The organism is Polaromonas sp. (assembly GCF_012927455.1).
Lineage (GTDB): Bacteria > Pseudomonadota > Gammaproteobacteria > Burkholderiales > Burkholderiaceae_C > Polaromonas.
Map to the genome: position 1 here is coordinate 112428 of NZ_JABBPE010000008.1, position 229805 is coordinate 342232.

Genomic DNA, 229805 nt, shown 5'->3' on the forward strand with positions numbered 1-229805 from the left:
CGCAGGCACATGAGGTGTCGGTGGCGCGCGTTGCGCTGGCCTGGCTGCTGCACCAGCCACAGGTGAGCAGCGTCATCGTCGGCGCCAAACGGCCCGAACAGCTTGCCGACAATATTGCGGCGACGGCGCTGGCGCTAAGCCCGGCCGAGCTTCAGCAGATCAACGACGCCAGCGCCCTTGCGCCGGAATACCCGGGCTGGATGTTCGAGCGGCAAGGCGAATACCGGCGCAAGCAGATGGCCGACGCCAGAAGCGTTGGCCTGCGGGGCTGAAAGGGCTGAATGGCGGGCGGCGCCCCGCGCTTGGCTACCAAAATTGCCGCACCAAATCCTGCAGCATCATCAGCACCGCAAACCCCATCACCGCCGCCCCGCCCCAGCCAAACCAGGTGGTCTTGAGCCCCGAGGTGAAATTTCCCATCACCGACTTCTTGCTGGCCAGCAGCATCAGGCCGACCATGATGGGCGCCGCCACGACGCCGTTGATCACAGCGCTCCAGTAGAGCGCTTTCATGGGGTCGATGGGGGTGAAGTCCAGGCCGGTGCCCACCAGGGTGGCAATCACAATGACCGCGTAAAACTGCTTGGCTTCAAACCACTGGCGCTCCAGTCCCTCGGTCCAGTCAAATGCTTCGGCCACCGCATAGGCGGCCGAGGACGCCAGCACCGGCACTGCCAGCAGGCCAGTGGCAATGATGCCGCCGGCAAACAGGGCAAAGGCAAATTCCCCGGCCAGCGGGCGCAGCGCCTGCGCCGCCTGCGCTGCCGAGGTGACATCGCGAATGCCGGCGGCATACAGCACGACGGCGCCCAGCACCATGACAAAGAACGCAATGCCGTTGGAGAAAAACATGCCGATGTAGGTGTCGCGCTTGACGCGCCGCAGGTCATGGCGAATTTCTGCTTCGGTGCCGTGCCCCGCGCCCTTCAGACGCAGCTCCTCGACTTCCTGCGAGGCCTGCCAAAAGAAGAGGTAAGGCGAAATCGTGGTGCCCAGCAGCGCCACAATCATCATCCAGTAGGCCGAGGTCCATTGCAGCTTGGGAATCACCAGATCGTGAAGGACCTGAGCCCAAGGCACCTTCACCATGAATACCGCCACGACGTAGGCAAACAAAAACAGCGTCAGCCATTTCAGGATGGGTGCCAGCTTGCGGTAGGGCACAAACACCTGAAGCAACACGGTGATCACGCCAAAAGCCACCGCGTGAAAGTGTTCACCGCCACCCACCACCAGCTGCAGTGCCTCGCCCATGGCGGCAATGTCGGCCGCGATGTTGATGGTGTTTGCTATCACCAGCAGCGCCACCATAGTCATGAGAAAAGGGCGCGGCGTGTGTTCGCGCAGGTTGGCGGCCACACCCTTGCCGGTGACGCGCCCAATTCTGGCGCTGACCAGCTGGATGGCGATCATGAAAGGCAGCGACAAGAATACCGTCCAGAGCAGCCCGGTGCCGAACTGCGCGCCCGCCTGGGTGTAGGTGGCAATGCCGGACGGGTCGTCGTCGGCAGCGCCGGTGATGACACCCGGACCAACGTGGCGCAAAAAGGAGGGAATACGTTTTAACATGGCCGCGAGCCTACCACGGCGTGGTGGCATTTGCGGTTAAATTTACCTAATAAAAATGGCCATAGCCCAATGTTTACGGGCGTTACCAGCTATTAAAAACATAGCACTTTGGAGCCATTCGTCGGAACTTCGCCAGCTTTGACGCCCCGGCAGCGCATGCGCCGTTGGCTTACACGGGGACAGGCATTTTCGGATTGCCTTCTTGGCGTTTTTTCCCCATGATAAGCGGCCGCAGTTAGAAGGCAGGATGAGAAATTTTCGCAAGCGTCTAGACACGGCAATACTAGAAGCTTCTGCTGCAGTCTGCCGCCAAGCCACATTGGCGGGCGGCTTAAATCGGAGCAATCATGACGTTTGAAAAACTTGGTAACTTCAACTCCTGGTGGGCGGCACGGGCCTTTCCACGGCATTGCAGAAACCTGGTAGGAGCCTGGTGATGGACAGCGCCATCTTGAGTTTGCTGGGCGCATTTTTGCTGTCCATCATCGGCTTGTTTGTTTTCATCTGGTCGTTGCGCAAGGGCCTGCTGGATGAGAACCCGGCAGCGGCTTCGGTTATTTTCGCGCGCGGCGAGATCGGCCAGGTGGACGATCCGGCGCTTGCGGGCACTGAGCAGGACTCCATGCAGCGGGCGGTTAAAAAGGGCGGAACCCAACCGCACGCCGCCGACGCATCCGAGCTGCTGGACCGCATCGCGTCGGACCGGTCCACGGCTTTTCCGGTGTTCATGTTCATCACCTTTGCGTGCCTGTGGCTGGTCGTCGGCTCGCTGGCTGGCTTGATATCGTCAATCAAGCTGCACGAGCCCGACTGGCTGGTGAGCCAGGCCTGGATGACGTTTGGCCGCATCCGCACGGTGCACCTGACCGCAGTGCTTTACGGCTGGATCACCAATGCCGCGTTGGGCATGATGCTGTGGCTGCTGCCGCGCCTGCTGCGCACGCCGTTACACGGTGCGATTTGGGCCATGCTGGGCGGCGCGCTGATCAACATGGGCATTGCCGGCGGCATAGGGGCGGTGGCCACAGGCTGGAGCGATGGCATGGAATACCTGGAGATTCCATGGCAAATCGCCATCTTCATATTTGTCGGCTTTGCGCTGGTGATCCTGCCGGTGTTGTTCACGCTGGTCAATCGCAAGGTAGCGCACCTGTACGTCAGCGTCTGGTACATGGTGGCGGCGCTGCTGTGGATTGCGTTGCTGTTTCTGGTTGGCAAGCTGCCGGGCGTGCACACCGGCGTGCAGCAGGCCACCACCAACTGGTGGTACGGGCACAACGTGCTGGGGCTGTGGTTCACACCGGTCAGCGTTGGGGCGATTTACTACTTTTTGCCGAAAATCATCGGCCGTCCGATACGTTCGTACAACCTGTCGCTGCTGGGTTTTTGGACATTGGCATTTTTCTATGGCCAGGTGGGCGGCCACCACCTGATTGGCGGGCCAGTGCCGGGCTGGCTGACAACGCTGTCCATCGTGCAAAGCATCATGATGGTGATCCCCGTGCTGGCGTTCAGCATCAACATGGGGCAGACCATGAAGGGGCGCATGCATCTGGCGCGCTACTCGCCTACGTTGCGCTTCATGATGTTTGGCGGGCTGATGTACCTGGCGTCGTCGCTGCAGGGCTCGTTCGAGGCGCTACGCAGCGTTAACCAGGTGGCGCACTTCACGCACTTCACGGTGGCGCACGCGCATCTGGGCGCCTATGCGTTTGTGACCATGGTGCTGTTTGGTGCGATCTATTTCATGATGCCGCGCGTGCTGAATTGGGAGTGGCCGTATCCGCGGCTGATCACGTTGCATTTCTGGCTGGCGGCGATCGGCATCTCGATCTACTTTGTCGGGCTGACGATAGGCGGCTGGCTGCAAGGCCTGGCCATGCTGGACGCGGCCAGGCCCTTCATGGAATCGGTGACGCTAACCCTGCCTTACCTGAAGTGGCGCACGCTGGGCGGCTCGCTGATGGTGCTGGGCCACCTTGTTTTTGTCGGGCATTTTCTGGTGATGGCGCTGCGCTTTGGTCCGACCCGCGCTGGCGCCGCACTGTTCTGGCAGCAGAATGAAATGGAGCTTGTCCGTGGAAAATGAAGTCAAGCTGGCTTCTGGCGCGATGGTGGCGCTGGGCATTGCCACGGCGGCGTTGGTGGTGATGCCCTACCTGCAGGTGCGCGACATCAAGCCGCCGCCTGGCCTGAAGGCCTACACCAGCGCTCAGCTGCGCGGACGCCAGGTTTACATTTCCAACGGCTGCGTCTATTGCCACACCCAGCAGCCGCGTGACCGCAACTTCGGGCCTGACGCGGCACGCGGCTGGGGCCGTGCCTCGGCGCCCGGCGACTACTTTTACGACAAGCCGCACCTGCTGGGCAGCATGCGCACCGGGCCGGATTTGTTCAACATTGGCGCGCGCCAGCCGAGCAAGGACTGGCATCTCGGCCACCTGTATCAACCCAGGGCCTATGTGCCGGGTTCCATCATGCCGGCCTTCCCCTTCCTGTTTACAGTAAAGGATGCGAAGGACGCCGAGGCAGAAGGCGAGCAGCCGCTGACCCTGCCGCCGGCTTACGGCCCGGACTTGGGCCGGGTCGTGGTGCCGACACCCCAGGCGCTGGATCTGGTCAAGTACCTGCAGGGCCTGAACCACAGCTATCCGCTGCTGCCACCGCTGCCTGTTGCGGCTTCCACTCCGGCTACTGCGCCGGCTTCCGCTCCGGCTAGTGCGCCGCCTGCTACGCCGGCTTCTGCGCCGGCGGCCACACCTGCCTCCGCGCCCGCTACCAAACCCTGAACGCAAGGTGAACCCATGGTGAACGAGACCCCCGAACAGCGCCGCGCACAAGAGCGCGAGCAGGCGGAGCCGTCCGAGCGCAGTCAGCCGATTCCGCGGCTGTTTCTCATCTTTTCGGCGGCGCTGGTGCTGTGGGGCGGCGTCTACATTCTTTTTTCGGACTCTTTTGGCAGGTCTGATCTGGGCGACCGGCGCACGCTGACTGATCTGTCGGCTCCGGCAGCGGGCGCCAAGGCCGCCGCGGCTGATGGCAAGCAGTTGTTCAGCGCCAATTGCGTGAGCTGCCATCAGGCCACCGGCAAAGGTTTGCCGGGCGTCTTTCCGCCGCTGGACGGCTCTGAATGGGTAACGGGCGATGAGCGAATTCTTGTCAACATCCTGCTGCACGGAATCAGCGGGGAGATATCGGTGATGGGCGCGAGCTACAAGGGCGCCATGCCGCCCTTCAAGCAGCTCAGTGATGCCGAACTGGCGGCCGTCACCAGCTACATACGCAGCGAATGGACCAACAAGGCCGGCGCCATTACGTCAGAAATGTTTGTAGCCGAACGCAAGGCCAGCAGCCGCAGCACGCCCTTCAATGGCGGCGCCGAGCTGAAGGCGCTGCCGCCTAAATCACCTTAAGAAGGCGCCTTGATCCTCATGCCACGACCAGCCCGGCAGTGCCGCCCCACGCCATGCTTCGCACTGCGCTACTGAGCATCTGCCTGGCGCTGGCCAGCTATGGCAGCGCGGCCTGGTTGACGCACGATTTTCAGGTCTGGACCGCCGAGGGCGCGCGCCGCCTCGAAGTGGCCCTGTCGCCTGTTGCCACGCCTTTGGTGCAGGTTGACGGCCCAGGCGTAGCACGCCAGCCGCTGGCGCAATGGCTGGCCGATGGGCAGGCAGTCACCCTGGTTGACTTTGTCTACACGCGTTGCCTGACGGTATGCCTGGCGCTGGGCAGTGTTTACCAGCAGATGCAGGCCACGCTGCAAGCGGCAAGAAAAACCGATGCCTCTGCCGAGCATGTGCGCTTGCTGTCCATCAGCTTTGATGGGCAGCACGACAGCCCGCAGCTGCTGCAGGCCTACGCCGCGCGCATGGGCGCCGACACGGACGTGTGGCGTTTTGTGCGAGTGCCGGACGCGCAGGAAAATCAGCGCCTGCTGGCTGCTTTTCAGGTCGTGGTGGTGCCCGATGGGCGCGGTGATTTCGAGCACAACGCCGCGCTGCTGGTGCTGGACCAACAAGGCCGGCTGGTGCGCATTTTTGATGTCGCCGAGCAGCAGCTGGCGCTCAACTACGCACGCTATCTGGCGGGCCGCAGCGAGCCATGAAAGCCGGGCCATCACTGCCGGCCCGGCTGGGCGCTTTGGCGGCCTTGGCGTTGCTGGCCCTGCTGGCCCTGCCCGTGGCAAGGCAGGCGCTGGAAGCCAGCATGAGCACGCATATGCTGCTGCAGTACCCCCTGCTGGCGCTGGCCGGTTGCTTGCTTGCCGCCGCCTTGCCGCCGCGCTTGCTCGCGCGCCTGCAGCGCTGGAATGCCCACGGCATCGCGGGCTTGTTTGCCAGCGCCATGATTCTTTCCATCCTGATGATTCCGCGCGTGCTCGACCTGGCTTTGGTTGATGGACGCATCGCCCTGGCCAAAGCGCTGGCACTGGTTTTCTGCGGAGCGGCACTGCGCCTGTCCTGGCGGCCCGCAGGGCTGCTGGTGCAAGGCTTTTATCTGGGCAATGTGCTGCCGATGATGGCCGTCGTCGGCAACCTGTATGCAAGCTCGCCGGTGCGCGTCTGCAACGCCTACCTGCTGGGTGATCAGGCGCGGCTGGGGCAGTTGCTGATCTGGCTGTCGGCGGGCATCGCGCTGGCGTGGGGGGCAATGCTGGTGCGTACCTTGATGCAAAGAGAAGCTGTTTTCGCCTTGCCAGACTCAACAGCTGCCCGCGCCGTCACTGCAGAATCAGCAGCGCCCGAAAGTCGTTGACATTGGTGTGCGTCGGCCCGGTGATGAGCAGATCGCCCAGGCGCTCGAAGAAGCCGTAGGCATCGTTGCGGTCCAGGTAGGCATCCAGCTTCATGCCGGATGCCAGCGCGCGCTGCAGCGTGTCGGGCGCCACAAAAGCACCGGCATTGTCTTCAACACCGTCTATGCCGTCGGTGTCTGCCGCCAGCGCGTACACGCCGGCCTGCCCCTGCAAGGCCAGCGCCAGACCCATGCAAAACTCACCGGCACGCCCGCCGCGTCCTTTGGCCGCACCCGGCTGGCGGGGCCTGATGGTGACCGTGGTCTCGCCGCCACTCAAAATCACGCAAGGTTTTTGGAAGGGCTGGCCCTTTTTCGCCACGGCGCGCGCCAGTGCCGCGTGCACCTTGCCGACTTCGCGCGACTCGCCTTCCATCTCGTCGCTCAGGATGTAGGCGCTCAATCCCGCGGCCCGGGCCGCCGCGGCAGCCGCTTCCAGGCTTTGCTGCGGTGTGGCAATCAGCTGCACCGCATGGCCGTTGAAGGCCGGGTGGCCGGGCTTGGGGGTCTCAAACACGCCGCTTTCAAGCTGTGCCCGCACGCCAGCCGGCACGGCTATGGCGTAACGCTTGAGGATGGCCAGCGCGTCGGCGCAGCTGCTGGCGTCCGGCACCGTCGGGCCGCTGGCAATGACGGACGGGTCGTCGCCCGGTACGTCACTGATGGTCAGCGTGACAACACGCGCGGGCGCGCAGGCCGCAGCCAGCCGGCCGCCCTTGATGCGCGAAAGGTGCTTGCGCACGCAGTTCATCTCGCCGATGTTGGCGCCGCTGTCAAGTAATGCCTGGTTGATGCCCTGTTTCTCTTGCAGGCTCAAGCCCTCAACCGGCAAGGTCAGCAGCGCCGAGCCACCACCCGAGATCAGGCACAGCACCAGGTCGTCCTTCGTCAGTCCCTGCGTCAGCGCCAGGATGCGCTGAGCGGCGGCCAGACCGGCCGCGTCGGGCACCGGATGGGAGGCTTCGACAACCTCGATGCGTTGCGGCAAACCGGCGGGACGTGGAGGAATGTGGTGATACCGCGTAACAACCAGGCCGCCTAGCGGCGCGTCAGCTGGCCAATGCGCCTCGACCGCCTGTGCCATCGAGCCGCCGGCCTTGCCAGCGCCCAGCACGATGGTGCGCCCCTTAGGCGGCTGGGGCAGATACGCGGCGGTGTTGTGCAGCGGCAGGGCGCGCGTGACGGCGGCGTGGTACAGGTATTCGAGGAACTGGCGCGGCTGGGTGGTGGGATCGGGTGCGGACAGGGGTGCAGTCATTGCGATATCTCCTGCGCGCATTGTGCCGAAATCCAATGGGTGCATCCATTTGCCACTGACCTCCTTTCACAATCGATTCAGTCCTCGAATGAACAAAGTTCAGACCACCGCCGCCCTCCGGCCAAAAATGAACAATCGCTCGATAATCCCAGCACAACAAACTGAAAGAGACAAGCATGAAAACAAATCCAGTCCGACACCTCGCGCTCGCCGGCTGCGCCTTGCTGTTCAGCAGCCTGGCGCTGGCGCAGGCCTTCCCTGCCAAGCCGATCACCCTGGTGGTGCCCAATCCGCCCGGCGGTTTTGTCGACGCATCGGCGCGCCTGCTTAGCGAGCCACTGTCCCGGGTCATGAACCAGACAGTGGTGGTGGACAACAAAGGCGGCGGCAGTGGCAACGTGGCCTATGCGCAGGTGGCCCGCGCCAACCCTGATGGCTATACCCTGCTGACCTCCTATTCGGCCTACCATGTGGGCAACCCGGCGCTCTCGTCCAAGCTTTCCTGGGCGCAAAAAGACCTCATGCCGGTCGCCCTGATCACGGTGGCAACCAACGTCATCGCCACCCATCCTTCCGTGCCAGCCAACAACCTCAAGGAATTTATCGCCTACCTCAAGGCCAACCCCGGCAAGCTGAGCTACGCGTCGCAGGGTAACGGCTCGCTGTCGCACATCGGCACCGAGATGTTCAAGCTGCAAACCGGCACCAGCATGGTTCACATTCCCTACCGGGGTTCAGGGCCGGCCATCCAGGACGTGCTGTCGGGCCAGGTTCAGATCTTCATCACCACCCCGCCTTCGGTGATGGGTCATGTGCAGGCCGGCAAGCTCAAGGGTTTGGCTGTTGCCGGAAAAACGCGCCACCCTGGCCTGCCTGCCGTGCCGACGACGGCCGAAGCCGGACTTAGTGGCTTTGAGCTGGAAGCCTGGGTCGGCGTCTTCGCCCCGGCCGGCACCCCTGCGGATGTCGTGAACAAGCTGTCCGCGTCTATCAAGCAGGCGCTGGATCTGCCGGAAATCAAGACACGCTCCGCTGCGGCGGGAATTGATCTGCGCTACCTTCCGCCGGCCGAGCTTGAAGCCTTGGTGCGGCGCGAAACCGAGTTCTGGGCCAAGACCATCAAGACGGCGGGCATTACTGCTGACTGAGCCAAGGTTCTGCCCCGGAGGTCATGACCCCCCGTAATTTATGCATTAAAAACGGCTCTAGCCCATGTGGTACGGGCGCAAGCAGCTATCGAATTAATAGCAACTACAGCGCTGTGCCAACTCTGCCTGTAGCGCAAGGTGGAGGGACGCGCCGCCCGCCAGCGGCAAACCGGCAAACAGGGAAAGCGGAAAAGCGGAAAAGCGAGCAGCAACGCCCCGCAGTGCGCCCGCGCTTACTTTTTACCCAGGCCCAGCCGCTGCGCACTTTCGGTATACAGACGCGTTTTATCCTTCATGAACACGTCCATCTGGTCGACACCCACGTTGACCAGCTCAAAACCGTTTTTGGCCGCGAGTTCTTTCATCTCGGGGTCATTGTTAAGCGCGGCCCACATCTCGGAAATCTTCTTGCGGGCCTCGGGCGGCGTGCTCTTGGGCACGCCAATGCCGCGGTAGGCGCCGTCGACCCAGTCCACGCCGAGTTCCTTGAAGGTCGGCACCTCGGGCATCAGCGGGTGGCGTTGGTCCATCGCCACGGCAAGCGCGCGAATGCGGGTCTTGTTGTTGATGGCAAAAGGGGTGTAAGTCATCGCACCGTCGACCTGCGCGCCCATGACGGAGGTAGCCATGTCGCCTGTGCCCTTGAACGGCACGTAAATGGTCTTGACGCCGAACGCCACGTTCATGCGCTCATGGGCCGCATGGTTGGCAGAATTCTGGCCAGAGCCACCCAGGCTCAGCTTGCCGGGGTCTGCCTTGGCCGCTTTGATGAAGTCGGCAAAATTTTTGATCGGGCTTTGCTCGGGCACCACCAGAATGTCGGGCGTGTAGTGAAACCAGAACACCGGCGTGATGTCCTGCGTCTTGTATTGCACCTGCCCCTCGAGCGGTTGAAACACGATGTGCGGCAGATTGACGCCAACTACGTTGAGCCCATCGCCCGGCAAGGTGTTCATCTGCGACCACATCAGCGCGCCGCCGGCGCCGGCCTTGTACTGGATGACGGTTTCAATCGCCGCGCACTTTTTCTTCAGCACCACCTGCTGATGGCGCGCCGACAGGTCGGACTCGCCGCCGGGCGGAAAGGCTTGCCAGTACAGCAGGTTTTTGTCGGGGCAGGTTTGCGCCATGACAGCGGGCACTGCGACCAGGCACGCAAGGCCTAGCCATTTTCTGATTTCAATTTTCATGGGGCTGTCTCCTTTTTTATGGGGCGAGGGCTGGGTCAAGCTACTTCAGGCCATCGGGCGATCAGCCAGCTATCGCCTGCTGCGCGTCATCTTGCGCGAGCAGCCGGCAAACTGCATTGGTAACTTCCTCAGTACCGGCCTGTCCACCAAGGTCGCGGGTACGCAAGGCCGGGTTGGCGGTGACGGCCTCGATGGCCCGCATCAGGCGCTGCGCGGCCGCGACTTCGCCCAGATGCTCCAGCATCATCACGCCTGACCAAAAAGTGCCGACCGGGTTGGCCAGGCCTTGACCCATGATGTCAAAAGCCGAGCCGTGAATCGGCTCGAACATCGACGGGTAACGGCGCTCGGGGTCGATGTTGCCGGTGGGCGCAATGCCCAGGCTGCCGGCCAGCGCGGCGGCCAGGTCGCTCAAGACGTCGGCATGCAGATTGGTCGCGACCAGCGTGTCAAGCGATGCCGGACGATTGACCATGCGGTCGGTGCAGGCGTCAACCAATACTTTGTCCCAGGCAACATCCGGAAATTCACTACTGATCTGCAGCGCAATCTCGTCCCACATCACCATGGCGTGGCGCTGTGCGTTGGATTTGGTGACCACCGTGAGCAGCCTGCGCGGCCGCGACTGTGCCAACCTGAAAGCGAAACGCATGATGCGCTCGACACCGACACGGGTCATCATGCAAACGTCGGTCGCCACTTCAATCGGGTGACCCTGATGGACCCGGCCACCCACGCCTGAATATTCGCCTTCGGAGTTTTCACGCACGATGACCCAGTTCAAGTCTTCGCGCTTGCAGCGCCCGAGCGGTGACTTGATACCTGGCAGGATGCGCGTCGGCCGCACGTTGGCGTACTGGTCAAAGCCCTGGCAAATTTTCAGGCGTAGACCCCATAGCGTGATGTGGTCCGGAATGTGCGGGTCGCCGGCTGAGCCGAACAAAATCGCATCCATGCCGCGCAGCGCATCCAGCCCGTCCTCGGGCATCATCACGCCGTGCTCGCGGTAATAGTCGCCGCCCCAATCAAACGACGTGAATTCGAAGTTGAAATTCCCTTGCGCCGCCGCCAGCGCCTGCAGCACGGCCTGGCCTGCGGGCACCACTTCTTTGCCGATGCCGTCTCCGGGGATTGCGGCGATGCGGTAGGTTTTCATGCCATGTTCTTTCATAGGGGGCCGGGCACGATGGCGCCTGCAAGGACCCGACTCTAAGACGGTCGTTCTGAAAAAATAGCCGATAGACTTAAATCACTTTCAACTTCAAGTTAACAATGAAACTGCCCGCACATCCCGATGAACTTGGCTTTTTCAGCAGCTTGTCGCGCTGCGGCAGTCTGAGCGCCACAGCGCGCGAACTCGACATCAGCACGGCGGCCATTAGCAAACGCCTGGCGGCCATGGAAGCCCGCCTGGGCGTGACGCTGGTAAGCCGCACCACGCGGCGCATGGGCCTGACGCCTGAGGGCGAACTCTATTTGCTGCACGCGCGCCGCATCCTGGCCGAACTGCACGACATGGAGCAACTCGTCAGCGGCTCGCGCAGCACACCCAGCGGCTTGCTGCGCGTCAACGCCACGCTGGGGTTTGGGCGCAGCCAGGTGGCGCCGCTGATCTCTCGCTTTGTGCGCCAGTACCCGCAAGTCGAAGTGCAGTTGCAGCTGTCGGTCAATCCACCGGCGCTGTCCGACGACAGCTTTGACGTCTGCATCCGCTTTGGCGAGCCACCCGACGCACGCGTGATGGCGCGCCGCATTGCCAGCAACCGGCGGCTGCTGGTGGCCGCCCCCGCCTACCTGAAGCGGCACGGCAGCCCCGCGCTGCCGCGTGATCTGGTGCAGCACAACTGCATTGGCATTCGCCAGGGTGATGAGGCTTACGGGGTCTGGCGGTTAACGCCGACGCGCGGTGCCGGGCAGCGCGTTGAAGTGGTTAAAACCCGCGGCAATCTGGCCACCAATGACGGTGAGATCGCAGTCAACTGGGCGCTCGACGGGCACGGTATTTTGATGCGGGCCGAATGGGACGTGGCGCGTTATCTGCGCAGCGGGCGTTTGCTGCAGGTGCTGCCGGACTTTCAAACTCCACCCGCAGATATCTATGCTGTTTACACGCAACGCCACCACACGTCGGCGCGGGTGCGTGAGTTTGTGGACTTCGTTGCCAAGGCATTCGAGGTTTTGAATCTCGGCACACGCGATCGGCAGCGGACTCACCGTGACTGAAGTTTTGCTTATCACTGGCACACGGATCGCCAGTAAGAAAATGTTACCTAAACATTCTAAGCAGTAAAAATTCTGATCGCCCAAGGGACCAAGGAACCAAATATGTAACCGAATAAATTAAACAAAATTCGTGAAATATTTGGTATTCTCGAGCAATAAATGGGTTTTTATGTCTTTTTTCTTGGCATTTTATAGTTATAAATAGTTACAAAATAAAAAATGTGCTCAAAGTTGTTTTCACAAAACTTTACTTAAAAATAGGATAAGTAACCACTTAATATGAGTCACGACCATACGTAATTTGCTTTAATTGGAACGGGTTGTAACGCCAGCTATTCAGGTCCGTGTCCACCGCACAAAGGTGCCAAAAGGAAACCAATTGGAAGTGATACATCATCGTGAGCAACTTGCCCGTCCATTGAACGACAGCGGTCAGCTTTCGCAAGCGCTTGCTGCCAACGTCCGTGAAGGCGTCGCTGTCTTTGACCATGATTTGCGCCTTGTCCTATGGAACCCTTGCCTGGAAAAGGTGACCGGCCTGGCAATGCACGAAGTCCTGGGCAAGCAGGTTCTTGACCTCTTTGCATCTTCGCAAGGTTTGGAAATTGACTGCAACTTGCAGCGTGCGATGAAAGGCGAAAGCTTCTCCCTACCTGCCATGCTCGCCCGTACCAGCGGGCAGGCGCGGGTCATCCGAAACCGTGATGCGCGCATGTTCGACGAAAGCGACCTTGTCTGGGCCATGCTGGCCTACTCACCCTGGCGAGATGACGAAGGCGCGATTGCCGGCGTGATTGTTGTAGTCTCCGACCGCACCGAGCGCGTACAGGCCAAAAGGAAGCTCAACGATACCTGGTCCCGCAGTCAAGCCGTGATCAACCACATGCTCGATGGCATGGCGATGGTCTCGAGCGAAGGGCACATTGAGTCTTTCAATCTTGCGGCGGAGCGCAGCTTCGGCTATCGGGCCAAAGAGGTCATTGGTCAAAACGTTCTGATGCTCTTTCTCTGTCCGTTTACATACTCGAATGACTGCACGTTAGAGCAATGCCTCGTCAGCGGCAAGAAAGGCATTAGCGGAGTCGGCCGGGAGGTGCTGGGCCTGCGCAAGGACCAGAGCACTTTCCCGCTCGAACTTGTCGTCAGCAAAATAGCGTTGCGAGGCGGGCACCTGTTCACCGTGCTGCTTCGCGACATCAGCACGCGCAAGGCGGCGCAAGAAGAACTTGGGGTGATCACCGAGCGGCTGCGGCAGCTGGCGGCGCATCAGGAATCCGTGCGCGAGGCAGAACGCTCCCGTATCGCACGAGAATTGCATGACGAACTCGGAGGGCAGCTGACGGCGCTCAGGTTCGACGTGAACCGGCTTTCCCAGTTGCCTGGCATCGGTCTGGAACGCGTCGGACAGCTGCGCGACTCGCTGGACGCCGCCATCAGATCGACACGCTCAATCATTTCTGACTTGCGTCCGCCGATGCTTGACCACCTAGGACTGTGGGGTGCAATCGAGTGGTACGCCGAGGGCCTGGCGAGGCGTTGCGCGCTCAACTGTCAAATACTCATCTGCCCCAATCTGGAGGATCTAAAGATGTCCAACAATGTCGGAATTTCGCTGTTTCGCGTTGTCCAGGAAGCCCTGAGCAATATCGTTAAACACGCCGAAGCCCAGTCGATTATTCTTCGCGCCAAACGCCTGGACGATGCGGTGATCGAAGTGAAAATTATCGATGACGGCAAAGGGCTGAACCGGGAAGACCTTGATAAAACGGGGCACTGGGGCGTGCTGGGAATGCATGAACGGGTGCGCAGCCTGGGCGGAGAGTTAGCGCTCGAAGGCGCGCCGGGTCAGGGCACGACACTGCGCATCAGATTGCGGGTGAGCTGACATGACGAAAAATCCAACTTCAAATTGCAAGCTGCGCGTGCTGCTGGTCGATGACCATCCCGTGGTGCGTCAGGGTCTGCGCACCATATTGCTTGAAGCCGGCGACATCGATGTGACGGCTGAAGCGGCCGATGCGACGGCAGCGATGGCTATCGTGCGCCGCGAGCGGCTGGACCTGGTGTTGTCGGACATGGGCCTGCCCGGCAAGACCGGGCTGGATCTGCTCAAAATGATCAAGGCCGAGCAACCGCAGCTGCCAGTGCTAATGCTCAGCATGTATGCGGAAGAAGTCTTCGCCGTGCGGGCGCTCAAGCTGGGCGCGGCGGGCTACCTTATGAAAGACGCGGAGGCCCATACGCTGGTGGAGGCCATTCGCAAAGCGGCCAAGGGTGGCAAATACATCTCGGCGGGCGTTGCCGAACGGCTCGCCGCACAGCTCGCATCCGACTGCAAAGGTGCTTTGCACGAACAGCTGTCAGAACGCGAGTTTGAAGTATTTCGCCTGATCGCCACGGGCAAGAGCCTGACCGAGATCGGTCTGGGGCTGCATGTCAGCGTCAAGACAATCAGCGGCTACCGCGCCCGCATACTGGACAAGACCGGTTTTCACAGCAACGCGGATTTCACCCGCTACGCCATCGAACAACGCCTGGTCGATTAGTCACCCGTTCCCCAGTGCTGCTTTGGCGGCACTACCCTGGACTCGCTTGAGCATGACGGCATCAAGTACGACCCCCAGTTGCGAGAGATCATGCCAGCGGGTTCGGTTGCGACAAGCGGCAACGGAACGCCACGTCTACCTTTTTTCAAAGTACTAAAGCAGTTGAGGGTTGCACGCGGCGTCTGCGTTGGGCATGTCGGGGGCCAGCGGGAGGCCGTTACTTTCAGACCTCTTGACGTGTGGGCCTGAACAGAATTTCGTTTATATCAATATCGTCGGGCTGACTCATCGCGTAAGCCACGGCTCTCGCGAAAGAATCGGCCGGGATGGCATCTTCGTAAATCTTTTTGACGCTGGCGGCCACATCTGCTTCCGTGATGCTATTCGGCAGTTCAGTCGCCACAGCCCCCGGCGATATAACCGTCGTTCGGATGTTGTAAGGTTTTACTTCCTGTCGCAGACCTTCGGACAGCGCCCTGACGGCATGCTTGGTTGCTGCGTAGACAGCGCTACCAGGACGAACTTTGTGGCCAGCGACTGAAGAAACGTTAATGATGTGTCCCGCTTTTTGCTTTTGCATGTAGGGCAGAGCAGCTGCGATGCCATACAAGACTCCTTTGATGTTGACATCAATCATGCGGTCCCAGTCTGCGATCTTGAGCCGATCGAGCGGGGAATGGGGCATCAACCCGGCGTTATTAATCATCACGTCGATCCGGCCATAAGCCGCAACTGCGGCCTCCACCAAATGCTTGACCTGCTCGCTTTGAGTGACGTCGGTTTGCACGGCAATTGCTTTGCCTTCGCTGCCGCCCAACTCCTGGGCTAGGGCTTGAATCCGTTCCATCCGCCGGGCACCCAATACCAAGATGGCACCTTGCCCAGAAAGGTGGCGTGCTGTCGCCTCGCCAAGCCCGCTGCTCGCGCCGGTGATGACAACAATTTTTCCTTCAATGTTATTACTCATAGTGATCTCCAAATGGTCGGAATTGCTTGCAAAGCCCAAGTCTGCCTTATCTCGAATGACCTTTGAGCCAGCGAGAGACTACCTAATGAAAAACGGGGCACCGAGCCAAAAATATGTCCTTCTGCCGACAGTCCAAACCTTACCAGCGGACCGCCCTGTTGTCGTGCCCAACAAAGTATTTCGCCTCAAAACGCCAGGCCGTCCTAAGCCCAGGGGGCGGCACCCGAGGCCTGCGGGCGGGCGGTACGCCATGGCTTTCCAAGTTGCGAAATAGCGCGTGAGAAAAATCTGCCACGCATTCGAGAATTTCCTGCCACAAGGCTGAGATATTTCTGGTTTCACACTCGCCGATGCTGCCTTTAAATAGAGCTGTTGATGGTTTCATTTATTGCATTCGTGATTCAGCAAATCCCGATGACATGGATGCAGGAAACCTCAATCCGGTTCAAAGCAAAGCAAAGCAAAGCATTTTTGAAAGGAAAGTAAGTATGTACCTATCATCCAAAGCATCCGCGGCGCGTATTCGGGAAGCCGAAAAAGCCCGTAACAACCGCCTCGAAGTTATCAAGGCCCTGTCGCACGGCCAAGTGTCGCGGCGCGAATTGGTCAAGTGGGGAATTTTCACATCAGCTGGCGTGCTGGCTCTGAAAAACGGCTTGAGCCCATTTATCGGCAATGCTTTTTCCGCCATTCCCACCGGCATTCCGACCAGCCCGCTGTTTGGCGTGCTGCCGTTCACTACACCCATGCCGCGATTCGACCTGATGGCGCGCCAGCCCATTTCCGCATTAACACCGGCGCCCACTGCACAGGCCAACACCACGCAGCAGCTCTTGAATCCCGCTTTACCCGGCGTAGTGGCTGGAGACACTGGCCCGATCGAAGGCCGGCCTCCGGGCGCGATCTGGGCCCACCAGAACTTTGCCGCCATGCCCCCCAGGGTTGCCATCATCGCAACCCAAGAGGGCGCCAAGGCCAACACCAACTACAACCCGGGCGTCGCCTCGCAGTTCAATTCCGGCATTACCGGCGGCACTGCTGCTTCGCCAATCGCGCCAAAATTTCACCCGGGCCTGCCGACCCAGTCACCCGACAAGGTGTGGACCTTTAACGGAACTATCCCGCCCAAGCTGGCCATCGGTGTTTATGGCGAACCGATCCTTTTTCGCCACTACAACAAGCTGCCGGCTGACGTCACGCAAAATGGCGGCTTCGGACGCCACACCATCAGCACCCACGAGCACAACGGCCACCATGGCGCGGAGAATGACGGCTTCACCGGCGCCTTCTTCTACCCCGGCCAGTATTACGACTACCACTGGCCGATCGTGCATGCGGGCTTCAAAACCATCAACACCGCAGCTACCGACGCGCGCTGCGGCGCCCCCAACGGCAGCGGCGGCATCACCAAGCTGCCGGGCGACTGGCATGAGACGATGAGCACGCACTGGTTTCACGACCACATGTTCAGCTTCACATCGCAAAACGTCTACAAAGGCAACGCCGCGATGTTCAACCTCTACAGCTCGCTGGACCGGGGCAACGAGGCGATCAACGACGGCATCAACTTGCGCCTGCCCAGCGGCCGGGCCAAGGATTACGGCAACCTGGAGTACGACGTCAACCTCATGGTGGCGGAAAAGGCCTGGGACGCCAACGGCCAACTCAACATGGACATCTTCAACTTCGACGGTTTCATCGGCGACCGGATGACGGTCAACCTGACCTACAAGCCGTATTTTGAAGTCGAACGCCGCAAGTACCGTTTCCGTATTTTGAACGCCAGCGTATCGCGCTTTTTCAAATTTGCGCTGAGCGACGGCAAGCCCATGATCCAGATCGCCAACGATGGCAACCTGCTGCCGGGGCCAATCGTTCTTACCGAGCTGGACGAGCAAGGTATTGCCGAGCGCTTTGACATCGTGATCGACTTTTCGCGCTACACCAACGGACAGCGCGTTTCGATGGTTAACCTGTGCGAGCATGCCGATGGCAAAGGGCCCAAGCAGGACTTGACGCTGGGCGAAGCCCTGTCGGGCAAATCGCCCGACCCGTGCGTCGGCAAATTCCTTGAGTTCCGTATCGTTCGCGATCCCGCAGTGCCCGATGTCAGCCAGGTTCCTGCGGTGCTGATTCCCAACCCCGACCTGTCGCTGATTCCGGTGGCGCGCGAACGCGTCTTCGAATGGGGCGGCGGCGCGGCCAAGACCACCAACGACCCGGATTCGTCGGCCTTTGGCCCATGGGGCGCCAAGACCGACGGCGGGGCCATGCTGGCAGCGGACTTCGGGCGGGTGTCGGCAAGGCCGAAAGCCGGTACCCGCGAGATCTGGACCTTGCGCAACGGCGGCGGCGGCTGGGATCATCCGATCCACATCCACTTTGAGGAAGGCCAGATCCTCGAACGCAACGGCAGCCTGGCCAATGTTCCGGCAGCCGAGCGAGGCCGCAAGGACGTTTACCGCTTGAGGCCGAGCGGCAGCGTCAAGATCACGATGCAGTTCCGCGACTGGGGCGGCATGTTCATGGAACATTGCCACAACACGGTGCATGAAGACAACGCGATGCTGCTGCGCTGGGAAATCGACGATAGCGGTTTGCCCTTCCTCAACCCGTTGCCCACACCGATCCCGACACCGCAGGGCGTGACGTTCCGCGCGCCGACGGAGATTCTTCCCAACGCGTAGCGAGATCGGCTCGCCGCCGCAGCGGTGCTGTGTTTTGCAGCGCTGCGGCATGCGGTCTTTCCTTGCAAATTTCAAATCAGATATTGAACTTGAACTGAACAGGAGTTAGCCATGAATATGCAATTTTTACGCGGCACCCGCAGGGTGCTGGCCGTCATACCGATGGTCGTGGTTTTATTGACCGGGACTTCTTCGGCAATGGCGCAAATCGCCTCGACCGCGACGGCGGTCGCACCGGCCCCTCCGGCCAGAAGCGTTACAACCATTGTGATCACGGGGACGGTGCCAGGTCTGCCGGAAGACGTCAGTTTTTCCAAGGCGTCCGTCGAAATTGGCAGCACGCTGACGCGCGCTTCCGACCCGGCCCTTCCGCCGGTGTTGATCATTGACATCACCTTTCTGAAGGCGGCAGGGGTTGGCGCAACCACCAAGACGAAGTTCGTTGCCCAGGCCGAGGTCATCAAGACCAGGACGTTTGCGACCACCCAGGTCCTGGCGATCACATTCCCCTTCAACGAGGACAAGGGCGTCGTCGCAGTCACGCCCGACGTCAACTCGGCGGTGCTGGCAGCGGCGCGTTCCGGGCTTGCGACTTTCACCATCACGGTTGATGCCAATGGCACCATCACCGGCGCGTTTGGATCGATAGGCGCCAATACCTTCGCCCTGTAACGATTCAACTCGACAGGCCGTCTGCAAAAGACGGTCTGCCGGGTTGTTTCGTTTTCAATACATCTCGAAAAAAGAGGGATTCAATACCATGTTCAATATCATGCAAGGGAAAAGCTGGTCAGGCGTGATGGCAAGAACACTATCGGCAACATTGTGCGCAGGCGCCTTGTCGCTGCTCACCATCGGTTCCGCAGCGGCCGAAAATGCCTATGGCGCCAACTATTTTCCCAATGTGCCGCTGACCACGCAGGACGGCAAAACCGTCAAGTTTTATGACGACCTGATTAAGGGCAAGTCGGTGGCGATCAACGTCATTTACACCAGCTGCAAGGACGAATGCCCGCTGGAGACCGCCAAGATGGCCCAGTTGGCGCGCATTTTTGGCGACAAGATGGGTAAAGAAATCTTTTTCTATTCGATCAGCATCGATCCCAAACACGATACGCCCGCGGTGCTCAAGGCGTATGCCAAGAACTTCAATGTCGGACCTGGCTGGCAGTTCCTGACCGGCAAGGAAGCGGACATCAAGGTGCTGGTAAAAAAACTCGGCTTGTCCCGGGGAAATGACCTCGCCAACAAAGACGGCCACACCGCCAGCCTGATGGTCGGCAACGAGCCGACCGGCCAATGGATGCGCAACTCGGCGGTTGACAACCCGGTATTTCTGTCGGCGTCGATCGGCAGCTTTCTGGGCTGGAGGGACGACCCCGCGGCGCGAAAAACCTATGCAGAAGCCGCTCCGCTGGTCATCGATCAGGCCGCCTATATGTTCCAGAGCCGCTGCAGCGCCTGCCACACCATCGGAGGCGGCGACAAGATTGGCCCGGACCTGGCGGGCCTGACGGCACGGCGTGAACGCAACTGGGTGGCGCGCTACCTGATGTCGGCCGACAAGATGCGAAGCGCCGGCGACCCGACCGCCGTTGAGCTGTCAAAGAAATACAAGACCGCCCGCATGCCTGACCAAAACCTGGCCGGGGACGATTTGAAGCTGATGCTTTCCTACCTGGAAACGCAAAACAGCGCTACGGGTAAAACGGCGCAAAAAGAACCTGCAAAAAAAGAAACGACGCACGTCCACTGAATGATTGGCAAGCGCTCAAACGCTGAGCCGCGTTGGTTCTGGTCTGGTGCGCCTGCTGCCCTGGACCAGTCAATGACTGCATTCGGGCGCCAACAACTTTCCTTCGCTCTCCTTTTTTCCAAATTGTTGTCTGAGTGAGGCGCCAGCGCCAGCGTCAATTGAATCGAATATTTACAGCTTGGGGAAAACCATGAAAAGCCGACATGCCTTTTTCGTTTTAAACCGCCTGACACAGTTCAAGGATCGACGCGGCCTTCGAGCGCTTGCGGCCTTGGCCACTATTTTGGCGGCGAGTCTGTCAACAGTCGCCACGCTGCAGGCCCAAACAACCGTTACCACGGCGGTCATGATCCCGTCCTTGAAAACGGTGCCAGTGCCCGGCCCGACGGACGCGCAGCTGGCGCTGTACGTGCGCGACAAGGCCGCCGCCATCCAACTCGGCAAGGCGCTATTCTGGGACGTGAAAGTCGGAAGCGACAACAAGACCGCATGCGCCAGCTGCCATTTCCAGGCGGGCGCCGACAACCGGACCGTCAACCAGCTCAATCCCGGGCTGCTCGGCGGAGACCGGACCTTTCAGCTGGGCAGGCCGAATTACCCGCTTAAAACTGCCGATTTTCCGCTGACCAAATACGGCTCGATCGATCCGGCAAGCCTGAAAATCTCCGACTTCAATGAGCCTGTTTCATCGCAAGGCGTCTACACGGCGGACTTCACCGGACTCGGATCGACCGGCAACCCGGACCTGTGCACATCGGTATCGGATGCAGTGAGCAGTGGCGGCGACGGCTTTCATCGCGACGGCCTGAACACCCGGCGCGTCGAACCGAGAAATTCGCCGACGGTGATCAATGCGGTCTTCAACTTTCGCAACTTCTGGGACGGCCGGGGCAACAACATGTTCAACGGCGGCGACCCGTTCGGCCTGCGCAACCCCAACACGTTTATCTATCAAAACGTCAACGGCGTACTGCGTCAGGTAGCCGTTGCCCTTCCCTCCTCTTCCCTGGCCTCGCAAGGGTCGGGCCCGCCCTTGAGCGCGACCGAAATGAGCTGCAACAGCCGCCCGTTCGTGCTGCTAGGGCGCAAGCTGCTGTCGCTGGCGCCACTAAGCAGTCAGCAGATCGACGGCAATGACAGCGTTCTCGGGGCGCTCGCGGTACAGCAGGGGCTGAAAACCTCGCCGCTCTACCAAGACCTCATCAAGACCGCGTTCCAGCCCAGTTTCTGGGAAAGCTTGACGAAAATCGACTTGACGGCGGCCGACCAGAGCAAAACCGCGTCGATGGACTTGACCCCTAAAACTAAAAACAACACGCTTGTCAAAGCGGCCAGCCAGATGGAGTTGAACTTCCCGCTGTTCCTTGGCATCGCGCTGCAGTTGTACCAGTCAACGCTGGTCGCCAACGATACGCCGTTTGACCGCTTTGCCGAAGGCACCACCACCGCGCTGACGGCGCAGCAGCAAAACGGCCTGGCTATTTTCAAGGGACAGGGGCGTTGCGTCGCTTGTCATGGCGGCGCTGAATTTACCAACGCGTCGTTCGCTCATGTCACCAACAAACGGCTGGAACTCATGCCGATGGCCGGTGGCATCAACGCCGTTTATGACAGCGGCTTTTACAACATCGGCGTTCGGCCGACGGCAGACGATGTCGGCGTGGGCCGCACCGACCCGTTCGGCAATCCGCTGTCCGAAACGCGGATGGTGCAAAACGGCAAGGCGTCGCTATTGGGCAACAGCTTCGATCCAGCCGCCAACCCGGCAGTCAGCGCGACCCAGCGCGTTGCGGTTGACGGCGCCTTCAAGACGCCGGGCCTGCGCAATGTCGATCTGACCGGGCCGTACATGCACAACGGCGGAAAATCGACCCTGAAGCAGGTCGTTGATATGTACAACCGGGGCGGCGATTTTGCGGCGGAAAATAAAGCCAACCTGGCGCCCGACATCGTGCCGCTTGGGTTGACGGAAGCGCAGAAAGACGACCTGGTCGCCTTCCTGCTGTCGCTGACCGATGACCGCGTCAGGTTTCAAAAAGCGCCGTTCGACCATCCATCGATCTGCGTACCCAACGGCCATGCGGAAGACGCTGCCGGCAAGCTGGTCGCTGATTCGAGAGACGCGTTAAAGGCGGCGGAAGTACCTTATCGGTGCATTGCAGCCAACGGCGCAAGCGGCGCGAGCTTGCCGTTGACACCCTTCATGGGACTCAGCCCTTATTCACGGTAACTCGCGGCAATCAGGTCGGACCGCAAGCGCCTGCCCATTGCAGGCGCTTGCATATTTGCCAGCGACTTTCCCCCTTGTTTAACAACTAAATATGCCTCTAGCCCATACAACACGGGCGCTAGTAGCTATTTAATTAATAGCAGGCAGACTGGATGACGGGCACGCTTGCGCCAACGCTTTTTCCAAAAAATGGCTAGTATCACGAGAGTTGTATTTCACTTGGAGAAACGCCATGAACGTTCAGGATTTTGAAGCTACCCTGCGTCAAGACGGGTTTACTGAACTGCTGGCGCGCCAACAGCCGCCCGGCCATTTTTTGGGCGATCACCAGCACACTTTTGATGCGCGCGCCTTGATCATCCAGGGTGACATCACACTCACGGTTGCAGGCCTGGCGAGCGCCTATCCCCTGGGGACGGTGTTTGAGTTGGCGGCCGGTACGCTGCACCAGGAGCGAGCTGGGGCCGAGGGCGTCACCTACCTCGTCGGTCGGCGATCTACCTAGCGCTCTGGCTGCCGCAAAAATGGTTTTTTGCGGCAGCCAACCAACGGTCTACCGGCCGTACCATTTTCAGCACTACCGCTTCGTGCAGCAAAGCGAAGGGCGGCCAGCCGCCCCGCAGGCACATCCAGCACCTCCAAGCCGCACCTCCGACCTGATTTGTACGGGGCCAACCGCCCTCTTGTGCCATCTTTTCCACGTGACGCACGTGACGCATGGGCCCTGCGCGTGCGAGAAAAATCTGCCATGTATTACGGAATGTTCTTACGCAATACTGAGATATTTCTGCTTTCCCGCGCGCCGAAGCCCCATTCAAATATCTGCAGTAAAAAAATCTCTTTTTACTGCGCTGAGGTTTGCGAACCTCTATCAAAAGGTCAGAAGAATGCACCGTACCAGTCATCCAGGCGTCAGTCGCTCTTATTCACCACCGCCCAGGTGAAATTCTGCAAATTTTGAGATTGTCCAGATTTCAAATCTGTCCCCAATTTATCAACTATTCATGTCGCCTTCCGCGAAATCTGAGCGCGATTCAGCTTACGTTTTTCACAGCGTTGACGCACTACTCATTACTGTTAGAACTCAAATGAACACCAAAGATTTTCCTGTTACAGAGCCATTACCCGGCCCAAGTCGCCGCACCGCCCTGAAAGTCGGGCTGGCAGTCGGATCAGCCAGCGTTGCCGGTATCGCCAAGGCGGCACTGGCACCTGGGATGACCAGCACCACGACCACGCAGCTAGGCGGCACAGTCATATTGGCCCGTAGCCCAAACCCCAGCCCGCAGACCACGCCCTTCCTGGAGGCCATGCCGATCACCCCGCTGCTGCCCGAGCGGCTGTTGACCGATCAGGCCTTTGCCAAGACACCGCCCACCGAGGCGCCCAACCGCGCCATCAACCCGGCCACTGGCATCCCCTTTGAAGGACGGGGCGAATCGCACCAGTTGCGCAGCCTGAATCCGCCGCAGAAATTTTTTGTCCAACGCTTCGGTGCAGTGCCAGCGACTTCCGTTCATCCGCAACTGGCAAAGCAGGTCAATCTCTGGGGGTCCAATTTGGGCGGGGCCAACCTTACGACCGACAAGCCGATGACGCCCATGCCCACCATTGTGAGCCGCTACCAGACGGGTGCCAATACCGCGATTTTGGTGCGCCGTTTTAACAACCTGCCCACGGGCGCGCCCAGTGGCGGCTTTGGCAAAAACCAGATTTCGACGCACACACACAATTTTCACTCGGCGCCGGACAGTGATGGCGGGCCTTGCGATCCGGGTCTGGGGGCCTTGTCAGAGGATCCGAAGACACAGGGCCGGTTCTACTTTCCGGGCCAGTACTACGACTATTACTACAACATGAAGCGCGCCGGCTTTACCAACCCGGCATTCGCCCCCGACGGTGATATTCGCGAAACACTGGGAACGCTTTGGTATCACGACCACCGCGAGGCCCATACCGCCGAGAACGTCTACAAAGGCCTGGCCGGCTTTCATATCGTGTTTAACGAGCATGACACGGGCAACGAAGCCACAGGGTTCAAATTGCCGAGCTTCCCGCAGTTCGACATTCCGATGATCTTTACTGACCTGCTGATCGACCCGGCCACGGGCCAGGCGGCGTTTGACCTGTTCGACACCGACGGCCACCTGGGCGACAAGTACCTGGTCAACGGCAAGGTTCAGCCCTTCTTCAATGTCTCCAAACGGCGCTATCGCCTGCGTTTGCTGGACATGGGGCCATCGCGCTTCTACCAGTTGTTCCTGACGAATCCGGACAACCTGGCACAGTCGATTCCGTACTGGCGCATCATGAATGACGGCAACTTGCTGCCCAAGCCTTTGCAGGTGACCAGCGTCAAGCTGGCCGTCGCGGAGCGGGCAGACATCATTGTCGATTTCAACAAGCTCACCGCACCAGGTGGTGCAGCGGCCGGCGCCACCCGGTTGTGGCTTGAAAACCGCTTGATACAGACAGACGGCAAGGGTCCCACGGACCAACTTAACCCTGCCGGAACTCCGGCCAACGTGCTGGTGGAGTTTCGTATTGGCGCGGTGGTCGCAGACGGCAGCGCTGACCCGGCCTTGATCACCAGCTTTGCGCCGATCACCCTGCCGCCCATGGAAGCGCCTATTGTTACCCGCACGTTTAAATGGGAACGGACCAACGGACAATGGGTTGTCAATGGCCTACCAATCAGCTGCGACGAGGTGCGCTTCACCATGAAGCGAGGCACCACGGAGAAATGGATCTACCAGACAGGTGGCGGCTGGTCGCACCCGATCCATCATCACTTTGTCGAGGGACGAATTCTCAGCCGCAACGGCGTGGCCATAGCCCCAGGCTCGCAGGAGTTTGGCCGCAAAGACGTGGTGTGGCTGGGTGAAGGCGAGACCGTTGAGTTTTTGCTCAAGGTCACTGACTACGTTGGCGTTTATCCCATCCATTGCCACAACGTCGTTCATGAAGATCACGCCATGATGCTGCTGTTTGCGGTTCGGGATGTGGGTGATACCAATCCAACCCCCTGAAGTTTGACACGCCTATACCTGATCAAAACTCAACATTTTTCGGAAAAACATCATGATTAACATTCAAAAGAGAAGCCTGCTGCTCGGCGCCGGCGCTGCTGCGGCTGCCTTCGCCGGCACCAAGGTGATGGCCTCAGCGCCGGCCATTCGTGAGCAAGACCCGCGTGAACAGTTGCGCCAAAAGCGCTTCCCCAACGTGCCGCTGCTCACGCATACCGGCAAAGAGGTGAGGTTTTACGACGACCTGCTTAAAGACAAGAAGGTGGTGATTAACTTCATGTACACCGTCTGCACCGACATCTGCACGCCGGTGACGCAAAACATCCTGCAGGCGCAGCGACTGCTTGGCGATTTTGCCAAGGACATCCATTTTTATTCGATTTCCCTGACGCCGCTGCAAGACGATCCGGCAGCCTTGCGCACTTACATGAATGCCTTTCAAATCGGCAAGGGGTGGACCTTTCTGACCGGCAAGCCCGAGAACATCGAGCGCGTGCGGCAGGGACTGGGTTTTGCCCAGAGAGACGCCAAAGAAGATGCCGACATCACCAACCACGCCGGCATGCTGCGCATTGGCAACGAGCGCATGGCAAGCTGGGGTCATGCGTCAGCAATCACCACGGGCAAGTCCGTTGCCCGGATGATCCGCTTCGAACTAGGCTAGTAGTGCGGGCCAGCCAGTCCCGGAGGGACCGGCGTATCCAGTGTGAGGCTTAAGAGACTTCGTCGCCCCAACCGGTGACGAAGTTTTTTTTATTGATTAAAAGACGCTGTAGTGCCGGTGGAATATGCGCAGTCAGCTATTAAATTAGTAGCAATCCAGATTACGCTGGCGAGTGCCCTGCTGCGAACTGGCGAAGGGTGGCTGGGAAACCGGCGCATGTCCCGACCGGGATCGATGCATGCGGTGCGGCGCCGCTACTGCGCTTCACGGTAGCTTGGCGCCCTGCGTAAACCACAGACCGATCAGCGCCCGTTCGGCTTCGGTGATCTGCGTGGCGTTGTTCAGCGGCATGGCTTTAAGCAGCACCGCCTGCTGGTAGATGGCGGCGGCGTTGCGTTGCACTGCTTCGTCTGAATCGAGCCGCAGGTTTTTCATTTGCAGTTGCGCGCCGTGGCAGGCGTAGCAGCGCTGGGCGAGCACCTTCTTGACCTCAGAATAGTAGTCAACTTGGCCTGTAGCCATTACAGGACGGGCGCCACCAGCTATCGAATCTATAGCAGCTGGCCGCATCCACACGACCACGCCCGCGATCAAAGCCAGCCCCACCAGCGCGTAGGCCAGCGGATGGCGGTTACGCCCAAGCTTGTAACCGTGGCGCAGCACAAAAAACTGGCGGATGGCTGCGCCGGCCAGCATCATCAAAATCAGCACCAGCCAGTTTTGCGGATGATTCCAGGTAAAGCTGTAGTGGGTGCTGAGCATGGAAAACAGCACCGGCAGCGTGAAATAGGTGTTGTGCACGCTGCGCTGCTTGCCGCGCTGGCCGTGCAGCGGGTCCACCGGCTCGCCGGCCTTGATCGCCGCGACCACTTTTCGCTGGCCGGGAATAATCCAGAACAGCACGTTGGCGCTCATGGCGGTGGCCATCATGGCGCCCACCAGCAAAAAGGCCGCGCGCCCGGCAAACCAGTGGCAAGCCAGCCAGGACGCGGCGCAAACCAGCAGCAGCACCAGCGCGCCAACCATGGCATCTCCCTGCTTGCGCTGGCCGAATATCCGGCAAATGGCGTCGTAAAGCAGCCAGAACAGCACGAAAAAGGACAGCGCCACGGCGATGGCGGCAGCGGGCGCCCAGTTCATCAGCGATTTGTCGATCAGGTAGGCGCTGGCGTTCCAGAGATAAGACACGCTGAAGAGCGCAAAACCAGACAGCCAGGTGCTGTAGCTTTCCCAGTAAAACCAGTGCAGATGCGCCGGCAGGGTGGGCGGCCGCACGGCAAACTTGACCGGGTGGTAAAAACCGCCGCCGTGCACCGCCCAAAGCTCGCCGCTGACGCCCTGTTTGATCAAATCGTCATCGACGGGCGGCGTCAGGCTGGAGTCGAGAAAGACGAAGTAAAACGACGAGCCGACCCAGGCAATGGCGGTGATGACATGGACCCAGCGCAGCAGCAGGTTGGCCCAATCGAGGAAGTAGCTTTCCATACATCGCAATCATGCAAAGCTGCTCACCACTGCGGGCGCTGTAAGCAGAAAACCGGTCACGAACAACAGAAACTGCGCGATTGCGCCAGTTTCGAGGCTCCGCTGCGACCTGAGGCTGTGAGTTTATCGGCTTTACCGTTCAGCACGGCTACGGCAGCGTGGCGGGCCGGGCCGCAATGGTTTGCAGCAGTTGCGCCGCTACCGCCACGGCAATGACTTCAGGCTCTTTGCCGGCGATGCCGGGCACGCCAATCGGGCAGGTGACATGCGCCAGCTCGGCGGGCGTGAAGCCGCGCGCCTCCAGACGGCGCTTGAACGTCGACCATTTGGTTTTGCTGCCAATCAACCCGATATAAGGCAAGTCGGCTTGTTCCCTGTGCCGCTTCAGGCAGGCGGCCAGTACATCGAGGTCTTCGGCATGGCTGAAGCTCATGATGAGCACGCGTGAGCGTGGCGCCAGGCTGGCAACAGCCGCCTGCACCGGCTCGGAGTGCTCACACACGACGCGCGGCGGCACGCTGTCTGGAAACACGCCATCGCGGCTGTCAATCCAGCTGAGCCGGAACGGCAGCGGTGCCAGCACTTGCACCAGCGCATGGCCGACATGGCCGCCACCGAACAGCGCGACCGGCACCAGCGCGTCCAGAGCCGCTGCGCCCAACCGGGCCGCCAGCGCGGGGATGTCGCTGGCGCTGACCGGCTGGAAGCTCAGGTAGACGACGCCGCCGCAGCACTGACCCAGGGCCGGCCCGAGTGCAAAGCGCAGCGCCACCTCCCCTGCTGTCGCTGCCGCCCCCGCCAGTTGCGCACGCGCCTTGGCAATGGCCTGGTATTCCAGATGGCCGCCGCCAATCGTGCCTATGAGCCGGTCAGAAAAAACAGCCATCCAGCTGCCCGCCTCGCGCGGCACCGAGCCCTGGGTGGATGCCACCTGCACCAGCACCGCTGGCTGCCGCGCCAGCCGGCTCAGGAAGGTCTCGATAAGGGGGCTTGCACTGGTGTTAGCCATTGGTGAATCGTCGAAGAAATAAGTGATTAAATAATGTGCAAAATGCTTGAATTTGCTACTGAAAAACCAATAGACTGACAACTCTGAACCCCAGAACTACAACCAAAAGATTGACGTCCGACCGAAGCTCCTCACATTAGCATCAAGTGCAAACCCGCTGAGCACTGAGTGAACACATTAGCCTTTGCCACTCAAGAAAAGGAGACCTCCATGACTGATTCCACAAAACGCCGCTTCTGGCTGCTGGCCCTGTTGTCCGCCGCTGCCGCTGCCATTGTCAGCGCCTGCAAAGCCGCGCCTGAGCCCCTGCCCCTGTCCCCGCCCCTCCCATCGGAGTCGCCGCAAGCCGCCGGCGTAACCGGGCCCATCGCCGCCAGCAAAGGCTCGGCCCGAAGCTCGGCGGCAACTTCGCCCAAAAGCTATCGCGAAGACGGCGCCACGCACCTCTATGGCCTCAACGCCGATCGCATTTACAAAGGCAAACTGCCCCCCCTGCTTTACGCCATTGGCGTGCTGAACGTCGAAATAGACCGGACCGGCCGCGTCACCCGGATCGACTGGATGCGTGCACCGCGTCATGCGCCCGAAGTGATGGCTGAAATTGAGCGTACCGTCAGGAAGGCATCGCCGTTTCCTGCGCCCGCACGGCTCGGCAAGGTGGTCTACACCGACACCTGGCTGTGGCACAAAAGCGGCAAGTTCCAGCTCGACACGCTGACTGAGGGGCAGCTGTAAGACCGCTTGGTCATGCCACAGGCAGACTCAAAATAAAAACGTGGGGGCTGAGAGGCCGCCGGCGCCGGGCCGCCCCGTCGGGAGCAGCGAACCACGCACAGCGAGGAGCGTGGGGGCGTCTTCTCTGCTCAAACAGGGGCCGCGCGAAGCGATAAGCGTGGGGGCTTATTCATTCCAAGCAGGGGCCGCGGAACCGGCTTCGCCGGGCCGCAGGCGCCGGGCTGCGAGACGCAGCCCTTCTGCGTGCCGTCCAAGCCTGCACTGCAGGCTCGGAGCCGCGGCACACAGCCCCCTCGGGGGGCAGCGAACCACACGCAGTGGGGAGCGTGGGGGCTCAAGCTCTCAGCTGCCACGGTAGGTCGAGTAACTCCAGGGGCTGACCAACAGGGGCACATGGTAATGCTGGCGCGTGTCGGCCACGCCAAAATCCAGCGTGACCTGGTCCAGAAAGGGCGGCTCGGGCAGCGCCACGCTGCGGCTCCTGAAGTAGTCCGCCACATCAAACACCAGCCGGTACGTGCCGGCCTGCAAAGTGGCGCTGTCATAGAGCAGCCCGTCAGGGTTGCGGCCATCGTCATCTAGAACAAAACTTTTCACCAGCAGCGCCTGAACTGAAGCAGAGTTGTCTCGCGTGGTGGTGTATAGCGCGACCTTCATGCCGCCTGCCGGCGTGCCGTGCATGGTGTCCAGTACATGTGTGCTCAAGCCCATGAAATTTCCTGAAGTTTGAAGAGTGACACCGGCGTAAAAGAACTCCGGAGCCAGCAAAAGTGTATAGAGTTTTATCCTTCGGGCTATGATGATTTGATGCAATCGCCCACCCCTACTGCCTTGGTCAATGCGCCCAATCACGCTTGCGACACGGGCGCGCCCTACCCGCGCGATCTGCACGGCTACGGCCGCAAGCCGCCGCACCCGCAGTGGCCAGGCCAGGCCCGCATCGCCGTGCAGTTTGTGCTGAATTACGAGGAAGGCAGCGAAAACTCCGTGCTCCACGGCGATGCCGGTTCCGAGCAGTTTCTCTCGGAAATGTTCAACCCGCCGAGCTTTGCCGAGCGCCACTTGACGATGGAAAGCATTTACGAATATGGCGCGCGCGCGGGCGTCTGGCGCATCCTGCGTGAATTTGAAAAGCGCCAGTTGCCGCTCACGGTGTTTGGCGTCGGCATGGCCTTGCAGCGCCAGCCCGAAGTGACCGCTGCCTTTGTCGAGCTGGGCCATGAAATTGCCTGCCACGGCTGGCGCTGGATCAACTACCAAAACATCGACGAAGCCACCGAGCGCGCGCACATGCAACTGGCCTTAAACGCCATCGAGCAGCTCACCGGCACGCGGCCATTGGGCTGGTACACCGGCCGCGACAGCCCGCGCACGCGGCGTCTGGTGGCCGACGACGGCCGGCTTGAATACGACAGCGACTACTACGGCGACGACCTGCCCTTCTGGATGAAGGTGGCGCGCAGCGATGGCACCGTGGTGCCGCGCCTGGTGGTGCCGTATGCGCTGGACACCAACGACATGCGCTTTTCGCTGCCGCAGGGCTTTGCCCAGGCCGATGACTTCTTCACTTACCTGCGCGACAGCTTTGACGCGCTCTACGCCGAAGGCGCGCCCAGAGGACTGAACGCGCCCAAGATGCTGAGCGTCGGCATGCACTGCCGCCTGCTGGGCCGGCCCGGCCGCATCGTCGCGCTGCAGCGCTTTCTGGACCATGTGCAAAAGCATGAGCAGGTCTGGATCTGCCGCCGCATCGACATTGCGCGGCACTGGCAGAAGATCTATCCATATCAGGAACAACAACAGAAAAAGGAGGAAGGTTAAGGCATGGCCATCACGCTTGAACAAGTCAATGCGGCGCCGCGCGCCGAAGCGCTTCAGTTGCTCGATGGTCTGTATGAACACTCGCCCTGGGTTGCCGGCAAGGCGCTGGATGCGCGCCCTTTCCGCTCGCTGGCGCATTTGAAATACGAGATGACGCGCGTGCTGCAGCAAGCCGGCCAGGCGGCGCAACTGCGGCTGATTCAGGCGCACCCGGAGCTGGCCGGCAAGGCCATGGTGGGCCAGCAGCTCACGACGGAATCGACGCATGAGCAAAATCAAGCGGGCTTGAGCAACTGCACGCTAGAGGAGTTCAACACGCTGCAGCAACTCAACCGTGACTACAGCGCCAAATTCGGCTTTCCTTTCATCCTGGCGGTGCGTGGCCCGCGCGGTACGGGCTTGACGCGGCCGCAGATCATCGCCACCTTTGCGCGGCGCCTGCAGAACCAGCCGGATTTTGAGATTCAGGAATGCCTGCGCAACATTCACCGCGTGGTCGAACTGCGGCTCAATGACAAGTTTGCAATAGAGCCCACTTTGGGCCACGAAGTCTGGGATTGGCACGAGCAGCTGGCCCAGTACAGCGACCCGGGCTATGCCGAACAGGGCCTGCTCACGGTGACCTACCTGACCGACGCGCACCGCGCCTGCGCGCAATTCATTTCTGCGGCGATGCGCGATGGCGGCTTTGACGAGGTGCGCATCGATGCCGTGGGCAATGTGGTTGGTGTCTACAAAGCGGACATGCCCAATGCCAAAACCTTGCTTACCGGCAGCCACTACGACACCGTGCGCAACGCCGGCAAATACGATGGCCGGCTTGGCATCTTCGTGCCGATGGCCTGCGTGCGCGAATTGCAGCGCCAGCGCAAGCGCCTGCCTTTCAATGTGGAAGTCGTCGGCTTTGCGGAAGAAGAAGGCCAGCGCTACAAAGCCACTTTTCTTGGCTCGGGTGCGCTGACTGGCGACTTCAAGCCCGCGTGGCTGGAGCAGCAAGACACCGACGGCATCACGATGCGCGAGGCCATGCAGCACGCAGGCCTGTGCATTGACGACATCGCCGGGCTCAAGCGCAATCCGGCGGACTACCTCGGCTTTGTCGAGGTTCACATCGAACAGGGGCCGGTGCTCAACGAGCTGGCTATTCCCCTGGGCATCGTCACCTCGATCAACGGCAGCGAGCGCTACCTGTGCGAGATCAGCGGTGTTGCCAGCCACGCCGGCACCACGCCGATGGCGCGCCGCCGCGACGCCGCCACTGCAGCCGCCGAGCTTGCGCTGTATGTTGAACAACGCGCCGCGCAAGACATCGGTTCGGTCGGTACGGTCGGCCTGCTGCAAGTGCCAAACGGCTCAATCAACGTGGTGCCGGGGCGCTGCCTTTTTTCGCTAGACCTGCGCGCGCCGCTGGATGCGCAGCGCGACGCCCTGGCCCGCGATGTGCTGGCGCAACTCCAGGCAATTTGCCAGCGCCGGGGCGTGCACTACACGCTGGAGCTGACCGAGCGCGCCGCCGCCGCGCCCAGCGCGCCGCAATGGCAACAGCGCTGGGAGCGCGCCGTCGAGTCGCTGGGGCTTCCCGCCCACCTGATGCCCAGCGGTGCCGGCCACGACGCCATGAAGCTGCACAAGGTGATGCCGCAGGCCATGCTGTTTGTGCGCGGGCAGAATTCCGGCATCAGCCACAACCCGCTGGAGTCAACCACCAGCGACGACATCCAGCTCGCCATTGACGCTTTCGCGCGCTTGCTGGGCAACCTGGCTTTGGAAACCCCATGAGCGCCGCAACCAACTACAAACAACTTGACAACTGGATCAACGCGCACTTCGACGAGGAAGTGTGCTTCCTGCAAGAACTCCTGCGCGTGCCGACCGACACACCGCCGGGCAACAACGCCCCGCACGCCGAGCGCACCGCCGAGCTGCTTAAGGCTTTTGGCTTTGAGGCCGAAAAGTACCCGGTGCCGGCAGCCGAGGTGCAGGCCTATGGCTTGCAGTCAATCACCAACCTGATCGTGCGCCGTCAGTATGGTCAGGGTAAAACCATTGCGTTGAATGCCCACGGCGATGTGGTGCCGCCCGGCGAGGGCTGGACCCATGATCCTTATGGCGGCGAGATCGAGGACGGTAAGATCTATGGCCGCGCCAGCGCTGTCAGCAAAGGCGACTTCGCCAGCTTCACCTTTGCCGTGCGCGCCCTCGAATCACTGGGCGTCCAACTCCGGGGAAGCGTCGAGCTGCACTTCACCTACGACGAAGAATTTGGCGGCGAACTGGGGCCCGGCTGGCTGCTAAAAAACGGCCTGACAAAACCTGACCTGATGATTGCCGCGGGCTTCTCCTACGAAGTCGTGACCGCGCATAACGGCTGCCTGCAGCTGGAGGTGACGGTGCACGGCAAAATGGCGCACGCGGCGATTCCCGAGAGCGGCATCGATGCGCTGCAGGGCGCGCTGCACATCCTTAATGCGCTGTATGCGCAGAACGCGCTGTACCGGCAAGTGAGGTCCAGCGTCGCGGGCATTCAACATCCGTACCTCAACGTCGGCCGCATTGAAGGCGGCACCAACACCAACGTGGTGCCGGGCAAGGTCATGTTCAAACTCGATCGCCGCATGATTCCGGAAGAACAGCCGGCGCAAGTCGAAGCCGCCCTGCGCCAGTTGATCGCCGACTCGGCTGCAGAGTATGCGGGCATCTCGGTGAACACCAAGCGCTTGCTGCTGGCCAGGCCCATGAAACCACTGGCCGGCAACCAGCCCCTGGTGGACGCAATTCAAAAGCACGGCGAAGCGCTGTTCGGCCAAAAGATTCCTGCCATGGGCACACCGCTATACGCCGATGTGCGCCTGTACGCCGAGGCCGGGATTCCCGGCGTGCTCTACGGTGCCGGGCCGCGCAGCGTGTTGGAGTCACACGCCAAGCAGGCGGACGAACGGCTGGAACTCGAAGACTTGCGCCGCGCCACCCAGGTGATTGCCCGAACGCTGCTTGATCTGCTGCAATAGTGCTATTATTTTAATAGCTGCTTGCGCCCGTATTCATTGGGCTAGAGGCCTTTTTATTTATATTCTCGGCTGCCAGGGCCTTTTTCGTTCAAGCCTTGGGCAAGGTCTCCCACCACTGCGGGCCAAACTGTCCCTGCATGAAAGCCACAAAGGCCTGCACCTTGGCGGCGACCAGCTTGGGCGAAGGAAACACCGCGTGAATTTCCTGCTCGGGCAGCGCATGGTCTTGCAGCACTTCGACGACATGACCCGAGACCAGCGACGCCTGCGCCACGTAGCGCGGTAGCGCGGCAATGCCCAGCCCGCCGCGCGCCGCCGCCAGCACCGCCGACAGGTTGTTGGAACGCAGCCGGCCCGACACCGGCACGCTGAGGCTGTTCCCCTTGGGCTGGACAAAGCGCCAGACCTCATCGCCCTGCACGATGCTGTAAATCAGCGCAGTGTGGCCGCTCAGATCGGCCGGGCGCCTGGGCGTTCCCTGCTTCTTCAGGTACTTGGGCGACGCCACCAGCGTCCAGGGGTTCATTCCCAGAAAACGCGCGCCCAGCGACGAGTCAGCCAGCTTGCCCATGCGCAAGGCAACATCAATGCCTTGCGCCACCAGATCGGTGTAGCGGTCGTCAAAGCTCAGGTCCAGTTGCACTTGCGGATGCCTGGCCATGAAATCCAGGGCCAGCGGCACGACGACGCGACGGCCGAAGGCCACTGAGGTACCGATACGCAGCAGCCCGTGGGCCTGGCTTTGGCGCAGTTGCACCACGTTGTCGGCCTCCTCCACCTCGCGGGCGATGGATTTGCACTTCTCGTAGTAGAACGCGCCCGATTCGGTCAGGCTCACGCCGCGTGTGTTGCGGTTGAGCAGGCGCACCTGCAGGCGCGCCTCAATCGCCGCCACCTGTTTGGTCACGGTCGGCTGGGTGGTGGCAAATTCCCGTGCCGCCTTGGAGAAGCTTCCGGTCTCCACCACCCGCACAAACATCTGCATTGCAAGCAATCGGTCCATGCCTTGCATGGTAGCGATTTATTCGTTTTTGGAATAGCTTTTATGGCCGGCCGCCGTCTTCCGCCAAGGCCCGCAAATCCCTAAAGTTCAGCCAACCAAAGGAGAAAAGCAATGGCAAAAATGAAGGCCGCCATGGCCGCCGTACTGGTGATGGAAAAAGAAGGTGTGACGCAGGCTTTTGGCGTGCCAGGTGCTGCCATCAACCCGCTGTATGCAGCGCTGCGCGAGCGCCAGTCGATTGCGCACATTCTGGCGCGGCATGTGGAAGGCGCCTCGCACATGGCCGAGGGCTACACCCGCGCCAAGGCCGGCAACATCGGTGTCTGCATCGGCACCTCGGGCCCGGCCGGAACCGACATGATCACCGGGCTTTATTCAGCCATTGCCGACTCGATTCCCATTTTGTGCATTACTGGCCAGGCGCCGCGCGCCAGGATGTACAAGGAAGACTTCCAGGCTGTTGACATTGAAAGCATCTCCAAACCTGTCACCAAATGGTCGGTCACGGTGCGCGAACCCGGCCTGGTGCCGCGCGCCTTCCAGCAGGCCTTTCATTTGATGCGCTCGGGCCGTCCCGGCCCGGTGCTGATTGACCTGCCGTTTGACGTGCAGATGGCCGAGATCGAGTTTGACATCGACACTTACGAGCCGCTGCCGGTGTACAAGCCCGCCGCGTCGCGCAAGCAGATCGAAAAGGCGCTCGACATGCTGATGGCTTCAAGCAAGCCGCTGATCGTCGCCGGCGGCGGCATCATCAACGCCGATGCCTCAGAACTGCTGGTCGAGTTTGCCGAGCTGATCGGCGTTCCGGTAATTCCCACACTGATGGGCTGGGGCGCGATTCCCGACGACCACGCCTTGATGGCCGGCATGGTCGGTCTGCAAACCAGCCACCGCTACGGCAACGCGACCATGCTAGCCAGCGACTTTGTGCTGGGCATCGGCAACCGCTGGGCGAATCGCCACACCGGCTCGCCCGAGGTCTACTGCAAGGGCCGCACTTTTGTACATGTCGATATCGAGCCGACGCAGATCGGCCGCGTGTTCATGCCCGACTTGGGCATCGTCAGCGACGCCAGGGCCGCGCTTGAGTTGTTTGTTCAGGCAGCGCGCGAACGCAAGGCGGCGGGGACGCTCAGGGATTTCAGCGGCTGGGTCAGCCGCTGCACAGAGCGCAAGAAGCTGATGCACCGCAAGACGCATTTCACCGAAAAACCGATCAAGCCCCTGCGTGTCTATGAAGAGATGAACCAGGTGTTTCCGCGCGACACCATCTACGTATCGGCCATCGGCCTGAGCCAGATCGCCGGCGCGCAGTTTCTGCATGTTTACGGGCCGCGCCAGTGGATCAACTGCGGCCAGGCCGGACCGCTGGGCTGGACTATTCCGGCCGCGCTCGGCGTCGTTGTTTCGGACCCAACGCGCACCGTCGTTGGCCTGTCAGGCGACTATGACTTTCAGTTTCTTATTGAAGAGCTGGCGGTCGGCGCGCAGTTCCGCCTGCCCTATGTGCATGTACTGGTGAACAACAGCTACCTGGGACTGATCCGGCAAAGCCAGCGCGGCTTCGAGATGGATTTTTGCGTCCAGCTGGCTTTTGAAAACCAGAATATTCCCGAGAGCGAAGGCGACCTGCGCAGCTACGGCGTCGATCACCAGGCGGTGGTGCAGGGCCTGGGCTGCAAGTCGCTGCGCGTGACCGATCCTGAAAAAATCCGGTCGGCGCTGGTCGAAGCGCGGGCCATGGCGCTCAAGTACCGCGTTCCGGTGGTCGTCGAAGTAATTCTGGAGAAGGTCACCAACATCGCCATGGGCACCGAGATTGACAACATCAACGAGTTCGAAGACATCGACTGCCGCCATCCCAAGGGCTTGAAAGGGCTGGAACTGGCCGGCTTGCTGGAGTAAATCTGCACCCCTCACAACAAAGGAGATCACTATGCCGCGATTCGCCGCGAATCTCTCGATGCTCTTTACCGAGCATCCTTTTCTCGACCGCTTCGAGCGTGCCGCGCAGGCCGGCTTTGAGGCCGTGGAGTTTTTATTTCCCTACGCTTATCCCGCCGAAGACATCAGGCAGCGGCTCGACGCCAATGGCTTGACGCTAGTACTGCACAACCTGCCCGCCGGCGACTGGGACGTCGGCGAACGCGGCATTGCCTGCCATCCGGACCGCGTGTCTGAGTTCCGCGAAGGCGTGGCGCAGGCGATCGTTTATGCCAAGGCGCTGGGCGTCGGGCAACTCAACTGCCTGGCGGGCAAGGCGCCGCCGGACGTGGCCGACGAGGTGCTGCGCCAGACCTTTGTCGAAAACCTGCGCTTTGCCGCTGCCGCGCTAAAGAAATCCAGTCTGCGCTTGCTGATCGAGCCGATCAATACCTTCGACATTCCGGGCTTTTACCTCAATCGCACCGCCCAGGCGGTGTCGATTCTGGACGAGGTCGGCGCCGACAACGCCTTCGTGCAGTACGACATTTACCACGCGCAGCGCATGGAAGGCGAGCTGGCCGCAACCGTGCAGAAGTACCTGCCGCGCATCGCCCATGTCCAGTTGGCCGACAACCCGGGGCGCAACGAGCCGGGCAGCGGCGAAATCAACTATGCCTTTTTGTTCGCCCACCTCGACCGCATCGGCTACGACGGCTGGATCGGCTGCGAATACAAGCCTGCCACGACCACCGAGGCCGGCCTCGACTGGCGCCAGCGCCTGGCCAGGTAATCGACTCAAACAAGGAAACCACCACATGACTTCCCAAGCCCTGAACATCGGCTTCATCGGCCTCGGCATCATGGGCGCGCCCATGGCCGGCCAACTGATCAAGGCCGGCCACCAGCTTTTTGTCTACACACGCGGCAAAACGCCCGAGACCATTGCGACCAGCAACGCGACACCCTGCGCCAGCGGCCAGCAGGTGGCAGAACGCGCTGACCTCATCATCCTGATGGTGCCCGACACGCCCGATGTCGAGGCCGCGCTATTCGCCGAGCATGGCATTGCCGCCGGTCTGAGCAAGGGCAAGACGGTGGTCGACATGAGCTCGATCTCGCCGATTGCCACCAAAACCTTTGTGCAAAAAATCAATGCGCTGGGCTGCGACTACCTCGACGCGCCGGTCTCGGGCGGCGAAGTCGGCGCAAAAAACGCCACGCTGTCGATCATGGTCGGCGGCCCGGAAGCGGTGTTCGAGCGCGTCAAGCCGGTGTTCGAACTGATGGGCAAGAACATCACGCTGGTTGGTGGCAATGGCGACGGCCAGACCGCCAAGGTCGCCAACCAGATCATCGTCGCGCTGAACATCGAAGCGGTGGCCGAGGCGCTGCTGTTTGCCGCGCGCGCCGGCGCAGACCCGGCGCGCGTGCGCCAGGCGCTGATGGGCGGATTTGCCGCGTCAAAAATTCTTGAGGTGCATGGCGAGCGCATGGTCAAGCGCACTTTTGACCCGGGCTTTCGCATCGAGCTGCATCAGAAAGATTTGAACCTGGCGCTGTCCAGTGCCCGCGCGCTCGGCGTTTCGCTGCCCAACACCGCGATGGCGCAAGAATTGTTCAACTCCTGCGCGGCGCATGGCGGCAAGGCCTGGGACCACTCTGCGATGGTGCGGGCGCTCGAAAATATGGCGAACTTCGAGATTGGCCAGCGGACGGCTTGAGCCGAGTCGCTGACCGCATCGCTCAAAGAAAGCGCTCAAGCAGGCGGCGTGAAGCGCGGTCCAGCGCACTGATGTCGGGCACGCTGTACTGCACGCCTTGCCCGCCGGCAATCAGCAGGGCGTTACGCCCGAGCCGACGTATGTCTTCTTCACCCTTGAGCACGAAAGTCGTGTCGCCCCGGTCGGTTTCCACCGCCCAGATGCTGGGGGTGGCAAAGGTTGAAACGCTTTTCAGCCGCGTGATCTCGGGCACAAAGTCGCGCAGTGCCAGTTCTTCCTGCAGCAGCGCGCGCAGTGCGTCTGGCAAAGCCTGCAGCTGCTCTATCCAGGCCAGCTCGTGGCCTTCGGTGCTGACCAGTGAAATGCCTTCGTCCGGCGCGGCCAGGGGAAAGGCCCGCACCGGCACCACACCGGCGTGCGCTTCGCCATCAGCGCCTGTGAACAGCAGCCGGCCAGAGGCCTGGCGCTGCAGCTGAAAGACCGGGGGAAGCGAGGGTAGTGCGGGAAGGGTCGCAGCAGAATGGATCATGTTCATGGGTTGCCTGCCTGTTGGGCCGCATGCTGGGCGATATGGGCCAGCCGCGACGTGGCCTGCGCGATGCGGCTGGCCTCGGTTTCAAGGTTATCGCCTTCGCTGTCGACCTGCCGCGCCTGCGCTTCGTAGAGCCGCCAGTAATGCCCCTGGCGCGCCATCAGTTCATCGTGCGGCCCGACCTCCACCACCTGGCCACGGTCCATCACCACCAGCCGGTCGGCCTTGTGCAGAGTGGACAGGCGGTGGGCGATGGCAATCGTGGTGCGGCCCTGAACCAGGTTGTCGAGCGCGCGCTGGATTTCCTTTTCGGTCTCGGTGTCCACCGACGAGGTGGCTTCGTCCAGGATCAGGATGCGCGGGTCAATCAGCAAGGCGCGCGCAATCGAAATGCGCTGGCGTTCACCACCCGACAGACCCTGGCCGCGCTCGCCCACCAGTGAGTCGTAACCCTGGGCCAGGCGCAGGATGAATTCATGCGCATGGGCGGCGCGCGCCGCCGCCACAATGTCGGCGCGCGTGGCGCCGGGCTTGCCGTAGGCGATGTTTTCCGCGATGGTGCCAAAAAACAGAAAAGGCTCTTGCAGCACCAGCCCGATGTTGCGGCGGTAGTCGGCCACTGCAAAACGCCGGATGTCGGTGCCGTCCACGCTGATGGTGCCGTCGGTCACGTCATAAAAACGGCACAGCAGGTTGACCAGTGTGCTTTTGCCCGAGCCGCTGTGGCCGACCAGGCCAATCATCTCGCCGGGCCGTATCTGCAGATCAAGGCCGCGAATGACGGAGCGGTTGCCATAGCGAAAGCCCAAACCTTTCATCTCGATGCGCCCCTGCAGCGCGCCTATCTTCACCGGCTGGACCGCCTCGGGCACGTTGGAGACATGGTCAAGAATGTCAAAGATGCGCTTGGCGCCGGCCGCCGCCTTTTGCGTCACCGAGACAATCCGGCTCATGGAATCGAGCCGGCCATAAAAGCGGCCGATATAGGCGATAAAGGCGGTCAGCACGCCGACGGTGATCTGCTGGCGCGACACCAGCCAGATGCCAAAGGCCCACACCACCAGCAGGCCGATTTCCGTTAGCAGTGATACCGTGGGCGTGAACAGCGACCAGGTCTTGTTGAGCTTGTCGTTGGCCGCCAGATTGAGCTGGTTGACCTCGCGAAAGCGCTGGGCTTCGCGCTTTTCCTGGGCAAAGGCCTTGACCACGCGGATGCCGGGAATCGTGTCGGCCAGCACATTGGTCACATCGGACCAGACACGGTCAATTTTCTCAAAACCGGTGCGCAGCTTGTCGCGCACCACATGAATCATCCAGGCAATAAACGGCAAGGGCAAAAACGTCACCACGGCCAGCCACGGGTTGACAGAAAACAAGATGACGGCGGTCATGCCAATCATCAGCACGTCGGTGGCAAAGTCCAGCGCGTGCAGCGACAGGAAGACGCAGATGCGGTCAGTCTCAGAGCCGATGCGCGACATCAAATCGCCAGTCCGCTTGCCACCAAAGTAATCGAGCGACAGCTCCAGCAGATGGTCAAACGTGGCCGTGCGCAGGTCGGCGCCTATGCGCTCGGACACCAGCGCCAGCATATAAGTGCGCGCCCAATTGAGGGCCCAGCCGAGCACCGCCGCACCGAGCAGGCCGCCCAGAATCAAGCCCACCTTGCCGGGCTCGATTTGCTGGCCGTTCTGGAACGGAATCAGGATGTCGTCCATCAGCGGGATGGTCAGGTAAGGCGGCACCAGCGTGGCCGCAGTCGATGCCAGCGTCAGCAAAAACCCGGCCAGCAGCTGGTAGCGGTAAGGCTGGGCAAAACGCCACAGCCGCAGCAGCACCCAGGTGGAGGGCGGCGTGTGCTGCTCACGGGCGCAGGCCGGGCATTCCTCAGTGTCGGGGGGCAGCGGCAAATCGCATTCCGGGCACAAGGCGACTTCTTCGGCCGGCGACTGCTGCGGATCTGCCGGGCTTGCAGCGGCCGGGGCGTCGGCGCGGGCCAGTGCTTGCTGCTGAACAAACAGCCGCACCAGGCGCCGCGCTTGCACGTTGACCGCAAGGGTGAAGCGCCAGCTGGCAAGCCGCTGGTGCGCGTCACACAGTTCCAGCGTGCCCACGCCGGCATGGTCAAAATGGCGCAGCGCCAGCCCGGCTGCCGGGCCGTCGGCCGCGCCCAGCAAGGGCCAGCTGCTCCATTCGCCTTGCGGCCCGCGCGCCAGCAGGCGGCGATCTGTCAGGGCCAGCAGACCTTCGGCAAAGCGAAGTTGCTGGTCCAGGTCAACCACCAGGGTGCACAGAACGTTTTCCTGAGTTGCAAGTTGTGAACGTAGCCCTGCCAGCGCAGGGTCATTAGGAACGGCGTCGTCCACTGGGTGGTTATGTTGCATTGTGTTTATAAATTCCTGGCGTCCAGTACCTGGCATGGCCTTTTCGGGCGGCTGCAGGTCCAGCGCCGGCAGAAGTTGAAACGGCGCACAATTCGGGCCGGATCGTGCATTTTCGCCGAAGCTGGCAGCTGGCGGCTTTTGTGCACTCCGCCGCGCCTGGCGAAGCGGTTTAAGCTGCAACAATTGCGCTTGACCCGCTGCCCCCTCCCAACTGCGGTAATCCCGCACAGCGAGACAGTCAGAGCCCACCCCTCATACCCCTACCGGCGCATCAACAGTCCGGACTTAAAAGCTAGCACCGGCACCGCCGGTTGACCTCGAAAACTCTGCAGAACATGAGCAAACAGGACGACATCACGCTGCTGCGTATCAATTACTTGCGCGGCCCCAACATCTGGACGTACCGACCGGTCCTTGAGGTATGGCTGGACCTGGGGGCGCTGGAGGACTTTCCCACCGACCAGTTGCCGGGCTTCAATGACCGGCTGGTCGCCTTGCTACCGGCCTTGCGCGAGCACCACTGCGGCATCGGCGAGCGCGGCGGCTTTTTGCAGCGGCTGCAGGAAGGCACCTGGCTGGGTCACGTACTCGAGCATGTGGTGATCGAGCTGCTCAATCTGTCTGGCATGCCGACCGGCTTTGGCCAGACCCGCAGCACCTCGCAACGCGGCATTTACCGCATGGTGTTTCGCGCCAGAGACGAGCAGGTGGCGCGCACGGCGCTGGCCGAGGGCCACCAGCTGCTGATGGCGGTCCTCCACGACCTGCCCGACAAGCCCTACAGCCCAGCGGACGTGCAGGCTGCCGCCGACAGAATTCGCAACCAGGTCGATGACTGCTACCTCGGACCCAGCACCGCCGCCATCGTGGTGGCTGCCACCGCCAGGGGCATTCCACACATCCGCCTGAATGACGGCAACCTGGTGCAGCTGGGCTATGGCGCCAGCCAGCGCCGCATCTGGACCGCCGAGACCGAATTCACCAGCGCGATTGCAGAGGGCATTGCCCACGACAAGGATCTGACCAAAAACCTGCTGGCCACCTGCGGCGTGCCGGTACCCGAAGGCGAAATAGTCAGCAGCGCGGCGCAGGCCTGGGTCGCCGCACAAGACATCGGCTTGCCGGTGGTCGTCAAGCCATCTGACGGCAACCATGGCCGCGGCGTGTCGCTGGACCTGAAAACGCAAGCTGAAGTGGAGGCCGCCTTTGAGGTGGCGCAGCGCCATGGCAGCGAAGTCATGGTCGAACGCTTTGTGCGTGGCAATGAACACCGACTGCTGGTGGTGGGTGGCCGCGTGGTGGCTGCGGCGCGCGGCGAAGCCGCCTGGATCACCGGCGACGGCAGCTCGAGCGTGCTGCAGCTGGTTGACGCGCAGCTCAACACCAACCCCAGGCGCGGCGTCGGCGAAGACTTTCCGCTGAGCCGGATCAATACCGAGACGGACGGCGCCATCGTGCTGGATCTGCAGCGCCAGGGCCTGAGTCCCGAGGCGATACCGGCCGCTGGCCGCGACGTGCTGATCCAGCGCAACGGCAATGTCGCCATCGACTGCACCGACGAAGTTCATCCCGAGGTGGCGCATATCGTGGCGCTGGCAGCGCGCGTGGTCGGCCTGGACGTGGCCGGCATTGATGTGGTGGCGCAAGACATCGCGCAACCGCTGCATGGGCAGGGCGGCGCGATTGTCGAGGTCAACGCCGGCCCCGGACTGCTGATGCACCTCAAGCCGGCCGAAGGCGCACCGCGCCCGGTCGGCCGCGCGATCTGCGAACACCTGTTCCCCGTCAGCGCCGACAGTGCCGATAGCCCGGACGACGGCCGTACCGGCCGCATTCCCGTCGTCGGCATCGCCGGGTCCGAGGGCACCCAGTGCGTGGCGCGGCTGGTAGCCTGGCTGCTGCACCTGTCGGGCCGTTACACCGGCCTGGCCTGTCGCGACGGCCTGTTTCTGGACCAGCGCTGCGTCGACCACGCCGACTGCACGAATTGGGAAGCCGGCCAGCGCCTGCTCATGAACCGGGCGGTGCAGGCCGCCGTGTTTGAAAACGGCGCTGACACTATTTTGCGCAGCGGTCTGCCTTACGACCGTTGCCAGGTCGCCGTCGTGACCGATCTGTACGGCGCCGAAGCCCTGGCCGAATTCGACATCCTTGAGGACGAGCAGATGTACAAGGTGATGCGCTCGCCGGTGGACGTGGTGCTGCCCGGCGGCGCCGCCGTGCTCAATGCCGACCATGCGCTGCTGGTGGAGATGAAAGCGCTGTGCGATGGCGAAGTGATTTTCTACAGCAGCGATCCCGATGCGCCGGCGATTGCAGCGCACCGCGCCGACAACGGCCGCGCCCTCTTCGTGCGCCGGGACCAAGTGGTATTGGCCAACGGCGCCACACAAACCGTGTTGTCCGGGCTGGGCAAGCTGAGCAGCTGGCGCGAACGACACGCGCACCACAAGATTTCCGAAAATACGCTGTTGGCAGCCATAGGCACCGCCTGGGCCCTCGGCATTCCGCTCAAGCTGATCAGTGCCGGCATGGAAGCCTTCGAACTCAATGAAAAACCTGCCGGGAGGGCAGCCTGATGGACGTGTCGCGTATCAGGGCCTTGCGTGGCCCCAACCTGTGGAGCCGCCACACCGCGCTCGAAGCCGTCGTGGCCTGCAGCGCCGCCGAGCGTTCTGTCGACGCCCTGCCCGGTTTCGAGCCACGTGTGCGCGCGCTCTTCCCCGCCATGGGCGCGCTGCGCCAGACCGGCCACGCCGGCCCGGTGTCGCTGGCCCATGTGCTGGAAGCGGCGGCGCTTGAATTGCAGGCCGCTGCAGGCTGCCCCGTCACCTTCAGTCACACCGAGGTCACGTTCGAGGCGGGCATTTATCAGGTCGTGGTCGAGTACAGCGAAGAGGCGGTGGGCCGCCTGGCGCTCGAGCTGGCGCAGGCGCTGGTGCAGGCCGCCCTCAATGACATTAGCGACGGCGCGTTTGATCTGGAGCAAGCGATTGCCCAACTGCGCGCGCTCGATGAAGACGAACGGCTCGGGCCCAGCACCGGGGCGATTGTTGATGCGGCAGTGGCGCGCGGCATTCCGTACCGCCGTCTGACCAAGGGCAGCATGGTGCAGTTTGGCTGGGGCGCGCACCAGCGACGCATTCAGGCCGCAGAACTTGACGCCACCAGCGCCGTCGCCGAAGCCATCGCGCAGGACAAGGACCTCACCAAAAAACTGCTGCGCGCTGCAGGCGTACCGGTGCCTTTGGGCCGGCCGGTCACAGACATCGACGACGCCTGGGCCGCTGCCCAGCAGATCGGCATGCCGGTCGCGGTCAAGCCGCAAGATGGCAATCAGGGCAAGGGCGTGACCGTCAATGTCGCCAGCCACGAGCACATGACCATCGCCTACCAGGCGGCAGCCGAGCATGGCGCGGTGATGGTCGAAAAGTTTTTGCCGGGCAGCGACTTCCGCCTGCTGGTGGTGGGCGACAAGCTGGTGGCGGCGTCGCGACGCGAGCCGCCGCAGGTGGTGGGTGACGGCAAGCACAGCGTGCGCGAACTGGTGGACATCGTCAACCTGGACCCACGGCGCGGCGAAGGCCATGCCACCTCCCTGACCAAAATCCGCTTTGACGACATCGCCGTGGCGCAGCTGGCCGCGCAGTCGCTCATGCCCGACGCGATTCCGGCCAAGGGGCGCCGCGTTGTTCTGCGCAACAACGCCAACCTGAGCACCGGCGGCACCGCCACCGACGTCACCGACGACGTGCACCCCGCTGTAGCCGCGCGTGCCGTGGCGGCGGCGCAGATGGTCGGCCTGCACATCTGCGGCGTCGATATGGTGTGCGAAAGCATTCACCGGCCGCTGGAAACGCAAAGCGGTGGCGTGGTCGAGGTCAATGCCGCGCCCGGCTTGCGCATGCACCTGTCGCCGTCCTATGGCAAGGGCCGCGCCGTCGGCGTCGCCATGATCAATGAGCTGTTCCCGCCCGGCCATGACGGCCGCGTGCCGGTGATTGCCGTGACCGGCACCAACGGCAAGACCACCACGACGCGGCTGATTGCCCACCTGCTGGCGGCGCACGGGCTGCGCACCGGCATGACCAACACCGACGGCGTCTACATCAATGGCCGGCAGACCGACAGCGGCGATTGCAGCGGGCCCAAAAGCGCGCGCAATGTGCTGATGCACCCCGATGTGGATGCCGCGGTGTTTGAAATTGCGCGCGGCGGCGTGCTGCGCGAAGGCTTGGGCTTTGACCGTTGCCAGGTGGCAGTGGTCACCAACATCGGCAGCGGCGACCATCTGGGGCTGAACTTCATTACCAGCGTGGAAGACCTTGCGGTGCTCAAGCGCGTGGTCGTGCAAAACGTCGCGCCCAACGGTTATGCGGTACTCAACGCGGCCGACCCCATGGTCACGGACATGGCCCCGAGTTGCCCCGGCAAGGTGATTTTTTTCGCCGCCGACCGGCATCACCCGCTGATGGCGACGCACCGGGCGCAGGGCAAGCGCGTTGTCTATGTGGCCGGGCCCCTGCTGGTTGCCGCTGAAGGCGCCTGGGTTGAGCGCATTGCGCTACACACCATTCCGGTCACGCGCGACGGCAGCATCGGCTTTCAGGTTGAAAACGTCATGGCTGCCGTGGCAGCGGCGTGGGCCGTGGATATCGGCTGGGACGCCATCAAAAGCGGGCTGGCGAGCTTTGTCAACGACGCACACAACGCCCCGGGCCGCTTCAATGTGATGGACTACCGTGGCGCCACGGTGATTGCCGACTACGGCCACAACCCCGACGCCATGCGCGCCCTGGTAGCGGCCGTGGACGCCATGCCGGCGACGACCGGACAGCGCCGCAGCGTGGTGATCAGCGGTGCCGGCGACCGGCGCGACAGCGACATCCGCGACCAGACAGTGATTCTCGGCGCCGCCTTTGACGATGTCATTCTTTACCAGGATGCGGCCCAGCGCGGCCGCGCCGACGGCGAAGTGTTGGCGCTACTGCGCGCCGGTCTGGAAGGCCCCGACCAGCCCAGCCGCACCCGACGCATCGATGAAATTCGCGGCGAGTTCCTGGCCATTGACACGGCGCTGGCCCGCCTGCAGCCCGGTGACTTGTGCCTGATCCTGGTCGACCAGGTGCAGGAAGCACTGGCCCACCTGGCCACGCGTGTGAAGGAAGCCAAGGAGCCAGCGAGCGTGCCCTGAGCTGATCGACTTCGGTCAGATTTGCGGGACAGCCTTTCGGCCCGCACCGAAAAGCCTGCCAGGACCAAAATTCCAGGAAAACGTGGCTGTAGCCCATATAAATCGGGCGCTGACAGCTATTTTTTTCATAGCAAATAAAACGCACATCAGCGTTCGTACCGACCCATGAACTGCCGTAACACAGGCTGTGCAGCAACCCAAGCAGGCGGTCGCGAGATCTGCCTGAAAGATTTGTCCTACAACCAAACAGGCGAGTAGCACAGGGTAACTGCCCCATTGTCTTGCACTCCAAACGGGTTTGCTGCCGCACACTTATTGCTCATAAACAGAAGAGTAAGGATGAACCCCATGATTTCATTAAGGTGTTTCGACTCGGTTCGCTTCAATCAAATCGGCAAAATCGCCGCTTATGCCGGACTGGCTGCCCTGCTGTCCATGACGGCTGCCACTGCGCAGATCGCTTCCGGCACCACCGGCATTGATGCCACGGGCAATGCCCAGAGCGAGTTGGCCGCCTGCAACAGCGGCAAAACCCAGCAAGATAAAACGACCTGCCTGACTGAGGTGAAAAACGCCAATGCTGCCAAGCGCGCCGGTCAGGTAGACAACAGCGGCGGCCAGTTTGCCGCCAATGCCTTGAAGCGCTGCGACGTGCTTAAGGGTGAAGACCGCATTGCCTGCCAGGCGCGTATTCAGGGACTGGGCAGCAACGACGGCAGTGTTGCCAGCGGCGGCGTGGTGCGCCAAATCGAATCGGTGGTGGTGCCTGCCGACGCCGGCAGTACGCTGACGATTCAGCCAAAAAGTCCAACCAACAGCATTGTGGTGATTCCAGCACCGCAATAACAGTGCAACTGGCTTCTTCCGGAGTTTGATGAATTTAACGGAGGAAGCAGAAGCAGAGTGGGCCGCTTGCGGCCCACTTTTTTTGGGGCTCAGCCATTGAGCACCGCCGCGCGGGCCGCAACAACCAGGTCTGGTTTTTGGTCTGATTGGCTTGGCGCGGTACATGCAGCGTATGCCTTACCATCGACGGCTCCCCGGAGTGAAAGCCGAACGCGCGCTTTTCACCAAAGCCCGAACCGCGCAGCCCCTCCGCCCAATGACCACGACCGAAATTTTTCTGATCGCCATGGCGATCATTTTTACCGTCCCCTACCTGATCTGGCGCGTCGGCAACACTGACTACTACGCGCCTCTGGTGGTGGTGCAGATCATGACGGGCATCCTGCTCGGCCCCGGCATTTTGGGCAATATCTTTCCCGACTACTACGCGTTTGTCTTCAATGCACCGGTGGTGCAATCACTCAACGGCATCGCCTGGTGGGCGGTGATGGTTTTTGTCTGGATCGCCGGCATCGAGCTCGATCTGAAAAAGGCCTGGGCGCACCGCCGCGAGAGCAGTATCACCGCTGGCCTGGCGCTGGGCACGCCGCTGCTTTTCGGCTGTGTGGCCGCCGCCGGCATGCTGATGTACGCAGGCTGGCTCGGGCCGCACGGCACCCGCTGGCAGTTTGTGTTGGGCGTTGGCATGGCCTGCGCCGTCACCGCGCTGCCGATTTTGATCCTGCTGATGGAAAAGCTCGCCATCTTGCGTCAGCCGATCGGCCAGCGCATCTTGCGTTACGCCAGTCTGGACGACATCGCGATCTGGGGCGTGCTGGCGCTGATCCTGATGGACTGGCAGCGCGTCGGCAAGCAGGCGGCGTTTCTGGCGGTCTTCGCGACGCTGGGCTATGCCTTCAGAAAGCTGATGCGCTGGCTGCCCGAGCGCGACCGCTGGTACGCTGGCCTGGTCTGGCTGATCGTCTGCAGCCTGGGCGCCGATTGGGCCGGTCTGCACTTCATGGTCGGCGCCTTTCTGGCTGGCGCCATCATGGACGGCGAATGGTTCAACCAGGCGCACATGGACCTGCTGCGCCACCATGTGCTGCTGGTCATGATGCCGGTGTTTTTTCTCAGCACCGGCTTGCGTACCAACTGGACGCTGGGTGGCGCGGCGGTTTTTGTCGCCGCGGCTGTGTTGCTGGTGGCATCGGTGTCCGGCAAGCTGATCGGCACACACCTTGCCGGCAAGGTCTTGAACTGGGCGCCCGGCGAAAGCTCGATCATTGGCTGGCTGCTACAGACCAAGGCGCTGATCATGATCATCTTCGCCAACATCCTGCTCGACAAGGGCATCATCTCCCCCGAAACTTTCACCGCCCTGCTGTTGATGGCGATTGCCAGCACCATGCTGACGGTGCCAGTGGTGGCGCCCCGGCTGCAGCGCATGAAAGAGATGGTTTTCCGCGCGACCTGACCGCGGCCAGCAGCATGGCCAGCGCGCCCTCAGGCGTGCAAGCTGCCGGACATTTGCTATGTAAATGATAGCTGCTAGCGCCCGTCCTAATTGGGCTAGAGGCCTATTTGATGTCTAAATTTGCCCGCCATGGTTGGTCGCCAACCCAGGCAACCCCAGAAGTTCCCTTGTGCCCTGACTTGGTCAATCGCGATCACCGCTGTCGTTGGCGTCATGGATGATCCTGACCAGATTTCTGGAGGTACCCATTGCACCCCACGGCGAACTACCGGCAAGGATCAGTCACCCCTGACTTGTGGTGATTTAATTTAGAAAGACACAACGATAGGTTTTTTCAAACCTAAATGGCGGTAGAAGTGAACAAGCAAAAAATCCCGAAGAACGTTTGATGCAGAGCAGCAGGGCCAAAGCGGCATCGGCAAACCGCTCACGGCAGAGCACCAGCGCATCAGGCAGCTGGAAACTGAGAACGGGCAACTGAAAACCTGCAACTGCGAGGCGATGTTGAGATATTAAGAAAAAGCATCGGCCTTCTTCGCCCGAGAACTCCGATGAGCTACAAGCTCGTTTGAAAACTTGCAAAAGAAGGCCGTGCCGCAATAACCGTTAGCCAGGCGTGGCGCATCCTTGCGGTCAGCCGCTCAAGCTATTACGCAGCAGCAAAGCGGCACCGGACTGCCCCGAGGGTGTGCGCCGCCAGCGTTCATTTGAGGGCTGCTTTTGCGGCCAGCGGTCGCACCTAGGGCAGTCGCAGGCTGTGCGCTGCGCACGCGGGGGGCGTGACGATGGGGCGCCACAGGGTACGCAGCTTGATGCGCGCCAACGGGCTGCCCTCGGGTAGTCCGCTTCTGTCGCCCTGCTTGCGAACGGGAATGTTCCGAATGGGCGCGTCGCGTTGGCGAAACAACGGCTGCGAACCGCACGATGCGGATAGCCATGACGCTCAAGCCAATCAGGCGGCCCAGTGCTACGCGTCGTGAACGGGAATTACCAAACACCTCGGCGCGAAAAATCCATAGTTCTTTTGGACTAAGGCGCGTTCATTCAAGGTGGTTGCTTATATCTTGTAAATACTTGAAACTTTAATGATCAAAACTTGGGATGCCTCCTGATTGCAGAACTGGTTGTCGCTCCTGAATCCTCGTGCCGCCCAATTGGATTTAAAACTTTATGAACATTCAACCCGTAATTCTTTGCGGCGGCTCCGGTACCCGGCTGTGGCCGCTCTCTCGGGAAAAACATCCCAAACAGCTGTTAGCACTGATCAGCGACGACTCACTCTTGCAGGCGACGGTTCGCCGCTTGGATGGCCTGCAGGCTGGCCAGAACATGGCGTTGAATGACCCCATCGTGGTGTCTAACGAGGAATACCGGTTTGTAATTGCCGAGCAGATGCGAGTGATGGGCCGCCCCGCTACGATCTTGCTGGAACCAACAGGGCGAAATACGGCACCGGCCTTGACGCTGGCCGCGCTAGCAGCTAACCAAGACGAAGCAGATGCAGTACTCCTGGTGATGCCGGCGGACCATATCATGCTGGACACAGCAGCCTTTCTCATTGCCGTTCGCCAAGGAGCGGAACTGGCAGAAAAAGGTCTGATAGTCACCTTTGGTATCACCCCAGATGCGCCAGAGACCAGTTATGGCTACATTCAGGCAGGCAAGCCTCATCATGGAGCTCAGCGCATCGCCCGTTTTGTGGAGAAGCCCGATTTGGCTACCGCCCAGTTTTACCTGGATGCTGGCTCCTATATGTGGAACAGCGGCATTTTCATGATGCGGGCATCGACCTGGCTGTCAGCCATTGACGCATGCCGAGCCGACATACTGCTGGCCTGCCATACCGCTTGGGAGCAACGCAAAGTTGATGGCGAATTTGTGCGCGTGAACAAGGATGCGTTTGCTCTGTGCCCCAGTGACTCCATCGACTATGCCGTTATGGAAAACCTGGCCGCAGGCAAAGAGAACCCTGACGTAAAAGCTTCGCTGCCTGTCGGCGTGGTGATCCCGCTCAGCGCAGGCTGGTCAGATGTCGGCTCGTGGGATGCGCTGTGGCAGGTGCTGCCCAAGGACGCCGACGGAAATGCCGCGCAGGGAGATGTGCTGTTGCAAGATTGCGCCAACACGCTCGCTGTGTCCGAAAGCCGCCTGATTGCCTGCGTCGGCGTGAGCGATCTGATCGTGGTGGAAACGGCTGACGCCATTTTGGTGACGCACAAAGATAAAACGCAAGACGTCAAGAAAGTTGTGGATATCCTCAAGGCGCAGGGCAGGTCAGAGTGCAGGATTCACCGCAAGGTGTTTCGTCCCTGGGGCTGGTACGACGAGGTGGACGCGGGAATGCGCTTTCAGGTCAAGCGAATTGTGGTCAAACCGCAAGGGATTTTGTCGCTGCAAATGCACCACCACCGCGCTGAACACTGGATTGTGGTGAGGGGTACGGCCCGCGTCACCCGCGGTGACGACAGCTTCTTGGTGACAGAAAACCAGTCCACTTTTATTCCACTGGGTACCAAGCATCGTCTGGAAAACCCTGGCCGCATGCCTCTGGAAATGATCGAAGTGCAGTCTGGCTCCTATCTGGATGAAGATGATATTGTGCGTTTTGAAGATGTGTATGGACGCTAGACAACGGTGGCGTCGTCAGCGCTTTTGCGCATGTCTGATACCCACAAAGGGCGCGTCCGGGTTGTTTGCTTGTTCCACCACTTGTTTATTTTCAACTTATTCAAAGATGGTTGATCCGCTCCCGTGTCAAATCCGCAGGGGACAGCGCCCATTGGGTTTTACTCAAAAAAATTGCCATGAACTTGAATCAACGCGCGTGCGCTGATACGCCAATTGACTTGGGCGCTTCATCGCCTTGGCTACGCGAAAAGCTGCACACTTTTCTCGGGCTGCCGTTTGACTTGGTGACGGTCGACGAGACGTGTCGCAAGGTAACCGATGCTGTTGCGAACCAGCAGCGACTTTTTCTAACCACGCCAAATGTAAATTTCGTGGTGACTTGCCTGCGCAGTGCGGCCTTTCGCAATTCGGTGATCGACAGCGACTGGGTGGTGGTGGACGGCATGCCCTTGGTTTGGCTAGGTCGCTGGCTGGGTCTGCCGGTGCCCGAGCGCGTGGCGGGCTCCAGCGTGTTTGAAACGCTGCAATGCACACCTCCGTCGGTTGGGCAACAGAAGTTGAGGGTGTATTTTTTTGGGGGTCCGCCCGGGGCCGCCGGAGATGCGGCGGACAAGATGAACGCCGATACGGTGGGCATGGTGTGCGTTGGATACGCATCGCCCGGGTTTGGTACGGTGGAGAGCATGAGCACACCCGAATTGATCGACGTGATCAACGCTGCGCAAGCCGACTTCCTGGTGGTTGCGCTGGGAGCAGAAAAGGGCCAAGCCTGGATTCAGCGCAATCGCGAGCGCCTGAATGTACCTGTCATCAGCCACCTGGGTGCGGTTGTCAACTTTGCTGCAGGCGGGTTGCGCCGTGCGCCATTTGGCTGGCAGCGTGCGGGGCTTGAATGGCTCTGGCGCATCAAGGAAGAACCCAATTTGTGGCGCCGCTATGCCAAAGATGGCCTGGGGCTTTGCCGATTGATCATGACGCAAGCTGTGCCATGCAAGTGGCACATAGTTGTGGGTCAATTCAATAAACGAAGCCAGGATAAAGCAGGAATCCTCGTTACTCGTGAGAAGCAAAGGGTTTCGATCCATCTTCACGGTGCATGGCTCTGTCAAAAATCAGCTTTTCTGAAAGCTCGATTGGCATTGGTTGTTGATGAGACGCTGCCCATCCATCTGGATTTCTCAAAGCTACAAGATATCGACGCCAAGGTTTTAGGCGACATTTTCATGCTCTTACAACAGCGTCGCAGCCAAGGCAAAGAGCTATGGATTGACCCGGTTCCTCTGAAGGTACGGCGGCTATTTAGCTACTATGGGGTGGATTATTTGCTGGAAGACAAGGCCCCTGCTGTTGCAGTAGGCCAAGATGGCAATAGGATTTTCTGATGCGAAACCATTGCCTCCAGACTCTATTTCACTTCCAATGAGTGCTCACCCTGCGGGAAAATTCAGAAACAGGATCCTCGCGCGCAGGGACTTCTAATCATGAACGCCAAAAACATTCAGATATCGTGTTACTACATTCGCGTGGTGACCAAGATAGCGAACTAGCCATCATTGAGAACGGATCCGACCAGGGTCACCCCAAACTCACGCAGACCTTGGGTCAAGTGGGCCATTTGCGGTACGGAGCTCCTGTTTTGCCGAGCCACCATCAATGCAGCGCCTGCTCGCACAGCCACCGTGTGGGCATCAGAGCATTCACTGGCTGGCGGCGTATCGATGATGATGACATCGAAGTCCTCGCCAAGCGATTGCAGCAACTTTGAGAATTCCTGTCTACCGAGCAACTCCTGCGGATTGGGCGGAATGGCCCCTGCGGGCAGCACTGACAGATCCTGCAATGCCGAAATGCCCACGACAGCTTCTGGTCCGGCGCGGCCGGCCAGCATGTCTGACAGGCCTGCCCTTTTGCCTAAATTAAAAAGCTGATGCTGTCGCGGCAAGCGCATGTCCGCGTCGACCAGTAAAGTACGCCTGCCAAGTTGTGAGAAAACGATAGCCAGATTAGCGGCAATATAGCTGCGGCCCTCCTTTTGACCCGCACTGACAATGGCCAGCCCCTTTCGCTCTGCCTCTGTGTCAAACCAGCGCAACATCAACTGGCTGCGCAAGCCGCGCAACTGCTCTACAGGTCGGCTAGCCGGCTGGTAAGCCGCTACCAATTCGCGACTCAAGTTGCTCTCGCGCCCAAGATAAGGGTAGTCGAACTGGACAGACAGCGCAAAGCGCACATCATCGTCGGTCAGCAATCCAAGAGCCACTCCGGAATCGCCAAAACGTGCACCACGGGTCCGCTGAAACTGCAAAATACGATCAGCATCGGGCAAGGACAGGCGTCCCGCATCTACCAGTATCGTCCCCATGGCGCGGCCGGTTCCGGTCGCCGGCTTGCTGGGAACTGTCAGTGGAACCGACCTGATGATTGATGAGTTATTGGTAGTCATGATGCTAGCCTCCCGTTGCCCAGCGCCAGTTGGCGCGAACCGGAGAGCCTGGTATGCCCCCCACCACTTGATGTGATGCTGGCCAGTACGGGCAAGTCCAGCATGTGCACCAAATCTTCAGTAGACCTCACGCGCCGGTTTGCGAACTCCAGCAATACAGCCAAGGCGACCCCAAGCAGCGTCCCTGCGAACGCAGCAATCAGCAGATTCAAGAGCAACTTCGGACTCGAAGGATCAAGTGGCGCTGTGGCCGTATTGAGGCTTACCGCATTCGTTTGATTGCTAAGACTCTGCAAACGAGTTTGTGATGCGCTCAGGCTCACCGCTTCGTAAGCCCGCTGCGCGGCTTCCACATCCCGCCGGTAAACATTGAGTTCATCGCGCTGCTTGTTAAGCATCAGCACGCGCGTTCTCTGTGCGGCAACCGCGCCTTGCAATTCGCGTTCGCGGTCTTTGCCGACGCGGTAGGTCGTGTCTATAGAGGCCGAAATACGCCCGGTCTCACTAGCCAACCGGCTTCTTATAGACGCCAATTCAGACTCTGCGCGTTGCCGCACGGGATGGTTCACGCCAAGATTTACACTAAGTTCCTGTACCTTGGATTCCAGCCGCGCGACATCGGTTTTCAGGCTGTTGATTAGAGGGCTTTGCATTACTTCAGCAACGGTGTCGCCGCGGGCATTGCGCTTGCTGAAGCTATCCGTTGTTTCGCCTTGCACTGTGGTGAGCTGCGTCGATATTTGCGAGAGTTTCGCGACCTCATAGTCCACCCCGGCATCGTTGCTGACAATGCCGGCTTTTTGCAGGTAATCCGACAGCCGGGACTGGGCCGTTTCAAGCTTGACGCGTAAGGCCTTGGTCTGCTCGTCGAACCATTCCGCGTAGAGCCGGGCTGGCTCGGTTTTCAACGCCAGATTAATATCCAGATAAGCCTGTGCGAAAGCATTGGCTATCGCCGCTGAAGAGTCCGGATCGCTACCCTTGTACGTAATGTTGATAACATTGCTTTCTCTTGCCGGGCGGACGTCCAGTTGTTTTTGAAGCGACGCGGCGAGCCAACTCTCAATGGTTCCGCGGCCATTCGTGCTTTCAAGCCAATCGGCCTTGGTGCGCGGATCTTCGTCAAGCCTGAGAGTCTTTACGACGCGTTCAGCAACCCGGTTACCACTGATGATGTCCATTTGCGTTGCCATGTAACTGGGTGCGACAAGCCCTGGCATCAGAGCTCCAGCGACCGGGTCAGGCGAGCGAACGTCAACCAAAACCGCAGTGTTCGCCGTGTATACCTTGGGCAGCAGCAAACTTACCGCAAGGGCCGCCAATAGCGCGGCAAGCAGAACCGTCACAGCCACACGATAGCGCGCCTGCAAGATCAAAAGGAATTGATGGAGTGTCATGATGGCAGTTTAAAAAAGACTTTCACGAACATAAAGAACGTCTTCAGAGCGAATAAGGTCGGAAAGCTTGGGCACATATTCCACGACCTTGCCGGCCGCATCGCGGCGGTGCAGTCGCAGGCGGTTCTCGCTTCCGCGCACGGTCGGGCCGCCGCCCTGAGCCAGCGCCTGCATCACCGTCATGCCGCGCTCAATACGGTAGGGACCGGGGCGCTGTGCTTCGCCGTAGATATAAAACATCGGCGCCTTGTTGACGTAAAGAGTGTCTCCGCCGGCCAAGATGATGTCGTCCGCTGACTTTTCGTTCAAGAACAGCCCTGGAATGTCTATCACTTGACGAAACGGCTTGCCATCCCTCTGCCCCGTGACGATCAGCACGTCATCGCCGGTAGCGGTAGTACCCCCTGCGGCCGCAAGCATGTCGCTGACCCGCGTGTTGAACGTTTCCAGGGGAAATCGACCCGGTCGGCTCACTTGGCCCAGTACCGCCACCTGACTACCTCGCACCTGTCGCAGCACAATGTTCACTTGCGGAACTTTGACGAATCGCCCGGCGCGCAACGCATCGGCAATTTTTTTCTCTGCCTCAGAGATCGTCAAACCGCCAATCTGAACACTGCCCACCAAGGGGTAACTGATCACTCCACTTTCGGACACTCGTGCATCCACCGAAAGATCAGGGCTCTGATAAACCTGCACCCCGATCGCATCGCCGGCGCCGAGTCGGTAATCCGCCGCGGCTATCGGCGCCGAAGGCGCTACCGATACTACGGGTGCGGGCGCTACCAACGCTTGGGAAGAGGCGCCTGCCTGCGCGAAGGCTGCGCCGCTCAACAGAAAAAATGATGTCATGAAGGAGTAGCGACTAAGGATGTTCATATTTGAACCTTTTAAGCGTGGTCAATCGTCGTCAAATCCCCTGAGAGGGAGCCAGTAAAATTCCTTGCAGCAAGTCTCAATTAACAAGTCACGGCAAGTCTCAATTAACAAGTCACGGCAAGTCTAAAAACTCAATTGCGCCAAAACACCCACCGAATTGCTCACGTAATCGAACCGTGGGTCGTTGGAAGTCCGTTTGTCCCGCTGCACTGAGGCAGCCAACTTCAGCGCGCGAGCGGCTTGCCATTCGAGCGCGAGGGAAGCCAGACGAGTTTTGTCTTTGCGGTCAATGGCCGCAAATCCCGGCAAAGCGCCCCGATAGTCCCGCACACCATGGTCATAACGAAGCCGTACGGCAATTTTCTCTGTTGCCCTCCAGGTCGGAGCGACAAAGAAACGGTAACCTTGGTAATAACTGCTTGTGGTGGTCTGATAACTACCAAGTTCGCGTGCCGCTCCCCAGGTCACGCTGGTCTTCCCGGTAACTGCCCAGATGACATCAGCCTGACCGACAGCGCCAGAAAAATCACGCGCCGAAAGACCATCGTGCGCTCTGTCAAAGTAAGCCAGCCTGGCCTGCACCGTCGTCTTGCCGCTAGGTGCCCAGTCAAGGCGTACCTCATGCTCCCTATCCTTGAATTCGCCGACGGGCGCAACTGATAGAAGGTCGGAGTAATTGCCGCGACCATTTCTAAAGCGGTAGGCAAGTGAGGTTCCTGATGAAAAGACCCGGCGCGCACCGACTTCAAGCCCGCGCACTTTGGAGTCGCCCTCAAACGTAGGCTGGCTACTGGTACTTACACGTTCAAAAACACCGCCCAGAGCTCGCCAGGCACCGTCAATTTCATACTCCGCATCGAGAAGTGTCGAACTCGCGGTACGACGGTTCAGGTTCGACTGCCCCACTCCCTGCCCATTTATCTGCACATCTGCTGTATTGTCAACATATTCGCGCCTATCGCTTGTTAAATTGCCGTGTAAGGCTGGCGTAAAGCTCCAGCGCCAAGCAGCGGCGTAATTAATGCCTGTGAAATCAAGGTTAGTAAAACGTTTGTAACGGTGATCCTCGATGTTGGCATCAAACTCGAAGCGTTGCAGGCCGATAGGCTTGTTGAGCTTGAATCCCAAGGTGGTCACTGCAATGGTGTCCGAGCGGCTTTGCGTTCCGATCAGCGTCTGGGCATTCGAAGAATCCGACAACCGAAACGGGTTGCTATCGTGTTGCACATTTTCACTGGCGTAAAACTGCAGCGTGTCGAGCTCATCGGCTTGCGCACTCAAGCAAAGCAAGCCCAGCAAGGCAATTGGGTAGGGTTTGATGTCGCGAGAAAACTTCACTGAAGAACCCCCGCGCATGACAAGACTATGGATGAATTCACGTTAAACACTCCCTCATTTTTAGACTACCGATAAAAAGCAAAAATTCTATCTTAAGGTCTTGCGTATTACTAAAGCAATAGCTCCTTTACCCTATTGAGCGATAAAGCGGGTCAATAGGCAGAGGCGTCCTTAAAGATTAGCTTTACCGTCTTCAAAATAATGATGAGATCAAGTTGCAACGACCAATTTCGCAAATAGTTCAGATCGAAGTCGATGCGCGATTGCATTTTTTCCAGAGTGTCCGTTTCGCCGCGCTGGCCATTGACCTGAGCCCAGCCGGTGATGCCAGGCCTGACTTTGTGGCGAACCATGTAGCCCTTTATGAGCGTGCGGTAAGTCTCGTTGTGCGCAACCGCGTGTGGACGCGGGCCGACAATACTCATGCGGCCCTGCAACACGTTGATGAACTGCGGCAACTCATCCAGCGAAGTTTTTCGCAAAAAGGCACCCAACCGGGTAACTCGCAAATCATTTTTTCGGGCCTGTTGAATGGCACGGCCATCCTCAATGACGCCCATGGACCGAAATTTGTAAACCAGAATCTGCTCGCCATCCAGACCATAACGTCGCTGCTTGAAAATAGCCGGTCCGGGGGAGCTCCACTTCACCAACAACGCAATCACCAGCATTATGGGAAGAATCAGCAGCAGGATGAGAACGGACAAGACAATGTCGCTCGAACGCTTCAAAAAACCGTTAAGACCACGAAAAGGTGTATCGCAAACCGAGATCACGGTAACGCCGCAGACCGACCCGCTGCGGGCTTGAATCAGGTCAGTGATGAACATATCCGGGACAAAATAGATAGAAGCTGTGGTGTCTTTCAGACCGTCTAGAACCTGCAAAATGCGCGGCCGTGAAGCCATTGGCAAGGAAAGATAGATGGACTGAACCCGGTGTTTCTTGACATAAGCTGGAAGCTCCTCGATCTTGCCCACTAGCTTGTAGTCGTCCTTCACGCCTCTGCGCTCTTCACTACGGTCATCAAAAAAACCCAGCAGATCGATACCCGAATAGGCTGATTTGGAAATCTGCCTGGCAAGGGAAACACCCTGATGGTTAATTCCGACAATAACCGCCCCGCGGGGCGCACCCTGCAGCTTCGCCAACTGGGGCGCGGCTACTCTCAGCGCTAAATGCGCGCCCAATTGGGTGGCCGGCGCAACCCACAACCAGTTGCCAACCACTGCCATCGAAAACCGGTAGAAATATTCCGTGACGTAGCCGGTCAACAGCAGCAGGCTGGCGATCCAGACCCAATGAAAAATGATGCTGAACAGCACTTTCCACAACGGAAGGCGAAGCCTCGAGGTGCCGGGAAAAGTCAGCGAGAACACGATGATCGAAAGAATGAGATAGGGCGGCCCGACAGAATCCTCAAAGTGAAACGCTAGCGCCCAGAGTGAAAAAACCAGTACTAAAGGATCAAGCGCCGCTTCGATTGCAGTAAACACATGGCTGCTTTTCAACCCCAAGGAGCCAGGTGCGCGACGGTCCAGCCAGGCGGACGCAGCATTGACGGGGTTGCTCTCAGCCATCGAGCGTCACCCTGGTTACTTTGGAAACCGCCTGTGCGCGATTGAAAACATTGAGCTTCTGAAAAATACGCTGCATGTGATTTTTCACGGTGAAGCCGCTGATGTTCAAAATAGAACCGATCTCCGAATTGGTCTTTCCCATAGCCACCCAAGCCATGATCTGGGTCTCACGCTCACTCAATCCACTTACATCCTCCGGCGGGATTCGCGCAGACGGCACGGCTGCGCTGCGCTGTTGCGGCAGAAGAACCAGTTGACGTAAAGAGGTGTCAATGAATGGCAGGAGAACCTTGATGGCCGCTCCCGCAGGCCCGGAAGGAATGTCATCGACGCTCAACATGACGTAAAGGCACTCCTGGCGGCTCCTTTCGTCACGCAGGCCATGGATCAAGACCGAGCGCATGCTGCGCAGGGCACTGCAAAACGAACCGGGCAGGCTCGTTTTGCCCAGAAAATACTCAAATTCGCAAAAATTCAGGCGGCATGGTTGACGCTGCGCTGCGACCCAGCAATCATGAAATTTACCCATCAAAAACGGGAGGCTGTCGGTTCCTACGGCGTAGGAGCGAACGCCAGGCAATTCGGACAGGATGTCATGCTGAATGCACCCATCTCGAAAGTTGCCCCAGCCCGCGATCAAAATATCGTGAGGAAGATGGCTCTGCAGATCACCCTGCAACCATCCAAGCAGATCGACGTGTCGCCGGATCACAGCACCCATGCCGATCAGCTCTAAATAGCGCACAGAGTCCTCGCCCGAAGGCAGCGCGTGAGAATTCATGATGACGTACCACTCCTCAATTATTTTTACGTTTCCCGGCCTGAAATCGCACTCCCAGTCCGTGCGGCGACGTACAAAGAATCTCATAATTCTCTGCGGTACGCAACCGCGTGGTAAAAAACCACGCGTAGAAAATCAGGCTAAAGTTCTGCAGGACATCGCCGCCTTGCTTGTAAGACTAAAGCTTGCCGATTTCTTCGCTTCGAGTGATAAAAGTTATTTCAAACTGTTCTCATTCGTTAATCAATGCTCTAAAAAAGATACATTTCGCAACAATTTGTTTCTGTGAATCATCCGTCAGCGGCGTCAGGCCGCCACACAAGCACGAGAGGTTTTGTCTAAATTTCGCGAAAGTGCGAGGCAACGGGAAGCACCAAAGTGCAAAGCGAATTGAAGTGCATTCACACAAAACTGTGGCCGAATTTTCGGGTGCTTCTCTGCGACACCATCTCTGCAAGAGGCGACACCGCCAAAGCACACCCGGCGCCCGCTAAACTGTGGCTCGGTGCCGCATGCCAGTGAGCCCCTAACGACCAATCCGACAAACCTTCAATCAACCAAGAAGACTGCCCGACCATGAATATCGTCATCACCGGCGGAGCCGGATTTCTGGGCGCCAGGCTCGCCCGCCAGCTGCTCGAATGCGGCCAGCTGTCATTGGCCGGCAGCCCACTGCAAACCATCCAGACCATCACGCTGGTCGACCGGGCGGCGCCAACCGCCGCGCTGGCTGGCGACAGCCGCATCCGCGTGGTAATCGGCGACCTCAACCAGCTTCTGGAAGAAAATCAGGCTGCAGCCCAAATAGTACGGGCGCAAGACGCTATCATTTTTCATCTTGCCGCCGCGGTCAGCGGTGAATGCGAAGCGGATTTTGACCTGGGCATGCGCAGCAATCTAGACGCAACCCGGGCCTTGCTGCAGGCCTGCCGCGCCCTAAAAACAGCACCCACTGTGGTGTTTGCCAGCTCACTGGCCGTGTTCGGCAATTCGCCCGAACAGCCACTGCCGGCGGTAATTGACGACCGGACGCTGCCGACCCCGCAAAACAGCTACGGCATCCAGAAGTTCATCAGCGAGCAATTAATAGCCGATTACGCGCGCAAGGGCTTCATCCGCGGCCGCAACGTTCGCCTGATGACTGTCAGCGTGCGGCCCGGCAAGCCCAACGCCGCCGCGTCCAGCTTCCTGAGCGGCATGATCCGCGAGCCGCTGGCGGGCCTCAAGGGCTCTTGCCCGGTGCCGCCGGACACCGCCGTTGCCTTGTCCTCGCCCGGACGCACGGTCGATGGGCTGCTACGCGCCGCCGAGGCCAGCGATGCCGAATGGGGCGCCCGCACGGCCATCAACCTGCCGGCGCTGAAGACAACTGCGGGTGAAATGGCTGCGGCGTTAGAGCGCGTTGCCAGCAAAGCCGCCACCGCGCTGATCGATTGGACACCTGATCCTCAAATCCAGAAAATCGTGACGAGTTGGCCGGCCCATATTGATGCGGCCCGGGCGCGCGGGCTGGGCCTGCTGCCCGACGACAGTTTTGAATCCATCGTCAGGGATTACGTCCGCGAAAATCCGGATGCGATCTCGGTCGCGCTGCGCCCTTGATTTAACGACACCAAGCCGACATTACTTATTGACTAGCCGCGCTGGCACGCTCAACGTCAGCATGGCGCCAAGTACCAGCGAGACAGCCAGCAGATACATGCCTGCATTTGTGCTTTGCGTCATGTCCTTCAACCAGCCAACTGCAAAGGGACTGACAAAGCCTGCGAGATTTCCCAGGGAGTTGATCAGTGCAATCCCGGCGGCAGCGCCGACGCCGGCGAGAAACGACGTCGGCAGACTCCAGAACAATGGCAGCGTCGTCAGAATGCCCATGGTTGCCAGCGTCAAGGCGGCCATGGCCAATACCGTGCTTTGCCCCCAGAGCACGCTGAGCACCAGGCCGACCGCGCCCAGCAATGCCGGAACTGCAATGTGCCAGCGCCGTTCCCGGGTGCGATCAGCACTGCGGGATACCAGAATCATTGCCACCACTGCACAGCCGTAGGGAATTGCCGTCAGCAGGCCGATTTGCAACGCATCTTTCACACCGGTGGCCTTGATGATGGTTGGCAACCAGAAGCTGACACCGTAAAGACCCATCACAAAGCTGAAATAAATCAGGCTCATCAGCCACACGCGAGGGTCGGCGAACACCGCCTTGATGGAGAGGTCCGGCTTGCTCGCGTTCTCCACCACGATATTGCGCTCAAGCAGCGCTTTTTCTTCTGCCGTGAGCCATTTCGCGTGGTCGATGCGATCATCCAGATAGAAAAATGTGGCGATACCTATTAGCACCGACGGCAGACCTTCAAGAACAAAGAGCCACTGCCAGTCTTTCAGCCCTGCCACGCCCCCAAAGCTGTGCATGATCCAGCCCGACAGCGGCCCACCGATAACCCCTGACAGTGCGATCGCGCTCATGAACAACGCGGTCATTCGGGCGCGACGTTCGGCCGGATACCAATAAGTCAAATACAAAATAATGCCGGGAAAGAACCCCGCCTCTGCAACACCCAGCAGGAAACGCAGCACGTAAAAACTTGTTGCCGACGTGACAAACATCATCCCCGCAGAAATCAGGCCCCAAGTCACCATGATGCGGGCAATCCAGATGCGCGCGCCAACCCGGTGCAAGATCACATTGCTGGGGACTTCGAACAGAAAATAGCCCAGGAAAAAAATGCCTGCTCCCAACCCATAGACCGTCTCGCTGAATTGCAGGTCCTGCAGCATCTGCAGCTTGGCGAATCCGACATTGACGCGATCAAGGTACGAGACGACATAGCAAAGCAACAAAAACGGGATAAGGCGCCAACCGACCTTGTTGTAGGTGGCAGTTTCAAAGCTGTCTGCAGGTCGGCGCGACCCTTCAACAGCATCAGGCGATTTTGTTTCCATGTTGTCTCCTCTTTAAAGAGCTGCCCGCTTGCTGTCCAGGATTGAGCCAGCATCAACGCCCATAGCCGGAGTCTACTTCGACTTTTCTGCCTGAACGAGCACTGCATTGATGGCGCTTTTAACTATGCGGGCGTCGAGCGCTTTGCCATGCGCCGGCCTATCAATCGGGCCGTCGGTTCGGCGATCCGAAGCCTGCTTCCGTTACACTTCGGCGGTCAGGAGAGAGTTTTCACCTCGAAAACCGCCGAAGGCGCATGTCGCACCCCCAATGGTGTACTGAACGCTCAGGCAAAAGGACTGACAACCGTCTTTGCGGCGCCTGGCGCCTCAAGACGTTCCCTACTGGAGAGAGGCCGTTTTCAAAACGGTCCACCGAAGGAGCAAGCCCGCATCGCCGGGTGAATCTCTCAGGTAAAGTGGACAGCAGGGGCAGCTCATGACCAATTCGTCATGCATTCATGTTTGCCCCTCGCGGAGAACGCCATGTCCGATTCCAATTCCAATTCTGCTTTTTCTGCCCCCCCGCAAGCTCTGCTCAAAACGCCGCTGCACGCGCTGCACACGGAGCTTGGCGCGCGCATGGTGCCCTTTGCCGGCTACAGCATGCCGGTCCAGTATCCGGCCGGTCTGATGGCCGAGCACCTGCACACGCGCACCGCCGCCGGCCTGTTTGACGTCTCGCACATGGGGCAGTTGCGGCTGGTCGGCGCTGATGCGGCCGCGGCGCTGGAAAGCCTGATTCCGGTGGATGTCATCGACTTGTCCGTGGGCAAGCAGCGCTACGGCCTGCTGCTCAATGACGAGGGCGGCATCATCGATGACCTGATGTTTTTCAACCGGGGCAAGGGCGAGATTTTCGTGATCGTCAATGGCGCCTGCAAGGTTGGCGACATCGCGCACATCCAGGACAAGATTGGCAAGCGCTGTCAGGTGATCGCCATGCCGGAGATGGCTTTGTTGGCGCTGCAAGGCCCGCAAGCCGTCAACGCGCTCGCCCGCCTGGCGCCCGGCGTGGAAAAGCTGGTTTTCATGACCGGCGGCAACTTCAGCGTGAACACCGGCACGCAAAAGATAGCTGTGTTCCTCACCCGCAGCGGCTACACCGGCGAAGACGGGTTTGAGATTTCAGTCCATGGCGAACAGGCCGAGGCCTTGGCCAGAGCCCTGCTGGCGCAGCCCGAGGTCAAACCCGTTGGGCTGGGCGCGCGCAACTCGCTTAGGCTTGAAGCGGGCTTGTGCCTGTACGGCAATGACATCGACTCGGGCACCACGCCGGTGGAAGCGGCGCTGAACTGGGCGATTCAAAAAGTCAGGCGCTCGGGAGGCGCGCGCGCCGGCGGATTTCCGGGCGCCGACAAAATTCTGGCGCAACTGGCCGACCCCGCCAGCACCCTCCATAAAAAGCGCGTGGGCCTCATGGCGCTCGAACGCATTCCAGTGCGCGAGCACACCACGCTGCACAGCACGGACGGCGCGTCCATCGGCGAAGTAAGCAGCGGCCTGCTGGGGCCCACCATCAACCAGCCAGTTGCCATGGGCTATGTCAAAGCAGAGTTTGCCGTCATAGGCACGCGAATCAATGCCATGGTGCGCGGCAAAGCGGTGCCGATGCAAGTATCGGCCATGCCTTTTGTCCCCACCCGCTACCACCGCGCCTAAAGCGTTCGGTATCTCGGCTTTCAATAGCTTTCTTTCCCACGCATTAAAACTTTTGGAGAATTCCCATGACCGTCAAGTACACCGAAGACCATGAATGGCTCAAAATCGAAGGTGATTCCGCTACCGTCGGCATCACCGTTCACGCGCAAGACGCGCTCGGCGATGTGGTGTTTGTGGACCTGCCCGCCGTGGGCAGCGTGCTGGCCCAAAAAGAAACGGCAGGTGTCGTGGAGTCGGTCAAGGCCGCTGCCGACGTGTACATGCCAGTCAGCGGCGAAGTCACCGAAGTCAACGATGCGCTGCGCGATGCCCCCTCGCTGGCCAACAGCGACCCGTTGGGCGCCGGCTGGTTCTTCAAGATCAAGTTGTCTGATCCCGCCCAGCTCGATGCGCTGATGGACGAGACCAGCTACACCAAGTTTTCTGCGTAGGTAAGTAATGGCAATGGCTCCCGCGCCTGTCCCACCGCGTCCGGGGCTGCGCAACTTAAGTGCCGGCTTTTTCTCCTCCCCTCCCCGTTTCTAGGACTTTTATGTTGATGCAATCCGCCAAGCCGCTGGGTGAGCTTGAGAACCCTGCCGAATTCATCGCACGCCACATCGGCATTGATGAGGCCGATGAAGTTCACATGCTCAGCGTAGTGGGTTCAGCCTCGCGCCGGGCACTGATCGACGGCATTGTTCCGCGCGCCATCGCGCGCAGCCGCGCCATGCTTATCCCCCCCCCCGTGACCGAGGCCGCAGCACTCAGGCAGCTCAAGGCGATTGCTGCCAAAAACCAGGTTTTCAAAAGTTTTATCGGCCAGGGCTACTACGGCACCTACACGCCCGGCGTCATCTTGCGCAACGTCCTTGAAAACCCCGCCTGGTACACCGCTTACACGCCCTACCAGGCCGAGATTTCACAAGGGCGCCTGGAAGCGTTGATCAACTTCCAGACCATGGTGTGCGACCTGACCGGCATGACTATCGCCAACGCCTCCATGCTCGACGAAGCCACGGCCGCCGCCGAAGCCATGACGCTGGCCAAGCGCAGCGTCAAATCCAAAAGCAACGTCTTCATCGTCGCCGGCGACTGCCATCCGCAAACCATCGAAGTAATCCAGACCCGCGCCAAGCCGCTGGGCATTGAAGTCAAGGTCAGCACCGCCTCTGCCACCGTGCCCCAGCTCATGGCCTCAGGCGATTACTTCGGCGTGCTGGCGCAATACCCGGCCACCACCGGCATGATTCATGACCTGCGGCCACTGGCCGGCAAGGCGCACACCGACAACGCAGCCCTCTGCGTCGCCGCCGACCTGCTGGCGCTGACGCTGCTTGCGCCACCAGGCGAATGGGACGCCGACATTGTGCTGGGCAGCACCCAGCGCTTTGGCATGCCCATGGGCAATGGCGGCCCGCATGCCGCCTACCTCGCTTGCCGCGACGAGTTCAAGCGCTCACTGCCCGGCCGCCTCGTCGGCGTCAGCGTCGACAGCCACGGCAACCCGACTTACCGGCTGGCGCTGCAAACGCGCGAACAGCACATTCGCCGTGAAAAAGCCACGTCCAACATCTGCACCGCGCAGGTGCTGCCCGCCGTAGTTGCCAGCATGTACGCGGTCTACCACGGCCCACGGGGCCTGCAGCGCATTGCCGAGCGCGTAGCCGCTTACACCGCGCTGTTTGTGCGCGGCCTGCAAGCGCTGGGCTACCAAATCACCAACGCAGGCGCCTTTGACTCGGTCACGATCAGGACCGGCGATGCTACTAATTTAATAGCTACTCGCGCTTGTCAGGCGGGGGCTAACCTTAGATTTCGCCTGAAAAACCACCTGGGTGTGTCGCTCGACGAAACCACCACTCGCAGCGATATAGAACTGCTCTGGTCCTTCTTTGCGCAGCCCGGTCAAACCGTGCCGGTCGTCAGTGCGTTTGAAAAAGGCGTCGAGTCGCTGATCCCCGCGGCCCTGCGCCGCAGCAGCGCATTCCTGACGCACCCAGTGTTCAATACCCACCATTCCGAAACCGGCATGCTGCGCTACATCCGCCAGCTTGGCGACAAAGACCTGGCGCTGGACCGCAGCATGATTCCGCTGGGCAGCTGCACCATGAAGCTCAACGCGACCAGCGAAATGATGCCGATCACCTGGCCCGAGTTTGCCAACATTCATCCTTTCGCACCGCAGGACCAGTTGGGCGGCTACGCCGAGCTTGACCAGCAGCTGCGCGACTGGCTGTGCCAGGCCACCGGTTACGCGGGCATCAGCCTGCAACCCAACGCCGGCTCGCAGGGCGAGTACGCCGGTCTGCTGGTCATCAAAGCCTTTCATGAAGCGAATGGCCAGGGCCATCGCAACATCTGCCTGATTCCCTCATCAGCGCATGGCACCAACCCGGCCAGCGCGCAGATGGCCGGCATGACGGTGGTCGTCACCGCCTGTGACGTACACGGCAACGTGGACATGGCCGACCTGACAGCCAAATGCGAAAAGCACAGCGCCAACCTGGCCTGCATGATGATCACCTACCCCAGCACGCACGGCGTGTTTGAAACCCATGTGCAGGATCTTTGCCAGTTAGTGCATTTGCACGGCGGCCGCGTCTATGTCGACGGCGCCAACATGAACGCGCTGGTCGGCGTGGCGGCTCCCGGCGAGTTTGGCGGCGACGTCAGCCACCTGAATCTGCACAAGACCTTCTGCATTCCGCACGGCGGCGGCGGGCCAGGCGTGGGCCCGGTGTGCGTGGTGGCCGACCTGGTGCCCTACCTGCCCGGCCATGCCACGGCAGGTATTCCGGTCAATGGCGTCGGTGCTATTTCAGCTGCACCTTTGGGCAATGCGGCCGTGTTGCCGATCAGCTGGATGTACTGCCGCATGATGGGCGCCGAAGGCCTGACCCAGGCCACCGAGATCGCCATCTTGAGCGCCAACTACATCAGTTCTCGGCTTAAAGATCACTACCCCACGCTGTACGGCAGTGAAAACGGGCATGTGGCCCACGAATGCATCCTTGACCTGCGCCCGCTGAAGGAAACCAGCGGCATTGTGGCCGAAGACGTCGCCAAACGCCTGATGGACTACGGTTTTCATGCACCGACATTGAGCTTCCCCGTGCCCGGCACGCTGATGGTCGAACCCACCGAAAGCGAAACTCTGGCCGAACTGGACCGCTTCATCAACGCCATGATTGCCATTCGCGAAGAGATTCGCCTCGTCGAAAAAGGCACTTGGCCGCAAGACAACAACCCGCTGAAACACGCGCCGCACACCGCAGCCAGCCTGCTGGGGCCTGAATGGGACAGGCCGTATTCACGTGAACTCGCCGCCTTCCCGCTGGCGACTCTCAAGCAGGTCAAGTACTGGCCGCCTGTAGGCCGGGTTGACAACGTCTACGGCGACCGCAACCTGTCTTGCAGTTGCGTGCCGGTTGGCGACTACGCCTGAGGAAGGTGCTGCGTCGGGGTGCAACGGGCTCGCTCTAGAGCGGACTTTGACATCTGCAGCTTGGGTATCGGCAATGCGGCGCCGATTTCGACCAGTGCTGCAACCGTACCCGGTGCTGAATCGAGCTGCGTTCGGCCTGCTGTTCTGCGGCCGAACGCCATTCATGAATTTTTGGTCAACTAATTTTCCATTTTTGTATTGGCTAAGGCTGTAGCCGAATAACTAAGCGCGCGAGTAGCTACTAAATTGATAGCGTTATGGTTTTGCTGGCTTGGACTGGCCGCAGTTAGCCCAAGCCAGCAAAGTCATTGCACAAATCCGCCAGAAATCAGCCTCCAGCCACCGATCTCAATATGGGTTCGTCGCGCGCTCACCCATAAATCGCGCGCAATGGTATTTGTCGGGGGCTCGCTTGGCTACGCAGTTTGAAGACTGATCTAGATCAATACTTAGCAAGACAAACGCGTTATCGTGATCTCTTTACGAAGGAGACAACTATGACGAAGCACACCGAACTAGTCTATTGCAGAGAACGCATGATCAATGTGGATCTTCGGCAAGGATTTCATAAGTGCGTTCAAGAAAATCAATGCTTTAGCGATGATCCCTGCCCATTAAATGGAGAGTTTCACCAACCTCCTGCGAACATAGATGGCGCTGCTCGTGTGGTGGTATCCAGCAAAAGACCGGCTTGAGCACCTCAATCTGCCATAGCACCACGCATCACCGTAAAAACAGACAAAATCCGCCACTAGCCCAAGCAGTACGGGCGCAAGCCGCTATGAAATAAATAGCAAAATGAATCCGCACCGGGCCTGTGGAAGTCCAGCGCGAAGCCTTTCTCAGGCGTAATTGCTGACCGGGCGCGTCCTGCGGTCCAGGCATTGCATGATTGGCCGTGGCTCAGGGCATGATCTCCACATATTCATAAACTTCACACTCCATGATCTGCTTGCGCACGGGCAGTGTGGCACGGTCAAACCAGGCTTGCGGGTTGTGCTTTTCGATCTCGCGGCCCATAAAACGGATCAACTCGCAGATCGGTTCGACCACATTGGTGCGGTAGCGTTCGTCCTGCTTGACATAGCCGAGGTACAGGTTTTTCATGCAATTGCCACGGCACCATGAAAACGCCTCGCAACCGTCGCAAGGCATGGCAGGGGTGGGCTGCAGCGGGCTTTTTTTCAGCCAGTTGCCTCTAACATCGCCCATCTTCATTTCGGGCGCGTACATCATGTCGGGGCAGGGATAAATCTCGCCGCTGGGCATGACGTTGAGCAAGTGGGTGGACACGCGGCACTGGGTGCGCCCGGCATACAGTTCTTGTGCGCGGGTCGGGAAAAGCTTGTTGCGCACCATGCCCATCAGCGGAATCAGCGGGTACAGCACATCGGTGCGCGAGAAAAACTTGTCGATCAGTTGCACCAGCACCGCCTGGCGTTTGGCCACCGAGTCGCCGCCATACTGCTCATCGGCCACAAACTGCCAGTACAGGTAGTCAAACGGCGTGTCCTCCTTGACCAGCTGGTCCAGTTCGTCAAAACAGGTGTCAGGATTGCCCCAGGTGACCCGGGCGGTGATGGAGCCGCCCACTTTTGCGCGAACTTCCCGAAGGTTTTTCATCACCTGGCGGTAGATGCCGCGTCCCCGGTAGCCGTCGGTAGTGGCTTCGCCCCCGTCAATCGAGGCCAGCACATTGGACAGCCGGCTCAAGGTCTCGTCTGGCAGTTTCGAGATCAATGTGGCGTTGGTCTGCAGCTGAAAGCGAAAGTGCGGGAAGCGCTTCATCACCTCCAGCATCAGTGGCTTGTTCAGCGTGGGCTCACCCCCATAGAACGTCACGTAGACCTCCTTGCCCAACAAATGCTTGTCAACGAAGGCACAGAGTTGCTCAATGTCGTATTCCACATGAACCTGGGAGCCCAAGACCTCGCCCACGCCCAATGAGCAATAGCTGCATTTGAGGTTGCATTTAAGGGTGGTCAGCAATTGCAGCTCGACCCGGCCGCCTACGATGGGGTTGACGTCTGATTGCGGGATGTTCGCTTTGACGGTGTCTGAATAGAAGTGAATCGGTGTCGAGTTATGCATTAGTTGGCGTGAAGGTCTGGGAGATCGGAAGGCAGATATGCGCATCGAAAATGCGGGTGCGCGGCGAAGAGGCCGCCTCTTGCGGGCGCAAATGATAAGCGCCCCCGCGGTGAAAAAAAGCTGTTGTGGCACCGTAGCGACGACTGCGGCGGCTGTGAATGCTGTTTGCTTGACCCAATCGACATTGAGGCCGATTTGATGCTCAACGAAGTAACGGCTGTGGGGCCACCAGTTCAACTTTGTACGCCCGCACTTGACCGGGCTTCAAGCCGGTCGGCGCACCACAGCATCGTGCAATCACCTCAGAAGAAAGCTAAATGGGCCTCTAGCCCATACGGGGCGGGCGCAAACAGCTATTAATTCTATAGCGCATTCTTCACGCTCGCCACAAAGATCGTGGGTAGCCCAGCATTCCCTCGGGCGCGCTCAAGCAGGTCAGGTATTGGCTCCCAGCGTGCAGTGGCGCGAGGTCCACGGCGCATCGTGCCCGTTGTCGCCGACCAAGACGTTGACAGCGTTATCCAGCAAATGGCGCTTCCACTCTCAGATCTGGTTGGAATGCAGCTCGAACTTTTTTATGGACCATAAATCTGAGCGTCGAAGCGGATCTAAAGTGTGATATTTCGACTTATACGGCTGAATTTCCTGTTCAATTTATGGCGCTCACCAACTGCAGGCCAATTCGCACGTGATTTAGTAGCTATAGTTTTCATAGCAATCGCATTTTGCATACTAACAAGTCCATATAAAGCCCGTTAAGTATTTATGGATACCATTTGGTATATATTCTCTTTTCGCCACATCTTTGGCGATTTTGAATCCTCTTTATTTGATGGAGATTTCGATGAAAAAAGCTCTCGTTGCTTCGATCTTGGCCTTCGGCGTTGTGCTGTCTGCCCAAGCCAAAGACATTGTGGATACTGCGGTGGCGGCAGGCAACTTCAAGACGCTGGCAACAGCCCTGGGCGCTGCTGGCTTGGTGGACACCTTGAAGGGCAAAGGTCCATTTACGGTGTTCGCACCCACCGATGAAGCATTTGCAAAAATTCCCAAAGCGGATCTGGACGCTTTGCTGAAAGACAAGGCCAAGCTGACTTCAGTGTTGACTTACCACGTGGTGGCAGACAAGGTCATGGCAGCCGACGTGAAAGCCGGCAAGATTAAGACTGTGCAAGGGTCTGAGCTGACGGTGTCGACGAAAGGCGGAGTCATGGTCGATAGCGCCAAAGTCATCAAGACCGACATCGTCGCCGACAACGGCGTCATCCACGTCATCGACAGCGTGATCATGCCGAAATAAAGGCGATTTTGGTTCTTCGGACAGCCCGGGAGCGGTGACCCATAACCCATTCCGGGCTTTCTTAAAGGGGTGTTACAACCTCAATCAATCAGCCCCACGCCTCATGACAGGTCATTAATCAACACTGGCCCAAAAAGCCTGATGTCTGGACGAATGCCCTGAGCCTTATCGCCAAGGACCAATATGAATTCATTCCCTGAGGGCTTTCGTTGCCTAGTGATTGGATCAGCGGCTTCGCTGCATCCAGGCACTGTCAACTCGCAACTTTCACGGCCATTTCGTGGGGCAGAGATTGGGCGCAGCGCGATGCTCAGCCCAGCAGACACAGGCCGCTTCTTTTCATAAAACGGCGCGGCTTTGCCGTGGTAGCTTGAGATGTTCTGAGCGGACTGTCTGCATGGCATACGCTGCGGCACTACCGTTAGATAACGATTCATCACGAACAGCCGCTTTGGGCACGATGGCGAGATCAGCAACAGCTTCTGACTGCAAGCGAGTTGGATTGCAAGAAAGCAGCCACGTGCCAGTACCTGCTCCAACTGCATACCAGGCGGTCATTTCACATTTTCAGGATTCATTCAGCTCTGGATTTTCGCTCGCCGCGACGGCAGTATTGCAGGCGCTCGACCGAGACGGTTGACCAGCCGCTTTGGATACGCTTGCCTCGGTCTGCCATAGAGTGCTGCGCATCACCCCCAAAGTAAATAAAACTAGCCCCTGGCCTATACAGTACGGGCGCAAGCAGCTACTGATTCGATAGCAATCCAGGACTTCGGCAGGCGGTACACACCGGAGTAGTAAGCGCACCATGCGTACCCGTTACATGAACGCTAGCAAGCGTGCAAGCCAATGTTGCTACCGTAGCCTCCCGTTACAGCCACATGCAACGACGCATGGATAATTCATCGGCACCTATGGCACGACCCGCTGGGCGCCTCTGCCCTTTCCGGAAAACCAAAAAGAACCCCTATGCAAATGAAACCTTCGAAAATTCTTCTTGCCCTGCTGACTTGCGTCAGCTTGTCGGCCGGTGCAGTAGCCGCCACCCCCACCGAAACCTTGCCCTCGGGCGTGACGGTGGCGCACACCGTTGAAGGTACCGGCCCGCAGCCCAAGGCTTCAGACGCCGTCAAGGTGCATTACCGCGGTACCCTGGCCGACGGCAAAGAGTTTGACAGTTCCTACAAGCGGGGCATGCCCGCCACCTTCCCGCTTAACCGGGTGGTGCCGTGCTGGACCGAAGGCATGCAGAAAATCAAGGTCGGCGGCAAGGCAACGCTGACCTGCCCGCCTGCCACGGCGTATGGCGAGCGCGGCGCCGGCGGTGTGGTGCCACCCAACGCTACGCTGAAGTTTGAAGTGGAACTGATCAGCATCGAATAAGCAGCCAGCCAGGCGCTGGCTGCGCCTGACCCATTGTTTTTCTTGTAACTGCCTGCCTACAGGCCGGCATTGAGCGTGGCAAGCAGCGCGTCGTTGAAGGCCGCTGCCCGCTCAAACTGAACCCAGTGCCCCGCCGCTTCGATGCGCCTCAAAGCCCGGAAATTTCCGGCTTGCTGCAGCACTGCTTCAAGCGCATCCATTTTCCCCTGATAGAGGGCATCTTCACTGCCATAAATCGCATGCACCGGGCAGCTCAGCCCAGGCAATGCGCGCGCCAGCGCATCGGTGCGCGACAGGCTGCGGCCCTTCATGCGGTCACGCAGCACGTTGGCCACATGCAGGCGCAGGGCCGTCTCGGTGATGGCGTCCTGGCGGTACAGCATCAAAGCCGCCAGATTGTTGCGGTGTGCGGCATCACGCTGAGCCGGGTCCGCCAGGTGCCGCCACGCCTTCAGGCGTATTGCCTGTTCAAGCGCCAGCCCCAGGCCGGGCGCCCCCACCAGCACCACACGCGCGGCCCGCGCAGGAAAGCGCTGCGCCAGAAAACCGGCGACCATGCCGCCAAAAGAAAAGCCCACCAGATCGCAAATGGCGTCGCCCAGCAAAACCTGCAGCCCCTGCTCTATCGGTTCAGGCACCACATCGGCATCAGTGCCGTGCGCCGGCACTGCCGAGTCGCCAAAGCCGGGCAAGTCTGGCACCAGCACCTGGCGCCCGGATTCGACCAACGCGGAAATATTGCGCAGCCAGTGCGTCCAGCTGCCACTGCCGCCATGCAGCAGCAACACCGGCGCCAGCTGGCGGCTGGACGATTCCTGGCCCCAGACACGCCAAACCACTGACCCCGCGCCACAGGGCGTTTCCAGCCGGGTTGCGGTTTTTAACAGCGGCAGCACTTCATCGGGCAACTGCGTTTCGGAGTTGGCGGCGGAAAGAATCGTTGAGCGGGGCATGGCGTGTTTATACCGAAATGGTCTGTCGCGTCAGTCAAACAGCGACTCAAAACCATTGACAGGCTCAAACCGCTTATTGCGAAAGCACAGACGCGTTGGGCCCGGCAGCGCCTGCTCGCGCACCGAATGGCGCGCGTCGCCGGGGTAGCAGATCACACGCTCGCCGTGCTGATCAAAGGGCTCGGGCTGGATCAACGGCGGCAGGCGAACCCGCGCGGCGGCCAATACGCTGTGCACATTGGCGTGGCGCGACAGATGTGCCAGGCTCATGATCTGCGGCGGCGCAAGCTCGATCTGGCCAGCCCAATACTGCTGCAACGCGCTGCGCGGGCTGAGCCAGATGCTCTCGGTGGTTTCAAAGTTGTCGTGGCTTGCCACCTGGCCGGCCGGCACCGCCGCCACAAAAAAACGGGTGTCAAATCGCTTGTTCATAACCGAGGGCTGGGTCGGCGTGACCCAGCGCGACCAGGGCACAAGGCTGTGAGTCTGCAGGCGCAAGGCCATGCGCGCCAGCACCACGTTAAAACCCCGGCCTTCGCGCAAAAACGCGGCAGCCCGCGCGCACTGGTCCACAGACGCATCAGACGGCGTGCCAGAGTCTTGCGCAAACAGCACACCCGATTCTTCAAAAGCTTCGCGCAACGCCGCCACATACAGAGCGCCGGCTGTGCGTTCGTCAATGTCGGCCTCGTTCAGGCCGGCATGCAGCGCGTGCAGGGGCTGGTCCAGATGCGCGCGCATGTCCAGTTCGGCGTCGGCTGCATCGACCTTGCCGCCCGGAAAGACATAGGCGCCGCCCAGCACATCGGACAAGCCGTGGCGCTTCATCAGGAACACCTCCAGACCGCTGGGCGCATCGCGCAGCAAGACCACCGTGGCGGCCGGGCGTGGCGCACTGGTGATGGTTTCCCTATTCAATTCCATGATTTACTTTCATTGCTTGCTAGCTGCCTGCAGACTTGGGCTAAAACCAAACTTTCACACGAATCAGGCTATAGCCCGCTTACTCATTGCGCAAACAGCTATTGAATCCATAGCAGACACACAACACAAAACTCAACTTCTGCTGTGTTTCTGGCTCGACCCGCGCGCGCTGGCAACGGGATATTTGTCACCATTGACGATCATCTTCAGCCGCGCCGCCTCGACCAGGTCAATGTTCAGCTGGTCGCACAGCTGCAGCAGATACAGCAAGACATCTGCCGCCTCGGCGGCCACTTCGGCCTTCTGCGGCGCGGCAAGCTGGCGGCTTTGCGCTTCGGTCAGCCACTGAAAATGCTCAAGCAATTCAGCCGCTTCCACGTTGAGGGCGCACGCCAGGTTCTTGGGCGAGTGAAACTGCGGCCAGTCGCGCGCCTGGGCAAAGTCGCGCAGGGCCTGGGTAAGGGTTTGCAGGTCTGTAGGCATGTTGGGTTTTGGCTGTAGGTCAACGGTGCACGGAGGTAGCTCAATTTTCGGAATAAATAGAGCTCTAGCCCATATAGAACGGACGCAAGCAGCTATCAAAACAATAGCTATTCCTTGCTCACCTTGCCACGCATCTCCTTGGTGGCGGAGCGCTGGCTTTTGCTTTCAAGGCGACGCTGTTTGGAGCCGTAGGTGGGCTTGGTGGCACGCCGCGGTTTGGGCGGATTGGACACGCCGTCGACCACTTCCTGCAGCCGCGCCAGCGCATCGGCGCGGTTCATCTCTTGCGTGCGGTGCTGCTGCGCTTTCAACACCAGCACGCCTTCTTGGGTGATGCGGCTGTCGCTCAGGGCCAGCAGGCGTTCCTTGATCTCATCGGGCAACGACGAGGCGCTGATATCAAAGCGCAGATGCACCGCGCTGGAGACCTTGTTGACGTTTTGCCCGCCCGCGCCTTGCGCCCGGATGGCGCTGATGTCCACCTCGCGCTCATCGACGGGAAACTTTAGCGGCAAGGCCATAGGTCAGATATGTCAGCTGTTTCAGCGCTGGTCAAACCAGAAAAATCAGACCGGCTGGCTCAGTTCGGCCAGGCCGGCCAATCCGGCAATAGCCAGGGCATAGCCCTTGACACCAAAGCCGGCCATCACGGCTTTGGCAGCCGGTGAGATGTAGGAGTGATGGCGAAAGGCCTCGCGCGCGTGCACGTTGCTGATGTGCAGCTCAATCAACGTCACGCCCGCCCCCTTGATGGCGTCGTGCAAGGCCACGCTGGTGTGCGTGTAGGCACCGGCATTGAGCACCACGCCCGCCAGCGTACCGGTGGCCTGCGCCCGCCCGGCCTCGTGAATCGCATCGATCAGCACGCCTTCGTGGTTGCTTTGGCGAAAGTCGAGCTTGAAGCCCTGCGCGGCGCAGGCCGTGACGCACAGCGCCTCTACATCGGCCAGCGTTTGCGAGCCGTACACGGCAGGTTCGCGCGTGCCCAGCAAATTGAGGTTGGGACCGTTGAGGACCAGGACTGTTTTCATGAGAGCGCGTCTTTCTGTTCAGTTGTCCCAATTATCAGGGCGTCACTGTCTCAACGCTGTCAAAAAAGCTTTCAAGCAAGCGGGCGAAGGCCTGCGGCTGCTCTACCGCGCTGAGGTGCGCGGCCTCCAGCGTGCGCAACTGTGCACCGGTGATGCTGTCCACGATGGCCTGCGACAAGGCCAGCGGGGTGGCTTCATCGCGGGTGCCCGCAATCACCAGCGCCGGGCAAGCAATGTGGGCGTTGCTGGCGCGAAAGTCGATGCCAGCAACCGCCTGGCAACTGGCGGCGTAAGCGGCTGCGTCGGTTTTTTCAAGCTGCAGGCGCAAGCTGGCCACGCGCTGCGCGCCACCGCCGGCCTGGTCGGCGCGGAACTCCGGCGTGAACCAGCGCTGCATGGCGCCGTCGGCAATGGCCGCGACACCCTGCGTACGCACCAGGCTGATGCGCGCCTGCCACAGTGCGCGCGCCGCATCGTCGTAGTGGTTGGCGGCGTTGGCAATCACCACGCTTTTGAGCAACTGCGGCTGACTTGCCGCCAGCAATTGCGCCACCATGGCGCCCATGCTCAGTCCGACAAAATGCACGGCGCCTGGCGCCTGCGCGCGAATCAGCTCGGTCGCGTCCTTCGCCAGCAGGCCCATGGTGTACGGCCCGGGTACCACTTCCGATTGCCCATGGCCGCGCTGGTCGTAGCGCAGCACCGTGTAGCGGGTCTGCAAAATCGCGGCCACGCCATCCCACATGCCGAGGTCGCAACCGAGCGCGTGACTGAGCACAACGACTGGCCCCTGCCCTTGCTTGGTCCAGTGCAGCAGTGGTTTTTTCATGGATCATCTCTGTTGGTTTTTTTTGACGCGCCCAGCTCAAGCCTTGGCTGCCAGCAGACCTTTTTCACGCAGAATTTCGCCCGCCACCGAAAACGCGTGGTTGGCAGCCGGCACGCCGCAATAAATAGCCGCCTGCAAGATGACTTCCTTGATGTCATCGGGCGCGAGGCGGGACTCTGGCGGGCCATCCAGGCCGGCGCGAACGTGCAGGGCAAACTCTTCGTAGGCGCTCAAGGCGATCAGGGTGGACAGCACCATCAGGCGCCGCGTCTTGTCGCCCAAAGCCGGCCGGCCCCAGACTTCATGCCACGCGTAGCGCGTGATCAGGTTCTGAAACTCGCCATTGAAGTCATTGCTGCTGGCCAGGGATTTATCCACCCACGCCTCACCCAGCACGCGGCGGCGATTAAGCAGGCCTTTGTCGTAGTCATTCATGGCTCGTTTCCCTTCAAAAATGGCTGATTTAATCCCATGCGCAACATGATCTTGAAAAGCAACATTTGCTACTATTTTTATAGCTGCTTACGCCCGTGCTTATTGGACTTAAGGCCTATTTTATCAATTTTTTGTACATACTCATAATCAGGCGTCGGGTCCGATTACCCCGCGATAACAAGAGACTCTGTCATCCCGGGCTCGACCGCCGGCCAGCCGCACACAGCGCAGCCCTTCTGCCTCCATGCAGCGCTGCGCTTTTCGGCATCGCGGCAGGCATGACCGCCAGGGCTGAAAGAAATGTCAGCAGCTTTCATGAGCATCCCGCACAATCGTTCAGCCTGTCCACGCACCCCATGCACGCCCGCCATTTCATTCAACTGATCGCCCTGTCCGCTCTTTGGGGCGCCTCCTTTCCCCTGCTGCGCATTGCCAGCCCCGCCCTCGGCCCGTGGCTGCTGGCGGGCTTGCGTTGCCTGCTGGCCGCGGTGGTACTGGCCGTGCTGATGCGCGCCTTGCGTCAGCGCTGGCCAGCACGCGCCGCCTGGCCGCGGCTGGCACTGCTGAGCCTGCTCACCGTGGTCACGCCCTTTGTGCTGTTCAACTGGGCCGCGCTGGTGATTCCGGCGGGCTATTCGGCCGTACTCAACGCCACCGCGCCGCTGTTCGGCGTGCTCGGCGCTGCCGTAGCTGGCGAGGAGAGGCTCAGCGCCCGGCGCTTGCTGGGATGCGCCGCCGGTTTTACGGGAGTGGCGCTGTTGGTTCAACTCGGGCCTGTGGCGGTCACCCCCCAGGTGGTGCTGGCCGCGCTGGCCTGTACCGTGGCGGCTGCCAGCTATGGTTTTGGCGCCATCCTGATGAAACGCGCCACGCTGGCTTATTTCCCGCTGCCGGCATCTGCCGCGGTGCATGTGGCAGCCACGCTGATTTTGCTGCTGCCGGCCGGCCTGGCCGCGCCTGCCGCACAGCCCACGCTGGGCGCCCTGCTGGCGGTGACGGTGCTCGGCACCATTACCTCGGGCTTTATGTACTGGATCAGCATGCGGCTGATGCGCGAAATTCCGGCCAGCGCAGCCACGTCGGCGGCCTTCATGATTCCGCTGTTTGGCGTGACCTGGGGCGGGCTTTTCCTGGCCGAGCCGGTGACTGCCAGCATGCTGCCCGGTGGCCTGCTGGTGCTGGCGGCCACGGCGCTGATCACCGGTTTTAACCCTTTTCGGCGTGCGCCGGCCAAGCCCTGACAGGCCCTGCGCGCAAAAATTCAGCCGCGCTTGCGCATGATGTCCGGCGTGTTGACCTGCACATCGGCATTTTGTGCACGCTGGCGCAAGGCGTGCTCCATCACCACCAGCGCCAGCATGGCCTCGGCAATCGGCGTGGCCCGAATGCCGACACAGGGGTCGTGCCGGCCTTTGGTCACCACCACGGCGGGCTGGCCGGCAGTGTCAATCGACTCGCGCGGCGTGATGATGGAACTGGTCGGCTTAATGGCAATCGACACCTCCAGATCCTGCCCGGTGCTGATGCCGCCCAGCACGCCGCCGGCGCTGTTGGACTTGAAGCCGTCAGGCGACAACGCGTCACCGTGCGTGCTGCCTCGCTGTGTCACGCTGGCAAAGCCGGCACCAATTTCCACGCCCTTGACCGCATTGATACCCATCATGGCAAAGGCAATGTCGGCGTCAAGCTTGTCAAACAGCGGCTCGCCCAGGCCGACCGGCACGCCGCTGGCCGTCACGCGGATGCGCGCGCCGCACGAGTCGCCGGCCTTGCGCAAATCGTCCATATAGGTTTCCAGCCCGGAGACGTCCGCCACAGGCGCAAAAAACGGATTGCCGGCCACATGCTCCCAGGACTCGAATGGAATCGTGATATCGCCAATCTGCGTCATGCAGCCGCGAAAGGTGGTGCCATATTTCTCCAGCAGCCATTTTTTGGCCACCGCACCGGCGGCCACCATGGGCGCTGTCAGGCGGGCCGACGCCCGGCCGCCACCGCGCGGATCGCGCCGGCCGTATTTGTGCAGGTAGCTGTAGTCGGCATGGCCAGGGCGGAAGGTTTCCAGAATGTTGCCGTAGTCCTTGCTGCGCTGGTCGGTGTTTTTGATCAAGAGGCAAATCGGCGTGCCGGTGGTTTTGCCCTCATACACACCCGACAGGATGGCCACCGTATCAAGTTCGCTGCGCTGCGTGACGTGTCGGCTGGTGCCGGGCCGGCGCCGGTCCAGATCGGTTTGAATATCGGCCTCGCAAAGCGACAGCCCGGGCGGGCAGCCGTCAATCACGCAGCCAATGGCCGGGCCGTGGGATTCACCAAAGTTGGTGACTGCAAATAGGGATCCGATGGTGTTGCCGCTCATGGCGAAGATTATCCCAGACGGATCGGCAGCTGCGGCTCCTCGAATCCCCACGGCGCAGCCATGGTCTGCCGGTTCTACCAAGCCGAATCACGCCGAATAAAGGCGTTCTAGAAAAAATTCAGCCCCTTGAGCATCACGATCAGGATTAGCAGCGGCGAGACACAACGCAGCAGGTAAAAAACCGCGCGCGCCAGCTTTTCATTGTGTAGTTGCCCGTGGTTGCCCAGCGCCAGCCGAAACTTTTTAAAGCCCCAAACCCAGCCGACAAACAACGCGATAAAGATTCCCCCGGCCGGCAAAATGATGTTGGATGACACGAAATCAAACAAATCAAACATGGTCAGACCAAACAGCTTGAAGTCGGCCAACGCGCTGTTGCTCAGCGCGCAGCTTGCGCCCAAAAGAATCAGCAATAAAACGGTGAACACGGTAGCCCTGGCACGCGAAAGTCCAAAACGCTCGTGCAGGATCACCACGGGCACTTCCATTAACGACAGCATGGCGCCGGTTGCGGCAACGGCGGCGAGCAGAAAAAAGGCGAGCATCAACCCCTGCCCCAACGGGATCTGGGAAAACACCGCCGGAATGGTAATGAACACCAGCGCCGGGCCGGCCGCCGGCGCAAACCCGAAGGTAAAAACCGCCGGGAAAATCGCAATACCCGCCAGCATCGAGACGCACAGGTCGGCACTCATGACACGCAAAGTGGTCAGAGGTATGTTCTGGTCATCGCGAAAATAGCTGCCATAAGTCATCATGGTGCCCATGCCGATCGACAGTTTGAAAAAAGCCAGCCCCATAGCCGTCAGCACCACCGAAGCGCTAATTTTGCTGAAGTCAGGCTTGAACAGGAATGCCAGGCCTTCAGCCGCCTTATCGAGCGACAAGCTGACCACGCACAGCAGCAACAGCAGCAAAAACAAGACTGGCAGCAGTTTCTTGGTCATGGCCTCAATGCCCTTGGTGACACCCAACAGCAAGATGCTGCCGATAAAAACCAGCACGCCCCACTGCCACAGCAGCGATTGCAGCGGATCACTGATCAACGCGCTGAAAGCCGCCTCGGTCACCCGTGGATCGCTGCTGAGGATGGAGCCGCGCATCGCCTTGACCACGTAGGCAAAGACCCAGGCGACGACTTCGGAATAAAAAGACAGAATCAAAAAGGCCGCCAGCATGCCGGCCGCGCCTATCAGCCACCAGGGTTGCCCTTTGGGAGCCAGGGCTTGCAGGGCAGAAATGGGATTGGCTTTGGCCTGGCGCCCGAGCGTGATCTCGGCAATCATCACCGGCAGCCCGATCAACAGCGTTGCCAGCAAATAGACCAGCAAGAAGCCCGCGCCGCCATTGGCGCCCGTCAGGTACGGAAACTTCCAGATATTGCCGAGACCGACAGCCGAACCGAGGGTGGCGGCGAGCACGCCAAAACCGGACGAAAAGCCGGCCCGAGAGAGACCAGTCAGGCCTGGTGCGTGTCGCACCGTGGTATTTTTTTTATTCATGGGGCGCGGCATTTCAAGGAAAAACCCGAAATTCTGGCGGTTCACTTTTTCTTTTCAACGCCAGCCTGGCTGTTGCGCATGCGACGGAAAGCGCGCATTCATGGCTTTGATCAACGGGATGGCTGGTGTCAATTTTGAGGCTTGACCAAGGGCCCGACAGCGCCCGCCAAATTGGAGCTCAGCGCCTTGCGGTACTCCGCGACATAAAACTCTACCGCCTTATCCTGATCTTGCTCGGTACCTTGACCGGACACGAAATTGAAGGCGTTGTAGCGACCGGCGGCGAACAGAATTGCGGCGCTGATTTCCCCAGGGTTTCCCTGTTCGGCCATTCGGTTGGCAAGAAAAATAAACTCGTCAACGAGCTTCAAAAATTCTGGAGAGTAGGCCATGACAATCTTTTCCTGGGTTTAACGATAAAAAGCTTCGACTTTGCCTTTAATCTTTATCAGCAGCGGATGGCCTTTGCGGTCCACCGTCTTGCCCGCAGGCACCTTGATCCAGCCTTCGCTGATGCAGTACTCCCCGACATCGAGACGCTCCTTGTCGTTCAAGCGAATACCGATGTCATGCTCGAACACCGCTGCGACGTGATGGGGACTGCGCGGGTCAATCGACAGATGGTCGGGCAGAGGAGGGAATTGAGTAACTTCATTCATGGGTATTTTTTTCCAGTTAACGTAAATCGCTCCCCATTTTCCCCGGATTTAGTGCTTTTCTGGTCTGGCGCGCCGGTAACATGGTTGAAGACCTGAATCAGACTTGTACGGCTCCGTCAACAAATTTGAACAATTTGATCTCGGTCAATTCAGATCATAAATAGCAGTGGCGGTCGCTCAGGCGCTGACAGCCCGGGTGTATAACCTCGCCTGCTGTGGGTCATCACGTCGTAGTGTGACCCAACAATTCAGACCCACTCAAAGCGCATGCAAGCGCAAATCTTAAGGAGCATCCATCATGGGCGCGCAATGGAAAGCAAAAGGCAAAGATCTGGCGGCCAATGCCAAGGGCCGGGTATTCGGCAAGCTGGTCAAGGAGATCATGGTGGCCGCGCGCAACGGCGCCGACCCGGCCATGAATCCACGCCTGCGACTGGTGGTGGAACAAGCCCGCAAGGTCTCCATGCCAAAAGACACGCTGGACCGCGCCCTCAAGAAGGGGGCTGGCCTGACGGACGATGCGGTCCATTTTGAGCGCGTCATTTACGAGGGCTTTGCGCCGCATCAGGTGCCCGTGATGGTCGAATGCCTGACCGACAACGTGCGGCGCACCGCGTCTGAATTTCGGGTGTTGTTCCGCCATGGCCAGCTCGGCTCCTCGGGCTCGGTGGCCTGGGACTTCGACCATGTCGGCATGATTGAGGCCGCGCCACTTGTGGCTGGTACAGATCCTGAGCTGGCCGCCATTGAGGCTGGCGCGCAGGACTTCGAGCCGGGCGGCGAAGCGGGGACGACCCTGTTTCTCACTGACCACGCCGATCTGGACCTGGTGAGCCGCGCGCTACCAGCCCAAGGCTTCAATGTCCTGTCCGCCAAGCTGGGGTACAAGCCGAAAAACCCGGTCAACCCTGACAGCCTGAGTGCGGCACATCTGGATGAAGTGGAAAACTTCCTGGCCGCCATCGATGCAAATGATGACGTGCAGGATGTCTATGTGGGCTTGGCGGGCTAAGGACTGCCTCAGCCCGTCTGGGTTGGTGAAGCCCGCAGGCAGGCGCTTCAAAGGCGCTGTTGGTGCTTGAAAACAGCGCGCCTTAAAACAGTCAGCGGCCCGCCGCCAGATCAATCGTCCTTGGCGTCTTCTTCAGCCGGCCAGTCGCGAATGTAGGCCTTGAGCATCTTGTTTTCAAAGTTTTGGCTGTCTACAACAGCCTTGGCGACGTCGTAAAAGCTGATCACGCCCATCAGCATGCGCTGGCTCATCACCGGCATGTAGCGGGCATGGCGCTCCAGCATCATGCGGCGCACTTCGTCAATCTCGGTGTCTGGCGTGCAGGTCATCGGGCAGTCGTCCATGGCGGAGCGCACCAGTGTTTTACCGATCTCACCGCCATTTTTGACGATGCAGACAAGCACTTCGCGAAAAGTCAGCATGCCGACAAGCTCGCCATGCTCCATCACGACCAACGAGCCGATGTCTTTTTCGGCCATGATCTGCGCCGCCTGGCCCAGCGGTTCGTCAGGCTGGACGGTGTAAAGGGTATTGCCTTTCACGCGCAAGATGTCAACAACCTTCATCGTTTTCTCCCCGGTTACTGCACCAGAGTAGTTCTGGCACGTTATTTTCATGGTCACGCCGCACCCTGCCAGCGTCAAATCGAAATTCAATATAGCCCACAATGAGACGCTTGCCGTAACGAATTTTACCGGCGCTCCTGCCGATGGCAATCAAATTGAAGCCGGCAACAGCGCGTCAGCCCGTTCGCTGCTACTTTCGTTTTTATATTCTGTTTGGTGCTCATTATTAAATGCGCCGGCGCCTTTTTTTTGGAGACACGCTATGCCCGGTTACTCAGATCCCGGTTTTGACACTCTCGCGTTGCACGCAGGCGCCGCGCCCGACCCGGCCACCGGCGCGCGCGCCGTGCCAATTCACCTCACCACCTCTTTTGTCTTCGAGTCCAGCGACCATGCCGCCAGCCTGTTTAACCTGGAGCGTGCAGGTCACGTCTATTCGCGCATCAGCAACCCAACCAATGCGGTACTGGAGCAGCGTGTGGCGGCGCTCGAAGGCGGCATAGGCGCGATTGCAACTGCCAGCGGCCAGGCCGCGCTGCACCTGAGCATCGCCACGCTGATGGGAGCGGGTTCGCACATCGTCGCCTCCACTGCGTTATATGGCGGCAGCCAGAACCTGCTGCATTACACGCTGCGCCGTTTTGGCATTGACACCACCTTCGTCCAGCCCGGCGACATTGACGGCTGGCGCGCCGCCGTGCGGCCCAACACCAAACTGTTTTTCGGCGAGACCGTCGGCAATCCCGGGCTGGACGTGCTGGATATGGCTACGGTGTCCAGCATTGCGCATGAGGCCGGCGTGCCGCTGCTGGTCGATTCCACGCTGACCTCACCCTGGCTGGTCAAGCCCTTTGAGCACGGCGCCGACCTGGTCTACCACTCGGCCACCAAGTTCCTGAGCGGGCATGGCACGGTGATTGGCGGCATCGTGGTCGATGGCGGATCTTTCGACTGGGCAGCCTCGGGCAAATTTCCCGAGCTGACCGAGGCCTACGACGGCTTTCACAACATGGTGTTCAGCGAGGAAAGCACGGTCGGCGCCTTTATGCTGCGTGCGCGCCGCGAGGGCCTGCGCGACTTTGGCGCCTGCATGAGCCCGCACACTGCCTGGCTGATTTTGCAGGGTATTGAAACCCTGCCGCTGCGCATGGCGCGCCACATGAGCAACACCGAAAAGGTCGTGCAATATCTGGCCGGCCACCCGCTGGTGGCACGCGTCGGCCACCCGATGCTGGAATCTCACCCCAGCCACGCGCTGGCCAAAAAACTCTTGCCGCGCGGCGCGGGTTCGGTGTTCAGCTTCGACATCAAGGGCCAGCGCGAGCAAGGCAAGGCTTTTATTGAAGCGCTCAAGGTGTTCAGCCATCTGGCCAATGTCGGCGACTGCCGCAGCCTGGTGATTCATCCGGCCAGCACCACGCACTTTCGAATGACGGATGAAGCCCTGCAAGGGGCCGGCATCACGCAGGGCACGATACGCCTGAGCATCGGCCTGGAAGACCCGGACGACCTGATTGACGACCTCAAGCGCGCGCTGAAAGCGGCAGAGAAATTGGGTCAGAACGTGGCCGAGAAAGCCGGAGCCTGAGATGCAGCTCACCGTCAACGACCACAACACTTATTGCTATACCGGCGGCAAGCCTTTCAATGCCGCGCAACCCACCGTCGTATTCATCCACGGCGTGCTTGACGACCACAGCGTCTGGATTTTGCAAAGCCGCTATCTGGCCTACCACGGCTGGAACGTGCTTGCGGTCGATCTACCGGGCCACTGCCGCAGCGCGGGCGAGGCGCCTGCCAGCGTGGAAGAAGCGGCGGACTTCATCGCCGCGCTGCTGGACGCCGCGGGCGTGCCCTGCACCGCGCTGGTGGGCCACAGCTGGGGCTCGCTGATTGCGCTGGAGGCCGCCAGTCGGCTCCAGGAGCGCGTCAGCCATCTGGTGCTGGTGGGCGCCGCCTTCCCGATGAAGGTGTCGCAGGCGCTGCTCGATGCCTCGCTGCATGAGCCGATGAAGGCGCTCACCATGATCAATGTCTTCTCGCGCAGCACGCTGGCGCCGCCGCCCTCGGCGCTGGGCCCCGGCACCTGGGTCTATGGCGCCAGCATGGCCCTGGGCCGCCGCGTGCTGGCCAGCAACCCCAAGGTCAATGTATTTCATCGCGGCTTTCAGGCCTGCGACAGCTATGCCAATGGCGAAGCTGCGATTAGAGCCATCAGCTGTCCGGTGCTGTTTGTGCTGGGTGCGCAAGACCAGATGACACCGCCCAAGGCCGCGCAAGGGCTGATTGCTGCGGCACGCAAGGCCGGCAAAAACGTGCAGGTGGTCAGCCTCGCGGTCGGCCATCGCCAGATGACCGAGGCGCCCGATGAGACGCTGTTTGCGATTCGCGACTTCATCAAGGCTTGACCCGAGCGGGGGCCTGGCCAGGAATCAATAGCCTGAATGGCAGATGGTGCAGTTGTTAGCGTGCACCTGTTGGTCGGGGTGCGCAGCAGCCGCCGCGACCAGCGCCGGCACGGCGGAAGATTCCCGGTTAGAGACCGGCTGGCGGGAAGCGCCCGATTGCATATCGTCCCCGAGCAATCCGCAGTGATCAAGAATGTCCTGCATGGACCGGCTACTGACGGGCAGGGGCTCGACGGCCAGGGCGCTTTGCAGGCAGGCGTTGCCGCGCAACTGCAAGAGAGGCAAGGCGCGCGACAAGCTCTCGCGCGGGCTGAAAACGACGCGAACCGGCGCCTGGTAAGACGCCACGTTGTAAGCCTGTGAATCGGTCGCATAGTCAGCCCGCTCGGCCAGCGCCGGGCTGGAGCAAACAAGCGATGCAGCCAAGAGAGAAAACGTGAACAGCTGCCCGTTTTGCACCCCAGCGCTCTTGCTGACAAGCTGTTGAGAAGTTTTCGAGGCGCATTGCAGTCTTTGCGCATCCGAGCAGCAAACGGGGCTTTCCATACCGCTTCGACGGGGAATTCGACAGTCACTTTTAGGGCACGGCATTGGACGGCTCCAGTAAAGGACAAAGATACGGCCCTTCGCCCGACGCCAATGAGGCAAACAGGCGGCATTTATTCGCGCTTTGTGCCGGTGTTCACTGCAAACGCACTGCGTATTGCTTTTGGCCCGATACATTTACTGACATTTGTGTAGCAAAGCTTGGCTTTGAAGAGGTCTCCGAAAATCTGTTTGCTATTAAAAATGGAGCACTTCACGCTCGGTGTACTTGGGTTAGAGGTATTTTTAGCTGCTGAAATTGATGAGTTCCTGCGCTTTGAGCCGTCCAACCAGCTGAGCAACCGACGCGCGAGTCAACGCGCGTATAGGGCTAAGCCTGGCGCGGCTCGAAGGTCGGGTGGCGATGAACCGAATCCTTAGGCGCTTTCCGGCTTACCGCTTGAGCGGCGCCTTGCGTCGCGGAGGTCGTGCGCGTTTTCGGGGCTTTCCTAAGGCGCCGTTTGCTATCGAACGTGACCCCCGCATTTTTAAACATTTGATTATCAAATTAAAACAACAAAGTTACTTGGCTGCAAGTTTTTGAGAAGGGAGGGAGCGTCTCTGGTGGAATCGTTGATTTTTCCCAAGCGGAGGGTGCTTCGCTACGCAAGACGGTAGCGCTGGGCACAAAAATTAAGCGCTGACCCAGCGCTCTGGCGCAGTTTGCAAGCCCTGCAGCAAGTGCTGCGCAGCCGGTAAATGGGGCGTGGCCTGCAGGCCGGAGCGCGCCAGCGAATCGAGAAGGCGCGAAAGCGTGCTGGTCTGCGGTGTCAACGGGCCAAAAAACCGGGTGCCCTGGGCGTCGGCCAGCAACAACGTAGGAAAAGTCTCCACGTCCAGATCGCCAACCAGATCGGACTGGTCTTCAATGTCCAGCCAGGCAAACCGGAAGGCGGGGTAGCGCTTGGCCATCTGCGCAAAAATCAGCTGGTAGTCACGGCAAACCCCGCACCAGTCGGCGCACAGGCAGATCACCCAGCTATCAGAAATCGGCGATGAAGCTTTGGAGGCAGTGAGGTGAGGCATGCTTGGGACTGAATCAGCGGCTGCTGACCCGCCGCCTGCTTATTATTGGCCAAGGCCGCGCCCGGAGGGAAAGGTTCTTCCGAAATACCTGCTCCGAGGGATTCAGACGATCATGCCGTCTTGCGCACCTTCAGACAGGCCGCGCCCGCGCTGAGGGCGGCCTCATGGGTGGGATAAGGATGGTCGGAAGCGTCTATGCACAAATCAGCGCTGTGTTCTTGGTCCGAAAGCTGGGTGACCGACCAGTAAAAGAGGCCTTCGGAAGGCTCGTTAACCCTGACCGAGAGCAGCCCCGAGCGGGCCGTCAAACCGCTTTGCCCAGTTCGTTGCAAACATCGCGCGCGGCGGGCCCGACTTCAGCGATGGCGACGCGCAGCTCTAGTTCGCTGCAGTCCAGCGCCGCCACCCAGTAATTGACGGAATCGTCTTCGTTGATGTTGATCGGCTCGTTGGTCAGCGCATGGAGCCCGGCTGGGCGCAAAGGCAATATGGATTTCACGACTTCCTCCGTTTGGTGGTACTAGCGGTCAATGGTATACCCGCGTCAATGCAAGGTTCTGGCGGACTTTGTAAGCATTTTGCCCGCCTGTATGAAGTCTTGAGGGACAAATAAGCGTGCTTACGTTCATCGCCGCAGCTGCGTTCAGGGTCCAGAATGGCGCGCCGCGGCGGACCGCCTTAAAGCTGCGCGGGCGGTGAGCGTTTGCGCGCCCAGAACGCCTGAAGGGCCGTTTGCCTGTGTTTTGCTGGCATAGGCCTTGCACCACTTGGCCGCCAGACCGGAAGTGATGGCAAAAACGATTAATTTTTTCAACATGTGCTGACCTTTATAAGTAGGCTAGTAGAGTGAAAGATGACCGCCGTATCGGGGCTAATCACCCTACCCAGCCCAATCAAAAAGGATCATAAAGATGCAATCGTTGTGTGGTCGTGGGCCAGTTCCACTGCCTGTTGTACGACTGGTCTGACGGAGCCGTAGTAGCTCCTTTTTTTATAGCGCGTCGCGCAGATTCATGGCGGGCCAGCGGGCTTTTTCCCATAGTTTTCTGACCGATTCGGTCTTTTCCAGTAGGAGTTGCTGCATCAGCGGCTCAAGCGCGGTGCTGGCGGGGTCTGCCAGCAGCAGGTAGCGCGACTCGGCACCGTGCGCGTCCTTGAGCTGACCGACCCAATCAAGCGCCTCCAACGTCTCCAGCACCGGTTCAAGCTGCAGCACATCGACTTGCAGCAGTTCGGCCAGTTGCGAGGCGCTGACACCCTTGCGGGAGGAGGTCAGCGCCTTGTCCAGCTGCTGCAGCACCTCGATGGCCAGCTGAAAGTTCCAGCCCGGAGCGCTGCCGCGGCGCGTCACGCCCGCCAGCAAACTGGGCAAGTAGGCAGCGATTACCGCGCCCATCAGCACGATGACCCAGGACAAGTAAATCCAGACCAGCAGGATAGGCAGCGTGGCAAAGGCGCCGTAGACCAGCGAATAAGTGGGCACAGTGGCAAGGTAAAGGCCCAGAAGTTTCTTGGCGATGCCTATGCCGGCAGCCACAAACACGCCGCCGGACCAGGCATGCGTCCACTTGACATAGGTATTGGGGACGTAGCGAAACAGCGCGGCCATGCCGCCAGCCACCAGAAAGAACTGGACGATGTCGAGCAGGAAGCGCAGGCTGACCGGTAAAGCGCCCACCAGGCCGCGCGAGGCCGACAGCACATAAGAAGTCAGCGCCAGACTGGCCGCCAGCAGCAGCGGGCCCAGTGTGATGGCGGCCCAGTAGATCAGCACGCGCTGCGTCAGCGGCCGCGTCTTTTTGACGCGCCAGATGCCATTGAGCGTGCGGTCTATCGTCAGGATCAGCGTGATTGCGGTCACCAGCAGTACCGCCAGGCCGGCCACGCCAAGCTTGCTGGCCTGCCGGCTGAATTGCGTCAGATAGCCCAGTACCTGGCGCGCGATGTTGTCCGGGATCAGGCTTTGAATCAGCCAGTCCTGCAAGGCGCCCTGCAGCTTGGAAAACATCGGGAAGGCGGTAAAAACGGCCAGCGCCACGGTAAAGAAAGGCACCAGCGCAATCGAGGTGGTGAAGGTCAGGCTGCTGGCGGTCAGGCCCATGTGGTCATCACGAAAGCGGTTGCGCAGGGTGTGGGCGGTGTGGCGCCACGGAAAATGGGAGAGCTCGGCTAACAACACCTGCAAAGACTGCTGAAATTTCATCCCCGGTATCATGCCATTGAGCAAAAGAGCACCATGAACAAGACACACCAAATAGAAATGACCCGCCGGCTGGCGCTGGGCAGCCTGATCGGGCTGATTGTGCTGGGCCTGGCCTGGGAAATGTGGCTGGCGCCGATTCGTCCGGGCGGCTCGCTGTTAGCCCTCAAGGTGTTGCCGCTGTGCATCCCGCTGGCCGGTATTTTGAAGAACCGCATGTACACCTACCGCTGGGTCAGCTTGATGGTGTGGCTGTACTTCGCCGAAGGCGCCACGCGGGCCTGGAGCGAGCGCCCACCGGGCAACTACCTGGCGATGATCGAAGTGCTGCTGTGCCTGCTGCTTTTCACGGCTTGTGCCCTGCATGTGCGTATTCGGCTGAAAAATCCGCTCGTTACTGCCCCGGCAGCCGCCACCCCTGCCAGCGGGGACGCCGCGTGAACGCCGACGACGAACTGCTGCAGACCTTGCGGCAGGTCAGTGGCGCGGCGCAGGTGCTGTGCGAAGGCGACCTGACGGCCTGGGAGCAGGACTGGCGCAAACGCTTGCGCGGCAAGGCGCTGGCGGTAGTGCGGCCAGGCAGCACCGCAGAGGTCGCGGCCATAGTCAAGGCCTGCGCGGCGGCAGGCGTCTCGATGGTGCCGCAGGGCGGCAACACCGGCCTGGTCGGCGGCTCGACGCCTGACGATTCGGGTCGGCAGGTGGTGCTGAGCCTGCAGCGCATGAACGCGGTGCGCGCCATCGACACGGCCAACCTGACCATTACCGTCGAGGCCGGCTGCATTTTGCAGAACCTGCAGCAGGCCGCAGAACAGGCCGGCCTGCTGTTTCCGCTAAGCCTGGCCGCCGAAGGCAGCTGCACCCTGGGTGGCAATCTGGCCAGCAACGCCGGTGGCACGCAGGTAGTGCGCTACGGCAATGCGCGCGATTTGTGCCTGGGGCTGGAAGTGGTGACGGCGCAGGGCGAGGTCTGGGAAGGGCTGTCCGGCCTGCGTAAGGACAACACCGGCTACGACCTGCGCGACCTCTTCATCGGCAGCGAAGGCACGCTGGGCATCATCACCGCCGCCACGCTCAAGCTCTATCCCCAGCCGGCCGCCCGACTGACCGCCTGGGCCGCCGTTCCGTCGCTGCAGCATGCGGTGACACTGCTCGGGCTGGCGCACCAGCACCTGGGCGCGGGCCTGACCGGTTTTGAAGTGATGGGCCAGTTTGCCTTGAGTCTGGTCGCCAAAAACTTCCCTCAATTGCGCGTGCCGTTCTGCGAAGCGCCTGCCGAACTAGACGAAGTGGGCAGCGTGGGGGCACCGGCCGCCAGCGCCGGGCCGCCCCAAGCTAGGCCACCCCCCCCGGGGGGCAGCGAACCTCACGAAGTGGGGAGCGTGGGGGCTCCATTTTGCGTGCTGCTGGAAAACTCCGACACCGAATCCGAAACCCATGCGCGCGCGCAATTTGAGCGCCTGCTGGAAACCGCGCTAAATCAGGGTTGCGTGCTAGATGCCGTGGTCGCCGAAAACATCGCGCAGGCGCGCCAGCTCTGGCATGTGCGCGAAAGCATTCCGCTGGCGCAGGCCGAAGAAGGCCTGAACATCAAGCACGACATCTCGATCCCGGTCTCGCGCATTCCCGAGTTTGTGGCAGTCACCGATGCGCTGCTGCAACAAGCCCTGCCGGGGGTGCGACTGGTCAACTTTGGTCATCTGGGCGACGGCAACCTGCATTACAACGTACAGGCACCCGAAGGCGGCGATCAGCAGGCTTTTCTGCGCACCCATGAAGAGCAGGTCAATTCACTGGTCTATGACTCGGTAGCGCGGTTTGACGGCTCGATTTCGGCCGAGCACGGCGTCGGCAGCCTCAAGCTCGACAAGCTGGAGCAGCATAAATCGCCAGTGGCCCTGGGCATGATGCGGGCCATCAAGCGCGCGCTCGATCCAGACAATCTCATGAATCCGGGCCGCGTGCTGCGCATCTAAGCTGCGCGGCTGCGGGAAGGCCATGCAGGTCCATCCTGACCATGCAAATGTTTTGCGCTACTACAGCATTGGCATGCAGTCAATCAGTGTTGACAAGAGTACACTTTGTTACTAAACCGCACACCAATTTGATACAAATTGCAGCCGCAACTTATTTAGCAAGAAAGCGTGAACGCCATGGGATTTTTCAATCAGCTGTTCAATCTTGACAAGTTCGACGCGGCTTCGTCCCAGCAGCCCGCCAGCATCAACGCGCCCAGTGAAATGGGGCTGGACGCGCAAACCGTGGAGCTGGTACTGGCGGAAATCGACGTGGATGCCGCTATTGACTCCCATGAGAACTGGAAGGAACAGCTGCAAAGCGTGCTGGATGGACAACCGAGCTACCTCTTGCCCATCAATGTGGCTTGCCATGATAACTACTGCGCTCTGGGCAAATGGCTGCATGGCGCGGGCAGCCAGCGCTTTGCACACTATCCGGCATTTTCCGCACTGACATCGCGGCATCGGGATTTTCATATCGAGGCTGCCAAGGTACTAACCTATGCGCAAGGCGGCGACATGGAGAAGGCCCGCGAAACCCTTGGCGGCAGCTATCGACTGGCCTCCAGCCAGATCGTCCTGCTGCTAAAGGAACTCAAGCGCAGCTTGCGCCACTGAGCCGCTTTCCTGCGGGCGCAGCGCAAAACCGCAGTTTGTGGCGGTCACCGATGCGGTGCTGCGGCAAGCGCTGCCCGGTGTGCGGCTGGTCAACTTTGGCCATCTGGGCGACTGCAATCTGCACTACAACATGCAGGCGCCCGAAGGCGGCGATCAGCAGTCCTTTCTGCGCGCGCATGAAGAGCAGGTCAATTCACTGGTGTATGACTCGGTGGCGCGTTTTGAGGGCTCGATTTCGGCCGAGCACTGCGTCGGCAGCCTCAAGCTCGACAAGCTGGAACAGCATAAGTCGCGAGGGCCCTTGGCTGATGCGCGTCATCAAGCGCGCGCTCGACCCGAATAACCTGATGAATCCGGGCTGGGTCCTCCTGCACTGAAGCGGCAAGCGGCCGACCGGCCGCTTTCTTCGTAAATCCTTGAACGATTCATGGGATCAATGGATTTTCTGAATTCTGTTATTATTTTGAATCATTGCTTCGCATACGAATCAATGATGAATAGCACTCGGGTCGAAGGCTGCTTGCATTCCTTCATTTCAGTTACCTGCCACCGGGAACAAGGAACCGCCATGAATATCAATTTGACACACGCCAGCTCCGGTTGCAAGACAACCGCAAGCAGGCGAAGAACTACCCTTCTTGCGGGCGCGGCTATGCTGTTTACCGCACTTGCCCCAGCCGCGATGGCGCAGCCAGCCACCAGCAGCTATCCCAACAAGCCGGTGCGTTTTGTCGTGCCGTTTCCGGCGGCCAGCGCCACCGATATCGTGGCACGGACTGTCGGCCAAAAACTTGGCGACAAATGGGGTCAGCCGGTAGTCATCGAAAACCGTCCGGGTGCCGGTGGCAACCTCGGAACGGATGTTGCCGCCAAAGCCCCGAACGACGGCTACACCATTCTTTGGGGAACGGTCGCCAACGCCATCAGCGCATCGCTATACACCAAGCTCAACTACAACTTCACGCGTGATTTCGCGCCGGTCATGCTGGTTGCCAAAACCCCGCTCCTACTGGTAGCCAACAAGGAAGTTCCCGCGTCGAACGTCTCGCAGCTGATTGCCCACGCCAAGGGCCAGTCCGGCAAAATTTCCTTTGGCTCGGGCGGCATCGGTACCAGCAACCATCTGGCTGGCGAAATGTTCAACAACCTGACCGGCAGCGGCATGGTCCATGTGCCCTACAAAGGCACGCCCGCCGCCTATACCGACCTGGGGGGAGGCCGCATTGCGGTGATGTTCGACAACATCGTCGCGGCGATGCCGCAAATCAAGTCGGGACAACTCAAGGCGCTTGCTGTCACCAGCGCCAAACGCAGCGCCGCGTTGCCCGACGTGCCTACCGTCAGCGAATCAGGCCTCCCTGGCTTTGAAGCCGTGTCCTGGCTGAGCTTGCTGGTGCCCGTGGGTACACCGCAGCCGATCATCGAGAAGATCAACCGCGACGTCACCGCAGTGCTGGCTTTGCCCGATGTCCGTGAGCGCCTTGCCGCCACCGGTGCCGAACTCAGCCCGAGCACACCGGCCGATCTGGATACCTTCATTCGCAACGAAATAGCCAAGTGGGCCAAGGCCGTCAAAATTTCGGGCGCCCAGGCCGACTGAACCCGTCCTTTTTCATCCCTTCTGCAAGGAAACACCCATGAACCCGAACACCCCAAGAACCACTTTCACAGAACCAGCACGCGAAATTCCAGTGCTGATGTCTACCGACATCGTTGTCGTTGGCGGCGGAACGACCGGCCCGTTCGCAGCGATTTCCGCTGCCCGCCAAGGCAAACACGTGGTCATGATCGAGCGCTTCGGCTCGCTGGGCGGCAACCTGACACTGGGCCTGAACACCAAGCCTTCAGGCGCATTGCTCGGCGGCCTGCCGCTAGAAATCTGGAATCTTGCGCGCTCGGCCGGCGGCGCCGGTGACGACTACATGGCGCTGACCAAGACAGGTGGTGTCAAGATCGCGTCGCCCTGCGACCCCGAAATCATGAAAATCCTGCTGACGCGGCTTTGCGTCGATGCGGGCGTGCAAATCCTGTTCGAGACCTTTGTCTCTGCGCCCATCATTGAGGGCGGCGCCATCACCGGCGTCATCGTCGAGAGCAAGGCCGGGCGCCACGTCATCAACGCCAAGGTGGTTATCGACTGCTCGGCCGATGGCGACATGGCCGCCAAGGCCAATGCGCCTTTTGTGATGGGCTCGGGCGGCAGCGAAGAGACCATGCAGCCCGTGTCGATGTACTTCACGATGTCCCATGTGGACCTGCAGCGTCTGGCCGATTGGTCCCGGACCAGCGACGACATTCCTGCCCGCGCGATTCCGGACACTGCCGAAGGCCTGGGCTACGGCTTGTGGCTGACGGGCTTCAACCAGTCGCTGCGCAAGTTCCAGGAAGAAACCGGCATCAAGCTGCAGCGCGACAACATCACGCTCAAGACAGCCAACGGCCTCATGTATGTGAACGGTACGCGGGTGCAGGACGTGGATATTTTCTCGCCCGCTGAATTCAGCGCTGCCATCGTAGAATGCTACCGGCAGATCGAAGGCGTTGCGAAATTCCTGCGCGAACGTGTTCCCGGATTCGAGCACGCAGGCATTGGCCAGATTTCAGGCGCATTGGGTGTGCGCGAAACCCGCCATGTGCTCGGCGAGTACACGCTGACCGGTGACGATACGCTGCAAGGCCATTCCTTTGCAGACAGCATCGCCGCTGATGCCTCGGCCCTTGACATCCATGACCCCAAGGGCGGCGACGTGGACTTTCGGGGCCTGCCTCCCTATGAAATCCCCTACCGCTGCATGGTGCCACTGAAAATAGAGCAGTTGCTGATTGCAGGCCGGGCGATTTCAGCCGACCACACTGCCCATGCCCGCTCGCGCAACATGCCCGCCTGCATGGCGACCGGCCAGGCCGCAGGCATTGCTGCCGCGGTTGCCATCGACGAAGGCGTGACTGTGCGCAAAGTGCCGGTTGCCAAAGTCCAAGCCATCTTGCGTTCGCTGGACATGCCACTTCATGCCAGCGAAATTCGTGACGACAAAGCGCGCTCCGCGCAAGAAACCATTCAGGCCTGATGCGCAAGATCGTCGACTACTACCTCAGCGTTGCCAGTCCGTGGACCTTCCTAGGCAGCGAGCGTTTCATCAGCATGGTGCGACGCACCGATGCCGTGGTCAATGTCAGTCCGCTGGATTTCAGCCGGCTGCTTGCGGCATCCGGCGGGTTGCCTTACCAGCAACGATCTGCGCAGCGGGCAAGCTATCGGCAGGTAGACCTCGCGCGCTGGCGTGACCGGCTTGGCATCCCGCTCAAGCTTGAGCCGAAGTTCTATCCTGTTGATCGGGAGCCCGGCAGCCGCATGGTGGTGGCGGCGGCCTGTGCGTTGGGTCAATTGGCTGCACTGGAGCTGTCACATGCCGTGCTGCGGGCCATCTGGCAGGAAGACAGCGACATTGCCAACTGGCCGACACTCGTTGCGGTGGCCCGCGAAGCCGGTTTCGATGGCAAGGCGCTGGCCGACGCCGCGCAAGGGCCGGGCATGGCCCAAGCCTGGCAGCGCAACACGGACCGGGCCATAGAAGCCGGGGTTTTCGGAGCTCCGACCTGGGTGGTCGAAGGCGAGCGCTTCTGGGGCCAGGACCGGCTTGACTTCCTCGAAGAAAAGCTGAGCGAAGAATGATTGTTTGACATCAAGCCTGCCGGGGGGGGCTCAGGCTGTTTTCGGCGCCTGGCCGATAGCCCAGCCCGCGTGAAATCGTCATGGCTGCGCGAAGGACTTCGTCCTTGACCGCGCCTTCGAGCTCGCCCATGGCGGGAATCGACTCATAGTCAGACACATTGACACCGGCCACAATGCGTCCGCTTGCGTCGCGCACCGGCGCGGCCACGCTGTGCAGACCTTCGGCAAACCGGGAACGGTAGGCCACATAGCCCATGCTGCGCTGCGCTGCCAGTTCCTTGTAGAGCGCATCGGCATCGGCAGGCGCATGCGCAAATCGCTCGCGCAGGTTGACGCCCTTGAAAAACTGACGCAATTCTTCGAGCGAGCTGTCGAACATCAGCGCATGACCGATCGTGGTAGTGTGAATCGGCATGCGCGTGCCCACCGTGACATTGCTGCGCAGCCGGTGGCGCGATGGCGCCTTGAGCACATAAACAATCTCCCGGCCGTCCTGAATACCCAGGTGGGCCGAGGCGTCTGCACGGTCTCGGAGGTCTTCAAGGATCGGACGCGCCACCTCGACCAGGTCGAGCGAGCCCAGATATTCAAAACCCAGCGACAGCAAATTAATGCCCAGTTGGAACGCATTCGAATGCGGCGCCCGCTGGAGATAGCCATCAGCCTCCAGCGTGTAAACCAGGCGAAATGCGGTGGCGCGGGTCATACCCAACTCGCGAACGATTTCCGGCAAGGCGATTACCCGGCGATCGGGCTTGAAAAGCCGCAAAATTGCCATTCCTCGCCGTAGTGCCGGCACGATGTACTGGTCGGTATCGACCTTGGTTTCAGTACTGTGTTTTGCGCTTGGGATGGCGGCCATCGGTATCCTGACTTACTTCATGTTCGCGAGTATCCAGTGTAATTGGCTGAACGCACATGACGCCTCTGCCAGGACAGCATAATTGGGGCCATGATCCGCCCCATCCGCTCCCAGTACGAAGACTTCATGCGCCATGTGGCCACGCAAGGCGTCTTCAAGGCCGACCGCACCGGCACCGGCACCCAAAGCGTGTTCGGCTACCAGATGCGCTTTGACCTGAACGAAGGCTTTCCGCTGGTGACGACCAAAAAAGTCCACCTCAAGTCCATCGTGCAAGAACTGTTGTGGTTTCTGACGGGATCGAGCAACAACAACTGGCTTAAAGAACGTGGCGTCAGCATCTGGGACGAATGGGCGCGTGAAGATGGCGACCTGGGACCGGTGTACGGCGTGCAGTGGCGCAGTTGGCCGACACCCGACGGCGGCCATATCGACCAGATTGCCGAAGTAATCAAGACCCTCAAGACCAACCCCGATTCGCGCCGCATCATCGTCAGCGCCTGGAACGTGGCCGAGCTCGACAAGATGGCGCTTATGCCTTGCCACGCCTTCTTCCAGTTCTACGTCGCGCCTTCGCAGGTAGCGGGTCAGCCGGGCAAGCTCAGCTGCCAGTTGTACCAGCGCAGCGCCGACATCTTCCTCGGTGTGCCCTTCAACATTGCCAGCTACGCGCTGCTCACGCACATGGTGGCGCAGCAGTGCGGTCTGGCGGTGGGCGACTTCATCTGGACCGGCGGCGATTGCCACGTCTACAGCAACCACGCCGAGCAGGTCGAGCTGCAGCTGAGCCGCGCGCCCCTGCCCTACTCGACGCTTAATATAAAGCGTCACCCCGACTCGATCTTCGACTACCAGTTCGAAGACTTCGAGTTCCTGGACTACCAGCACCACCCGGCCATCAAGGCGCCGGTGGCGGTTTGAGGGATCGAGGATGCAAATCCACGGCATCAGCCACATCACTTTTATCGTGCGCGCCATTGATCGCATGGCGAAGTTCTTATGCGAAGGCCTGGGCGCGTGTGAGGTCTACGACAGCGCAAAGAAGAATTTCTCGCTCTCGCGCGAGAAATTCTTCATGCTGGGCGGGGTCTGGCTGGCCGCCATGGAAGGCGAACCGCCCATCGAGCGCAGCTACCGGCATTTGGCATTCAAGGTTGACGAGGCCGACCTTGCGGCTTTCGAAGCCAGACTCCGCGCGATCGGAGCGCAAGTCAAGGAGCCGCGGCCACGCGTACCGGGTGAGGGTCAATCGCTGTATTTCTACGATTTCGACAATCATCTGTTCGAACTTCACACCGGAACACTGCAACAGCGACTTGATCGCTACGACACATGAAAACGCCCAATCGACCCAGCATCAACCTGATTTACGCCCGCGCCGCCAACGGCGTGATTGGTCATGAGGGCACCATGCCCTGGCATTTATCGGAAGACCTGGCGCATTTCAAAGCGCTGACCATGGCCTGCCCGGTCATCATGGGGCGCAAGACCTGGGATTCGCTGCCGCCCCGGTTTCGCCCGTTGCCCGGCCGCACCAATGTCGTGATTACCCGGCAGGCCGGCTGGCAAGCGCCTGGCGCCGAGCCGGCAGCCAGCCTGGACCAGGCCTTAAAGCTGTGCGGGCAGGCTGAAGAAGTCTGGGTCATAGGCGGCGCGCAAATTTTTGCGCAAGCCGAGCCGCTGGCAGGCCGCATCGAGGTCACCGAAATTGCCCAGGACTTTGCTGGCGATGTCTTTGCGCCCCGGCTGGGGCCTGAATGGGTCGAAGCGGCGCGGGAAGATCAGGTATCTTCTACGGGGTTGAAATTCAGCTTTATTACCTATAGCAAACACAAAAGGAATTGATATGTCAGAAGGCGGATTTCACGTACACGGACCGCACGACCACGAGCTGGAGCATGCCGCGCAAGGCGGGCACGGCGCGCATGAAAAAGAAGGCGGCGGCATGATTGCGCAGATCGCGGTGGTCACTGCCATCATCGCCACGGTGGGGGCGCTGTTTTCCTACATGGGCGGTGCCACGCAGGCCAATGCCGGCCTGTATAAAAACAACGCGGCCATCAAGAAAACCGAAGCCTCCAACCAGTGGAACTACTTTCAGGCCAAGAGCACCAAACAGTCGCTGGCCGAATTTGCCCGCGACCTGGCGCCAGACGATAAAAGGGCCAGCTACCAAGGCAAGATCGATCGTTACGAAAAAGAAAAAGCCGAGATCAAAACCGGCGCCGAAAAACTCGAAAGCGAGGCCACTACCTGGGACAAATCGTCCGACGAGCAGATGCATCAGCACCACCGCTGGGCGCAAGCCACCACGGTGCTGCAGGTTTCTATTGCCCTTGCGGCCATTGCCCTGCTGACGCGCAAGAAGTGGGTGGAGTACGCAATGTTCGCCCTGGCCGCGGTCGGTTTGATCTTAGGCGCTTTGGCGTCGCTACATATTTGATAGCTACTTACGCCCGTACCTATTGGGCTACAGCACTAAAACACCATGAAAATCGCGACCTGGAACATTAACTCGCTGACGGTGCGGCTGCCGCAAGTGCTTGACTGGCTGGCTGCCAACCCGGTCGATGTGCTGTGCCTGCAGGAGCTCAAGCTCAGCGATGACAAGTTCCCCTTGCAAGCGCTGGCGGACGCGGGCTACCAAAGCGCGGTGTTCGGTCAGAAGACCTACAACGGCGTGGCGATTTTGAGCCGCTCGCCAGCGCGCAACATCGTGAAAAACATCGTGGGTTTCACTGACGAGCAATCGCGCGTGATTGCCGCCACCATCGACATGCCGGCTGGCGAGCTCCGCGTCGTCAACGGTTATTTCGTCAACGGCCAGGCGCCGGGCAGCGAGAAATTTGAGTACAAGATGCGCTGGTTGACCGGTCTGCGCGACTGGCTGCGTGACGAACTGGCAGCGCATCCCCATCTGGTGCTGCTGGGCGACTTCAACATCACTTTTGACGACCGCGACAGCTACGACCCGGTGGCCTTGCACGAAACCATTCACCACACCAGCGAAGAGCGCCAGCATTTTCAGGCGCTGATTGACCTGGGCCTGACAGACGCTTTCCGGATGTTTGACCAGCCTGAGAAAAGCTACTCGTGGTGGGACTACCGGGAGATGGCTTTCCGGCGCAACCGCGGACTGCGCATTGATCACATTCTGGTCAGCGAAGCCCTCAAGACGCAGGTCGCCAGCTGCGTGATTGACAAGCTACCGCGCAAAAACGAGCGGCCCAGCGACCACGCGCCGGTCGTGGTGGAATTTAAAACGCTATAAATTTAATAGCAGCTTGCGTCCGTTTTTTCTGCAGCGTGGGAGACATCGGCCGCCGCGCCGGGCCGCCCCAAGCAAGGCCAGCCCCCCCCTCGGGGAGCAGCGCATTACACGAAGTGAAAAGTGTGGGGGCCACATTTATTCCAGATTCAGCTCCTGAATCTTGCGCGTGATGGTGTTGCGGCCAATGCCGAGTTTTTGTGCCGCCTCGATGCGGCGGCCGCGCGTGCTCTGCAAGGCGGTCTGGATCAGCCGGGATTCAAAACGCCGCGTCAGCACATCCCACACGTCGGTGCGCCCGCTGACCAGCAAGGCCGTGGCCTCGGCTTCCAGTCCGCTTTCCCAGGTCTCCCAAGCTTGCACTCTCTGCCCACTAGCCGGGTTTGGCCCGTCGGCTGAAAAACTGCCGGCCGCCGGCTGCTCTGCCGCTGCGGCATGAGCCGCATGAACTGCGGACTCCCGGTCCAGCAGCTCAGCCCAATCGGCTTTGGCCACCGCGGTTTTTTCGGCCGATGCCGGCGCCCGTCCCAACTCCGGCGCCAGTTCTGGCGTGACGCTCAGCACTTCGGGCGGCAGGTCTTTGGGCTCTATCACCTGCGCCGGCGCCATCACGGTTAGCCAGTGGCAGATATTTTCAAGCTGCCGCACATTGCCGGGAAAGTTAAACTGGCTTAACCGCTGCAGCGCCGCATCGGCGATGCGCTTGGGCTCCACCCCGAGCTGCTTGGCGCTTTGCTGCAAAAAATGCCGGGTCAGCATGAAAACATCTTCGCGCCGTTCGCGCAAAGCGGGCAGGCGCAGCCGGATCACGTTGAGGCGGTGAAACAGGTCTTCGCGAAAGCCTCCATCCTTGACGCGCTGCTCCAGGTCCTGGTGCGTCGCGGCAATCACGCGCACATTGGCCTTGACGGCGCTGTGCCCGCCCACGCGATAAAAGTGGCCGTCGCTCAGCACCCGCAGCAGGCGCGTCTGCAGGTCATACGGCATGTCGCCGATCTCATCAAGAAACAGCGTGCCGCCGTCGGCCTGCTCAAAGCGGCCGCGCCGCATCGTCTGCGCGCCGGTGAAGGCGCCACGCTCGTGGCCAAACAGCTCGCTTTCCAGTAAATCCTTGGGGATGGCGGCCGTGTTGATGGCGATGAAGGGGCCATTGGCGCGCGGCGAGTGCTTGTGCAGCGCGCGCGCCACCAGTTCCTTGCCCGAGCCTGATTCGCCGGTGATCATCACCGTCACCATGCTCTGGCTAAGCCGGCCAATAGCTCTAAAAACGTCTTGCATGGCAGGCGCCTGGCCCAGCATTTCCGGGGCGGCGGCCATGCGTTCTTCAGCGACTTCCTCGCGCTGGCTTTCTTCCACCGCGCGGCGTATCAGCTCGACAGCCTTGGGCAGGTCGAACGGCTTGGGCAGGTATTCAAACGCGCCGCCCTGAAAGGCCGACACGGCGCTGTCCAAGTCTGAGTAAGCCGTCATGATGATGACCGGCAGGCCAGGCAGCTTGGCCTTGACCTTTTCCAGCAGATCCAGACCGGAGCCGCCCGGCATGCGGATGTCGCTGACCAGCACTTGCGGGCCGTCGTCTTCGGTGGCGACTTCGAGCGCCGCCAGCACTTCACGCGGGTTAGTGAAGCTGCGTGTGGGCAGGTCCTCACGCAGCAAGGCCTTTTCCAGAACAAACCGGATGGACTGGTCATCATCAACAATCCAGATCGGTTTCATGCGTCTTGTCCTTTTGCAGCTAGAGCTATTCGCGCCGCTAGCGCTTGTCCGTGAATGAAACCACAGACCTCAAGGCAGCGGTATGAGCAGCTTGAAATCTGTCTGGCCGGGCCGGCTCTCGCACTCGATCAAACCGTGGTGTTGCTGGACAAAGGTTTGCGCCAATGTCAGCCCCAGCCCCGAACCGCCTTCCCTCCCTGAAACCAGGGGATAGAAAATCCGGTCTTTGATGGAGTCCGGCACGCCCGGTCCATTGTCGACAACATGCAATTCCAGTGCCAGGCGATAGCGCTGCTTTCCGAAAGTCACTTGCCGAGCGATTCGTGTCTTGAAAGTGATCTGGGCATCGCCTGCTGTCATGCGCTCGGCCAGCGCCTGCGCCGCGTTGTGCACGATGTTGAGCACCGCCTGGATCAGCTGTTCGTGGTCTCCGCGAAAATCGGGAATCGAGGTGTCATAGTCACGCACCACCCGCAGGCCCTTAGGAAATTCAGCCAGAATCAGTGAACGCACGCGCTCACACACTTCGTGGATATTCACATCGCCCACCAGATGCGGGCGACGGTGCGGCGCCAGCAGGCGGTCCACCAGCGTTTGCAGGCGGTCTGCCTCGTGGATGATGACTTGCGTGTACTCGGTCAGCTCCTTGCTGATGTCCATCTGCAAAAGCTGCGCCGCGCCGCGAATGCCACCAAGCGGGTTTTTGATTTCATGCGCCAGGTTGCGGATCAACTCCTTGGTGGCCTGCGCCTGGTCCATCAGACGCTCTTCGCGGTCCTGCTTGGCCTGCGCCTCCAGCGGCAGCAGCTCCACAATCGCCTCGCCGGGCGTATCGGTTTGCGCCACCACCACATGCACGGGCAGCGGTTCGTGGTGCATGCGCCTGAGCCAGGCGTCATAGCGCAGGGCTGCAAACTCGTTGCTGCCAGCACCAAGCAGCGCATTTTGCAGAATCAGCGGTTCGGTAAAACAGTCGGGCAGCTGCGAGCCCTCGATAGTGCGCCGGGAGATGCCGAGTGCGTCTTCCAGCGCGGCATTGGCAAACAGCACACAACCGTCGGTGCGCACTACCGCCACCAGAGTGGCGAGCAGGTCAAACGATTGAAAACGCGGCAATTCGGAAACGGGTGCGGCAGCGCGGGAAGCAGCAGCGCAAGAGGCGACTGAGGCGGCCTTGCGGCTGGTGATGGATAGCTTGTTCAAGCGATCCATTTTGACTCAGAAAGCAGCCTTAATTGCCCGCTGGCAGGCGGGAAATCTCGCGTTTCAGGCCGGAAATATCGCTCTGGTTACGCGTGATGCTGTCTTTGATTTCAGCCACGCGGTCGACGTAGCGCTGGTAATTGCGTCCTTCGATGCCCTGCTTTTCGGGCTCGCCGTTGTTGTACTCTTTTTGCTGCTCTGCCAGCTTGGCTTCGGACTTCTTCAGCTCGGCTTCGAGAATACCGCGAGAGTCGCTGTCGCGGGCGCGCTGCTCCGGCCCACTTTCGCTGCGAGCACCGCCTGAAGGCGCAGGCGAGGCCGCACGCACAGACGGCGCGGACTTAGCCACAGACGTACCCTGCACCACGGTGATATTGCCGCCCGACATGACTTTGCAGTTGCGGCTCAGCGCCTCCTTGACGTTGTTGATGTACTCGGGGGCACGGCCGGCGGCACCGGCGCACAGGTAAATCTGCTGGGCGGAGGCGGTTCCCGCAACCGACAGGAACAAGGATAAAAGAAGGAGTGAGGGGGGATATTTCATGGAGAGCTTCCAGTGCCTGTGAAGGCCAAGACTGCCTATGAGTATGCTGCAAAGCGGAAAAAACACAAAGGTAGCAACCCCACCAGCCGACCGATCAAGAAAAAAGGACGGCCTATGCCGTCCTTTTTTGACCACAAACCGTATCAACAGCCTGTAGATGCTTGCCCGCAAACGGGATTACAGCGAGTAGTACATCTCGAACTCGATCGGATGGGTGGCCTGGCGCAAACGCGTCACTTCGCCCATTTTCAGTTCAATGTAGGCGTCCAGCATGCTGTCGGTAAACACGCCGCCCTTGGTCAGAAAGCCGCGGCCGGTGTCCAGGCAATCGAGCGCCTGGTCCAGGCTGTGGCACACCGTCGGGATCATGGCGTTTTCTTCGGGCGGCAGATGGTACAAATCCTTGGTGGCGGCTTCGCCCGGATGGATCTTGTTTTCCACACCATCGAGGCCGGCCATCATCAGGGCCGCAAAGCCCAGATACGGGTTCATCAGCGGATCCGGGAAACGCGCTTCTATGCGGCGGCCCTTGGGATTGGCCACATAAGGAATGCGGATCGATGCCGAACGGTTTTTGGCCGAGTAAGCCAGCTTGACCGGCGCTTCGTAGCCAGGCACCAGGCGCTTGTAGCTGTTGGTGCCGGGGTTGGTGATGGCATTCAGGGCACGCGCGTGCTTGATGATGCCGCCGACGTAGTACAGCGCAAAGTCTGACAGGCCCGCATAGCCGTCGCCGGCAAACAGGTTTTTGCCGTCTTTCCAGATCGACTGGTGCACATGCATGCCGGAGCCGTTGTCGCCAACGATGGGCTTGGGCATGAAAGTGGCGGTTTTGCCGTAGGCATTGGCCACGTTGTGCACCACGTATTTGAAGACCTGCGCCCAGTCGGCGCGCTCTACCAGCGTGCTGAATTTGGTGCCGATCTCGTTTTGACCAGCGCCCGCCACTTCGTGGTGGAACACTTCAACCGGAATGCCCAGGGATTCGAGGATCAGCGACATTTCAGCGCGCATGTCCTGCGTGCTGTCGACCGGAGGCAGCGGGAAGTAGCCGCCCTTGACGGTAGGCCTGTGGCCGCGATTGCCGCCTTCGAGTTTTTTACCCGAATTCCAGGGCGCTTCGTACTCTTCGATCTTGAAAAAGGTGCCCGACATGTCGGTGTTCCAGCGCACGTCGTCAAAGATGAAAAACTCAGGCTCAGGCCCGAAAAAGGCGGTGTCGCCCAGGCCGGAGGCCTTGAGGTAGGCTTCGGCGCGCTTGGCGATCGAACGTGGATCGCGGTCGTAGGCCTTGCCGTCGCTGGGCTCGACCACGTCGCAGCTCATAAACAGCGTGGTTTCTTCAAAGAAAGGATCGATGTTGGCGGTATTGGGGTCAGGCATTAGCTGCATGTCGGACGCTTCAATGCCCTTCCAGCCCGCAATCGATGAACCGTCAAACGCATGGCCTGAGGTGAACTTGTCTTCGTTGAAATGCGACACAGGCACGGTAACGTGCTGCTCTTTACCCCGGGTGTCAGTGAAGCGGAAGTCAACAAACTTGACCTCGTTTTCCTTGACCATTTTTATGACGTCTGCGACGGTCTTTGCCATCAAAATCTCCTGTGCTGGATGGGTTGGTTGAAAATTATCTTCAGGCCGGTTGAATGCACTTTTTGTGCCAAGCCTGTGGCTGCCCGGGTTTTAGCCAAGCCTTCGATTGTGCCGCCATTGTGCCGATTTGGGCAACGCCAAAGTCCCGGGCACTAAAAATGCGCAAGAACGCAAATGCACGTTTATGGTGCAATAAAAATTAGCGCACCAATTCAGGGCCGAGTTTCAGATCAAACCGGTGCAGTCCCGCCAGCAAGGCCGGATAGGCCAGGTTGACGGCGTCGGGCGGGCCTTTCACGCCAAGCTCGATATGGCGCCCGTACTCGGCATGGTCCACGCTGGGCAGGCTGAATACCTTGACACGGCTGTGCGCCGCTTCAATTTCGAGCATCAGCGGCGTCAGCATGGCCTCCATGGAGCCGAATACGATGACCGATTTTTCGCTGTAGGCCAGCTTTTGGTGCAAATGGGCGTAGTGCGTGTCAAGCACCCATTCCATCATCGGCCAGGCCATGACAGGAAACCCCGGCAAAAAATGTACGCCCCCACGCTCTCCCACTGCGTGTGGGTCGCTGCCCCCCGAGGGGGCTGGCCTTGCTTGGGGCGGCCCGGCGCGGCGGCCGTCCTCGCCGCGATCAACAAAGCAACTGAAGCCCGGAATCTTGTTGTACGGATTCGGGATGATCTGCGCGCCCAGCGGAAACACGCCCATGTTGAGGCGGTGGATGTTGTCATGGCGCTCCGGCTCGTAGGGCGTGCCTTGCTCTTGGGCGATGTCGCGCATGCGCTCCAGGATCAACGCTTTGGCTTCGGGATGCAGGGCAAGCCCAACGCCGAGCGCGGCGGCGGCGCATTGCCGCGTGTGGTCGTCAGGCGTGGCGCCTATGCCGCCGCAGGAAAACACCACGTCGCCGCTGCCCTGCGCGGCGGCAAAGGCGCGCGCCAGCGTGGCGGTGATGCGGGCCGGGTCATCGCCGACGTAATCGGCAAAGCTGAGCTGCAGGCCGCGCGCGCGCAGCAGTTCAATGATCTTGGGCAAGTGCTTGTCGGCGCGTTTGCCGGAGAGAATTTCATCGCCAATGATGACGATTCCGAAGTGAGTGGTCATGGGGGGAGTTTTGAAGTTAGAACGGGGAATCGAGCGCATCGGGCTTGCCACCCGGCGCTGCGGGTGCTGGCGACGCTGCCGGCGCCCTCGGCAGCGCGTCATTTGCTATTGATTTAATAGCTGGCGGCGCAGGTAAATCGGGCGCCAGCACATTGTTCTTCTTACGCAGATGGTCCAGCGCGGCGAGCGTGTAGTGGCAAAACCAGAGCGACGAAAAGGCGAACACCAGGGTGTAGATCCAGATCGCCACCGGCACCAGGATGGGCGCCATGGCCACGAACATGGCGCCAGAGGCCCAGATCAGGCTGGGCGCGGCGCCCAGGTAACCGCTGAGCACGCCTATGCCCAGCAAGGCGGTGCGGTTGTCGCGGAAGATCTGGCGCCGTTCTTCGGCGCTGGCATGCTCTACCAACGAGTCATAAGACATGACGCGGTAGGTCAGCCAGCCCCAGATCAGCGGCGGCAAAATCAGGATCAGCGGCGGAATCAGCCACAGCGGAATCGACACCAGCAGCGCAAACATTGCCAGCACGGTGGAGCCCAACGTCCAGCTCAGGCTGGCCAGCATTGAGCCGCCTTTTTTGCGCTCCAGCAGCGGAAAGCGCCGCTCGGCCACCAGCGACACAATGGCCGGCATCATGAACAGCGCAACAAACAGCAGCGCCACAATCACGATCACCGGAATCGCCAGGACCAGTATCAGTGAAGGCGCCAGCACCATGCGCAGATTGCCCAGACCCAAGCCTTCCAGCCAGCGCACCATCGTGTTGACCAGTTCGAAGCTATCCAGGTTGTCGCGCACCGCTGCGAGCGCGCTCTCCCAGAAAAAATAGCCCAGGCCGAGCGACAACACCACCATCACAATCAGCGGCAGCACCGACAGGGCAATGACCCGGGGGTGCAGGCAGTACAAGGCCGCGCGCCAGAACGAATCCAGAAGCTTGTTCATCCTTTAAGGATAACGCGATTGGCCCAGCCGGGAGCGCGCGTAGCGGGGAGCGCGCGTAGCGGGCAGCCCGCCCCTGTTCCCATTACGATGCCGTGATGATGAAAATATCCATCAACGGCAGCCAGCTGGAACTGCGGCAAATCACCGGCTCGGCCAGTCTGGCACCGCTGGTTTTTCTGCACGAAGGGCTGGGCTCGGTCAGCCAGTGGACGCAGCGCGGGCTGGACTGGCCGCAAGCGCTGTGCGCCGTCACCGGCCGCGCCGCCCTGCTGTATTCGCGGCGCGGTTACGGGCAATCGGAGCCGGTGCCAGACGTGCGCGGCGCCGGCCACCTGGGCCCCGACTACATGCACCGCGAAGCCTGGGAGGTGCTGCCGGCCTTGCTGGAGGCGCTGCAGCTTGACCAGCCGGTGCTGCTGGGCCACTCCGACGGGGCGACGATTGCCCTGCTGCACGCCAGCCGCTATCCGGTCACGGCGTGCGTGGCGATGGCGCCCCATGTGCTGGTTGAAGAGCTCGCGGTCGCGTCGATTGCCCAGGCCAGGAAGGTGTTTGAAGCGGGCGGGCCGGGAGACCAGATCGGGCGGGCCAGCTTAAGGGAGCGGCTGGCACGCCACCATGCCGATGTCGACGGCGCCTTCTGGCAGTGGAATGATGTCTGGCTGTCGCCAGCTTTTCGCAGCTTTGACATCCGGGCGGAATGCCGCGCGATCAGCGCGCCGCTGCTGCTGATTCAGGGGCTGAACGACGAGTACGGCACGCTGCGCCAGCTCGACGAGATCGCGCTGGCGGCGCCGCAGGCCAGGCAACTCAGGCTGGCCGCGTGCGGGCATTCGCCGCAACGCGATCAGCCCGACAAATCGCTGCAGGCAATTGCCGACTTCCTGAAGGACCTGCCATGACCGCTGCTCGTCGCTATTATTTTGATAGCTGCTTGCGCCCGTCCCTATTGGTTTATAGGCTTATTTAATCGCTAAAACAGCCCGGATTCAGGCCTTCGCGGCGGGCAGGCTTGAAATAGCCGCCAGATCGTCAGCAGTGAGCCAGCGCCACTGGCCCGGCTTCAAATCGGCCGGCAGCGCCAGCGCCCCTATGCGCGAGCGGTGCAGGCCCGCCACTTCTTCGACCCGATTGCCGACGGCGGCAATCATGCGCTTGACCTGGTGGTACTTGCCCTCGGTCAGCGTCAGGCTGAGCCGCACCTCGCCGGTCTTTTCGCAAGCCGCGGCCCGCACCGGTTTCGGGTCGTCGTCCAGCACCACGCCGGCCAGCAGCTTTTCAATCTGCTGGTCATCGACCGGGTGTTTCGCCGTGACTTCATAGACCTTGGCCACATGGTGTTTGGGCGAGCTCATGCGGTGAATGAACTTGCCATCGTCCGACAGCAGCAACAAGCCGGTGGTGTCCTGATCGAGCCGGCCCACCGCCTGTACCCCGGCCGCCGCGCCCCCACCACGCTGGCGCACCGGCGCCGGCAACAGCGTGTAAATGCTGGGGTAGTTGCTGGGCTTTTGCGAGCACTCGTAGCCGGCCGGCTTGTGCAGCATCAGATAGGCTTTTTCGTGGTATTCCCAAGCCACCCCCTGCACCGTGAAGCGCAGCCCTTCTGCTACGAATTCAATAGCTGAATCGGTACAAGAAACGCCGTCCACGGTCACCAGGCCCTGCTGAATCAGGCCCGCGCACAGACGCCGCGTGCCAAAGCCCTGGGAAAAAAGAATGTTTTGAAGTTGCATGGTTGCCATGGCGCCATTGTCGCCCGGCAAGACAAGCCGCCGGCCTACCGGCAGGCGCGCCGTCCGCTGGCCGGCGCGGCGCGCAGGGCCGCATAGCGTGATTTGCTGGTGAAAAAGTTTGATGAGCAATTTCCAGATTCATGATCAAGAAAAAACGTTTTGTGCTGACCATGGCCGTCACCTTCCTGGTGACCCTGGCCGCTGTTCTGATCGCCGTGAACTTCAGCAGTGGCGAAAAGAAGGTCGAGCGCGAGTTGCCGCGCCTTTATTCAACGCAAGATCCACAATTTTTGCGGGCGATGGGCGCGCTGCTGGGGCCCGGCATCGTGGGCGGCAACCTGGTGCAAGAACTGCTCAATGGCGACCAAATCTTTCCGCCCATGCTGGCGGCCATACGCGGCGCCCAGCGCAGCATCACCTTCGAAACCTATATCTATTGGTCGGGCGACATAGGCCGAGAATTTTCCAGCGCGCTGGCCGAGCGCGCCCGCGCCGGTGTCAAAGTGCATGTGCTGCTCGACTGGGTTGGCAGCGCCAAGATCGACGAGTCCTTCATGCAGGAAATGCGCGCAGCCGGTGTGGCGATTCGCAAATTTCACGAACCGAGCTGGTACAACTTTGCTCAGCTGAACAACCGAACGCACCGCAAGCTACTGGTGGCAGACGGAAAAATCGGCTTCACCGGCGGCGTCGGCATCGCGCCCAAATGGACAGGCGCAGGGCAGGATGCCGAGCATTGGCGCGACTCGCATTTTCGCATCGAAGGCCCCGCCGTCGCCCAGATGCAGGCTGTTTTTATGGACAACTGGCTCAAGGTCACAGGCCAGGTGATGCATGGCGAGGCCTACTTTCCGGCTCTGCAGGCCGTCGGCAAGAGTGCCGCGCAGGTGTTTTCAAGCTCTCCGTCGGGCGGCAGCGAAAGCATGCAGCTGATGTACCAGCTGTCCATCACGGCAGCCGAACGCAGCATTGATTTGTCAAGCGCCTATTTCGTGCCCGATGACCTCACCAGCAAGGCGCTGACCGAGGCCCTTCAACGCGGCGTAAAAATCCGCATCATCCTGCCCGGCGAGATCATAGACACCGAAACGGTGCGCGCCGCCTCGCGCGGCAGCTGGGGGCCGCTGCTCAGGGCCGGCGCCCAGATCTACGAGTACCAGCCCAGCATGTACCACTGCAAGGTCATGATTGTCGACAAGCTGCTGGTTTCGGTCGGCTCCACCAACTTTGACAACCGCTCGTTCCGCCTCAACGACGAGGCCAACCTCAATGTGTTCGACCCGGCCTTCGCGGAACGGCAGACCGCCGTCTTTGAAGATGACTTGCGCCGCGCCAGGCAAATGAGCTACGCCACCTGGGCCGACCGGCCGCTGAAAGAAAAGCTGCAGGAACGGCTCGCGCTGCTGGTGGGCTCGCAGCTGTAAAGCTGATCCGGGTTTCCTGACGCAGCAGCGTCTGTTTTTTTGCTATGAATTTAATAGCTGCTAGCGCTCATAAGCCATGGGTTAGAGCCCTAAAACCCTGAAAACTTATCTCTGCTGACTCTCGCTTGCCTCGCGTGGGTCGGGTTGGCCGAAGGCGTAACCCGACATTCCCTGACGCACCGCCGCAGACGCAGATGACGGGCGACCCCCCAAAAACGAGCTTTCTGTGAACAAAGTCCGGTTGATCACCGCAAATTGAAATTACATTAAGTAACATACATTCATAAAGGGAATAAATCCATGAATGAGGTTTCGGGATGGTCGGTGACGGTTGCAGCTGCCATTTGCGGCATGCTGGCCGGCGCCCTGCTTTGCATGGCGTGGACGCGCCGTGCTGCCCGAATGCGCCGGCGCATCCCGAGGCGCTGGCCGCTCGATGTGCGCTTGTTGGCTAACACTGAGGAGCGCAAGGTCTGGCGCTGGTTGAGCGACGCTTTTTCCGATCACCACGTCATGCTCAAAATGCCGGTGACGCGCTTCACGCTGCCACACGGAAAAAACAAAGAGCACGGCACGCACTGGTACCAACTGCTAAGCGGCATTTATTGCACGCTGACGGTCTGTGCAGCCGATGGCCGCGTGCTCGGCTGCGTCGATGTACCAGGAAACAAGCCCGTGTCCAGGCGCAACCGCAAACTCAAGCAGACCCTGCTGCCGCAGTGCGGCATGGCCTACTGGGTGGTCGACTCAGGCAGACTGCCCACGCGGGCCGAGATTCGTGGCGCCTTTCTGGGCGATGAAGGCGCGGCGACACGCGCCCACGAACTCGATGAAACCATCATTACCGCCGCACGCATGAAACTGCGCGCTTCGCTCGACCTCCAGCGACAAGGCCGCCCCAGCGATGTAGCTGCGCTCTCGTTTTTGAACGGAAGAGCGTTGGGCAAAGACGCCGACAGCGAGTTGGGGAGCGACAGTGGATTCAGCAGATTTGGCTCCGCCCTGCATCAGGAGAACTCTTTCATGGCGCCGCTGGACAGCCGCCGCGCTAACCTGTCCTGATGTCGCTCACGCCATGCGACAAGGTATGGCTAGGCTTCAGAGGCAAATTGCATCAATGATTTGTCCTTTTTCAAATGACTAATCAACTTCTAGTGAATTTTTACCTTTTATTGAGCGCATTTTTTGTTACATTCAAATACAACAACTTATCGTTCACCCTAAATAGATTCCGTGGCCACCCCTCAAGCCTGGTTATTTACATTGGCAGCAGCCATAGGCGGCATGCTTGCGGGCGGGCTGCTATGCGCGTGGCTAACAGGCAGGGCCTCCAAAATGCGCCAGTCCATTCCCAGGCGCTGGCCCCTCAATCCCCGGCTGCTGGCCAGTACCGAGGAGCGCAAGGTCTGGCACTGGCTCAATGAAACATTTGCCGGTCACCACATCATGGTGAAGCTGCCGGTGACGCGCTTCACGCTGCCGCGCAGCAAGGAGCAAGGGCTGCATTGGTACAAACTGCTAAGCGGCGTCTACTGCACCTTGACGGTTTGTGCTCCCGACGGCCGAGTGTTGGGCTGTGTGGATGTTCCCGGCAACAAGCGCATCTCCCGCAGCAACCGGCAACTCAAACAGACACTGCTGTCGCAGTGCGGCATCGCCTACTGGGTGATTTCATCGGCCCACCTGCCAACAGCCCAGGAAATCCGCAACGAGTTTCTGGGCGAAGCAGTGTCCCCGCCACCCCCCAGACCTGAAGATGAAGACAAGATGGCAGCAACGCATCTGAAGCTACGCGCCTCCCTGAGTGGCCAGCGCAAGGGCCGGCACAGCGACTGGGCCCCGCTCAAGCCAACGGCCGGAGATTCCCCGGACGGCGACAGCGAGTTCAGCAACTTCGGGTCCGGCCTGCATCAAGAGAACTCATTCCTCGTTCCGCTGGACAGCCGCAAGGGCACGCTGCGCTGAGCGTCGTCGCTCATTGCCTTACTAGTTCGACCCGCGTTTCGGCGCCGCGCACCAGCCGGGCCGAAAATAAAATTCGCTCAAGCCAGTGAACTGGAAATGCACCAGCCACAAAGAAGTGAATCCGCAAATTTGAACAGCGTTATAAGTGAAAACTCGGGGCTAAAAGGAGTGTTCGATGGTCAAGAAATCAGCTTGCCGTAACCGGCGCACCCCCACGCGCGCGGGCAAAGCTTTCGGCCGATTTCAATCGTCGCTGGAAAAATGTCTCGGGTATCGTCATGAGCCCGATGTTTTCCGCTCATAGAGAAGGAGTGGCACGGGACCTCCGCCAACTGTGGTGGTCAAGTTATTTCGGACACATCAATAAGTTGTTGAGTTGCCGATTCACGCTCGAAAGCGTTGGGTGACAAGTTCCCCAGTGAGGAATGCAGGCGCTCGCAGTTGTGGAAGCCGACGATGTAGTCGGCCACATCGTTCATCGCTTCGGCGTGGTTGGCGTAATCTTTTTGCCAGACTCGTTCCATCTTCAGGCTCAGAAAGAGCCGCTCTAGTACGGCGTTGACGCTCCTATGGCAAGCAGAAGATGCAGAGTCTCTCAAATCGGCCAAGATGAGTGGGTACAGCTCGCGAACGATGTAGCGCTTTAGACAGCGGTGAATCTCCTTCTTGGACAATCCTTCGCCTGTGCGGCGCGCGACGTATTGCCGGGTGCGCGCGTCACTTCGCATGCGAACCATTGAATGGTCCACAACGCATTGTTGGCTTGGCGACCTCCGCCACGATTGAGCCGGTGGCGATGGACCTTGCCAGAGGATGCCTGCAGAGGACTAATAAAGCTTCTGTGCCCATTTTCTTCATCAGCGTGGCCACATGCCTGCGGCCAACTGGAAAGCCTTTCCGCTTCAACATGTCGCGCAGCATCTTGCGGCCGGCAAACGGATCTTCCAGTTGGAGTTCGTCGATGCGCCGCATCAGCGCCAGATCGGCACCGATGGCCTCTTGAGGGCGATAGTAGGCGGTTGATCGCGCCAGCGACAGAATGTAGCATTGCCGGGCAGTTGCAGGTCGTGAGAACGATCAATCATCCTTTTGCGCTCGGCGATTCCGCTTTGGTGAGCACACCGCTTAAAAGATCAATTTCCAGTGCCTGCTGTCAGATATTGGCATACAGCACTTTCACATCCGGCACACTCAAAGGTGTTTGCTGTATCGCAGCCAAACACCGCCGCCTTCCTGGATATCTGCCGAATTCAACGTGAGATAGGCTGGCTTCGTCCAGGCATCTTTGGCGATCTCAAACGATGCAGGATGTTCTCCACGCCCGTCGATCAGCGGCAAGATGAGAACACTAACCTCATCGACAAGCCCGGCGTTTACAAATGACCCGCTTACGGTCGGTCCGCCTTCGACGATTAGACGCTTTGTGCCGAGTTCATCCGCAAGGGTTGCAATAACTTGGACCAGATCAATCTCTGTCTTGCCGCCAAAAATGAAAGACACGTTAATGGATTTCAGATAGGCCAGGTAGTCATCCGACACCGCTTCTGTCACAACCGCGACGACGTGCGAATTAAGTGCTTCGTTGCTCGTCCAAGCCACTTTTCCGTGGGGATCAATTGAGACTGCGTAGCAGTCCGCATTACGCTTGGCAAAATAATGGATGCGTGGGACGGGCGCTTTGGCCAGGCCTCTTTGATAGTCGTCACCGTTCGCGATTTCCTGCATGGTGACCCTACCGCAGATCCACGCATCAAACTCAAACTGCTGGGCAAGCTTCTCATACAATTCTCCGGCGTTTTTTTTAAAAGGGCGAGCCCAGCCGTCTGTGAGCGCGTGTCCATCGATAGAGGACATCATGTGACAAATGACATATGGTTTCATGAAAAACTCCCAACAATCTTTGATGGTTGATTAATTCTGATCATGTCGTCCGTTTATTAGCAGGCGATCAAATTTTGCTGATACTACTACATCTAATTTTCAGTGAAGGCACCACCACATCTTTAACGATTTGTCAGATTTAACAAGCAGCCTGCACTTGCGTTTGTGTTTTGAAGTAGACCATGTCGGACGTCTGACGATCAGGCGACAAGTGCTGGCGCCGACTGTTGAAGAATTCCAGATAACTGCTTCTAAACCTTCGGGGTCGAGCCCATCTGCATAGTTCTGCAGATGGCCCCGTCGTGTAATCGGCGTCATGCGGCCAGGCGGCGCTATCCCGAGTTGCGCACTGCCCGTGCCAACGTGATGACGACCTCATGGCCGACATCCAGCGCGTCTGGCATGCCAACTGGAAGGTCTACGGCGCTGCCAAGATCTGGCTGCAGATGAACCGTGAGGGTAGCCGTGTGGCACGCTGCACGGTCAAGAGGCTGATGAAACGCTTGGGTTTGCAAGGTGCTTGCCGGGACAAGAGGGTGCGAACCACCACGCCAGACGCTTCGGCACCTTGTCCGCTGGACCTTGTCAAGCGGGTGTTCAAGGCCGAGCGGCCCAATCAGCCTTTGGGTGTCGGACTTCACCTATGGCTCGACTTGGCAGAGCTGGCTGTACGTGGCCTTCGTCATTGATGTCTTCGCGCGCCGTATCGTGGGCTGGCGGGTCAGCCGCACCATGCAGAACGACTTTGTGCTCGATGCGCTGGGGCAGGCACGGTATGAATGCAAGCCTGCTGCCAATGCCTTGGTCCATCATTCGGACAGAGGGTAACAACACCTGTCCATTCGTTACACCGAACGACTGGTCGAGGCCGGCATACAACCTTCGGTCGGCAGCCGTGGCGACAGCTATAACAACGCGCTGGCCGAAACCATCAACGGGCGCCACAAGGCCGAGTTGATTCACTGGCGAAACTTTGGAAAAGTAGCGAATCCGTGAAACTTGCTACCTTGCGATGGGTGTACTGGTTTAGTCACATCCGACTGCTCAAATCGATTGGGGGTATCCCTGCGGCAGAAGCTGAGGCAAACTACTGGCGGTAATTCGCCATCAGCAATACATCCATAGAGGTCTCAACTTAAACCAATTAGCCTCCACGATTCCCGGGGCGATTTAGGAAAATCCGTCCCGTTTAACAGGCTGCTGAAATACTCCACGCTCGCGTGGCATCTTGCTCGGGATGTTTGACTTTTTACTTCATCCTTTGGCATCATGAACTTTCCGGTCCTTTTGGACCGTTTTCGGCGATCTGAGCCTCGGTCTTCTGCATTTCCCGTCCCTCACGCCGCCTGCAGACGGATTTCCCCCAAGGTACGCATGCGCGTGAGGTTGTAAGCAGCCATGGTCAGCACAAACATCTGATCGACTCGCTTCAGCCCGCGCACCATAACCTGGCGCATGCGCCCCACGGTCTTGGCCCAGCCAAAGCCATGCTCGATGAGTTTTCTCTTTTGCACCGAGATTGCGTAACCCGCACTGGCCGCGATGGCGTCTGGCACAGCTGATCGGCGCCCCGAGGTGTTTTGCGCGATGTGAGGAATGACGTTCATCTCCTGCAGAGCATCAATGAACTCTTTGGCGTCATAGCCTTTGTCAGCACCCAGCGTGATTTCTGCCTGCGGGTTGTCGGCGGCCTGCCGGGCGTCGTTAATCATCGCCTTGGCCGCTTCGCGCTCAGCAAAACCATCGGCAGTGGTGACCATGGCGTTGGCAATTAGCCCATGACGGTTGCCGGTGAGGGTGGGGCCCATGTAGCGCGGTCGGCTGGCGTTGTTGCCTTTGCAGTACAGCCGAGCATCGGCGTCGGTGCTGGACTCGTGCGTGTCATTGCTGCGGCCTTCGCCTTTGAAGTTGCCGTTGCCGCTGTCGCTGCCGTCTTTGCGCACAAAGCGTTTGTGACTAGCCCAAGCCTGGATGAGGGTGCCGCCCACGCTGAAGTGCTCGCCCGAGAGCAAGCCTTTGTGCTCGGCTTGCTCCAGCACCAGATTAAAGAGCTCGATGACCGCGTCTTGCTCGATCAGACGTTCACGATTCTTGGTGAAGACGGTGGGCACCCACACGGCATCGTCCATGGCCAGGCCAATGAACCAGCGAAACAGCAGGTTGTATTGGGTCATGCTCAATGAGCTGGCGCTCGGATCGGATGCTGTAGAACACCTGCAAGATCATGGCGCGCAGGAGCTTCTCGGGTGCGATGCTGGGGCGCCCGCCCTTGATGTCGGCCTCGTACATGCCTGAAAACAATGCATCCATCTTTACCGAAGCGGCGTTGACCATCTGGCGGATGGGTCGCAGTGGATGGTCGGCCGGCACGAAGTCCTCCAGCTTTTGCATGGTGAACAGGCTCTCGGTGAAGGTGTCGGCTCCGCGCATGAAGTTGGCTCTGTCTGGATCAGTGAATCGGTTTCAAGTTAACGCTTGAGGGGTGGCTCGCGTGCACCGGCTGGGAGTATTTCAGCAGCCTGTTAAGGAGCTGGCATTCGTTCCCGCCCGAAGCACGTTCGTCAGCCAGCAACGCGACAGCATCTTTATATGTCGTTATGGGTCTAAGAAACTGACAAAACAATCGTTCTCTTACTTGCCGCAGAATGCCACAATCGTAGTCAACTCAAGAGGTATGCTGGGATGAAACGATTGACGACTTTGATTTTTGGACTGGCCCTGTCGGCTGCGGCGGCCGCCCAACCTTTGCTCAGCCCCACAGAGCTGCAGACCAGGCTGGCTGACCCGCAGGTGCGCGTGATCGATATCCGCGATCCCAAATCGTATGCCGCCAAGCATATTCCGGGCGCGATCAATGCGCCCTACGGCAGCTGGCGCGGGGCGGCCAGCAACCCTGGTGAGCTGCCCGCATTGCCCAAGCTCACCGCACTGGTGCAAAGCATGGGCCTGACAGCAGCCACACATGCGGTGGTGGTGTCCAGCGGCGCAGACGCCTCGGATTTCGGCGCCTCGGCACGCGTTTACTGGACGCTCAAGGTCTTGGGCTTGACTGATTTGTCCGTGCTCAATGGCGGTTTGAAGGCCTGGGCGCAAGCCGGTTTGCCGCAAAACGATGTTCTTGCGACAGCCGCGGCCAGCAAATTTCAGCCCCAGATTAATGCCAGCATGGTGGCCTCCAAAGATGAACTGCTTCAGCGCATCAAGTCGGGGGACTCGGTGCTGATCGATGCACGCCCTGCTGAATTCTTTCTAGGCGATACCCGTCACCAAGCGGCCAAGCTGCCCGGCACTCTCAAAGGCGCGGTCAACCTGGAGCACGACAAGTGGTTTGCACCGGGCAGTTCGATATTTATGTCGGTCGCCCAGGCCAAACAGGTGGCGGCAGCCAGTCTGATCGACCCCGAAAAGGAAACCGTGTCCTTTTGCAATACCGGTCACTGGGCGGCGACCAACTGGTTCGCCATGTCTGAAGTGCTGGGCCAGAAAAATGTCAAGCTCTATGCCGGGTCGATGGTGGACTGGTCGCAGGACGCGAACGGTCTGACCATGGATAACGTGCCGGGCCGCACGAAACAGTTGCTGATCGATGCGAAACTGTGGGCTGAACGCACATTCCAGTGATTCTCTGGACGTTTTATGAAACGATTTCCTTTGGCGGCCTTGTTGGCCGCTTTTTTCTTCTTCCTGGCCTGGCAGGTGTCGATCCGGCAAGCGGTCTTGCTGCTGGTCGGTGTGGGCATGGGCACGGTGTTGGCTGGCGCACGCTTTGGCTTCACCTCGGGCTGGCGCCAACTGGTCGAGCGGCGTGACCCGCAAGGTGTGACCGGCCAGGTGGTCCTGCTGGCCCTGGCCAGCGCTGCGGCGCTGCCCTTGCTGGCGCGCTTTCCCGAGTTGCAGGCCGCGCTGGGTCCGCCCAGCATCAGCCTGCTGATCGGTGCCTTTGTGTTCGGTCTGGCCATGCAGATAGCCGACGGTTGCGGATCCGGCACGCTGTACAAAGCCGGACTCGGCGTGCCACTCAACATGGCGATCCTGCCCTTGTTTGCGCTGGGCAGTTTTATGGGTTCAGCGCATTTGGACAGCTGGCTGGCTCTTGGCCAAATCGAGCCGGTGAGCTTCCCGGCTGAATTGGGCACGGTCCCAGCTTTGGGTCTGACCTTGGGCCTGTTGGCCCTGGTTCTGCTGGCGGTGCGCCAGTGGGTAGGTGCTGGCCAAACCTGGCTCAACAAGCGCTGGCTGTGGGGCGCCGTCGGCCTCGCCGCCTTGGCAACCCTGAACCTGTTGCTCGCTGGCCAGCCATGGGGCGTGGTCTACGGCTTTGGCCTGTGGGCGGCCAAAGGGGCGGTGGCGCTCGGGTTTTTCGATCCGGGCAGCAACGCATTTTGGAGCCAGGCCGGCAATGCCCAGCGCCTGGGCCAGACCGTGCTGATGGACGTGACCTCGATCACCAACATCGGCATCATGGGTGGTGCCCTGTGGGTTGCGGTCAAGGCCAGTCCCGACAGCAGAGCGCTGACCCCGCAGCAGTGGCGAATCGGCTTGCTGGCGGGTTTCGTTCTGGGCTATAGCTCTCGCCTGGCCTTCGGCTGCAACATAGGCGCGATGCTTAGCGGCATCTCAACCGGTAGCCTGCACGGCTGGATCTGGATGCCACTGGCCTTTGCCGGCACGCTGGTGGGTATTCGTGTGCGTAGGCACTATCAGTTCTAGGAGGTGGCCATGACTACCACGCGTCAACTTCAAGCAGTGTTTTGGCTGGCTCTGCTGGGCTTTCTGGCCTGGGACTGGTCAAGCTCTGCCGCCATTGACTTGCGCCAGGAGCCCCCACTCATTGCGGCAGGGTCGGGTCAAGCCTCCAGCGGCGGGCATTGCTCGATGGCTAAATAAGTGATCTTCATCGTGCTTTCTCTTGAACTCGGCCTCACCTCCAAATGTGTTGCCAGGACGCATACAGCAAACTAACGGTAGGGCGCCGTTCATCGGCGGTAGCGAATGACCGTCACGGCCGCGGCTAACTATTTAGGTAGGGGCGAAATTTCAGACACCCTGAAGGCCAGGCGCCAGCACTTGTCAGAGACCACAGCCGTGGATGCGCAGAGGTCGGCCAGGCCTTACGTTTCATTCGATCATTTTCGAAGCCCGAGCTAGTATCGGTTTTTGGCTGAAATATCGATACCCCCATCAGTACCGAAAAAATCTTGAGCTTTCATGTTATTCCGCGAAACCGCGTTAGGCAACAAAAAACCCGCCATGCCTTTAGACATACGGGTTTTTAGGGGTTATGAGGTAATGTGAAACAGTGAAGTGGTGCCGCTTGTCGGAATCGAACTGACGACCTACCGCTTACAAGGCGGTTGCTCTACCAACTGAGCTAAAGCGGCACAATTCTTATTTTACTTGACCCGCTTTAGTGCGGGCCGCGTACGTGGGGGTGACTTGGGCGGTTCCGGTGCATCGGGGCCCGTCTCACCCACTGCTGGCGTGCTTTCGGGGACCAACTGCATGATCTTGCTGTCAGGCGCGTCGCTTCGCAACTGCACAGCCGGTGCAGCGATCGGCGCCACAGCCATTCCCGGGCCGGCATCGGTGCCCGTTGTCGGCTTTTCAGCAGGACCCGCCAAGGTGCTGACAGGACCCATGGGAAACGCCATGCCTTGCCCATTTTCACGCGCATAGATGGCAATGACATGGCTGATCGGCACGATGATTTCGCGGGCACTGCCGGCAAAGCGCGCCTTGAACTCGATGAAATCGTTTCCCAGCTGCAAGGAACTGGTCGCATCAAAACTGATGTTCAGCACGATCTCGTTGTTCTTTACATACTCGCGCGGCACCTGCACCGAGGCGTCCACCGACACGGCCACGTAAGGCGTGAAGCCGTTGTCGGTGCACCACTCGTAGAGGGCACGTATCAAGTAGGGGCGCGTTGACGTGGCGTCCAGTGCGTTCATGAATTCAGCCAAGTTGAACCCGGACTAGCGCGGTATGCGAAGCGGCGCCCTCTTCACCAGCCGGGGCCGCGGAACCGGCTTTGCCGGGCCGCAGGCGCAACGCACCCCCGGGGGGCAGCGCATTACACGAAGTGAAAAGCGTGGGGGTCATATTACTTGCGCATGACCTTCTCGGAAGGCGTCAGCGCCTCAATGTAGGCGGGGCGCGAAAAAATGCGTTCAGCGTACTTGAGCAGCGGCGCAGCATTTTTCGACAGGTCGATGCCGTAGTAATCCAGCCGCCAGAGCAGCGGCGCAATCGCCACGTCCAGCATGGAAAAGTTATCGCCCAGCATGAACTTGTTCTTCAGGAAAATCGGTGCCAGTTGTGTCAGGCGATCGCGGATGTGCGCGCGGGCTTTTTCCAGTGCCTTCTCGTTGCCTTTGGTGGCCCGCGACTCCAGCGTGCTGACGTGAACGAACAGTTCCTTTTCGAAGTTTAGCAAGAACAGCCGAACCCGCGCGCGGTCCACGGGGTCACCGGGCATGAGCTGGGGGTGCGGGAAGCGCTCGTCGATGTACTCGTTGATGATGTTCGATTCGTACAAGATCAGATCGCGCTCGACCAGGATAGGCACCTGGCCGTACGGGTTCATCACATTGATGTCTTCCGGCTTGTTATACAGATCGACATCGCGAATCTCGAAATCCATGCCTTTTTCGAACAGAACAAATCGGCAGCGGTGCGAGAAGGGGCAGGTTGTACCTGAATATAGGACCATCATGATTCGAAACTCCTGAAAACAAAAGAGTGGCGGCCAAGAATCAAACCTTAGAACCTGCCACTCCGAAGATGCCGGTGCGCTCATGGGCGCTAACGGCGAAAACTTTTATTTGACGTCTTTCCAGTACGCCGCGTTCAGGCGCCAGGCAAGAAAGGTCAAACCAAGTAGGAAGATCAACACCCAGACGCCGACGCGAACGCGGGTGTTCTGCGCCGGCTCGGCCATCCATTGCAGATAGCCCACCAGGTCACCCATAGCTTGGTCGTACTGCAACGGTGTCATGCTGCCGGGGGTGACTTGCTGCCAGCCCTTGAAGATCGACACCTTGTGGCCGCTCTCTTGCTGCTCGGCGTAGACCGGCTTGCGCTCGCCCTGCAGTTCCCACAGCACATGCGGCATGGCCACATTGGGGAAAGCCAGGTTGTTCCAGCCAGTCGCCTTGGTCTCGTCGCGGTAGTAGGTGCGCAGGTAGGTATACAGGTAATCAGCACCGCTGCCGCCGGAGCCGGAGCGCGAGCGCGCAATCACGGTCAGGTCGGGCGGATTGCCGCCAAACCAGTCCTTGGCCTGTTTCGGATCAATCGCCGCTTTCATGGTTTCACCGATCTTGTCGGTGCTGAAGAGCAGGTTGTCCTTGATCTGCTTGTCGGTCAGGCCGATGTCTTTCAAGCGGTTAAAACGCATGAAGGCGGCCGAATGGCAGTTCAGGCAGTAATTGACAAACAGCTTGGCACCATTTTGCAAGGCTGCCAGATCGTTGGTCTTGCTGGGCGCTTTGTCCCAGGCAAGTCCGCCTTCCGAGGCCTGCGCACCAGCCATCAGGCCGACCGCTGTAATCAGGGCGAGGATCAGTTTTTTCATTGTTGTAATTCTCCGGCTCAGTGGGCGGTAAAAGTTACGCGGCTTGGCACCGGCTTGAAGGTGCCGAGCTTGCTCCACCATGGCATCAACAAGAAGAAGCCAAAGTAGAACAGGGTCCCGACCTGCGAGACGCGCTCGCCGATGTAGGAGGGAGGCTGCGTACCCAGATAGCCGAGTATCAGAAAGTTGATCACGAAAATGCCGTACAAAATCTTGTTCCAGCTCGGGCGGTACCGGATGGATTTGACTTTGCTGTTGTCCAGCCAAGGCAGGAAGAACAGGATGACGACGGCGCCGCCCATCACCACCACGCCCCAGAACTTGGCATCAATCATCAGCATCGCCGCGACCAGCACGACGGCAGCACCGACCATGATGGCCTTGAACAGGCCGGCGATTTTGGCTTTGAGCACTCCAAGCAGCGCAGCGGCCAGCACGCAAGCGATCAGCGCATACATCATCTCACTGGTAATAGCGCGCAGCATCGAGTAGTAAGGCGTGAAGTACCAGACCGGCGCAATGTGCAACGGGGTTTTCAGCGGGTCGGCGGGGATGAAGTTGTTGTACTCCAGGAAGTAGCCGCCGAACTCTGGCGCAAAGAAAACGATGGCGGTGAAGATCATCAGGAACACGCAGACACCGAACACATCATGGACCGAGTAGTAAGGGTGAAACGGAATGCTGTCAAGCGGATGGCCATTGGCATCGCGCGGCGAGTTCGGCGCCTTGATTTCCACGCCGTCGGGGTTGTTGGAACCGACTTCGTGCAAAGCAATGATGTGCGCCACCACCAGTCCCAGCAGCACCAACGGCACGGCAATGACGTGAAAGGCGAAGAAGCGGTTCAGCGTGGCGTCACCGACCACGTAGTCGCCACGGATCAGCAGCGCCAGATCGGGGCCAACAAAAGGAATGGCGGCAAAAAGATTGACGATCACCTGAGCACCCCAATAGCTCATCTGGCCCCAGGGCAGCAAGTACCCCATGAAGGCTTCGGCCATCAGACAGAGGAAAATCGCGCAGCCAAAAACCCAGATCAGTTCGCGCGGCTTGCGGTAGCTGCCGTAAATCAGGCCGCGGAACATGTGCAGGTAGACCACGATGAAGAAGGCCGAGGCACCGGTGGAATGCATGTAGCGGATCAGCCAGCCCCAGGGCACATCGCGCATGATGTACTCGACCGAACCAAACGCGAGTGCCGCGTCAGGCTTGTAGTGCATGGTCAGGAAAATTCCGGTGGCGATCTGGATCACCAACACCAGCAGCGACAACGCGCCGAAGACGTACCAGATGTTGAAGTTCTTCGGCGCGTAGTACTCGCTCATGTGCTCCTGGAAGAGCTTGCTGGCGGGGAAACGGTTGTCGACCCAGTTCATCGCTTTGACAGCGATTGGGGCATCGGAAGAAATTTCTTTGAATTCAGCCATAACTGATCCTGGTTCGGTGGGGTTTTTTAGCCAGCGCTGGTGACGTTTTCGGAAGGTTTTTCAGGCGCTGACCGCAAGCTCTTTTGAATGGTTTGAAGCGCCTTCAGGCCTTTTTGTCGTCACCAATCAGCAGCCGGGTGTCCGACAGGTACATGTGCGGCGGCACTTCCAAATTGTCGGGTGAGGGCTTGTTCTTGTAAACCCGGCCGGCGATGTCGAAGGTCGAGCCATGGCAAGGGCAGAGGAAGCCGCCGGCCCAGTCGTCCGGCAGAGAAGGCTGTGCGCCGGACTGAAACTTGTCCGATGGCGAGCAGCCCAGGTGCGGACAGATGCCAACCACCACCAGCGTTTCGGGCTTGATGGAGCGGCCTTCGTTGCGGGCATATTCTGGCGTCAGTTCGGACGGTTTGCGTTCGGATTTGGGATCGGCCAGCAGACCATCGACTTTGGGCAGGGTCGCGAGCTGCTCGGGTGTGCGCCTGACAATCCACACCGGCTTGCCGCGCCACTCCACCGTCATTTTTTCACCCGGTTTGATGCCCGAAATATCGACTTCGACTGCGGCACCCGTGGCCTTGGCCTTTTCGGAGGGCTGAAAACTGCTGACGAAGGGCACGGCAACGGCAGCAACGCCGGCGCCGCCGACCGCGCAGGTGGCGACTAGCCAGTTTCTCTTGTCGTTATCGACAGGCGCGCCGGGCGGCACGCTGTTCAGGGTTGCTTGGGTCATGAAAATCCTTCAAGAACTGGCTTGAAAAAAGGCATTTAGGGTTAGCCCTTGATTGTAGCGGAGCGCACAGCAGCTTTTCAAGGAGGGGCGCTCGCGCCTGAGCGGTTGCGCTGTGGCGCCGCTCTCTTTGATAATCATCTGCCGGTTGCTGCAAGGCGACCGAACAATATCCGACAACAACAGAGGAACACTATGGGAATGGCTCAGGAATTCAGGGAATTTGCCGTCAAAGGCAATGTTATTGATCTGGCGGTAGGCGTGATCATTGGCGCGGCCTTCGGCAAAATTGTCGATTCGCTGGTTGGCGATGTCATCTTGCCGGTGGTAGGCGCGGTATTTGGCAAGCTCGATTTTTCTGCCCTTTTTTTAGTGCTGGGACCCGTGCCACCTGGCACCGCGCTGACGCTGGACGCACTGAAAAAAGCTGGCGTCCCGGTGCTTGCCTATGGCAACTTCATCACGGTCGCCGTCAACTTCGTGATTCTGGCTTTTGTCATTTTTCTGATGGTCAAGCAGATCAACCGCCTCAAACGCAAAGCTCCAGTCGCGCCTGCGGCAGCGCTGGCGCCGGCCGAAGAAGTCGTGCTGCTGCGAGAAATTCGCGACAACCTGCGCCGGCCGGTATAGCCCGCATGCCCTTGCGATGGTGCGATTTCGAAGCGCAGCCCGCCGGGCAAACGCATTTGCTATTTATTCAATAGCTACTTACGCCCGTACTCATTGGGCTAGAGTCATTTTTACTCGTATTTTTTAGCTAAGCGACAAGCTGGCGCGCCAGGCGAATGGCGGCGCGCAGGCTGGAGGCGTCGGCCCGGCCGCTGCCGGCAATGTCAAACGCCGTGCCGTGGTCCGGGCTGGTGCGCACCAGCGGCAGGCCCAGCGTGACATTGACGCCCTGCTCCACGCCCAGATATTTGACCGGAATCAGCCCCTGGTCGTGGTACATCGCCACCACCACGTCAAACTCGCCGGCATGGCCAGGCGCATGGCGCGCCCGCATGAACACGGTGTCTGGCGCGAACGGGCCGCTTGCATCCAGGCCCTCGGCGCGGGCCGCTGCGATGGCCGGGGCGATGATGCGCTGCTCTTCGCTGCCAAACAGCCCGCCCTCGCCGGCATGCGGGTTCAAGCCCGCCACCGCGATGCGCGGCGCGCGTCCCAGGCTGGCGCCCACCGCCTGGTGCGTGATGCGCAGGGTTTGCAGCACACTGTCGAAGGTCACGGCCTCGATCGCTTTTCTCAGCGACATATGGATGCTGACCAGCACGGTTTTTAGTTCGTCATTGGCCAGCATCATGCGCACCGGCACGGCGCTCACGGGCTGGCCCAGAAACGCCGCGGCCTCGGCTTGCAGCATCTCGGTGTGACCCGCAAACCCCGCGACCCAGCCTCCGGCAGCGGCCAGCGCCTCTTTATGAATCGGCGCCGTCACCATGGCCGCCGCCTCGCCCGCCAGCACCGCCCGGGCCGTCCAGACAATGCAGTCCGCTGCGGCTTTTCCGGCCAAATGACTCACCAGCCCATACGGGATGGGCGCAAACAGCTCACATTTTTGTAGCACGGGGATGCAGCGTGGTGGCACCGATGAGGCGTCTGCCAAGCTGTCAAGGTGCGCCACTGGCCAAGCCAGCGGCGCCGCCATCAGCGCGGCGGCACGGCGCAGCGTGGCCACGTCACCGACCACGATGCAGCCCGCCAGCTCAGCCGGCGCATCGCGAAACGCCTTGGCGATAATTTCCGGGCCTATGCCGGCGCCATCGCCCATGGTGATGAGAAGCGGTTTGTTCATGCCGGATTGTCAATATCGATGAACTGGTGCGCCAGCCCCAACTGCGCCGCCACCTGCCCGACGACGGCGGGCGCGCCGTAACGCTCCGACGCATGGTGGCCGCAGGCAATGAAAGCCACGCCCATCTCGCGCGCGTAGTGCGCCTGTGGCTCGGAAATCTCGCCGGTGATGAAGGCATCGGCGCCGGCTGCAATCGCTGCCTCAAAGTAGCTTTGCGCGCCGCCACTGCACCACGCTATCGTTTTAATAGCTGCTTGCGCCCGTGCCACCTGCACTACAGGCCGATTCAATACATTTTCGAGGTGTTCAGCGAGGGCGCCGGCGCTGGCAAAGCTGGCGCCATCGGCGCGCCCGCCGAGAAAGCCCAAATCCTGCTCACCAAAGCGCGCCGTCGCCTGCAGGCCGAGCTGCAGGCCCAGCTGCGCGTTGTTGCCGAGTTCGCCGTGCGCATCGAGCGGCAGGTGGTAGGCGAACAGGTTGATGTCGTGCGCCAGCAAAAGCGCCAGCCGCTGCTTCATCCAGCCCACAACCGGGCCGATATTGCAGCCATCCTGGCCGCGCCAAAACAGCCCATGGTGGACAAAAATGGCGTCTGCCTTCGCCGCAATGGCCGCTTCGATCAGCGCGCGGCTGGCGGTGACGCCGGAGACGATTTTTTCGACACGCGCGCGCCCCTCCACCTGCAGGCCATTCGGCCCATAGTCCTTGAAGCGCGCGGGCTGCAGCAGCGCGTCAAAGGCCTGCAGCAATTCCTGTCGAGTGGTACTCATGCACTGATTGTCTCAGCTTGAGCAGCGCCCCGAGCAACCGGCCGGGCAGTTCCCGGCTTGGCCTCTGAGGTGAAAAATCGCCCGCGCAATGAAAATTCTGCCGGCTTGGGTGACAATTGAAGCCGCGCGCAGCACGATTGCTGCGGCGCCTGCCTTGGTCCGCGGCCTGCATTGCTTGACCTGTCGTTGAACTTTTACCGGACCCTGCCCAACATGAAGCGCACCTGGTTGCTGTTTTCCCAAACCGTCACGATTGTGCTGGCGGCTTATTTTGTGGTGGCCACGCTCCAGCCACAGTGGCTGGACCGCGGCAACTCGCGGGGCGGTGTGTCGGTTATCGAGGCGCCTGCCAGCAACGCGCAGCGCAGCGCCGGCCCGGGCATTGGCTTCGCCTCGGCCGCCAAGCAGGCTGCTGCGGCGGTGGTCAGCATCAACACCAGCAAGGCTGCGGCTAAAAACCCGAACGCCGACGACCCGTGGTTCAAGTTTTTCTACGGCGACCAGGGTTCCGGCGAATCGCAGGGCGGCCTGGGCAGCGGCGTCATCATAAGTACTGCGGGCTACATCCTGACCAACAACCACGTGGTGGACGGGGCCGACGAGATCGAGGTGATGCTCAACGACACGCGCAAGGCCAAGGCCAAGGTGATTGGCACTGACCCCGACACCGATCTGGCCATTCTCAAGATCGACCTGGACAAGCTGCCCGTCATCGTGTTGGGCGACTCAGATTCGCTGCAGGTGGGCGACCCGGTGCTGGCCATCGGCAATCCGTTTGGCGTCGGCCAGACCGTGACCGGCGGCATCGTCAGCGCGCTCGGGCGCAACCAGTTGGGCATCAACACCTTTGAAAATTTCATCCAGACCGACGCCGCCATCAACCCCGGCAATTCGGGCGGTGCGCTGGTCGATGTAAACGGCCACCTGATGGGCATCAACACCGCGATTTACTCGCGTTCTGGCGGCTCAATGGGCATCGGTTTTGCCATTCCCGTATCGACCGCCAAACAGGTGCTGGACGGCATCGTGAAGGACGGCCAGGTGACGCGCGGCTGGATTGGTGTGGAACCGCAAGACCTGAACGCCGAGCTCGCCGAAACCTTCGGCATCCAGCCCAGCGCGGTGAAAACCGGCGGTGTGGTGCTGACCGGCGTGCTGCAAAACGGCCCAGCCGCACAGGCTGGCATCCGGCCTGGCGACGTTATCACGGCCGTTAACGGCAAATCGATCAGCAATGTAAGCCAGCTGCTGACCGCCGTTGCCGCCCTGAAACCGGGCACGCCGGCACCGCTGACGGTGCTGCGCAAAGACGGCCAAAGTGACATTGCCGTCACCCCCGGCAAGCGCCAGCGCCCCAGAGCTCAGCGCTGAGGCGGGCCGCAGGCCTGCGGATGCGGCCCCGCCAGCTCCTGTGCTGGCCCGGTCCCGCTGCCGCTTGCTATATATTTAATAGCTACTGACGCCCGTATTCATTGGGCTAGCGGCCCATAACATGCTTTTCTTTAGAGCATGAAGACTGAATTCGGACGTGCAGACGGCCCGCTTCGCGCAGGCCTGTCGCCAGGGCCAGCACCGTCAGGGTGTCAGGGCTTGGCCGCTTCCGACGCGCTGTCCGCATCAGCCGCCTTGCTGCGCTTGACAAGCAACTGGGCCGCCACAATGCCGACTTCATACAGGCCGCCCACCACCCCCAGCAGCATGATCATGGAGCCCGCGTCTGGCGGCGTAACCAGCGCCGTGCCGACGGCCGCGATTACCCAGAAATAGCCGCGGTACTCACGCAGCTGCGCAACGCTGAGCACGCCCATACGGACCAGCAAAATGACCGCAATCGGTACTTCAAACGCCAGGCCGAATGCCAGAAACATGCCGAGCACGAAGTTGAGGTATTCCTCAATGTCTGGCGCTGCGGTGATCGACTTGGGGGCAAAGCTCTGGATGAACTTGAACACCTGGCCAAAGACGAAGTAGTAGCAAAAAGCCACCCCGGCAAAAAACAGCAAGGTGCTCGACACCACCAGCGGCATGATGAGCTTTTTCTCATGTGAATACAGCCCGGGCGCGACGAAGGCCCAGACTTGGTAGAGCACCACCGGCAGCGCAATCATGAAGGCGGCCATGAACATGATCTTGATCGGCACGATGAACGGCGAGATGACGTTGGTGGCGATCAGGGTGGCGCCCTTGGGCAGGGAAGCCACCAGCGGCGCGGCCATCAGGTCATAGAGCGCGCCGGGGCCAGGAAACAGCGCCAGCACGGCCGCCGCCAGACCGATGGCGATCACTGCCTTGATCATCCGGTCGCGCAGTTCCACCAGGTGCTGCACAAAGGGTTGCTCGCTACCTGCGAGTTCGTCGGGCTTGTCGGTGTGGGGGTCGCTCATGAAGGAAAGTTTGCGCTTGAGGGGTTGCGCCGCGGTACCCGCGAGCGAAGAAAGATCAGACGATGGGGAACGAAAAAATCAGGAAAAACTGATCCATCACAAAACTAGGCCTTTGGGCCTGGTTGCGGGCGAAACCGCGCCACACGGGCGGCACCTGACTGTGCCTTGGTGCGCACGCCGGAGCGCGCCTTGTACCACAGCGGCGTGGCGCCCTGCTTGAGCCGCCACTTCTTTTTCGGGTGCCGGTATTCGGGAAATATCTCCATGCCGGAGCCACCGTCGTTCGCATTGGAAGTGGTTTCAGCCCATGATTTTTCAAAATCACTGCCGTGGGTCTGGATCGTGTTTTCAACATCGCGGGCGGCCCCCTCGACGGAGTCTTTCATTTTCTTGAGCTCGTCGAGTTCCATGGAGCGGCTGACCTCTTGCTTGACATCGGCCACGTAACGCTGCGCTTTGCCCAGCAGCATTCCCACGGTGCGCGCTACACGCGGCAGCTTCTCCGGCCCGATCACGATCAGCGCCACAGCGCCAATCAGCGCTATTTTTGAAATACCGAGATCAATCATGCTGCATCAGCAGGTTTACAACTTGTGCCGGGCTTCCACGTCAATCGTGGTCTTGTCCGACTTGTCAGCCGCCTGGGCGTTGGTGACCTGTCCGGGAGCTACCGGTTTGTCGTCGGCTGCTGGCTGGCCACCTTCTTTCATGCCGTCCTTGAAGCCCTTGACGGCACCGCCAAGGTCGCCGCCCATGTTTCGGAGTTTTTTGGTGCCGAACACCATCACCACGATCAACAGCACGATCAACCAGTGCCAAATAGAAAATGAACCCATGTGTTGCTCCTAGTCTGTAATTACAGGTTTTGCGTGTTTGCACGCGACTGACTTCATTCTAAATGCCCGGACTGCCGATATGCAGAGTACACCCATTGACCTGCAGGTTAGTGTCTTGGGGCACCCAAGGGTTCCCTCTAAGCGCTTAAACGGGCCTGTCTTTCAGCCAGGGCCGGGGGCCGCCCAGCACATGAAAGTGCATGTGATGCACTTCCTGCCCCCCCAAGGCACCGGTGTTGACGACGATGCGAAAGCCGCCTTCGGGGTAGGGCTGGCAGCCCTGCTGCAGCGCCAGTTGCGGCGCCAGCACCAGCATCCGCCCCAACAGCGCCGCGTGTTCGGGCCCGACCTGCGCCATGGACGCGATATGCGCCTTAGGAATCAGCAAGAAATGCACTGGCGCCCACGGATGGATGTCGTCGAACGCGAACAGTTCGTCGTCTTCGTAAACCTTGCGGCTCGGAATGCTGCCCGCGGCAATTTTGCAGAAAATGCAGTTCTCGGAATGGCTCATGGGCGGGTTCTCCATCAGGTCAGGCGCTGGCTGTTAAAGCGCATCCAGCCGCGGATACAGCGGTACAAATACCAAAGCCACACGATGCCGTAGGCCACCGCGCCGGGCAGCATCAACAGCAGCCACAGGGGCGACAGCAAGACCAGCCACAGCAGCGTCCACCAGAAGGTGGCGATCATGTAGTTGTGATGGTCGACGTACAGTGGTTCGGTCTCGTCGGCGCGCCGCAGGTAGTTGATGATCACCGCGATCACCGCAAACACGCCGCCGCTGAACCAGGCCAGCGTGTGCAGGCCATAAAGCACATGCATCACGGTGCGGTCACCGTCGGTTTTTCCGTGATAGTCAGTCAGGTTGCTTTCCATGGTGTTTGGCTCCTGTCAAAAATGGTTGAGCGGCATCAAAGGGAACATCGTTGTGGCTGGCAAATGCGGCAACCCGAATCACGGTTTTTGCGCCGCATTCCTTTTATTCCTGTCATTCGGGTCTTCCCGATCGTGCGCCTTGCGCAGCGCCTTTTCTTCAATGCCGCTGGTGCCCTCGCGCCGCTCCAGCTCAGCCATCACGTCCGAGGGCATCAGGCCGTAGTGAACCAGCGCGATCAGGCTGTGAAACCACAAATCGGCGACCTCGCCTACCAGTTTGGCTTTCAGCGCGGGCGTGGCGCCGCCGCAGTCAATATCCTTGGCGGCCATCACGGTTTCGGTGGCTTCCTCGCCAATTTTTTTCAGAAAGGCGTCCGGGCCTTTGTGCAACAGGCGCGCCACGTAGCTGGTGTCCGGATCGCCGCCGCGGGTCGGCTTGCGGCCTTCGATGATGTGCGCCAGGCGCTGCAGAGTGTCGTTGGAGGACATATTGAAACAGTAGTGCCTATTTGTAGATGCTGGCTGGATCTTTCAACACCGGTTCGGTGACCAGCCACTGGCCGTCTTTGTAAAGACTGAAAAAGCAGCTGTGGCGGCCCGTGTGGCAGGCTATTCCAGGTTGATCGGGTTCATGACCGAGCTGCGTCACCCTGAGCAGAATCACGTCGTTGTCGCAGTCGAGCCGGATTTCATGCACAGTCTGCAGATGGCCGGATTCCTCGCCCTTGTGCCACAGGCGCCCGCGCGAGCGGCTGAAGTACACCGCCTGGCCCAGCTCGGCGGTTTTCTGCAGTGCCTCGCGGTTCATCCAGGCAAACATCAGCACGTCGCCGCTGGCGGCTTCCTGCGTTATGACAGGAACCAATCCCTTGTCGTCCCATTGGATGTTGTCTAGCCAATTTTGAGTCATGCGCTAATTGTCATTGATTCGGGTGCGGTCACAGAAGCTCTTAAAACCAGGGGCACCGCGGAACCGGCTTTGCCGGGCCGCAGATACCGCCCCGGCAGGGGGAAGGCGCTACAGGCAATGAGCGTCCGACGAGGGTTACAACCTTACCGGAATACCGCGCGCCGCCATGTGCTGCTTGACCTGCTGCACCGTGAATTCTCCGTAGTGAAAAATGCTGGCCGCCAGCACCGCATCGGCGCCGCCCAGTTGCACGCCGTCGGCCAAATGGTCCAGGCTGCCGACGCCACCCGAGGCGATCACCGGCACGCTGACGGCGTCGCTGACGGCGCGGGTCAGCGCCAGATCGAAACCAGACTTGGTGCCGTCGCGGTCCATGCTGGTCAGCAAAATCTCGCCGGCGCCACGCCGCGCCATCTCGCTGGCCCAGGCCACGGCATCCAGCCCGGTGTTTTTGCGGCCGCCGTGGCTATAAACATCCCAGCCCGGACCACGGGCCAGGGCGTCTTCGGCGCTGCGGCGCTTGGCGTCAATCGCCACCACGATGCACTGGGCGCCGTATTTGGCCGAGGCGTCTTCAATCACCTGCGGATTTGCCAGCGCGGCCGAATTAAAGCTGGTCTTGTCAGCTCCGGCATTGAGCAGGCGCCGCACGTCGTCGACCGTGCGCACGCCGCCGCCCACCGTCAGCGGAATGAAAACCTGCGAAGCCACGGCTTCGATGATGTGCAGGATCAGGTCACGCCCGTCGCTGGTGGCGGTGATGTCCAGAAATGTCAACTCGTCGGCGCCTTGGTCGTTGTAGCGCGCGGCAATTTCCACCGGGTCACCGGCGTCGCGCAGTTCGACAAAATTGACGCCCTTGACGACACGGCCGCCGGTCACGTCAAGGCAGGGAATGATGCGTTTAGCTAACATGTGCCCCCACGCTTGCCACTCCGTGTGCTGCGCTGCCCCCCGAGGGGGCTGGCCTTGCTTGGGGCGGCCCGGCGCTGGCGGCCGTTGGCGTCCAAGTTTTTACTGAACTCTGCATTCCAGCAGGGGCCGCGGAACCGGCTTTGCCGGGCCGCAGGCGCAGCGGCCCCCTGGGGGGCAGCGAACCACGCCAAGCGGGGAGCGTGGGGGTCATATCTTCATCCGTTGAGCTCGTCGGCGCGCTCCTGCGCCGCTGCAAAGTCCAGGTCGCCGCTGTAGATGGAACGCCCGCAGATCACGCCCTGCACGCCTTCGCTCTCGACCTCGCACAGCGCTTCAATGTCGGCCATATTGGAAAGGCCGCCCGATGCGATGACCGGAATCGTCAGCGCCTGCGCCAGCTTGACGGTCGCTTCAATATTGATGCCGCTGAGCATGCCGTCGCGGCCGATGTCGGTGTAGATGATGGACTCGACACCGTATTCCTGAAATTTCCTGGCCAGGTCCACCACCTCGTGCCCCGTCAGTTTGCTCCAACCGTCGGTGGCGACCTTGCCGTCTTTTGCATCGAGCCCGACGATGATGTGGCCGCCAAAAGCGGTGCAGGCGTCCTGCAAAAAGCCCGGATTCTTGACGGCGGCGGTGCCGATGATGACGTAGCGCAGGCCGGCGTCGAGGTAGCGCTCTATGGTGTCCAGATCGCGAATGCCGCCGCCCAGCTGCACATCGATTTCGTTGCCCACTTCCGCCAGGATGCGCTTGATCGCCAGCTCGTTTTTGGGCTTGCCGGCGAACGCGCCGTTCAGGTCCACCAGGTGCAGGCGGCGCGCGCCCTTGTCAACCCAGCTGCGCGCCATGGCGGCCGGGTCGTCACTGAAAATGGTGGATTGATCCATGTCGCCCTGTTTGAGACGAACGCAGTGACCATCTTTCAGGTCAATCGCGGGGATGAGTAGCATGTTGAAGTTAAAAGAAAAAGAGAGCTGACGGGGGGTTAATGAAAAAAACTTACTGTAGCGACTATTTGCGCCCGGCGCTTGCGTTGCATCAAGGCTTCCAGTGCAGGAAGTTACGGTACAGGGCCAGCCCCTGATCGGCACTTTTCTCAGGGTGGAACTGGGTGGCAAAAATATTGTCGCGCGCAATCGCTGCCGCAAAGCGCGCACCGTAGTCGGCCTGGCCCGCGATGTGACGGGCATCGGCCGGGCGCGCGTAAAAGCTGTGCACGAAGTAAAAATACGCGCCGTCGTCGATGTCCGCCCACAGTGGGTGCGCTGGCGCTGACTGAAACACCTGGTTCCAGCCCATTTGCGGCACCTTGTAGCGGCTGCCGTCGGGCTGAAGCCGGCCGGCCAGATCAAACTTGATGACTTCGCCGTGGATCAAACCCAGCCCCGGCGTGCCGGCGGCCAGCGGTCCTTCGTCGCTTTTGTCAAGCAGCATCTGCATGCCGACGCAGACGCCAAACAGCGGCTTGTGGGCGGCGGCATGCAGCACCGCTTGTTGCAAACCGGACTCGGCCAGGGCGCGCATGCAGTCGGGCATGGCGCCCTGCCCCGGCAGCACGACGCGTTCAGCGTCCAGCACATCCTGCGCGCGCGAGGTGACCCGCACCTCGTAGCCACTGCCTTGCGCCACATGCTGGACGGCTTGCGACACCGAGCGCAGATTGCCCGAGCCATAGTCAACCACTGCTACTGTTTTCAAGTGATCCTTTGATCCTGCTATGGTATGAATTTAATAGCTACCTGCGCCCGCCCTGCTTGGGCTAGAGGCCTAAAACATGCATTAATGACGGTCTCGTTCGCTCAGGCACCTACAGCGAGCCTTTGGTCGACGGGATCACGCCAGCGGCGCGCGGATCGATTTCCAGCGCCATGCGCAAGGCCCGGGCGAAGGCCTTGAACACGGTTTCTGCCTGGTGGTGGGCGTTTTCGCCCTTGAGGTTGTCAATGTGCAGCGTGACGAAGGCATGGTTGGCAAAGCCCTGGAAAAATTCGTACGCGAGCTGGCTGTCAAACGTGCCAATCATGCCGCTCTTGAACGGCACATGCATGTCCAGCCCGGGCCGACCCGAAAAATCGACCACCACGCGCGACAGTGCCTCATCGAGCGGCACGTAGGCGTGGCCGTAGCGGCGCAGGCCTTTCTTGTCGCCCACCGCCTGCGCCACGGCCTGCCCAAACGTGATGCCGACGTCTTCCACCGTGTGGTGGCCGTCAATGTGCAAATCGCCCTCGGCATGAATATCCAGATCAATCAGGCCGTGGCGCGCAATCTGGTCCAGCATGTGGTCGAAAAAACCGATGCCGGTGGACAGTTTGGCCTGACCGGTGCCGTCCAGGTTGACCCTGACGGTGATTTTGGTCTCGGCGGTGTTGCGCGAGACTTCGGCGACGCGCGGGGTGGCGATCAATTCAGGATGGGGGGTGGTCATAGGGATTTTTCAAGCGCCGCTAGCATTTGCGCGTTTTCCTCAGCCGTGCCGACTGTCACGCGCAAACAATTGGTCAGCAATGGATGCATTTTAGAAACGTTTTTGACCAGCACCTTACGGGTTTTCATGCCTTCGAAGGTTTTGGTGGCCCTATCGCCCTCGCCCAGCACGCGCAAGAGAATCATGTTGGCGTCGCTTTTCCAGGTTTTGACACCCTTCATGGCGCTAAGCGCCTCAAGCACCCTTTTGCGCTGCGCCACCAGCTGCTGCGCCTGTTCGGCAAACACCGCCCGATGCTCCAGCGCAAACAGCGCGCACTCGTAGTTGAGCACGCTGATGTTGTACGGTGGCCGCACCTTGTCGATTTCGGCGATCAGCGCCTTGGGGCCCAGCAGATAGCCCAGGCGCACGCCGGCCAGCCCAAACTTGCTCAGGGTGCGCAGCAGCAGCACATGGCGGTGCCGGCCGATGCGGTCGATATAGCTTTTGCTGGAAAAGGGCTGGTAGGCCTCGTCCAGCACCACCAGGCCGCCTTGCAGGCCCACGGCGTCGATGATCTTTTCAATCACCGCGTCGTCCCACAGATTGGCAGTCGGGTTGTTCGGGTAGGCCAGGTAGGTGATGGACGGCTTGTGTTCAGCAATAGCCGCCAGCATGGCGGCTTCGTCGAGCTCGAAATCGGCCGTCAAATCAACGCCTATGAACTTCAGGCCCTGCAGCTGCGCGCTCATGGCGTACATCACAAAACCTGGCAGCGGCGCGAGGATCGCGGCAGCCGGTCGGCCGCTGCTGGATGCATCGCCCGGCACATCGCAGGCCATGGCCAGCAGCGCAATCAGCTCGTCCGAACCATTGCCCAGCATGATGTCAAAGCCCTCGGGCATCGCGGCGTAGTCGGCCAGCGCAGCGCGCAAGTCATTGACCCGGCCATCGGGATAACGGTTCAGCGCCAGCGCCCCGAGCCGCTGACCGAGCTCGACCTGCAGGGCGGCCGGCAGGCGGTGCGGATTTTCCATCGCGTCCAGCTTGACCATGCCGCTTGACGGCTGGATGGCGTAAGCGTGCATGGACTGCACATCCTGGCGAAACACATGCACCCCCACGCTTGCCACTTCGTGTGCGGCGCTGCCCCCTGAGTGGGCGGAACTTGCTCGGGGCGGCCCGTCGCTGCGTTCGGCGGAGAGTTTCTGTCCATTGGTAGCGGTCATTTATTCACTCTCATGGCGGGCACGTCCTGCAGGCGCATCTCGGCGGCGCGCGCATGGGCCTGCAGGCCTTCGCCATAAGCCAGTTCGGCGGCAATTTTGCCCAGCACCTGCGCCCCGGCTTCGCTGACTTCGATCAGGCTGGAGCGTTTTTGAAAATCGTAGACCCCCAGCGGACTGGAAAAGCGCGCCGTGCCGCTGGTGGGCAGCACATGGTTGGGGCCGGCGCAATAGTCTCCCAGGCTTTCGCTGGTGTAGGCACCCAGGAAAATCGCGCCAGCGTGGCGCAGCAACGGTTCCCAGCGATGCGGGTCGCGGCTGGAGACTTCCAGATGCTCGGGCGCAATCCGGTTGCTGATCTCGCAGGCTTCTTCCATGCTGCGCGTCAGAATCAGCGCACCGCGGCCATTGAGCGATTTGGCGATGATGTCGGCGCGCGGCATCTGCGGCAGCAGGCGGTTCATCGCGGCCAGCACTGCGTCGATATAGGCCGCATCGGGGCACAGCAAAATGCTTTGGGCCAGCTCGTCGTGCTCAGCCTGGCTGAACAAGTCCATCGCCACCCAGTCGGCGGGTGTGCTGCCATCGGCCAGCACCAAAATCTCGGAGGGTCCGGCAATCATGTCTATACCCACCGTGCCAAAGACGCGGCGCTTGGCAGCGGCCACATAGGCGTTACCAGGGCCGGTGATCTTGTCGACGGCGGGAATGGTGGCGGTGCCATAGGCCAGCGCCGCCACAGCCTGCGCACCGCCTACCGTGAAGGCGCGCGTGACGCCGGCCACGTAAGCGGCCGCCAGCACCAGGGCATTCTTTTCCCCCTTGGGGGTAGGCACGACCATGATGATTTCAGCCACACCGGCCACATGCGCGGGGATGGCGTTCATCAGCACCGAGGACGGGTAGGCCGCCTTGCCGCCGGGCACGTAAATGCCGACGCGGTCAAGTGGCGTGACCTTCTGGCCCAGCAGCGTGCCGTCTTCATCGCGGTAGCTCCAGCTTTCGCCATTGGCCTTTTTTTGCGCCTCGTGGTACGTGCGCACGCGCCGCGCGGCCGCTTGCAAGGCGTCCCGCTGGGCAGCCGGAATCGCCTCGAAGGCGGCTTTCAATTCGGCCTGGGTGAGTTCGAGCTCGCTCATGGAGGCGACGCTCAGGCCGTCAAAACGCGCGGTGTATTCAAGCACCGCCGCATCACCGCGCTGCTGCACGTCGGTCAGGATGTCGGCGACGCGCTGCTCGATCGCCGCGTCGGTGGCGGCGGACCAATGCAGGCGCGCCTTGAATTGGGCATCAAAAGTGCTGTCAACGCAGGATAGACGGGCGGGAGCAGCTATTAATTTCATAGCATTAAAGGGTTGTAAGTGTTCGGTTAACGGGCCACGGCGCCGGCCGAGGCCAACGCCAGCGCATCAATCATCTTGCGGATGGGCGCGTAGTTGAGCTTGAGCGCAATCTGGTTCACCACCAGGTGCGAACTGATGTCCATGATGCGTTCGACCTCGACCAAATGATTGGCCTTGAGCGTGCTTCCTGTTGACACCAGATCGACGATGGCGTCGGCCAGCCCGGTCAGCGGCGCCAGTTCCATGCTGCCGTAGAGCTTGATCAGGTCGACGTGCACGCCTTTGGTGGCAAAAAAGTCGCGGGCAATCGCCACGTACTTGGTCGCCACTTTCAGGCGCGAACCCTGCCTGACGGCGGCGCCGTAGTCGAAACCCTGGCGCACCGCCACGCTGATGCGGCATTTGGCAATCTGCAGATCGAGCGGCTGGTACAGGCCCAAGCTGCCGGACTCCAGCAGCGTGTCTTTGCCGACCACGCCCAGATCGGCACCGCCGTACTGCACATAGGTCGGCACGTCGGTAGCGCGCACCAGCACCACGCGCAGACCGGGCTGGTTGGTGTCAAGTATCAGCTTGCGTGATTTTTCCGGGTCGTCCAGCACCTCAATGCCGGCGCTTTTGAGCAACGGCAGGATATCGTCGAAGATGCGGCCTTTAGATAAAGCGAGGGTGATCATGATTTGACTCGTTCTATGTCTGCACCGATGCCGCGCAGCTTGGCTTCCATCTGGTCGTAACCGCGGTCCAAGTGGTAAATGCGCTCGATCACGGTTTCGCCCTCGGCCACCAGACCGGCAATCACCAGGCTGGCAGAGGCGCGCAAATCGGTGGCCATGACGGTGGCGCCCGAGAGTTTTTCAACGCCTTCAATCGTTGCCACCTTGCCTTCGATCTGTATCCTGGCGCCCAGTCGCACCAGCTCGTTGACGTGCATGAAACGATTTTCAAAAATCGTCTCGGTCACGCTGCTGCTGCCTTGCGCAATGGCGTTGAGCGCCATGAACTGCGCCTGCATGTCGGTCGGGAAGCCGGGGTACTCGGTGGTGCAAAAAGACTGCGCCTTCATGCGGCCCTGGGCCTGGATGCGGATAAAGCCTTCGCCGGCGCTGACCGTAGCGCCCGCTTCGCGCAACTTGTCGATCACCGCATCGAGGTGGTCGGCGCGGCCATGCTTGAGCACCACATCGCCGCCCGCCGCCGCCACGGCACACAAAAAGGTGCCGGCCTCTATCCGGTCGGCCACCACCTGGTGGGTGCAGCCGTGCAGGCGCTCCACGCCCTGAATTCTGATGCGGCGAGAGCCGTGGCCTTCGATGCGGGCGCCCATCTTGATAAGCATCTCGGCCAAGTCGCCAATCTCAGGCTCTTGCGCGGCGTTTTCGAGAATCGTTTCACCCTCGGCCAGGCTGGCGGCCATCAGGAAGTTTTCGGTCCCGGTGACGGTCACCATGTCGGTCGTGATGCTGGCGCCCTTCAGGCGTTGACGATTTGCCGGCAATTTGGCCAGCATGTAACCGTGTTCGACCGTGATCTCGGCCCCCATGGCCTGCAGGCCCTTGATGTGCTGGTCGACCGGCCGAGAACCGATGGCGCAACCACCGGGTAGCGACACCGTGGCTTCGCCGAAGCGCGCCAGCAGCGGGCCCAGGGCCAGCACCGAGGCGCGCATGGTTTTGACCAGTTCATAGGGCGCTTCGGGCGAACTCAGCGCGCCCGCGTTGAGCGTGACGGTGCCCGGCACGGCCTGGCTACGCTCGGCCGCCACGCCCATGTTGCGGATTAACTTGAGCATGGTGGCCACGTCCTGCAGGCCGGGCACGTTCTCCAGCGTCACCGTGTCGGCGGTCAACAGGGCCGCGCAAAGCTCCGGCAAAGCGGCGTTTTTGGCGCCCGAGATGTTGACGGTGCCGGCCAGCGACTTGCCGCCGCGAATCAATAGTTTGTCCATTTTTTTATTGCGCTTTAAGTGCGGCCCATTCAACAGGCGTGTGGGTTTTCATCGACAGGGCATGAACCTCGCCGGTCTGAATTCGGTTTCCAACCGCGGCATAGCCGCGATGGTGGCGCTGGATCCTGGTCAATCCTTCAAAAGCGCTGGAAACGACGATGGCGAACCAGTGACTGCCGTCACCGGACACTTCGAGGTACTCGCAGGGCAGGCCCGCGGCAATGATGGTTTGGAGTTCTTCGCTGGTCATATTTTTTTCCTGGTGCGTGGTGGTCACTGTATTTTCGTCGGGCTGCTCCAAGAACGGGAGCCTCCACGGATAAGCGCGAAGGCCACCGGCCACAGCGCCGGGCCGCACCCAAGCCAGGCCCGCCCTTTCGGGAGGCAGCGCATTACACAAAGTAAAAAGCGTGGGGGCGAGGGCCGCCAGCGCCGGGCCGCCCCAAGCCAGGCCAGCCCCCTCGGGGGGCAGCGCATTACACGAAGTGAAAAGCGTGGGGGCCATACCTTTAATGCCTGATTTTGTAGCCGGTGCGCAGCATGGTGACGGCCACGGCGCTAACCAGCGCCAAGGCGGCCAGCACAATGCCGAGGCTCAGCCAGGGCGAGACGTCGCTGACGCCAAAAAAGCCGTAACGAAAGCCGTCAATCATGTAGAAAAACGGATTCAGGTGGCTGATTTTTTGCCAAAAAGGCGGCAAAGAATGAATTGAATAAAACACGCCGCTCAAAAACGTCATGGGCATGATGACGAAGTTCTGGAAAGTCGCCATTTGGTCAAATTTTTCAGACCACAATCCCGCGATGATGCCCAGCGCGCCCATCAGGGCGGCACCGAGGATGGCAAACAGCACGATCCACAGCGGCTCCGCAAAGCCGGGCCGGCCAAAAAACACAGTCACGGCAAACACCCCGCTGCCCACCAACAGCCCGCGCGCCACCGACGAGCCGACGTAAGCCAAAAACCAGTGCCAGTGCGACAGCGGCGTGAGCAACACAAACACCAGGCTGCCCATAATCTTGCTCTGGATCAGCGAGGAAGAACTGTTGGCGAAGGCGTTTTGCAGCACGCTCATCATCACCAAGCCAGGCACCAGAAAGGCGGTGTAGCTGATCTGGTCATAAACTTTGACCTGTCCTTGCAGCACATGGCCAAAAATCAGCATGTAGAGTACGGCTGTCAATATCGGCGCGCCTACGGTCTGGAAGCCGACCTTCCAGAAACGCAGGATTTCCTTGTAGAAAAGGGTTTGCCAGCCGATCATTTCGCGGCTCCGGCCAAATCCAGTGCATCGACGGCAAGAGGCACTTTCGCAGCGCTTTCGTTCATGACGTCGAGGAACACGTCTTCCAGATCGGCCTTGCGAATTTCCACATCCTCGGCCACCAGCCCGGCCTGGCGAATGGCGGCCAGGTACTGCTCGATCTCGCGCGCGTTGTGCGCGGGAAACTGCACGATGCGTCCGGTAATGCGCGCCTGCGCCGCCAGATGCATGGGCAGTTCGCTGTCAATTTTGAAACGCAGCACATTGCTTGAGGCCGCCTTGAGCAGCTCGGAAGTCTGGTCCAGCGCCACCAAACGCCCTTGCTTGAGCATGGCGACGCGGCTGCACAAGGCCTCGGCTTCTTCAAGGTAGTGCGTGGTCAGCAGCACGGTGCTGCCCTGTTTGTTGAGTTTGGCGATGAACTGCCACAAGGTCTGGCGCAGCTCCACATCAACGCCGGCGGTCGGCTCGTCGAGCACGATCACCTGCGGCTGGTGCACCAGCGCCTGCGCCACCAGTACGCGCCGTTTCATGCCGCCCGAGAGCTGGCGCATGTTGGCGTTGGCCTTGTCGGCCAGGCCCAGACTGGCCAGCAGCTCGTCAATCCAGGCATCGTTGTGCTTGATGCCGAAATAGCCTGACTGGATGCGCAGCGCCTCGCGCACGGTGAAAAACGGATCGAACACCAGCTCTTGCGGCACCACGCCGAGCTTGCGCCTGGCGTTGGCGTAATCGGTGACCACATCGCTGCCATGCACCTTGACGCAACCACTGCTGGCGCGTGACAGGCCCGCCAGAATGCTGATGAGCGTGGTCTTTCCGGCGCCGTTGGGCCCCAGCAGGCCGAAGAACTCACCTTGCGGAATGTCAAAGCTCACGTTGTCCAGCGCCCGCACAGCAGGGCCGGTTTGTTTTCGCTCGGAGGGGTAGGTTTTACAGACGGACTGGAAAGAGATAGCTGGCATTAACCCACTATTTTAAGGGCTGGCGCCAGCATCTCTGGGACGGACCGTTCAAGTCCCCGCTCGGCGCAAACGGCGCGCGGCAAACCGGCCCGAACGCCGGCTCAGGCCGGGACGGCCGCACTGTCTGGAATCAGCTCGGCAACGCCGTACAGACCGGCCAGCTGACGCAGCCGTGCCGGCAGACCCTGCACCGAAAAAGCCTTGCCCCCAGCCAGCGCTTCGCGCCGGCATGCGAGCAGCAGCGCCAGAGCGGACGAGTCAAATTCGTGCAGGCCGTTGGCATCGGCCACCAGTTGCGCCGGCTGTGACGCCACCGCCTGTTTCAAGCCAAGGGCAAACTGTGCCGACGCAGCGTGCGTCAAAACCGCAGGAAGTGTCAGCATGGCAAGCAGCTGTCTCAGGACTTCTGCTCGGACTTTTGATCGCCAGCGTTGGACTTGTTGCGCTGCGCCAGCGCGGCGATCAGGCCGTCAACCCCTTTGGCACTGATTTCCTGAGCAAACTGGGTGCGGTAGGTTTCTACCAGCCAGACACCCAACACGTTGAGGTCATAGATTTTCCAGCCCGAAGCGGTCTTTTCCATGCGGTAGTCGAGCTGCACCGGATCACCCCGGCCCAGCACTTCGCTGCGCACCACGACTTCGGTGTCGGTTTCTGCAGCGCGCAGCGGTTTGACGCTCAGGCGCTGGTCCTTAACCTGCGAAAGGGCGCCTGAGTAGGTGCGCACCAGCAGTATCTTGAACTCTTCCTGCAGCCGCGTCTTTTGTTCCGGCGTAGCCTGGCGCCAGTTGCGGCCAACGGCCGCCGCCGTCATGCGGGTGAAATTTACATTGGGCATGACCTTGCTGTCGACCAGCGCAATCACCTTGCTCATGTCACCAGCCTGTACGGCTTTGTCCGATTTGATGGTTTCCAGCACTTCTGCGGACACGCGTTTGATCAGGACGTCAGGGGCCTCATCGGCGGCGCGAACAAGCGGCGCAGACGCCAGCAGTGCCAGGCTGAGCGAGGCAGTCAACAAACGAACCAAAGTTCTACGATTCACGGGGTTCATGGTTTTCCTTCGAAAGCGAAACAAATGGAGATCAATATCGCAGCCTGTCCATAAGGCCGGGCTTGCCGACATCAGACATACCTCAAATAATTTTGCGCCATGATGAGCGGCCGGCGATGAAGTTGTGCAACGGTCTTGTAAATGTTGTTTACAACGCGCATCTTATTTGGCTGGCGCTGCAGGCTCGGCAGTTGCCCCGGCGCCAGGCGCAGCCTCGGGAACTACTTCAGGCAAATCGAAGCGCTCCTCGGGCGCTGTGTCTGCGCTAGGGCTTGCGCCGTTGTCCGAGCTAAAGTTAAAACCGCTGTTGCGCCGCAGATGACGCCGCAAATAAATTTCGCGGGAGAAACTGTATTTATCGAGTGCGGCCTGTTCCAGCACATCCTCCACACCCAGCAAATTTGCCCGCAAGTTCACTGCACGCCCTGAAAGCAGGACGTTACGTGCCGGAATGTTTTCCACCCGGCCCAAAAGATCCACCTTGCTGTCGACCAGCAAACCGGCGGAATCACGCACGGTGGAAGGGCCAAGCACCGGCAGCACCACGTAGGGGCCGGCTGCGATGCCCCAATGCCCCAGGGTGCGGCCGAAATCCTGGCTGTGCCTGGGAATTTCCAGATCGCTGGCCACGTCAAAAAGACCGCCCAGTCCCCAAAATGTGTTGGTGGTCACCCGAAACAGCGTGTCGGCAGCCTCTTTAGGCTTGAACTGCAATACGTTGTTGACCAGCGACCGGACGTCAGCAATATTGCCAAAGAAGTTGCTCACCCCCCGGCGCAGCGGCGCCGGCGTGGCATCACGGTAAAGGGTTGCTGCAGGCTTGACGAGGACGCGGTCCAGGCCCTCATTGAGTTTGAACACCGTCCGGTTGAACGGCTCCAGCGGGTCGGCCGGGTTGGCATCGGGCCCGGTGGCGCAACCTTGCAGCAGGGCGAAGGTGAACGTAAGCGCCAGCGCAGTGCTAGCCCTGTACACAGGCGCTTTCATGATGATGGATGTCGTCATTTTTTTTCTGTGGTCCCTGATGGCGGTGCAGTGCCTGATCCCGAACTGCCGTCCGCCGCCTTGCTGAACAAAAACTGGCTGATCAGGTTTTCCAACACTACGGCCGACTGGGTCTGTTTGACCACGTCACCTGCGACAAGATTTTTCTCGTCGCCCCCTGCTTCCACGCCGATGTATTGCTCACCGAGCAGGCCGCTGGTTAGTATCTTGAGCGAGCTGTCCTTGGGAAAAGCGTAACGGCTTTGCAGGGCCAGATGCACACTGGCCTGGTAGGATTTATCGTCAAACGTAATACTTTCAACCCGTCCGACCACCACGCCGGCACTTTTAACGGCGGCCTGCGGCTTCAGGCCGCCAATATTGTCAAATTTGGCCGTGATCTGGTACGTGCTGTTGAAATTCAGGGTCAGCAGATTGGCGGACTTGAGCGCCAGGAACAGCAGGGCCGCGCCCCCTATCAGGACAAACAGACCCACCCAGAAATCGTTTTTGGAGCGTTGCATTTTTTTCTTTCAATGACCGGGCCAGGCGTTGCGAGCAGGCCCACAAGGCACAAACACAGTCGAATCTAATTTTTGCATGGGTGGTTAAAACCGCAGAGTCGGTGGGCTTAAAGGCTGAACATCCATGCTGTCATCAAAAAGTCCAGCCCGAGCACCGCCAGCGAGGCCACCACCACGGTGCGCGTGGTGGCGCGCGACACGCCCTCGGGCGTCGGTTGCGCTTCAAAGCCCTGGTGCAGGGCGACAAAGGTCACCGTCACGCCAAAGACAAAACTTTTAATCACGCCATTGCCCACATCGCGCCAGACATCGACACCGGCCTGCATCTGGCTCCAGAAAGAACCCGCATCGACACCAATCATCAGCACGCCGACGGCCCAGCCGCCCAGGATGCCGACGGCGCTGAAGACGGCGGCCAGCAGCGGCATGGCGATCACGCCACCCCAAAAGCGCGGCGCCAGGATTCGTCGTATCGGATCGACCGCCATCATTTCCATAGCCGACAGTTGCTCGCCGGCCTTCATCAGGCCAATCTCGGCCGTCAGCGCCGTGCCCGCGCGGCCCGCAAACAGCAGCGCAGTCACCACCGGGCCCAACTCCCTGACCAGGCTGAGCGCCACCAGCAGGCCCAGCGCCTCCGAGGAGCCGTAGCGCTGCAGCGTGTAGTAGCCCTGCAGGCCCAGCACAAAACCGACAAACAGACCCGACACCGTGATGATGGCCAGGGAATAATTGCCAAGGAAAAAAATCTGGTCGCGCACCAGGCCAAAGCGGGCCAGCGCGGGGCCGCTCAGCGCCAGCAGGCGCGCCATCAGGCGGGCCGCCAGACCGAGTTCGGCCAGCGTGCCGCGCGTGGCAAAACCCAGATTGGAGAGAAGCACAACCGGGCTGTAGCGGCTCATGAACGCTTTCCTCTGGCGGCAGCAGCCGTGGCTTTTGCCAAAGCCGCCGGGTCGCCAAAATCGGCCGCGACGTCGGGCCCCGGGTAATGAAATTTCACCGGCCCTTCGCTAAGCCCGTTGACAAACTGGTGCACCAGCGGGTCAGTGGAGTTTTTGACTTCATCGGGTGTGCCCTGCGCCGCAATCGCGCCATTGGCCAGGATGATGACTTTGTCGGCGATGCGAAAAGTGTCTTCCAGATCGTGCGAGACGACGATGCTGGTGATGCCCAGCGTGTCGTTGAGCTGGCGTATCAGCTGCGCCGCCGTGCCCAGCGAAATCGGGTCGAGGCCGGCAAACGGCTCGTCGTACATGATGAGATCCGGGTCCAGCGCAATCGCGCGCGCCAGCGCCACGCGCCTGGCCATGCCGCCAGAAATTTCGCTGGGCATGAGCTCGCGCGCGCCGCGCAATCCGACGGCGTTGAGCTTCATCAGCACGATGTCGCGGATCAGACTGGCCGGCAGCGCCGTATGTTCGCGCAGCGGAAACGCCACGTTGTCAAAGACGCTCAGATCGGTGAACAGCGCGCCAAACTGGAACAGCATGCCCATGCGCCGCCGCGCCTGATAGAGCTCGGGCTGCGCCAGCTGGCCGACGTTTTTGCCATCAAACAAGACCTCGCCACTGTTGGCTTTTTGTTGCCCGCCGATGAGGCGCAACACCGTGGTCTTGCCACCACCCGACGCGCCCATCAGCGCCGTGACCTTGCCTCGAGGCACCGACAGCGTGACGCGATTGAGAATGACGCGATCACCGGCCGAACCCGGGTAAGAAAAGGTCACATCCTTGAATTCAACCAGCGGGGAAGCGGACATATCGGCCATGGTGAAGGAAAAAGCGCAACGAGTGCGCCAGCGGGGCTAGGGAAAGCCCTTGATGATACGGGTTTTGGCCTGATTTCGTCCGCGCTCGGCCGCTAAAAGAAACGCCTGGGGCCCGGTGGTGCAACGACCGCAGGCTCGGTCCGCCGCTCCATTTTTTACATCAAAAGTGTCTCTAGCCCAATAGATACGGGCTCAAGCAGCTATTATTTCAATAGCAACCGGCCTTGTAATGGTGGCGCGCGAGGCCCTAGCGCGGCAAGTCGCTGTAGCCCATCAGGAATTCATCGACAGCGCGCGCGGCCTGGCGGCCCTCGCGAATCGCCCACACCACCAGGCTCTGGCCGCGCCGGATATCGCCCGCGGCAAAAACTTTTGCCACGCTGGTGGCATAGCCGCCGGTGAAGTCGGTGCTGGCCTTGGCGTTGCCCCGGTTGTCTTTCTCGACGCCAAAGGCTTCCAGCACCGAGGCGACCGGTGAGACAAAGCCCATGGCCAGCAACACCAGGTCGGCCTTGAGGGTTTCTTCCGAGCCCGGCACTTCGGCCATCTTGCCGTCTTTCCATTCGACCCGAACGGTGATCAAGCCAGTCACCTTGCCTTTTTCGCCCAGCAGCGCCTTGGTCGAAATGGCGAACTCACGCTCGCAGCCTTCCAGGTGGGAGGAAGAGGTGCGCAGCTTGATCGGCCAGTAAGGCCAGGTCATGGGGCGGTTTTCTACCTCGGGCGGCTCGGGCATCAGTTCAAACTGGGTCACGCTGGCGGCGCCGTGGCGGTTGCTGGTGCCGACGCAGTCAGAGCCGGTGTCGCCGCCGCCAATCACGATAACGTGCTTACCGGATGCAGACAGCTGGGCTTTCACCTTGTCGCCGGCATTGACCTTGTTTTGCTGGGGCAAGAATTCCATCGCAAAATGCACGCCGTCGAGTTCGCGGCCCGGCACCGGCAAATCGCGCGACTGCTCGGCGCCACCGGTCAGCATCACGGCGTCAAAGTCTTTTTGCAACTGCTCGGCCGAAATCGTCTCCTTGGCCCAGTTGGTCACCCTGGAGCCTTTGGGCAGGCTGCCGATCATCACGCCGGTGCGCAAGCTCACGCCCTCGGCCTGCATCTGCTCAACGCGGCGGTCGATATGGATTTTTTCCATCTTGAAGTCGGGAATGCCGTAGCGCAGCAGGCCGCCTATGCGGTCGTTTTTCTCGAACAGCGTCACGTCATGGCCGGCGCGCGCCAATTGCTGCGCGGCGGCCATGCCGGCCGGGCCGGAGCCCACCACCGCAACTTTTTTGCCGGTTTTGTGCTTGGGCAACTGCGGCTTGACCCAGCCTTCGGCCCAGGCGCGGTCGATGATGGCGTGCTCGATCGACTTGATGCCGACCGCGTCGTCATTCACATTGAGCGTGCAGGCGGCCTCGCACGGCGCGGGGCAGATGCGGCCGGTGAATTCCGGGAAGTTGTTGGTGCTGTGCAGCGTATCAATCGCGTTTTTCCAGTCGGCACGAAACACCATGTCATTGAAATCGGGAATGATGTTGTTGACCGGGCAGCCGCTGGTGCAAAACGGTATGCCGCAGTCCATGCAGCGTGCCGCCTGCTGGCCGGCCTGCTTGTCGTTCAGGCCAATGACAAACTCTTTGTAATTTTTCAGACGCTCGCCGACGGGCTTGTAGCCCTCTTCGATGCGCTCGTAGTCCAAGAAGCCGGTGATTTTTCCCATGATGAGTCCTGTGCGGTTCAATATAAGCGTTTTATGCCGCTAGCCCTTTACTGGCGGGCGCAAGCAGCTATTAATACAATAGCAAATGAGGCGCTTTCCTACTTGGCCGGCACCACTTCCTGGGCTTCCTGGTTGGTGGCCGCCTGCCCGCGCGTGGTCTCGGTGGCCGCTTCCAGGCGGCGCTCCCGGCGCTCAAGCAGCGCGCGCTTGTACTCATTGGGGAACACCTTGACAAACTTCAGGCGCGACTCGGACCAGCTATCAAGCAGTTCGCGCGCCCGCTTGCTGCCGGTCCAGCGGTTGTGGTCCTGCAGCAGGCGCTTGAGCAGTTGCTCGTCGCTTTCGCCGGCATGCCAGTCGGCCCGGTCATGGGTGCGCTGGTCAGCCGTGCTGACCACCCGGTCCATGGACACCATGGAGGTGTTGCAGCGCGTCGAAAATTTTCCGTCTTCGTCGTACACATAGGCCACGCCGCCGCTCATGCCGGCGGCAAAGTTGCGGCCGGTCTTGCCCAGCACGACGACGGTGCCGCCCGTCATGTATTCGCAGCCATGGTCGCCGGTGCCCTCGACGACCGCCGTCGCGCCCGACAGGCGCACGGCAAATCGCTCGCCGGCCACGCCGCTGAAAAAGGCCTCACCGGAGGTCGCGCCATACAGCACGGTGTTGCCGACGATGGTGTTCTTGACCGCCTCACCGCGGAATTCAATGCTGGGGCGCACCACGATGCGGCCGCCCGACAGGCCCTTGCCGGTGTAGTCGTTGGCGTCGCCAATCAAATACAGCGTGATGCCCTTGGCCAGAAAGGCGCCAAAGGACTGGCCGCCGGTGCCTTCAAGCTGGATGCGCAGCGTGTCGTCGGGCAGGCCTTCCGGGCGCAGCCGCGTCAGCTCGCCCGACAGCATCGCGCCTACAGTGCGGTTGACGTTGCGCGTGACCTCAATGAACTGGACTTTTTCGCCCTTGTCGAGGGCGGCCCTGGATTTTTCAATCAGCCGCACATCTAGCGCTTTTTCCAGCCCGTGGTCCTGCTCCATCACATGCAGGCGCGGCACATCGGCCGGCACATTGGGCTGGTAGAACAGCCGGCTGAAGTCCAGGCCACCGGCCTTCCAGTGGGCGATGCCTTTTTGCGTGTCAAGCAAATCGGCGCGGCCAATCAGTTCGTCAAATGTGCGCACGCCGAGTTGTGCCATCAGCTGGCGCGCCTCTTCGGCGACAAAAAAGAAATAGTTGACGACATGCTCGGGCTTGCCGCTGAATTTCTTGCGCAGCACCGGGTCTTGCGTCGCCACGCCGACCGGGCAGGTGTTGAGGTGGCATTTGCGCATCATGATGCAGCCTTCGACCACCAGCGGCGCGGTGGCAAAGCCGAATTCGTCAGCGCCCAGCAGGCCGCCGATTACCACGTCGCGGCCAGTCTTCATCTGGCCATCGGCCTGCACGCGAATCCGGCCCCTGAGCCGATTCAGTACCAGCGTCTGCTGGGTTTCGGCCAGGCCGATTTCCCAGGGCGAGCCGGCATGTTTGATGGACGACCACGGCGAGGCGCCGGTGCCGCCGTCATGGCCGGCAATCACCACATGGTCGGACTTGGCCTTGGCCACGCCCGCGGCAATCGTGCCGACGCCGACCTCACTGACCAGCTTGACGCTGATACTGGCGCGCGGATTGACGTTTTTCAGGTCGTGAATCAGTTGCGCCAGATCTTCGATCGAGTAAATATCGTGGTGCGGCGGCGGCGAAATCAGTCCCACGCCGGGCACCGAATAACGCAGCTGGCCGATGTACTCGCTGACCTTGCCGCCTGGCAGCTGACCGCCCTCGCCCGGCTTGGCGCCCTGCGCCATCTTGATCTGGATCTGGTCTGCCGACACCAGGTATTCGGCGGTGACGCCGAAACGCCCGGAAGCCACCTGCTTGATGCGCGAGCGCAGCGAATCGCCATCTTGCAGCGGCAAATCGACCTCAACGACCTTTTCGCCGATCACGCTTTTCAGCGTTTCACCCTTTCGGATCGGGATGCCCTTGAGCTCCTGGCGGTAACGCGCCGGGTCTTCACCGCCCTCGCCGGTGTTGCTCTTGCCGCCTATGCGGTTCATTGCGACGGCCAGCGTGGCGTGCGCCTCGGTACTGATGGAGCCGAGCGACATGGCGCCGGTGACAAAGCGCTTGACGATTTCCTTGGCCGGCTCGACTTCATCAATCGGAATGGCTTTGCTGGGGTCGATCTTGAACTCGAACAGGCCGCGCAGCGTCATGTGGCGGCGGTTCTGGTCGTTGATCAGCTGGGCGTACTCTTTGTAGGTGTTCCAGTTGTTGGACCGCGTCGCATGCTGCAGCTTGGCAATCGCATCGGGCGTCCACATGTGCTCTTCGCCGCGCGCGCGCCAGGCGTATTCACCCCCGGTGTCCAGCATGCTGGCCAGCACCGGGTCGTCGCTGAAGGCAGCGCGGTGCATGCGCAAGGCTTCTTCGGCAATCTCGAAGACGCCCATGCCGCCCACCTGGCTGGCCGTTCCGGTAAAAAACTTGTCCACGGTGTCGCGGTTCAGGCCAATCGCCTCGAACAGCTGGGCGCCGCAGTAGCTCATGTAAGTTGACACGCCCATCTTGGACATGATCTTGGACAGACCCTTGCCGACGGCCTTGGTGTAGTTGTACACCGCCTTCTCATGGCTCAGGTCGCCCGGCAGGCCGGTGAATAGCTCGGCCAGCGTCTCCATGGCAAGGTAAGGGTGCACCGCCTCGGCGCCGTAACCTGCCAGCACGGCAAAGTGATGCACTTCCCGGGCCGAACCAGTCTCGACCACCAGTCCGGCGGTGGTGCGCAAGCCCTCTTTGACCAGGTGCTGGTGAATCGCCGACAGCGCCAGCACGGCAGGAATCGCGACCTGCGTGGCGTTCATGGCGCGGTCGCTCAGGATCAGGATGTTCTTGCCGCCATGGATGGCATCGACCGCTTCGGCGCACAGCGAAGCCAGCTTGGCCTCGACCCCAGCGCGACCCCAGGCCAGTGGGTAGGTGATGTCCAGCGTGTAACTCTTGAACTTACCCTGAGTGTGCGCTTCGATGTCGCGCAGCTTTTGCATGTTGGCGCTGTCGAGCACCGGCTGGCTGACTTCCAGCCGCATCGGCGGGTTGACCTGGTTGATGTCGAGCAGATTCGGCTTGGGGCCGATGAAAGACACCAGCGACATCACGATGGCTTCGCGAATCGGATCGATGGGGGGGTTGGTGACCTGCGCGAACAGCTGCTTGAAGTAGTTGTACAGCGGCTTGTTCTTGTCGGACAGGACGGCCAGCGGACTGTCGTTGCCCATGGAGCCGGTGGCTTCCTCGCCATTGGTGGCCATGGGCGACATCAAGAATTTGATGTCTTCCTGGGTGTAGCCAAAGGCCTGCTGTCTGTCTAGCAGCGGAATCTGCGGCGCGGCCGGGGTAGTGTCCAGCGCGGATGCGGTCGGTGTCTTGCCCGCCAGATCGTCGAGCCGGATGCGCAGGTTTTCAATCCACTGTTTGTAGGGCTTGCTGTTGGCCAGCGTCGCCTTGATCTCTTCGTCATCCACCATGCGGCCCTGCTCCAGATCGATCAGGAACATCTTGCCGGGCTGCAGCCGCCACTTGCGCACGATCTTGTGTTCAGGAATCGGCAACACGCCCGACTCGGACGCCATGATGACCAGGTCGTCGTCTGTCACGCAGTAGCGTGAAGGCCGCAGGCCGTTGCGGTCCAGCGTGGCGCCAATCTGGCGGCCGTCGGTGAAGACGATGGAGGCCGGACCGTCCCACGGCTCCAGCATGGCGGCGTGGTACTCATAAAACGCCTTGCGCCGCTCGTCCATGGTGGTGTGCTGCTCCCACGGCTCGGGGATCATCATCATGACGGCCTGGCTGATCGGGTAGCCGGCCATGGTCAGCAACTCCAGGCAGTTGTCGAAAGTCGCGGTATCGGACTGGCTGGCGAAGCTGATCGGATAGAGCTTTTGCAGATCGGCGCCCAGCACTGGCGAGGACATCACGCCTTCGCGGGCCTTCATCCAGTTGTAGTTGCCCTTGACAGTATTGATCTCGCCGTTGTGCGCGACATAGCGGTAAGGGTGCGCCAGCGGCCACTCGGGAAAGGTATTGGTTGAAAAGCGCTGATGTACCAGCCCGAGGGCCGAAACGCAGCGTTCATCTTTCAAATCCAGGTAGTAAGTGCCCACCTGATCGGCCAGCAACAGGCCTTTGTAGACCACCGTGCGGCTGGACATGCTGGGCACGTAATATTCCTTGCTGTGCGTCAGCTTGAGGCGCTGAATGGCGGCGCTGGCGGTTTTGCGGATCACATAGAGCTTGCGTTCCAGCGCGTCCTGCACGATCACGTCATTGCCGCGGCCGATGAAAATCTGGCGCAGTATGGGTTCTTTTTCGCGCACGGTGGGCGACATCGGCATGTCACGGTTCACCGGCACATCGCGCCAGCCCAGCAGCACTTGGCCTTCGGCCTTGACAGCGCGCTCCAGCGCCTGTTCGCAGGCCAGCCGCGAGGCATGCTCTTTGGGCAAAAACACCATACCTACGCCGTATTCGCCGGGCGGCGGCAGATCAACGCCACGGCTGCCGGAAGGCCCAATCCCGTTCTCGGCCATTTCTTCGCGGTACAGCGCATCGGGCAGCTGAATCAGGATGCCGGCACCGTCGCCCATCAGCTTGTCGGCACCGACGGCGCCCCGGTGATCAAGGTTCTCAAGAATTTTCAGACCCTGCTGGACGATGGCGTGGCTCTTGTGGCCCTTGATGTGCGCTACAAAGCCAACACCGCAGGCGTCGTGCTCGTTGCCCCCCGCGTACAAACCGTTTTCTTCAAAATGCTTGATCTCAGCAGCCGTGGTCATGGCAAGTCCTTGTCAGTAGCGAAACAAAAGCAGCCAATCGGCGCAGCCCATGTCCACCAGGGTTGGTTCTAAATTTTCAGAAAGTAAGCATAAGGCAGGACTTGCTCTCTTGCCAAGCTAATTAATAGGGGTCAGATTCCAATTTATTTCCAATAAAATTGGTAACCTTTAAATTGGGGACATATAAAATTTGATAGCTGCTCAGGCATTATTTATTTGAGCTAGCGGCAGTTTCAAGCCTCTTTTAACGCACTGATGGGGCGCCCAGCCTTGGTTTTTTTGACCCGGCGCTCGGTGCGTTTCTGCAAATTTGCGACAAAACTTTCACTCCCCAGCGCCCAGCCGCTCAGGGCGGACCGTGTCAGCGCTTCTTGCTGTTCCGGCGGGATGCCCGCGCTCACGAGGTCGGCGTAAGCCGCCTCGCGCGCAAATGGCGTGTTGCCCAGGGTCCAGAACAAGGGGTGCGGCGTGACCATTTTGTCGGTCCGCAGGCCGACATAGTGCGCGTGACTTGACCAGGGGTAGTCTCTGGCGCTGTTGACCAGGCCGGCGCGTACCGGATTGAGATCGATATAGGCCATGCAGGCCAGCAGATAGCGCTCGACTTCAATCAGGGTCGAGCGGTAACGCCCCTCCCACAGCGTGCCTGATCGTCCCTGGCTGTCATTGAAATAGCGCACATAGCGACGGCCGACCGCCTGCATCATCTGCGGCAAGCCATCGGCGCTGGTGGGCGTGGCAAGCAAGTGAAAATGATTGCTCATCAGCACGTAGGCATGCAGCGCCACGCCGAATTTGTGCGCGTTTTCCTCCAGCAGCGCCAGCAGCATCAGGTAGTCGGCAGCCGACGAAAAAATCGCCTGCCGGTTATTGCCGCGCTGGATGATGTGATGCGGATAGCCGGGAACGGTAAGCCGGGGAAGACGCGCCATGAACTGCAATGCCGGAAGTTTGCGTCATGATAATTGGAACCTGACCCTCAACAATCCTCAACAGCATGCCAGACGGACTGGCGCGCGGCGCAGACCCACCAGGTTTCACCGGCAGGTCCACTCCAATCGCTTTAGAAGCGGTACGAGGCGCCGACCCGCAGCACGGGGTAAGTTTTGTAGCTGCTGACCTCGTCGTTAAGCTTCGTTTTTTCCACGGCAATGTCGCGCGCCAACTGGGTGCAGATGGCGACGGTCGCTTGACAGCCGCTATTCGTCAGGCTGGTGCGGGGACTGCCCTGAAACATGACGCCGAGGTCGGCCGAGAAGCCCCATCCCTTGTTTGCCACGGCATTGCCCCAGCCTATGCCCAGATACGGTGCAATCTTCTTGAAGTCGACCGAGCCGTTGATGGAGCCGGCTTGAGCGGCGCTGTAGGTGGTTCCGTTCACTACATACTGAGTGCCGCTTTTGGCCTTCATATTGACATCGACCTTGTTGCCGTTGTAGACCAGGCCGCCCGTCATGCGAAAGCCGTTGTCCATAGGGAAATAGTCGGCCAGCACATCGAAGGTGCGCAGCTTCATTTTGAAGTTGTAGTCAGCCTCGGAGGTGCTGCCTGTGTCGTCGTAGTTCAGGTAGCCAAAGCCCACGCGTGCGTTCAATTTGGGCTGGAGGGGGACGCTGACATGCAGGCCAAGGCCGGTGGTTCCAGCGGTCGCCGAAAGACCTATATCGGCTGCGTTTGCGGCTGCGCAGGAGAGGCCTGCAATTAGAGCCAAGGCCAAGTAGTTTGTTTTCATGTTTTGTTTCTGAAATAAATGGGATTCTTGAGTCAAGACAGTGCTTCACCCAGACTAAGTTGCACCTGCAGCAGCCAAAGAAAGCCAGTCCTGCCAATGCCGTAGTGAGGCATTGTGATTGGGCAATCGCACCCACGAACGAGCCAAGAAACGGCTCTTTTGGCCGCTCTTCAACGCCCGTACACGCCGCAATTGAGGTACCTGGGGGTGCCCAACGCGGCCGCGTCCTAAGCCGCTTGGTGGGCCACTTTTGCAGCGTGCCGGTCAAAGGAAAAGTAAAAACTCGCGCCCAAGCCTTCTGCGGCCTCGGCGCGTATCGTGCCGCCATGCCGCTCAAGAATCCGGTGCACCGTTGCCAGCCCGATGCCGCTGCCCTCAAACTCGTCGTCATTGTGCAGCCGGAAAAAAGGTTTGAAGAGGTTGCCCGCATACTCCATGCTGAAGCCGGCGCCATCGTCCCTGACAAACAGCATCTGGCGCCCTTTCTCTGGCGCGGGCATGACGCCAACCGTGATGTGCGCGTCGGTCTTTTTGAGCGAGTATTTCCAGGCGTTGCCGATCAGGTTTTCCAGCACGATGCGTGCAAACTTAGCATCGCACAGCGCCTTCAGGTGAGGCTCAATGATGATGCTGACCTGGCGTGAGGGGTCGCCCAGCTTGTGCTGCGCGATTACCTGCCCGGCCATGGCACTGAGATCTACCAGTTCCAACACCAGTTCGCCTTGGCTGGCGCGTGCCAGAGCAAGAAGGTCGCGAATGAGTTCGTGCATACGCATCACATTGACCTGAATTCGATCAAACAGACGGTTTTCTTCCACGCTCAGGCGGCCTGCAAGGCGGCGACTGAGCAGCACTATAAATCCCTGAATGCTGCGCAGCGGGGCCTGCAAATCGTGCGAGACCGAATAGCCGAAAGATTCGAGCTCGGCATTGGTGGCCTTGAGTTGGTAGGTGCGATCATTCACGCGCTGCTCCAAGCTGTCGGTGAGGCGCAGGATCTCGCGGTCGCGGCGCAGGCGGATCAGTTCGGCATTGGTCCGGCTGGCAAAAATCCGGATCAGCGCGTCCCGATCCGGCGACACTGTTTGTGGTGATCGCCACAAGGCGTTCAGGATGCCGATGGGCGTGCCGTCGGCGTCGTTTAGAGCCGCACCCAGGTAGGCCTTGAAGCAGCCTTCGGCGAGCACCTTGTCTTTGGGAAAAAGAAGATGCACATGGTCGGCGTAGGCGCAGACATCAGTCGAAACCAGGGCCACGTCGCAAGGCGTTCCAGCCAGCTCATAGGTCAGATTTGGCACCGTCTGGTTGTCGAGCACCACCGCCAGCGAAGTAATGGTGCGGTCGGCATTAATTTCGCCCACCATCACCATATGGGCCCCTGTCGCCTTGCCCAAAGACCGCACCAGCGACTGGAAAAAAGGCGCGCCAACTTCGCCCGATAAGCCCTGCGCCAGATCCAGCAGCTGAACCTCGCGGCGCTTTTGCTGCGTGATGTTCAGGACGGCGCTAAGGACGCACTCTTCGCCGGCAATTTCGACGATCACAGCCCACTGCTGGCAGTCCACCAGATGCCCATCTTTATGGCGCATTTGAATTTCAAGGCAAAGCGCGCCCTCCTGGGCGCGCAAATTCGCCATGAAGCGGTCGCGGTCCTGCGTGCTGCGCCAAGCGCCCATCTCCAGCGAGGTGCGTCCTAACAGTTCCTGCGCCGTATAACCATTCGCCGTGTCTGCGGCCGCGTTCACCACGAGAAAAACGCCATCACTGGCGCGGGAGACGGCCATGTAGATCGGGCTTAAATTGAAAGCCTTGGTAAACAGCTCTGCAGACTGGCGGGCGGCTTGCCGCGCGCTCACCTCGGCGCTAATGTCGGTGAGGGTTGAAACCATAATACGGGCGGACCCTTCGCCTTCGAGTTCGCAGGAGATCAGCACATTCAAATGGCTGCCATCTTTGCGCCGTCCGACAGCTTCCAGGTTGAACAAACGGCCGGCTTCCTTCAATTGTTGGACACATGCCTGGTGCGCGGCCGCATCGGCCCAAAGCGCGCGGCACTCCTGTGAGCCGACAAATTCTTCGCGCGAGTAGCCAGACATCCTCTCAAACGCCGGATTCACATCCATGACGATCTTGCTGTCTGCAGCCTGCACGAGGATGGCGACCGGGCTATTGCGAAAAATGCGGCTGAGGCGGTCTTCGCTGATTCGAAGCGCGGCTTCTGCCTGTTCTCGACGAGCCAGTTCCCGCTGTTGACCAGCCAGCGCTTTTAGCAAGATGCGCTGGCTGGTGTACACCCCAAGGGCCAGGCCGACAAACACAGCCGAATGCATGAGCCATACCTTGGTGCCCACGCGCAGGTCGGGCGTTGGCAGCAGCCCGGCCGCTTCGGCCCAGGTCAGCGCAGCCAGTGACGCCACACTAACTACCAACGTGGCTACCAGCGATCGAAGTGAAAGGACGATGCCTGCCGCAGCGATGGCACCCGGGAAGGCGACAGCAGCGGAGCTGCGAACCGATCCGAAGGTGGCTATGCCATAAATTCCGTAGGCAACCAGGGAAACGACCAGCATGCGAGCCACCAGGCGGGGCTTTCCAAGCTGGAGCAGCGTGTACATGCACAGCACCAGCAGCCACAGGGCGAACAGGCCGACGGGCTCGGAGAGCGGCTCTGCCGCTCGAAACGACAGTCCTATCAACACCGGTATGACCCCGCCCAGCATCAGGAGGACAGCGCGCAGAGACTCGACGAAGCGAAATTCAACGGGCACGTCTGACAGGAAAGATTCGGTTACCAGAGGATCAGGGCGTTGCATGGCGTCGTCAATGTTACCAGAGGTATCGATGTGTACCAAATATTTACAATATTGGTTGCTATTATTTATATAGCTTATTACGCATATTCTGCGGGGGCTCCAGCCGATTTTTACTTTCAACCAGAGGGCGGTTCGGCTCAGCAAAGGCAGGGTGTATGCCGCAAACGGGTTGGGCTAAAGGCTGCAAGCTGTCCTTTTTCCCTGAACCGCTTGGACGCCACTTCTGAATCGGGACTCGCCTTACAACAAGTCGCGCCGCCTCAAAGCGGAGGCCGCTTGATTGCTCACGTCAAGCCAGGCGTATCCAGCGGAAAAACGGCGCGCCCTTTGAGCCGTTCATGTTCTTTGGCGGCAAAGCGGTCGGTCATGCAGGCAATGTAATCAGCCACCACACGCTCCGGTTTGGCACCGGCGGCCTGGGACGTATCGATGCCGTCAAAGCGATCAATATGCGCCTGCGGCATTTGCGCCGGGTCGCCCATGTAGGCCTCGAACAAATCGCGCACCACCTGCTGAGCCGCCAGCGTGGTTTGCACCACTTGCGCGTGGCGGTATAAATTTTGTAGCAAGAAACGCTTGAGGGCTGCCGACTGCAAGGCCATTGCATCGGTAAAACAAACCAACGGTGGGTGCCGGCGCACGGCTTGCACATCGACCGGCGCCGCGTGATGCAGGGCCAGCCGGGTTGCATCCATCACGTCGTAGACCTGCGCGCTCAGCATGCGCCGTATGGTTTCAAAAAGCAGGCGCCGGCCCTGCAGCGCCGGGTACGCCAGCAGCGTTTCGCGGCGGTACTGACTGAACAGCGCCACGTCCTCCAGCTGTTCCAGACTGAGCAGCCCCGAGCGCACGCCGTCGTCAATATCGTGGGCGTTGTAGGCAATTTCATCGGCCAGATTGGCCAACTGCGCCTCCAGACTGGGCTGCTGCAAGCCTGGTCCTTCGGCCGTTTGCGCGATGAAGCGGTGGGCCACGCCACCGGGCTCGCGCGACTCGATATGGCGGGCGTTGCGCTTTGAGCAGTGCTTGAGGATGCCTTCGCGCGTCTCAAAGGTCAGGTTCAGGCCGTTGTAGGCCGGGTAACTTTCTTCCAGCGCATCGACCACGCGCAGGCTTTGCAGGTTGTGCTCAAAGCCGGCGCTGTCAGGGTTATGGGTTTTCAGGCAGGCATTCAGCGCATCCTGGCCGGCATGACCATACGGCGTGTGACCGAGGTCATGTGCCAGGGCAATCGCTTCGACCAGATCTTCATTGAGCTGCAGCGTGCGGGCAATGGAGCGCCCGAGTTGCGCAACTTCCAGCGAATGCGTCAGACGCGTGCGAAACAGGTCGCCCTCATGGTTCAAAAATACCTGGGTCTTGTAGACCAGGCGGCGAAACGCGGTGGAATGCACGATGCGGTCGCGGTCGCGCTGAAAGTCGGAGCGCGTCGGCGCCGGGAGTTCGGGATATCTGCGGCCGCGCGACAAGGCGGGGTCACAGGCGTAGCGGGCCAAAGTCATGAGTTGGAGATAGCGCAGATCAATACAAAGTGGGACTAGTTTAGTCGGCGCCCTCTCCCAAACGCTCCCACACGCTCCCGCTACCGCCTACGCGCCCGCATCGGCCCAGAGGGCGCGCATGGCACGGCTGAAGTTTCCGGCCAGTTGCGGCCACAGCGCAGCATCCTGCTGCGGCCCGCCAAAGCGACCAACGGCAACCACGCGCCGGCCTGCCACAAACACCTCGCCAAAAGCTGCAACCGGGCCAGAAAAAACCAGTGCGTCCAGCAGCTGCTCGGGCGGAATGCCGAGCAGCGCCGGCGCCTGAAGATCCAGCGTCACGAAATCGGCGCGGTTGCCGGGGGCGATGCCACCTAGCGCCTGACCGCTGGCCGCCTGACCGCCCGCCAGCGCCGCCTCGAACAGCGCGGCGGCGCTGCTCTCGTGGTCACCAACGCGCGCCGCAATATTGCGCTGGCGCAAGCTCAGGCGTTGCGAATACTCCAGCCAGCGCAATTCCTCGGGCCAGCTGCGGGTAATCTGGCTGTCGGAGCCGACCGACCACTGCCCCCCGGCGACGGCATAGGCCGGAAAATCAAACACACCGTCGCCCAGATTGGCTTCGGTGGCAGGACACAGGACGATGGACGCGCCGCTCTTTTGCAGCGCCGCCAGCTCGGCGGGCGTGCTCTGCGTGGCATGCACCAGGCTCCAGCGCGCGTCGACTTCGACATGGTCCAGCAGCCACTCGATCGGGCGCTGGCCGGTGTGGGCGATGCAGTCGGCGACCTCCTGCGTCTGCTCGGCGATGTGGATGTGCAGCGGCAGGCCGGCGTGTTTGGCCGCAGCGGCCAGCTCGCTAAGTGCCGCCGGGCAGGCCGCGCGCAGCGAATGCACCGCCACGCCGGCGTTGAAGCGGCTGTCGCCGAGGCGCCTGATTTCCTCGGCCACGCGCAGCACGCTGTCGGGTGTCGAAGAAAACCGACGCTGCTCGACGCGCAGACCGCTGGCGCTGAACCCTGAGCGCATGTACAGCGTTGGCAACAACGTCAGGCCGATCCCCGTGCGCTGCGCCGCGCGCACCAGCGCCAGCGCCATTTCGGCCGGATCGGCATACGGCGCGCCGTCGATCGCGTTGTGCAAATAGTGAAACTCGCAGACCTGGGTGTAGCCGCCGGCCAGCAGTTCGGCATACAGCAGGCTGGCAATCGCCTCGAGCTGCGCCGGCGTGATCCGGTTGGCCGCGCTGTACATGCGCTCGCGCCAGCTCCAGAAATCATCGGATTCCCCGCCGCCGCGCCGCTCGGTCAGGCCGGCGATGGCGCGCTGAAAGGCGTGGCTGTGGGCGTTGACCAGCCCCGGCAAGACTGGGCCTTGAAGTCGGGTCGCGCCGGCCTGCTCGGCCGCTGTGGCGCCGGGCTGCACATTGAGCCAGCTGCCGTCGCCCGCGACGTGCAGCAGCACATCGGTCGCCCAGCAGCCCTGCACCCAGGCCTGCGCGGCAAAAAACCTCTTTGCTTCACTTTTCATAGCAGCTTGCGCAGGCAGACAGGGCGTCAGCGACCATATTTCTTAACAAAGGCTGGATTTGCGCGGCCAAAGCCGGGTTGTAGGCAAACGGCGGCGTTTCCTGCATGTAGACGCGCTGGCACATCTCCAGCTGCACCGCGTGCACGGCGCGGGCCGGCTGGCCATAGTGGCGCGTGATGTAGCCGCCCTTGAAGCGGCCATTGACGGCGGTCGTGCGCTGGGGATGCGCGGCGCAGGCCCGCACCAGCGCCGCGGTGATCGCCGGGTCGGCGCTGGCGCCGCCTGCCGTGCCGATGTTCAGATCGGGCAGCCGGCCTTCAAAAAGCCAGGGAATCTGCGAGCGGATGCTGTGCGCGTCCCACAACAGCGCAAACCCATGCAGCGCCTTGAGACGCTCCAGCTCGGCGAGCAGTGCGGCGTGGTAGGGCTGCCAGTACGCCTCGCGCCGCCGGGCGCGCTCCTCGGGCGCCGGCTCGCAGCCGGGGCGATACAGCGGCGCGCCGCTGAAGAACCGCGTCGGGCACAGCTCGGTGTTGGACGCGCCTGGGTACATCGGCGCGTCGTCGGGCGGGCGGTTCAGGTCGATCACATAGCGCGAATACGCAGGCGTCAACACGCTGGCGCCCAGTTCCGGCAGGAAGTTGTAGAGGCTGTGCAAATGCCAGTCGGTGTCTTCGACCTGCAGCGCTTCGGGCGTGTAATTTTGTTGAAGTTCCAGCGGAATCGCGCTGCCGACATGCGGCATGCTTACCAGCAGCGGGACGCTGCCGCGCTGCAATGAAAACATCTGCTCATCCATGATCTGGCTCATCTGATTTGCCCCCTGAAGACGGTTTGAAGCCGCGGATTGGCGCCGAACGCGTAGCTCAGCTCGGCCGGTTGCCGCACGCTCCACAGCACGAAATCGGCGCGCAGCCCGGCTGCCAGCACGCCCCGGTCGCGCAGGCCGAGTGCTGCCGCCGCGTTGCGCGTGACGCCGGCCAGCGCCTCTTCGGGCGTAAGCCTGAACAGCGTGCAAGCCATGTTGAGCATCAGCAGCAGCGAGGTGCAGGGCGATGTGCCCGGATTGCAGTCGGTGGAAATGGCGATCGGCACGCGCTGCTCGCGCAGCAAGGCCACCGGCGGCAGCCGCGTGTCGCGCAAAAAGTAAAACGCGCCGGGCAGCAGCACCGCGACCGTGCCGGCCGCCGCCATGGCCTGGGCACCCTCGACTGACAGCCACTCCAGGTGGTCGCAGCTCAGCGCGCCGTAACGCGCGGCCAGCTGCGCGCCGCCGCTGTCGCTGAGTTGCTCGGCGTGCAGTTTCACCGGCAGCCCGAGCGCCTGCGCGGCGGCAAAGACGCGTTCGGTCTGCCCGGGGCTGAAGGCGATGCGCTCGCAAAACGCATCGACCGCATCGACCAGCCCTTCGGCGTGCAGCACCGGCAGCATCTGCAGCAAGGCATCGACATAGGCATCGGTGCGCCCGGCAAACTCGGGCGGCACGGCATGGGCGCCGAGAAATGTGTTGCGAATATCGACCGCATGGCTTTGCCCGAGCGCGCGTGCCACCGCCAGCGTTTTTCGTTCGTGTTCAAGCGCTAGCCCGTAACCCGATTTGATCTCCAGCGTGGTGACGCCTTCGGCCAGCAACGGCAGCAGCCGGCGCGTGCTTTGCGCCTGCAACGCGGCAGCGCTGGCCGCGCGGGTCGCCGCCACCGTCGAGGCGATGCCGCCGCCGGCGCGCGCAATGTCTTCGTAGCTCGCACCGTTCAGCCGCAGCTCGAATTCATGCGCCCGGTCGCCGCCGTAGACCAGGTGCGTATGGCAATCGATCAGGCCGGGCGTGACCAGCGCGCCGCCAGCGTCGTGCCGTTTGATGCAGCGCGCCAGCAGGTCCGCAGGCAAATCCGCGCTTGCGCCGACCCACGCCAGCGCCTCGCCGTCGACCACCAGCGCCGCGTCGTCAATCAGGCCATAAGGCCGGGCTGCGGCAGGCTGCATCGTGGCGGCGCGGCAGTTGCTCCAGAGTTGCAGGCTCATGCGGGAATCTCCATCCAGAGTGCCTGCGCTGCGTTCACCTGCAGCGTGGCGTTAACCGTTACCGTGCGCCAGGCCAGGCTGTGCGCTGGCAAATCCAGTTTTTCATCATTAAATAGCACGCTAGCCCCCGTACTAATTGCGTAGACAGCTATTGTTTTAGGAGCATCAACAGCTATTGGCAGGCTGCTGCTGACGCGACCCATGCGCGCTCGGCCCCGGCCTTGGCGCAGCATCAGGTTGAAATCCTGCGTCTTGCCCTCCAGCAGGCGGCAGTGCGTAGCGGCAGAGCCGTCAAAGCAAAAAGGCGCATCGCCGGCGGTCAGGCGATGCTGCTTTCCGTTCACATCGAGTTCAACGCCGGCGCCGCCAAGCACCGCAAACCAGCGTTGAACATCCTCAAAGCGCGAGAACGGCCCGCTGCTGTTGATGTCAGCCACCGACAGGCGCCAGTGCCAGTCGGCTGACGTCGGCCACGCGACCAGTTCACGCGTCACGCCACCGCCGTTGCGCCAGGTTGTTGCAAGCACGTCGGCCAGCCGGACCACCTGCCAGCTCATGGTTGAAACTTTCCGGCAAAGCTGTAGCGCGACCCCGGGTAGACCAGCCGCGCCACGCTGGCAATATGGGCACCGCTCACGGTGCGGCGCATCATGGCCAGGCAGGCATCGCCGGCTTTGATGTCAAGGTGCTCGGCCTGCAGCGCCGTGGGTCGGCATGCCTCGATCGAATAGCTGGCTTCGGTCAACGGTGCTTCGACCAGCAAATGACGCGTCGGCGTGGTCTGTGTGAAGTCAGTCGCCAGGTAGTTGGGCGCGGCCGCCGGGTTGACATAGCGGTCCTCGTACTGAATCGGCACGCCGTTTTCCAGGTGAATGAGGATGGTGTGAAAGACGCGGGCGCCGGCGCGCAGGCCCAGCGTGCGCGCCAGGTCAGCACTGGCTTTTTCGGATTCCGCCAGCAGCACACGCGCGCTGTGCACATGGCCGCGCGCCAGCACTTCTTCATGAATGTCGCGAATCGCCAGCGTTGAGGAAATGCGGTGCAGCTCGGCTACGAAGGTGCCCGAGCCCTGGACCCGCGTCACCAACCCCTCGCCCATCAGCTCGCGCAGCGCGCGGTTCACGGTCATGCGGCTAATGCTGAATTGCTGCATCAATACCGACTCGCTGGGCACCGGGTCGCCCGGCTTCCAGCTGCCGGCGCTGATGTGTTTTTTGATGAAGGCCTTGACTTGGCCATAGGCGGGCAGTGCAGAGGAAGCCATTTTTCAGCTGGGTTAAATAAAAATTATTGTCGCTTTAAAAAACCGGGCGTACTCTACAAATTGGAGCTGTCAGGGCCCCGAGAATACGCCAGTTGACACAAGTTGTATAGACAACTACGATCTGCAAAAAATCGATCATTGAAGCTGTTTACTCTTTTCTGGAGCACCTCCATGTCCGATCTTTCCCAGTCTCCCTTTCTCGACAGCCGGGCCCGCCCGGTGCGCTCACCGCGCGGCAGCACGCTGACGTGCGCCAACTGGCAGATCGAAGCGGCCTACCGCATGATCCAGAACAACCTGGACCCGGAGGTCGCCGAAAATCCCGACGAGCTCGTGGTCTACGGCGGCATCGGCAAGGCGGCGCGCAACTGGCCGGCTTTTGACGCCATCCTCGATTCGCTGCGCCAGCTGAAGCCGGACGAAACGCTGCTGGTGCAGTCGGGCAAGCCGGTCGGCGTGTTTCGCACCCACACGGGCGCGCCGCGCGTGCTGATTGCCAATTCCAACCTGGTTCCCAAATGGGCCACCTGGGAGCATTTCAACCAGCTCGACCGCGCCGGGCTGATGATGTATGGCCAGATGACGGCGGGCAGCTGGATTTACATCGGCACCCAGGGCATCGTGCAGGGCACCTACGAAACTTTCGTGGAAGCAGGTCGCCAGCATTATTCTGACGGCCCCTCGACCACCAAGGGCGGTGGCCGGTCCCCCGAGGGGACGCTGCCCGGCCTGGGGCGGCCCGGCGCGTCGGGTCACGGCGACCTGACTGGCCGCTGGGTCTTGACCGCCGGCCTGGGCGGCATGGGCGGCGCGCAGCCGCTGGCAGCCACTTTTGCCGGCGCCTGTTCGCTCAACATCGAATGCCAGCAGGCCAGTATCGATTTCCGCCTGCGAACGCGCTATGTGGATCAGCAGGCGGCCAGCCTGGATGAAGCGCTAGCTCTGATCGAAAAGTACACGGCGCGCAAGGAGGCGGTCTCGATTGCGCTGTGCGGCAACGCGGCCGAGATCGTTCCCGAACTGCTCAGGCGCGCCCAGGCCGGCGGCATTCGGCCCGACATCGTGACCGACCAGACCTCGGCGCACGACCTCATCAACGGCTACCTGCCGCTGGGCTGGAGCGTCGCGCAATGGCGCGCCGCGCAAAAAGACCCGGCCCAGCATGCCGCGCTGACGCAGGCCGCTGGCGAATCGTGCGCGGTCCACGTCCGGGCCATGCTCGGGTTTCACGCCCTGGGCATTCCCACGGTGGACTACGGCAACAATCTGCGCCAGGTCGCCAAAGACTTCGGCGTGGCCAATGCGTTCGACTACCCCGGCTTTGTTCCGGCCTACATCCGGCCGCTGTTTTGCCGCGGCATCGGGCCGTTTCGCTGGGTCGCACTGTCGGGCGATCCGGAGGACATCCGCAAGACCGACGCGAAGATGAAAGCGCTGTTTCCCGACAACCAGCCGCTGCACCGCTGGCTCGACATGGCGGCCGAGCGCATCAGCTTTCAGGGCCTGCCGGCACGCATCTGCTGGATCGGCCTGGGCGAGCGGCATCGGGCCGGCTTGGCGTTCAACGAGATGGTGAAAAGCGGAGAGCTGAAGGCGCCCATCGTGATCGGCCGCGACCACCTCGACAGTGGCTCGGTGGCCTCGCCGAACCGCGAGACCGAAGCCATGAAGGACGGCAGCGATGCGGTCAGCGACTGGCCGCTGCTCAACGCGCTGCTCAACACCGCCAGCGGCGCGACCTGGGTCAGCCTGCACCACGGCGGCGGCGTCGGCATGGGCTACTCGCAGCACGCCGGCGTGGTGATCGTCTGCGACGGCACGCCGGATGCCGCCGAGCGCATCGAGCGCGTGCTGTTCAACGACCCGGCGACCGGCGTGATGCGCCATGCCGATGCCGGTTATGAGATCGCCCGGCAAAGCGCCAGGGAGCATGGCCTGAAGCTGCCGATGCAAGGAGCTTGACCCATGTCCGAAAGCAGCGCCGAAATCTATCTGACTTACCTGAACCGTCCTGACGTTCAGGCGCTGGCCCTGACTGATGCCGAGATCATTGCCGCTGTCGAGCAAGCGCTGGATGCGCAGGGCCGGCAGCAAACCACGATCGAGCCGCGAGTGCACCTGGTGCCGGAAAAGGATTACCCAGGCCACTTCAACGTGCTGCGCGGCTACATCCGCCCGCTCGGGCTGGCGGGCGTGAAAGTGGTGGGCGACTTCTATCGCAACTATGAAAGCGGCCTGCCGTCCGAACTGGCCGTTCTCAACCTGTTCAATCCAAAGAACGGCGCGCCAATCGCCATCATCGACGCCTCCGACCTGACCGACATGCGCACTGGCGCCATCACCGCAATCGGCGCCAAACACCTGGCGCGAAAAAACTCGAAGGTGCTGGGCCATATCGGCGCCCGCGGCACGTCGTACTGGAACGTCCGGCTGCTTGATTCGATCTTTGACTTCGACGAGATCCGCGTGCACTCGCGTCGGCCAGAAAGCCGCCAGTCCTTTGCCGCAAGGCTTGAAGAAGACCTGGGCAAAAAAATAGCCGTGACCGAGGACTGGGAATCGTGCGTTCGCGGCGCCGACATCGTGGTCGAGGCCTCGCGGCTGGAAAAGCCCGAGCCGCTGCTGAAAACCGAATGGATCAAAAAAGGCGCCTGCGTGATTCCCTACGGCACCATGAGCGCGGTGGAGCTGACGCTGACCGACATCATGGATAAGCTGGTGATGGACGACTGGGGCCAGGCTGGAGCCGGGCCGTTCGGCGCGCTGCGCGCCCATGTGGACGCGGGCAAGCTGTCGGCGCAAACCTTGCATGCCGAACTCGGCCAGATCGTTGCGGGCTTTAAACCCGGCCGACAGAGCGATCAGGAAACCAATTTGTTCTGGCACCGCGGCCTGTCGCTGTCAGACATTGCGCTGGGCGCCTTCATGCTTGAAAAAGCCGCGCGCCTGCAGCTCGGGCAACGCTTGCGTTTTCGCTGAAAAACGAGTTTATGACCCGCCCGCCCGTTGCCAACGCCCGGATGTATTCAGCCACGGCATCGGTGCGCGCCGACTGGAACGCCTTGCTCGGCTGGGTGCTGGCGCAAGCCGGGTTGCGCTGGGACATCATTGACCATGATGCGCCCGCACCGCTGGCAACGCTGTGGACGCGCAATGACCTGGGCCTGGCCATGATGTGCGGCCTGCCGTATGCGCAGCGCATCGGCACGCCCGGGCAGCCCACGCTCGTCGCCGCGCCGATTCCAACGCCTGCCCGCTATGGCGGCCAGGCGGTCTACTTCACCGACATCGTGGTGCGCAGCGACGCGCCTTACCGCACGTTGCAAGATACCTTTGGCGGCACGGTCGGCTACACGCTGGCCGATTCGATGTCGGGCGGCGTGGCCTTGCGCCGCCACCTGGAAGGCTACCGAACGCCCCAGCAGCCACGGCTGTACCGCGCGGCGGTCGGCGACCTGGTCAACGCGCGCGGCGTGATCGAGGCCCTGGCCGCTGGCCGCATCGACGTCGGGCCGCTGGACAGCTACTACCACGACCTGCTGTGGCGGCATGAACCGGGCTTTGCCGCCCAGGTGCGCATCGTTGCCCACACCCCGGCGCTGCCGATTCCGCCGCTGATAGCCACCGCCGCCTTGAGCGCCGGCGAGCTGGCGCGCTTGCGCCAGGCGCTGCTGGCGAGCGCTGCTTCAGAGGAACTGGCGCCGGTCATGGAGCGCTTGCTGCTGGCAGGCTTTGCCTTCCCCGATCTCGCCGATTACCGTCCTTTAGCAGCCATGGCCGCGGCCGCCGCAACGCCTTTTGAGGAACTTTGAATGAACGCCGCTGGCGACAGTGCGCAGCAACTGGCCGCGTCGATCCTGGCCGAAACCGTGCACTGGTCTGGCGTGATCAGGCAGAAAAACATCAAACCCGAATGAATCCAGACCTCACGCCGACCCGGACCCACCGCATGAACATCCAGCCCGGCTTTTTGACGCTGGCGCAGTTGCGCCAGCTTCATGCCGGCAGCCAGGCGCTGTCTGTCGATCCGTCGGCAGCGGCCGGCATTCGCGCCAGCGCCCAGCTGGTCCGGCAAGCCGCACAAGGCGGCGCTGCCGTCTATGGCGTGAACACCGGTTTTGGCAAGCTGGCCAACCAGCGCATCGCGCAAGCCGACCTGGACACTCTGCAGCTCAACCTGCTGCGTTCGCACGCCGTCGGCGTGGGCGAGCCAATGCCGGAGCGCGTGGTGCGGCTGGTCCTGCTGCTCAAAGCAGCAAGTCTGGCGCGTGGCTTTTCGGGTGTGCGCGCATGCGTTATCGACGGGCTGCTGGCGCTGTACAACCAAGGCTTGACACCGGTGATCCCCTGCCAGGGATCGGTTGGCGCGTCTGGCGATCTGGCGCCGCTGGCCCATCTGTGCCTGCCCCTGATAGGCGAAGGCGAGGTGTTTTACGGCGGCGAACGCATGGCGGCTGACGCCGCTTTGCAGCGTGCGTCGCTGGCGCCAATACGGCTGTCGGCCAAGGAAGGGCTGGCACTGATCAACGGCACGCAAGTCTCCACTGCCTTGGCGCTGGACGCCTTGCTCGCCACCGAGAGCCTGTTTGAGGCCGCGGTCATTTCCGGCGCGCTGACGCTAGACGCCGCACGCGGCAGCGACGGTCCGTTCGATCCGCGCATTCACGCCGTGCGTGGCCAGCCCGGGCAGATCGAATGTGCTGCCGCCTACCGCGCGCTGCTGGCGGGCAGCGAGATCCGCCGTTCACACCTGCAAGACGATGACCGGGTGCAGGACCCGTACTGCCTGCGCTGCCAGCCGCAGGTCATGGGCGCCTGCCTGGATCAGATGCGCTATGCCGCGCAGGTATTGGTGCGTGAGGCCAATGCCGTGACCGACAACCCGCTGGTGTTTGCAGACGAGGGCGCGCTGCTGTCAGGTGGAAATTTTCATGCCGAGCCGGTAGCGCTGGTGGCCGATGCGCTGGCCGTGGTCATCGCGGAAATCGGCGCCATCTCCGAGCGCCGCATTGCCCTGCTGGTCGATGCCGCGGTCTCGCGCCTGCCGGCGTTCCTGACGCCCGCGCCCGGCCTCAATTCAGGCTTCATGATCGTGCATGTGACCGCCGCCGCGCTGGCCTCTGAAAACAAGTCGCTGGCGCATCCGGCCAGCGTCGACAGCCTGCCCACTTCGGCCAACCAGGAGGACCACGTCAGCATGGCGACCTTCGCGGCGCGCCGGCTGCAGCCCATGCTGCGCAATACCGGCTACATCGTGGCCATCGAACTTCTGGCGGCGGCCCAGGGTATCGAGTTTCTGCGGCCGCTGAAAAGCGCTGGCGTGCTGGAGGGCGTGCTGCAATTGGTCCGCGAGGCGTCGCCGGCCATGATGCAGGACCGCAGCCTGGCGCCCGATATCGAGCGCGTACATCAATTGGTGGCGCAAGGGCGCATAGGCCTGCCGGGCGAGGCGCAGATCACCGAGTTGACGGTCTTGCGACTGGCGTGAAGCCTGCATAGCGGGTGGGTAGCACCGCTTGTATAAAAGCGCCGCGATGAGCGATGTCAAGAAGCGGTAGGCGGGAGCGCCAGCTCAAGGGAACAGTTAACATCCAATTTTCCTCTTAGCAACTTTCCAACGGAGATTCCCATGAAAATCTGCAGGCTTTTGGCGTGTTCCGTATTGGCGCTGGCCACCATGCTGCCGCTTGTTTCTGAAGCGCAGCAGGTCGTTCGCGTGGGCTCCAAAAACTTCACCGAGCAGTTTGTGCTAGCCGAAATTTACGCTCAGTCGCTGGAAGCGGCCGGCATCAAGACCGAGAAAAAGCTCAACCTGGGCGGCACGCTGATCGCGCACAAGGCGCTGGAAGAAAAGCAGATCGATTTTTACCCCGAGTACACCGGCACCATGCTTCTTGCCGTGCTGAAGCAAGAACCCATGACAGACGCCAAGGCAGTCTATGACAAGGTCAAGGAGGCTTACGCCAAGATGGGGCTGGTGGTGCTGAGCCAGTCCAACCTCAACAACGGCTATGTGATGGTGATTCGCCCGGAGACGGCGCAAAAGTACAAGCTGGAAACCCTGTCGGACCTGACCAAGGTCGCCAAGGACCTGAAGATAGGCGCCGGCCCCGAATTTCGCGATCGCAAGGACGGTCTGCCCGGTCTGAAGGCCAAATACGACATGGTGTTTGGCGAGGACTTGCAGATGGCCATTGGCCTGCGTTACCAGGCCCTGAAAAACGACCAGATTCAGGTGGTCAATGGCTATTCGACCGACGGCATGATCAGCACGCTCAAGTTGAAGCGGCTGCGCGACGACAAGAGCTTGTGGCCTCCGTATTTTGTCGTGCCTGTAATTCGACGCGAAGCGCTGGAAGCCAACCCAAAAATTGGCGAGGTGCTGAACCGCGTCAGCGCCCTGCTCGACGAAACCACGATGGCCCAGATGAACTACCTGGTCGATGGCGAGAAGCAGGAACCCAAAGACGTGGCGCGCGACTTCCTCAAATCCAAAGGCATCGTCAAGTAAGGCCGTCTGCACACCCGCGCATCACGCGTAAAAACTGCAGCGTCATGACGATTGAAGTGGGTACAGCGTGGGTCGGCATTGACGAGTTGGTGCGGGTAGCGCGCGTTGGCGAGTCCGTCGTGCTGGCGCATTCCGCGCGCGCGCAGGTTTGCGCGGCGCGCCAGGTCGTGATGCGCCTTGCCAGCTCGGGCCAGCCGATTTACGGCCTCAATTCCGCGCTGGGCGCCAACACCGGCGCGCTGCTGCCCGACAGTGATCTGCAAGACTACCAGCGCCGCGCGGTGCGCGCGCGGGCAGTGGCCGTCGGGCCGGCCTATGACCAGGCCTCGGTTCGCGCCATGCAGTTTGCCCGCATTGCCGGCCTGGCACGCGGCCGCTCCGGCGTGTCGCCGCAGGTGCTGGATGCCTGCATCGCCTTGCTCAATCATCGGGTGCATCCGGTGGTGCCGCGCTTCGGCTCGATCGGCGTGGCCGACCTGCCGCAGCTCTCGCACCTGGCCTTGCCGCTGTTCGGCGAGGGAGAGGCCGAGTTCGGCGGCGAAGTGCTCAGTGGCTGTGCGGCGCTTGAACGTGCCGGGCTTAAACCGGTGACGTTGGGGGTCAAGGATGGCCTTGCGCTGATCAGTTCCAACGCGGCCACCACAGCGCGTGCCGCGCTGGTGCTGCACGACGCGAACGCTGCGCTCGATGCCTGGCTGGCCGCCATCGCATTGGGTTACGAAGGCTTTCGGGCCAATTTGTCACCGATTCATCCCGCCGCGGTAGCAGCCAGACCCGCCACCGGCCAGGTCGAGGTAGCGCAGCGGCTACGTGCGCTGCTGCAGGGCAGCGCGCTTTTCCTGCCGGGCGCTGCGCGCCGCGTGCAGGACCCGGTGTCGATGCGTGTCGTGGCACAAGTGCATGGCGCTGCGGAGGGCATGATCAGCGCTGCCAGAGCCCAGGTCGAGCTCGAACTCAACAGCGCCGCCGACAGTCCGCTGGTGCTGGCACACGAGGGGAAAGGCCAAGCCGACGAAGACGGCGGCGTCATGCTGTCCAACGGCAATTTTCACGTGCCGGCGCTGGCCCTGGCTCTGGACGCCTGTGCGATTGCGCTGGCGCAGGCGTCCAGCCTGTCGGTGGCGCGCTGCCAGCGCTTCATGTCACCGGATCTGACTGGCCTGCCGCTGCAACTGACCCGGCACGGCCCAACCCACTCGGGCTTTGCCACGGTGCAAAAAACCCTGACCGCGCTGTGGGCCGAAATACGGCTGCGCGCCAATCCCGGCTCGCTCGACTATCTGCCGGTTTCCGAAGGGCTGGAAGACCACGCCTGCATGGCGCTCGGCGTTGCCGAAAAACTCGGCGAACAGGTGGAGCGCATCCGTTATCTGATTGCCATCGAACTGCTGGTCTCGGCGCAGGCGGTGGACCTGCGTGAACTTGACGAGGCCGGCATGGGGGAAGGCGCGCGCCTGGCCTACCGGCAGCTGCGCCAAATCGTTCCTGTGCTGGACGAAGACCGCCCGCTCGGTCCGGACATTGACCGGGTGGAGCGCGCCGTCGCGGCAGGTCTGTTCGGCCTGCAAGCCGCGTGACCAGCCGATGAAATGGTTTTTGCGCAACTGGCCGGATGTCGCCTATGCCTTGTGGGAGCACATTGCCATCTCGCTGACCGCGCTGACGATTGCCTTTGCGCTGTCGCTGGTGGTCGGGGTTGTTGCCGCGCGGCGCGAGCGGCTGTACGGCGCGGTCATGACCGTTTCAGGCTTTCTGTACACCATCCCCACGCTTGCGTTTCTCGCCTTCCTGATTCCCGTCGTCGGGCTGGGGCGCACCAACGCGATCATCACCATGGTGGCGTTTTCACTGATGATCCTGATCCGCAGCGTGGCGACCGGCATCCGCGAAGTTCCGGCCGACGTGATTGACGCCGCGCGCGGCATGGGAATGAGCGCGGCACAGATCATGCGGCGCATCGAGCTGCCGCTGGCGCTGCCGCTGATCGTCGCCGGCCTGCGAGTGGCCGCCGTCACCGTCATCAGCGTGACGGTGGTCGCCGCCTACGTCAACGCGGGCGGGCTGGGAACGCTGATCTTCAACGGCATTGCCAGCGACCATCCGGCGAAAATCTGGACCGGCGCCCTGACCGTCTGCATCCTCTCGGTCAGCGTCGATCTGCTGCTGGCGCTGCTGGAGCGCCAGCTCAAAAGCCGGCGCACCGCCTGAGCTCGGGAACAACCATGCTTGCCGACGCCTGGAACTATCTGCTTGCGCACCCCGCGCAGTTTTGGCGTGCCCTCGGCGTTCACATGGCGCTGTCGGCCTCGGCGCTGCTGCTGGCTGCGCTCGTCAGCATTCCGGCAGGTATTGCCGTGGCCAGGCGCAATCGCCTGTCGCTGGCGGCAGTGAACGCGGCCAATGTTGCGCGCACCCTGCCATCGCTGGCCGTGCTCGCACTGGTCATGCCGCTGCTCGGAACCGGCTTTGCGCCGGCGCTGTTCGCCTTGACACTGATCGCCCTGCCGCCCATCGTCACACACACCATCGTTGCGATGCGTGGCGTCGATGCCGATGTGGTCGATGCCGCAGTCGGCATGGGCATGACGCGATCCATCCTTTTTTGGCAGGTCGAGTTGCCGATGGCCTTGCCCGTCATTTTTGCCGGCTTGCGCACAGCCGCAGTGCAGGTCATTTCCGGCGCGGTGCTGGCCGCGTTTATAGGGGGCGGTGGCCTGGGCGACTTCATCACTGCAGGCATCGCCATGATGGCCACGCCCCAGCTGCTGGTGGGCGCCATTCCCGTCACGCTGCTGGCGCTGGGCACTGATTTTCTCTTTGGCGCCTTGCAGCGCCGCATGACGCCCCGGGGGCTAAATTCAACATGATCACACTCGACCGCCTCAGTAAAACCTTCGCCAACAGCGCCCAACCGGCGGTCGATGGACTGTCGCTCTCGGTTGCTACAGGCGAAATCTGCGTGCTCATCGGCCCTTCGGGCTGCGGCAAGACCACCACCATGCGCTTGATCAACCGCATGGTCGAGCCCGATTCTGGGCGCATCGAAGTGGGTGGACGCGACGTGATGCGAATTGACCCGGTCGAACTGCGCCGCTCCATCGGCTATGTGATTCAGCAGGTCGGGCTGTTTCCCCACATGACGATTGGCGAGAACATCGCCACGGTGCCGAAAATGCTCGGCTGGGACGCGCCGCGCATTGCTAGGCGCGTCGATGAACTGCTGGCGCTGGTTCACATGGAGCCGGCGCAGTTCCGTGAGCGTTTTCCACGTGAGCTCTCGGGCGGCCAGAAGCAGCGCGTCGGCGTGGCGCGGGCGCTGGCGGCGGACCCGCCTGTCATGCTGATGGACGAGCCGTTCGGCGCCATCGACCCGATCACGCGCACGCTGCTGCAGGACGAGTTTTTGCGCATCCTGCGCGAACTCGGCAAAACCATTGTTTTTGTGACGCACGACATCGACGAAGCGATCCGCATGGGTTCGCGCATCGCCATCCTGCTCGCCGGCAGGCTGATTCAATACGATACGCCTGAACGCATTTTGGCCCGTCCAGCCGACGCGTTTGTGCAAGCCTTTGTCGGGGAAGACCGCTCGCTGAAGCGGCTTTCCCTGCTGACGGCAGGCGCCTATGTCGAGGCAGGAAATCCCACCGCTGCGGCGCCACGTCTGCCGCCCGGCACGCCTTTGCGCGATGCCTTGGCGGTGATGCTGGACGCCGGCGTTGATGAGGCCGGCATTGTGGACAGCCGAGGCGCTGTACTGGGGCGAATCACCCTGGCAGGGATTCGACAGGCGGCGCAGGTGGCAAAGCCATGAATCCACTCTGACGCAAGCCTCTGCCGCCATTAAGAGGTTTTTCAGAGCGCTGAATCCAGGTACATTGGACCAGTCGCGCAATCCCCTATGCTATTATTTTAATAGCTACTATCGCTTATAGCTATTGGGCTGTAGCCGTATTCGCTGTATAGAAAAGAACTCCGCAAGACTTCCTCAGGTTTAAGGCGCGCATCTCGCGAAAAAAGGGAACCAGTCTCATACAAACGCCACCAAGAAAAAACCCGGCTCGCATTTGCAGCGCCGGGTTGTCCAGGAAATGCATGGACGGTTACCGCCCTCTTTCAGGCGATCCGTCGTGCTCTGACTACTTCATGCCAAATTTGCTTTTGGCATCGTTCTGGCAGGTGGTCTTGGCGGGACCTGCAAGACTGTCGCAACGCTCATTGGCCGCTTTGTAATCGGCTTCACGCTTTTCAACGCCGGCATCTTTTTTCACATCGCTCATTTTCTCGGACTTGTCCTTGCTGGTATCGGCGGAGGCCTTGGTCACCTTGGCATCTTCTCTGGCCTTGACGCGAGCAGCCTTAGCGTCCTTGACGCAGACATCCTTGGCGTTAGCAGTTTGGTCATCGCACTTTTCCTTCGCGGTGTCGTAAGCAGCGTCGGCTTTGGCGAAAACGACCTTCTCGGTATTTTTTGGCGTGGGCTTGTATTGGGATTCCAGTTCAGCCTTGGCGACCTTGTCTGCGCCCTTCGCTTCGGACACGCAGATGTCTTTAGCATTGGCCTTCATGGCACTGCATTTGTCACGGTTGACTTTGTAGTCTGCCGAGATCTGGTCTTTCTGGGTTTTGTATTCCTCTTTGGTCAATGCCATGGCACTGCCCGCAAAAGAGCAAGAAAGAGCGACGGTCAGCATTAGCAATCTGGTTTTCATGATAGGTCCTTGGGTGAGTTATCTAATTAATTATGGAGAAGCGGTATACCGGCGAGTTGCGCCAGATCAATAGCGCTCAAAGAAATTGGTGGGGTTGCGTTCCCGCCATGTGTCGACCTGCTTTTCAGCCTCGTCCTTGTTGATGCCGTGACGCTCCTGAATTTTGCCCAGCAGCAGGTCGCGCTTGCCGGCAATCACATCCAGGTCGTCATCGGTCAACTTGCCCCACTGCTCTTTGACTTTTCCTTTGAACTGAAGCCAGTTACCTTCTATTCGATCTTGGTTCATGGTTCTCTCCTGAAGATGTTGCTTAATACGCTGGCGGCCTGCGCATTCTCATTCAAGCGAATGTTTTGTGGCGAGTGCGTAAAGACTACTTTTGATCCGTTGCAAAAACGGTAGTCCCGCACATTTGAAGACCGTAGGCTCTTGCCTACATTTCATGTAGAACGATGGCTATTTTCCGCAGCTGAGCCGTTCGCAGAGAACATGGTTTTTTTGGCTAGTTATTGATTTATCTGTAGTGAGGGAAAAGCGCCTATCCTCAACATCCGAATCAGTTCGGCCCGCCAGCGCCGAACTGACACGTGCCATCGCTGCAATCCTGTTCGAGCTGACCACCACTATCCCGCGCAAGAAGTGCGAACTCACTGCAATCGCGATTGAATAAGGCTTGCCCGAGCACTGGATGGTAGGGACCGTGAACCTGGCTGGGAAGCGGCTGCGTTACCTGGCCCGCAAGGTGCGGCTTAGCAGTGCCACCGGCAGCAGGCCGACCAGCACCAGCGCCAGCGCGGGCAAAGCGGCTTCACCGAGTCGTTCGTCGCGCGCCAATTGGTAGGTGACCACGGCCAGGGTGTCGCTATTGAAGGGACGCAGCACCAGTGTGGCCGGCAGCTCCTTCATGACGTCGACAAACACCAGCAGGCCGGCCACTGCGACTGAACGCTTGAGCAGCGGCCAGTGCACGCGGGCCAGCAGACCGGCGCCGGTGCTGCCCAGCATGCGTGCGCTGTCATCGAAACTGACCGGGATACGCGAGTAGCCACTTTGAATCGTTTGCAGGGCGACGGCGCTGAAGCGCACCAAATACGCCCAGACAATGCCGAGCGCGGTGCCGGTGATCCAATAACCCGCGCCGGTCTGCGGCGCTGCAGCCTGCAGCCAGCCCACGGGCAGCAGCAGGCCCACCACGATCACGGCGCCCGGCACGGCATAGCCCAGGCTGGCCAGCTGAACGGCCAGACGGGTGAGCACATGCGGCTGGCGCCGCACCGCAAAAGCCAGGCTGACGGCCAGGCCCGTCGCCAGCACGGCCGCCAGACCGGCGAGCCAAACACTATTAAGCGTCCAGCCGAGAAATTTATCCCAGAGCTGGTTGTCCCAGCCCAAAATCAGCGGACGCAGCATGAACAGCACCGGCAACACGAAGCCGAATGCAATTGGCAGGGCGCATACCAGCCAGGCGACCAGTGCCCGCCCGCCTTGCAGCTGAACTGGCGCGGCATCCGAAGCCCCGGAGCGCGCGCCGCGGCCCCCGGCAAAACGCATGCGCTTTTGCGCGCTGTGCTCAATGCGCAGCAGCACGGCGACGACGATTAGCAGCACCGTGGCCAGTTGCGCCGCGGCAATGCGGTTGTCCATGGACAGCCAGGCCTTGTAAATGCCAGCAGTAAAGGTCTGGATGCCAAAATAGCTGGCCACACCAAAATCGGCCAGTGTTTCCATCAGGGCCAGCGCCACGCCGGCCGCCACCGCCGGACGCGCCAGCGGCAGCGCCACCTCACGAACGCGGCGCGACAGCGGCGCGCCCAGCAGCCGCGCAGCCTCCATCAGGTGCACGGCGCGTTCTGACAAGGCCGTGCGCGCCAGCAAATACACATAGGGGTAAAGCGCCACCGTAAATACCAGCACCGCGCCGCCCAGGCTGCGCACTTCGGGCAGCAAGCTGCCGCGCAGACCCAATACCGCGCGCAGCCAGCTTTGCAGCGGACCGCCGAACTGCAAGAAATCGGTGTAAGCGTAGGCAATCACATAGGCGGGCATGGCCAGTGGCAGCAGCAAGGCCCACTCAAATACGCGCCGGCCCGGAAAATCAAACAGCGTGACCGCGCTGGCCGTTGCCATGCCCACCGTGCCCACACCCAAGGCCACGCAAACGCACAGCAACAGGGAGGTCCCGATGTAGTCCGGCAGCACGGTTTGCAGCATTTGCAGCAAGATGGAGCGCGCCTCGCCGTTGAACTGCAGCCAGGACAAGGCAACGGCCAGCACGGGCAGCGTCAGCAGGCCGACCGCCAAAAACAGCAGTGCAGCAGGCATGAAACGAAACACGGAACGAGGCACAGAACGGAGCAGAAGTTGGCGGCGCATGAATATCCGGAAAAAGGCTTTGTTGCAGTTGCGGGCAGTGCCCAAACCCGCATGCGCCATGGTGCGTGCAGTCAGTCACTGCAAATGAGAATTGTAAGCATCTACAATCAAAGCCATGTTTTTGGAAGTCTCCCAACTCGCCGTGCACTATGCAGGCCGCTCGAAACTGGCCGTTGAGGGCGTGTCTTTTAGCCTGCCGGCCGGAGAAATCGGGGTGCTGATCGGGCCCTCTGGTTGCGGCAAAACCACGCTGCTGCGTGCGGTCGCTGGGCTGGAACGCGCACAGGCGGGCAGCATCAGCCTGGCCAAGCAAGTCGTCAGCAGTTCAACGGTCCAGGTGCCGGCCGAATCACGCCGCATCGGCATGGTGTTTCAGGACTACGCGCTGTTTCCGCATTTGAATTCGGCGCAGAACGTGGCGTTCGGGCTCACGCATCTGCCCCCCTCCCAGCGCGCGCAACGCGTCAACGAAGTGCTGGAGCTGGTCGGCCTGGGCAATGTACACAAGCGCTTTCCGCACGAGCTGTCTGGCGGGCAGCAGCAACGCGTGGCGCTGGCGCGCGCGCTGGCGCCGCAGCCACGCTTGCTGCTGCTGGACGAGCCCTTTTCCAATCTGGACGTGGACTTGCGCGAGCGCCTGGCGCACGAGGTGCGCGCCATCCTCAAGGCTGCCGGGGCCACGGCCCTGTTTGTCACGCACGACCAGCTCGAAGCGTTTGCCATCGGCGACCGCATCGGTGTGATGCATGAGGGGCATTTGCACCAGTGGGATGACGCCTATGCGCTGTACCACCGGCCCGCCACGCGCTTTGTCGCCGACTTCATCGGCCACGGTGTCTTTACCCACGCGCGCATCCAGCAGCATTCGCAAGGGGTCGTGGTGCACACGTCGCTGGGCGATCTGGAGGATCTACAAGAGTGTCCGCTGCCCAGCGCGTACCCGGGCGGTTTGTGCGATGTGCTGTTGCGCGCCGACGATATCGTGCATGACGACCATGCGCCGGTGAAGGCGCAGATTCTTCGCAAGGCGTTCCGCGGTTCAGAATTTTTGTATACGCTGCGGCTTTCATCAGGCGAGACGGTGGTGGCGCATGTGCCTTCGCACCACGACCATGCGCTGGGCGAATGGATAGGCATACGCCCCGAGGTCGATCACGTCGTCACCTTTCCGCGCGAAGTGGCCGCTGCGGCGCCGCTGGCTGACGCGCACTAATCGGCGCGTGCGGTGGCGCTCCGGGCGGCTTGCGCCCGGCTACACCTGCCGCAAGCGCTCAATATCCTCGCGCAGTGCCTGGGCCCATGCACGCCTGGTTTGGCCCTGCGACTCCTGGGGCTCACCAAAAGTCACCACCGCTTTCAGGCCGCGCGCCGTGAGGGTTCTTGAAATCGAGCCGATCAAGGTTTCGTCGTCCACATAGCTAGGCGCAAAACTGGTGGCGCCGCTGGCTCTGTCGATGAACTTGAGGGCCACCGGCTGCACCGGCACCGAGGCCTCGATGGCGGCCTGGATCAGGTTGGCATGAAAAGGTTTGAGCGTGATGCCGTCACCGGTCGTGCCTTCAGGAAACACCGCCAGAACGTCACCGGCGCGCAGGCGGACGGCCATTTGCAACACCACCCGATGCGCATCGCGCCGCGATGCGCGCTCGATATACAAAGTATCAGCTCCATGGGCCAGCGTGCTGACAAAAGGCCAGTCTTTGACATCGGACTTGGACACAAATCGGCAATGGCGTGAGGCGTGGATCACCAAAATATCCAGCCACGAAATATGGTTGGCCACCAGCAGCACGGGGCCGGCAGCCGGCGGCGTGCCATTCACCACTAGCTCAATACCTACGATGCGCAACATTTCTCCGGCCCAGGCGTGAACTCGAGCCTCCCGGGCGGCCTGTTCAAGCTTGGGGAAAACGGTCTTGATGGTCCAGAAGCCGCGCACCGCGTGCAGCGTGGCGCGCATTAATTTCCAGCTAACGCCGAACACTCTCATGAAGTCAGCCCCCGCTCAGCGCGCGGCTTCGTAAGCCACCTGGCCACCCACCACGGTCCAGCGCACGCGCGCCGCCAGTTGGTGGCCAGAAAACGGTGTGTTCCTGCCCTGGCTACGCAAGGCGGCTGGCTCCACCATCCAGGTGGCATTTGGGTCAAACACGCAGATATCGGCCATGCCGCCTCTGACCAAGCGACCGGCGCTGGCCTGCAGCGTGCCCAGGGCATCGCCCAATACACGGGCCGGCTCGCTAGTCAACACCGCAAGCGCGCGCAGCAGGCCGCCCGGGCGGTCACTGCCCCACTTGCAGGCCAGGCCGAGCAGCAGTTCCAGGCCGGTAGCGCCCGGCTCGGCCTCGGCAAACGGCAGGGTTTTGGCGTCTTCGGCGACCGGCGAGTGGTCGGATACCAGCGCGTCAATCGTTCCGTCAGCCAGGCCCAGGCGAATCGCGTCACGGTCGCGCTGCTGGCGCAGCGGCGGGTCCAGACGCATGCGGCTGTCGAAGTAGCCGATGTCCACATCGGTCAAATGCAGGCTGTTGATGCTGACATCGCAGGTGATGCCCAGCCCCTCGGCCTTGGCCTTGCCGACCAGCGCCACGCCGGCAGCACTGCTGATGCGGCACAGGTGCACGCGCGCACCGGTGGCGCGCACCAGTTCAAAAATCGTGTGCAAGGCAATCGTTTCGGCGGCCACCGGCACGCCGCTCAAGCCCAGGCGTGTGGCCAGCGCGCCGCTGGCGGCGACGCCTTTACCAAGATGAATCTCCTGCGGGCGCAGCCAGACGGTGTAGCCGAAAGTTGCTGCGTATTGCAGCGCGCGCAGCAACACCTGGGTGTTGGCCAGCGGCACTTCGGCCTGGCTGAAACCGACGCAGCCGGCCTCGGTCAACTCGACCATTTCAGTCAGCGCCTCGCCTTGCAGGGCGCGCGTCAAGGCGCCCAGCGGGAAGACGCGTGACTGGTGCAGCTTTTCGGCGCGGAACTTGAGCATTTCGACCAGTCCGGGCTCATCCAGCACCGGGTCGGTATCGGGCGGACAGACCAGGCTGGTGACGCCGCCGGCAACCGCTGCAGCCAGTTCGCTTTCCAGCATGCCTTCGTGTTCGTAGCCGGGCTCGCGCAGCCGGGCCGACAAATCGATCAGGCCGGGCGCCACGATGCAGCCGCTGGCGTCAATGGTTTTGTTGGGCACAAAATCGGCAGCGCGATTGTTCAGCGAGACGATGCGGCCCGCAGCGATGGCGACGTCGCCGACTTGGTCATAAGCGCTTGCCGGATCTATCACCCGGCCGTTCTTGATGAGGAGTTTCATTAGATTTTTCCGGAAATTGGCCGCCGCGCCGGGCCGCCCCAAGCAAGGTCCGCCTTTTCAAGACACAGTGAAATACAGGATGCGACAAGCGCGAGAGTTGGACTTCGCGCTGCGGCGCTCCCGCATTCGCAAGCAGGGGCCGCGGAACCGGCTTTGCCGGGCCGCAGGCGCAGCGCCCCCTCGGGGGGCAGCGAACCACGCGAAGCGGGGAGCGTGGGGGCCTCACTCATGCTTCATTCCCGGCAACAATGCTCATGACTGCCATACGCACGGCGATGCCGAAAGTGACCTGCGGCAATATGACGCTTTGCGCGCCATCCACCACCGCCGAATCGATTTCCACCCCGCGGTTGATAGGGCCGGGGTGCATGACGATGGCGTCCGGCTTTGCCAGCTGCAGCTTTTCGTTGGTCAGGCCAAAACTCTTGAAATACTCCTGGCTACTGGGCAGCAACGCGCCCGACATGCGCTCGTTTTGCAGCCTGAGCGTGATGATGACGTCGGCGTCCTTGATGCCATCTTCGAGCGTGTTGCAGACGCGCACCCCCATGGCCGCCATGTCTGAGGGCACCAAAGTTTTAGGGCCGACGACACGCACTTCGGCGCAACCCAGCGTGGTGAGCGCGTGGATGTCGGAGCGGGCCACCCGCGAATGCAGCACGTCACCGACGATGGCGACCGTCAGGTTGCTGAAGTCCTTTTTGTAATGCCGGATGGTGTACATGTCGAGCAGGCCTTGCGTCGGGTGCGCGTGGCGCCCGTCGCCGGCATTGATCACATGCACATGCGGTGCCACATGCCGGGCGATCAAGTAGGGCGCGCCGGATTCGCTGTGGCGCACCACAAACAGGTCGGCGGCCATGGCGCTCAGGTTGGCGATGGTGTCGAGCAGCGACTCACCCTTGGCGGCCGATGAACGCGCAATGTCCAGGTTGATGACGTCGGCAGACAGGCGCGTGGCGGCAATTTCAAAGGTGGTGCGGGTACGCGTCGAGTTTTCAAAAAACAGGTTGAAAACGCTTTTGCCGCGCAGCAGCGGGACTTTCTTGACCTCGCGGCTGCTCACGCTGACGAAATTGGCGGCGGTATCCAGAATGTGCGTCAGCGTGGCCTTGGGTAAGCCTTCAATCGACAGCAGATGAATCAGTTCGCCGTTTTCGTTCAGTTGTGGATTTCTTCGGTACAGCACGCTTTCTCCTTCTTTTTTTCTGTTGATTCAGGTGCAGGCCCCGGGGCTGAGCTTAGCGGTCCTGAACCCGAAAACTGAACTGGCCGTCTTCGGCGCGCGCCAGCTCCAGCGTCTGCGAGGCCGGCAAGGCGACACGCGCAACGGCCAGATCGGGCTGCACCGGCAACTCGCGCCCGCCCCGGTCCACCAGCACCACCAGCTTGACGCTGGCGGGCCGGCCGTAGTCAAACAGTTCATTGAGCACCGCGCGTATGGTGCGCCCGGTGTACAGCACATCGTCAAGCACGATCAGGTGCGCGCCATTCACGTCAAAAGGCAACAGCGTTTGCCCGCTTGACGCTAGGCCGCGCTGAGAAAAATCGTCGCGGTGCATGGACGAAGACAGCGTGCCCGCTGGCTGCGTCAAGCCCAGGTCTGTTTGCAGGCGCTGCACCAGCCAAGCGCCGCCAGACGCTACGCCGACCAACTGCGGCGGCTCGGCGTAGCTGGTCAATAGAAGGCGCATGCCGCGCAACAAATCGCCGTAGAGCGCCTCGGCATCCAATGTCAAACTGCTCACGGAAGACTCCTTAAAAACTGCTGCAAGATGATGCAGGCAGACGCGGCATCGGCGTCTTTGGCGCCGCCAGCCAGGGCTTCGGTGGTGCTGTAGCGCTCGTCCACCTCAAACACCTGCAGTCCAAAACGCCCACGCAACTGGCGAGTAAATTTTTGCGCACGCACGGTATTGTCGTGGCTCGCACCATCGGGGTGAAACGGGATACCGACGACCAGCGCATCGGGCTGCCATTCCTTGATGCGCTGTTCGATCAGCTTGAAACGCGCGTCCCCTTGTGCGGCAATCGTCGCTTGCGGCGTGGCGGTGCGGGTCAGTATGTTGCCGGTGGCCACGCCGGTACGTTTGAGGCCAAAGTCAAAAGCCAGAAAGGTTTGAAGACCGACGGCCAGCTGCGGCACGGCCAGCAGGCTCATGCGTGACCGGCCTCGGGAGACAGCATCCAGCTCTGCAAGCCCAGCAGCAGCAGGGCCTTGTCGTAGCGCTGCTCCACCGGCGTGTCGAAAATCACCGCCAGATCGGCGGCCACGGTGAGCCAGCTGTTGTCTGATATTTCCGATTCCAGCTGTCCCTCGCCCCAGGCAGAGTAGCCGAGCGAAACAAATATCTTGCGCGGGCCTGCGCCAGTGGACAGCGCTTCCAGCACGTCTTTGGACGTCGTCATTTCCAGTCCGCCGGGGATCGTCATGGTTGAGGCGTACACCGCCTCGGCGCCGGGCATCATCGATTCATGCAGCACAAAACCGCGCTCGGTCTGCACCGGGCCGCCTTGAAAAACCGGTTCTTCCACCAGGTCGTCGCGCCGAAGTGGCAACTCCACCTTGTCAAAAAGCTTCTTGAGATTGATGTCGCTGGGCTTGTTGATGACCAGGCCCAATGCGCCGCGCTCGCTGTGCTCGCACATGTACACCACGCTTTTGGCAAAGGCTTCGTCAGCCAGCCCCGGCATGGCGATAAGGAAGTGGTGCGTCAGGTTGATCGTCGCGGAAACGGTGGGCATCGCCGGATTTTACGCGTACTGGACCGGCGGGTGCAGCTGTTTGACGCTGGATTTTCTGCAACAGATTGGCAACCGGAAAGCGCTCAAAAAGCCTTGCCAGCCCTTCTTCGCTACCATCAGCCCATGCAAAAAGACTACCAAATCGGCCTGATGTGGTTCCGGCGCGACCTGCGGGTGGATGACAATGCGGCGCTCTACCACGCACTCAAGGTTTGCAGGCAGGTGTTCTGTGTGTTCATCTTTGACACAGAGATTCTGGATCCCCTGCCGCGTGCCGACCGCCGCGTGGAATTCATCCGCGAATCGCTGGTGGACCTCAACGAGCAACTGCAGCGGCTCGCCCTGGAAAACGGCATAGCGCCGGCCAGTCTGCTGGTACGGCACGATCGGGCTAGCGATTGCCTGCCTGCGCTGGCTGCGCGGCTGTCAGTCAACGCCGTCTTTTTCAACCACGACGACGAACCGCAAGCCCTGGCAAGAGACGCGGTGGTGCAAGCCCGGCTGGAGCGTCAGGGCACGGCCTTGCACAGCTTCAAGGACCATGTCATTTTCGAACGCGCCGAGTTGCTGACCTTGGCTGGCAGGCCGTACACCGTCTTTACCCCGTACAAAAACGCGTGGCTGAAGAAAATCGACGATTTTTACCTCAAGCCCTACCCGGTGGAGCGCCATGGTGCGGCGCTGGCAGCCAGGCTGGCAGATGAGCCACGGGCCATACCGGCCTTGGCATCGCTTGGATTTGAGCCTACCAACTTGTCGGCGCTGAAAATACCCAGCGGCAGCCGCGGTGGCGCGACGCTTTTCGGCGATTTTCTGGCGCGCATGACGCACTACAAAGACACGCGTGACTTTCCGTCCGTTAAAGGCCCCAGCTACCTTGGCGTGCACCTGCGTTTTGGCACGATCTCCATCAGGAAGCTGGCGGCCAAGGCGCTGCAACAGCAGAAGTGCGGCAGCGAGGGCGCGGCCACCTGGCTCAGCGAGCTGATCTGGCGCGATTTTTATGCCCAGATACTGAGCAACTTCCCGCACGCGGCGACCAGCGCCTTCAAGCCCGAATACGAGGCGATTGCCTGGGAAGCGGGCGACAAGGCCCAGACGCTGTTCAAAGCCTGGTGCGACGGCCAAACCGGCTACCCGCTGGTGGACGCAGCCATGGCGCAGATCAACCAGACGGGCTATATGCACAACCGGCTGCGCATGGTCAGCGCCAGCTTTCTGGTGAAAGACCTCGGCATCGACTGGCGCTGGGGTGAACGCTATTTCGCCGAGAAGCTCAATGATTTTGATTTGTCATCGAACAACGGCGGCTGGCAGTGGGCGGCCAGCACCGGCTGCGATGCGCAGCCTTACTTTCGTATTTTCAATCCGGTCAGTCAAAGCGAAAAGTTTGATGCGGAAGGCAAATTCATCCGCAAATACCTGCCGGTGCTGGCCAAACTACCCGGCGCAGCCTTGCACAGCCCGTGGCTCGCCAAACCGCTGGAACTGCAGGCCGCAGGGGTGGAACTCGGGAAAAACTACCCCCTGCCCATCGTGCAGCATGACCAAGCACGCGCGCTAACACTGCAGCGCTATGCGGTGGTAAAGAAAACAGCAACCTGACTTGCTATAAATTTTATAGCTAATAGCGCCCGTCCCACATGGGCTAGAGGCACTTTTTATGCAGAAACAGCAATTTCCGCAGAACAGTAGTGCCGAACCAGACGCATCAACTCGTCTTCCGAGTACGGCTTGCCCAGATAGTGGTCGACGCCCAGTTCCTTGGCATGCTCGCGGTGCTTCTCGGCAATCCGTGAGGTGATCATGATGATGGGCAAGTTGCTCAGGCGTGCGTCAGCCCGGATATTGCGCGCCAAATCAAAGCCATCCATGCGCGGCATTTCAATGTCGGACAGCACCACGGCGGGTCGCTCTTCCCGCAAGCGCTCCAGCGCCTGCAGACCATCGGCCGCCATCGCCACACGATAGCCTTCGCGCTGCAACAGGCGCTGCGTGACTCGCCTGACGGTGATGGAATCGTCAACCACCAAAATAAGTGGCATTTGCGGCGCCGCAAGCGCCAACCCTGGCGCCTTGCCGGCAGCGCCGCCAAACGCTTCGAGAACCTGCGGTTCCGCCAGGTCTGCGCTCCAGTCACGCGCCTGCTGGCCATAAACGGTAGCTAGGGCTACCGGGTTATAGATCAGCACCACCGCACCCGAGGCAAGCACCGACATGCCGGCCAAGCCTGGCAGTCGCGATAACTGCGGGCCCAGATTCTTGACCACCACCTCGCGGTTACCCAGCACTTCATCGACGTGCAAGGCCATGCGCTGGGCCGCGCTGCGGAAAATCACGACCGGCGAAGTCTTGGCTTGGGCTTCGCTGCTGTACTGCGAAGCCTGCAACAAGGCGCCCGACCAGAAAAAAGGCAGGGCCTCTCCCGCGACTTCAAGCGTACCGGCGTTATAGGCCTGCTGCAATTCCTTGGCTGAAGTACGCCGCACCGTCTCCACCACGTTGGACGGCACACCCACCGTCAGATCGCCGGCGCGGATCATCACGACCTGCGTTACTGCGGTCGTCAGGGGCAGCACCAATTTGACTTGGGTGCCCTTGCCGGATACCGTGGATGTTTCAATTCTTCCGCCCAGCGCATTGACTTCAACGCGAACCACATCAAGGCCGATGCCACGCCCTGCAATCTCTGTAACTTGCGAAGCAGTGGTGAAGCCCGGCATGAAAATCAGGTTGGCTGCCTCCTGGTCGCTCAGGGAATAGTCTGCCGCAATCAGCCCATGGCTCAAGGCCTTTTCGCGGATACGCTGCAAGTTCAGGCCGGCACCGTCATCACTGAATTCCACCGATACGTCATTGCCTTCGTGGCGAAGATGCACCGTAATCAATCCGACCGGGTCTTTGCCAGCGGCGGCGCGGTCCTGGGACAGTTCGATGCCATGCGCCACGCAGTTACGCAGCAGATGCTCGAAAGCCGGCGTCATGCGGTCCAACATGCTGCGGTCCATTTCGGTGGTACCGCCCAGCAAATCGAGCCGCACCTGCTTACCGGTTTCCTTGGAAGCTTGCCGTACGACACGGTACAGACGCTCGGAAATCCCTTCAAACTCCACCATGCGGGTACGCAGCAGGTCGCGTTGCAATTCACGGGTCTGGCGTGCCTGCGCGATCAGATCATCCTCGGTCGATTGAACCGTGCGTTGCAAGGTGCGCTGCACCGTCGCCACGTCGTTCACCGACTCGGCCATCATGCGGGTCAATTCCTGGACACGGGTGAAGCGGTCAAACTCAAGCGGATCAAAACCCGCCTGGGCTTCCTTGGCCTGAGCCAGACGCGACTGCATCTGGGTTTCAGCCTGCAGTTCAATGTCGCGCAATTGCTGACGCAAACGGTTCAAGTTACCGTTCATGTCGCTTAAGGAGCCACGCAACTGGCCGAGCTCGGCTTCCAGCCGGGAGCGCGTGATCATGACCTCGCCGGCCTGATTAACCATGCGGTCGAGCAAATGGGATGGCACGCGTATCGAGGCCGATGCCGCTTGCCGCAGAGGCTGAAGGGCTAGGGTTTGCGGTGGCGGAATTGTTACCAGCCGTCCAGAACTGGTTTCATGGCTAACGGCTGTATCCACCAAAGATTGCGCAATCTCCAAAGCGGGCAACACCACGACAGCAGCAGCGGGTTCTGTGGCCGGCACGCCGACAGCGAGATCGCTTGCAGATGCGGCTTCGGTTTGACCCAGGCTTTCAAAAACGGCTTGCATGGCGTCAAAGCGGGCCAACAGAGGATCAAACTCCTGAGTGGCTGAGGCATCCGAGCCAAGATGCTCGATTTCCGATTCCATTCGGTGCGCCATTTCACCGAGCCGCAGCGCGCCAGCCAGACGAGCACCGCCCTTGAGCGTGTGCAATGTACGCAGCACTTCCATGCGCGCACTCAGGTTGTCGGGACGCACCGACCACTGCCGCAGTGCTCCGCCCAGGCGCGGCATGAGCTCAGCGCCTTCCTCCTGGAAAATCGGGAAGAGATCAGGGTCAATCACGTCGACCGCATCGATATCCTCATCGCCAGTTGTTCTGAATAAGGCGGTGCCAGCCGGCACGACAGCAGCGACCGGTGGTGGCACAAAGGAAACCAGCCGCACGACAGGGACAACTAGCGCCTCGGCAGATGCAGCAAGTATGGTTGTGGCTACTGTTGGAACCGCGGCTTCCACCACCGCAGGTTCGGGTAGAACCATGCGAGTAGGCTGGATGTCGATCCCAGCCAACAAATCGTCAAGAAAATCAGGATCGCCAAACTCGTTCACAGGCGGCAAAACGGAGTCGGAGAAGTCCAGCGCCAGTAGTCCACCAAGGACGTCGGCATTCGGATCCTTGAGAAATCCGGCGGCAAACTGGTGCAGCAAACGGCGTATATCTTCCGCTGCATCAACAAATACCTTGCCGTATCGAGCAGCGCCATTGCTGTGATGCACCTCGGATTGCTGCAAGGCATGCTCTAGCGCGCGAGCGATCTCGGATAATGCGAGGAAACCGACGGTCGCAGAACTGCCCGCCAAGGAATGCGCCAGCGACACTGTAGAGTCGCTGACCGGCTGGTCGTGCTCCAGCGCCCACTCGGTAATCTCGGTGACTAGCCGACGCGACCATTCATCGGCCTCGTTCAGGTAGACATTGTAAAGAGGGATGCCTATGCGCAGGGCACCGATGACCTTGATCTGCTCCTCCTCTTCTTCACTCTCCTTGCCTTCTGCTGGCAGGGAAGTCGCCGACGCATGGCCAAACGCCGCGCTGTCCAGCATCGCCCAGGCTTGCGCAGCCGGCGGCTCGACTGATTCAAGGATCTCCACCGGGGCCATCGGATCCGGCAGCGATGTGTAGACATCTTCAGCCTGCGAGAACTGGGTCGCGACAGGCGTGGCCGGGATCTGAAAATGATTGTCAAAATCCGCAGCCGACAGTTCAATGGCCTCGCCAGAAACCAGTTCTTGGGGCCAGTGAGGCGGTTTGTTTGCCATCTCCGCCGCATCAATCGGTGGCGATGCGTCAGGCTCGGCTGGAAGCGCAAACAGGCTCTCAAAATCAATACTTTGAATATCAGCACCATGGGTATCAGCGAGGGCTGTCGTGACTGCCTGCCCAGGCGCGGAATCAGCTGGCGCAGCAGGCACCAACTGGTCAGCCAAAGCCATGTCGAAGTCAAAGTCGACAACGGGTTCGCCGGCAAGGTCAGCAGCCGTCGGATCGGTTGAATGGCCCGATAACGAGGATTCCGCTTCAGGCGCCTGAAGCTCAAACGAGTCTGCGGCAACTGCTTCCGTCGCGGGAAATGTAACGCTCTGCTTGCTCGCGATGGTGTTGGCAACCAGTTGCAAGGCGCAGTAGCGCTTTTCGGTGCGCATGGCATCGGCGCTGACGCAGAAGGGTGCCGCCGACCAAGAAACGTCCTGATTCGCCGCAATATCGGCAATCCAGTTGCTGAATCCAGCCATGACACCCGCGCACAACGCCCGGAACTCAGCCGTGGCAGCATTCTGATCAGCGAGCCAGCTGTTGAGCAACTGCTCAAGCGACCAAGCGGCTTCACCGAACTCTCCCAAGCCGACCATTCGCGAACTGCCTTTAAGCGTGTGAAAGGCACGCCGCAATACCGTCAATTGCGCGGCATCGCCGGGATCGCTCTGCAATAGCGCTAGGGCTTCCAGGGCATGGCCGACGACTTCGCGTGCTTCTTCAAGGAAAATATCCCGTAAGTCGTCTTCCTCGATATCCACCAAGTCGACCGAAACAGTTGGCAGCACGGGCATCTGCACCACGGTGGAGGCCAGCGTTGTCAAGGCCTGAGTGGCCCCTTCGGTGTTGTTCGCAGAAAGCGCGACTGCCGCAGCGTGAGCGGTCTGAGCCAAGGCGGACTGCTCGGCCAGTGCCGCATGCGTTGCCAAAGCATCCAGTCGGGCGCCTAGTGCTTCGTCCACCTCGCCCACGCCCGCCTCCAGCACCAGCGAAATCGCTTCCTCTGACAGCAAATCGTTGTTGGTTGGCATGGGCTCAGCAACGCTGGGAGCGCCCGGCGCGCGACCCATCAGCGGCTTAAGTTCCCCCTTTTCCTCGTCATAGACAAACAGTTTTTTCGCCAGCACGGGCTGGTAATTGAGCATGTCAATCAGGAAGCTCAGGGCACCCAGGTTGTTCCCAAGCCGCTCAAAAGTTCCGGCGGCGCGCGCTTTTTGATCGTCAATTTCGGTCACGAATAATTGCTCGACACTTTCGCGCATGCGTAGCACTGCATGCGAGGCCTGATCCAGGCCGAGCACCGACAGCACGCCACGCATCTGTGAAAGCTGCATCGGCACGGCCTGCAGGACGGTCTTGTCTTGCGGGTTGCGAAAGAACAGGTCAAGGGAATTTTCGAGCTCGCCCAAGGACACGCGCAGTTCCCCAACCACGCTGCCCATGGTCTGTTTGTCACTGACGCGGCGGTAAAGCTCCTCCATCCAGACTTCCAGCGGCTGCGGCTCACCGCCTGCCCTGACGCCCTCCAGCCGCTCGGCCAGATTGGTGGTGCGCAAGGTCAGCTGCGGATCGTTGGGATCGAGATCGGCAAAGGCGGCCTCAAGATAAAGCACCGAGGTGGCAACTTCCATCGCCAACTCTATTCTTGGGGCCTGAGCAGAGCGCACCGTTGTGTCGATCGCGCGGGTCAAGGCTTGCGCCAGTGGTTCGCTGGGCGGATGTAGCTTGAGCAGGGAATCGGTCACCAGGCTGAACTGGTCAGCTACTGCTTTGAACTTGCTGCTGTCTCCGCCGGCAAGCGACGACCAGACCTCCTTGGCAGAGACGATACGTTTGCGCGCCTGTGCCAGCAGCGCCGGATCGAACCGGCCAAACTGCACGAGTTCGTAGTCCACCGGTTTAAAACGTGTCAGCCCGTAGGCTAAACGGACTGCCGACAAAGCGGGCGTGTCCGCCGGACTGGAGGTCGCCTGGGCGCAGAAAAAAAGCAGATCCTGCGCCAGACGTTCCGATATCGCCGTATCACCTTTGGCCAGCGCGGCATATTGCAAAAGAATGCGGGAGGCGGCGCGCTTTAAATAGACATCCGAGTCCAGCAAATCGTGCACCACCGCTTCAAAAAAGGCGGCGGTGATCTTCCAGAAAATCCTTGGTTGCCGATCAGTCTGTCGCGCTGCAAATCCCAGGCTGGTATCCCTGAGATGGCGTGCGGCCAGCGGTGCCTGGCCTTTCATGAACTGAAGCACCCACTGGTCCATCACGGCCCGCGCGCTGTCATCGTAATTCCGCGCTTCTACATTCACGGCAAATTCCGGCTCCAGCCAACGCCACTCATAGGACCACAGGTCAGCGGGGTGAATCCGGTCAGCGCGTATCAGCGCCTGAATATCACGGTACTGCGGAAACAGGGAAACTGCAGACACTGGCTTGCCTGCCAGCACACCTTCGAGGTATTCCGTCAACGCAAAGCTGGCACGCTCGATTTTGCCGGCGGCATCCTGGCTGCACTGCTCGGGTTGCTGTACAAATTTTTGTACCGCGGCCTCCATCGCCCGAAGCACCAACGCTGGCTCTGCCAGCCCCACCATCTCCAGCGCACCGACTGCCTGGTGTAACTGCTGCCGCGCAATGCGTAACTGGCTGGCATCAAGCGCCGCCAGATCAGATCCGCGCGCCGCCTCGGCCTCTCGCACGAAGCGCTTGAGCGCCTTCGCGGCGCTCTCCAGCGACTTGCGAAGTTCGTCAAGCACCCAGGCCAGAGGACCCAGATCGCTACCAGTGAGATCGAATTCAGCTGCGCTTGAATTCGCGACGTTGGATTGCATAAGTAAGAAGCCGGTTCAGAAATCGGGTTTGCGGTCAGCGCACAGCAGGCGGCTATCAGGCGATCTTGAATCGGGACACCGACTGGCGCAATTCTTCCGCCATGCGCGAGAGATCGCGCACCTGTTGTGCCGTGGAACGAGTACCTTCTCCGGTCTGCTCAGTGACCGCAAAGATGTGCTGAATGTTGCCCGCCACCACGTTAGCCGACGCGGCCTCGCTGGATGCCGAGCTGGAAATCTGCTCAATCAGGTCAGCAAGGCGCCGCGTCACCTGGTCAATTTCGGTCAGCGCGGTACCGGCGTTGTCGGACAGCTTGGCCCCCTCAACCACCCCTTGCGTGGAGCGCTCCATGGCGCCCACCGCATCCTGGGTATCGGTCTGAATGGCCTTGACCAGTGCCGCAATCTGGCGCGTCGCATCGGCAGAACGCTCAGCCAGCCGCTGCACCTCTTCGGCAACCACCGAGAAGCCTCGACCGGCTTCACCAGCGGACGCCGCCTGAATGGCCGCATTAAGCGCCAGTACGTTGGTCTGCTCGGTAATGTCGGAAATCAGCTCGGTAATCTCGCCGATCTCCTGTGATGACTCCCCCAACCTTTTAATCCGCTTGGAGGTTTCCTGGATCTGGTCCCGGATGGAGTTCATACCGCCGATGGCGTTTTGCACCGCCTTCAAGCCCGATTCAGCCGCAGTCAGCGACTGACGCGCCACCTGGGACGATTCCTGCGCCTGCGTAGACACCTGGTTAATCCGCGTCGCCATGTCGAGTACCGACTGGCCGGTTTCACGAATCTCGCGCAGTTGCTCGGTAGACGCGGCCAGCAGCTCAGTTGAGGTGCTCTCCACTTGGGCGGTAGTCTGCGCCACCCGAGTAGCCGTGTTTTGCACGTGACCCACCAACTGGCGCAACTCTTCCACCGTGTAATTGACCGAATCGGCAATAGCGCCAGTGATGTCTTCGGTGACGGTAGCTTCCTGCGTCAGATCGCCCTCAGCGACGGTTTGCAGCTCGTTCATCAAACGCAAAATAGCGGCCTGGTTGGCGTCGTTAACGCGCTTGGCATCTTGCTCCTGGCCTTTGGCTTCATGTCTTTGCGTCTCTGCAACTGCCTGCCGCTGCTGACTGTCCTTTACCTGCAAGCGGGCCAGGCCTGCCGCGCAAAGCAGCGCGAGAGCGGCGGCAAACAGCAGGGTCGTCAGCGCCACCGCGCCCAATCCAGTCTGAGACGACAGTTTGCCCTGCAACTCCTCTAGGCCACGGCGCAGCGGCTCGCTGTCGGCAATGATTGAGGACTGCGCCTCCCGAGCCGAGACCAGACCCTGCAAATTTCCCAAGATGGCGCCCGCCTGCACCCGCGTCTGCTCATAAAGCGCCATCAAGGCCTCCAGCCGCTCGCGGGTCTGGGGATCTTTGGAGCCGCTCAGACGCAGCTCAGGGCTGCCATCCTGAAGGCCTTGCGCTATTTCCTTAAAGGAGTTCAAGTCTTTCCCCAACAAGAACACGGCCTCAGGGCTCACGCCTTCCATGGTCAGGAACTCGTTAGCCGACTTGCCGATACGCTGAGTCAACATCACTAGCTGACCCGACGCGGAAATTTCCGCAGGGACGGCATTTTGTTGTAGCTTGAGCGACGACACGGTTTCCGCTATTTCCAGCAAATCCGAAGACTGCCGGTTGATGGTACGCAAAGCGCTGCCCACCTGCGTCAGAATGCTCTGCTGCGCCATCACCGTTTTTGCGTTTTTCTCGGCCCGCTCCATCAGAGGGGTAACTTTTTCCAGGTCCGGCTGCAATTCATCGTTGACCGCAGTCAGGCGCGAACTGGCCTCGCCGGACTTCAGGCCGCGCACGGTTTTGGCCAGCACATCCGAGCTGTCGCGCACATCGGGAAAAGCCTGGGCGCTACCCACCAGCGCCTGCGATACAGATTTTGCCAATCGCTGCGACTGCATTAGCGACTGGCCGGTGGCCGCCACCTGCTGGGCCACTTTGTCCGCTTGCCGCAATGCCAGAAAAGCCACACTGCCCAGCACCAGCAGCGCCAACGCCAGCAGAGTCACCAAAATCTTTTGATGCTGGCCGATGGTTCGATTGCCCAGTAAAGGAAGCCTTAGCAGGTCGGCGCTTTCTACCGGCGCTGGCTCTTCATCCGGCGCCAAGCGACTTGACGCAAAGACCTCTTCCCGGGAGTCAGCGCGGCGCAAGGCTGAGCCGCTGAGAGTAGGGCCATCCATGGCTCCGGCAGCCAGCAGTTCTTCCGGCATGCCGAGGGACGCCATGTCCATGCTGTCTTCGAGCGGAGTGGACTTGGCTTTGAACAAGCGCTGGATAGAGTCGATAGCGGACATGGGGGCCTTCCGGGAGAAGCAATAAGCGAGGTGACAGGACGCGCTAGGCGCCTATCGTCAAGAAATGGGCTTGCTGAGCCAGCACCTGCAGGTTGATTTCCTGCCAGCTTGCGCCATTCGGGTCAACATACTGGTGGCCAAAAAAAGCGGGCGCACCGGGCGCCTTTTCGGAAAAATCGCTGAAAGCAGCCTGGTTGCGCAGTCCGGCCAGCCGGTCAATCAACAAAGCACAATTGACTTGAAGCGCGCTGTTGAGCACAATCAACCTGCAGTCTGAGCGCGCGAGTTCGGTTTTCGGTGGGGCTACCTGGCCGCTCACGAAACTGGCCAGGTCAACCACACCAAACAAGCCGCCACGCAAATTGGCAACACCGGCAAACCAGCTCTGGGTGTAGGGCACCAACTGAGTGCTGACCCACGGGAAAATCTCACCAGCCTGACTCAGCGGAAACAGGTATTTCTTTGTGCCTGCCTCCACGGCCAACCAAGAGGGCGCAACACCTTGCGTGCGCGCAATCTGTAACCTGTCTGCCAATCGGGTCTGGAGCTCTCGGAGTGCTTGTCGGTTCGCCATGCTTTATTTTTGCGCCCGAGGTCAGCCAAGGGCTTTGATCTTGGCCATCAATTCATCACTGTTCACAGGCTTGGTGATGTAGTCGCGGGCACCTTGCCGCATGCCCCACACCCGGTCGGTTTCCTGGTTTTTGCTGGTGCACATCACGATGGGAATGTCGGAATACAACGGGTCACGAGAAATGGACCGCGTCAACTGGAAACCGTTTTGTCCTGGCATCACCACATCCATGAGGATCAGTTCCGGTTTGTCTTCTGCCAAACGACGAAACGCGTCTTCCGCGTTCTCCGCCGTTTTGACCATAAACCCGTTTTTGACCAACAGATCGGTCAAAAACATCAGTTCAGTCTTAGAGTCGTCAACGACCAGTATTTTCTTGATTGCCATCACACTACGTCCTGTTTCACGTTACCCAGTTGCTGAACGGTTTGCAGCAACTGGTCTTTGGTAAAAGGCTTGGTCAGGTAGTCTTGTGAACCGACCATGCGACCCCGTGCCTTGTCGAACACACCGTCCTTGGAGGACAGCATCACAATCGGAACATCCGCAAATTTCGCATTGCGTTTAATGATTGCGCAGGTCTGGTATCCATCCAGGCGGGGCATCAGAATGTCGCAAAAAATCAGGTGTGGCTCGTAGTCATTGACCTTGGAAAGCGCGTCAAATCCATCCTCGGCCAGCACCACTTCATGCCCGCCCTGCTTCAGGAATATCTCAGCGCTGCGCCTGATGGTATTGCTGTCATCGATTACCAGCACCTTGAGTCCAGAACTTGGAATGCTCACTATCTGTACTCCTCTTTTTGCAGATCCCTAAGCAGTAGCGCCGGGTTGCGGTGGTTTAGACAAATGCCGAAACGCTTAAATTTGAATCATTTCAAAATCTTCTTTACGCGCACCGCATTCTGGACAGGTCCAGTTCATGGGCACTTGCGCCCAGGGCGTCCCGGGCGCAAGACCATGTTCCGGCGCACCGGCGGCCTCGTCGTAAATCCAACCACAAATTAAACACATCCACGTTGTTAAGTGAGTCACAGCTTAAGTTGCCTTCGAATAGAATGCAACAATTGTATCGAAGCAGCGTTGCTTATTAGAGTACAAGAGACTATTCGCAGCCTATGGCAAACCCCACCCCCCTCCCAACGGACAGCCGGCAACTGCAGGCAGAGGAAACTGACGTCTCTGCGGCCTGCGTCATGACCTTCAACGCCAATGACCCGAGCGGTGCGGGCGGCCTGACGGCCGACATCGCGGCCATCACATCGGCCGGCGCACACCCGCTGGCGGTCGTCACCGGTGCCTACGTGCGCGACACCACCGAAATCTTTGACCACTTTGCGTTTGACGAAGAAGCTGTGGCCGATCAGGCACGCTCCGCGCTTGAAGACATGCCGGTCACGGCCATCAAGGTGGGTTTTGTAGGCAGCCCGGAAAACATCAGCACCATTGCCGAGATCGCCTCGGATTACGCCGATGTGCCGCTGGTCGCCTACATGCCCAGCCTGTCCTGGTGGGATGAAAGCGAGATAGACAGCTACCTGGATGCCTTTCGCGAGCTCATGCTGCCTCAGACCACCGTGCTGGTCGGCAACCACAGCAGCCTGTGGCGCTGGTTGTTGCCCGACTGGCCGGGCGAGCGCAGTCCTTCGGCGCGTGACATTGCCAAGGCCGCCGCCGAGCTGGGCGTGCCTTACACGCTGGTTACCGGCATTCCCTTGCCCGAGCAATTTATCGAGAACGTTCTGGCCACGCCGCAGGCGGTGCTGTACAGCGAAAAGTTCGAGCGTTTCGAGGCGGTATTTGCCGGCGCCGGCGAAACACTGTCGGCCGCCCTTTGCGCCCTGCTAGCCAATGGCCACGACCTGCAGGCCGCCACCGCCGAAGCGCTGACCTATCTGGACCACAGCCTGGAGGCCGGTTTTCACCCCGGCATGGGCCACATCGTGCCGGACCGCCTGTTTTGGGCTCAAAGCGATGACGACGCTGAAGAATCCGACGATGAAGCAGAGGAAGATCCCACCGATGATGCCTCGCTGACTTCAAAATCCACCTTTGACCTGCCCCCTAATGGAACCCTCAAACATTAAACCCGACACCTCCCGCAACACCGCGCTGTTCGAGCGCGCCAAAAAACTCATCCCCGGCGGCGTCAATTCGCCAGTCCGCGCCTTCAAGGCCGTGGGCGGCACGCCGCGTTTTGTGCAACGTGCCCAGGGCGCTTATTTCTGGGATGCCGACGGCCAGCGCTACATCGACTACATCGGCTCCTGGGGGCCGATGATTTTGGGCCACGGCCATCCGGCCGTCATTGAAGCCGTGCAGAAAGCCGTGCTCGAAGGTTTCTCTTACGGCGCACCGACCGAGCGCGAAGTCGAGTTGGCCGAGGAAATCGTCAAGCTGGTGCCTTCGATCGAAATGGTGCGGCTGGTGAGTTCCGGCACCGAGGCAACGATGAGCGTGATCCGGCTGGTGCGCGGTGCCACCGGGCGCAGCAAGATCGTCAAATTCGAAGGCTGCTACCACGGACACTCCGATGCGCTGCTGGTGAAAGCCGGCTCGGGCCTGGCCACCTTTGGCAGCCCGACCAGCGCCGGCGTACCACCCGAAGTGGTGCAACACACGCTGGTGCTTGAATACAACCATATCGCCCAGTTGGAAGAAGCTTTTTCGCTGCACGGCAAGGAAATAGCCTGCCTGATGATCGAGCCGATTGCCGGCAACATGAATTTTGTCCGCGCCAGCGTCCCGTTCATCAAGCGCTGCCGCGAACTCTGCACGCAATACGGCGCCCTGCTGGTGTTTGACGAAGTGATGACGGGGTTTCGGGTCGCACTGGGCGGCGCGCAAAGCGTTTATGCCCAAAGCATTCCCGGCTTCAAACCCGACATGACGGCGCTCGGCAAGGTGATTGGCGGCGGCATGCCGATGGCAGCCTTTGGCGGAACGCGCGCCGTGATGGAGCTGCTGGCGCCCTTGGGCGGCGTTTACCAGGCCGGCACGCTGTCGGGCAACCCGGTGGCCACCGCCTGCGGCCTGGCGACGCTGCGTGAAATCCAGAAACCGGGTTTTTACGAGGCACTGGGCGCGCGCACGCGCAGCCTGGTGAGTGGCCTGACGCAAGCCGCGGCCAAGTCCGGTGTGCCATTTTGCGGCGACAGCGAAGGCGGCATGTTCGGCTTTTTCCTGCTGGGGCAATTGCCGCAAAACTATGCCACCGTGATGACCACGGACAGCCCGGCCTTCAACCGCTTCTTTCACGGCATGCTGGACCGCGGCGTGTATTACGCGCCGGCGCTGTATGAGGCCGGCTTTGTCAGCGCGGCGCACACGGCCGAAGACATCGAAGCCACGGTAGACGCCGCAGCGCAGTTCTTCGCAGGCCGATAGCGAAATTCTGGCCGAACTCGGGCGCCCGCAGCTGCTATCAATACGATAGCTACTTGCGCCTGTCCTGTATGCGCTAGAGCCTCATTTGACCGGTAAACAGGCGCTTAACAGGCGCCCGGCGGGCATCAAAGGCGCCAGCCCGGCCGCCCACCGGCTCAATGGCGGAAATGCCGAACGCCGCTCAGCACCATGACCACGCCGCGTTCGTTGGCGGCGTCAATCACTTCCTGATCGCGCATCGATCCGCCCGGCTGGATCACGCTGGTCGCGCCCGCATCGACCACCACATCGAGTCCGTCGCGAAACGGGAAAAACGCGTCGCTGGCGACTGCCGTGCCTTGCAGCGACAGGCCGGCGTGCTGGGCCTTGATGCTGGCGATGCGCGCCGAGTCGAGCCGGCTCATCTGGCCGGCGCCCACGCCCATGGTCATGCCGTCGGCGCAAAACACGATGGCGTTGGACTTGACGAACTTGGCGACCTTCCAGGCGAACAGCAAGTCTTGCAATTGCGCCGGCGTCGGCTGCAGTTTGCTGACGACTTTCAGGTCGGCCAATGCCAGTTCATGGTTGTCGGCGGTCTGCATCAGCAGGCCGGAGCCGACGCGTTTGACGTCCATCGCATTGCGGCCCTGCTGCCAGGCGCTGTCGCCACCGGGCGGCAAAGCGATCTGCAAAATCCGCACGTTGACCTTGGTTTTAAACACTTCCAGCGCTTCGGGCGTGAAGCTTGGTGCCATCAGCACCTCGACAAACTGCTTAACAATTTGTAGCGCCGCACGCTCGTCCAGCGGGCAGTTAAGCGCGATGATGCCGCCAAAGGCGGAGGTTGGGTCGGTTTTGAAGGCCTTGCTGTAAGCCCCCAGCGCGTCCGCGCCTACCGCTACGCCGCAGGGGTTGGCATGCTTGACAATGACGCAGGCCGCTTCTGCAAAGCCCTTGACGCATTCCCAGGCGGCGTCGGCGTCGGCGATGTTGTTGTAAGAAAGTTCCTTGCCCTGCAACTGCTTGGCCGTCACCAGCGAGCCCGGTGCGGGGTACGGATCGCGGTACAGCGCGGCCTGCTGGTGCGCGTTTTCTCCATAACGCAAGTCCTGCACCTTGATGAAACGGCCATTGGCCTGACCGGCAAACAGGCTGTGGCTGCCGTCCGGCTGAATGCTGGAGAGGTAGTCGCTGATCGCGCCGTCGTACTGGCTGATGCGGTTGAAGGCGGCCACCGACAGGGCGAACTTCGTTTTATCCGTCAGTTTGCCGTCGTGCTTGAGTTCGGCCAGCACACCGGCGTATTGCGAGGCGTCTGTCAGCACGCCGACATCCTTCCAGTTCTTGGCTGCCGAGCGCACCATGGCCGGGCCGCCGATGTCGATGTTTTCAATCGCGTCTTCCAGCGTGCAGCCCGGCTTGGCCACCGTCGCTTCAAACGGGTAGAGATTGACCACCAGCAAATCGATTGTGTCGATGTCGTGCGCCTTCAGTGCGGCCATGTGCGCGGGCAGGTCGCGCCTGGCCAGCAAGCCACCATGCACCTTGGGGTGCAGGGTTTTGACGCGGCCGTCAAGCATTTCCGGAAAGCCGGTGAGTTCCGCCACCTCGGTCACCGGCAAGCCGGCGTCAAGCAGCAATTTGGCAGTACCGCCGGTGGACAGCAGCTTGATGCCTAGCGCATGCAGCGCCTGCGCAAATTCAAGGATGCCGGTTTTGTCGGAAACGGAAATCAGTGCGTTCATGGGTTTCTTTTGCGTAGGAATGCGGCTTCGGAAGAGTCCGCAAGCCAGGAAAGGAAAGTGTTTGCAGCGCCAGGCGCTATTTGATGAGCTTGTGCTCAACCAACTTTTTGCGCAGGGTGTTGCGGTTCAGGCCCAGCCATTCGGCGGCACGCGACTGGTTTTGTGCGGCATGATGCATGACGACTTCGAGCAGCGGCTTTTCCACCACGCGCACCATCATGTCGTACATGCCCGCGGGATCGGTGCCTCTCAAGTCCTTGAAATAACCTTCCAGACTGGTGCGTACGCACTCTTCAATATGTTTCTTGCTCATGCTAGCGCCGTCTCCTGATTTTTTTCGTTGTTCATACCACTCTGATCCGGCCCGATAGACGTGCTTGCGGCGACCGCCAGACGATCGGTGCGGGCGCCCAGCGCATCAAAAAAATCTTCGACGGCGCGCAGCTGCGCCTTGCCGTCTTCCAGCAGGTTCATGCGCGCGCGAAAGGCCTCGCCGCCCGGCAAAGTCTTCACATACCAGCCAATATGCTTGCGCGCGCTGCGCACGCCGGTGAACTCGCCATACAGGGTGTAGTGCTCAAGCAGATGATCGAGCAGCAGGCGTTTGACCTCGGCCACCAGCGGCGGCGCCAGCGCCGTGCCGGTGGCGATGAAATGCGCCACCTCGCGAAAAATCCAGGGGCGCCCTTGCGCGGCGCGGCCAATCATCACGGCGTCGGCGCCGGTGTAGGCCAATACATCTCTGGCCTTCTCGGGGCTGTCGATGTCGCCATTAGCGACCACCGGAATGCGCAGCGCCGCCTTCACCGCGGCAATCGTGTCGTATTCGGCCAGGCCCTTGTAGCCCTGCTCGCGCGTGCGGCCGTGCACGGTGACCATCTGCACGCCAGCGCTTTCGGCGGCGCACGCAATCGTCAAGGCATTTTTGTGGGTTTGCGCCCAGCCGGTGCGCATCTTCAGCGTGACCGGCACGCCGTGCGGTGCGCAGGCAGCCACCACCGCCTCCACAATCTGCAGCGCCAGCGTCTCGTCCTGCATAAGCGCTGAGCCGGCCCATTTGTTGCAAACCTTCTTGGCCGGGCAGCCCATGTTGATGTCTATGATCTGCGCGCCACGCGCTATGTTGTAGGCGGCGGCATCGGCCATCATCTGCGCATCGGTGCCGGCGATCTGCACGGCAATCGGTGCGGCTTCACCGGCATGGTTGGCGCGGCGCGAGGTTTTCAGCGTGTCCCACAAATCGCGGCGCGACGTCACCATCTCGCTGACCGCATAGCCCGCGCCCAGCTGTTTGCAAAGCATGCGAAACGGCCGGTCGGTGACACCGGCCATGGGCGCGACAAACACATTGTTTGCCAAAACGTAGGGGCCGATATTCATGAAAAAAGTGGGAGCTTTGTGATTACTGGGAAGCGAGGCACGATTGTATCTGCCTAAAATTTCAGCAATTGAAATCGGCCGAAATTTGCCCGCGCATTTGTAAGCGCCTTTCAAGGCTTTTCCCTTTCCCTCATCCGGGCCGCGCGCGCGCCACTGCCTATACTCGCGTGACCAGGCCGCCACGCCTTACTTTTGTATTCATTTAGAACTTACTCCCGGATACCCATGCAAGCCTGGATTCAGCACCTGATCGAATTGCTTGCCCTGCCCGAATACGGCCTGAGCACCGTGTTTGTGGTGTCCTTCATTTCGGCGACGCTGCTGCCGCTGGGTTCCGAGCCAGTGGTGTTCGGCCTCGTCAAACTCAACCCCGAGCTTTTCTGGCCTGCCGTGCTGGTCGCCACGGCGGGCAACACGCTGGGCGGCGCGCTCGACTGGTGGATGGGCTACGGCGCGCACAAGGTGGTCGACAAGTACGCGCATTCATCGCACCACGGGCGCGCCATCCGGTGGCTGGAAAAGCTCGGCCCCAAGGCCTGCCTGCTGGCCTGGCTGCCCGCTGTCGGCGATCCGCTGTGCGCCGTGGCCGGCTGGCTCAAGTTCCCGTTCTGGCCCTGCCTGCTGTACATGGCGATTGGCAAGTTTGCGCGCTACCTGTTGATGACGGGCAGCCTGGTCTGGGCCTTTCCTGGGGTGCTGGGCAGCTGAAACCAATGCTCCTAAAAAGATAGCTGCTAACGCCCGTTCTACCTGGCCCAGAGCCGTTTTTTTAGTAATTTTTCTAAAATGGCATCAGCTGCGCAGCTTCGCGCGCCGCCACACGGCCCTCGTCGGTAGGCACCACCCAAACCTGCACCCGGCTGCCCGGCCGATGCACCGCCATGACCGCTTCGCCGACGGCTTGCAGGTTCAGCGCTTCATCCAGTTGCACGCCCAGGAAGCCCAGGCGCGCGCACACCTGCGCGCGCAAGGTGGCGTCGTGCTCTCCGATGCCGCCGCTAAAGGCCAGCACATCGAGCCCGCCCAGGCAAGCCGTCAGCGCGCCGGATTCGCGCACCACGCGGTGCGTGAAGAGATCGATAGCCCGCTGCGCCGCCGCGCTGCCATCGGCGCGCAAGCGCCGCATGTCGGCCGAGATGCCCGAGACGCCGAGCAGGCCGCTCTCGCGGTACAGCAGGTTTTGCAGTCGCTCGTGGTCCCAGCCGCGCTCCATCAGATAGAGCAGCACGCCCGCGTCGAGCGAGCCGCTGCGCGTCCCCATCATCAGCCCGTCCAGCGCGGAAAACCCCATGGTGGTGGCGCAGCTGCGCCCCTCCAGGGTGGCGCACAGGCTGGCGCCGTTTCCCAGATGCGCCATCAGCACCCGGCCCTGGGCTTGCGGCGTGCATTGCTGCAGCGTGTCCGAGATGTATTGGTAGGACAGGCCATGAAAGCCATAGCGGCGCACCCCTTGTTCGGCCAGCGCCTGCGGCAGTGCAAAGGCGTATTCCAGCTCGGGCAGGCTGGCGTGAAAGGCGGTGTCAAAGCAGGCCACTTGGGGCAGTTGCGGGAAGGCCTTGCGGAAGGCGCGAATGCCCTCCAGGTTGTGCGGCTGATGCAGCGGCGCCAGCGAGTTCAAGCGGCTCAGCTTGGCCATCACCTCGTCGCTGACCAGCACGCTGGCGCGAAACGAACGGCCGCCGTGCACCACCCGGTGCGCCACCGCGTGCAGCGACGGCACGTCGGCCTCGGCGCTCAGCAGTTCACTCAGGCTCAGCAGCGCCTCATGAAACGGATCGTCCCCGGTGACGGCCAGCGTGCGGCGCTGCGCCCGGCCTTGAAAAGACCAGCCCAGATCGGGCGTGCCACCGGGCTCCAGACCCTGAATGTTGCCGGTCAGCACACTGGGTTGCACTTGGCCGGCCTGCAGCGGATGGACGGAAAACTTGAGCGTGGACGAGCCCGCGTTGACGGAAAGAATGGCCATATCGGTAGGTCGGCTCAGACTACGGAGATTCCGCCCAGCCGCGCGCGATCAGCGCGTGCCTGGTAGGCCACCAGCTGACCCAGCAGGGCCGAGGCGACGCGGCTCATAGGGCCGTCGGCGCGGCTGGTCAGCGCAATTGGCACGCGCGCGCCCAGCACCAGGCCAGAGCCGGTGGCGCCCGCCAGGTATTCCAACTGCTTGGCCAGCATGTTGCCGCTTTCCAGGTCGGGCACGACCAGAATGTCGGCCGCACCAGCGACGGCGGACGCGATGTGCTTGATTTGCGCGGCGTGGCTGGAGATGGCGTTGTCAAAGGCCAGCGGGCCATCGAGCAGACCGCCCGTGATCTGCCCGCGGTCGGCCATCTTGCACAGCGCAGCCGCGTCCAGCGTCGACGGGATGTTGGGGTTGACGGTTTCGACGGCCGACAAAATCGCCACCTTGGGGCATTCAATGCCCATGATGTGGGCAAAGTCTATGGCGTTCTGGATGATGTCGACCTTTTCCAGCAGATTCGGGTGAATGTTGAGCGCGGCGTCGGTGATCAGCAGCGGCTTGGGATACAGCGGCACATCGAAGCGAAACACATGCGACATGCGCCGGCCGGTGCGCAACTCAGGGCGCGCCAGCACGGCGTGGATCAGTTCGTCGGTGTGCAGGCTGCCCTTCATCAGCATCTCGACTGCGCCGCTGGCGGCCAGCTCGGCGGCTTTTTCTGCCGCCGCGTGGCTGTGTGGCACCGCGATGATCTCGGCGCCGGCCAGGTCGATGCCGCCTTCTTCAGCTAGCTGGCGCATGCGTGCCTCGGGGCCGACCAGCACCGGCACGATCAGGCCGTGGCGCGCCGAGTCCATGGCGCCGCGCAGCGAGTCAACATCACAGGGGTGAACCACCGCGCAGCGTACCGCCGGCATGCCATCGCCCAGTGAGAGCAGTTCCTTGAAGCGCGCCTCGGGGTCGAACAGCTGGATTTGCGGAGCGTTGATTTTGGGCAGGCGCACCATTTGCGTCGGTGCCAGCACACGTGCCGTGCCGTGCAGCACCCGCACGCCTTTCTGGTTTGTCACCTGGCAGTCCAGTTCAACCTGCTTTCTGGCGTCGTCCTTGCTGGTCACGGTGGCGGTGACGGTCAGCGTGTCGCCAATGCGCACCGGCTTGGTGAAGTGCAGCACCTGCTCCAGGTAAATCGTGCCGGGGCCAGGAAAATGCGTGCCCAGCAGCGCCGAGATCAGCGCGCCGCCCCACATGCCGTGCGCGATCACGCCATGGAACAGCGTGTCATTGGCGTATTCGGGGTTCAGGTGGGCCGGGTTGGTGTCGCCCGACACCGCGGCAAAGGCCTGGATGTCGCCCAACGTCACGGTGCGCAGCAGGCGCGCGCTTTGGCCCAGCGCGATGTCGTCGTAGGTGAAGTTTTCCACCCATTCGGTGTTGGTAGGCAAGTTCATGGCAGTTTGTTTCCAGGCGGCAGGTAACTAAAAAGTTGAGCAGATCAGGCCACGGCTTGGCGCTCAAAGAAAAAGAGAGTTCGGTCAGGGAATGAAGCAGGGGCGCGTCAGGGCCCGTCAAACAGGCGATGCAGGTCGATGCCGTCGGCGCCGGACTGAAAACCTTCGCGCAGCATGTGGGCTTCGGTCTCGACCAGAATCTGCCGCGTCAGGCTGACGCCGACCTGGTCGACGTAGCGCTTCTCCACGCCATAGCGCAGCACCAGCAGGCCGCGCAGCTCCAGCCACTTGCCGGCAACGCGGCGTTCCGGCGTGCTCTGGAACGGGCGTGCCTCGGTCTGCGCCGGCGGTTCTTGCAGCAGGCCGCTCAGCACACCCTCGGTCTGCAGCGACACGCCCAGCGCCAGCGCCAGCCGGGCGATGCGCGCATTGATCTCTTCGATCGACAGTGCCATGCGCTGCAGGCTCAGGGCCTGCGCGTCGCCTGCGGGCAGCGCATCATTGGCATCAGTCGGCATAGCGCACCTTGACGTAGTCGCCAGGGGCGTCGCACAGCACCTGCGCCGCATCGATTGCCGGAGGTGCCACCCGGGCGCCCGAGCGCTCGCGCAGCCAGGCGCTCATGGCCTCCCACCACGAGCCTTCGTGCAGCGGGGCTTTGGCCTGCCACTCGTTGGGCGCGGTCCAGCCGTGGCCTTGTTCCATGCTGTCCATCTGGTAGCTGCGGTGCGCATGGCCGGGCTCGGAAACAATGCCGGCGTTGTGACCGCCCGCGGCCAGAATAAAGCTGATGTGGGTGTCGGTCAGCAGATGCAGCTTGTAAACCGATTGCCAGGGCGAGACATGGTCGCGCACGGTACCGACCACCAGCATGGGCGCCTTGATATCCATCAGGGCCACGCCCACGCCGCCGACCCGGTAGTGGCCGGCGGCCAGCGCGTTGTTCAGGCACAGCGCGGTCAGGTATTCAATGTGCATGCGCTCGGGCAGGCGCGTGGTGTCGGCGTTCCAGCTCATCATGTCGTTGCCCACCTCGTCCTGACCCAGCAGGTAGCGACGCGTGTTGCGCGACCAGATCAGGTCGCGTGAATTGAGAAACTGGAAAGAGCCCGCCATCTGCCGACCCGACATATAGCCCTTGCGCGCCATTTCCTCGCGCAGTGTCTGCAGCTGGTCGTCGTCGATGAACACGCCAAGCTCGCCAGGCTCGCTGAAATCGGTTTGCGCCGCCAGCAGCGTGACACTGGCAAGCTCGGGCAGCTCTTGCTGGTCGCCCAGGGCTTGCAGCGTGCGCTTGGGCGCCTTTGCGTTTGCCGGCGCTAGCGCGGCACGGCGGCCCAGCAGTGCAGCCACAATGCCTAAAAAGGTGCCGCCCAGGCAGTAGCCAATCGCATGAATGCGCGGCGCGGCGGTGCACGATTTGACGGCGGCCATGGCTTCCATCACCCCCATCTGCAGATAATCCTGCAGACCCAGGTCGCGGTCGCGGGCGTCCGGGTTGCGCCAGGACATGATGAACACCGTGTGGCCCTGGCCGACCAGGTAGCGCACCATGGAATTTTCGGGCGACAGGTCCAGGATGTAATATTTCATGATGCACGAGGGCACGATTAGCAGCGGCTCCGGATACACCGTCGGCGTGGTGGGCGTGTACTGGATCAGCTCGATCAGGTGGTTTCGAAAAACCACCTTGCCCGGCGTCAGCGCGACGTCTTTCCCGACCTCGAAATCGAGCGCTTGCAGCGTGTCCGCGTCGGCGTTGGTGCGCCTGCTGTGCTGCTCGTGCAGGTCTTTGGCATAGCGCTGATAACCCTTGAGCCAGCTCTGGCCGTGCGACGCATGGCCCTGCTTGAGCACTTCAGGGTTGGTGGCCGGCCAGTTGGAAGGCGACAAGGCATCGAGCCCCTGACGTGTGAAAAAGCTCACCATGTGCTGGTGGTGGCGGGACACGCCGCCCACCTGCGCGGCTTCGCTCCACCAGGCATCAAGAGACTTGAAGCTGTTTTTCAGCGCATTGAAGGGCCATTGGCTCCAGCCGGCATCGCTGAAACGCGGGTCCTTTTCCGGCAGCGGCTGGCCATCGGCGCCCAGCGCCGGCTGGCGGCTCATGCTCTGCCCGAGCAGTGCCGCAGCATGCTGCGCCAGCAACAATTGCCGGCCCGGCGACGCCGCCAGGTGCAGCGCCCAGTCGGCATAGGCCAGCGACAGCGAAATCGGCGACATGCCCAGACTGGCTTTGGCCTGCTGCGCATGAAAGGCCCGGTCCAGCGCCTGGGCCGTTTCACGCTGCCAGGGGGACGCCACCAGGGATGAAATCGACTTTTCCATTTGCTTAACCTTGAATCTCGTTGGAGGACAGTCGCCGAGCATACCGACGTAAACCCACGTAAACCCTAATTGATACAAACTTGACAAAAAAACTACAAAGTTAACAAATAAATTACATACTAGGAAAATCACTCAAACAGACAAGTTGCGTCCATGGCGCCAACGGCGCACTGTGGATGGACAATTTTGGCGATCACCTTGATGCGGTGGGTGGCGGCGACAGCCTGAACCCGGGGCGCCTTGGCGCATGGCTGGCCGATGGGTTACCGCAAGCCCTTTGCCGGCGCTGCTGACCGGGCCAGAAATCCAGCGACTTAGAGGCGCAAGCGCTGCGTCAAAACCGCTCGTGCGGCAAAAGGTAGCGCCACTGGCCGGGCGGCAGCTGGCTGAGCGGCACGCGGCCGACGCGCAGGCGCTTCATGGCCTGCACCTGCAGGCCCACGCTTTCGCACAGGAAGGCAAGCTGCCCGGGCACCTCGCCCTTGAGGGCAAAACGCAGCCGGTTTTCGCTTTGCCAGCTCACCTTGGTGGGTGGCAGCAGCGCCCCCCTGAAGGTAAAGCCATGGTCGACCCGGTTCAGGCGCTCCAGCCCGCCGGGCTTGATCTCACCGGCCACCTCGACCACCACCTCGTGCTCCAGCACGCGGGCGTCTTCCCTGAGCTTGCGCAGCACGCGCCAGTCCTGGGAAAACACCACCAGGCCGCTGGCCGCGTTGGCCAGCGGCGTGGCCAGTTCGGCGGCGGAAAAATGCTTTTTCAGCAGGCGTATACGGGAGCGGTCGCCGGCCGACTGGCTGGCGGCCGTCAGCAACTGGACGGCAGCGGGGGTTTTGCCGTCTGCCGCGCCCAGACCGGCTTCGTAGCCTGCGGGCTTGTGCAGCAGCATGGTCACCGGCGTCAGCGCCAGCAGGCTGGCGTCGGGTGACAGCTCGATTTTCTGGTTTTGCACGCGAAATTGCGGCTCTTCGACCACCACGCCGTCCACCGCGACAAAACCGCCTTCGATGTATTGCTCGGCCTCGCTGCGCGAGCAGGGCAGCATTTCGGCAAGGCGTTTGGCGAGGCGAACCGGTTCAGTCATGGCGGCGGGAATCCTGGTGCAATCCGGTAAAAAAGCGTTGTTTGCTACTTAATTAATAGCTGCTTGCACCCGTAGCTATTGGGCTAGAGGCCAAAATGCCGGTAAAAATGGGCAGCGCGGCGCTCAGGAGCTGAACAGGAAGTTCATCACATCGCCATCCTTGACGACATAGTCCTTGCCTTCGGCGCGCATCTTGCCCGCGTCCTTGGCGCCCTGCTCGCCCTTGAAGCTGATGAAATCTTCAAACGCGATGGTCTGGGCGCGGATGTAGCCTTTTTCGAAATCGGTGTGGATCACGCCAGCGGCCTGCGGTCCGGTGTCGCCGACATGAATGGTCCAGGCGCGCACTTCCTTGACGCCGGCGGTGAAGTAGGTCTGCAGGCCCAGCAGCGTGTACGCGGCGCGAATCAGGCGGTTCAGGCCCGGCTCGGTCTGGCCCAGTTCTTCGAGGAACATCTGGCGGTCTTCGTCGCTCATCTCGGCCATTTCGGCTTCCATCTTGGCGCTGATGGCAACTACCGGGGCATTTTGCGACGCGGCAAAATCTTTCAGGCGGTCAAGAAAAGGATTGTTCTCAAAACCGTCCTCGGCCACATTGGCGACAAACATCGCGGGCTTGGCCGTGATCAGGAAAAACTGTTGCAGCAGCGGCTGCTCTTCCTTGCCAAATTCAATCGTGCGCACCGGTTTGGCTTCATTCAGCGCGGCCTGGCATTTCTCCAGAATCGCCACCAGTTTGATGGACTCTTTGTCGCCCGAACGCGCCAGCTTGGTCACCCGGTGCAGGGCTTTTTCAACTGCCGCCAGGTCGGCCAGGCAGAGTTCGGTCTGGATCACTTCGATGTCAGAGATCGGATCGACCTTGCCGGCGACGTGAATCACGTTGTCGTCTTCAAAGCAGCGCACCACGTTGACGATGGCGTCGGTTTCGCGGATGTGCGCCAAAAACTTGTTTCCCAGCCCCTCGCCCGTGCTGGCGCCCGCCACCAGGCCGGCAATGTCGACAAACTCGACAATCGCGCGCTGCACTTTTTGCGGCTTGACGATGGCGGACAGCGCGTCGAGCCGCGCATCGGGCACTTCAACAATGCCGACATTGGGCTCAATGGTGCAAAAAGGGTAGTTTTCCGCCGCGATACCCGCTTTGGTCAACGCATTGAACAGGGTGGATTTTCCGACGTTAGGCAAGCCAACGATGCCGCACTTCAAACTCATGACAAACCTTCAAAAACAGGGAGACAAGTGTATTGCATGGCTGGTCGACACGGCAGTGATGGGCCAATCGAAGGTCACGGCGCTGTCCTACATCCAGTCGAGCGTGCCGGGTGAGGCATGAGCGCGCCCTGCTATTGACACTTTAAAGGCTATAAGCCTTCCCTTAAAAGTTTCACCTTTCAGGAGATTCATCATGCAATATCCCCAGTTTCTGCACTCGATCCAGCCCTTGAAATGGTCCCTGGCCGCAGCGCTGGTGCTGGGTCTGCTGGCTTGCAACAACAATGACGGCGATAACAATAACAACGTTCCCACCCCGCCAGCCTCAAGCACACAGCAGCTCAATGCCTCGATGTCGGGTGAGCAGGAGCTTCCGCCCACCCTTTCCGGCGCGCTGGGAACGGGGTCACTGAAGCTTGATTCTTCGACGCGCAACATCAGCGGCAGCATCACGATTGATGGCATGACGGCTAACGCCGCCCACATTCATCAGGGAGAAGCAGGCGCCAATGGCCCCGTCATCGTTTCGCTCGCTGAAACCACACCGGGCACCTGGTCGGTGCCGGCCGGCACCACCTTAACCTCAGCGCAGGCGAGCGCCTTTGCCGCAGGTGGGCTGTACTTCAACGCACACAACAACGCCAACCCGAACGGCGAGATCCGCGGTCAGATCGGCCGGGATGTGTTTGCGGCGCAACTGTCGTCCTCGCAGGAAGTGCCAACCAACGCGTCTAGCGCCAGCGGCAGTGGCCTGCTGAGCCTTGATTCGGCGACCAAAAAGTTCAGCGCACGCATCACCGTCACGGGCATCGCAGCCACGGCGGCGCACATCCACAGCGGAGCGCCTGGCATCAGCGGCCCCATCATTTTCCCCTTGAGCGAAACTGCGGCAGGCAGCGGCGTTTGGGTGGCGGCAGCTGACGCGACGCTGAGCGATGCACAGCTTGCCCTGCTGATGTCCGGCAGTCTTTACTTCAACGCCCACAGCGCGGCCCTGCCAGGCGGTGAAATCCGCGGCCAGATCGGCCGCAACGTGCGCTTCGCGCGCCTCAGCGCAACCGAGGAAGTGCCGCCTACATCGTCCAGCGCCAGCGGGACCGGCACGCTGGTGGTAGATCCGGCGACCCGGGCGGCCAGCGGCAGCATCACGGTGACCGGATTGACGGCAACGGCAGCGCACATCCACCTGGCTGCGACCGGCGTCAGCGGCCCCATCATCGTGCCGCTGAGCAATGCCGGCGGCGGCGTCTTTAACGTGCCGGCAGGCACGCTGCTGACAGCCGCACAGCTGCTGGCTTACAAGCAGGGCAATCTGTACTACAACGCGCACAGCGTGCAGTTTCCCACCGGCGAAATCCGCGGGCAAATACGCTGACTACGCCGACAACGCGTCCAGGCGCCGTGAAGGCCCTGAAAGCCCGCTAGTCAAAGCGGTAGTTGGCCTGAACCGCCTGGCCCACGTCAAGCAGGTGGTCCGTGCCCTGCAGGGCAATCATGTTCACGCCAAAAGACAGCGCGCCGTCCAGCCGGGCATCGCTTCGGTAGCTTTGCAATATGTCATTGACCGCCGGACTGCTTGCCGCGGTTGACGGATCAATATTGACGATCGGGCAACGCGAGCAAGGTTTGACGGGCCTGAGCCGCACCAGGCCCTGCTGCGTGGCGATGTGCAACTCGTCCAGCCGGTCTTCATCGTGCGGCGACAAGGTTGAAAGCGCATCGCCCAGCACGATGTTCGGTCGAAAGCGCTCCATGCCGACGGCGGTTGTGCCACTGGCCAGCAACCTGTCGTTCAGGCCGGCCAGCGAGGCTTCGCTGATCACCAGCAGCGGGTAGCCGTCGCTGAACTGGTTCAGCACCTCGACATTTCCGGTCCAGTCGCGGCTGCTGACGCGTTTGTGCTCGGGATCAAAGCGCACCAGACGCGCCGGCGCGCCCAGAAAATCGCTGAACCATTGCGCGGCGATGGCGCCCATGTCGTAAGCCGCCACGTCGTCGTTCCAGATGCGCACGCGCGCAGGCGCCTCGACCCGATCAAGCGCGATGTGCAGCGCCAGCATGCCGGGAGCGCGCAGCACCATTTCGTAATGTTTAAGTTGCGGCCGGATCAGCGCCAGGCGCGGCAGCTCTCGCTGCGTGAGGAACTGGCCTTGCGCATCGACCACCATCCAGGCGCGGTCAAACTCCAGCCCGGTCTCCGTCAACAGGGCTTCTTGCACCGCCACGCCGGCGCAGGACTTCACCGGATAGACCCACAGCTGCGAAATCAGCGCAGTCACGTCCCAGGCGGTGTCAGTAGCGGGGCCCGGCAGGGGGGTGTTGGTCAAATTGCTCACAGGGCTCCTTGTACGGCGTCAATAAATGGGCAAAGGAGGTCGAAAGACCGGTTTATGACGACCCGCCAAAGACGAATTTTGCACTGCCTTCTAAAATGACCTATGACCAAGCCCTTTGATGTCTGTATTCGCGGCGACGGTGTGGTGGGCCGCACCCTGGCACTGCTGCTGGCGCGCGAGCGTCTGCGCGTGGCGCTGGTCGCCCGCCCAACCCCTGCCGCAGCCTCTGCCGATGCGCCCGCCGACGTGCGAGCCTACGCGCTGAACGGCGCTTCGCGTGAGCTGCTGCAGACCTTGCGCTGCTGGCCCGAAACGCCTTTTGTCACCCCGGTGCAGGAGATGCATATCTGGGGCGACGACGGCGGCAAGCTTGATTTCAGCGCGCTCAGCGTGGCGCAGGAGGCTCTGGCCTGGATTGTTGAGGTGCCCGCGCTGGAGCAGCAATTGATTCAGGCGGTGCGCTACCAGCCGCATATTGAAATGGTGCAGGCCCCGGTCAAGGCCGCGCTCAGCGTGGTGTGTGAAGGCAAAACAAGCCAGAGCCGCCAAGAGTTTGGCGTTGATTGGCGCATCAAGCCCTATCCGCAAAAAGCCATCGCGGCCCGGCTGCAATCAGACCGCCCGCACGGCGGCGTGGCGCGCGAATGGTTTGCCGGCGGCGACATCCTGGCGCTTTTGCCTTTAGCGGGTATCACCGGGAACTCTGTGGCGCTGGTCTGGTCAGTCTCTGTAGAGCGCGCCGAGGCGCTGGAAAAACTGCCCCCCGAAGAATTTTGTGCCGCGCTGCAAGCCGTCTTTGACCCGGAAGTGGCACAGCAGGTAGGCACGCTGCGCTTGATCAGCCCGCGCGCCAGCTGGCCGCTGGCGCTGGCCACGGCCGGGCATTGGGTCGGGCCGGGCTGGGCGCTGGCCGGCGATGCGGCGCACACCGTGCACCCGTTGGCCGGCCAGGGACTTAATTTGGGTCTGGCCGATGCGGTCTGTCTGGCCAAAGTGATTGCACAGCGTGAATACTGGCGGGCGCTGGGCGATGAAAGGCTGCTGCGCCGCTACGAGAGGGCGCGCAAGGCCGACGTGGCCGCCATGGGTGCGGTGACCGACGGGCTGCACGGCCTGTTCGCGCAGACCGACGGCCGCTGGCAGGCTTTGCGCAACTGGGGCATGAAAGGTTTTTCGCGCAGCGGCTTGTTAAAAGACTGGATAACACGGCAGGCGACCGGCCTGTAAACCGGCTTATGAACCATTTAGAAAGAATTCAAGGAATGCAGATGAAACCCCTCAAATCAATCGCTGCCCTGGCGCTCACCGGCCTGCTGGTCTGCAGCCTGGGCACGGCCTTTGCGCAGGAAGCAACGATACGCAAAAACCTGGCCGAAAGACTGCCCAGCTTTGCCAAGATTGACGAGGTCAGCAAGACGCCGATGAACGGCCTGTATGAAATTCGCGTCAACGACAGCGACATTTTTTACACCGATGCCGAGGGCAACTTTCTGCTGCAAGGCAACCTGATCGACGTCCGGGCCAAGCGCAACCTGACTGAAGAGCGCGTGGAAAAACTCAGCGCAATTGATTTCGAGGCCCTTCCCTTCAAGGACGCCTTCAAGATCGTGCGCGGCAACGGCAAACGCAAGCTGGCAGTCTTTGAAGACCCGAACTGCGGCTACTGCAAGCGCTTTGAAACCGACCTGCAAAAAATCAACGACGTGACGATTCACACCTTTCTGATTCCTATCCTGAGCCCGGACTCGGTCGAAAAGTCCAAGAACATCTGGTGCGCCAAGGACAAGGGAAAGGCCTGGCTCGACTGGATGGTGCGCGACCAGCCGGCCGCCAAGGCCAGCTGCGACACGACCGCGCTGGAGCGCAATATGGCCTTCAGCAAAAAGCACAAGATCACCGGCACGCCCACAGCATTTTTTGTCGATGGTTCACGCGTTCCTGGCGCCATCAGCGCCCAGCAGGTCGAGAAAATGCTGACCGCCGCAAAAGCCCCTTGATTGCCGCCCGCGCCGCAATTTATTGATCAAATAGGCTTCTAGCCCAATAACTACGGGCGCAAGCTGCTATTTTATTAATAGCACGCTAAGCCTTCGCTGTGACGAGCCCCGGGCCGTGGCGAGCCTGGTAAACGGTCTTGAAGAACGGGCTGCGACTGGGCTGGTATTCTTCACTTCAACATGCCAGGCCACACCTCCCCCTTCCCCCAGACCAGCAAAATCCCCAGCAGCCGCAAGGCCGCCGCACCGCTGCATTACCGCGTCGAGATCGGCAATCTGCACGCCCATCTGTTTCAGGTCACGCTGACGATTGCGCGGCCCTTGGCGCTGCAGCGCGTGTCCTTGCCGGTGTGGATACCGGGCAGCTACCTGATCCGCGAGTTTTCCAAAAACCTGCAGGGTTTGCAGGCGCAGCAAGGCGCGGCTGCGCCGCTGGCGGTCGAGCAACTGGACAAATGCAGCTGGCAAATCGCCTGCTCCGCCGCCAAACCGCTGGTGCTGCGCTACCAGGTCCATGCCCACGACAACTCGGTGCGCAGCGCCTGGCTGGATCGCCAGCGCGGTTTTTTCAACGGCACCAGTCTGTGCCTGAAGGTGGAGGGCCAGGAAACCTCAGCGCATCTGCTGGAACTGCCGGCGCCCAAGCCCGCCACCGGCCTGAAACGCTGGTCGCTGGCCACCGCTTTGACGGTCCAAAAGGTCAACGCGCAGGGTTTTGGCAGCTACCTGGCGGCCGACTACGACGAACTGATCGACTGTCCGGTGGAAATGGGCGCGTTCTGGAGCGGCACGTTCAAGGCCTGCGGCGTGGCACACCGCTTCGTCGTGGCGGGCGCCGCGCCGACCTTTGACGGCGCCCGGCTCTTGGCCGACACGCAGAAGATTTGCGAGACCGAAATCACCTTCTGGCATGGCAGCAAAAAGCCCCCGTACAAAAACTACCTGTTCATGCTCAACGCCGTGGACGACGGTTACGGCGGGCTGGAACACCGCAATTCGACCGCGCTGATCTGCACCCGCAAGGACCTGCCGCGTATTGGTCAGCCCAAGACCGCCGAGGGCTACACCACGCTGCGCGGCCTGATCAGCCATGAGTATTTTCACACCTGGAACGTCAAACGCCTGCGCCCGGCGGAGTTTGCCAGCTACCGGCACGGCAGCGAGAACTACACCGAACTGCTCTGGTTCTTTGAGGGCTTTACCAGCTACTACGACGACCTGCTGCTGCGCCGCGCCGGCCTGCTGGACAACGCGGCCTACCTCAAGCTGATCAACAAGACCATCAACCAGGTCATGCAGACGCCGGGCCGGCTGCTTCAGACGGTGGCGCAGGCCAGTTTTGACGCCTGGGTGAAATACTACCGGCCCGACGAAAACACCCCCAACGCCACCGTCAGCTACTACTCCAAGGGCGCGCTGGTGGCGCTTTGCCTGGACCTGACACTGCGCAGTGAAAGCAATGCAGGCAAGCAAGGCGGCGCGACGCTGGACCAGGTGATGCGCGCGCTCTGGCTGCGTTGCAAGGCCGGCCCGCTGCGCGAAGCCGATGTGGCGGCGGCGCTGCAGGCTGTGGGCGGGCGCTCGTTTGCCGCCGAGTTGGCGCGCTGGGTCCATGGCCTGGATGAATTGCCGCTCAAGGCCCTGCTGGAGCAGCACGGCGTGGCAGTGCTGGAAGAGCCCGCGCAGCTGGCGCAGCGGCTAGGCTTGCGCGTCACCGAAAACCAGGGCGTGCAGGTCAAGACCGTGCTGCGCGGCGGCGTGGCCGAGCTGGCCGGCTTTGCTGCGGGCGATGAATGGCTGGGGCTGGAAGCCACCGGCAAGGCCGCGACTTCTGCCGAAGAGGGCTGGCGCATGCGCCGGCTTGACGACCTCACGCTGTATGCCGGCTCTGCCAAAAAAGTGACGGCGCTGGTGGCGCGCGACCAGCGCCTGTTCAGGCTGGAACTGACCCTGCCGCCGGCACTGACGACCTGGCGCCTGGTGGCGCGCGATGCCGCGCTGCTCGACCAGTGGCTGGCATTGCCGGCCTGAGCGGTCTTACACCCGCCAGCGCCGGCCAGCGTTTTGCGTTATGCGCCCTTGAAAAGCGCCGGCCGCTTTTCCAGAAAAGCCGTCACGCCCTCGATGTAATCGTGTGTGCGCCCGAGCGCCGACTGCGCGTCGCGCTCGAAGTCGAGCTGCTGCTGCAGCGTTCGGCTGGCGCCCTCGCGCAGCAGCTGGCGCGTGGCGACCAGCGCCAGCGTCGGCATCGCGGCAAGGCGCTGCGCCAGCGCCAGCGCGCCCGCCAGCGGGTCGTCCTGCACGTCCCAGATCAGGCCCCACTCCTTCGCCTGCGCGGCCGGCAGTTTGTCACCCAGCAAAGTCAGCGCCATGGCGCGCGCCAGCCCAAGTTTTTGCACCAACAGCCAGCTGCCGCCGGCGTCCGGCACCAGGCCGATCTTGCTGAAGGCCTGGATAAAGCTGGCGCCAGGCGCGGCCAGCGCAATATCGCAGGTCATCGCCAGCGAGGCGCCGGCGCCGGCCGCCACGCCATTGACGGCCGCCAGCGTGGGCATACGCAGCGTGATCAGGCGGCGCACCGTCGGGTTGAAGGCCTCTTCAATCAGCGGCCCGGGGTCGGCGCGTTCGAGCAGATCGGGGCCGGGGGCAAAATCAAATTCGGACAGGTCGGCGCCGGCGCAAAAGCCACGGCCCGCGCCGGTGATCACCAGCGCGCGAATCAGCGGATCGGCTTCGGCCCGGTCCAGCGCCGTCCATAATTCGTGGTGCATCTGGCGCGTAAAACTGTTCAGCGCCAGCGGCCGGTTCAGTGTCAGCAGCGCCACAGCGCCTTGCGTGGCGTACAAAACAGTGGATTCAGCGTTGGATTCGTTGGCAGTCATGTAGGTCTCCTCGCCCGAATTTAGCATTGCGCGGCCTACCCTGCCCAAGCGACTGCCGCGCGCCAGCATCACCGCGAGACAATGGCATCATTTGCGACTAACCCAAGGAAAGCCCATGACCTACGAAATGATTGAAACCCGCACCGAAGGCCCGGATTCGCGCCAGGTCGGCATCGTGACCTTGAACCGGCCCAAGCAGCTCAATGCGCTCAATGACCAGTTGATGGATGAACTGGGCAGCGCGCTCAAGGCCTTTGACGCCGACGACAGCATCGGCTGCATCATCATCACCGGCAGTGAAAAAGCCTTCGCCGCCGGCGCCGACATTGGCGCCATGGCGACGCTGGACTTTGCCGATGTCTACCAGCGCGACTTCATCACGCGCAACTGGGAGCAGATACGCGCCGTGCGCAAACCGGTGATTGCCGCCGTCAGCGGCTTTGCGCTCGGCGGAGGTTGCGAGCTGGCGATGATGTGCGACTTCATCATTGCCGCCGACAACGCCAGGTTTGGCCAGCCCGAGATCAAGCTGGGCATCATTCCGGGCGCTGGCGGCACGCAGCGCCTGCCGCGCGCCGTCGGCAAGGCCAAGGCCATGGACATGGCCCTGACCGGACGCATGATGGACGCCGCCGAGGCGGAACGCGCCGGCTTGGTGAGCCGCGTCGTGCCGTTGGACAAGCTGATGGACGAAGCGCTGGGCGCCGCCTTGATGATCTGCAGCTATGGCCAGCCCAGCGTGATGGCGGCCAAGGAAGCCGTCAATCGGGCCTTTGAAAGCGGCCTGAGCGACGGCGTGATGTTTGAGCGCCGGCTCTTTCATGCGCTGTTTGCAACGGCCGACCAGAAGGAAGGCATGGACGCTTTCGTGAATAAACGCAAACCGGCGTTCACGCATCGCTGAAAGCGCCGCAGCTTCTAGCTATAATACCGGTCGCGCGGTGATATAGCTCAGTTGGTTAGAGCGCAGCATTCATAATGCTGATGTCGGTGGTTCAAGTCCACCTATCACCACCAGGAATGCCTTGAAAGCCCCAGAGTCACACAGCTTCTGGGGCTTTGTCACTTTACAGCCTCTGGACACACACCATGAACCGCTGCACGTCCCAACTGCTCCATCTGATAGCCGCTTTGCTGCTGGCCAGTAGTTTCGCCAGCCTGCCTGCCCTGGCGCAGAGCGAAGCCGCCGTCGATACCCTGCCCGGCCGGCAATTTCCCAAAACCGTGTCGCGTGGCGAGCTGGTGGTGCTGACGCCGCCGGAGATCACCCTGGACGGCAAGCCCGAGCGGCTGTCACCTGGGGCGCGCATACGCGGCGCCGACAACCTGCTGGTGCTGTCTGGCGCGCTGGTCAATCAGAAGCTGGTGGTGAACTACCTGCGCGAGCCGGCCGGCCAGGTGCAGCAGGTCTGGATCCTCACCGAGGAAGAGGCCCGGCTGAATCGGCGCGGCTTGCTCGAGCGCTGGTTCGGCGGGGGAAGCGCACCGGCAGATGGCGCCAGGGCGCCTTAGCCCTTAACGGCAAGCCCGACAGCGCCGTTTTGTCACTTTAAAGCATCAAATAGGCCTCTAGCCCAATAGATACGGGCGCAAGTAGCTATCAATTTAGTAGCATATCATGAGCAAAAAAGTCTTTATCAAAACCTTCGGCTGCCAGATGAACGAGTACGACTCGGACAAGATGTCCGACGTGCTGCATGCCGCTGAAGGCTACGAGCCGACGCAGGACATGGAGGAGGCCGACCTGATCCTGTTCAACACCTGCTCGGTGCGCGAAAAGGCGCAGGAAAAGGTTTTCAGCGACCTGGGCCGCGTCAAGCACCTGAAGGAAAAAGGCGTGCTAATCGGCGTGGGCGGCTGCGTCGCCAGCCAGGAAGGCGCGGCCATCATCCAGCGCGCGCCCTATGTCGACGTGGTGTTCGGCCCGCAGACGCTGCACCGCCTGCCGGATCTGCTGGCCAGGCGCGCGCTGTCGGGCAAGCCGCAGGTCGACATCAGCTTTCCCGAGATTGAAAAGTTCGACCACATGCCGCCGGCCCGCGTCGAAGGCGCCAGCGCTTTTGTCAGCATCATGGAAGGCTGCTCCAAGTACTGCAGCTACTGCGTCGTTCCCTACACGCGCGGCGAAGAAGTTTCGCGGCCCTTTGAGGATGTGCTGGTCGAGGTCGCCGGCCTGGCCGACCAGGGCGTCAAAGAAGTCACGCTGTTGGGCCAAAACGTCAACGCCTACCGTGGCGCGATGGGAAGCACAGCCGAAATCGCCGACTTCGCCGCGCTGCTGGAGTATGTGTCCGACATCCCGGGCATTGAGCGCATCCGCTACATCACCAGCCATCCCAATGAATTCACGCAGCGCCTGATCGACGCCTACGGCAAACTGCCCAAGCTGGTCAATCACCTGCATTTGCCGGTTCAGCACGGCGCCGACCGCATCCTGATGGCGATGAAGCGCGGCTACACCGCCATGGAATACAAAAGCACGATCAAGAAGCTGCGCGCCATCCGGCCCGATCTGGCCATGAGCAGCGATTTCATCGTCGGCTTTCCGGGCGAGACCGAGGACGATTTTGACAAGCTGATGAAGCTGGTCGACGACGTCGGTTACGACACCTCGTTCAGCTTTATCTTCAGCCCCCGCCCCGGCACGCCGGCCGCCAATCTGCCCGACGACACACCGCACGAAGTCAAGCTGAAGCGACTGCACCGCCTGCAGGCCGCCCTGGACGACAGCGTGCGCGCCATCAGCGCCAGCCGGCTGGGCACGGTGCAGCGCATTTTGGTCGAAGGCGCGTCGCGCAAAGACGCTAGCGAGCTGATGGGCCGCACCGAATGCAACCGCGTTGTCAATTTCAAGGGCCAACCGCGGCTGGTCGGCCAGATGATTGACCTCACCATCACGCAAGCCAGCCAGCGTTCGCTGCGCGGCGAAGTCCTGACGCGGGACGCCGCCGTGCCGGCTTAAGCGCCGCGCTTGCTGAAACGCCCGCTCTCCATGCTGCAGCGATTCTCGTTCCGGCAACTGCTGGTCATCGCCTTTTTGCTGATTGCCGCCTTGCTGGGGGCGGCTTCGCTGCGCGCGCTGTTCGCGCTGGAAGAACTCACGCTGCAAAGCCGCGACAACGCCAGCCGCGCGCTCGAGCTCAATGGCGCGGCCCAGTCGCTGAGCGAGCGCAGTGTCTCGATGGAGCGCAGCTCGCGCCAGTCGGTGGTGCTCGATGACCGGGTGCTGCGCGGCCGCTTTGCCGATGAAGCGCGCGATGCCACGGGCATTCTGACCAAGCTGGCCGTCGAAGGCATCCACGATGACGTGGCGGGACGCTGGCGCGCCAGCTTGCAGACCGTCAACAGCCTGCTGATCGGCCCGGCCGACACCGCGCTGGAGCGGGAACGCCGGCTGGCGCAGGAGTTTCGCGAACTCGAGGAGGTCAGCAACGCGATCGCCGTGCAGGTGCAGCAAACCATTCAGCAGCGCAACCGCTCGCTCGAAGGCAAGCTGGACGCCAGCCGCCATCAGCTAAGGCGGCAGGTGAGCTGGGCCATCGCGCTGGCGGTGGCCATGGCGCTGGCTTTCGGCGTGTGGTTCACGCTGCCGCTGCGCCGGCTCGAACGCGCCATCATCGGCCTCGGCGAAAACCGGCTGGACCAGGTGATTGCGATTCGCGGCCCGGCCGATCTGGCGCTGGTCGGCCAGCGGCTGAACTGGCTGCGGCTGCGGCTGGTCGAGCTGGACGCCGACAAGTCGCGGTTTTTGCGCCATATTTCGCACGAACTCAAAACCCCGCTGGCATCGCTGCGCGAAGGCGTGTCGCTGCTGGAAGACGGCGTGGCCGGCGCGCTCAACGCCGAGCAGCGCGAAATCGCGCAAATCCTGCGCCACAACACCGGCTTGCTGCAAAGCCAGATTGAAGACCTGCTGCGCTTCAATACCGCGGCTTTCGAGGCGCGCCAGCTGCACCGCCAGCCGGTGGAACTGCTGCATCTGATGGAAGCGCAGGTCGATGCGCAGCAGTTGCAGTGGCGCGCCCGCGAGTTGACGGTCAGCATCGTCGGCGAGCCGCTGACGCTGGAAGTGGACCGCGAAAAAATCGACACCGCGCTGGCCAACCTGCTGTCCAACGCAATCCGCTACTCGCCGCTGCAGGGCCAGATCCGTCTGGAACTGAGCCAGCAGCCGGAATGCGCGCGCATCGATATTCACGACCAGGGCGTGGGCGTTGCAGCGGCCGACCGCGCGCGGATTTTTGAGCCCTTTTACCGCGGTGAACGCCAGCCCGAGGGCGTGGTGCGCGGCAGCGGCATCGGCTTGTCCATCGTGCATGAATACGTCGCCGCGCACGGCGGTCACATAGAACTGCTGCCAGACCATCCTGGTGCACACTTCAGAGTAGAGCTTCCCCATGTTTTTAAAACCTGATTTTTCCACGCTGCAGCGCCGCACCCGCCTCTACCGCATAGGCGCAGGGGTTGCGCTGACCGCCGCGCTGCTGGCCGGTTGCAGCCTGGTTCCGGCCGGCAAGGACGAGGCACCTGTGGAGGAGCGAATCCCGGAGCCCCTGGCCGCCCCCGCCAAGGGCGCCGCCAGCGCTGCCGCCAGCATCAAACTGCCGGCTCCTGCCGCTGCGGCCGCTCTGACCGCGTCTGCCGCCAACGACGCGTTACCCAACATGCTGTCTTACGCCGAGCGGGTGCGCCTGATGCCGTCTGCGGAGTTGGGCCAGGAGGCGGCGCGGCTGGCCGGCGATCAGTCCGGGCCGGCCAACCAGCTGCAACTGGCACTGGTGCTGAGCCAGTTGCGCCAGTTGCCGGACTTGGTGCGCGCCCAGGAACTGCTGGCCCGAGTACTCGGCAATTCCAACGACCAAGCCCAGCCGCTGCATCCGCTGGCGCGCCTGCTGGCCGCGCGTTATGCCGAGCAGCGCCGGGTCGAGGAACAGCTGGAAAAGCAAACCCAGCAAACGCGCGAGGCGCAGCGCAAGCTGGACCAAACCAACGAACGGCTGGAGGCGCTCAAGGCGATTGAGCGCAGCCTGACAGCGCGGCCCGCAGCATCGGCGCCGGCGCCCAACCATCGCAACCCTGCGCCCGCGCCATGAGCGGCTCATCGAACCCGGTCGCCGCCCATCTGCTGGTGGTCGATGACGACGCCGACATGCTGCGCCTGCTGACGATCCGGCTGACGGCTGCCGGTTACCGGGTGACGGCGGTTACCTCGGCCGAAGCCGCGCTGACGCAGCTGCATATCGAGCGGCCGCAGTTGGTGCTGAGCGACGTTCGGCTGCCGGGGCGCGACGGGCTGGCGCTGTTTGACGACATTCGCGCGCAGCATCCCTCGCTGCCGGTGATCTTGCTGACCGCGCACGGCACCATTCCCGATGCGGTAGAGGCCACCGAGCGCGGCGTCTTCACCTACCTGACCAAGCCCTTTGACGGCAAGGGTCTGCTCGACAAGATTGCCCAGGCGCTGGCGCTGAGCGCGCCCGCCCACAGCACGCAACGCGGCAGCCCGGAGGCCTGGCAAAGCCACATCATCAGCCGCTCCAGCCGCATGGCCGAGGCGCTGGCCGAAGCGCGCATGGTGGCGCACTCCGACGCCAGCGTGCTGCTGCGCGGTGAAAGCGGCACCGGCAAGGAATTGCTGGCGCAGGCGATTCACCAGGCCAGCGCGCGTGCCGGCAAGCCCTTCATTGCAGTGAACTGCGGCGCCATTCCCGAGGCCTTGCTGGAGTCCGAATTGTTTGGCCACGTCAAGGGCGCCTTCACCGACGCGGTGGCCAATCACAAAGGGCTGTTTCAGGCGGCCGATGGCGGCACCTTGCTGCTCGACGAGATTGGCGACATGCCGCCGGCGCTGCAGGTCAAGCTGCTGCGCGTGCTGCAGGAGCGCGAGGTCAGGCCGCTGGGCTCCAGCCAGTCGATTCCCGTCGATGTGCGCATCATCTCGGCGACGCACCGCGACCTCGATGCCGCGATGGCGGGCGGCGAGTTCCGCGCCGACCTCTACTACCGCCTCAACGTGGTCTCGCTGACGCTGCCGCCGCTGTCGGAACGGCGCGAGGACATCCCGCTGTTGGCCAACCATTTTCTGGTGACGCTGGCCACCAAGTACAACAAGCGCCTGAGCGGCTTCGCGCCGGAAGCGTTGAAAGCCCTGACCACGGCGGCTTGGCCGGGCAATGTGCGCCAGCTCTACAACGTGGTAGAGCAGGTCTGCGCCCTGTCGACCACGCCGCTGGTGCCACTGGCACTGGTGCAGCGCGCGCTGCGCTCGCCAAGCGTGCAGGTGCTGACTTTTGCCGAGGCCAAACAGCGTTTCGAGCGCGATTACCTGGTGGGGCTGCTCAAGCTGACCGACGGCAACGTGGCCGACGCGGCGCGCCTGGCCGACCGCAACCGCACCGAGTTTTACCGCCTGATGCAAAAACACGGCCTGACGCCGGGCCACTTCAAAGCCGAACTGTCGTCGCCGGCCGCCACCTAGTCGCTCTGCAGCGACAGGCCTAGGCGCTTGATTTCAAAGGATTTTTTCCGTCGGCACCGCAAGACTGTCGCTGTTTGGCGACAAAAAGGCCGGATTGCAGCGATTTTTCGCCATTTTTTCCGTTATTTCACCGCAGACATTTTTTTTACTGCTTCAAGTCATTGATTTAGAAGAACATTTCAAAGCTGGCACAGGGTTTGCCCTAGTAAGCCGATGTCAGCTTTTTTACGAGTTTCTGCCGCGCCTTTCGATCCGGTTTCAAAACCCGCTTTAGGCCGCACATGGCGCGCCCGCCTGGCGGCGCTGGCCTGCCTGAGCCTGCTGACGCTGGCCGCTGTCCCGGCCCATGCGTGGAGCCTTGACGATGTCGCCGCGCTGGCGCGCAAGAATGCAGCAGCGCCGTTCAAGCCTGCCTCGCATGTGGTGCCCGACGAACTCGCCAAGCTCGACTACGACGGTTACCGCGACATTCGCTTTAACAAGGACCGCACCGTCTGGCGCGCCGACAAGCTGCCCTACGAAGCCAACTTCTTTCATGTCGGGCCCAACGGCGATTCGGTGCGCATCCACGAAATCACGCCCAAAGATGTCAAACCCGTGCCCTACGCGCCGGGCAACTTCACCTTCGGCAAAAACAAGGTTTCGCCGAAGGACTGGGGTGACCTGGGTTATGGCGGGGTGCGCGCTTTCAGCAACCTGAACTCGCCGACCTACAAAGACGAGCTGATCGTATTTTCCGGCGCCAGCTATTTCCGCGCACTCGGTGCGGGTCAGCGCTATGGTCTGTCGGCGCGCGGCCTGGCGGTTGACACGGTGGGCGCCGCCAAGGAAGAGTTTCCGCGCTTTACCGACTTCTGGCTGGAAAAGCCGGCGCCCGGCGCCACGCAACTCGTCATCTACGCGCTGATGGACTCCGAGCATATGACGGCAGCCTACCGTTTTGATGTCAAGCCGGGTGAGCAGACGCTGACCCAGGTGAGCGCACGCATCTTCATGCGCGCCAGCAAAACCCCGGTGGCCACGCTGGGCCTGGCGCCGCTGACCAGCATGTTTTTCTTTGGTGAGAACCAGCCCCGGCCCGGCGACTTTCGCCCCGAAGTGCACGATTCGGACGGTTTGATGGTCGCCACCGGCGACGGTGAATGGCTTTGGCGGCCGCTGCAAAACCCGGCGTCGCCGCTGGTCACGTCTTTCGGCATGAAGAGCCTGAAGGGCTTTGGCCTGATGCAGCGCGACCGCAGCTTTAACAATTACGAAGACACCGAAGCGCGCTACGAGCTGCGGCCCAGCGCCTGGATCACGCCGGTGGGCGACTGGGGCGCCGGCCGGGTCGAGCTGCTGCAGTTCACCACCCCCGACGAAACCCACGACAACGTGGCCGCCTACTGGGTGCCCGCAAAAATGCCCGCCCCTGGCGAGTCGCTCGACATCGCCTACCAGATCGCCTGGCAAGGCAAAAACCAGCAACTGCCGCCCAACGGCTGGGTCACCCAGTCGCGCCGCGGCACGGGCTACTCCAGGGCTGACGCTAAAACGCAGAGCCAGCAGACCCAATTTGTCATCGATTTTGCCGGCCCGGCGCTGGACGCCTTGCCCGAAGACGCCAAGGTGGAAGCCAAGGTAACGGCCAGCGCCAACGCCCGCGTGCTGGAAAGCCTGGCCTACAAAAACCCCGCCACCGGCGCCTGGCGCCTGACCCTGCGGGTGGAGCGCCTGAGTGCGGTCCCCGCCGCCGCTGCTACCGCCTCCGGCAGCGCTGCAATTTCTATCCCGCCCGCCCAGCCAATTGAGCTTCGCGCCTTCCTCCAACACAACAGCAACACGCTGACGGAAACATGGACCAACCTGATCACACCCTAATGGCCAGTGCCAAACCGGCCAACCCGGCTCTGGGCCGCAGCCTGCTGCGCGAAGAACGTCATCCCAACTCGGTCACGGCGCCGCCGGTGCATCGCGGCTCCATGGTGCCGCGGCCCTGGCGCGGCTTCTGGAACAGCATGGGCGCGGCGTTGCTGCACCCGCTGCGGAAGTCTGAGCAGGCGCCAACCACCGTACCCGCGTTGCCGCTGGCACCCTGGCAACAGGCCGCCAAACGCCGCCGCGCGGTGTTTGTGCTGCTGACAGTGCTCAGCACGGTGCTGGCCACCAGCTTGTTTGCCGACATGCAACCCGATTACGACAGCGTCTGGCAGCAGTACGGCCAGATCTCGTTGTTCGCGCTGCTGTCGGCCTGGGTGGTTACCGGCTTCATGACGGCGATGATGGGCTTTTATGTGACGCTGCGCGGCGACAAACACACCTTGTCGGCCAGGCAGGTACAGCACCACACGCTGGACAAGTCGACGCGCACCGCCATCATCATGCCGATCTGCAATGAAGACGTGCGCACCGTGTTTGCCGGACTGCGCGCCACCTGTGAGTCGGTTGCGCTGACCGGCCAGGTCGGCGCCTTCGACGTGTTTGTGCTGTCTGACAGCAACAACCCGGCTATTCAGCAAGCCGAGCGCGCCGCCTGGGAAGACCTGCGCGCGCAGCTGGCCAGCCAGCCCGAGCAGCCGCAAATCGAGGTCTATTACCGCCTGCGCAAGCGCCGCACCGACCGCAAGGCCGGCAACGTAGCCGACTTCTGCCGCCGCTGGGGCAAGGACTACCGCTACATGGTGGTGCTGGACGCCGACAGCGTGATGAGCGGCGACTGCCTGGTCTCCATGGTCAAGCTGATGGAAGCCAATCCGAGCGCCGGCATCATCCAGACCGCCACCCAGGCGATCGGCCATGTGACGCTGCACGCACGGGCGCAGCAGTTCGCCTCGCGCGTGACCGGCCGCCTGTTCACGCTGGGCATGCAGTTCTGGCAGATGGGTGAGTCGCACTACTGGGGCCACAACGCCATCATCCGCATAGCCCCTTTCATGCAGCATTGCGCGCTGGCGCACATCAAGGGCACCGGCGGCATGTCGGGCAGCATCATGTCGCACGACTTTGTCGAAGCCGCGCTGATGCGCCGCGCCGGTTTCCACGTCTGGCTGGTGGCCGACCTGGTGGGTAGCTACGAGCAGCAGCCGCCCGACTTGCTGGCCGAGCTGCAGCGCGACCGCCGCTGGTGCCAGGGCAACCTGCAAAACTCACGCCTGATTGCCGAGCCCGGCATCCACGCGGTGCACCGCTCGATGTTCGGCACCGGCGCCATGGCTTACCTGTCTGCGCCTTTGTGGCTGTGCTTTCTAACGCTGGGCACCGCGCTGTGGCTGGCCGGCTCGCCGATGGTGACCGACTGGACGCTGCTGCCCGGCGAGCTGGTCGCGCTGTGGGCCTGGACGCTGTGCATGCTGTTCCTGCCGCGCGCGCTCGGCATTGCCGCTGTGCTGCTCAACGGCCAGCAGCAAGCCTATGGCGGCACCGCCAGCCTGCTGCGCAGCGCCCTGCTGGAAACGCTGATTGCTTTGTTGCAAGCGCCAATCCGTATGCTGGCGCACACGCTGTTCGTGGTGGTGGCGCTGACCGGCCTGAAGCTGGAATGGAAATCGCCTCCGCGCGAAGCCGCCGCCGTGCCGTGGCGTGTCGCGCTGCAGCAACTCGCCCCCATGAGTTTGGTCATCGTAGTGCTGGCCGCCGGCATTGCCATGATTGACGCCAGCGCGCTGGTCTGGCTGCTGCCGGTCGGCCTGCCGCTGCTGCTGGCCATTCCGATGACCGTGCTGACCAGCCAGGTCGGCGTCGGCACGGCGATGCGTGCGCAAAACTACCTGTTGATTCCGGAAGAGACCAAGTCACCGGCGGTGCTGCGGCGCGCCTGGCTGCATGCCGGCCAGCCTGTCAAGCCGCGACTGAAAGCTGCCCTGGGGGCTTGAACGCCTGTATCCTCCCGTGTTTCCTCGCGTGTTCCCTGCGGGCGCAAGTACTATCATTTTGATAGCTTCTTGCGCCCGTAGCTATTGGGCTAGAGCCTTATTTAACCCCTTAATTGGAGGCCGGCACGTCAAATTAGCGGCAACAGGCGGATCACGCCCATGCCGATCAGCCCCTGCAGCGTCACGTAGTGCCAAAGCAGCACGGTGTTGTCGAGCGACGCGCGCGCAGCGGGCAGCAATTTTCCGCTCCAGCTGCGCGCGCAGACGTACAGCCCCATCACCAACAGCACGGCAACATGAAAGCCTTGCCAGGCCAGCAGCGCGGCAATGGTGGCGCTCCAGGCGTTGGCGACCGGTTGCAGCCGGGCGAGCTGCTGGCCCCAGAAGTCGGCGCCTGCGGCTGCCAGCAGGCACAGCAGCGCCAGTAGCACCAACGCCCAGACGCCGGCTGGGTGCGTTCGGCCCAGTAGCCTTTTCGCCCCGGCCATGGCGGCCGATCCGGCCAGCAGCAGCCCCGCCGCGACAACAGGCCATTGCCAGGGCGGCAGGCTGGCGCCGGGCGGCGGGCAGACCTCGGCGGCCATCGCGACATGCACATGGGCAAACAGCAGCGACGCAAACACCGTGGCATCGACACACAGCAAGATGACCATGGCCCACCACGAATGCGAGGCGCTGCCTTGTGCGCCCACCGGCAAAAACACGCCGTCGGCGACCTCGACTCGCGCGCTGTGCTGCGGGTTGTCGGACTGCCACAGCCAGACGACGATGGCGGCAACCGCAGTGACTCCGCAAGCCAATGCGAGCGCAATCCACTCGACGGTCAGCAGCAGGAAAAAGCCCGCCGTTCCAGCGGCGGCAATCAGCGGCCACCAGCTGTCGCCCGGAATAATCAAAAGATGCTGCGGCACGGCGTCGCGCCAGCTGGTCACCAGCGTTTCGCGGCGGCCCGAAGTCGTGCCGGGCAGAAAATGCCGGCCCGCCACCACCTCTTCAGCCAGTTGCGGCTGGCTCCACAAGGGTTCGCGCGATGAAATCTGCGGAATGCTGCGAAAGCCGTAATCGCCCTGCGGCAACCACTCCAGCGTCGGCGCCTGCCACGGGTTGCCATGTGCCACTTCCTTTTTAAAACCGGTCCGCGCAGCGTCTATAAAAAACAGCAGGACGCCGAGCGCCAGTACAAAGGCACCCACGCTCGACATCATGTTCAGCGCGTTCCAGCCCAGGTCGCCGGCGTAGCTGTAAACACGGCGCGGCATGCCCAGCAGCCCGCTGATGTGCATCGGGAAAAATGCCAGGTTGAAGCCGCCGAACATCAGAGCGAAGACCCAGCACGCCAGCCGCTCGGACAGGCCATGGCCGTTGATCAGCGGCGCCCAGTAGTACAGGCCCGCAAACACCGGAAACACCATGCCGCCTATCAGCACATAGTGAAAATGCGCGACGATGAAATAGGTGTCGTGCGCCTGCCAGTTGAACGGCAGCACCGCCACCATCACGCCGGTGAGGCCGCCCAGCACAAAAATAAAGTGAAAGCCGAGCAAAAACAGCGTCGGCGCGTTGAGCTGCACGCGGCCTTTCCAGAACGTGGCGATCCAGGCAAATACCTGCACGCCGCTGGGAATGGCGACGGCAAAACTGGCGACTGACACCAGGTGCATGGCCAGGGGGCTCAAGCCGACCGTGAGCATATGGTGCGCCCACAGCAGCAGGCTGATGGCGCCGACGGCAATCAGCGCAATGACGATGGCGCGGTGTGCTACCAGCGGCGTTTTGGCCATGGCCGGCACCATCATCGAGACCATGCCGGCGGCCGGCAAAAAGATGATGTAGACCTCGGGATGGCCAAAAAACCAGAACAGGTGCTGCCACAACAGCGGGTCGCCGCCGCGCGCCGCAATGAAAAACGGCCAGTCGTAGGCGCGTTCCAGTTCCAGCAGCAGCGTGCCGGCAATGATGGCCGGAAAGGCAAAAACGATCATGAACGCGGTCACCAGCATGGCCCAGGCAAACAGCGGCATGCGGCCGAGCGTCATGCCGGGCGCGCGCGTCATCAGGATGCCGATGATCAGCTCGATCGCGCCGGCAATCGCCGAGATTTCGATAAAGCCTATGCCCAGCAACCAGAAATCGGCGCCCACGCCGGGCGAATATTCCTTGCCGCTGAGCGGCGGGTACATGAACCAGCCGCTGTCGGGCGACACGCCAAAAAAGATCGTGCAGAAAAATGCCAGCCCGCCAATCGCGTAAGCCCAGAACGCATAGGCGCTCAGGCGCGGAAACGGCAGGTCGCGCGCGCCCAGCATGCTGGGCAGCAGGTAGACGGCAATCGCCTCGACCACCGGAACGGCAAACAAGAACATCATCACCGTGCCGTGCATGGTGAAGATCTGGTTGTAGGTCTGCGCGCTCAGCAGCGTGTTGTCGGGCAGCGCCAGCTGGGCGCGGATCATCAGCCCCAGCACGCCGGCCAGCACGAAAAACAGCAGCGCGGTGGCGATGTACCAAAGGCCCACGTGGCTGTTGTTGACGGCGGAAAAATGACGCCAGCCGCTGGGCGATTTCCAGGCGAGTTCCAGCTGCGCCAGCTCATTCGGCGGGCGCGGCAGGCTGGATGGCAGCTGGCGTCCGTCATCGGTCACCGCAGCTGCTCCAGGTAGGCGGCCAGCGCGCTCAGCGTGGCGCTGTCCATGTCTTTTGACGACGGCATGCGCGCGCCCGGTTTGATGGCCTGCGTGTTGGCGATCCAGTGCGCCATGCTGCCGGCCTGGTTGGGCAGCGTGCCCGCGCCCAGATAAAGGCGGCTGCCGACATGCGTCAGGTCCGGACCGAGCCGGCCTTGCTCGGCGACGCCCCGAACGCTGTGACAGGCATTGCAGCGCTGCGCCAGAAAGGCCTGCCGGCCGCGCTCAATCAGCGGCGCACTGGGGCCGGTTGGCGCTGCGGCCGGCCTGGCTTGCGCGGCCAGCCAGGCGTCGAACGCGGCAGGCGCCTGCGCCACCACATGCAGCGCCATGCGGGCGTGCTGCTCGCCGCAGTATTCGGCGCACTGGCCGCGATAAACGCCGGCCTGGCGGGCCTCGACCAGCAGGTGGTTGACGCGCCCCGGCACCATGTCCATCTTGCCGGCCAGCGCTGGCACCCAGAAGCTGTGAATCACATCCGGGCTGCTCAGGCCCAGCCAGACCGGGCGATCAAGGGGCAGATGCAGTTCATTGGCCAGCGTGACGTCCTGACCGCTGGCCGGGTCGCGGTAGCGCACTTCCCACCACCACATGTGCGCCGTGATGCCGACGATGAGCGCGCCGGCAGGCGGCTGCGCCAGCCAGCCGGGCGTTTGCAGGTTGCTGTAGGCATACAGGCTGGTCAGCACGGCGAGCGGAAAAACCACCCCGCCGCCAATGATCCAGAGCCTGGGGCGCACCGGCTGGGTAGCGCGCCGCAACACGGCCCAGGCCAGCAGGCCCATCACGCCGGCAAAAATTAAGGCCGCCCCGACAAACAGCAGCCAGCTCAGGCTGGCGATGCTGCCGGCGGCGCTGCCAGCGGGCGACAGCACCGATTGAAGCTGGCCGGCGAAGGCACTCACTGAAGACTTCCGAGGTAGGCCGCCATGTG

At 61.2% G+C, this 229805-nt stretch carries 204 protein-coding genes, 2 tRNA genes, 6 pseudogenes and 2 riboswitches (2 of these 214 cut by a window edge); of the genes and pseudogenes, 91 read left to right on the forward strand and 121 right to left on the reverse strand.

What is annotated here, in order from left to right:
* Positions 1–272 carry the 3' end of an aldo/keto reductase gene (locus HHJ18_RS09090; protein WP_296914217.1) on the forward strand. 817 nt of this gene lie to the left of the window's left edge, so 272 of the gene's 1089 nt are visible here — the last part of the coding sequence; the start codon falls outside the window, past its left edge; it ends in the stop codon at positions 270–272.
* A 34-nt stretch (positions 273–306) separates the two neighbouring features.
* Here HHJ18_RS09090 and HHJ18_RS09095 read toward each other — a convergent pair whose 3' ends face one another.
* Entirely contained in the window at positions 307–1569 is a 1263-nt protein-coding gene (locus tag HHJ18_RS09095; RefSeq protein ID WP_296914219.1) for an Nramp family divalent metal transporter, read from the reverse strand.
* Positions 1570–2005: 436 nt separating this feature from the next.
* Between HHJ18_RS09095 and HHJ18_RS09100 the strand changes: the two genes are divergently transcribed.
* From HHJ18_RS09100 to HHJ18_RS09120, 5 genes are read left to right on the forward strand one after another with little or no spacing between them, the layout of a single operon-like run.
* On the forward strand, positions 2006–3658 hold the full coding sequence (locus tag HHJ18_RS09100; protein ID WP_296914222.1) for a cbb3-type cytochrome c oxidase subunit I: 1653 nt from the start codon (positions 2006–2008) through the stop codon (positions 3656–3658).
* Positions 3648–4358 carry a cbb3-type cytochrome c oxidase subunit II gene (locus tag HHJ18_RS09105; RefSeq protein ID WP_296914225.1) on the forward strand — a complete coding sequence of 237 codons (711 nt, stop codon included), beginning with the start codon at positions 3648–3650 and terminating at the stop codon, positions 4356–4358. The genes HHJ18_RS09100 and HHJ18_RS09105 overlap by 11 nt, the downstream gene beginning before the upstream one ends.
* Before the next feature lie 15 nt (positions 4359–4373).
* Positions 4374–4982: a cytochrome c gene (locus HHJ18_RS09110; RefSeq protein ID WP_296914229.1), complete on the forward strand. Its 609-nt coding sequence runs from the start codon at positions 4374–4376 to the stop codon at positions 4980–4982.
* Between the two features lie 53 nt (positions 4983–5035).
* Complete coding sequence (locus HHJ18_RS09115) at positions 5036–5677, forward strand: SCO family protein (protein WP_296914231.1); 642 nt, start codon at positions 5036–5038, stop codon at positions 5675–5677.
* Positions 5674–6327: a hypothetical protein gene (locus HHJ18_RS09120; RefSeq protein WP_296914233.1), complete on the forward strand. Its 654-nt coding sequence runs from the start codon at positions 5674–5676 to the stop codon at positions 6325–6327. The genes HHJ18_RS09115 and HHJ18_RS09120 overlap by 4 nt, the downstream gene beginning before the upstream one ends.
* Here HHJ18_RS09120 and HHJ18_RS09125 read toward each other — a convergent pair.
* Positions 6293–7624, reverse strand: a complete 1332-nt coding sequence (locus HHJ18_RS09125; protein ID WP_296914235.1) for a glycerate kinase — start codon at positions 7622–7624, stop codon at positions 6293–6295. The genes HHJ18_RS09120 and HHJ18_RS09125 overlap by 35 nt on opposite strands.
* Positions 7625–7800: 176 nt before the next feature.
* Between HHJ18_RS09125 and HHJ18_RS09130 the strand changes: the two genes are divergently transcribed.
* Entirely contained in the window at positions 7801–8772 is a 972-nt protein-coding gene (locus tag HHJ18_RS09130) for a tripartite tricarboxylate transporter substrate binding protein (protein ID WP_296914238.1), read from the forward strand.
* Between the two features lie 233 nt (positions 8773–9005).
* Here HHJ18_RS09130 and HHJ18_RS09135 read toward each other — a convergent pair whose 3' ends face one another.
* Together HHJ18_RS09135 and HHJ18_RS09140 are read right to left on the reverse strand one after the other, a co-directional pair.
* The gene (locus HHJ18_RS09135; RefSeq protein ID WP_296914240.1) at positions 9006–9962 is read right to left on the reverse strand and encodes a tripartite tricarboxylate transporter substrate binding protein; all 957 of its coding nucleotides are present in this window, start codon (positions 9960–9962) and stop codon (positions 9006–9008) included.
* 61 nt (positions 9963–10023) lie between these two features.
* Positions 10024–11118 carry a tartrate dehydrogenase gene (locus HHJ18_RS09140; RefSeq protein ID WP_296914242.1) on the reverse strand — a complete coding sequence of 365 codons (1095 nt, stop codon included), beginning with the start codon at positions 11116–11118 and terminating at the stop codon, positions 10024–10026.
* A 116-nt stretch (positions 11119–11234) separates the two neighbouring features.
* Between HHJ18_RS09140 and HHJ18_RS09145 the strand changes: the two genes are divergently transcribed.
* The 3 genes from HHJ18_RS09145 (at position 11235) to HHJ18_RS09155 (ending at position 14731) form a co-directional block, all read left to right on the forward strand.
* Entirely contained in the window at positions 11235–12185 is a 951-nt protein-coding gene (locus HHJ18_RS09145) for a LysR family transcriptional regulator (RefSeq protein WP_296914245.1), read from the forward strand.
* A 385-nt stretch (positions 12186–12570) separates the two neighbouring features.
* Entirely contained in the window at positions 12571–14070 is a 1500-nt protein-coding gene (locus HHJ18_RS09150; RefSeq protein ID WP_296915164.1) for a PAS domain S-box protein, read from the forward strand.
* A gap of 1 nt (position 14071) precedes the next feature.
* Positions 14072–14731: a response regulator transcription factor gene (locus tag HHJ18_RS09155; protein WP_296914248.1), complete on the forward strand. Its 660-nt coding sequence runs from the start codon at positions 14072–14074 to the stop codon at positions 14729–14731.
* 223 nt (positions 14732–14954) lie between these two features.
* Here the strand turns inward: HHJ18_RS09155 and HHJ18_RS09160 are convergent, their stop codons facing one another.
* Entirely contained in the window at positions 14955–15698 is a 744-nt protein-coding gene (locus tag HHJ18_RS09160; RefSeq protein WP_296914251.1) for an SDR family oxidoreductase, read from the reverse strand.
* A gap of 488 nt (positions 15699–16186) precedes the next feature.
* On the opposite strand from HHJ18_RS09160, the gene HHJ18_RS09165 reads away from it, so the two are divergent.
* From HHJ18_RS09165 to HHJ18_RS09195, 7 genes are all read left to right on the forward strand, one after another.
* Positions 16187–18385, forward strand: a complete 2199-nt coding sequence (locus HHJ18_RS09165; protein ID WP_296914254.1) for a multicopper oxidase domain-containing protein — start codon at positions 16187–16189, stop codon at positions 18383–18385.
* Between the two features lie 111 nt (positions 18386–18496).
* Positions 18497–19057 (forward strand): hypothetical protein, encoded by a 561-nt coding sequence (locus HHJ18_RS09170; RefSeq protein ID WP_296914256.1) that lies wholly within the window; start codon positions 18497–18499, stop codon positions 19055–19057.
* Between the two features lie 100 nt (positions 19058–19157).
* Positions 19158–20141 (forward strand): SCO family protein, encoded by a 984-nt coding sequence (locus HHJ18_RS09175; protein WP_296914258.1) that lies wholly within the window; start codon positions 19158–19160, stop codon positions 20139–20141.
* Positions 20142–20331: 190 nt separating this feature from the next.
* Positions 20332–22371, forward strand: coding sequence for a cytochrome c peroxidase (locus tag HHJ18_RS09180; protein WP_296914261.1), 2040 nt, complete (start codon positions 20332–20334; stop codon positions 22369–22371).
* Positions 22372–22603: 232 nt separating this feature from the next.
* The gene (locus HHJ18_RS09185; RefSeq protein ID WP_296914263.1) at positions 22604–22876 is read left to right on the forward strand and encodes a cupin; all 273 of its coding nucleotides are present in this window, start codon (positions 22604–22606) and stop codon (positions 22874–22876) included.
* Positions 22877–23459: 583 nt separating this feature from the next.
* The gene (locus tag HHJ18_RS09190) at positions 23460–25400 is read left to right on the forward strand and encodes a multicopper oxidase domain-containing protein (protein ID WP_296914266.1); all 1941 of its coding nucleotides are present in this window, start codon (positions 23460–23462) and stop codon (positions 25398–25400) included.
* 52 nt (positions 25401–25452) lie between these two features.
* Positions 25453–26064 carry an SCO family protein gene (locus HHJ18_RS09195; RefSeq protein ID WP_296914269.1) on the forward strand — a complete coding sequence of 204 codons (612 nt, stop codon included), beginning with the start codon at positions 25453–25455 and terminating at the stop codon, positions 26062–26064.
* A 264-nt stretch (positions 26065–26328) separates the two neighbouring features.
* Here HHJ18_RS09195 and HHJ18_RS09200 read toward each other — a convergent pair whose 3' ends face one another.
* Together HHJ18_RS09200 and xdhC are read right to left on the reverse strand one after the other, a co-directional pair.
* Positions 26329–27549 carry a urate hydroxylase PuuD gene (locus tag HHJ18_RS09200; protein WP_296914270.1) on the reverse strand — a complete coding sequence of 407 codons (1221 nt, stop codon included), beginning with the start codon at positions 27547–27549 and terminating at the stop codon, positions 26329–26331.
* 148 nt (positions 27550–27697) lie between these two features.
* Positions 27698–28558 (reverse strand): xanthine dehydrogenase accessory protein XdhC, encoded by an 861-nt coding sequence (gene xdhC, locus HHJ18_RS09205; RefSeq protein ID WP_296914273.1) that lies wholly within the window; start codon positions 28556–28558, stop codon positions 27698–27700.
* 210 nt (positions 28559–28768) lie between these two features.
* On the opposite strand from xdhC, the gene HHJ18_RS09210 reads away from it, so the two are divergent.
* Positions 28769–29293: a hypothetical protein gene (locus HHJ18_RS09210; protein ID WP_296914276.1), complete on the forward strand. Its 525-nt coding sequence runs from the start codon at positions 28769–28771 to the stop codon at positions 29291–29293.
* A gap of 342 nt (positions 29294–29635) precedes the next feature.
* Here the strand turns inward: HHJ18_RS09210 and uraH are convergent, their stop codons facing one another.
* Entirely contained in the window at positions 29636–30004 is a 369-nt protein-coding gene (gene uraH, locus HHJ18_RS09215; protein ID WP_296914279.1) for a hydroxyisourate hydrolase, read from the reverse strand.
* Positions 30005–30100: 96 nt separating this feature from the next.
* Here uraH and puuE point away from each other — a divergent pair, with 96 nt between their 5' ends.
* Genes puuE through HHJ18_RS09230 form a run of 3 tightly spaced genes read left to right on the forward strand, consistent with a single transcriptional unit; the run spans position 30101 to position 34122 of the window.
* A complete protein-coding gene (puuE, locus tag HHJ18_RS09220) occupies positions 30101–31114 on the forward strand; it encodes an allantoinase PuuE (protein WP_296914282.1) in 1014 nt (337 codons plus the stop codon).
* A gap of 3 nt (positions 31115–31117) precedes the next feature.
* Positions 31118–32893 carry a 2-oxo-4-hydroxy-4-carboxy-5-ureidoimidazoline decarboxylase gene (gene uraD, locus HHJ18_RS09225; RefSeq protein ID WP_296914285.1) on the forward strand — a complete coding sequence of 592 codons (1776 nt, stop codon included), beginning with the start codon at positions 31118–31120 and terminating at the stop codon, positions 32891–32893.
* On the forward strand, positions 32890–34122 hold the full coding sequence (locus tag HHJ18_RS09230) for an ArgE/DapE family deacylase (protein WP_296914287.1): 1233 nt from the start codon (positions 32890–32892) through the stop codon (positions 34120–34122). Before uraD ends, HHJ18_RS09230 begins: the two co-directional genes overlap by 4 nt.
* 88 nt (positions 34123–34210) lie before the next feature.
* On the opposite strand, the gene HHJ18_RS09235 is transcribed toward HHJ18_RS09230, so the two are convergent.
* Positions 34211–35125 (reverse strand): LysR family transcriptional regulator, encoded by a 915-nt coding sequence (locus HHJ18_RS09235; protein WP_296914290.1) that lies wholly within the window; start codon positions 35123–35125, stop codon positions 34211–34213.
* A gap of 111 nt (positions 35126–35236) precedes the next feature.
* Here HHJ18_RS09235 and gcl point away from each other — a divergent pair, with 111 nt between their 5' ends.
* Genes gcl through glxR form a run of 3 tightly spaced genes read left to right on the forward strand, consistent with a single transcriptional unit; the run spans position 35237 to position 38775 of the window.
* Positions 35237–37033, forward strand: coding sequence for a glyoxylate carboligase (gene gcl, locus HHJ18_RS09240; protein ID WP_296914292.1), 1797 nt, complete (start codon positions 35237–35239; stop codon positions 37031–37033).
* 31 nt (positions 37034–37064) lie between these two features.
* Positions 37065–37844, forward strand: coding sequence for a hydroxypyruvate isomerase (gene hyi, locus HHJ18_RS09245; RefSeq protein ID WP_296914295.1), 780 nt, complete (start codon positions 37065–37067; stop codon positions 37842–37844).
* A 25-nt stretch (positions 37845–37869) separates the two neighbouring features.
* Positions 37870–38775, forward strand: a complete 906-nt coding sequence (gene glxR / locus HHJ18_RS09250) for a 2-hydroxy-3-oxopropionate reductase (RefSeq protein WP_296914297.1) — start codon at positions 37870–37872, stop codon at positions 38773–38775.
* 22 nt (positions 38776–38797) lie between these two features.
* Here glxR and HHJ18_RS09255 read toward each other — a convergent pair whose 3' ends face one another.
* Positions 38798–39304, reverse strand: coding sequence for a DUF1854 domain-containing protein (locus HHJ18_RS09255; protein WP_296915168.1), 507 nt, complete (start codon positions 39302–39304; stop codon positions 38798–38800).
* A 2-nt stretch (positions 39305–39306) separates the two neighbouring features.
* Entirely contained in the window at positions 39307–41691 is a 2385-nt protein-coding gene (locus HHJ18_RS09260) for an ABC transporter ATP-binding protein (RefSeq protein ID WP_296914300.1), read from the reverse strand.
* Positions 41692–42026: 335 nt separating this feature from the next.
* Between HHJ18_RS09260 and cphA (HHJ18_RS09265) the strand changes: the two genes are divergently transcribed.
* From cphA (HHJ18_RS09265) to HHJ18_RS09290, 6 genes are all read left to right on the forward strand, one after another.
* Entirely contained in the window at positions 42027–44270 is a 2244-nt protein-coding gene (gene cphA / locus HHJ18_RS09265; RefSeq protein WP_296914302.1) for a cyanophycin synthetase, read from the forward strand.
* The gene (gene cphA, locus HHJ18_RS09270; RefSeq protein WP_296914304.1) at positions 44270–46885 is read left to right on the forward strand and encodes a cyanophycin synthetase; all 2616 of its coding nucleotides are present in this window, start codon (positions 44270–44272) and stop codon (positions 46883–46885) included. The genes cphA (HHJ18_RS09265) and cphA (HHJ18_RS09270) overlap by 1 nt, the downstream gene beginning before the upstream one ends.
* A 339-nt stretch (positions 46886–47224) precedes the next feature.
* Positions 47225–47731 carry a hypothetical protein gene (locus HHJ18_RS09275; RefSeq protein WP_296914306.1) on the forward strand — a complete coding sequence of 169 codons (507 nt, stop codon included), beginning with the start codon at positions 47225–47227 and terminating at the stop codon, positions 47729–47731.
* A gap of 256 nt (positions 47732–47987) precedes the next feature.
* The gene (locus HHJ18_RS09280; RefSeq protein ID WP_296914308.1) at positions 47988–49187 is read left to right on the forward strand and encodes a cation:proton antiporter; all 1200 of its coding nucleotides are present in this window, start codon (positions 47988–47990) and stop codon (positions 49185–49187) included.
* A 1170-nt stretch (positions 49188–50357) separates the two neighbouring features.
* On the forward strand, positions 50358–51815 hold the full coding sequence (locus HHJ18_RS09285; RefSeq protein ID WP_296914311.1) for a mannose-1-phosphate guanylyltransferase/mannose-6-phosphate isomerase: 1458 nt from the start codon (positions 50358–50360) through the stop codon (positions 51813–51815).
* 176 nt (positions 51816–51991) lie between these two features.
* Positions 51992–53197 (forward strand): WecB/TagA/CpsF family glycosyltransferase, encoded by a 1206-nt coding sequence (locus tag HHJ18_RS09290; RefSeq protein ID WP_296914314.1) that lies wholly within the window; start codon positions 51992–51994, stop codon positions 53195–53197.
* Between the two features lie 161 nt (positions 53198–53358).
* Here the strand turns inward: HHJ18_RS09290 and epsG are convergent, their stop codons facing one another.
* The 6 genes from epsG to epsA all read right to left on the reverse strand — a co-directional run bounded on the left by epsG (position 53359) and on the right by epsA (position 60233).
* Positions 53359–54258, reverse strand: a complete 900-nt coding sequence (gene epsG / locus HHJ18_RS09295) for a chain length determinant protein tyrosine kinase EpsG (RefSeq protein WP_296914317.1) — start codon at positions 54256–54258, stop codon at positions 53359–53361.
* Positions 54255–55655: a chain length determinant protein EpsF gene (epsF, locus tag HHJ18_RS09300; RefSeq protein WP_296914320.1), complete on the reverse strand. Its 1401-nt coding sequence runs from the start codon at positions 55653–55655 to the stop codon at positions 54255–54257. The genes epsG and epsF overlap by 4 nt, the downstream gene beginning before the upstream one ends.
* Positions 55656–55664: 9 nt before the next feature.
* Positions 55665–56534 carry a polysaccharide export protein EpsE gene (gene epsE / locus HHJ18_RS09305; protein WP_296914322.1) on the reverse strand — a complete coding sequence of 290 codons (870 nt, stop codon included), beginning with the start codon at positions 56532–56534 and terminating at the stop codon, positions 55665–55667.
* Positions 56535–56657: 123 nt separating this feature from the next.
* Positions 56658–57872, reverse strand: coding sequence for an XrtB/PEP-CTERM-associated polysaccharide biosynthesis outer membrane protein EpsL (epsL, locus tag HHJ18_RS09310; protein WP_296914325.1), 1215 nt, complete (start codon positions 57870–57872; stop codon positions 56658–56660).
* A gap of 152 nt (positions 57873–58024) precedes the next feature.
* Positions 58025–59452: an undecaprenyl-phosphate glucose phosphotransferase gene (locus tag HHJ18_RS09315; protein WP_296914328.1), complete on the reverse strand. Its 1428-nt coding sequence runs from the start codon at positions 59450–59452 to the stop codon at positions 58025–58027.
* On the reverse strand, positions 59445–60233 hold the full coding sequence (epsA, locus tag HHJ18_RS09320) for an XrtB/PEP-CTERM-associated transcriptional regulator EpsA (RefSeq protein WP_296914331.1): 789 nt from the start codon (positions 60231–60233) through the stop codon (positions 59445–59447). Before epsA ends, HHJ18_RS09315 begins: the two co-directional genes overlap by 8 nt.
* 576 nt (positions 60234–60809) lie before the next feature.
* Between epsA and denD the strand changes: the two genes are divergently transcribed.
* Positions 60810–61835: a D-erythronate dehydrogenase gene (gene denD, locus HHJ18_RS09325; protein WP_296914334.1), complete on the forward strand. Its 1026-nt coding sequence runs from the start codon at positions 60810–60812 to the stop codon at positions 61833–61835.
* Between the two features lie 21 nt (positions 61836–61856).
* Here denD and HHJ18_RS09330 read toward each other — a convergent pair whose 3' ends face one another.
* The gene (locus tag HHJ18_RS09330; RefSeq protein ID WP_296914337.1) at positions 61857–63173 is read right to left on the reverse strand and encodes an MFS transporter; all 1317 of its coding nucleotides are present in this window, start codon (positions 63171–63173) and stop codon (positions 61857–61859) included.
* A 206-nt stretch (positions 63174–63379) separates the two neighbouring features.
* Positions 63380–63483: riboswitch (glycine riboswitch) on the forward strand.
* 22 nt (positions 63484–63505) lie between these two features.
* A riboswitch (glycine riboswitch) is annotated at positions 63506–63607 on the forward strand.
* A 49-nt stretch (positions 63608–63656) separates the two neighbouring features.
* Here HHJ18_RS09330 and gcvT point away from each other — a divergent pair.
* The 4 genes from gcvT (at position 63657) to HHJ18_RS09350 (ending at position 68954) form a co-directional block, all read left to right on the forward strand.
* On the forward strand, positions 63657–64832 hold the full coding sequence (gene gcvT / locus HHJ18_RS09335) for a glycine cleavage system aminomethyltransferase GcvT (protein ID WP_296914340.1): 1176 nt from the start codon (positions 63657–63659) through the stop codon (positions 64830–64832).
* A 65-nt stretch (positions 64833–64897) separates the two neighbouring features.
* On the forward strand, positions 64898–65263 hold the full coding sequence (gene gcvH, locus HHJ18_RS09340) for a glycine cleavage system protein GcvH (protein ID WP_296914343.1): 366 nt from the start codon (positions 64898–64900) through the stop codon (positions 65261–65263).
* Positions 65264–65364: 101 nt separating this feature from the next.
* Positions 65365–68259 (forward strand): aminomethyl-transferring glycine dehydrogenase, encoded by a 2895-nt coding sequence (gene gcvP, locus HHJ18_RS09345; protein ID WP_296914346.1) that lies wholly within the window; start codon positions 65365–65367, stop codon positions 68257–68259.
* 497 nt (positions 68260–68756) lie between these two features.
* Positions 68757–68954 carry a hypothetical protein gene (locus HHJ18_RS09350; protein ID WP_296914349.1) on the forward strand — a complete coding sequence of 66 codons (198 nt, stop codon included), beginning with the start codon at positions 68757–68759 and terminating at the stop codon, positions 68952–68954.
* Positions 68955–69162: 208 nt separating this feature from the next.
* On the opposite strand, the gene HHJ18_RS09355 is transcribed toward HHJ18_RS09350, so the two are convergent.
* Positions 69163–70350: an SPASM domain-containing protein gene (locus HHJ18_RS09355; RefSeq protein WP_296914351.1), complete on the reverse strand. Its 1188-nt coding sequence runs from the start codon at positions 70348–70350 to the stop codon at positions 69163–69165.
* A gap of 844 nt (positions 70351–71194) precedes the next feature.
* Between HHJ18_RS09355 and HHJ18_RS09360 the strand changes: the two genes are divergently transcribed.
* The gene (locus HHJ18_RS09360; protein WP_296914354.1) at positions 71195–71650 is read left to right on the forward strand and encodes a fasciclin domain-containing protein; all 456 of its coding nucleotides are present in this window, start codon (positions 71195–71197) and stop codon (positions 71648–71650) included.
* Between the two features lie 339 nt (positions 71651–71989).
* Here HHJ18_RS09360 and HHJ18_RS09370 read toward each other — a convergent pair whose 3' ends face one another.
* Positions 71990–72208, reverse strand: coding sequence for a hypothetical protein (locus HHJ18_RS09370; protein ID WP_296914357.1), 219 nt, complete (start codon positions 72206–72208; stop codon positions 71990–71992).
* Between the two features lie 417 nt (positions 72209–72625).
* On the opposite strand from HHJ18_RS09370, the gene HHJ18_RS09375 reads away from it, so the two are divergent.
* Positions 72626–73033, forward strand: coding sequence for an FKBP-type peptidyl-prolyl cis-trans isomerase (locus tag HHJ18_RS09375; protein ID WP_296915170.1), 408 nt, complete (start codon positions 72626–72628; stop codon positions 73031–73033).
* A gap of 56 nt (positions 73034–73089) precedes the next feature.
* Here the strand turns inward: HHJ18_RS09375 and HHJ18_RS09380 are convergent, their stop codons facing one another.
* The 7 genes from HHJ18_RS09380 to HHJ18_RS09410 all read right to left on the reverse strand — a co-directional run bounded on the left by HHJ18_RS09380 (position 73090) and on the right by HHJ18_RS09410 (position 77688).
* Positions 73090–73986 (reverse strand): alpha/beta fold hydrolase, encoded by an 897-nt coding sequence (locus HHJ18_RS09380; RefSeq protein ID WP_296914360.1) that lies wholly within the window; start codon positions 73984–73986, stop codon positions 73090–73092.
* Positions 73987–74016: 30 nt separating this feature from the next.
* Positions 74017–74910, reverse strand: a complete 894-nt coding sequence (locus tag HHJ18_RS09385) for an NUDIX hydrolase (RefSeq protein WP_296914363.1) — start codon at positions 74908–74910, stop codon at positions 74017–74019.
* A 132-nt stretch (positions 74911–75042) separates the two neighbouring features.
* Positions 75043–75393, reverse strand: a complete 351-nt coding sequence (locus HHJ18_RS09390; RefSeq protein WP_296914366.1) for a nucleotide pyrophosphohydrolase — start codon at positions 75391–75393, stop codon at positions 75043–75045.
* Between the two features lie 107 nt (positions 75394–75500).
* A complete protein-coding gene (arfB, locus tag HHJ18_RS09395; protein ID WP_296914368.1) occupies positions 75501–75914 on the reverse strand; it encodes an alternative ribosome rescue aminoacyl-tRNA hydrolase ArfB in 414 nt (137 codons plus the stop codon).
* 45 nt (positions 75915–75959) lie between these two features.
* Positions 75960–76424 (reverse strand): type II 3-dehydroquinate dehydratase, encoded by a 465-nt coding sequence (aroQ, locus tag HHJ18_RS09400; RefSeq protein WP_296914371.1) that lies wholly within the window; start codon positions 76422–76424, stop codon positions 75960–75962.
* Positions 76425–76458: 34 nt separating this feature from the next.
* Entirely contained in the window at positions 76459–77253 is a 795-nt protein-coding gene (locus HHJ18_RS09405; RefSeq protein WP_296914374.1) for an alpha/beta fold hydrolase, read from the reverse strand.
* A 36-nt stretch (positions 77254–77289) separates the two neighbouring features.
* Positions 77290–77688, reverse strand: a complete 399-nt coding sequence (locus HHJ18_RS09410; RefSeq protein ID WP_296914377.1) for a carboxymuconolactone decarboxylase family protein — start codon at positions 77686–77688, stop codon at positions 77290–77292.
* Positions 77689–78044: 356 nt separating this feature from the next.
* Between HHJ18_RS09410 and HHJ18_RS09415 the strand changes: the two genes are divergently transcribed.
* Positions 78045–78929 (forward strand): DMT family transporter, encoded by an 885-nt coding sequence (locus tag HHJ18_RS09415; RefSeq protein ID WP_296914382.1) that lies wholly within the window; start codon positions 78045–78047, stop codon positions 78927–78929.
* A 20-nt stretch (positions 78930–78949) separates the two neighbouring features.
* Here the strand turns inward: HHJ18_RS09415 and aroC are convergent, their stop codons facing one another.
* The 4 genes from aroC to HHJ18_RS09435 all read right to left on the reverse strand — a co-directional run bounded on the left by aroC (position 78950) and on the right by HHJ18_RS09435 (position 82208).
* Entirely contained in the window at positions 78950–80047 is a 1098-nt protein-coding gene (aroC, locus tag HHJ18_RS09420) for a chorismate synthase (protein WP_296914384.1), read from the reverse strand.
* 107 nt (positions 80048–80154) lie between these two features.
* Complete coding sequence (locus HHJ18_RS09425) at positions 80155–81549, reverse strand: sodium-dependent transporter (RefSeq protein WP_296914386.1); 1395 nt, start codon at positions 81547–81549, stop codon at positions 80155–80157.
* A gap of 128 nt (positions 81550–81677) precedes the next feature.
* Positions 81678–81941 carry a DUF3144 domain-containing protein gene (locus HHJ18_RS09430; protein WP_296914388.1) on the reverse strand — a complete coding sequence of 88 codons (264 nt, stop codon included), beginning with the start codon at positions 81939–81941 and terminating at the stop codon, positions 81678–81680.
* 18 nt (positions 81942–81959) lie between these two features.
* Positions 81960–82208 carry a DUF3297 family protein gene (locus HHJ18_RS09435; protein WP_296914390.1) on the reverse strand — a complete coding sequence of 83 codons (249 nt, stop codon included), beginning with the start codon at positions 82206–82208 and terminating at the stop codon, positions 81960–81962.
* A gap of 298 nt (positions 82209–82506) precedes the next feature.
* Here HHJ18_RS09435 and HHJ18_RS09440 point away from each other — a divergent pair, with 298 nt between their 5' ends.
* Positions 82507–83220, forward strand: coding sequence for a YebC/PmpR family DNA-binding transcriptional regulator (locus HHJ18_RS09440; RefSeq protein WP_296914392.1), 714 nt, complete (start codon positions 82507–82509; stop codon positions 83218–83220).
* 110 nt (positions 83221–83330) lie between these two features.
* Here HHJ18_RS09440 and HHJ18_RS09445 read toward each other — a convergent pair whose 3' ends face one another.
* Entirely contained in the window at positions 83331–83786 is a 456-nt protein-coding gene (locus HHJ18_RS09445) for a CBS domain-containing protein (protein ID WP_296914395.1), read from the reverse strand.
* A gap of 262 nt (positions 83787–84048) precedes the next feature.
* On the opposite strand from HHJ18_RS09445, the gene HHJ18_RS09450 reads away from it, so the two are divergent.
* Together HHJ18_RS09450 and HHJ18_RS09455 are read left to right on the forward strand one after the other, a co-directional pair.
* Positions 84049–85374, forward strand: coding sequence for an O-acetylhomoserine aminocarboxypropyltransferase (locus HHJ18_RS09450; protein WP_296914398.1), 1326 nt, complete (start codon positions 84049–84051; stop codon positions 85372–85374).
* Between the two features lies 1 nt (position 85375).
* Positions 85376–86194 (forward strand): alpha/beta hydrolase, encoded by an 819-nt coding sequence (locus HHJ18_RS09455; protein WP_296914401.1) that lies wholly within the window; start codon positions 85376–85378, stop codon positions 86192–86194.
* A gap of 24 nt (positions 86195–86218) precedes the next feature.
* Here HHJ18_RS09455 and HHJ18_RS09460 read toward each other — a convergent pair whose 3' ends face one another.
* The 4 genes from HHJ18_RS09460 to HHJ18_RS09480 all read right to left on the reverse strand — a co-directional run bounded on the left by HHJ18_RS09460 (position 86219) and on the right by HHJ18_RS09480 (position 90008).
* Positions 86219–86620: a hypothetical protein gene (locus HHJ18_RS09460; protein WP_296914403.1), complete on the reverse strand. Its 402-nt coding sequence runs from the start codon at positions 86618–86620 to the stop codon at positions 86219–86221.
* Positions 86621–87412: 792 nt separating this feature from the next.
* Positions 87413–87805, reverse strand: a complete 393-nt coding sequence (locus tag HHJ18_RS09470) for a thioredoxin domain-containing protein (RefSeq protein ID WP_296914406.1) — start codon at positions 87803–87805, stop codon at positions 87413–87415.
* 304 nt (positions 87806–88109) lie between these two features.
* A complete protein-coding gene (locus tag HHJ18_RS09475; protein ID WP_296914409.1) occupies positions 88110–88304 on the reverse strand; it encodes a DUF3606 domain-containing protein in 195 nt (64 codons plus the stop codon).
* A 492-nt stretch (positions 88305–88796) separates the two neighbouring features.
* A complete protein-coding gene (locus HHJ18_RS09480) occupies positions 88797–90008 on the reverse strand; it encodes a YihY family inner membrane protein (RefSeq protein ID WP_296914412.1) in 1212 nt (403 codons plus the stop codon).
* A gap of 33 nt (positions 90009–90041) precedes the next feature.
* On the opposite strand from HHJ18_RS09480, the gene HHJ18_RS09485 reads away from it, so the two are divergent.
* From HHJ18_RS09485 to HHJ18_RS09515, 7 genes and pseudogenes are all read left to right on the forward strand, one after another.
* Complete coding sequence (locus HHJ18_RS09485) at positions 90042–90446, forward strand: DUF2069 domain-containing protein (RefSeq protein ID WP_296914414.1); 405 nt, start codon at positions 90042–90044, stop codon at positions 90444–90446.
* Positions 90443–91981: an FAD-binding oxidoreductase gene (locus HHJ18_RS09490; protein WP_296914417.1), complete on the forward strand. Its 1539-nt coding sequence runs from the start codon at positions 90443–90445 to the stop codon at positions 91979–91981. The genes HHJ18_RS09485 and HHJ18_RS09490 overlap by 4 nt, the downstream gene beginning before the upstream one ends.
* 177 nt (positions 91982–92158) lie before the next feature.
* Entirely contained in the window at positions 92159–92641 is a 483-nt protein-coding gene (locus HHJ18_RS09495) for a CZB domain-containing protein (RefSeq protein WP_296915173.1), read from the forward strand.
* A gap of 37 nt (positions 92642–92678) precedes the next feature.
* A pseudogene (locus tag HHJ18_RS09500) lies at positions 92679–93018 on the forward strand (FAD-linked oxidase C-terminal domain-containing protein).
* Between the two features lie 191 nt (positions 93019–93209).
* The gene (locus HHJ18_RS09505) at positions 93210–94241 is read left to right on the forward strand and encodes a tripartite tricarboxylate transporter substrate binding protein (RefSeq protein ID WP_296914421.1); all 1032 of its coding nucleotides are present in this window, start codon (positions 93210–93212) and stop codon (positions 94239–94241) included.
* A 37-nt stretch (positions 94242–94278) separates the two neighbouring features.
* Positions 94279–95709 (forward strand): FAD-dependent oxidoreductase, encoded by a 1431-nt coding sequence (locus HHJ18_RS09510; protein ID WP_296914423.1) that lies wholly within the window; start codon positions 94279–94281, stop codon positions 95707–95709.
* Positions 95709–96314, forward strand: a complete 606-nt coding sequence (locus HHJ18_RS09515; protein WP_296914427.1) for a 2-hydroxychromene-2-carboxylate isomerase — start codon at positions 95709–95711, stop codon at positions 96312–96314. Before HHJ18_RS09510 ends, HHJ18_RS09515 begins: the two co-directional genes overlap by 1 nt.
* A 10-nt stretch (positions 96315–96324) precedes the next feature.
* Here the strand turns inward: HHJ18_RS09515 and HHJ18_RS09520 are convergent, their stop codons facing one another.
* The gene (locus tag HHJ18_RS09520; protein WP_296914429.1) at positions 96325–97176 is read right to left on the reverse strand and encodes an IclR family transcriptional regulator; all 852 of its coding nucleotides are present in this window, start codon (positions 97174–97176) and stop codon (positions 96325–96327) included.
* Between the two features lie 81 nt (positions 97177–97257).
* Between HHJ18_RS09520 and HHJ18_RS09525 the strand changes: the two genes are divergently transcribed.
* From HHJ18_RS09525 to xth, 5 genes are read left to right on the forward strand one after another with little or no spacing between them, the layout of a single operon-like run.
* Entirely contained in the window at positions 97258–98097 is an 840-nt protein-coding gene (locus HHJ18_RS09525) for a thymidylate synthase (RefSeq protein WP_296915176.1), read from the forward strand.
* A 10-nt stretch (positions 98098–98107) separates the two neighbouring features.
* Positions 98108–98512 (forward strand): FosX/FosE/FosI family fosfomycin resistance hydrolase, encoded by a 405-nt coding sequence (gene fosX / locus HHJ18_RS09530; protein WP_296914431.1) that lies wholly within the window; start codon positions 98108–98110, stop codon positions 98510–98512.
* Complete coding sequence (locus HHJ18_RS09535; protein ID WP_296914434.1) at positions 98509–99021, forward strand: dihydrofolate reductase; 513 nt, start codon at positions 98509–98511, stop codon at positions 99019–99021. The genes fosX and HHJ18_RS09535 overlap by 4 nt, the downstream gene beginning before the upstream one ends.
* Position 99022: 1 nt before the next feature.
* Positions 99023–99619 carry a DUF4337 domain-containing protein gene (locus tag HHJ18_RS09540; protein WP_296914437.1) on the forward strand — a complete coding sequence of 199 codons (597 nt, stop codon included), beginning with the start codon at positions 99023–99025 and terminating at the stop codon, positions 99617–99619.
* Between the two features lie 45 nt (positions 99620–99664).
* The gene (gene xth / locus HHJ18_RS09545) at positions 99665–100447 is read left to right on the forward strand and encodes an exodeoxyribonuclease III (protein WP_296914439.1); all 783 of its coding nucleotides are present in this window, start codon (positions 99665–99667) and stop codon (positions 100445–100447) included.
* A gap of 135 nt (positions 100448–100582) precedes the next feature.
* Here xth and ntrC read toward each other — a convergent pair whose 3' ends face one another.
* The 6 genes from ntrC to HHJ18_RS09575 form a co-directional block, all read right to left on the reverse strand.
* Positions 100583–102160, reverse strand: coding sequence for a nitrogen regulation protein NR(I) (gene ntrC / locus HHJ18_RS09550; protein WP_296914441.1), 1578 nt, complete (start codon positions 102158–102160; stop codon positions 100583–100585).
* Positions 102161–102229: 69 nt separating this feature from the next.
* A complete protein-coding gene (gene glnL, locus HHJ18_RS09555; RefSeq protein WP_296914443.1) occupies positions 102230–103372 on the reverse strand; it encodes a nitrogen regulation protein NR(II) in 1143 nt (380 codons plus the stop codon).
* A 19-nt stretch (positions 103373–103391) separates the two neighbouring features.
* The gene (locus HHJ18_RS09560; RefSeq protein WP_296914446.1) at positions 103392–103907 is read right to left on the reverse strand and encodes a hypothetical protein; all 516 of its coding nucleotides are present in this window, start codon (positions 103905–103907) and stop codon (positions 103392–103394) included.
* Between the two features lie 177 nt (positions 103908–104084).
* A complete protein-coding gene (glnA, locus tag HHJ18_RS09565; protein WP_296914448.1) occupies positions 104085–105500 on the reverse strand; it encodes a type I glutamate--ammonia ligase in 1416 nt (471 codons plus the stop codon).
* A gap of 199 nt (positions 105501–105699) precedes the next feature.
* Complete coding sequence (locus HHJ18_RS09570; RefSeq protein WP_296914450.1) at positions 105700–106608, reverse strand: molybdopterin-binding protein; 909 nt, start codon at positions 106606–106608, stop codon at positions 105700–105702.
* Between the two features lie 16 nt (positions 106609–106624).
* Positions 106625–107557, reverse strand: a complete 933-nt coding sequence (locus HHJ18_RS09575; RefSeq protein ID WP_296914452.1) for an EI24 domain-containing protein — start codon at positions 107555–107557, stop codon at positions 106625–106627.
* A gap of 95 nt (positions 107558–107652) precedes the next feature.
* On the opposite strand from HHJ18_RS09575, the gene HHJ18_RS09580 reads away from it, so the two are divergent.
* On the forward strand, positions 107653–108459 hold the full coding sequence (locus tag HHJ18_RS09580) for an alpha/beta hydrolase (RefSeq protein WP_296914455.1): 807 nt from the start codon (positions 107653–107655) through the stop codon (positions 108457–108459).
* Between the two features lie 87 nt (positions 108460–108546).
* On the opposite strand, the gene HHJ18_RS09585 is transcribed toward HHJ18_RS09580, so the two are convergent.
* Positions 108547–109293, reverse strand: a complete 747-nt coding sequence (locus HHJ18_RS09585; RefSeq protein WP_296915179.1) for a 16S rRNA pseudouridine(516) synthase — start codon at positions 109291–109293, stop codon at positions 108547–108549.
* 140 nt (positions 109294–109433) lie between these two features.
* Between HHJ18_RS09585 and HHJ18_RS09590 the strand changes: the two genes are divergently transcribed.
* The 3 genes from HHJ18_RS09590 (at position 109434) to HHJ18_RS09600 (ending at position 112682) form a co-directional block, all read left to right on the forward strand.
* On the forward strand, positions 109434–110717 hold the full coding sequence (locus tag HHJ18_RS09590; protein ID WP_296914458.1) for a phospholipase D-like domain-containing protein: 1284 nt from the start codon (positions 109434–109436) through the stop codon (positions 110715–110717).
* Between the two features lie 300 nt (positions 110718–111017).
* Complete coding sequence (locus HHJ18_RS09595) at positions 111018–111779, forward strand: hypothetical protein (protein WP_296914461.1); 762 nt, start codon at positions 111018–111020, stop codon at positions 111777–111779.
* A gap of 273 nt (positions 111780–112052) precedes the next feature.
* Positions 112053–112682, forward strand: coding sequence for a hypothetical protein (locus HHJ18_RS09600; RefSeq protein ID WP_296914464.1), 630 nt, complete (start codon positions 112053–112055; stop codon positions 112680–112682).
* Positions 112683–113023: 341 nt separating this feature from the next.
* Here HHJ18_RS09600 and HHJ18_RS09605 read toward each other — a convergent pair.
* The 4 genes and pseudogenes from HHJ18_RS09605 to HHJ18_RS09620 form a co-directional block, all read right to left on the reverse strand.
* Positions 113024–113242: pseudogene (locus HHJ18_RS09605) on the reverse strand (IS3 family transposase); the annotation flags it as partial.
* Positions 113243–113290: 48 nt separating this feature from the next.
* Positions 113291–113514, reverse strand: a pseudogene (locus tag HHJ18_RS09610) (transposase); the annotation flags it as partial.
* Positions 113514–113868, reverse strand: a pseudogene (locus HHJ18_RS09615) (IS3 family transposase); the annotation flags it as partial. The pseudogenes HHJ18_RS09610 and HHJ18_RS09615, both read right to left, overlap by 1 nt.
* A 5-nt stretch (positions 113869–113873) precedes the next feature.
* Entirely contained in the window at positions 113874–114563 is a 690-nt protein-coding gene (locus tag HHJ18_RS09620; RefSeq protein ID WP_296914466.1) for a dihydrofolate reductase family protein, read from the reverse strand.
* Positions 114564–114821: 258 nt separating this feature from the next.
* Between HHJ18_RS09620 and HHJ18_RS09625 the strand changes: the two are divergent.
* Positions 114822–115663: pseudogene (locus HHJ18_RS09625) on the forward strand (IS3 family transposase); the annotation flags it as partial.
* Positions 115664–115900: 237 nt separating this feature from the next.
* Here the strand turns inward: HHJ18_RS09625 and HHJ18_RS09630 are convergent.
* A pseudogene (locus HHJ18_RS09630) lies at positions 115901–116993 on the reverse strand (IS5 family transposase).
* A gap of 252 nt (positions 116994–117245) precedes the next feature.
* Here HHJ18_RS09630 and HHJ18_RS09635 point away from each other — a divergent pair.
* The 3 genes from HHJ18_RS09635 to HHJ18_RS09645 are packed head-to-tail and all read left to right on the forward strand — an operon-like array spanning position 117246 to position 119450.
* Complete coding sequence (locus HHJ18_RS09635; protein WP_296914468.1) at positions 117246–118184, forward strand: rhodanese-like domain-containing protein; 939 nt, start codon at positions 117246–117248, stop codon at positions 118182–118184.
* A gap of 15 nt (positions 118185–118199) precedes the next feature.
* On the forward strand, positions 118200–119273 hold the full coding sequence (locus HHJ18_RS09640; RefSeq protein ID WP_296914470.1) for a YeeE/YedE thiosulfate transporter family protein: 1074 nt from the start codon (positions 118200–118202) through the stop codon (positions 119271–119273).
* A gap of 9 nt (positions 119274–119282) precedes the next feature.
* Positions 119283–119450 (forward strand): hypothetical protein, encoded by a 168-nt coding sequence (locus HHJ18_RS09645; RefSeq protein WP_296914473.1) that lies wholly within the window; start codon positions 119283–119285, stop codon positions 119448–119450.
* 418 nt (positions 119451–119868) lie between these two features.
* Here HHJ18_RS09645 and HHJ18_RS09650 read toward each other — a convergent pair.
* The 6 genes from HHJ18_RS09650 to petA form a co-directional block, all read right to left on the reverse strand.
* A tRNA-Thr gene (locus tag HHJ18_RS09650) sits at positions 119869–119944 on the reverse strand.
* A 12-nt stretch (positions 119945–119956) separates the two neighbouring features.
* On the reverse strand, positions 119957–120514 hold the full coding sequence (locus tag HHJ18_RS09655) for a ClpXP protease specificity-enhancing factor (protein ID WP_296914476.1): 558 nt from the start codon (positions 120512–120514) through the stop codon (positions 119957–119959).
* Between the two features lie 152 nt (positions 120515–120666).
* Positions 120667–121278, reverse strand: coding sequence for a glutathione S-transferase N-terminal domain-containing protein (locus HHJ18_RS09660; RefSeq protein WP_296914479.1), 612 nt, complete (start codon positions 121276–121278; stop codon positions 120667–120669).
* 105 nt (positions 121279–121383) lie between these two features.
* Positions 121384–122139, reverse strand: a complete 756-nt coding sequence (locus tag HHJ18_RS09665; protein ID WP_296914482.1) for a cytochrome c1 — start codon at positions 122137–122139, stop codon at positions 121384–121386.
* Between the two features lie 17 nt (positions 122140–122156).
* Positions 122157–123566 (reverse strand): cytochrome bc complex cytochrome b subunit, encoded by a 1410-nt coding sequence (locus HHJ18_RS09670; RefSeq protein WP_296914484.1) that lies wholly within the window; start codon positions 123564–123566, stop codon positions 122157–122159.
* A 103-nt stretch (positions 123567–123669) separates the two neighbouring features.
* Positions 123670–124296, reverse strand: a complete 627-nt coding sequence (gene petA, locus HHJ18_RS09675) for a ubiquinol-cytochrome c reductase iron-sulfur subunit (RefSeq protein ID WP_296914486.1) — start codon at positions 124294–124296, stop codon at positions 123670–123672.
* 192 nt (positions 124297–124488) lie between these two features.
* Between petA and mscL the strand changes: the two genes are divergently transcribed.
* The gene (mscL, locus tag HHJ18_RS09680; RefSeq protein WP_296914489.1) at positions 124489–124923 is read left to right on the forward strand and encodes a large conductance mechanosensitive channel protein MscL; all 435 of its coding nucleotides are present in this window, start codon (positions 124489–124491) and stop codon (positions 124921–124923) included.
* A 127-nt stretch (positions 124924–125050) separates the two neighbouring features.
* Here mscL and pdxA read toward each other — a convergent pair whose 3' ends face one another.
* Entirely contained in the window at positions 125051–126085 is a 1035-nt protein-coding gene (gene pdxA, locus HHJ18_RS09685; RefSeq protein ID WP_296914492.1) for a 4-hydroxythreonine-4-phosphate dehydrogenase PdxA, read from the reverse strand.
* Positions 126082–126855, reverse strand: a complete 774-nt coding sequence (locus HHJ18_RS09690; RefSeq protein WP_296914495.1) for a Nif3-like dinuclear metal center hexameric protein — start codon at positions 126853–126855, stop codon at positions 126082–126084. The genes pdxA and HHJ18_RS09690 overlap by 4 nt, the downstream gene beginning before the upstream one ends.
* Positions 126856–127068: 213 nt before the next feature.
* On the opposite strand from HHJ18_RS09690, the gene HHJ18_RS09695 reads away from it, so the two are divergent.
* A complete protein-coding gene (locus HHJ18_RS09695; RefSeq protein ID WP_296914498.1) occupies positions 127069–128226 on the forward strand; it encodes a trypsin-like peptidase domain-containing protein in 1158 nt (385 codons plus the stop codon).
* A 212-nt stretch (positions 128227–128438) separates the two neighbouring features.
* Here HHJ18_RS09695 and tatC read toward each other — a convergent pair whose 3' ends face one another.
* The 35 genes from tatC to hutC all read right to left on the reverse strand — a co-directional run bounded on the left by tatC (position 128439) and on the right by hutC (position 163705).
* A complete protein-coding gene (tatC, locus tag HHJ18_RS09700) occupies positions 128439–129239 on the reverse strand; it encodes a twin-arginine translocase subunit TatC (RefSeq protein ID WP_296914500.1) in 801 nt (266 codons plus the stop codon).
* Positions 129240–129343: 104 nt separating this feature from the next.
* A complete protein-coding gene (locus tag HHJ18_RS09705) occupies positions 129344–129808 on the reverse strand; it encodes a twin-arginine translocase TatA/TatE family subunit (RefSeq protein ID WP_296914502.1) in 465 nt (154 codons plus the stop codon).
* A 15-nt stretch (positions 129809–129823) separates the two neighbouring features.
* A complete protein-coding gene (tatA, locus tag HHJ18_RS09710) occupies positions 129824–130075 on the reverse strand; it encodes a Sec-independent protein translocase subunit TatA (RefSeq protein WP_296914505.1) in 252 nt (83 codons plus the stop codon).
* A gap of 145 nt (positions 130076–130220) precedes the next feature.
* Positions 130221–130589, reverse strand: a complete 369-nt coding sequence (locus tag HHJ18_RS09715; protein ID WP_296914508.1) for a histidine triad nucleotide-binding protein — start codon at positions 130587–130589, stop codon at positions 130221–130223.
* A 14-nt stretch (positions 130590–130603) separates the two neighbouring features.
* Positions 130604–130954, reverse strand: coding sequence for a hypothetical protein (locus HHJ18_RS09720; RefSeq protein ID WP_296914511.1), 351 nt, complete (start codon positions 130952–130954; stop codon positions 130604–130606).
* A gap of 78 nt (positions 130955–131032) precedes the next feature.
* Entirely contained in the window at positions 131033–131443 is a 411-nt protein-coding gene (locus HHJ18_RS09725) for a phosphoribosyl-ATP diphosphatase (protein ID WP_296914514.1), read from the reverse strand.
* A 16-nt stretch (positions 131444–131459) separates the two neighbouring features.
* On the reverse strand, positions 131460–131864 hold the full coding sequence (hisI, locus tag HHJ18_RS09730) for a phosphoribosyl-AMP cyclohydrolase (protein WP_296914517.1): 405 nt from the start codon (positions 131862–131864) through the stop codon (positions 131460–131462).
* Between the two features lie 135 nt (positions 131865–131999).
* A complete protein-coding gene (gene hisF, locus HHJ18_RS09735; protein WP_296914520.1) occupies positions 132000–132779 on the reverse strand; it encodes an imidazole glycerol phosphate synthase subunit HisF in 780 nt (259 codons plus the stop codon).
* 215 nt (positions 132780–132994) lie between these two features.
* Positions 132995–133735, reverse strand: coding sequence for a 1-(5-phosphoribosyl)-5-[(5-phosphoribosylamino)methylideneamino]imidazole-4-carboxamide isomerase (gene hisA, locus HHJ18_RS09740; RefSeq protein WP_296914522.1), 741 nt, complete (start codon positions 133733–133735; stop codon positions 132995–132997).
* An 88-nt stretch (positions 133736–133823) separates the two neighbouring features.
* Positions 133824–134483, reverse strand: coding sequence for an imidazole glycerol phosphate synthase subunit HisH (gene hisH / locus HHJ18_RS09745; protein ID WP_296914525.1), 660 nt, complete (start codon positions 134481–134483; stop codon positions 133824–133826).
* A gap of 109 nt (positions 134484–134592) precedes the next feature.
* On the reverse strand, positions 134593–135213 hold the full coding sequence (gene hisB / locus HHJ18_RS09750) for an imidazoleglycerol-phosphate dehydratase HisB (protein WP_296914528.1): 621 nt from the start codon (positions 135211–135213) through the stop codon (positions 134593–134595).
* Positions 135210–136421, reverse strand: coding sequence for a histidinol-phosphate transaminase (gene hisC / locus HHJ18_RS09755; RefSeq protein WP_296914532.1), 1212 nt, complete (start codon positions 136419–136421; stop codon positions 135210–135212). The genes hisB and hisC overlap by 4 nt, the downstream gene beginning before the upstream one ends.
* A complete protein-coding gene (gene hisD, locus HHJ18_RS09760; RefSeq protein ID WP_296914535.1) occupies positions 136418–137761 on the reverse strand; it encodes a histidinol dehydrogenase in 1344 nt (447 codons plus the stop codon). Before hisD ends, hisC begins: the two co-directional genes overlap by 4 nt.
* A gap of 26 nt (positions 137762–137787) precedes the next feature.
* Entirely contained in the window at positions 137788–138438 is a 651-nt protein-coding gene (gene hisG / locus HHJ18_RS09765; RefSeq protein ID WP_296914538.1) for an ATP phosphoribosyltransferase, read from the reverse strand.
* Entirely contained in the window at positions 138435–139709 is a 1275-nt protein-coding gene (murA, locus tag HHJ18_RS09770) for a UDP-N-acetylglucosamine 1-carboxyvinyltransferase (RefSeq protein WP_296914541.1), read from the reverse strand. The genes hisG and murA overlap by 4 nt, the downstream gene beginning before the upstream one ends.
* 4 nt (positions 139710–139713) lie before the next feature.
* Positions 139714–139959: a BolA family protein gene (locus HHJ18_RS09775; RefSeq protein ID WP_296914544.1), complete on the reverse strand. Its 246-nt coding sequence runs from the start codon at positions 139957–139959 to the stop codon at positions 139714–139716.
* A 259-nt stretch (positions 139960–140218) separates the two neighbouring features.
* On the reverse strand, positions 140219–140974 hold the full coding sequence (locus tag HHJ18_RS09780) for an ABC transporter permease (protein WP_296914547.1): 756 nt from the start codon (positions 140972–140974) through the stop codon (positions 140219–140221).
* The gene (locus HHJ18_RS09785) at positions 140971–141939 is read right to left on the reverse strand and encodes an ABC transporter ATP-binding protein (protein ID WP_296914550.1); all 969 of its coding nucleotides are present in this window, start codon (positions 141937–141939) and stop codon (positions 140971–140973) included. Before HHJ18_RS09785 ends, HHJ18_RS09780 begins: the two co-directional genes overlap by 4 nt.
* A gap of 101 nt (positions 141940–142040) precedes the next feature.
* Positions 142041–142322 carry an STAS domain-containing protein gene (locus HHJ18_RS09790; RefSeq protein ID WP_296914551.1) on the reverse strand — a complete coding sequence of 94 codons (282 nt, stop codon included), beginning with the start codon at positions 142320–142322 and terminating at the stop codon, positions 142041–142043.
* 14 nt (positions 142323–142336) lie between these two features.
* Positions 142337–142984 (reverse strand): phospholipid-binding protein MlaC, encoded by a 648-nt coding sequence (locus tag HHJ18_RS09795; RefSeq protein WP_296914553.1) that lies wholly within the window; start codon positions 142982–142984, stop codon positions 142337–142339.
* A gap of 171 nt (positions 142985–143155) precedes the next feature.
* Positions 143156–143998, reverse strand: coding sequence for a VacJ family lipoprotein (locus HHJ18_RS09800; RefSeq protein WP_296914556.1), 843 nt, complete (start codon positions 143996–143998; stop codon positions 143156–143158).
* Positions 143995–144501, reverse strand: a complete 507-nt coding sequence (gene mlaD, locus HHJ18_RS09805) for an outer membrane lipid asymmetry maintenance protein MlaD (protein WP_296914558.1) — start codon at positions 144499–144501, stop codon at positions 143995–143997. The genes HHJ18_RS09800 and mlaD overlap by 4 nt, the downstream gene beginning before the upstream one ends.
* Before the next feature lie 107 nt (positions 144502–144608).
* Complete coding sequence (gene mlaE / locus HHJ18_RS09810; protein WP_296914561.1) at positions 144609–145403, reverse strand: lipid asymmetry maintenance ABC transporter permease subunit MlaE; 795 nt, start codon at positions 145401–145403, stop codon at positions 144609–144611.
* The gene (locus tag HHJ18_RS09815; protein WP_296914564.1) at positions 145400–146269 is read right to left on the reverse strand and encodes an ABC transporter ATP-binding protein; all 870 of its coding nucleotides are present in this window, start codon (positions 146267–146269) and stop codon (positions 145400–145402) included. Before HHJ18_RS09815 ends, mlaE begins: the two co-directional genes overlap by 4 nt.
* A gap of 247 nt (positions 146270–146516) precedes the next feature.
* Positions 146517–147983 carry a glutamate synthase subunit beta gene (locus HHJ18_RS09820; RefSeq protein ID WP_296914567.1) on the reverse strand — a complete coding sequence of 489 codons (1467 nt, stop codon included), beginning with the start codon at positions 147981–147983 and terminating at the stop codon, positions 146517–146519.
* 98 nt (positions 147984–148081) lie between these two features.
* Positions 148082–152863: a glutamate synthase-related protein gene (locus HHJ18_RS09825; protein ID WP_296914570.1), complete on the reverse strand. Its 4782-nt coding sequence runs from the start codon at positions 152861–152863 to the stop codon at positions 148082–148084.
* Positions 152864–153096: 233 nt separating this feature from the next.
* Entirely contained in the window at positions 153097–153795 is a 699-nt protein-coding gene (locus tag HHJ18_RS09830; RefSeq protein ID WP_296914572.1) for a transposase, read from the reverse strand.
* 131 nt (positions 153796–153926) lie between these two features.
* A complete protein-coding gene (locus tag HHJ18_RS09835; protein WP_296914574.1) occupies positions 153927–154595 on the reverse strand; it encodes a hypothetical protein in 669 nt (222 codons plus the stop codon).
* A 227-nt stretch (positions 154596–154822) separates the two neighbouring features.
* On the reverse strand, positions 154823–157408 hold the full coding sequence (locus HHJ18_RS09840) for a PAS domain S-box protein (protein WP_296914577.1): 2586 nt from the start codon (positions 157406–157408) through the stop codon (positions 154823–154825).
* 284 nt (positions 157409–157692) lie between these two features.
* Complete coding sequence (locus HHJ18_RS09845; RefSeq protein ID WP_296914580.1) at positions 157693–158910, reverse strand: deoxyguanosinetriphosphate triphosphohydrolase; 1218 nt, start codon at positions 158908–158910, stop codon at positions 157693–157695.
* An 87-nt stretch (positions 158911–158997) separates the two neighbouring features.
* Positions 158998–160419: a formimidoylglutamate deiminase gene (locus tag HHJ18_RS09850; protein ID WP_296914581.1), complete on the reverse strand. Its 1422-nt coding sequence runs from the start codon at positions 160417–160419 to the stop codon at positions 158998–159000.
* Positions 160409–161230 carry an N-formylglutamate deformylase gene (gene hutG, locus HHJ18_RS09855; RefSeq protein WP_296914584.1) on the reverse strand — a complete coding sequence of 274 codons (822 nt, stop codon included), beginning with the start codon at positions 161228–161230 and terminating at the stop codon, positions 160409–160411. Before hutG ends, HHJ18_RS09850 begins: the two co-directional genes overlap by 11 nt.
* Positions 161227–162441 (reverse strand): imidazolonepropionase, encoded by a 1215-nt coding sequence (gene hutI / locus HHJ18_RS09860; RefSeq protein ID WP_296914587.1) that lies wholly within the window; start codon positions 162439–162441, stop codon positions 161227–161229. Before hutI ends, hutG begins: the two co-directional genes overlap by 4 nt.
* A complete protein-coding gene (locus tag HHJ18_RS09865; protein ID WP_296914589.1) occupies positions 162438–162998 on the reverse strand; it encodes a HutD family protein in 561 nt (186 codons plus the stop codon). Before HHJ18_RS09865 ends, hutI begins: the two co-directional genes overlap by 4 nt.
* Positions 162995–163705 carry a histidine utilization repressor gene (gene hutC, locus HHJ18_RS09870; protein ID WP_296914591.1) on the reverse strand — a complete coding sequence of 237 codons (711 nt, stop codon included), beginning with the start codon at positions 163703–163705 and terminating at the stop codon, positions 162995–162997. Before hutC ends, HHJ18_RS09865 begins: the two co-directional genes overlap by 4 nt.
* 171 nt (positions 163706–163876) lie before the next feature.
* Between hutC and hutU the strand changes: the two genes are divergently transcribed.
* From hutU to HHJ18_RS09915, 9 genes are all read left to right on the forward strand, one after another.
* Positions 163877–165667: a urocanate hydratase gene (gene hutU, locus HHJ18_RS09875; RefSeq protein ID WP_296914594.1), complete on the forward strand. Its 1791-nt coding sequence runs from the start codon at positions 163877–163879 to the stop codon at positions 165665–165667.
* Between the two features lie 3 nt (positions 165668–165670).
* The gene (locus HHJ18_RS09880; protein ID WP_296914597.1) at positions 165671–166684 is read left to right on the forward strand and encodes an ornithine cyclodeaminase family protein; all 1014 of its coding nucleotides are present in this window, start codon (positions 165671–165673) and stop codon (positions 166682–166684) included.
* Between the two features lie 11 nt (positions 166685–166695).
* A complete protein-coding gene (locus tag HHJ18_RS09885; RefSeq protein WP_296914599.1) occupies positions 166696–167517 on the forward strand; it encodes a PhnD/SsuA/transferrin family substrate-binding protein in 822 nt (273 codons plus the stop codon).
* A 101-nt stretch (positions 167518–167618) separates the two neighbouring features.
* The gene (gene hutH, locus HHJ18_RS09890) at positions 167619–169193 is read left to right on the forward strand and encodes a histidine ammonia-lyase (protein WP_296914602.1); all 1575 of its coding nucleotides are present in this window, start codon (positions 167619–167621) and stop codon (positions 169191–169193) included.
* 141 nt (positions 169194–169334) lie between these two features.
* The gene (locus HHJ18_RS09895; RefSeq protein ID WP_296914605.1) at positions 169335–170216 is read left to right on the forward strand and encodes a glycine betaine ABC transporter substrate-binding protein; all 882 of its coding nucleotides are present in this window, start codon (positions 169335–169337) and stop codon (positions 170214–170216) included.
* A gap of 44 nt (positions 170217–170260) precedes the next feature.
* Positions 170261–171793 (forward strand): aromatic amino acid ammonia-lyase, encoded by a 1533-nt coding sequence (locus tag HHJ18_RS09900; RefSeq protein ID WP_296914607.1) that lies wholly within the window; start codon positions 170261–170263, stop codon positions 171791–171793.
* A 7-nt stretch (positions 171794–171800) separates the two neighbouring features.
* Positions 171801–172424 carry an ABC transporter permease gene (locus HHJ18_RS09905; RefSeq protein WP_296914610.1) on the forward strand — a complete coding sequence of 208 codons (624 nt, stop codon included), beginning with the start codon at positions 171801–171803 and terminating at the stop codon, positions 172422–172424.
* A 14-nt stretch (positions 172425–172438) separates the two neighbouring features.
* The gene (locus HHJ18_RS09910; RefSeq protein ID WP_296914613.1) at positions 172439–173083 is read left to right on the forward strand and encodes an ABC transporter permease; all 645 of its coding nucleotides are present in this window, start codon (positions 172439–172441) and stop codon (positions 173081–173083) included.
* Positions 173080–174030, forward strand: coding sequence for an ABC transporter ATP-binding protein (locus HHJ18_RS09915; RefSeq protein ID WP_296914616.1), 951 nt, complete (start codon positions 173080–173082; stop codon positions 174028–174030). Before HHJ18_RS09910 ends, HHJ18_RS09915 begins: the two co-directional genes overlap by 4 nt.
* A gap of 325 nt (positions 174031–174355) precedes the next feature.
* Here HHJ18_RS09915 and HHJ18_RS09920 read toward each other — a convergent pair whose 3' ends face one another.
* The 3 genes from HHJ18_RS09920 to HHJ18_RS09930 all read right to left on the reverse strand — a co-directional run bounded on the left by HHJ18_RS09920 (position 174356) and on the right by HHJ18_RS09930 (position 177250).
* On the reverse strand, positions 174356–174928 hold the full coding sequence (locus HHJ18_RS09920) for a hypothetical protein (RefSeq protein WP_296914619.1): 573 nt from the start codon (positions 174926–174928) through the stop codon (positions 174356–174358).
* 66 nt (positions 174929–174994) lie between these two features.
* On the reverse strand, positions 174995–175216 hold the full coding sequence (locus HHJ18_RS09925) for a CsbD family protein (protein WP_296914620.1): 222 nt from the start codon (positions 175214–175216) through the stop codon (positions 174995–174997).
* Between the two features lie 438 nt (positions 175217–175654).
* On the reverse strand, positions 175655–177250 hold the full coding sequence (locus tag HHJ18_RS09930) for an iron ABC transporter permease (protein WP_296914622.1): 1596 nt from the start codon (positions 177248–177250) through the stop codon (positions 175655–175657).
* A gap of 166 nt (positions 177251–177416) precedes the next feature.
* Here HHJ18_RS09930 and HHJ18_RS09935 point away from each other — a divergent pair, with 166 nt between their 5' ends.
* Positions 177417–178514 (forward strand): ABC transporter ATP-binding protein, encoded by a 1098-nt coding sequence (locus HHJ18_RS09935; protein ID WP_296914623.1) that lies wholly within the window; start codon positions 177417–177419, stop codon positions 178512–178514.
* 39 nt (positions 178515–178553) lie between these two features.
* Here HHJ18_RS09935 and HHJ18_RS09940 read toward each other — a convergent pair whose 3' ends face one another.
* The 6 genes from HHJ18_RS09940 to HHJ18_RS09965 form a co-directional block, all read right to left on the reverse strand.
* Positions 178554–179291: a lysophospholipid acyltransferase family protein gene (locus HHJ18_RS09940; protein WP_296914626.1), complete on the reverse strand. Its 738-nt coding sequence runs from the start codon at positions 179289–179291 to the stop codon at positions 178554–178556.
* Between the two features lie 15 nt (positions 179292–179306).
* Positions 179307–180605, reverse strand: a complete 1299-nt coding sequence (locus tag HHJ18_RS09945; protein WP_296914629.1) for a dihydroorotase — start codon at positions 180603–180605, stop codon at positions 179307–179309.
* Between the two features lie 226 nt (positions 180606–180831).
* Positions 180832–181794 carry an aspartate carbamoyltransferase catalytic subunit gene (locus HHJ18_RS09950; protein ID WP_296914631.1) on the reverse strand — a complete coding sequence of 321 codons (963 nt, stop codon included), beginning with the start codon at positions 181792–181794 and terminating at the stop codon, positions 180832–180834.
* 52 nt (positions 181795–181846) lie between these two features.
* The gene (gene pyrR, locus HHJ18_RS09955) at positions 181847–182353 is read right to left on the reverse strand and encodes a bifunctional pyr operon transcriptional regulator/uracil phosphoribosyltransferase PyrR (protein ID WP_296914633.1); all 507 of its coding nucleotides are present in this window, start codon (positions 182351–182353) and stop codon (positions 181847–181849) included.
* Entirely contained in the window at positions 182350–182766 is a 417-nt protein-coding gene (gene ruvX, locus HHJ18_RS09960) for a Holliday junction resolvase RuvX (RefSeq protein WP_296914636.1), read from the reverse strand. Before ruvX ends, pyrR begins: the two co-directional genes overlap by 4 nt.
* The gene (locus HHJ18_RS09965; protein ID WP_296914639.1) at positions 182763–183350 is read right to left on the reverse strand and encodes a YqgE/AlgH family protein; all 588 of its coding nucleotides are present in this window, start codon (positions 183348–183350) and stop codon (positions 182763–182765) included. Before HHJ18_RS09965 ends, ruvX begins: the two co-directional genes overlap by 4 nt.
* A gap of 123 nt (positions 183351–183473) precedes the next feature.
* On the opposite strand from HHJ18_RS09965, the gene HHJ18_RS09970 reads away from it, so the two are divergent.
* On the forward strand, positions 183474–184955 hold the full coding sequence (locus HHJ18_RS09970) for a deoxyribodipyrimidine photo-lyase (RefSeq protein ID WP_296914641.1): 1482 nt from the start codon (positions 183474–183476) through the stop codon (positions 184953–184955).
* A 56-nt stretch (positions 184956–185011) separates the two neighbouring features.
* Here the strand turns inward: HHJ18_RS09970 and HHJ18_RS09975 are convergent, their stop codons facing one another.
* The 6 genes from HHJ18_RS09975 to HHJ18_RS10000 all read right to left on the reverse strand — a co-directional run bounded on the left by HHJ18_RS09975 (position 185012) and on the right by HHJ18_RS10000 (position 195146).
* Complete coding sequence (locus HHJ18_RS09975; protein ID WP_296914644.1) at positions 185012–191188, reverse strand: Hpt domain-containing protein; 6177 nt, start codon at positions 191186–191188, stop codon at positions 185012–185014.
* 55 nt (positions 191189–191243) lie between these two features.
* On the reverse strand, positions 191244–193538 hold the full coding sequence (locus HHJ18_RS09980) for a methyl-accepting chemotaxis protein (RefSeq protein WP_296914647.1): 2295 nt from the start codon (positions 193536–193538) through the stop codon (positions 191244–191246).
* Between the two features lie 43 nt (positions 193539–193581).
* Positions 193582–194112, reverse strand: coding sequence for a chemotaxis protein CheW (locus HHJ18_RS09985; RefSeq protein ID WP_296914650.1), 531 nt, complete (start codon positions 194110–194112; stop codon positions 193582–193584).
* A 21-nt stretch (positions 194113–194133) separates the two neighbouring features.
* On the reverse strand, positions 194134–194499 hold the full coding sequence (locus HHJ18_RS09990; protein WP_296914653.1) for a response regulator: 366 nt from the start codon (positions 194497–194499) through the stop codon (positions 194134–194136).
* The gene (locus HHJ18_RS09995) at positions 194499–194897 is read right to left on the reverse strand and encodes a response regulator (protein ID WP_296914655.1); all 399 of its coding nucleotides are present in this window, start codon (positions 194895–194897) and stop codon (positions 194499–194501) included. The genes HHJ18_RS09990 and HHJ18_RS09995 overlap by 1 nt, the downstream gene beginning before the upstream one ends.
* A gap of 75 nt (positions 194898–194972) precedes the next feature.
* Positions 194973–195146, reverse strand: a complete 174-nt coding sequence (locus HHJ18_RS10000) for a rubredoxin (protein ID WP_296914658.1) — start codon at positions 195144–195146, stop codon at positions 194973–194975.
* A gap of 83 nt (positions 195147–195229) precedes the next feature.
* Here HHJ18_RS10000 and HHJ18_RS10005 point away from each other — a divergent pair, with 83 nt between their 5' ends.
* On the forward strand, positions 195230–196198 hold the full coding sequence (locus HHJ18_RS10005) for a bifunctional hydroxymethylpyrimidine kinase/phosphomethylpyrimidine kinase (protein WP_296914659.1): 969 nt from the start codon (positions 195230–195232) through the stop codon (positions 196196–196198).
* Positions 196179–197498: a glutamate-1-semialdehyde 2,1-aminomutase gene (gene hemL / locus HHJ18_RS10010; RefSeq protein ID WP_296914661.1), complete on the forward strand. Its 1320-nt coding sequence runs from the start codon at positions 196179–196181 to the stop codon at positions 197496–197498. Before HHJ18_RS10005 ends, hemL begins: the two co-directional genes overlap by 20 nt.
* A 155-nt stretch (positions 197499–197653) precedes the next feature.
* On the opposite strand, the gene purH is transcribed toward hemL, so the two are convergent.
* The 3 genes from purH to dusB all read right to left on the reverse strand — a co-directional run bounded on the left by purH (position 197654) and on the right by dusB (position 200605).
* Complete coding sequence (purH, locus tag HHJ18_RS10015) at positions 197654–199225, reverse strand: bifunctional phosphoribosylaminoimidazolecarboxamide formyltransferase/IMP cyclohydrolase (RefSeq protein ID WP_296914663.1); 1572 nt, start codon at positions 199223–199225, stop codon at positions 197654–197656.
* Between the two features lie 76 nt (positions 199226–199301).
* Positions 199302–199538, reverse strand: a complete 237-nt coding sequence (locus HHJ18_RS10020) for a Fis family transcriptional regulator (protein ID WP_296914665.1) — start codon at positions 199536–199538, stop codon at positions 199302–199304.
* Positions 199535–200605 carry a tRNA dihydrouridine synthase DusB gene (gene dusB / locus HHJ18_RS10025; RefSeq protein WP_296914668.1) on the reverse strand — a complete coding sequence of 357 codons (1071 nt, stop codon included), beginning with the start codon at positions 200603–200605 and terminating at the stop codon, positions 199535–199537. Before dusB ends, HHJ18_RS10020 begins: the two co-directional genes overlap by 4 nt.
* Positions 200606–200830: 225 nt before the next feature.
* Between dusB and HHJ18_RS10030 the strand changes: the two genes are divergently transcribed.
* A complete protein-coding gene (locus tag HHJ18_RS10030; RefSeq protein WP_296914671.1) occupies positions 200831–201313 on the forward strand; it encodes a YqaA family protein in 483 nt (160 codons plus the stop codon).
* Between the two features lie 73 nt (positions 201314–201386).
* On the opposite strand, the gene HHJ18_RS10035 is transcribed toward HHJ18_RS10030, so the two are convergent.
* The 6 genes from HHJ18_RS10035 to ychF form a co-directional block, all read right to left on the reverse strand.
* Positions 201387–202571, reverse strand: a complete 1185-nt coding sequence (locus HHJ18_RS10035) for an acetate/propionate family kinase (RefSeq protein WP_296914674.1) — start codon at positions 202569–202571, stop codon at positions 201387–201389.
* A 14-nt stretch (positions 202572–202585) separates the two neighbouring features.
* Positions 202586–204019 carry a bifunctional enoyl-CoA hydratase/phosphate acetyltransferase gene (locus HHJ18_RS10040; protein WP_296914676.1) on the reverse strand — a complete coding sequence of 478 codons (1434 nt, stop codon included), beginning with the start codon at positions 204017–204019 and terminating at the stop codon, positions 202586–202588.
* Positions 204020–204126: 107 nt separating this feature from the next.
* Entirely contained in the window at positions 204127–204537 is a 411-nt protein-coding gene (locus tag HHJ18_RS10045) for a hypothetical protein (protein WP_296914679.1), read from the reverse strand.
* On the reverse strand, positions 204527–206347 hold the full coding sequence (locus HHJ18_RS10050; protein ID WP_296914680.1) for a poly-beta-hydroxybutyrate polymerase N-terminal domain-containing protein: 1821 nt from the start codon (positions 206345–206347) through the stop codon (positions 204527–204529). The genes HHJ18_RS10045 and HHJ18_RS10050 overlap by 11 nt, the downstream gene beginning before the upstream one ends.
* Positions 206348–206681: 334 nt before the next feature.
* A complete protein-coding gene (locus HHJ18_RS10055) occupies positions 206682–207428 on the reverse strand; it encodes an rRNA pseudouridine synthase (protein WP_296914683.1) in 747 nt (248 codons plus the stop codon).
* 123 nt (positions 207429–207551) lie between these two features.
* Entirely contained in the window at positions 207552–208643 is a 1092-nt protein-coding gene (ychF, locus tag HHJ18_RS10060; protein ID WP_296914685.1) for a redox-regulated ATPase YchF, read from the reverse strand.
* On the opposite strand from ychF, the gene HHJ18_RS10065 reads away from it, so the two are divergent.
* Together HHJ18_RS10065 and HHJ18_RS10070 are read left to right on the forward strand one after the other, a co-directional pair.
* A complete protein-coding gene (locus HHJ18_RS10065) occupies positions 208642–208764 on the forward strand; it encodes a hypothetical protein (RefSeq protein WP_296914688.1) in 123 nt (40 codons plus the stop codon). The two genes, ychF and HHJ18_RS10065, sit on opposite strands and share 2 nt — an antisense overlap.
* 72 nt (positions 208765–208836) lie before the next feature.
* Positions 208837–210018, forward strand: a complete 1182-nt coding sequence (locus HHJ18_RS10070; protein ID WP_296914691.1) for a CHRD domain-containing protein — start codon at positions 208837–208839, stop codon at positions 210016–210018.
* Between the two features lie 46 nt (positions 210019–210064).
* On the opposite strand, the gene HHJ18_RS10075 is transcribed toward HHJ18_RS10070, so the two are convergent.
* On the reverse strand, positions 210065–210970 hold the full coding sequence (locus HHJ18_RS10075) for an MOSC N-terminal beta barrel domain-containing protein (RefSeq protein ID WP_296914693.1): 906 nt from the start codon (positions 210968–210970) through the stop codon (positions 210065–210067).
* Between the two features lie 111 nt (positions 210971–211081).
* Between HHJ18_RS10075 and HHJ18_RS10080 the strand changes: the two genes are divergently transcribed.
* From HHJ18_RS10080 to HHJ18_RS10090, 3 genes are all read left to right on the forward strand, one after another.
* Entirely contained in the window at positions 211082–212206 is a 1125-nt protein-coding gene (locus tag HHJ18_RS10080) for an FAD-dependent monooxygenase (RefSeq protein ID WP_296914695.1), read from the forward strand.
* Between the two features lie 41 nt (positions 212207–212247).
* The gene (locus HHJ18_RS10085; RefSeq protein ID WP_296914698.1) at positions 212248–212976 is read left to right on the forward strand and encodes a DsbC family protein; all 729 of its coding nucleotides are present in this window, start codon (positions 212248–212250) and stop codon (positions 212974–212976) included.
* A 180-nt stretch (positions 212977–213156) separates the two neighbouring features.
* Complete coding sequence (locus HHJ18_RS10090; RefSeq protein WP_296914701.1) at positions 213157–215007, forward strand: peptidase M61; 1851 nt, start codon at positions 213157–213159, stop codon at positions 215005–215007.
* Between the two features lie 38 nt (positions 215008–215045).
* Here the strand turns inward: HHJ18_RS10090 and HHJ18_RS10095 are convergent, their stop codons facing one another.
* Positions 215046–215858, reverse strand: a complete 813-nt coding sequence (locus tag HHJ18_RS10095; protein WP_296914704.1) for an enoyl-CoA hydratase-related protein — start codon at positions 215856–215858, stop codon at positions 215046–215048.
* Positions 215859–215973: 115 nt separating this feature from the next.
* Here HHJ18_RS10095 and HHJ18_RS10100 point away from each other — a divergent pair, with 115 nt between their 5' ends.
* From HHJ18_RS10100 to mdoH, 9 genes are all read left to right on the forward strand, one after another.
* The gene (locus tag HHJ18_RS10100) at positions 215974–216762 is read left to right on the forward strand and encodes an enoyl-CoA hydratase (protein WP_296914707.1); all 789 of its coding nucleotides are present in this window, start codon (positions 215974–215976) and stop codon (positions 216760–216762) included.
* Between the two features lie 36 nt (positions 216763–216798).
* Positions 216799–216875, forward strand: a tRNA-Met gene (locus HHJ18_RS10105).
* A 72-nt stretch (positions 216876–216947) separates the two neighbouring features.
* Complete coding sequence (locus tag HHJ18_RS10110) at positions 216948–217370, forward strand: hypothetical protein (RefSeq protein ID WP_296914710.1); 423 nt, start codon at positions 216948–216950, stop codon at positions 217368–217370.
* A 106-nt stretch (positions 217371–217476) separates the two neighbouring features.
* On the forward strand, positions 217477–218820 hold the full coding sequence (gene miaB, locus HHJ18_RS10115; RefSeq protein WP_296914712.1) for a tRNA (N6-isopentenyl adenosine(37)-C2)-methylthiotransferase MiaB: 1344 nt from the start codon (positions 217477–217479) through the stop codon (positions 218818–218820).
* Positions 218821–218850: 30 nt separating this feature from the next.
* Positions 218851–220272 carry an ATP-binding protein gene (locus tag HHJ18_RS10120; RefSeq protein WP_296915182.1) on the forward strand — a complete coding sequence of 474 codons (1422 nt, stop codon included), beginning with the start codon at positions 218851–218853 and terminating at the stop codon, positions 220270–220272.
* Positions 220256–220951 carry a hypothetical protein gene (locus HHJ18_RS10125; RefSeq protein WP_296914715.1) on the forward strand — a complete coding sequence of 232 codons (696 nt, stop codon included), beginning with the start codon at positions 220256–220258 and terminating at the stop codon, positions 220949–220951. Before HHJ18_RS10120 ends, HHJ18_RS10125 begins: the two co-directional genes overlap by 17 nt.
* Positions 220948–222336 (forward strand): sigma 54-interacting transcriptional regulator, encoded by a 1389-nt coding sequence (locus HHJ18_RS10130; protein WP_296914717.1) that lies wholly within the window; start codon positions 220948–220950, stop codon positions 222334–222336. The genes HHJ18_RS10125 and HHJ18_RS10130 overlap by 4 nt, the downstream gene beginning before the upstream one ends.
* 213 nt (positions 222337–222549) lie before the next feature.
* Positions 222550–224196 (forward strand): glucan biosynthesis protein G, encoded by a 1647-nt coding sequence (locus HHJ18_RS10135; RefSeq protein ID WP_296914720.1) that lies wholly within the window; start codon positions 222550–222552, stop codon positions 224194–224196.
* A complete protein-coding gene (gene mdoH / locus HHJ18_RS10140; protein ID WP_296914722.1) occupies positions 224196–226187 on the forward strand; it encodes a glucans biosynthesis glucosyltransferase MdoH in 1992 nt (663 codons plus the stop codon). The genes HHJ18_RS10135 and mdoH overlap by 1 nt, the downstream gene beginning before the upstream one ends.
* Positions 226188–226315: 128 nt before the next feature.
* On the opposite strand, the gene HHJ18_RS10145 is transcribed toward mdoH, so the two are convergent.
* The 3 genes in view from HHJ18_RS10145 to HHJ18_RS10155 are tightly spaced (each overlapping or abutting the next) and all read right to left on the reverse strand, a layout consistent with a single transcriptional unit that may run on beyond the window.
* The gene (locus tag HHJ18_RS10145; RefSeq protein WP_296914725.1) at positions 226316–228829 is read right to left on the reverse strand and encodes a cbb3-type cytochrome c oxidase subunit I; all 2514 of its coding nucleotides are present in this window, start codon (positions 228827–228829) and stop codon (positions 226316–226318) included.
* Positions 228826–229776 (reverse strand): cytochrome c oxidase subunit II, encoded by a 951-nt coding sequence (coxB, locus tag HHJ18_RS10150; RefSeq protein ID WP_296914727.1) that lies wholly within the window; start codon positions 229774–229776, stop codon positions 228826–228828. Before coxB ends, HHJ18_RS10145 begins: the two co-directional genes overlap by 4 nt.
* Positions 229773–229805, reverse strand: partial view of a c-type cytochrome gene (locus HHJ18_RS10155; protein WP_296914730.1) — the end only. 375 nt of this gene lie beyond the right edge of the window; the window shows 33 of its 408 coding nt (coding positions 376–408); its start codon lies off the right edge, out of view — the gene reads right to left on this strand; the stop codon is at positions 229773–229775. Before HHJ18_RS10155 ends, coxB begins: the two co-directional genes overlap by 4 nt.

Coding starts and splice junctions, on each gene's coding strand:
- HHJ18_RS09095 (WP_296914219.1), bottom strand. CDS start 1,569: ATGTTAAAACGTATTCCCTCCTTTTTGCGCCACGTTGGTCCGGGTGTC.
- HHJ18_RS09100 (WP_296914222.1), top strand. CDS start 2,006: ATGGACAGCGCCATCTTGAGTTTGCTGGGCGCATTTTTGCTGTCCATC.
- HHJ18_RS09110 (WP_296914229.1), top strand. CDS start 4,374: ATGGTGAACGAGACCCCCGAACAGCGCCGCGCACAAGAGCGCGAGCAG.
- HHJ18_RS09115 (WP_296914231.1), top strand. CDS start 5,036: ATGCTTCGCACTGCGCTACTGAGCATCTGCCTGGCGCTGGCCAGCTAT.
- HHJ18_RS09120 (WP_296914233.1), top strand. CDS start 5,674: ATGAAAGCCGGGCCATCACTGCCGGCCCGGCTGGGCGCTTTGGCGGCC.
- HHJ18_RS09125 (WP_296914235.1), bottom strand. CDS start 7,624: ATGACTGCACCCCTGTCCGCACCCGATCCCACCACCCAGCCGCGCCAG.
- HHJ18_RS09130 (WP_296914238.1), top strand. CDS start 7,801: ATGAAAACAAATCCAGTCCGACACCTCGCGCTCGCCGGCTGCGCCTTG.
- HHJ18_RS09135 (WP_296914240.1), bottom strand. CDS start 9,962: ATGAAAATTGAAATCAGAAAATGGCTAGGCCTTGCGTGCCTGGTCGCA.
- HHJ18_RS09140 (WP_296914242.1), bottom strand. CDS start 11,118: ATGAAAACCTACCGCATCGCCGCAATCCCCGGAGACGGCATCGGCAAA.
- HHJ18_RS09145 (WP_296914245.1), top strand. CDS start 11,235: ATGAAACTGCCCGCACATCCCGATGAACTTGGCTTTTTCAGCAGCTTG.
- HHJ18_RS09155 (WP_296914248.1), top strand. CDS start 14,072: ATGACGAAAAATCCAACTTCAAATTGCAAGCTGCGCGTGCTGCTGGTC.
- HHJ18_RS09160 (WP_296914251.1), bottom strand. CDS start 15,698: ATGAGTAATAACATTGAAGGAAAAATTGTTGTCATCACCGGCGCGAGC.
- HHJ18_RS09165 (WP_296914254.1), top strand. CDS start 16,187: ATGTACCTATCATCCAAAGCATCCGCGGCGCGTATTCGGGAAGCCGAA.
- HHJ18_RS09170 (WP_296914256.1), top strand. CDS start 18,497: ATGAATATGCAATTTTTACGCGGCACCCGCAGGGTGCTGGCCGTCATA.
- HHJ18_RS09175 (WP_296914258.1), top strand. CDS start 19,158: ATGCAAGGGAAAAGCTGGTCAGGCGTGATGGCAAGAACACTATCGGCA.
- HHJ18_RS09180 (WP_296914261.1), top strand. CDS start 20,332: ATGAAAAGCCGACATGCCTTTTTCGTTTTAAACCGCCTGACACAGTTC.
- HHJ18_RS09185 (WP_296914263.1), top strand. CDS start 22,604: ATGAACGTTCAGGATTTTGAAGCTACCCTGCGTCAAGACGGGTTTACT.
- HHJ18_RS09190 (WP_296914266.1), top strand. CDS start 23,460: ATGAACACCAAAGATTTTCCTGTTACAGAGCCATTACCCGGCCCAAGT.
- HHJ18_RS09195 (WP_296914269.1), top strand. CDS start 25,453: ATGATTAACATTCAAAAGAGAAGCCTGCTGCTCGGCGCCGGCGCTGCT.
- HHJ18_RS09200 (WP_296914270.1), bottom strand. CDS start 27,549: ATGGAAAGCTACTTCCTCGATTGGGCCAACCTGCTGCTGCGCTGGGTC.
- xdhC (WP_296914273.1), bottom strand. CDS start 28,558: ATGGCTAACACCAGTGCAAGCCCCCTTATCGAGACCTTCCTGAGCCGG.
- HHJ18_RS09210 (WP_296914276.1), top strand. CDS start 28,769: ATGACTGATTCCACAAAACGCCGCTTCTGGCTGCTGGCCCTGTTGTCC.
- uraH (WP_296914279.1), bottom strand. CDS start 30,004: ATGGGCTTGAGCACACATGTACTGGACACCATGCACGGCACGCCGGCA.
- puuE (WP_296914282.1), top strand. CDS start 30,101: ATGCAATCGCCCACCCCTACTGCCTTGGTCAATGCGCCCAATCACGCT.
- uraD (WP_296914285.1), top strand. CDS start 31,118: ATGGCCATCACGCTTGAACAAGTCAATGCGGCGCCGCGCGCCGAAGCG.
- HHJ18_RS09230 (WP_296914287.1), top strand. CDS start 32,890: ATGAGCGCCGCAACCAACTACAAACAACTTGACAACTGGATCAACGCG.
- HHJ18_RS09235 (WP_296914290.1), bottom strand. CDS start 35,125: ATGGACCGATTGCTTGCAATGCAGATGTTTGTGCGGGTGGTGGAGACC.
- gcl (WP_296914292.1), top strand. CDS start 35,237: ATGGCAAAAATGAAGGCCGCCATGGCCGCCGTACTGGTGATGGAAAAA.
- hyi (WP_296914295.1), top strand. CDS start 37,065: ATGCCGCGATTCGCCGCGAATCTCTCGATGCTCTTTACCGAGCATCCT.
- glxR (WP_296914297.1), top strand. CDS start 37,870: ATGACTTCCCAAGCCCTGAACATCGGCTTCATCGGCCTCGGCATCATG.
- HHJ18_RS09255 (WP_296915168.1), bottom strand. CDS start 39,304: ATGATCCATTCTGCTGCGACCCTTCCCGCACTACCCTCGCTTCCCCCG.
- HHJ18_RS09260 (WP_296914300.1), bottom strand. CDS start 41,691: ATGCAACATAACCACCCAGTGGACGACGCCGTTCCTAATGACCCTGCG.
- cphA (WP_296914302.1), top strand. CDS start 42,027: ATGAGCAAACAGGACGACATCACGCTGCTGCGTATCAATTACTTGCGC.
- cphA (WP_296914304.1), top strand. CDS start 44,270: ATGGACGTGTCGCGTATCAGGGCCTTGCGTGGCCCCAACCTGTGGAGC.
- HHJ18_RS09275 (WP_296914306.1), top strand. CDS start 47,225: ATGAACCCCATGATTTCATTAAGGTGTTTCGACTCGGTTCGCTTCAAT.
- HHJ18_RS09280 (WP_296914308.1), top strand. CDS start 47,988: ATGACCACGACCGAAATTTTTCTGATCGCCATGGCGATCATTTTTACC.
- HHJ18_RS09285 (WP_296914311.1), top strand. CDS start 50,358: ATGAACATTCAACCCGTAATTCTTTGCGGCGGCTCCGGTACCCGGCTG.
- HHJ18_RS09290 (WP_296914314.1), top strand. CDS start 51,992: ATGAACTTGAATCAACGCGCGTGCGCTGATACGCCAATTGACTTGGGC.
- epsG (WP_296914317.1), bottom strand. CDS start 54,258: ATGACTACCAATAACTCATCAATCATCAGGTCGGTTCCACTGACAGTT.
- epsF (WP_296914320.1), bottom strand. CDS start 55,655: ATGACACTCCATCAATTCCTTTTGATCTTGCAGGCGCGCTATCGTGTG.
- epsE (WP_296914322.1), bottom strand. CDS start 56,534: ATGAACATCCTTAGTCGCTACTCCTTCATGACATCATTTTTTCTGTTG.
- HHJ18_RS09315 (WP_296914328.1), bottom strand. CDS start 59,452: ATGGCTGAGAGCAACCCCGTCAATGCTGCGTCCGCCTGGCTGGACCGT.
- epsA (WP_296914331.1), bottom strand. CDS start 60,233: ATGAATTCTCACGCGCTGCCTTCGGGCGAGGACTCTGTGCGCTATTTA.
- denD (WP_296914334.1), top strand. CDS start 60,810: ATGAATATCGTCATCACCGGCGGAGCCGGATTTCTGGGCGCCAGGCTC.
- HHJ18_RS09330 (WP_296914337.1), bottom strand. CDS start 63,173: ATGGAAACAAAATCGCCTGATGCTGTTGAAGGGTCGCGCCGACCTGCA.
- gcvT (WP_296914340.1), top strand. CDS start 63,657: ATGTCCGATTCCAATTCCAATTCTGCTTTTTCTGCCCCCCCGCAAGCT.
- gcvH (WP_296914343.1), top strand. CDS start 64,898: ATGACCGTCAAGTACACCGAAGACCATGAATGGCTCAAAATCGAAGGT.
- gcvP (WP_296914346.1), top strand. CDS start 65,365: ATGTTGATGCAATCCGCCAAGCCGCTGGGTGAGCTTGAGAACCCTGCC.
- HHJ18_RS09350 (WP_296914349.1), top strand. CDS start 68,757: ATGACGAAGCACACCGAACTAGTCTATTGCAGAGAACGCATGATCAAT.
- HHJ18_RS09355 (WP_296914351.1), bottom strand. CDS start 70,350: ATGCATAACTCGACACCGATTCACTTCTATTCAGACACCGTCAAAGCG.
- HHJ18_RS09360 (WP_296914354.1), top strand. CDS start 71,195: ATGAAAAAAGCTCTCGTTGCTTCGATCTTGGCCTTCGGCGTTGTGCTG.
- HHJ18_RS09370 (WP_296914357.1), bottom strand. CDS start 72,208: ATGACCGCCTGGTATGCAGTTGGAGCAGGTACTGGCACGTGGCTGCTT.
- HHJ18_RS09375 (WP_296915170.1), top strand. CDS start 72,626: ATGAAACCTTCGAAAATTCTTCTTGCCCTGCTGACTTGCGTCAGCTTG.
- HHJ18_RS09380 (WP_296914360.1), bottom strand. CDS start 73,986: ATGCCCCGCTCAACGATTCTTTCCGCCGCCAACTCCGAAACGCAGTTG.
- HHJ18_RS09385 (WP_296914363.1), bottom strand. CDS start 74,910: ATGGAATTGAATAGGGAAACCATCACCAGTGCGCCACGCCCGGCCGCC.
- HHJ18_RS09390 (WP_296914366.1), bottom strand. CDS start 75,393: ATGCCTACAGACCTGCAAACCCTTACCCAGGCCCTGCGCGACTTTGCC.
- arfB (WP_296914368.1), bottom strand. CDS start 75,914: ATGGCCTTGCCGCTAAAGTTTCCCGTCGATGAGCGCGAGGTGGACATC.
- aroQ (WP_296914371.1), bottom strand. CDS start 76,424: ATGAAAACAGTCCTGGTCCTCAACGGTCCCAACCTCAATTTGCTGGGC.
- HHJ18_RS09405 (WP_296914374.1), bottom strand. CDS start 77,253: ATGAAAAAACCACTGCTGCACTGGACCAAGCAAGGGCAGGGGCCAGTC.
- HHJ18_RS09410 (WP_296914377.1), bottom strand. CDS start 77,688: ATGAATGACTACGACAAAGGCCTGCTTAATCGCCGCCGCGTGCTGGGT.
- HHJ18_RS09415 (WP_296914382.1), top strand. CDS start 78,045: ATGCACGCCCGCCATTTCATTCAACTGATCGCCCTGTCCGCTCTTTGG.
- aroC (WP_296914384.1), bottom strand. CDS start 80,047: ATGAGCGGCAACACCATCGGATCCCTATTTGCAGTCACCAACTTTGGT.
- HHJ18_RS09425 (WP_296914386.1), bottom strand. CDS start 81,549: ATGAATAAAAAAAATACCACGGTGCGACACGCACCAGGCCTGACTGGT.
- HHJ18_RS09430 (WP_296914388.1), bottom strand. CDS start 81,941: ATGGCCTACTCTCCAGAATTTTTGAAGCTCGTTGACGAGTTTATTTTT.
- HHJ18_RS09435 (WP_296914390.1), bottom strand. CDS start 82,208: ATGAATGAAGTTACTCAATTCCCTCCTCTGCCCGACCATCTGTCGATT.
- HHJ18_RS09440 (WP_296914392.1), top strand. CDS start 82,507: ATGGGCGCGCAATGGAAAGCAAAAGGCAAAGATCTGGCGGCCAATGCC.
- HHJ18_RS09445 (WP_296914395.1), bottom strand. CDS start 83,786: ATGAAGGTTGTTGACATCTTGCGCGTGAAAGGCAATACCCTTTACACC.
- HHJ18_RS09450 (WP_296914398.1), top strand. CDS start 84,049: ATGCCCGGTTACTCAGATCCCGGTTTTGACACTCTCGCGTTGCACGCA.
- HHJ18_RS09455 (WP_296914401.1), top strand. CDS start 85,376: ATGCAGCTCACCGTCAACGACCACAACACTTATTGCTATACCGGCGGC.
- HHJ18_RS09470 (WP_296914406.1), bottom strand. CDS start 87,805: ATGCCTCACCTCACTGCCTCCAAAGCTTCATCGCCGATTTCTGATAGC.
- HHJ18_RS09480 (WP_296914412.1), bottom strand. CDS start 90,008: ATGAAATTTCAGCAGTCTTTGCAGGTGTTGTTAGCCGAGCTCTCCCAT.
- HHJ18_RS09485 (WP_296914414.1), top strand. CDS start 90,042: ATGAACAAGACACACCAAATAGAAATGACCCGCCGGCTGGCGCTGGGC.
- HHJ18_RS09495 (WP_296915173.1), top strand. CDS start 92,159: ATGGGATTTTTCAATCAGCTGTTCAATCTTGACAAGTTCGACGCGGCT.
- HHJ18_RS09505 (WP_296914421.1), top strand. CDS start 93,210: ATGAATATCAATTTGACACACGCCAGCTCCGGTTGCAAGACAACCGCA.
- HHJ18_RS09510 (WP_296914423.1), top strand. CDS start 94,279: ATGAACCCGAACACCCCAAGAACCACTTTCACAGAACCAGCACGCGAA.
- HHJ18_RS09515 (WP_296914427.1), top strand. CDS start 95,709: ATGCGCAAGATCGTCGACTACTACCTCAGCGTTGCCAGTCCGTGGACC.
- HHJ18_RS09520 (WP_296914429.1), bottom strand. CDS start 97,176: ATGGCCGCCATCCCAAGCGCAAAACACAGTACTGAAACCAAGGTCGAT.
- fosX (WP_296914431.1), top strand. CDS start 98,108: ATGCAAATCCACGGCATCAGCCACATCACTTTTATCGTGCGCGCCATT.
- HHJ18_RS09535 (WP_296914434.1), top strand. CDS start 98,509: ATGAAAACGCCCAATCGACCCAGCATCAACCTGATTTACGCCCGCGCC.
- HHJ18_RS09540 (WP_296914437.1), top strand. CDS start 99,023: ATGTCAGAAGGCGGATTTCACGTACACGGACCGCACGACCACGAGCTG.
- xth (WP_296914439.1), top strand. CDS start 99,665: ATGAAAATCGCGACCTGGAACATTAACTCGCTGACGGTGCGGCTGCCG.
- ntrC (WP_296914441.1), bottom strand. CDS start 102,160: ATGAAACCGATCTGGATTGTTGATGATGACCAGTCCATCCGGTTTGTT.
- glnL (WP_296914443.1), bottom strand. CDS start 103,372: ATGGATCGCTTGAACAAGCTATCCATCACCAGCCGCAAGGCCGCCTCA.
- HHJ18_RS09560 (WP_296914446.1), bottom strand. CDS start 103,907: ATGAAATATCCCCCCTCACTCCTTCTTTTATCCTTGTTCCTGTCGGTT.
- glnA (WP_296914448.1), bottom strand. CDS start 105,500: ATGGCAAAGACCGTCGCAGACGTCATAAAAATGGTCAAGGAAAACGAG.
- HHJ18_RS09570 (WP_296914450.1), bottom strand. CDS start 106,608: ATGACCACTCACTTCGGAATCGTCATCATTGGCGATGAAATTCTCTCC.
- HHJ18_RS09575 (WP_296914452.1), bottom strand. CDS start 107,557: ATGAACAAGCTTCTGGATTCGTTCTGGCGCGCGGCCTTGTACTGCCTG.
- HHJ18_RS09580 (WP_296914455.1), top strand. CDS start 107,653: ATGATGAAAATATCCATCAACGGCAGCCAGCTGGAACTGCGGCAAATC.
- HHJ18_RS09585 (WP_296915179.1), bottom strand. CDS start 109,293: ATGCAACTTCAAAACATTCTTTTTTCCCAGGGCTTTGGCACGCGGCGT.
- HHJ18_RS09590 (WP_296914458.1), top strand. CDS start 109,434: ATGATCAAGAAAAAACGTTTTGTGCTGACCATGGCCGTCACCTTCCTG.
- HHJ18_RS09595 (WP_296914461.1), top strand. CDS start 111,018: ATGAATGAGGTTTCGGGATGGTCGGTGACGGTTGCAGCTGCCATTTGC.
- HHJ18_RS09600 (WP_296914464.1), top strand. CDS start 112,053: ATGCGCCAGTCCATTCCCAGGCGCTGGCCCCTCAATCCCCGGCTGCTG.
- HHJ18_RS09620 (WP_296914466.1), bottom strand. CDS start 114,563: ATGAAACCATATGTCATTTGTCACATGATGTCCTCTATCGATGGACAC.
- HHJ18_RS09635 (WP_296914468.1), top strand. CDS start 117,246: ATGAAACGATTGACGACTTTGATTTTTGGACTGGCCCTGTCGGCTGCG.
- HHJ18_RS09640 (WP_296914470.1), top strand. CDS start 118,200: ATGAAACGATTTCCTTTGGCGGCCTTGTTGGCCGCTTTTTTCTTCTTC.
- HHJ18_RS09645 (WP_296914473.1), top strand. CDS start 119,283: ATGACTACCACGCGTCAACTTCAAGCAGTGTTTTGGCTGGCTCTGCTG.
- HHJ18_RS09655 (WP_296914476.1), bottom strand. CDS start 120,514: ATGAACGCACTGGACGCCACGTCAACGCGCCCCTACTTGATACGTGCC.
- HHJ18_RS09660 (WP_296914479.1), bottom strand. CDS start 121,278: ATGATGGTCCTATATTCAGGTACAACCTGCCCCTTCTCGCACCGCTGC.
- HHJ18_RS09665 (WP_296914482.1), bottom strand. CDS start 122,139: ATGAAAAAACTGATCCTCGCCCTGATTACAGCGGTCGGCCTGATGGCT.
- HHJ18_RS09670 (WP_296914484.1), bottom strand. CDS start 123,566: ATGGCTGAATTCAAAGAAATTTCTTCCGATGCCCCAATCGCTGTCAAA.
- petA (WP_296914486.1), bottom strand. CDS start 124,296: ATGACCCAAGCAACCCTGAACAGCGTGCCGCCCGGCGCGCCTGTCGAT.
- mscL (WP_296914489.1), top strand. CDS start 124,489: ATGGGAATGGCTCAGGAATTCAGGGAATTTGCCGTCAAAGGCAATGTT.
- pdxA (WP_296914492.1), bottom strand. CDS start 126,085: ATGAACAAACCGCTTCTCATCACCATGGGCGATGGCGCCGGCATAGGC.
- HHJ18_RS09690 (WP_296914495.1), bottom strand. CDS start 126,855: ATGAGTACCACTCGACAGGAATTGCTGCAGGCCTTTGACGCGCTGCTG.
- HHJ18_RS09695 (WP_296914498.1), top strand. CDS start 127,069: ATGAAGCGCACCTGGTTGCTGTTTTCCCAAACCGTCACGATTGTGCTG.
- tatC (WP_296914500.1), bottom strand. CDS start 129,239: ATGAGCGACCCCCACACCGACAAGCCCGACGAACTCGCAGGTAGCGAG.
- HHJ18_RS09705 (WP_296914502.1), bottom strand. CDS start 129,808: ATGATTGATCTCGGTATTTCAAAAATAGCGCTGATTGGCGCTGTGGCG.
- tatA (WP_296914505.1), bottom strand. CDS start 130,075: ATGGGTTCATTTTCTATTTGGCACTGGTTGATCGTGCTGTTGATCGTG.
- HHJ18_RS09715 (WP_296914508.1), bottom strand. CDS start 130,589: ATGAGCCATTCCGAGAACTGCATTTTCTGCAAAATTGCCGCGGGCAGC.
- HHJ18_RS09720 (WP_296914511.1), bottom strand. CDS start 130,954: ATGGAAAGCAACCTGACTGACTATCACGGAAAAACCGACGGTGACCGC.
- HHJ18_RS09725 (WP_296914514.1), bottom strand. CDS start 131,443: ATGTCCTCCAACGACACTCTGCAGCGCCTGGCGCACATCATCGAAGGC.
- hisI (WP_296914517.1), bottom strand. CDS start 131,864: ATGACTCAAAATTGGCTAGACAACATCCAATGGGACGACAAGGGATTG.
- hisF (WP_296914520.1), bottom strand. CDS start 132,779: ATGTTAGCTAAACGCATCATTCCCTGCCTTGACGTGACCGGCGGCCGT.
- hisA (WP_296914522.1), bottom strand. CDS start 133,735: ATGCTACTCATCCCCGCGATTGACCTGAAAGATGGTCACTGCGTTCGT.
- hisB (WP_296914528.1), bottom strand. CDS start 135,213: ATGACCACCCCCCATCCTGAATTGATCGCCACCCCGCGCGTCGCCGAA.
- hisC (WP_296914532.1), bottom strand. CDS start 136,421: ATGACCGCTACCAATGGACAGAAACTCTCCGCCGAACGCAGCGACGGG.
- hisD (WP_296914535.1), bottom strand. CDS start 137,761: ATGAAATTAATAGCTGCTCCCGCCCGTCTATCCTGCGTTGACAGCACT.
- hisG (WP_296914538.1), bottom strand. CDS start 138,438: ATGATCACCCTCGCTTTATCTAAAGGCCGCATCTTCGACGATATCCTG.
- murA (WP_296914541.1), bottom strand. CDS start 139,709: ATGGACAAACTATTGATTCGCGGCGGCAAGTCGCTGGCCGGCACCGTC.
- HHJ18_RS09775 (WP_296914544.1), bottom strand. CDS start 139,959: ATGACCAGCGAAGAACTCCAAACCATCATTGCCGCGGGCCTGCCCTGC.
- HHJ18_RS09780 (WP_296914547.1), bottom strand. CDS start 140,974: ATGATCGGCTGGCAAACCCTTTTCTACAAGGAAATCCTGCGTTTCTGG.
- HHJ18_RS09785 (WP_296914550.1), bottom strand. CDS start 141,939: ATGCCAGCTATCTCTTTCCAGTCCGTCTGTAAAACCTACCCCTCCGAG.
- HHJ18_RS09790 (WP_296914551.1), bottom strand. CDS start 142,322: ATGCTGACACTTCCTGCGGTTTTGACGCACGCTGCGTCGGCACAGTTT.
- HHJ18_RS09800 (WP_296914556.1), bottom strand. CDS start 143,998: ATGACGACATCCATCATCATGAAAGCGCCTGTGTACAGGGCTAGCACT.
- mlaD (WP_296914558.1), bottom strand. CDS start 144,501: ATGCAACGCTCCAAAAACGATTTCTGGGTGGGTCTGTTTGTCCTGATA.
- mlaE (WP_296914561.1), bottom strand. CDS start 145,403: ATGAGCCGCTACAGCCCGGTTGTGCTTCTCTCCAATCTGGGTTTTGCC.
- HHJ18_RS09815 (WP_296914564.1), bottom strand. CDS start 146,269: ATGGCCGATATGTCCGCTTCCCCGCTGGTTGAATTCAAGGATGTGACC.
- HHJ18_RS09820 (WP_296914567.1), bottom strand. CDS start 147,983: ATGGGAAAAATCACCGGCTTCTTGGACTACGAGCGCATCGAAGAGGGC.
- HHJ18_RS09825 (WP_296914570.1), bottom strand. CDS start 152,863: ATGACCACGGCTGCTGAGATCAAGCATTTTGAAGAAAACGGTTTGTAC.
- HHJ18_RS09830 (WP_296914572.1), bottom strand. CDS start 153,795: ATGGCGCGTCTTCCCCGGCTTACCGTTCCCGGCTATCCGCATCACATC.
- HHJ18_RS09835 (WP_296914574.1), bottom strand. CDS start 154,595: ATGAAAACAAACTACTTGGCCTTGGCTCTAATTGCAGGCCTCTCCTGC.
- HHJ18_RS09840 (WP_296914577.1), bottom strand. CDS start 157,408: ATGCAACGCCCTGATCCTCTGGTAACCGAATCTTTCCTGTCAGACGTG.
- HHJ18_RS09845 (WP_296914580.1), bottom strand. CDS start 158,910: ATGACTTTGGCCCGCTACGCCTGTGACCCCGCCTTGTCGCGCGGCCGC.
- HHJ18_RS09850 (WP_296914581.1), bottom strand. CDS start 160,419: ATGAAAAGTGAAGCAAAGAGGTTTTTTGCCGCGCAGGCCTGGGTGCAG.
- hutG (WP_296914584.1), bottom strand. CDS start 161,230: ATGAGCCAGATCATGGATGAGCAGATGTTTTCATTGCAGCGCGGCAGC.
- hutI (WP_296914587.1), bottom strand. CDS start 162,441: ATGAGCCTGCAACTCTGGAGCAACTGCCGCGCCGCCACGATGCAGCCT.
- HHJ18_RS09865 (WP_296914589.1), bottom strand. CDS start 162,998: ATGAGCTGGCAGGTGGTCCGGCTGGCCGACGTGCTTGCAACAACCTGG.
- hutC (WP_296914591.1), bottom strand. CDS start 163,705: ATGGCTTCCTCTGCACTGCCCGCCTATGGCCAAGTCAAGGCCTTCATC.
- hutU (WP_296914594.1), top strand. CDS start 163,877: ATGTCCGATCTTTCCCAGTCTCCCTTTCTCGACAGCCGGGCCCGCCCG.
- HHJ18_RS09880 (WP_296914597.1), top strand. CDS start 165,671: ATGTCCGAAAGCAGCGCCGAAATCTATCTGACTTACCTGAACCGTCCT.
- HHJ18_RS09885 (WP_296914599.1), top strand. CDS start 166,696: ATGACCCGCCCGCCCGTTGCCAACGCCCGGATGTATTCAGCCACGGCA.
- hutH (WP_296914602.1), top strand. CDS start 167,619: ATGAATCCAGACCTCACGCCGACCCGGACCCACCGCATGAACATCCAG.
- HHJ18_RS09895 (WP_296914605.1), top strand. CDS start 169,335: ATGAAAATCTGCAGGCTTTTGGCGTGTTCCGTATTGGCGCTGGCCACC.
- HHJ18_RS09900 (WP_296914607.1), top strand. CDS start 170,261: ATGACGATTGAAGTGGGTACAGCGTGGGTCGGCATTGACGAGTTGGTG.
- HHJ18_RS09905 (WP_296914610.1), top strand. CDS start 171,801: ATGAAATGGTTTTTGCGCAACTGGCCGGATGTCGCCTATGCCTTGTGG.
- HHJ18_RS09910 (WP_296914613.1), top strand. CDS start 172,439: ATGCTTGCCGACGCCTGGAACTATCTGCTTGCGCACCCCGCGCAGTTT.
- HHJ18_RS09915 (WP_296914616.1), top strand. CDS start 173,080: ATGATCACACTCGACCGCCTCAGTAAAACCTTCGCCAACAGCGCCCAA.
- HHJ18_RS09920 (WP_296914619.1), bottom strand. CDS start 174,928: ATGAAAACCAGATTGCTAATGCTGACCGTCGCTCTTTCTTGCTCTTTT.
- HHJ18_RS09925 (WP_296914620.1), bottom strand. CDS start 175,216: ATGAACCAAGATCGAATAGAAGGTAACTGGCTTCAGTTCAAAGGAAAA.
- HHJ18_RS09930 (WP_296914622.1), bottom strand. CDS start 177,250: ATGCCTGCTGCACTGCTGTTTTTGGCGGTCGGCCTGCTGACGCTGCCC.
- HHJ18_RS09935 (WP_296914623.1), top strand. CDS start 177,417: ATGTTTTTGGAAGTCTCCCAACTCGCCGTGCACTATGCAGGCCGCTCG.
- HHJ18_RS09940 (WP_296914626.1), bottom strand. CDS start 179,291: ATGAGAGTGTTCGGCGTTAGCTGGAAATTAATGCGCGCCACGCTGCAC.
- HHJ18_RS09945 (WP_296914629.1), bottom strand. CDS start 180,605: ATGAAACTCCTCATCAAGAACGGCCGGGTGATAGATCCGGCAAGCGCT.
- ruvX (WP_296914636.1), bottom strand. CDS start 182,766: ATGAGCCTGCTGGCCGTGCCGCAGCTGGCCGTCGGTCTTCAAACCTTT.
- HHJ18_RS09965 (WP_296914639.1), bottom strand. CDS start 183,350: ATGCCCACCGTTTCCGCGACGATCAACCTGACGCACCACTTCCTTATC.
- HHJ18_RS09970 (WP_296914641.1), top strand. CDS start 183,474: ATGCAAAAAGACTACCAAATCGGCCTGATGTGGTTCCGGCGCGACCTG.
- HHJ18_RS09975 (WP_296914644.1), bottom strand. CDS start 191,188: ATGCAATCCAACGTCGCGAATTCAAGCGCAGCTGAATTCGATCTCACT.
- HHJ18_RS09980 (WP_296914647.1), bottom strand. CDS start 193,538: ATGTCCGCTATCGACTCTATCCAGCGCTTGTTCAAAGCCAAGTCCACT.
- HHJ18_RS09985 (WP_296914650.1), bottom strand. CDS start 194,112: ATGGCGAACCGACAAGCACTCCGAGAGCTCCAGACCCGATTGGCAGAC.
- HHJ18_RS09990 (WP_296914653.1), bottom strand. CDS start 194,499: ATGGCAATCAAGAAAATACTGGTCGTTGACGACTCTAAGACTGAACTG.
- HHJ18_RS10005 (WP_296914659.1), top strand. CDS start 195,230: ATGGCAAACCCCACCCCCCTCCCAACGGACAGCCGGCAACTGCAGGCA.
- hemL (WP_296914661.1), top strand. CDS start 196,179: ATGGAACCCTCAAACATTAAACCCGACACCTCCCGCAACACCGCGCTG.
- purH (WP_296914663.1), bottom strand. CDS start 199,225: ATGAACGCACTGATTTCCGTTTCCGACAAAACCGGCATCCTTGAATTT.
- HHJ18_RS10020 (WP_296914665.1), bottom strand. CDS start 199,538: ATGAGCAAGAAACATATTGAAGAGTGCGTACGCACCAGTCTGGAAGGT.
- dusB (WP_296914668.1), bottom strand. CDS start 200,605: ATGAATATCGGCCCCTACGTTTTGGCAAACAATGTGTTTGTCGCGCCC.
- HHJ18_RS10030 (WP_296914671.1), top strand. CDS start 200,831: ATGCAAGCCTGGATTCAGCACCTGATCGAATTGCTTGCCCTGCCCGAA.
- HHJ18_RS10035 (WP_296914674.1), bottom strand. CDS start 202,571: ATGGCCATTCTTTCCGTCAACGCGGGCTCGTCCACGCTCAAGTTTTCC.
- HHJ18_RS10040 (WP_296914676.1), bottom strand. CDS start 204,019: ATGAACTTGCCTACCAACACCGAATGGGTGGAAAACTTCACCTACGAC.
- HHJ18_RS10045 (WP_296914679.1), bottom strand. CDS start 204,537: ATGCCGACTGATGCCAATGATGCGCTGCCCGCAGGCGACGCGCAGGCC.
- HHJ18_RS10050 (WP_296914680.1), bottom strand. CDS start 206,347: ATGGAAAAGTCGATTTCATCCCTGGTGGCGTCCCCCTGGCAGCGTGAA.
- HHJ18_RS10055 (WP_296914683.1), bottom strand. CDS start 207,428: ATGACTGAACCGGTTCGCCTCGCCAAACGCCTTGCCGAAATGCTGCCC.
- HHJ18_RS10065 (WP_296914688.1), top strand. CDS start 208,642: ATGACAAACCTTCAAAAACAGGGAGACAAGTGTATTGCATGGCTGGTC.
- ychF (WP_296914685.1), bottom strand. CDS start 208,643: ATGAGTTTGAAGTGCGGCATCGTTGGCTTGCCTAACGTCGGAAAATCC.
- HHJ18_RS10070 (WP_296914691.1), top strand. CDS start 208,837: ATGCAATATCCCCAGTTTCTGCACTCGATCCAGCCCTTGAAATGGTCC.
- HHJ18_RS10080 (WP_296914695.1), top strand. CDS start 211,082: ATGACCAAGCCCTTTGATGTCTGTATTCGCGGCGACGGTGTGGTGGGC.
- HHJ18_RS10085 (WP_296914698.1), top strand. CDS start 212,248: ATGAAACCCCTCAAATCAATCGCTGCCCTGGCGCTCACCGGCCTGCTG.
- HHJ18_RS10090 (WP_296914701.1), top strand. CDS start 213,157: ATGCCAGGCCACACCTCCCCCTTCCCCCAGACCAGCAAAATCCCCAGC.
- HHJ18_RS10095 (WP_296914704.1), bottom strand. CDS start 215,858: ATGACTGCCAACGAATCCAACGCTGAATCCACTGTTTTGTACGCCACG.
- HHJ18_RS10100 (WP_296914707.1), top strand. CDS start 215,974: ATGACCTACGAAATGATTGAAACCCGCACCGAAGGCCCGGATTCGCGC.
- HHJ18_RS10110 (WP_296914710.1), top strand. CDS start 216,948: ATGAACCGCTGCACGTCCCAACTGCTCCATCTGATAGCCGCTTTGCTG.
- miaB (WP_296914712.1), top strand. CDS start 217,477: ATGAGCAAAAAAGTCTTTATCAAAACCTTCGGCTGCCAGATGAACGAG.
- HHJ18_RS10120 (WP_296915182.1), top strand. CDS start 218,851: ATGCTGCAGCGATTCTCGTTCCGGCAACTGCTGGTCATCGCCTTTTTG.
- HHJ18_RS10125 (WP_296914715.1), top strand. CDS start 220,256: ATGTTTTTAAAACCTGATTTTTCCACGCTGCAGCGCCGCACCCGCCTC.
- HHJ18_RS10130 (WP_296914717.1), top strand. CDS start 220,948: ATGAGCGGCTCATCGAACCCGGTCGCCGCCCATCTGCTGGTGGTCGAT.
- HHJ18_RS10135 (WP_296914720.1), top strand. CDS start 222,550: ATGTCAGCTTTTTTACGAGTTTCTGCCGCGCCTTTCGATCCGGTTTCA.
- mdoH (WP_296914722.1), top strand. CDS start 224,196: ATGGCCAGTGCCAAACCGGCCAACCCGGCTCTGGGCCGCAGCCTGCTG.